Genomic DNA, 230686 nt, shown 5'->3' with positions numbered 1-230686 from the left:
GGGGTGGAGATCGATTTCAGCCGCATCAGCCGCATGCCCAACACCGCCGACGCCCATCGCCTGCTGCAGCGCGCGGGGGCGCTGGGTTCACCGCAGCAGGCCGAAGCGCTGCTGGCCAGGCTGTTTGCCGGCTACTTCCAGCAGGGCAAGGATTTGGGTGACCCGGTGACCTTGATGCATATCGCCAGCGCCTGTGGCCTGGAGCCTGGGCGGGTTGCCGATTGCCTGCGCGGCGATGCCAGCCCGTTCATCGGCGCCAATGACCAGGCTGCCGACGGCGTGCCGTGCTTTCGCTTCAACCAGCGCCTGCGGGTCTCGGGGGCACAGCCGGTCGAGGTGTTGCTGCAGGCCATGGCCCAAGCCCTGGAACACGAGGTGGCGGCATGAGCGGGGTGTATCCGGTACCGGCCGACAAAGTCCCGCCCCGTGGCGGGCGGGTGTTGCTGGAATGGGCGGACAGGAGCGTGGCGCTGTTCAACGTTGCCGACCGCTTCTACGCCATCGACGACAGTTGCCCGCACCAGGGCGCCTCGTTGTGCGGCGGGCGCCTGGACGGACGGGTGATCCAGTGCTGCGCCCACGGCCTGCGCTTTGATCTGGCCAGCGGTTATCTGCTCAACTCGACGCAGCTCAAGGTTGCCAGCTACCCGGTCGAGCAACGGGATGGGCAGCTGTTCATCGTGCTGGCGAGCAAGGAGGCGGGCCAATGAGCGTGGTCGCAATTGCCGCCGCCAACCACCGCGCCCGGGAACTGGCGCCGGGCTTTATCGTCAGCCTGATTGCCGCGGCGGCGGCGAGTTTTCTCAGTGAGCATTACGATGCCCCGGTGATGTTGTTTGCCTTGTTGCTGGGCATGGCGCTGAACTTTCTGGCCAGCGATGGCCGTTGTAAAGCCGGGATCGAATTCACCGCACGCACGGTATTGCGCCTGGGCGTGGCGCTGCTGGGCATGCGCATTACCCTGGGCCAGATCGCCAGCCTTGGCTGGAAGCCGGTAGCGCTGGTGGTGATGCTGGTGGTGGTGACCATCCTGGTCTCGGTGGTGGCGGCACGGGCCCTGGGTTTTCAGCGCTTGTTCGGCATGCTCACCGGTGGTGCCACGGCGATTTGCGGGGCCTCGGCGGCGCTGGCCCTGGCCGCGGCCTTGCCCCATCACCCGCAAAAAGAGCGCGCCACCCTGTTTACCGTGATTGGCGTGTCGGCGTTGTCGACCCTGGCGATGATCCTCTATCCGATGATTGCCAGCTGGCTGCAGCTGTCGCCGCAACAGGCCGGGGTGTTTCTCGGCGCGACCATTCATGATGTGGCGCAGGTGGTGGGCGCGGGGTACAGCATGTCCACCGAGACCGGCGACATTGCCACCGTGGTCAAGCTGATGCGCGTGGCCATGTTGCTGCCGGTGATTGTCTGCGCGGCGATGATCACTCGCCGCGCCGGCGGTGATGCCGGTGGGCAGCGGCCACCGTTACTGCCGTGGTTTGCGGTGGGTTTTGTCCTGCTGGCGTGCATCAACAGCACCGGCTGGGTGTCGGCTGCGGTGCAGGGCGGGGTCAACGACCTGTCGCGCTGGTGCCTGGTGGTGGCGATCAGCGCCCTGGGCATGAAGACTCAGTTAAAAGAGCTGGCCGCGGTGGGCTTCAAGCCGATTGCGTTGATGGTCGGGGAGACGGTGTTCCTGGTGCTGCTGGTATTGGCATTGATGCACTGGGGGTTGTAGACGGTTGCCCCCAACCGTTCTGCATGCTCCCACAATGTATCTGTGTACGCCGAACCTGTAGGAGCGGGCTCGCCCCGCGATCGAGCGCGCAGCGGTCGCAATCCATTCAGCGCTGTTCTTGCCGGCGCTCATGCTGCGCCCGCCAACTGGCCGGCGGCATGCCGAACTGGGCGATGAACCAGCGGGTAAAGGAGCTGGGCATCGAGTAGCCGAGCATGTCGGCAATGCGCCCCATTGTATAGCTGGGGTTTTCCAGGTAGCGGATCACCAGGTCGCGGCGCACGCCGTTGATCAAATCGCTGAAGGTCACCCCGCATTCCTCCAGGCGCCGCTGCAAGGTGCGCACGTTCATGCCCTGGGTTTGCGCCACCTGCTCGATGGTCGCCCGGCCCATGGGCAACAGCAGGTAGATGGTCTTGCGCATTTCCAGTTCCAGCGACAGCTTGCCACTGGCCTGCAGGGTGTCCAGGTAACGCTGCGCCAGGCGCGCCATGGCCTGGTTGGCCAGCGGGTTGGCGGTGTCGAGGTCGGCGGCCGGGCAGACGATACCGTTGAATTCGCTGCCAAACACCAGCTTGCAGCCAAAAATCCGCCGGTGAATGGCCAGGTCCGCCGGCGCCGCATGGGTGAAGTTGGCGCTGATCGGGTGCCAGTGGGCGCCAAGCAGGGCCGCGCACAGGCGCAACATCACGCCAATCGCCAGCTCTGTGGCCTGGCGCCCGCGCTGGGGCTGGTCGGTGACCACTTCTTCCCGAATGATCACGGTCTTGCCGGCTTCTTCGATATGAATGGCCAGGGCGTCGTTGAGCAAATGCCGGTACTGGACGATCACCTGCAGGGCGTCGCGCAGGGTGCGCTGGTGGCTGAGCAGCAGGCTGATCTCGCCAAAATCCGACAACTGGCGCAGCTCGGCCATGCGCAGGCCGAAGGTTTCGCAGCCACTGACCCGCGCCGACTCCTCCAGCAGGGTCACCACGCTGGACACCGCGATACGCTGGTTGGGGTCGTCGAGCAGGCTGGCGCTGAGGCCGACCTGAGCCAGCAGGGCATGCGGGTTGAGCCCCAGGTGCCGGGACACCTCAAGGTAGTTGGTCAGGCTTGCAGCACGTACGAGGGCGGTCATTTTATTGTTTTCCACGCATTCATCAGGCGCCCCGCTTCTATGGCGGGTAGTTCGATTCGTTATAGCGTGGGTGTCGCCAAATGAGAAGTCGTTTTCAGCGACTTGAAAAAGCCCGATGACCCGCACCCCCGGGCCACTCGGACATACGCCACAAACCCTGTCATCAAATGAAAAGTCGCTGACGCGCAATGTAAAGCGCCAGCGGGGAGGGCTGATTACTGTGGCTGTGCAAGCGCTCGGGATCACCTGCGAGCGGACTGTCCTGAGCCTAGGTGCCGACGTGGAAAAACTGCATACCACCGCTACTGTCCTGATCGTCCCCGGCCTGCGCGAGCATGTGCCCGAGCATTGGCAGACCCGGCTGGCCGAACGCCTGGCCAAGGTCCATACGCTGGCGCCGCTGCAGGTCGATGGCCTGGACTGCAATGCCCGGGTCGACGCCATCCAGCGTGCGCTTGAACAGATTGAAGGCGAGGTGTTGCTGGTGGCGCACAGCGCCGGGGTGCTGATGGTTGCCCACTGGGCGGCGCGTTACCAGCGGCCGATCAAGGGCGCGCTGCTGGCGGCGCCACCGGACCTTGCGGCCAGCTGGCCGGCGCACTACCCAAGCCCGCACACCCTGCGCGCCAATGGCTGGAGCCCGCTGCCGATGACGCCGTTGCCGTTCCCGAGCATCGTCGCCGCCAGCAGCGACGACCACCTGGCCAGTCTCGACGCGGTCAGGGCCATGGCCCGCAACTGGGGTAGCCAGTTGCTGGAACTGGGCGCTGTCGGCCACCTCAACCCGGCCGCAGGCTTTGGCCCCTGGCCACGGGCCGAACAACTGGTCCAGGCCCTGGACCTGCAGTAACGCACGGACGCTTGAACCACGCCCGCATTCGACGGGCGGCGATAACAACAATAACAATAAGTGGAGCCATCGCGATGTCCAACCCTCGCATTCACCGTGCTGTGAAGCCACAGCGCTGCCTGCTCGCCTGCGCCATCGGCTTGCTGGCGCTGCCTGGCGCCCAGGCGTTCGAACTCGATACCGGCAGTGAAGACTGGGCCGTGCGCCTGGATAACACGGTCAAGTACAACTACGGCGTACGCACCGAAAGCGCTGACAAGCGCCTGCTGGCAACCCCCAACAACAACGACGGCGACTACAACTTCCGCAAGGCCGGGACCACGGTCACCAACCGTATCGACCTGCTCAGCGAGCTGGACGTGATCTACCAGGGCAACATGGGCTTTCGCGTCAGCGCCGCCAGCTGGTACGACAAGGCCTACGACAACACCGGCTCCAACGCCAACCCGTTCGTCAACGGCAACGGCGGCCAGTCGGGCATCAACCCCAGCCTCAACGGCTTGCCCGGCACCGGCGTGCCGCTGGGCAGCCCGCACCTGAGCAACTATGCCCAGCGCTACTACAGCGGCCCGTCCGGTGAGGTACTGGATGCCTTCGTGTTCATGCGTCGCGAAGTGGGCGACTCCTCGCAGATCAGCGCCAAGCTCGGCCAGCACAATTTGTTCTGGGGCGAAACCCTGCTCAACCCGGTGCATTCGCTGAGCTACGGCCAGTCTGGCCTGGACCTGGCCAAGCTGGCCGCCTCACCCGGCACCGAAGCCAAGGAGCTGTTCGTGCCGCGCAACCAGCTGTCGGCGGCGTTGCTGGTCAACCCCGAGCTGACCATCGGCGCGCAGTACTTCCTCGACTGGGACGCCGCGCGGCTGCCGGAAGCCGGCACCTACTACGGCGGTTCGGACCTGGTGGGCGAGGGCGCACAGAGCTTTCTGCTCGGCCACACCGGCACGCCCGGGCTGATCCCGGTGCGCGGCGCGCTGACCAACATCCGCCGCGGCCACGACCTGACCCCGGACAAACGCGGCGACTGGGGGGTGATGGCCAAGTGGTCGCCCGAATGGCTGGGCGGCACCCTGGGCGTGTATTACCGCAAGACTTCGGAGATCCTGCCCCAGGCCTGGCTCGACGCCCGCGGCCTGACCGTCGCCAACGGCCCGTTCGGCAGCCCGCCGGGCAGTGCCCAGGGCGCGGTCGGCAACCTCTACAACTCGCTGCAAAGCGCCACCTACCAGTTCGCCTACGCCGACAACATCGACATCTACGGCCTGAGCCTGTCCAAGGATGTCGGCGGTATCAGCGTCGGCAGCGACCTGAACATCCGCCACAACATGCCCCTGGCGAGCATTCCGGCGATCCTCAGTGCGCCGGGCCAGGCCGGCCTGGGTGGCGGCTTCGGCCTGCTGCCGGCGCGTTTGCCCAGCAGTGGCGTGGTCTATGAAGCGCCGTCCGACGGCGACAGCATGAGCGCCACCGGCGACACCCTGCACTGGACCCTCAACGGCCTGATGACCATTGCCGATACGCCGCTGTTCGACTCGGCGACCCTGCTCGGCGAGCTGTTCTACAGCAACCTGCTCAAGCTCGATAACCACAACGCGGCCTTGTACAAGGGTAAAAGCAGCTACCGCGGCATCGACCAGCCGACCCGCGACAACTGGGGCATCGCGGTCAACTTCACCCCGACCTGGTACCAGGTGTTGCCGGGCATGGACCTGAGCATGCCGCTGTCGATCAACGTCGGCCTGGACGGCGTATCGCCGGTGCAGGGCGGCGGCGCCGAGAACACCGGCAACTACGCCGTGGGACTGAGCGCGGCGATCTACAACCAGTACTTCGTCGACCTCAAGTACGTCGATGGCTTCGGCAAGACCCAGTCCTGCAACAACGGCCAGACCGACGGCAGCACCCCCAACGCCCTGGACGGCGAGCAGGACTACACCTGCTACGGCGGCGGTTACGCCGCGTTCTCTGGCGGCGCCGCCACCACCGAGGACCGTGGCGCGCTGTACCTGACCCTGAAAACCACCTTCTGAGTCACACAGGAAAACAACAACATGAACTACGTGCACACCCTGTTGGCCACGTGCCTGTCGCTGGCTGCCCTGAACCCGGCCCATGCCGCCGTCTCCAACGACCAGGCCGCGCGCCTGGGCAACAGCCTTACCGCGGTCGGCGCGGAAAAGGCCGCCAACGCCGACGGCTCGATTCCCGCCTACCAGGGCGGCCTGCTGACCCCGCCGGCGGCGTACCAGAGCGGTGCAAGCATGCGCCCGGACCCGTTCGCCGCCGAGCAACCGCTGCTGGTCATCGATGGCAAGAATGCCGAACAGTACAAGGCTCAACTGACCGCCACCACCCAGGAACTGCTCAAGCGCTTCCCGAGTTTTCGCGTCGATGTCTATGCCACTCATCGCACCGTGGCGCTGCCGCAACCGGTGCTCGACAACACCCTGAAGAACGCCGTAGGTGCGCGCAGCCAGGAGGGCGGTAGCGCGGTCGACAATGTGCTGCCGGGCATTCCCTTCCCGATTCCGCAGAGCGGTGCCGAGGCCATGTGGAACTTCCTGTTGCGCTACCAGGGCGTGAGCATGACCGCCAAGTACGACTCGTGGAACGTCGATGCCGCCGGCAACGCCACCCTGAGCACCACCGGCCAGGCCAACATCAGCTACCCGATCTACGAGGACATGAGCAAGCCGATCGGCGCCAAGGACACCTACTACCAGATGAAACTCACCTACACCGCGCCGGCCCGCCGCGCCGGTGAAGCGATGATGCTGCGCGATGCCGCCAACCCGCTGGTGCAACCGCGCAGCGCCTGGCAGTACCTGCCGGGCCAGCGCCGGGTCAAGTTGGCGCCGAACCTGGCCTACGACACGCCCAACCCCGGCACCTCGGGTTCGGGCACCTACGATGACGTGTTCGTCTTCAACGGCGCCCTGGATCGCTACGACTGGACCCTGGTCGGCAAGCAGGAGATGTACGTGCCGTACAACACCTACCGGTTGACCTACAACACCGACGTCAAGCAACTGACCACCGCCAACCACCTCGCGCCGCAATTCGTGCGCTGGGAAAAGCACCGGGTCTGGGTGGTCGAAGGCAAACTCAAGGACGGCGCCCGGCACATCTACCACAAACGCCGCTTCTACCTCGACGAGGACAGCTGGATCGCCCTGGCCTCAGACCAGTATGACGCCCGTGGCCAGCTGTACCGCGGCAGCTTCGCCTTCCTCAGCCAGAGCTACGACAAGCAGACCCCGGATGCCACGCCGTTCATGATCTACGACCTGATCGGCGGCACCTACAACCTCAATGGCGTGGTCGGGGCCTACGGCGGCATTCGCTACATCGAGCCGCTGTCGCGCACCCAGTGGTCGCCCGAGTCCCTGGCCGGGGCCGGCATTCGCTGAGCCTGTCGAGCATGCACCGAGGAGGATCAGGGATGGCTTTTTTCAAACGCTGCAGCGTGATGCTGCTGGCCTGGGCCGCGCTGCAGGGCGCGGCCCGGGCCGAGCCTTACGTCGACGTGCTCGACCTGCCGGCGCAGCCCAGCGCCCTGGCCGCCACCAGCGCCTTGCGCGATGTCAGCGTCGCCGGTACGCGCCTGGTGGCGGTGGGGCCACGGGGGCACATCCTCTACTCGGATGACCAGGGCAGCCACTGGCAACAGGCGCAGGTGCCGGTCAGCGCCGACCTCAATGCGGTGAGCTTCGCCACCGCGCAGCTGGGCTGGGCGGTGGGCAACGACGGGGTGATATTGCACAGCCGCGATGGCGGCCAGCGCTGGGAAAAACAGCTGGACGGGCGGGTGCTCGGCGAGCAGGTGCTGGCTTATTACCAGGCACGGGCGCAAGCGGGCGGCGATCAATGGGCACGCTGGGTGGGCGAGGGTGAGCGCCTGGTCGCGGAGGGCGCCGACAAGCCGTTGCTGGATGTCTGGTTCAGCGACCCGCTGCACGGTTTTGCGGTGGGCGTATTCAACCTGCTGCTGCACACCGTTGACGGCGGCCAGCACTGGACGCCGTGGCTGGAACGCAGCGACAACCCGCAAGGCTTGCACCTGACCGGCCTGGCCAGCGTCGACGGCGCGCTGTACATCAGCGGCGAGCAGGGCCTGCTGCTCAAGCTGAGCGCTGCGGGCGACCATTTCGAGCGCCTGAGCACCCCCTATGCTGGCAGTTATTTCGGCGTCATTGGCAAACCTGGGGCGCTGCTGGCCTACGGGTTGCGCGGCCACGTACTGCGCAGCACCGATGGCGGTGCCGGCTGGCAAGTGATCAAGACCGACCTGAACACCAGCATCACCGCCGCCAGCCTCGACGCCCGCGGGCGGTTCTGGCTGGCCAGCCAGGCCGGCGACTTGCTGGTCAGTAACGATGACGGCGCAAGCTTCAGCCCGCTGGCGCAAACCCAGCGCGCGCCGGTCAGCGGCGCAGCCTTTGATAGCGGCGCCGCGCTGGTGCTGGTCGGTGAGCGCGGCATCCGCACCCTGGCCCCCGACCAACCGCAGCAGCCATAACAAGAGAAAACCCTGATGGCCGACATCCAACAAGACACCTTGCCGGTGATCCGCAACCTCGGCGACTTCGATGCACGCTCCGGCAATCGCCTCGAACGCCTGGTGTTCAACCACCGGCTGGCGTTCATGCTGTGCATGCTGCTGGTTACCCTGGTGCTCGGCAGCATGGCCATGACGCGCCTGGAGCTGCGGCCCAGCTTCGAGAAGATGATCCCGCAGAGTCATCCCTACATCCGCAACTACCTGGACAACCGCCAGGCGCTGCGCGGCCTGGGCAATTCCCTGCGGGTGGTGGTCGAGAACACCCGTGGCGATATCTTCGACCCTGCCTACCTGCAGACCCTGCGCCAGATCAACGACGAGCTGTTCCTCAGCCAAGGTGTCGACCGCGCCTGGATGAAGTCGCTGTGGAGCCCGGCGGTGCGCTGGACCGAAGTCACCGAAGAGGGCTTCCAGGGCGGCCCGGTGATGCCCGATGCCTACCAGGGCTCGGCCGCCGATATCCAGCAACTGCGCCAGAACATCGAACGGGCCAATATTGTCGGCAGCCTGGTCGCTCGCGACTTCACCTCAAGCATGCTCATCGTGCCGCTGCTCGACCAGGCCTCGGCGACCGGCGCCGGCATCGACTACCACGGCTTTTCGCAAAAACTTGAGCAGTTGCGCCAGCACTACGAAGCGGGCGGCGTCTACAAACTGCATGTGATCGGCTTTGCCAAGCTGATGGGCGACCTGATCGACGGGCTGCTGCAGGTGATGCTGTTCTTCGCCCTGGCAGTGCTGACCACGCTGCTGATCATCTACCTCTATACCCGCTGCGTGCGCAGCACCTTGCTGGTGGTGCTGTGCTCGTTGACAGCGGTGGTCTGGCAACTGGGGATCGTCGCCTGGCTGGGGTATGCCATCGACCCGTATTCGATCCTGGTGCCTTTTTTGATCTTCGCCATCGGCGTGTCCCATGCGGCGCAGAAGATGAACGGCATCATGCAGGACATCGGCCGCGGCACCCACCGCCAGATCGCTGCGCGCTACACCTTCCGGCGCTTGTTCGTCGCCGGGGTCACCGCCTTGCTGGCCGATGCGGTGGGCTTTGCCGTACTGATGCTGATCGACATCCCGGTAATCAAGGACCTGGCGATTACCGCCAGCATTGGCGTGGCGGTGCTGATCTTCACCTCGCTGCTGCTGATGCCGGTGGCGCTGTCGTATGTCGGCGTCGGGCGCAAGGCCGCTGAACGGGCCTTGCGTATCGACCTGCGCGCCGCCGAGCATCGCGGCTTTGGCAAACTCTGGGACCTGCTCGATCGCTTCACCGAACGCAAGTGGGCAACCGGCGCCGTGCTGGTGGCCGCTTTGCTTGGTGCCGGCGGTTTCTGGCTGAGCCTGCAACTGAAAATCGGCGACCTCGACAGCGGCGCCCCGGAGCTGCACGCCGACTCGCGCTACAACCGCGACAACGCCTACATCACCGGCCATTACGCGCTGTCCAGCGACACCTTTGCGGTAATGATCAAGACCGCCCCGGAAGGCTGCCTGCGCTACCAGACCCTGGTGCTCGCCGACCGCCTGGCCTGGGCCCTGCAACAGAACCCGCAGGTGCAGACCACCTTGTCGCTGACCAACGCGGTGCGCCAGATAACCGCCGGCACCTACGAGGGCAACCCCAAGCTGAGCAGCATCCAGCGCAACCAGGACGTGCTCAACTACGCCGCCCAGCAGGCCTCGGTGAACGCCCCGGAGCTGTTCAACAACGACTGCTCGCTGATGCCGGTGATCGCCTACCTCAAGGACCACAAGGCCGACACCCTCGACCAGGTGGTGGCGATTGCCGAGCGCTTTGCCCAGGCCAACAGCAGCGAGGACCGCCAGTTCCTGCTGGCGGCCGGCAGCGCCGGGATCGAGGCGGCGACCAACATCGTGGTGCGCGAGGCCAACCGCAGCATGCTGTTGCTGGTGTACCTGGCGGTGACGCTGTTCTGCCTGATCACCTTTCGCAGCTGGCGCGCAACCCTGGTGGCGGTACTGCCGCTGATGCTCACCTCGATACTCTGCGAGGCGCTGATGGTGATGATGGGCATCGGCGTCAAGGTCGCCACCTTGCCGGTAATCGCCCTGGGCGTGGGCATTGGCGTCGATTACGCGCTGTACCTGCTCAGCGTGCAGCTGCATTACCAGCGCCAGGGCCTGTCGCTGGCGCAATCCTACAAGAACGCCGTGGCCTTTACCGGGCGGGTGGTCGGCCTGGTCGGCATCACCCTGGCCGCCGGGGTGGTTGGCTGGGCCTGGTCGCCGATCAAGTTCCAGGCCGACATGGGCATCCTGCTGACCTTCATGTTCCTCTGGAACATGCTCGGTGCGCTGGTGCTGATCCCGGCGCTGTCGCACTTCCTCTTGCCCGCCAGCCAGGCGCGGGCGCCTTCACCCAGCCCCGGCAGTGTCGAGGGGCTGAACCTTAACAGCCAAAAAGCCGAGTGTTCATCGCATGTCTGATTACCTACCGCCGTTGCGTGACATGGATTTTCTGTTCAACGAAGTGTTCGACATTCCTGGCCAGTGGGCGCGCATTCCGGCCCTGGCCGAGCAGGTCGATGCCGACACCGCGCGGGCCATCCTCGAGCAGGCCGGCAAGCTCATCGCCCGGCAGGTGGCACCGCTCAACCGCAGTGGCGACGAGCAGGGTTGCCAGTGGCATGAGGGCCGGGTGAGCACCCCGGATGGTTTTGCCCAGGCTTATCGCAACTATGCCGACGACGGCTGGGTCGGCGTTGGCGGGGCTTGTGAATATGGCGGCATGGGCATGCCCAAGGTGATTGCCGCCCAGGTCGAGGAGATGCTCAACGCCGCCAACCTGTCGTTCGCCCTGTACCCGATGCTGACCGCCGGTGCCTGCCTGTCGCTGCTCAACCATGCCAGCGAGGCGCTCAAGGCGCGCTACCTGCCGCCCATGTACGAAGGGCGCTGGTCGGGGTCGATGTGCCTGACCGAACCCCATGCCGGCACCGACCTGGGTTTGATCCGTACCCGTGCCGAGCCCCGGGCCGATGGCAGCTACCGGGTCACGGGCACGAAGATCTTCATCACCGGCGGCGAACAGGACCTGACTGAGAACATCATTCACCTGGTGCTGGCCAAACTGCCGGACGCACCGGCTGGCGCCAAGGGCATCTCGCTGTTCCTGGTCCCCAAGCTGCTGGTGGAGGAAGACGGCGCACTGGGCGAGGCCAACGCGGTGAGCTGTGGCTCGATCGAACACAAGATGGGCATCAAGGCCTCGGCCACCTGCGTGATGAACTTCGACGGCGCCGTCGGCTACCTGGTGGGCGAGGCCAACAAGGGCCTGAATGCCATGTTCACCATGATGAACTACGAGCGCCTGGGCGTCGGTATCCAGGGCCTGGCGCTGGGCGAGCGCTCGTACCAGAACGCCGTGGCCTACGCCCGCGAGCGCCTGCAAAGCCGCGCTGCCACTGGCCCGGTAAACGCGCAGCAGGCGGCCGACCCGATTATCGAGCACGCCGATGTGCGGCGCATGCTGTTGACCATGAAGGCGTTGAACGAAGGCGGGCGGGCGTTCTCCACCTATGTGGCGCTGCAGCTGGACCTGGCCAAGTACAGCGAAAATGCCGATGAGCGCAGCCAGGCGCAAGCGCGGGTAGCGCTGCTGACGCCGGTGGCCAAGGCGTTCTTGACCGACATGGGCCTGGAAACCACGGTGCACGGCCAGCAGGTGTTCGGCGGCCATGGTTATATCCGCGAATGGGGCCAGGAACAGCTGATTCGCGATTGCCGCATCACCCAGATCTACGAAGGCACCAACGGCATCCAGGCCCTGGACCTGCTCGGGCGCAAGCTGGTCGCCGACGGTGGCCGCAGCTACGCGGCGCTTGCGCAGGAGATCAAGGCCTACGCCCAGACCCTGGAGGCCTCACGCGCCGAGTTCAAGACCCCGCTGTTGCTGGCGCTGGCCAATCTCGATGACCTCACCGCCTGGGTGCTCGACCGCGCCCAGGGCAACCCCGAGGAGATCGGCGCGGCGGCGGTGGAGTACCTGCAGGTGTTCGGCTACACCCTGTATGCCTATTTGTGGACGCGCATGGCCGATGTCGCTATGCAGCACCACGGCGCCTTCTACCAGAGCAAGCTGGGCACCGCACGCTTCTATTTCGCCCGCCTGCTGCCGCGCATCGATTCGCTCAGCGCCAGTGTCAAGGCCGGCAGCCACAGCCTGTTCCTGCTCAAGGCCGAGCAACTGTGAAGGACACACCCATGACCCGCACCCGCATCATCGAACCTGCGCCCGGCGCCTACAGCTACCCGTTGCTGATCAAGCGCCTGCTGTTGTCGGGCGTGCGCTACCAGCCCGGCCAGGAGATCGTCTACGCCGACAAGCTGCGCTACAGCTACAGCACCTTGCTTGAACGCATCCAGCGCCTGGCCAATGTGCTGAGCGCTGCCGGGGTCAAGCCTGGCGACACCGTGGCCTTGCTCGACTGGGACAGCCACCGCGCGCTGGAGTGCTTTTTTGCCGTGCCGATGCTCGGCGCCGTGCTGCACACCGTCAACGTACGGCTGTCGCCCGAGCAGGTGCGCTACACCATGAACCACGCCGAGGATCACCTGGTGCTGGTGCATGACGACTTCATGCCGCTGATGACCCAGTTGCGCGAGCAGTTACCGACGGTCAAGGGTTACCTGCACCTGAGTGACGGCGCTGAAGTGCACACGGAACTGCCGCTGCTGGGCGAATACGAAGCGCTGCTGGCCGATGCCGACAGCCACTTCGACTTTGCCGATTTCGACGAGAACTCGGTGGCCACGCTGTTCTACACCACCGGCACAACCGGCAACCCCAAGGGCGTGTACTTCAGCCATCGGCAACTGGTGCTGCACACCCTCAACGAACTCGGCACCTTCGCCGCCTGCGGCGGTGAGCCGCTGTTGCGTTCGGGCGATGTGTACATGCCGATCACGCCGATGTTCCATGTGCATGCCTGGGGCGTGCCCTACGTGGCCACGGCCCTGGGCATCAAGCAGGTGTACCCCGGCCGCTACGAGCCCAACCAGCTGGTGCGGCTGATGCGCGAAGAGCAGGTGAGCTTCTCGCACTGCGTGCCGACCCTGTTGCAGATGATGCTCGATTGCGACGAAGGCCAGCGCACCGACTTTAGCGGCTGGAAGATGCTGCTCGGCGGCAGCGCGCTAACCCAGGGCCTGGCCGCGCGGGCCAGCGCCAGGGGCATTCGCGTGCACTGCGGCTATGGCATGTCCGAAACCTGCCCGCTGCTGTGCGTGACCAGCCTCGGCGCCGCTGACCTGGCGTTGCCGATGCAGGCGCAACTGCCGTTGCGGATCAACGCCGGGGTGCCGATCCCGCTGGTGGACCTGCGCATCGTCGACGAACAGGGCAAAGACGTGGCCCACGACGGCGCAAGCCTCGGTGAAATCGTCGTGCGCGCGCCATGGCTGACCCAGGGTTACCTCAAGGAGCCGGAGCAGGGCGCCGCACTGTGGGCCGGCGGCTGGCTGCACACCGGCGACATGGCCTGCATCGATGAGCGCGGCGCGGTGCAGATCCGCGACCGGATCAAGGACGTGATCAAGACCGGCGGTGAGTGGATCAGCTCGGTGGAGCTGGAAAGCCTGATCAGCCAGCACAGCGGGGTCGATTCGGTGGCGGTGGTAGGGGTGGCGGATGCGCAGTGGGGCGAGCAGCCGCTGGCCCTGGTGGTCTGCGTCGCCGGCGTCGAGCTGGATCAGCCGGCGCTGGCCCGGCACCTGCAGCCATTTGTCGACAGCGGGCGCCTGAACAAATGGGCGATTCCGCGCCTGGTGCGCTTTGTCAGCGAAATTCCCAAGACCAGCGTCGGCAAGATCAACAAGAAACTGATTCGCCAGAGCCATTGTGGCGTCTGAGTAAAGCAAGTGGGCATTCGACTTGCGCCGCGATGGGCTTGACCGGCCTCATCGCGGGGCAAGCCCGCTGCTACCTGTCAGACTTCAGTGAGGTCCGAGGTGGGCGGGGTGGGGGTGTTGACGCTGTCCAGTTGCTGGTCGGCAAGATCCTGAGCCAGGGCGACCATGGTCATGGTCGGGTTCCACGAACCACTGGCCGGCCACAGCGCACCGCCGGTGACGTAGACGTTCTCCACGCCATGGGGACGGTAGTCCAGGCCAACCACGCCTTCGTCCTTGTCGCCGATCCACAGGGTCGAGCCCTCGTGCACCAGCCCAGCCACCCGCCGTTCAGGGATGCTTGGCCGTTCGCCGGTCCAGTGGCCCAGGTTCGGGTCGCCGTGCCAGTACTCGACCTTGCCTTCGGGGGCGAACACCCGCTCCATCATCTGGAAAGTGCCTTCGTCCATGGTGTCCCAGGTTTGCTGGTCGGTTTTGCTGGCCAGCACCTGCAGGTTGACGTTGGTGGTCGGGTCGGCCTGGTCGTTGAGGTGGAAGTGGTTGTCGGGGTTTCGGAAGTCGATCTCGCCAAGCACGGCGCAAACGAACACCAGATGGTCCTTCGACGATTCCAGTTGCGCCATCGACGCCGTGGCGACCACGTCCGGCATATAGCGCGCGGCTTTCTGCGCGTTCTTTGCAGGCTCGCGGTCTGACAGCACCGACAACTGCACGTGGTACTGCATGCCGCTTTGCTTGTTCTTGCCGGCCAGGTAAATGGCCGCGAGCTCAAGCTCGGCCAGCTTGTCGGCGAACGGGTAGTCCTTGCGCGGCACCCGTGCCACCACCGAGGTGATGAAGTGGGCGGTGAAGCGATCGCCGGCACGTTTGATTTGCGGGAACGAGTTCATCAGCAAGGTCGCTGGCGGCAGGGTGCCCATGGCCAGGATCAGCTTGGCGTTGCCGATGTTGATCACCCCGCGCGAGGTTTGTAGCGCCGTGGCCGCGCCATCCTGCTGGTGGATGCGCTCGACGATGCACTCGGTGATAATCCGCAGCGGGCTGCCAGTACCGGCAGCGGCGCGGTCGGCCTGTTTGCCGGCCAGCTCCATGATTGCCGCCGGGGTCGAGAACTTGGCAAAGTCCACGCCACCGGCGCGATCGGCCGCGGCGGCCAGGGGCGCCGACAACCAGCGGGTGGCCGAGTCGATCTTGCCGATGTTGTGCTCGAGCATGTTTTGCAGCTCAAGCTGCAGGGTGCCGTAGACCGGGCGTTGCTCGGTGACATGGGCGCGCACCTGCGGGTCGAGCTGGGTGTCGATCTTGTCGGCCGGGATGACGTTGAGCAGCTTTTCGGCCGACTCGAAGCGGGCCTCGGCGGCGGCGATGGTCTGCTCGGGCCAGTAGGCCATTTCCTCCTTGGTCGGCCGAGGGCACCAGGCGCTCCACATGATGCTGCGGCCACCGAAGAACGGCACCATGCCGTGCTGCCAGCCGATGTTGCCCGGTGGCTGGCTGGCGGTACGCGCCGAGAGGGTCCAGGGGAAGGTTTCGGAGAAACCGCCAAGGGTTTTCTGGTAAGGGATCGGCAGGTTCTGGAAGTGCTCGGGGAGGAAGAACGGCCCGCGCTCGACCATCAGGATCCGCGCCTTGGGCTGGCTTTCGAGGATGCGTTCGGCGAAGGCCAGGGAACAGAAACCGGTGCCGATGATGATGAAATCGAACTGTTCTTCTTCGCGGACCTGCTTCCAGGCCGATTCGGAGAGAAAGAACACGTGGTCCAGCACCTTCTGGGCGTTGGGTGTTTGCGGACCGGGGGTAGGGTAGCCGTGACCGAAGTTGGTCGAACTGGTGACTGCGCTCATTGTTGCCTCCAATCATTGTTGGCAGAGGGTCTATCGTCCTTGTGCAGCGTGCAGCCGGGGGGCTGCGCTGCTAACGCTAGCAGAGCGAAGTGGCAATTCAAGATCACTTGGTCGGGGGAGCCGCGGGCCTCAGGCAACCCCGGAGTACTTCACCGCTGCCGCCGCCCGCGACGGCACATTGAGGGTGCGCAGCAACGACGACACATGAATGCGCACGGTAAACGGCGAGATGTCCAGCGCGCGGGCGATTTCCTTGTTGGTCTTGCCCTGGGCGATCAGGCGCAACACCTCTTGCTGGCGTGCGGTCAGGGTTGTGGCGACGGCGCTGCTGTCCAGCGGCAGGAGCCCGGAGGGGGCAAAAAGCACCAGCACTTCACCTTCACGGATGGCCAGGATCGCCTGGCCGATCTCGTCCGGGGCGATGTTCTTGCCGATGAAGCCGTCAATGCCGGCGGCCATGACCTCGCCGATCAGTTCCTGGTCATCGACCATCGATACCACGATCAAGGTGGTGCGCCGTAATTGCTGACGCAGCTCGACCAGCTGGCTGATGCAGGTCAGCCCCGGGAAGCGCAAGTCGAGGATCAGGGTGTCTGGTTCCGGACCGTTGGCGACCAGCTTGAGCACCGTGTCGAAATCACCGGCCTCTTCGCTCCGGGCATCGGGCAGCAGGCGCTGGACCGTACGCAGCATCGCTTCACGAAACAGCGGATGGTCGTCGGCTATGATGATCCGGCATGCCATGGTGAGTGCCTCCCTGGGCCTGGCGTTACTTTCGGACGTGCTACTTTACCACCGGGTACGGGCACCGCCCCGGTGTTCATGCTGGATATGACGACTGTCGCACAAGGATGTTCCGATGAAGTTCGAGAAAAACTCCGAGCTCGACCAGGCTAACCTGCGCATCATTGTCGCCTGTATTGCCGTGGTTTATATCAGCGTGCTGGGCTTTCTGCCCGGGCAGCATTTTGAAACCTACCGGCCGATCGTGATCTACATCATCCTGTTCCTGCTGCTGTCGGTGGTTATACGCCAGGTTATCGTGCGCTGGCCGGGGGTGTACCCGGCGCGGCGCATTTTCAGCATGGTCCAGGACTACACCGGTACCTGTTTCGGCCTGGTGGTGGGCGGCGAGGCGGCGTTGCCGCTGTACGCGGTGATGGTCTGGGTCAACCTGGGCAATGGCATGCGCTTCGGCTCGCGCTACCTGGCGATCGCCACCGCCCTGGCGTTGCTGGCGCTGCTGTGCGTCTACCGCCTGACGCCGTACTGGCAGGCGCAACCGTTCATGGTGCTGATGCTGATGATCACCAGCACGGTCATCCCCATGTACGCGCACCTGTTGCTTGAACGTACGCGCAAGGCTTCGGAGGAGGCCACCGCCGCCAACCTGGAAAAATCGCGCTTTCTGGCCCAGGCCAGCCACGACCTGCGCCAGCCCATTCATTCCATCGGCCTGTTCACTGCCTGCCTGCGCGAGGCGCGGCTGGGCGATGAAGAACGCCGGTTGGTCGACAACATCGACCGCTCGTTGCTCAACGTCTCGCAGCTGTTTCGCTCGATCCTCGACCTCTACACCCTCGACAACGGCCGCCTGCAGCCGCGCCTGCAGCCTGTGCAACTGGGCGAGTTTGTTCACGACCTGCTGCGTCAGAACGCCGAGGCGGCGCGCTGGGCAGGCGTTGAGCTGCGCTTGCGGGCCTGCGCGCACTGGGTGCAGATTGACCCGGCGCTGCTGGCGACCATGGTCCAGAACGTGCTGTCCAACTGCTTCAAGTACGCGCCGCAGCGCCCGCTGCTGATCGGCGTGCGCAAGCGTGGCGAGGGCCTGGCCATTGTCATTTATGACCAGGGCAGCGGCATCGAGGCGCAGGAACTGCCGAAGGTTTTCGAAGAGTTCTACCGCGTGCGCCAGTTGCGCGACAAGGACGTCGAGGGCGTGGGCCTGGGCCTGTCGATTGTCCGGCGCCTGGGGCAGATGATGGGCATGCAGGTGACGATACGTTCGCGAGTGGGCCATGGCACGGCCGTCAGCCTTGAAGGTTTGCGCGAAATTTCCGCGCCCAAGCGCCAGGCCTACCGTGAAGACCCGAGCCAGGTCGGCCTGCTGACCGGTTTGAAAGTCTGCCTGGTGGAGGATGATCGCAACGTGCTGCTGGCCACCAAGGCCTTGCTCGAGCGCTGGGGCTGTGACGTCCAGGCTGAACTGAGCGGCAAGGACCTGGCCAGCGACTGCGACATCATCGTCGCCGACTATGACCTGGGTAACCACGCCACCGGCATCGAGTGCATCGATGAGCTACGGGCGCAACGGGGCAGGGCGGTGCCGGCGCTGATTCTTACCGGCCACGAAGTGGAGAAGATCCAGGCGGCCCTGCACGACCGCCAGATCGCGATCCTGTCCAAACCGGTGCGCCCGGCCGAGCTGCGCGCTACCTTGCGGGCATTGCGCGAAGCCTCGGCAGCGGCGGTTTAGCCCCTGATCAGTAGCGTTGCAGCGGATTTTGCGGGCGGCCACTGTTCTTGTTGTAGCATTGCGCGCCCATGCCCATGCCCATCGAGGCGATCCCGATCATCACGCCGCTTGGCAGCTCGCAGTTGTAGTCACCCGATGCGGTGCTGGCGATGTAGTAAGTGGAGCTGTGGTCGCTGCGCACGTTGGAAATCTTCGTCACCGGCTCGCCGATGGTGGTTTGCGCGGTGGACTTGAGACGGTCTTCGTTGGGTTTCATGGTCTGGCAACCGGCGACGGCGACCAGCAGGGCGCTGAGCAGGGTGATCTTGCTGAATGCTGATTTCATGGTGCATCTTCCTTGGTGTTGTTCTGTTTTACCGGCACAACGATCCCGCACGCCGCATAGGCGCGGCGTTGGGGAACACTGGGGGTTGCCGGGGAATATAGCGCCAGGGAGGAGGAGGGTCGATTAGCACAAATGGGCTAATGGCATATTGATATAATTTTTTATCTATCGTTGTGACAAGGATATCCGCATGCCCATTTATCTCGCAGCAGAGCAACAGCTGAACGTAGGACACGCCACCGTCATCGAGGCACCGGCGCAGGAGGGGCCTTTTGTCGTGGTCTTCGAGGACGATGAAAATACCGCCTATTTCTACGCCCTGGACAGCAGTGCCAGTGACAACCCGATCCAGGATGCGCTGCATATCTATAACGTCGAAGATATCTCCGACCGGGAGAAACCCTCGACAGTTAAGATCGGCTGGTCCATGGACCACAGCAAGGCGGTGCTGCTGATCAATGAGTATCCCCATGCCGTGTTTGATTTTACCGGCAAGCAGGGTTACTGCCATTCCGGCTTTCCGCCGTCTGTGGGGAAGGGCTGGTCGCTGCAGGGGCATGAGTGGCAGGAAGACGTACTCAAGCTGTTTGCCTAAGGCGTGAATATATAACTCAACTAAATAGTTATTTAGTTGAGTTATATTTTAGGGCTATAAAAAAGAGTAGGGCAGTAGCGTACTTCCAGGTTCACCTTTGTTCAATGGCCGCGTGTGGAAACTCCTCGCGCAACGCCTGGCTCAACCACTCGATAAACCATGCGGCATCTTCCGACAACGGCTGTTGCGGTGTCAGCACTTGATAACTTTCAAGTGCAATTTGCGCGTCGGTACAACGCACCAGCGAGCCGTCTGCCAGTTCATGTTTGACCAGCACTTCGGTGGCCAGGGCAATCCCGTGCCCACGCCGGGCCAGGTTCAAGGCAATGTCGTTGCTCATGTGCGAGGTATTCGACCTGACCTTGAGCGGTAACTGTTGCGCCGCAAACCAGCTGTTCCACCAGGTGCCGTCGTCGACGTGAATCAGCTCGCAGTTCGGCAAGTCCTGCACCTGCAGGGCTTTATTCGGCAATTTTGCCAGGTACGTCGGCGAACAGACCGGGAAAACCGGCGGTTTGATCATCCTCAGAAACACCCCTGAATGCTCGCCCGGCAGGCCAAAACCGATACCCAGGTCAGCCTGACGGGCATCCACTGACGTGAACGAGGCATTGGGTTCAATGGCCAGCTTCAGGCCCGGGCGCAGGCTGCGCACTGCATCGACATGCGGCGTCAACCAACGCGAAGCGAACGCCGGCACGCACAGAATGCGCAGCCAGCGCTCCTGCTGGCGACTTGCAACCCGCGAGCCGGCATCGGCCAGAATCTTCAGGGCCTGGGTCGCGGCCCGGTGAAACTCAAGCCCGGCCGCGGTCAGAGTAACGCCGCGGGGCGTACGCTCGAGCAGTTGCACGCCCAGCCAGTCCTCAAGGTTTTTCACGTGGCGGCCAATGGCCGGCTGGGTCACGTGCAGCGCCCGCGAAGCGGCTACGTAACTGCCCAGGCGCGCAGCCGCCTCGAAGGCACGAATGGCATTGAGCGGAGGCAGACGGTCGCTGGGCATGGCGTTCACTGTTGTTAGTTTTTGTAATATCGACCCGGACTTTATTGTTCTTTTCCCGCCTCGGCAAGTTGATAAGCTCGAAATCGACTGACGCAATTTCACTGGATGTCGAGGAAGTACCGATGTTACGCAGAACAATAAAAAAACAATCCACCCAGGTTTTTTCGCTGTTGGCATTGAGCATTGCCGCACTGGGCTTGACCCATAGCGGTATCAGCCTGGCTAGCGACCAAGGCGCACACTGTGGCGTTCCAGGGCTCAGCGTTTGCCCGCAACCCTTTGATAAAACGCTGCCCGACCCGCACAACATGCTGACCTGGGACCAGGTCACACGGGTAGTGGGTTTTCGTAATACCTACCGCCTGTACGAAGGCGATGTATTCAGCACCCAGGGCGCCAAACCATCGCCATTAATGCCGGCCAGCAGCCCATTGCCAGCCATTGACTATGCAATGAACGGCAAGCACTTCAGCATCGATAACTACATCGCCAACCAGAGCGTCACCGGCCTGTTGATCCTCAAGGACGGCAAGATTGCCTACGAGTACTACGGCAAGGGCAACAGCGAAAACACCCTGTGGACCTCGCGTTCAGTGGCCAAATCGGTGGTCAGCGTGCTGGTGGGCGTGGCGATAAAAGAAGGCAAGATCAACTCGGTGGACGACAAGATCACCCAGTACATCCCTGAACTCAAAGGCACGGCCTGGCAAGAGGTAACCTTGCACCAGTTGCTGCAGCACACCTCGGGCGTGGTCTGGGATGAAAACTACGCATCACCTGACTCCGATTTCTCCCACATGACCCAGTGCGAAGCCAAGCCTGCGCCATACGACTGCGTGCTCAACCTGGTCAAATCGGTGAAACGCAAACCCGGGGTCAATCCGGGCGAAGTCTGGTCCTACAATACCGGCGGCGCCTGGCTGGTGGGCCGCGTGCTGGAAAACGCCACCGGCATGACCCTGGCCAAATACCTCGAAAGCCGCATCTGGAGCCGTTACGGCATGCAGCAGGATGGCGTCTGGCATGCCTTGGTCAAAGACAAAGTCGACATGGGCGGCCACGGCTTCAATGCAGCACTGCGTGACTGGGGCCGCTTTGGCCAATTCGTGCTCAGCGGCGGTCAGTTACCATCGGGCGAGAAGATTCTGCCGGATGACTGGATTGCACGTTCGACACACTGGACGACAGCCAAAAGCTCGGTCACGCCATCGGCACCGAACGGACAGTACGGCTATCAATGGTGGTACTCGGCGCCGGCGCCTGATGCCAATGCCGAACCCAAGAAAACCGCCACCAGCGAACAAACGTTCTGGGCGCTTGGGATTTACGGCCAGACCATTGCAATCAACCCGGCGGAGAAACTGGTGATGGTGCAATGGTCGACGTGGCAGAACGCAGAGACACCGAGTTCGCTGTATGACGAGCAGGCGTTGTTTGTGAATGCGGTGAGTGAAGCGTTGCACGGCAAGTAACGGTGTAAGGCTGAGAACGGGTGGTGCCAGGCTTGAAATCTGTCCTGGCACTGCCCGTGAGCTGCTATAGATGACTACGCATAATGTATATTATGTTAAATCGAGTGTTATGAAAGAAAGCCCGGCATCACTGCCGGGCTTTGCACTACACGGAAGTAAATCTCCAAATTTCTGGCCTGTAAATATCCGAATCCGTAGAGCCTCCCCGGATTCGGATATTTACTTCCTGACGCATTGTGCCTTCGTACATCTCCCTGCGACTGAAAAAATCGAGACTTCCTCTTCGGAATTTGTCACGCGCCCGTTTTACTGGGGCGAGCTTGAAACAAAATCGCGTCAAGCTGCTCAATTTCGAAATTTCCTCGCCTGTCGGTTGCATGTCTGACTCGGGAATTCAGTGACCTGTGTTAGCGCAAAAATCATCGACGTATCGATCCTGTGCGCAGACCTTTAGACTTTTCAGAAATGCAACCCAACCCCACCATACTCATCAACGGTTATTTGAAAAATTCAGAGAAACCGTGCATTCCCAAGTCTAGTGCCTGGCTCATCAAGGAGCGGTCCGAATTGCTTAAAGTTACGAGCTCGCTGGAATGTGACAATTGAGACCAGGCAGCCAAGGTACAGTGCCAGCATTTTTCGAGTCTGAGAGATCGCCACCCTCTTCCTTTGTGGGTACGACACGGTTCTGCAGAGTTACCAAAGATGGGGGAATAGAACCTCAATCGAGTCTGGTGAAAGGTTCAGCGATACAGGTTTACGATCGTCCAGATAGATCAGGCCCTCGCTGGCCATCTGCGCGAGAATGCTCTGAGTGGTTCGTTCGCCTACGCGTAGGCGGGCGTAGATATCAGCACGTTGCTGGTCGCCTTGATAGAGCAACGTTTTGTAGATATCGCGTGACTCGATTCGTAGTGGTGATAACTTTTGGGCCTTGCGATTGGTGTATACCCCGCGCTGTCGCAATTCGAAGTACGCATCGATACGGACGCCGAGCAGTTGTGGCTCGAGCACCGAACTGAAGTACTGCACTTGGCCCAACGCAGTTTCGAGGAAGTATCGAGTGAAGACCAGCAGGCCCGAGTCAGACAGTTCACAACGGCCGTCAAGATCGCCTTTCCTGGGGTGGTCCGCAGCACGCAGTGCGGCATAGTACGCCTCGACGTCCCGACCGAAGCCACGACTCATCGACCACAGCCCGTACCCACCCATACCGGCTGCTTTGAGATACTGGTCCGTGAATAGCCGGCCGATCCGGCCATTGCCGTCCAGGAATGGGTGAATCCACATCAGGCGGTGATGCGCTCCTGCAGCCGCAAAGAAGCGGGAAAGCCCGTGAATCCTGTCAAGCCGGTACGCGTTTTCGAACCAGTTCATGTGGGAACGCATTTCCTCGACGCTTGGAGGAATGTGCTTACCCACGACTACGTCCTTCTGCCGAAATTCACCTGGTACCAGTCGAACTGTAGCGCCGCCATCATTAAGCTTGGGATCTAAGTACTGGTCAGACATGCTCGTATAAATCTCGCGATGCATCCGGGCAATCGCGTTACGGGAGCAGACTTCCACCTTGTGAATGGGGTCATCGGCAAGACGCTTTTGAGCCTCTATGTGACGCTTGATCTCCTGTAGGTCCTCGTCGAAGTTCTTCTCCTGGGAGCGCAGGACGTCTTCCGGATCCGTCGCGTTGCCCTCAATCTTGTTGCTATAGTACGAGTTTACCTGTCGCAGCAGATTCAACATTGGCAAGCGAAGCGGCGCAGGGATCTTCCCGTGCAACTCAATGTCGTACTGGATAAGCCTGACCACTGCTTCCTGTAGGTCCGATGGGGCTCTGTCATGTGGGATGAAGGGAGTGAGTGCCATTTGCCGGTTCTATGATTTATCAGTTGCCTTATAAATGAAGGCTTAAAACTGTAGTGGTCTAATGATTCCGGACACCCATTTAGGCGAAAATGCTCGCCATAGAGAGGTGTCTGATGACCAAGCAACGTCGTACCTTTACCCCAGAATTCAAGCGCGAAGCTGCCAGCCTGGTGCTCGACCAGGGCTACAGCCATATCGATGCCGCCCGTTCACTTGGGCTGGTGGAGTCGGCCCTGCGTCGATGGGTTAACCAGCTTCAGGAAGAGCGAAATGGTGTAACTCCGACCAGTAAAGCGCTGACGCCCGAACAGCAAAAAATCCAAGAGCTGGAAGCTCGAATCAATCGGCTGGAACGGGAAAAATCGATCTTAAAAAAGGCCACCGCGCTCTTGATGGCCGAGGAACACGAGCGTTCGCGTTAATTGATCAACTCCGCGCTGAAGAGCCTGTTGATCTGTTGTGCTCGGTATTTGAAGTCACCCGATCTTGCTATTACGCGCACTGCCGCAAGCGCCGATCTCCGGACGTTGAGCGATTGGTTTTACGCAGCCGAGTGAACGAGCTGTTCACTCAAAGCCGCAGCGCGGCGGGCAGCCGAAGCATCATGCTCATGATGCGCGCGGACGGCATAGAGATTGGGCGATTCAAGGTGCGCAAGCTGATGAACGAAATGAAATTGATCAGCAAGCAACCTGGCTCACATGCCTATAAAAAGGCGACGGTGGAGCGGCCGGATATCCCGAACGTGTTGGATCGAGAGTTCACCGTGTCGGCGCCGAATGAGGTCTGGTGCGGTGACATCACGTATGTCTGGGCTCAAGGTCGCTGGCACTATTTGGCGGCTGTGATCGATCTGTTCGCCCGTCGCGTGGTGGGCTGGGCGTTTTCATCGAAGCCTGACGCTGACCTGGTTATCAAGGCTTTGGATATGGCCTATGAGCAGCGTGGTCGGCCTCAGAACGTTCTGTTTCACAGCGACCAAGGAAGCCAGTACGGCAGCCGAGGCTTCCGTCAGCGACTGTGGCGCTATCGCTTCAAACAGAGCATGAGTCGACGTGGAAACTGCCACGACAATGCACCGATGGAACGGTTGTTTCGCAGCCTGAAAACGGAATGGATACCGACCGTGGGCTACATGAGCGCTTCGTTAGCACAGCAGGATATCGGCCGGTTTTTGATGCAGCGCTACAACTGGCAACGGCCACATCAATTTAACAGCGGGCTGGCGCCCGCTGTGGCCGAGGAAAAAGTTAACGCAGTGTCCGGGATTAGTTGACCACTACAGAGCGAGAAAAGGCCTTCATCATGCGCCTTTCACCAGAGTCGCGACACTTTCGCTTTTTGTGCCAAATCAAAGAGCCAGGTGAAGCCATGCTTGATCAGTTGATGACCGTCGATCAGCGGGAGAAAATGGCATATGTGGCTTTGGCACATGTAAAAGGCGAGCTCATAGAGGTCGGTATTAGTCGTTACGCAGCCGGCGCCCAACCAGATGAATGTGAGTGTGCGGTTACCGTTGATGATCAATGGAAGCATCGCGGCCTAGGAGCACTGCTACTTAGCCACCTGATCGATAAGGCTCGGGCGAATGGGTACAAAGAGATGTACTCAATCGACTCGGCGGCCAATACGGCGATGCATGATCTAGCTCGTGACCTCGGCTTTTCCACTGCACGTGATCCCAGCGATGCCTGCCAGGTTATCCATCGCCTTTCATTGACTTGATGAGCGCTGCGGAGCTGCAGACTGTCCACCTGAAATCACACGGTTCAAACATTGCTGCTCGTCCTCCTCAGTGATGCCTTGGAAATCACTTACTTCAAAGACTGAAGTGTTGAACAGGGCGAGCCGCAATACACCATTTCTTTCCAGAAACACCTCAGACAAACACAAGCAGATGGGCGAAGAAATAGATACCGACCTCCCACCCTCCCCCAGGAACGCAAGCTGATCGTTGAGGTTCGTTTCGCAGGCAGCGACGATGGTACGAATTGATCGAGCTGCGTAGTACAACGTTGTGGGATATCCCACCCCTAGGGCTATCAGAAAACACAAAACCAGGTTCGATTCCTTAGCGTAGGTCGAGATACGATCAACCTTATGCCGCCACCCTGTTGAGCCAGGACTGAAAATAGCTTTACCAACAAGCAGGGTGTAACGATGTTGCACAATGGCCCCAACGCACAGACTGATCGCAACAAAGCCCAGTAAGATCCAGGGCTTGGCCGTAAGCAACTCAACAGCACCATCGAACCAGCCTGCAATAGATACCAACACTACGAAGCTCACCACTCCAGCAATTATGCCGAAGCTAGCTCGTGGCCTTTTCAACCAGGCTTTAAGCTTCTCTTTACTGGTTGCGTTCATGGTCAATACCCTCACATTAGTCCGTGCCAAAGTAGGCTATACGGTGCTGGGCAACTAAAGCTCTACGGTTTCAAGGTGCTCTGGCACTGACACCGACCAACCAAGCTCAAGGCTGATTCGGCGCCGCAGCGCATCAGCTGCATGGGGTTCACCATGCACCACAAAGGTATGCCGAGGGGGCCTCTTGAAGCCCCGCAACCACTGCATGATTTCATCAGCATCGGCATGCGCCGACAGACTCTCCATGGCAGAAACCTGAGCGCGTATCGGGACATCCTCACCGTGCATACGGATTGTCCTAACTCCAGCAATGATGTCCGCTCCGCGAGTACCACCGGCCTGAAACCCAGAAAACAACAACGTATTGCGGGGGTTGGGAGCCAGCGCCTTCAGGTGATGCAGTACCCTGCCCCCGGTTGCCATGCCACTGGCTGCGATGATCACCGCAGGGTCGCGAAGCTGGTCAAGGTGTTTTGATTCGTCGACTGTACGAATGATATGGGTGCTACGGCACATCGCTGCGCACTCCTCGGCAGACAGGCGATGCTCTTGGTGAAAGCGCTGATACAGGGCGGTGGTATCTGATGCCATTGGACTATTGAGGTAAACCGGAATGTCTGGGATTCGATGCTCTCTTTTGAGCGCATACAGGTAGTACATCAATAATTGCGCACGCCCAACGGCAAATGACGGAACCAGGGTGATGCCGTGCCTTAGCAGTGTTTGATTAATGACATTGGCGAGATACGTCTCTGGAGCCTCCTTCGGGTGCTGTCGGTCACCATACGTAGATTCGACCAAAAGAATGTCTGCGTTCTCGATCAGCTCCGGGGCTCGCATGATAGGGTCGTTGGGGCGCCCTAGGTCACCAGAAAACACTATGGTTTGGTCTCCTGCATTTATTTCGACAGTCGCGGCACCTAAAATGTGACCTGCAGAGCGAAGATAGACCTGCAGACCGTCGACGATTTCAACCGAGTGATGTAGTTCCAGTGGGCGGAGATGTGCAAGTGCTCGCTTCGCCTCCTCTTCCGTGTACAGCGCCTGGGCGGGGTGGTGCTTGGAGTAGCCACGTCGGTTTGCATAGTCGGCTTCCTCTTCCTGTAGACGACCACTGTCGAGCAACAGGATCCTCACCAGCTCACAAGTGGCCGCAGTCGCATAAATCGGCCCACGAAACCCATTCCGAACCAGAACTGGAAGGTAACCGCTGTGATCGAGGTGCGCATGGGTAAGGACTACCGCATCGATTTCATCCACTGGTATAGGCAAAGATTGCCAGTTGCGTAAGCGCAACTGCTTGTATCCTTGGAACAGTCCACAATCGACAAGCACCTGCGTCGAGTTGTGCTGGAGTAGATACTTGCTTCCGGTAACCGTACCCGTCGCACCGAGAAATGTGAGCTGCATGATTCTGACCTCGATTGCTGGCTGGAGGGCTCTAGTTGCCGGAATTAACTGCCAGTACGCTGCAATGTGCCGAGTTCACTATCCGGTCTGTCGTATCACCGAGCAGTTTGCCCAAGCCTTTAGGTTGCACTATCCCCATAACCACAACATCAACAGCCAAATCGCGCACCAGATCGCTGATAGCGATCACTGGCGGCCCTTGGACAAAATGTCGACATTCAGTAGCAACGCCGTAGAAGTCGGCCAGTTCATCATAAGGTTCGCGTAATACAGCAATTAGCTCCTCAACCCAGTCCAAAGCCGCATTCGAATCGGCAACAAAGATTGGTGAAATGTCATAGGCAGAAAGTAGGTGCAACTGAGCATTGCATTGCAGCGCCATGGCCGTGGCTGCGCGGATTATTTTGTGATTGAAGTCGTTTCCTTGCTCCGAATTGGCCGTATCGACGGCTGCAAGGATTACGTTGGGAAGAGGCACATTGCCATGCTGGACAAAATGTACAGGTACCGGACTGGCGCGCATCAGCTCGCTATCGAAAGAGACCCCAAACACCCGCTTGAGCGCTGAAACCTCATCAATGTCCTTGATGACCATGTCGGGACGAAGCGTGTGAATGCAGTCAACCACGTCCTTGACGGGATCGTCGGTCAATGCTGCCTGGCTGGTAGCGCACGCATCGTCTATGTGTATTGCCCCAACCGTTTCCGTCAATCGATCACGGTATTGTGAGAACTGCTCGGCGATTTGCTGTTCAACCTCTACTTCTTCTCGCCAGTTGCTAAGCCCATGAGGTTCAAATAAACCCAAGACATGCAACCCTGCCCCCGTCGTTCTCGCCAAAGCCTTGGCGCGTTGTGCCGCTGGCGAGGTCAAATCGGCATCCAGGGCAAGCAGCAACAATTGTTGGTACTGACTCATCGCAAACCTCCAATCATGTCATCGCCTACCGGAAATTGAAGCTCAGGTACTAAATTCTGTGCCTTGACCCCGCTTCAGACTTGATTCAGATCAGAAAGGCTGCGACACGCAACGAACTTGACTCAAGTCAGAACGAGGATGCTGGTGAGCAGTACAACAGTAATCGGCAAGCTCCCTTTGATGACTGTAAGGCTGGAGAGCGCGATGAATAACGATATCGATTTTGGCGATCTGTCCAAGGAGCACTGGATAGAGTCGTTGAACGACGGTACTCCTGTACTGATTCGACCACTGCGTGAGCCCGACCGTGAGAGGGATCATGAGTTTGTAGGGCATGTGTCTTACGAGTTGAGACGCTTTCGCTTCCTAGCAGGGTTTAGCGGGGAGGCATCATCGTTTTTCGAACGGTTGATGAATGTGGACTACCACCACCGCATGGCTTACGTTGCGTTGATGCATGACGGTGGCCAACTGTGTGAAATTGGCGAAAGCCGCTATGCGGCAGTCCCCGGCAGCAAGAACTGCGAGTGTGCGGTTGCCGTGAGCGAGCCATGGCAGCGCAAAGGCTTGGGTAGACTGTTAATGAATCACCTGATCATCGCCGCACGCAGCAATGGCTATGAGTGCATGATCTCGCGGGATCTCTCGAACAACTACGGGATGCATCGACTTGCGAAAACACTCGGTTTTTCCTCACGCTACCTGGCTGGAGATGTAACTGAAATCATCCATGAGCTCGACCTACATGGATGATCATTTACCTCAGCGCGGTATTATCCGAGCTCCGAAACCGCGCTGAGGTAGGTTCTTTGTCAGACCACCGGAGTTTCCGGGGTGATGACCAGGACACTGCTAGGCATTTTGTAAAGTACCCTTTCAACCGTGCTGCCGATGTACTTGGCTAAACCACGGTGGTGCACCCGCCCCATCACTACGATATCGGTACCTTGGGCTTCGCAGAAGATGCTCAAGACTTTTGCTGGGTCGCCCATGATCATATGGCAACTCTCCGGATCAATGCCGTTGCGCTCAGCCAGCTCGCGAAAGGCATCGCTTTGGGCTTCATGCAGGCTTTCGGCAATATTTGAGCCAAACAAAAATGATTTACGCCCGAGGTTCTCCGCATCCGTTTGCATAGAGGTCAGATCATAGGCATACAAGATCTCCACCTGCGCCTTACATTGCATGGCCAATTTCAACGCTTCATTGATGATGCGGTCATTGAACCCTTGGTACTGATCCTCGGGACGCGATAGGTCAACGGCAGCAAGGACTTTGCGAGGCATAGCATGGCTGGCCTTGTCGACAAAGTGCAATGGAACCGAGCACTCCCTTAACAGCCGTATATCGAGTGTGGTGAACATCGCCCGCATCAGGCGCGACTCATGCTCTATGTCCTTGACCACCATCGCAAACGGCTGCTCTTTCAGGTGAGTCAGGATTTCGTCCAGGACGTTGTTGACCCAGACTACTTCTGTGGTGACAGTCAGCCCGTTCCTACGCAGGGGTACAGCCTGGGTTTCCAGCCACTGACGGTGCTTTTCGACATAGGCCTGGCGCATCACTGCCAGTGCCTGTTCATTGACCAGCCCTGCGGTGGCAAGCCCCTCAAGGTAATCGAAAGCCACTATATGTAATGCAATGCCTTTGGCTTTTGCCAAAGCAGCAGCACGGTCAAAGGCGTCAGTGCGCTGCATCAAAGGGGGGGCGATGAACAACAAGCGTTGATAGTCGGACATGACACACCTCGCACTAAGCGATGAGTAGGTACGCACCATCCTGCATCCGTCCAAGGCTGTGTGTTTGACTTGCATCAAAATCGGATGCACACCACCTCAAAAGGACACGGCGATTGGGTGTAGCACACGACCATCGGCGCAGTCCGACGCATGGTAACCTGACTACAAAAAATGGATTTGATTCCTTGATCCCAGTCAATTGATTCGATGATTTTCAGCGCACGCTAAGCAGAAGTGAATGCCACCATCCCAAAGAGGAACCGCTGCCATGGCTACCATGAAAGCTGCAATTTTTGTGGAGAAAAACCGGATAGTACTGGACGACAAGCCAATTCCGGACATTGGCCCCGCCGATGCGTTGGTGCGGCTCACAACCACGACGATCTGCGGAACCGACATCCACATCCTTCGTGGTGAATACCCTGTCGCCAAAGGGCTGACCATAGGTCATGAACCCGTTGGTATCATTGAAAAGCTCGGCGCCCAGGTTCAAGGCTTTAGCGAAGGACAGCGGGTCATTGCTGGCGCAATAACCCCAAGCGGCCACAGTAATGCGTGCCTGTGTGGATGCTCATCTCAGGATGGGCCGGGCACCCTTCATGGATTCAAAGCTATTGGTGGTTGGAAGTTCGGCAACACGATTGATGGCTGCCAGGCCGAGTATGTTCGGGTGCCTGACGCCATGGCCAACCTTTCACTGATCCCCGATAATCTTAGTGACGAACAAGTTTTGATGTGCCCAGACATCATGTCTACCGGGTTCAGCGGTGCAGAACGGGGTGATGTAAAAATCGGTGATACGGTCGCCGTATTTGCGCTAGGGCCTATTGGTCTTTGCGCGGTGGCCGGTGCCCGCTTGAAAGGTGCAGGCACGATCATCGGTGTCGACACCGTAAATGCGCGTATGACCGTTGCCCGTCAGCTAGGTGCTACTCACGTAATCGACTTCACACAAGGCAACATTGTCGAGCAGATCATGGCGATTACCATAGGCCGTGGGGTCGATGTTGCGATTGAAGCACTCGGAACCCAATCGACATTTGAATCAGCGCTGCGGGTGCTACGTCCCGGAGGAACCTTATCCAGCCTTGGCGTTTACTCTTCAGACTTGCGCATTCCACTTGATGCCTTTGCTGCTGGCCTAGGCGACTACAACATCGTGACCACACTGTGCCCCGGTGGCAAAGAGCGTATGCGACGCTTGATGGAAGTCATCGCCAGCGGGCGCATTGATCTGGCGCCACTGGTGACGCACCGGTTCAAGTTGGACGACATTGAAGCCGCCTACGAACTATTTGGACATCAACGGGACGGTGTCATGAAAGTAGCCATTACGCCCTGAATTAGACGTGCTTTTAGCAGCTTGAACACCTGATGGCATGGACGCCGTTCCTGATTCGATCGAATGTGGAGCGCGTCAAATGTTCAAATCACTCTTTCTGTCCATCCTGCCGCGACTAGCCCCTGGTTTAATGCTTAACCAGACTAGAAAACGCTTGCTTGGTCTCGTCGGTGGCAAGCGGAGCTACCGCGCCCCAGACTTAGAACTCATGTTGCGCCGCGAAGTGGGATTGCCCTACCAACCTGTCCTGTTCGCCAGGAACATCGGGGATCAGTTCATCGTCACCGCGGACTTGCAGTCTGTAGGTATCGACAGCTTGCAGATTGGGATTACAACGCAGCAATTCACCTTAAGCGGTTGGGTGGTGCCGGATGCTGCCGACGCCTCGACGACAGCTATCTCATCTGAGTGTGGATGGTTTAGTTCTTCACGAACCATTCCGCCGTCAATGGATCTTGACCATTTCACTCTCAATTACCATCAGGGTTTGTTGGTATTCAGCGTACCTAGAAAGCACTCACTAAACCGGCGTCCTTTGCATTCCACTGCATCGATTACGGAGTAGCATCAATGAACGTCTACATTGAAAATCATCCGCGTCAAAACCGTTGGTGGGTTCACCTGGACGTATGGATGGTGAGTTTTCGCAGTATTGACGAAGCGACAGCCTTCGTTGATCGACTTAATACTCGATTGAACGCCCCACACTCCCTGGCGATGATTGCTAGCTATCCTCTGGTACCTGGCAAGCTCATAAATCGCGACCTGCATGACCCTATTGCGTAAGCGTCCGGCGAACTCACCTTCCGAACTCCAGCTTTAAGGGCGATGGTGTCCGCGTATTTTTAAGCGGACGCGATCACCCTTATCGCCAGGATTTCCATGCGCCAACGAAGCTCTTATCCGAAACCGTTCAAAGCCCAGGTCGTTCAGGAATGCCTGCAACCTGGCGCATCCATTTCCAGTGTCGCCATCAGCCATGGCATCAATGCCAACGTTATCCGCAAATGGATGCCGCTCTATCGAGATCAGCCCGCAGCGGCTTCACTACCGGCATTCGTCCCGCTTAAAGCCGCACCTAAACGGCCAGCCGAAGCGCCAGTGATCATCGAGTTGCCCATGGCCGGGCAAGTGATCACGGTGAAATGGCCAACCTCAGACCCTGAAGGCTGCGCGCAGTTTATTCGGGCTGTCACTCGATGATCCGTATCGATGCCATCTGGCTGGCCACCGAGCCGATGGACATGCGCGCCGGTACCGAAACCGCATTAGCCCGAGTGATCGCGGTGTTCGGTGCGGCGAAGCCGCACTGCGCTTACCTGTTCGCCAATCGCCGGGCTAACCGGATGAAAGTGCTGGTGCACGATGGCGTCGGCGTCTGGCTTGCAGCGCGTCGACTGAACCAAGGCAAGTTCCACTGGCCCGGCATTCGCCATGGCTGCGAGGTCGAACTCGACAGCGAGCAACTCCAGGCGTTGGTACTGGGTTTGCCGTGGCAGCGAGTCGGCACGGGTGGCGTGATCAGCATGCTGTAATCGCCGGCCATTTGACCGGTCTGCTTGTCGTCGTTTCGGGCCTGCTCTGGCACAATCGGCGGCATGACTTTCTCGCCCAACCTCGACCAGATGACCCCGGAACAGCTCCGTGCCTTGGCGGCACAGGCGCTGCAGTTGCAGTCCCAAGTCGAGGCGATGAGCAGGAAGATCCAGAACGATGAAATCCTCATCGAACAGTTCAAGTTCGAAATCGCCCTGCTCAAGCGCCACAAGTTTGCTAAGCGCAGCGAGCAAATCAGCCCGGCGCAAGGCAGCTTGCTGGATGACCTGCTCGACACAGACCTTGAAGCTATCGAAGCAGAGCTGAAACAGCTCCTCCCAGCTTCGCCACAGGTCGAGCCACGGCAATCCCCGAAACGTGCGCCATTGCCGCCGCAGTTTCCACGCACGGTGATCCGCCACGAACCGGAAAACACTCAGTGCACCTGTGGCTGCCAACTTCAACGCATCGGCGAAGACGTTAGCGAGAAGCTGGATTACACGCCGGGCGTGTTCACTGTCGAGCAACATGTGCGTGGCAAATGGGCCTGCCGTCAGTGCGAGACACTGATGCAGGCGCCGGTGCCGGCGCAGGTTATCGACAAAGGTCTCCCGACCGCAGGGTTGTTGGCCCACGTGATGGTGGCGAAGTTTGCCGACCACTTGCCGCTGTACCGGCAGGAGAAAATCTTTGGCCGCGCGGGGCTGGCAATCGCTCGCTCGACCCTGGCCCAGTGGGTCGGACAAACCGGTGTGCGGCTCCAGCCGCTGGTCGATGCACTGCGTGAAGCCGTTCTGAACCAGGGCGTGATTCACGCTGATGAAACACCGGTGCAAATGCTTGCGCCGGGCGAGAAGAAAACCCACCGAGCCTATGTCTGGGCCTACAGCACGACGCCGTTTTCGGCGCTCAAGGCGGTGGTCTACGACTTCAGCCCAAGCCGTGCTGGCGAACACGCGCGTAACTTCCTGGGCGACTGGAACGGCAAGCTGGTTTGCGATGACTTCGCTGGCTATAAAGCTGGTTTTGAGCAAGGCATCACTGAGATCGGCTGCATGGCCCACGCCCGTCGCAAGTTTTTCGATCTGCATGTGGCGAACAAAAGTCAGCTAGCCGAACAGGCGTTGCACTCGATCAGCGGCCTGTACGAGGTCGAACGCCAGGCGCGGGACATGAGTGATGAAGATCGCTGGCGAATACGTCAGGAAATGGCGGTACCGATCAGTAAAAAACTGCATGACTGGATGTTGGCCCAGCGCGACCTGGTGCCCAACGGATCAGCCACGGCCAAAGCCTTCGATTACAGCCTGAAACGCTGGGTAGCGCTGACGCGCTACCTGGACGATGGAGCTGTGCCCATCGACAACAACCAAGTTGAAAACCAGATACGGCCGTGGGCACTCGGGCGCTCGAACTGGCTGTTTGCCGGATCGCTGCGCAGCGGTAAACGGGCGGCTGCGATCATGAGCTTGATCCAGTCAGCGCGTATGAATGGGCATGATCCATATGCCTATCTCAAAGATGTACTGACGCGGTTGCCGACGCAACGGGCCAGTGAGATCGGGCGACTGTTACCGCATCAGTGGGTGTCTGCCTAACTTACGCAAGGTGAGTTGGGCGGACGCTTACCCTATTGCCCCATCAGGATCTGCTACCCCGGTATCGGAGGTGAGAAATGCATAGCCTCCTGAACGTTGCCACTGACCTAGAGGAACGTAATCCCATAGGGGTGGTACCCCCCATCAATGTAAACCCATACAGGGCGGCTTGCGTGGATTGCAGGGTCAGTTCGTTGTGTCTTCCAACTGGCTTGTGCAAACACGGAAACGACCGTTTCAGTGAGCTGATCAGACAGCGCATACGGATCAAGAAAGGTTACGGCTTGTATCACGCTAACGACCCGTTGGAATACCTCTATGCAGTACGCCTCGGAAGTTTTAAGACCTGCTTTGCAAATGCGGAAGGACAAGGGCTGGTAACCAACTTCTGGATGCCAGGAGACACAATGGGGTGCGATGCGATCAGCACCAACCGGCATGTATGCAGTGCGTTTGCTCTTGAGGACAGTGAAGTTTGCCTTATTCCTTATCAACGCCTGGAGTCGTTAGCCCATGAGTTCCCGTTCCTACAACAAAGCCTCAATAGGCTGCTCAGCAGTGAAATTGTTCGAGAGCATAAGCGGCTGTTAATGATGTGCAACCTCACCGCAGAAGAACGAATGGCCAGCTTTCTACTAGGCTTGTCCAAACGATACGTAGAACGCGGGTTTTCCGCCCATAGCTTTGTTCTGCGCATGTCGAGAGATGACATTGCGTCCTATCTGGGGTTGAGACTTGAAACCGTCTGTAGATGCATAGCACACCTGCGCCACCTGGACGTAGTGCAGTTCAGCGGACGTACAGTGGAAATTTTGAATTTGCCTGGCTTGAAGGCTCTAGAACATGGCTACAGTAAAGGCTCAGCGGCAAATCAATAAGCTGGGATGTATTTCAGCCCGTCCCAAGCAGCCTCGACAACTGCCCTCCCCCGCGCATCGATGCGGCAGTCATGCTTGAAACCCTGGACATTACCCATCTCGCTGCTGCCTTGGGTATAGGTATGCTCGTAGGCCTGGAGCGTGAACGCAAAAAAGGTACCGGGGAGCATCGTGCGTTTGCCGGACTTAGAACCTTTGCCATCACGTCTGTACTGGGTTACGTATGCATGGCCGTAGCGGGTACGATGTTGGTCGCCATCATGAGTATTGCCTTGGCAATCATCGTTGCAGTCGCCTACTGGAAACACTCTGGCAAGGATCCAGGCATCACCAGTGAAATTGCTCTGCTTTTCGTCTTGCTACTCGGCGCCTTGAGTTATGACCAGCCCGAACTGGCTGTCGCTGTCGGGGTCGTGCTTACGGTTGTTCTCGCATTCAGGCAAGAACTGCATCGATTTGTCCGCAATCAACTGACTGAAAGCGAAGTCCGCGATGGGTTGGTACTGCTGATAGCCGTGTTGGTCATTCTCCCCTTGGCACCCGATCGCTTCGTCGGCCCATTTGGTGCCATCAATCCCCGCACAATCTGTACCCTGACCGTACTGCTGATGGGGGCTGGGGCATTGGGTCATATTGCCTTACGTGTGGTAGGCAAGCGCTATGGCTATACCCTCAGTGCCATCGCATCTGGGTTTGCTTCAGGCTCGGCGACCATCGCCCTGATGGGACATCTGGCCCGAAGTGAACAGTCGTCTGTCAAAGCGTTCAGCGCCGCAGCGATATTCTCTAACCTAGCGACTATCGCGATGTTGGGTCTGGTGCTGGGTACAGTCGATCCGGCTTTTTTGGGGAATTATGGGCTTCTATTTTGCTGGCTGCGTTCACAACAGTGGCATATGGTTCGCTGCTCCTCGCCCCATGGAACCCTGCGCTTGTGCAGGCCGCAACCCAAGTCGGCGACAGTGCTTTCAATCTCAAGGTCGCCCTCGTTGTGACTGTGGCCGTAACGGGCATCACGTTGCTGTCCTCGGCACTGCTGCATGCCTTTGGACACAATGGTGTACTGATTGCGTCGGTATTTAGCGGCCTGGCTGATGCTCACGCAACGGCAGCATCTATCGCGTCGGTGGTAAAGTCCGGGCAACTATCAATGGCCGACATTGCGGTGCCCGCGCTGACCGCAATGAGCAGCAATACACTTACCAAATGTGTTCTAGCCTGGATCAGCGGGGGCGCAAAATTTGCCGCTTATGTCATAGTCGGTCAGTTGGCGATCATTACTTCGATGTGGGCTGGATTGCTGCTCCAGTAAAGGATCCGCCCCTTCTCTCAAGGCTGAGACACGATGGCACTCATGGATCTTTAACGAGCACGCCAGCTTTCAAGCAGGCTGAAGAGCGCCATTCCCACCAACATCGCAAGTACGAATACTAGTATTTGCCAGTGGCCACTTAACACCAGGGCGAGTGCAGGCCCCGGGCAGATACCGGCAATACCCCAACCGACACCAAATACCAGGCTGCCCACCACCAACTGCCGATCTAGTGCCCGCATCCGAGGCATTTGCATCGGCAAACCAAGCATCGAGCGTGTTTGTTTGCTGCTCCACTGCATGGGCAAAAGTGCCACCCCGATAGCACCCACCATTACCAACCCGAGTGATGGATCCCAGCTTCCTGCCAGATCCAGAAAGCCGATTACCTTGGCTGGATTAACCATGCCCGCCAACAACAAGCCAAGGCCAAACACCACACCGCAGATAAAAGCCATTACCCATCGCATGCTCATACTCCTGCCAGGTGACGGCTAACGAATACAACTGCAAATCCCGCGCACATAAAGCACAGTGTTGCGACAAGTGAACGAGGCGACAGACGCGCCAGTCCACAGACACCATGCCCACTGGTGCAACCTGCCGCGTAACGTGTTCCCAGGCCAACCAGCAAACCGGCCACAAGCAACCCTACCCAGTCTGTCTGAAACTGTACGACCGGCCGACCCGCAAATAACCGCCACACTAGGGGGGCGACCAACACCCCCAGGAGAAACAGTGCTTTCTCGCCTCTGCCCTCGCCCTTCTTTTGCAGCAAACTGCCCAGCAGCCCGCTAATACCGGCAATACGGCCATTCACAAGTGCAAACAGGCTCACGGCAAGCCCGATCAACGCACCGCCGAGCAAGGCCGACCAAGGTGTGAAATTGACCCAGTCGATAGTCATTTCGGCTCCTTCGCACAGAACCATTGATACAAGGTTTTAATCACCGCCAGGGCAGCTGGACTATCGATGCGATAGAAAATCTGCTTACCTTCACGCCTTGTCGCCACCAGATCTTCGCGCCTCAAAACCCCTAATTGCTGAGACAAGGTGGGCTGCTGAATGGACTGCCCCCGGAAAGGTAGACATCCCCGGCCTATGCTAAGGCAAAGAGGTGTCTACGAAACCCGGGGGGATTCAGACCGATGGATGGCTTAATAGCAAATCAGGAGCCCTGAGGGCATTTTTTAGTACCCCGGAATTCAGTCCTTGACACCCTAGATGCACTGCAGTTACGTTAAAAATGGCTTATCTACGGACAGTCCCCAACGCACCCAAGACGTTTGTCAAGACCCATCAGACCCGCTGGGAGCAGGTTCCTGCCCATGACCTCCTACTCGCCTCGCCCTGCAGCCGGGGCCACTCTAACGCCCGCGGCAAAAAGTCGAGAACACTGAGCACGATGCCTCGCGCTCGACGGCCTGGGCCCCGGCGTCGTAGCTGGAGTTCCACCGGCCACATGCGGCACTAATTGACGACGTGTCGGAGTTCACCGACTGAGTGCTGTACCTGGGATGGTGCAGGCTGCACAGGCATTGGGATATCAAGCCTCGCCGCACATTGTGGACTGCGCCGTCCTCGACGTACCGGAGAACCAGGTACGCGTGGTCATGGTGCTGACGCGCGCCAAGGCACCGCTGATGCAGCAATTCTCGCAGATACCAGATCAATAGACCGAAGATGAGCGACTCTTTCCCCGCTCACACTACACTCCGACAATCCGCTATGTTCAACGCGCGAGCACTAAACAGTCGAACGGGTTGAAGAACATAGTCAGGCAACAGGCAGCGCAACGTCTAAGGCCCTTGAGCGGTCAGTCAAAGCTCCAAAGCGCCCCTGAGCAATGCATCCAGTTTCAAACTAGCTCCAACGTTTCGCTGATCCAGAAGCGCGATCGGAATATCGTGCAGAACTGCAATCGAGTCAGGCAACCCGTCCCCAATCAATGCAAGTGGACAGGCAATGTCCATCTGTAAGGAACATAGCTTCTTCGCCAGTGCCGTGTTTACGGGCCCCTGGAGTGCGAGCACAAGTGCTGCAGGCTGGAGGGTCGCGCACAACAATGGCAGTTCCTCGAGCGGCTGCCCACTGCCTAACACCTCGATACGCCACCGCTCACTACTGAGAAGTAAGCCGTTGCTCAGCAAATCCAGCTCAGCGCTTCCTTCAATGCCGGCCAGTAACACACATGGGGCACCGAGTTGATTTAGTTGCAGACGTAGCAATAGGCGAGCTCGCAGAAAAGTATCGAGGAACAGCCATTGGCTACGCTGACCGAAAGCGCTGCCAGACAACAGACTGCGCCAGACCGGCATCAGCACATCGAGCAACACCGTAGCCTTGGGGTACAAGGTGAAAAGCTGACCATGAATGCCCTCGAGCGCCTGCCGGTCGAATGCTTTCGTCGCTAGTAGTACAGCAGCGCGCCAATGCTCAATGGAATCGGTCTGCGGCCCGGGCGGGCGGGCGACTTCGTCGTGCTGGCGTGCGAGCAACTCACCCACCTTGCTGATCGGCAAGCCACTACCGGTCCAGCGCAGTATGTCGCGTATGCGCTGTACATCCTGGGCCGTGTACAGGCGGTGCCCGCCTTCGGTGCGTTGGGGGCGAATCAAACCATGACGACGTTCCCAGGCGCGCAGGGTCACTGGATTTATGCCAGTCAAGTTGACGACATCGCGCATGGGCAGCAAATCGGTGGAGGTCGCTTCAGTCATCGCAAGTGATCATCAGGGCGGTTGCACATTCTAAACCCATACCAACCTTCTACGGCGATCGTTCTTCCATCATGATATCGACAACCGCACCTTAGCCTTCCAGCACAAAGGTCTACGCTGCGCATACCGAAAACGCTACTTGAGTGGGTGGGCCACATGATCGACGCAAAACTCTTGCAATTAATGGTCGAGAGCTCCAACGATGGCATCGTCGTCGCCGAGCAGGAAGGCGACGACAGCATCCTGATCTACACCAACCCTGCCTTCGAGCGCCTCACCGGCTACGCCACGGACGACATCCTCTATCAGGATTGCCGCTTCCTCCAGGGCCAGGACCACAACCAACCAGGTATCGCAGCCATCCGCGAGGCAATTCGCGAAGGGCGCCCGTGTTGCCAAGTGCTGCGCAACTATCGCAAGGATGGCAGCCTGTTCTGGAATGAGCTGTCTATCACCCCCGTACACAACGATGCCGATGAACTGACTTACTACATCGGCATCCAGCGTGATGTTACGGCACAGGTCTTCGCCGAAGAGCGGGTCCGCGAACTGGAGGCAGAGATAGTCGATTTGCGTCGACAACTCGCATCAGGCAACGGCTGACCTTGCAACAAATCTATACAGGGCCGTTGACTTGTATAGATTTATACGTAAGCTCCTCTTATATCTGTACAGAATTTCACTGTTGTACAGGATTTTCGGGAGCCTTGCATGTCCACTTATCTGCAGTATTTCGCGGAGCGCTTCTCCAGCCTTGATGGGCGGAGCCTCGATAGCCTCGAAAAACTGTATAGCGATAACGTAACGTTCCGTGATCCGTTGCATCAGATCGATGGCCTGGCAGCGCTTCGTCGCTACTTCACCGAGCTTTACGCCAACGCACAGGACATTCGTTACGTTATCGCCGGCGCGGACGAAGTTCAGCCGGGCCAGGGCTACCTGCGCTGGACGCTAGAGTTCCGCCACCCCCGACTCGCCAATGGCAGGCTGATCAGTCTGCAGGGCTGCAGTTTTCTCAAGTGGCAAGAGCGTGTTCACTTCCACCAGGACTACTTTGACGCAGGTGCACTGCTTTACGAGCACGTACCAGTCATGGGCGGCGCTATCCGCTTGCTCAAGGGCCGGCTGGTATGAGCCGTTGCTGGCTGACGGGGGCAAGTAGCGGAATCGGCGCTGCCCTTGCCGTCCAATTGCTGGACCAAGGGCACCGGGTTGCCTTGGGTACACGTGATGCCAACCGCTTATTGCACTTGATGCAACGATATCCGGGGCAGGTATTGGCGGCCGTCGGCGATGTCGATTGCGCTGAGCAGGTCTCCAGGATCACCGCACAGATCGAGCACACCTGGGGGGCGCTGGACCTGGTTATCCTCAATGCCGGAACGTGCGAATACCTCGAACCAGGACTCTTCGACCCGGCACTGGTCGAACGTGTGGTGCGCACCAACCTGTTTGGTGTAAGCCACTGTATTGCAGCGGCCCTCCCTTTGCTGCATCGCGGTGAGCGCCCGCACCTGGTCGTAATGGGCAGTGCGGTGACCTGGTTGTCGCTCCCTCGTGCCGGAGCCTATGGCGCCTCCAAGGCGGCCGTGCGCTACCTGGTGGAATCGCTTCGCTTCGACCTGATCAATGAAGGTATTGCCGTAACGCTGGTCAGCCCTGGATTCGTCGATACGCCGTTGACCCGTCGCAACGACTTCCCCATGCCTCAGTTGTGGACCACCGAGCGTGCCGCCGCACATATCACTGCACGCCTGCCGCGACGCCCGCTGGAAATTAACTTCCCCACTGCATTTACGCTGGGCCTGCGCGTGATCGGCGCCCTGCCGGTGCGCTGGCGACTGAAGCTTTGCCAGCGCCTGGTGCGTGCCCCAAAGGACTAAAACTCATGCGTATCGCCATCATCGGCACCGGCATCGCTGGACTAACCTGCAGCTACCTGCTGTCCCGCCGGCACGAGGTGACGGTATTTGAGGCCGCCGATTGGATCGGCGGCCATACCCATACAGTCGATGTGCAATGGCAAGGCCAGCGGTACGCGGTGGATACCGGGTTCATCGTGTTCAACGACTGGACCTACCCAAACTTCATCCGCTTGCTCGACCATCTAAAGGTTGCCTCGCAGCCCACGCAGATGAGCTTTTCAGTGCATGACCCACGTAGAGGTTTCGAATACAACGGCCATGGCTTGGACACGTTGTTCGCGCAGCGTCGTAATCTGGTGTCCCCCGGATTCTGGGGCATGCTGAAGGATATCCTGCGTTTTAACCGCGAGGTTCTGGCCGATCTGGACAACCAGCGCATTGATAGTGAAACGACCCTCGGTATCTACCTTAAGACACAGGGCTATGGGCAACGCTTCATCGACCATTACATCGTGCCCATGGGCTCGGCAATCTGGTCTATGTCACTTGCCGAAATGCTCGCTTTTCCCTTGCAGTTCTTTGTGCGCTTCTGCCGAAATCACGGCCTGTTATCGGTGAGCCACCGTCCGCAGTGGCGGGTGATCGAGGGCGGCTCACGCAGCTATGTGGCGCCGTTGTGCCGGCCCTTTGCCGAGCGCATCCGCTTGAACTGTCCGGTCAAGCGGGTCGAGCGTGACGAAGGCGGCGTAACCCTCTTCAGCGCGGCGGGCATGGAGCGTTTCGACAGCATTGTGTTTGCCTGCCATAGCGACCAGGCCCTGGCCCTGCTGGGAAGACCCAGCGTGGCCGAACGCTCGGTGTTGAGCGCCATCACCTATGCCAACAATGACGTAGTGCTTCACACCGACACCCGACTGCTGCCGCGCCGGCGCAAGGCCTGGGCCAGTTGGAACTACCGCCTGGGCGGCGAGGAACAGGCCCCCGCGGCTCTGACCTACAACATGAGCATCCTTCAAGCAATCGAAGCGCCGGTAACGTTCTGCGTGAGCCTCAATCAGACCGCGCTGGTGGATCCCGCGCAGATTCTGGCCCGCTTCAAATACGCCCACCCCCAATACAGCCTCGCAGCATTGATAGCCCAGGCCCGCCACGGCGAACTACAGGGCAGGCAAAACAGTTACTACTGCGGAGCCTACTGGGGCAATGGCTTTCACGAGGACGGGGTGCTCAGCGCACTTAAAGTGGCCGAGCACTTTGGAGAGCGCCTGTGAACAGCAGTTTGTGCCAGGGCTGGGTCAGCCACCGCCGGATGGCCCCGCACCACCATGCATTCCGCTACCGGATCGGCTTGTTCTACCTGGATCTGGATGAGCAGGCCTGGCTAACAGGTCTCTCTCCCTGGCTGGGCCGGTCGCGGTTTGCGCCCCTGAGCTGGCGCGAAACCGATTACCTGCCGGGGCTGACCCGTGATGGAGAATCATTGGCGCAGGCCGCGCGTCTATTAGTGGAGCAAGCCACCGGACAGCGCCCCGAAGGTGCCGTGCAATTGCTCGCCCAACCACGCTGCTGGGGGCTGTCGTTCAACCCTGTGAGCTTCTATTTTTGCCATGACGTTGACGGGCACCTGGCAGCAATCCTGCTGGAGGTGCGTAACACACCTTGGCGCGAACGCTTTCACTACGTGCTGCCGGTACAGGAGGGTCAGGGACGCTCATTCGCCATGGCCAAAGCGTTCCACGTCTCGCCGTTCATGCCGCTGGATATGGATTATCGCCTGCATTTCTTCCTCGATGAGCAACGCGTGCGCATCCATATGGAGAACTGGCGTGCGGGGCACAAAGTGTTCGAGGCCGATCTAGCATTGCAACGCCAGCCGCTCAATCGCGCCACCTTGCATCGGCACATTTTGGCTTTTCCGTGGATGAGCCTACGCACCGTTTCATCCATCTATTGGCAAGCCTTGCGCCTCTTGCTCAAGCGCACCCCCATTCACGACCACACTGCCGGCCAGGGCAACCTAGTGCTCGGTAAACCTTGCAAGGACCCCGATCATGTCCAATCCCACTCTGAGCGTTAGCAAGTCAACAGGCATCACCCCATTCCTGGGCGGCCTCACCCGAAACACCGTGCTCGCTCAGTTACGGCGGTTGAGCCAAGGACATCTACGCGTGCTCAGCAAGGGTCAGCAGTGGAGCTTCGGCGACCCGGCGAGTCAGTTGCAAGCCGAGGTGGAGATCCTCGAAGACGCGACCTGGAACCTGATCGCCGGTAATGGCTCGATTGGTGCTGGGGAAGCGTATATCCACGGCTATTGGCGCAGTCCTGACCTAGCGGCTGTGACCCGTCTGTTCGTTGCCAACCTCGATGTCCTCGACGCCATGGAGGCAGGCCTGTCTCGACTCGGGCGCCCGGTCCTGCGCTTGCTGCACCGGCTCAACCGGAACAGCCGACGAGGCGCTCGACGCAACATTCTCGCCCATTACGACATGGGCAACGCCCTGTTCGAGCGTTTGCTCGACCCGACTATGATGTACTCCGCCGCACAGTTCGACAGTGCCGAACAGACCCTTGAAGCGGCCCAGCTGAACAAGCTGGAACGCATCTGCCAGAAGCTTGAGCTCAAACCCCACGAGCATCTTCTGGAGATTGGCAGCGGCTGGGGCAGCCTGGCCATCCATGCCGCTACCCGCCACGGCTGCCGCGTTACCACCACGACACTCTCCGACGCGCAGTACGCTTATACGTGCCAACGTGTGAAGGCGCTGGGCCTGGAGCAACGTATTACGGTGTTGCGCGAGGATTACCGTGATCTGCGCGGACGTTTCGATAAACTGGTATCGATCGAGATGATCGAGGCCGTCGGACACCGCTATCTACCCACCTATTTTCGCCAGTGTGAGTCGTTGCTCAAAGACGATGGCCTGATGCTGTTACAGGCCATCACCATTCGCGACCAGCGCTATGCACTGGCCCGCCGCTCGGTGGACTTCATCCAACGTTACATCTTCCCCGGAGGCGCGCTACCTTCGCTGAGCGTGATGCTCGAAACCGCTAGCCGCCAGACCGCGCTGAACCTGGTACACCTCGAAGACTTCGGTCTGGACTACGCGCGTACCCTACGTCATTGGCATGACAACTTGCGTCAAGAGCGGACGGTGCTGACGGAACTGGGCTACGACGACACCTTCCAGCGCTTGTGGGAGTTCTACCTGTGCTACTGCCAAGGCGGCTTTGAAGAGCGCGCGATCGGCGTGGCGCAGTTACTGTGGGCTACGCCGCGGGCTCGCCGGGCGCCATTGCCGGGCACGTAAAATTGGGCCGCGGGTGGATGATCGGCAATGCCCTTTGGCTTCAGGTCGGCTGGTGGGCATGCGTCTTGGGTGCACACGTTCAATGGCTTCTGCTCATTGTGCCGATCGGACTAGCTTTACACCTGCGCCTTTGTCAGGAGCGTAGCGCCGAAGTGCGTGCGCTTTTGCGCGTGGCACTTGCAGGGTGCTTGCTGGACACTCTGTTGGGCTCTGTGGGGGTGTTCAGCTTTGACCAGCGGCCCTTGCCTGTGTGGCTGGCATTACTGTGGCTGGTGTTAGCCAGCGGCTTGCGCCATAGCCTGGCTTGGACAGGACGCCCCTACTGGCGGGCGGCTCTGGTGGGCATGTTCAGTGGCCCGCTGGCATATCTGGCCGGTGCCAGGCTCACAGGTGTTGATCTGCCGATGGGGCACGTCGGCACAGGCCTGCTGCTAGCGCCGATCTGGGCGCTGGTCTTGCCCCTCGCCGTGCGGGTCGCGTCGTGGCGCTGAGCGGCGACAGCGCTCAGAACAGTAGCGAACGTGCTCCCAGCAGCGTGCCCAACGCTTGCGCCAGGTGAACGGCAAGCCACACACGACGCAGAACTTGCTCGGCAACAATCGCTTGTTCATATCGACTCCCCCGCATCCAGGTGTGCCAACAGCCTCTGGCCACGTAGCCACACCGCATCGCGCCGGGTCGACGACATGCCATCCAGACTGCGATAGACCAATGCCAGTCGAGGGTTTTTCGACAGTAACTGGCGATGACGGATGAGGAAATGCCAATAGAGTGCATTAAACGGACAAGCGTCCTCCTCCACGGCGTGTTCGACTTTGTAGCTGCAAGATTTGCAATGGTCGGACATGCGCTGAATATAACGACCGCTGGCGCAATAGGGCTTCGAGCCAAGGTAACCACCATCTGCATGCATCACCATGCCCAGTGTATTGGGCAGCTCGACCCAGTCGAAGGCATCCATGTACACGGCCAGGTACCATTCGCATATCGCGGGCGGCGCGATGCCGGCCAGTAACGCGAAATTACCGGTGACCATCAGTCGCTGGATATGATGCGCGTAGCCCAACTCCAGGGTCTGATCAATCACCTGGGCCATGCAGCGCATGCCGGTCTGCCCCGTCCAATAAAATTCGGGCAGCGATCGGTCGTTGCCCAAGTAATTCAGCGCCGCGTATTCGGGCATGCGTAGCCAGTAGATACCCCGCACAAACTCGCGCCAACCGATCAACTGCCGGATAAAGCCTTCGGCGGCGTTGAGCGGTACCCTCCCCTCGCGCCAGGCTCGGTCGACATCGTCACACAGCCGGCGCACATCCAGCAGGCCGATATTCAGTGCTGCACTGATGCGTGCATGAAAAAGGTATGGTTCGCCCTCAGCCATCGCATCCTGATAGTCACCGAAGGCCGCAAGACTGAACTCAAGAAAGTGCTCCCAGAGCTGCTGTGCTTGGTCATGAGTGACCGGGTAGTCAAAGGTATCGACTGCACCATAATGGTCGGCAAAACGCTCACGTACTAATGTCACCACCGCCGCTGTGATCGCATCATGAGCAAATTGTGCGGGAATTGGCCCGCGCAGACCACGCGGCAGTGGCTTACGGTTGTCGCCATCAAAATTCCAGGCACCTCCGGCAGGGCTTCCTTCAGGTTCCAGCAGCAGGCCACAACGCTTGCGCATTCCCCGATAGAAGTGCTCCATTCGCAAGTGCTTGCGGCCAGCGGACCAACGCGCGAAGGCTTCGCGCGAACATAGAAAGCGGGTGTCACGATGCCACACAAGCGGCAACCCGGCATCACGTAACGCCTGTTCTAGCCGCCACTCGCCACATTCGGTTACATGCACCTCGTCTGCATGCAGTAACGCCTGCCACCGCTGTAGCTCCCCGGCGATACTACCGCTGTTGCCCGGCGTATCCAGTTGTTGGTAGTGCACATTCCAGCCTCGCTCGCGCAGGGCCTGAGCGAAATGGCGCATTGCGCTGAGTATCAGCACAATCTTCTGCGGATGATGCGGCACATAGCGTGCTTCACCCTCGACCTCAGCCATCAGCAGAACGTCGCGTGCCGGGTCCAGGGCGCGCAGCACCGCCAGGTCAAAAGACAGCTGATCGCCCAGCACCAAACCCAGGCGCCTCCCCTGCGCTACCACTGGCTGGTTAGCGTAAACGGCACCCGCAGCGGGGCAACAGGACCGCCGCGCTGGCCGCATATTTCCTCGTGCACCAAATACTGCACCAGCATGCACGGCACTGGAGGCACATCGGCCAGAAATTGCCGCAGCTCGGTGGTCGAGCGCAGGCGCAAAACTTCGCCGTTCGCGTCGCACAAGGAATAGGGCCCGGTGTCGGTCAACACGCGCAACACGTTAAAGCCCCCTTCAAGTAACAGAACTTCAAGCTCATTGATATCGCGAGCGCTCGCCGACTTGATCAGCTGCTTCAGGTTCATGGTGTGCCCTCCGGCAAGCGGCGGAAGAACAAGGTTATCTGCCCAATCTCCACACCGAGTTTGCTCATGCTCGAGCGGTTTAGGAGGGTGTCATCGTCCATCAGGTACATCCAGTCATCCAGGTCCACCTCCCAGTGCCGCCCATCAACAGGCAGGTCCAGGCGGTAGCGCCAGCGCAACGTATTACCCGCTACTTCACCGATGGCCTCGCCAATCACGTCACCAGCGGTGCCGCGCCAGCGACTGGGGCCGTCCGGGGTTAGGGTCCAGGTTCTCTGCTGGCGCGTACCGTCGCTGTACAGAAAATGCTCGTCGAGGATCAGTCGTTCGCCCTCGCGGCGGCTGTCGATACGCACATGGAAGCGCTTGACTACCGCCCCCGAGCGCTTTTGGAACATGCCCCAGGCCTGCACCGGCCGCGAGAAAAACTCCACCAGGTTGAGGCGTGGATGCTCCCCAGCGTAGCGCTCAACGCCGACGTTTCCGCAACTACCTAGTAGCAAGCAGCCGATCAACAGAAGCACTTTGTACATATTTCAGTCTCCTCGGTCGCTCCCGGCCAGCCCGAGCAGGCGCTGGCGCAATTGTGGATCACGGGCCCGCGGATCAACCCAAATGGCGAAGAAAGCACGGGCGAAGGCCGGGTCGGTCACTTCAAGGCTGAGTTGGCCATCGACATAGAATCGGCAACCTTGCCCCGGTAGGTACAGACCGGTGATGCGCATGCCCGGGCGCACATCCACAAACGCTTCCTGCATCGCTTTTGACCATCGCTTCACGGTTTCCCTCGCCATTGGACGGTCAGCTAGGCGCTGCATTTCATCAATGCTGGCCTGCACCAACGTTTCCCGGGTCAATGCCCGGTGGTAGATCAGCTCGAGGGCGAACGGCTCATTCCAGCTCCATGCAGCACCGGCGCTCCACAGGCGGGCGGTGTAAAGACGCAGGCCGAACCAGGTGAATTCGCCGCTGCCGACCACGCGCGCCTCTGAAAGCGAAGGCCTCCAGTCTGACAATGCAGGCTGTGTGATCGTCATAAGAAAGGCCAAGGCGAATAGGCTGAGTGCTGAGGTTCTGCTTGCCATGTGCGGGACACCGGGAAGAGAAAATACTGTACAAGTATATTTTAATGTACAGTTTTGAGTACAAATATCGAAGGTGATGATCAATTTCGTATGACCCGGGGGTTAATACCGCGGCAACATCTTGCCGGGAGAGCAATATGACGCTGATCACCAATCTAGCTGTGGCAGCAAACACTCTTGTCTGCGGCGCCAGCGAAGGCATCGGTCTTGCGCTTTGCTCACAATTGCTAGCGCGTGATGACGTTAGGCAGGTGTTTGCTGTCTCGCGTCAGGCTAACCACAGCGCGGGTCTGGAGGCGTTGGCCCGGCAACATGGCCGGCGTTTGATACGCATCAATTGCGACGCCCGCTACGAAAAGTCGCTGGAGAAACTGACTCGTCATATCGGCGCAACTTGCGAGTGTTTGCATCTAGTGATCAGCACACTGGGCGTGCTGCACGACGCTCCAGCACGGGCGGAAAAAAACTTGCGCAGTTAGACTTAGCAAGCCTGCAGGCCAGTTTCGTCACCAACAGCTTTGCCCCCATCTTACTGCTTAAACACCTCTTCCCGCTGCTGCTGCATCAGCCTACGACCTTCGCCGCGCTTTCGGCGAGAGTCGGCTCAATCAGCGACAACCGTCTGGGTGGCTGGTACAGCTACCGGGCCAGCAAGGCGGCGCTCAACCAACTGTTGCGCACCGCCAGTATCGAACTGAAGCGGCTGAACCCCGCGTCGATGGTGCTGGCGCTACACCCCGGCACGACGGCTACCCGCCTTTCTCAACCGTTCCAGGCCAATGTACCGCCAGACAAACTGTTCGCGCCTGCGTTTGCCGCGCAGTGCATCCTCGAACTAATCGCTCGGCACGGGCCAGCTCACAGCGGCACTTTCTGGGCATGGGACCATCAGCCGGTCGCCTGGTGAACCTCCCTGCCTTTGTCACAGCAGAAAGCGTTGCATGAAACCTACCAGCATCCAGTTTGCCAACAGGGCCTGAAATTAGAGTAGGAGCGCGATTTAGGTTGCAGTTATGACTATCAATCTCGCTCTAACGTTTCATCCAGCTTGGACCCGGAGCAGACAACTACAACCAAGCCTGGAGGGACCATCAGATTACTTTCACGGCACGGCCGATGAATTGCACCGGTCCTGTGGGTTTGCCAGTCTTCGATCCAGTGGGACTTTCCAGCGTCAGTTCAAAGAGCTGGTTGGGCTCCAGCGGTGGCAGTTTATCTAGAGGAACAGAAAGTGTTTGTCCAGGTGTGACCAATCCAAGAGATACCGGTCCTTGCCAGTCGTCGGCTTTGGTCCAGAACTCAAGTGCTTTGTCGGCAGGGACTTGCGTGCCCCCCAAAGGTATCAGTTGGATTTCCCGTGGACTGCTCGCCTGAATCACCCAGCCGGGCGTCTGATTTTGTGGCGCCACCAGAACGACCAGGTAGGTGATCGGTTTCATCTGAGCGGTTTGGGTCAGGAGTGCGGTTGCGAGCAACAGCGATGCGACAAGACCTGTCGCCGCCAGCCCACGCCATAGTGCAAGACGGTTCCACCATGAGTTCGGCTGTGCGGCGGCCGTTGCTCGTGGTGCTTGTCGCTCAATGCTGTTCACGCTGCGCTCGATACGCTCCCAGAGGCGTGGCGTAGGCGATTGCGCTTCAACCAGTTCAGTCAACGGGTATAAGCGCTGCTCCCAAGCATCTACAGCGGATCGTAGTTCAGTGTCTTGGGCCAGACGCTTTTGTACTTCGATGCGCTGCTCGGCCTGCAGCGTGCCCAGAACATACTCACTGGCCAGCGCGTCGATGTCGTCCGGGCTTTGATCTTGAGGGGTCTCGGTCATCCCATGCACTCCCGCAATGCCACCAGACTGCGTTTGATCCAGGCTTTGACCGTCCCCAGTGGTGTACCCAGTTTCTGTGCGATTTGTGCATGCGAATAGCCGTCGACATACGCATGAAGTATGCAGGTGCGCCGCGCCGGCTCCAGTTGCTCAAGGCAGGTATAAATGCGCCCTGAATGGCCGTGATAATCGAAGGTTTGCGCAGTCTCTAGCGATGCCTCCATGGAGGCTGAAGCGTGCAACGCCGTTTCGCTCTGCTCACTGACCTGTACTTCCCTGGCGCCATTACGCATGAAATTAAGCGCCAGGTGCCGCGTCACGCTGAAAATCCAGCCACGTGCTGAGCCTCTTGCCGGGTTGAAACTGGCGGCACGGGTCCAGATCCTGATAAAGGCATCGTGCACGATGTCTTCGGCCAGAACGTTGTCACGCGCAATGCGCCTGGCGACACCCAAAAGCCGAGGACTTTCCTGCTCATATAAATCCCGTAGTGCCTGCTGGTCGCCTCTGGCGCAGGCAATCAGGCAGGATTCATAGTCAAAACCGGGCTCGGGCAAGGACAATTTTTCCGCCGTCAGCAAGGGGTAGCCCCCAGCCGTATAGCTGGAGTTCGATCAGAGCAGCGTAGACGACTTTGTGCGCTGTCAGGCTGCTCTGAATCGCTGGCTTAATTGGCTGTCCAGAAAATATAGTCAGCCTGATATTTGACCATCTCTTGTTTGCCCTTGTTTGCGGCGGAGCATTCGCTACTGGGGGCTACGCCGCCTTTGACGGCCACCCGCTGGATATAGCTGACACCGTTCATCGCGCCTTTGCCTTCAGCTGGGTTGGCCTTGACCAACTGATAAGGGAGGTCACCGGTGCTTGAAGGGGCAACAGACAGTTGCGTCCCGGTGACTTTGGAGCCGTCTTTGGCTTGCCAGGTGGCAGGCGGTCCAAAGTAGGTGCCGATCTGTTTGCCGCTACGATCATTGAGCACCGCCTTGGGCCCGACAAACACCCATTCGGTCTGGCCGGCGGCGTTGGCTTTGTCGCGGCATTCATAAGTGATTTCGCCCACGCCTACGGCTTCCAGTACGGTCTTGTGGCCGTCCGGAACCTTGATGCTGTCGGGCAGATTTGCCTGTCCATAGGCCGCAGGGATCATGAGTGACAAACAGGTGACAGCGAGCGTAGTACTGGTCATGCAGAGGAATCGTATGGCGTTCATGTAAGCCTCTCCAGAAGGATAATCAGCTCAGCAGCGCGATGGCTACTACCTGTACTACCCGCTGGAGGTCGATCTGGATGCAGTTACATTAGAAATATCATTACAACTAACGCCGTAGAGCAAGTCCTTGATCGCTTGCCGGTGTGAGTGTCAGCTCTTGGATTGGGGGCAGCAGATTCTGACCGGATACAGGATCGCGTGGTCTTCACGTTTGCCCTCTCCAGTACCCCAATTTCCCGCTGCTGCAAAGCGGGCTTGAATATCTTGCCCACGGCAGTCAGTGGCAACGCTTCGAGGAATTCAATTCGTTTGGGAACTGCTGCCCGCTCGCTGATGTTGACCCAGACACCGCCAGCAATCAAAGCGCCGGCTTTAAGCAGGTCCCGCCGGCCAAACCGGGTTGAGGTGTACGACATGGCGGCAGCTCTAGGGGCACGTTGCAATACGTCTCGCCGTCGCCCAGCCAGAGTTCAGATCTGGCGGGGCGACGCTGACAGGTGAAGCGAGCGGCCCTTGCTCAGGTGACTAAGCAATCGGGGCATCAGGTAACTGGCGTCTGCACCCACGCCCCTGAGTGTTGCCGAAGCGAAGTTCCTTTGTTGAGGCAAGCCCACGAAGTACAGGCCTGGCACCTGGCTGGCCACACCGTTATGCTGCAGCACACGCCCACTCCGGTCTGCGACCGGGAGGCCCGTCAGGAAATCTAGGTTTGGCTGGAAGCCCGTCGCAAAAATCAGCGCATCGACCTGAGTAGTGCTTCTGTCCGGCCAGACAACAGAATCGGGTAGCACTTGCTGGAACATGGCCCTGCGCTGGAATAGACCGGCGTTGAGAGCCTTCCGGTACTTACCGGTATCGAGCACGGGCGTGCTCTGGTCACTCAACCATCGTGTTTGCTCCAGCTTGGTGAATTTCAGCCAGGTATGAAAATCGAGTCCGAGGATTCGCTGCGGGAAGAAACGGATTTTCTCGCGGGTTGCCAGCACTACCTCGGCGACGCCTGCAAGCTCATAAGCGATCTGGACAGCTGAGTTCGCGGCTCCAACCACTACGACGCGCTGGCCAGTAAAGGGCTCTGGCGTTCGATATGCTGAGCTATGCAGACATGTCCCTGAGAAGCCCTCCAACCCAGGAACGCTGGGCGTGAACGGCCGGCTAAATCCTCCCGATGCTACGACCACAGAACGTGCGGTGAGGATCGCTCCGGTGTCGCAGCGAACCTCAAACACCTTTTCCTTCTGCGCTACGCCCACCACTCGGATGCCGCCCTGAAAAGGCAGTCGAAACTCGGCAGCATAGGCTTCCAGGTACTGCACCACCTCGTCTCGTAGCGGATAGCTCTTGGGGTCACCAGGAAACGGCAGCCCTGGCAACGCCGAGTATTCCGCCGGGGAGAACAGCTGCAGGCTGTCGTAGTAGTTCCGCCAGTTCCCGCCAGGAGATGCCTGCTCATCCAAGATGAGGAATTCCAAGCCGCGCTGCTGCAAGTGCCAGCCAGTCGCCAAACCTGCTTGCCCACCACCGATGACAACCACATCCAAAGTACGACTCAATTCATTCATATGTGCACACTCATGCATATATCAGGAGAAAAAAGCCACGCTACGGGCAGCACAGCGAAACCAGACCCTTGGTTCGCTGGAGGAGGCCCTCCAAACGCTCGACGATCGCCCCGCCATTCACTTCATAGAAAACCTGTCTGCCCACTTTGGTGGCTTTCACGATGTGAGCGTCGTGCAGCACCTGTAAGTGCCTTGAGATCACAGAGCGCTCCTGCGGCAAAGCTTTGGCGATTTCGCCGACATCCGCCCTCCCTAACTGAAGCACGCGCTTGAACACCGCGACCCTAGAGGGTTCGCAGAGGGCTTTGAAGAAGGCTTCATCCAGCGACTCAATGGCAGCATCGATGGCTTGGGCGCGGAGATTGTCAGGAGTCGTCATGAGAGCAATATATGTGCATGAAGACGCACATGTAAAGCCACCCATCATCGCAAGCTTGCGATACATTTGGAAAATCGTATATTTGGAAAACCATATACACGCAGAGTATCTAGTGATGACTGGCAAGATCCGCGTCCTGTTTGTTTGCACCGCCAACGCTGCTCGCTCCCAACTCGCCGAAGCATTGCTCCGACACACAGACCCTGTGCGCTTCGAGGCTTTCAGCGCAGGTACTCAGCCTGGCGAAGTCGACCCGCGAACCTATGCCGCCCTTGAGCACCTCGCCATCGACTCCAGCGCCCTGCGTAGCAAATCCATCGACGAGTTCGCCGGTGAACACTTCGACTACGTCATTACCCTCTGTGACAAGGCCGCCCAGGAATGCCAAGCGCTTCCGGCTTTTGGCGAGCAGCTGGTATGGAGCTTCGAAGACCCTGTCACCAGCGACAAACACGATGCCTTCCGCCACACGCTTCACGAGATTCATGAGCGCATCAAGATGTTCGTCCTCGTGAAAACCAAGCACTGAGAACCGCTATGACTGACTCGCTGACCCCTACCAAGGTTTTCAAATGCCTCGCCGACGAAACCCGCATTCGGATGATGTTGCTGATCGCTCGCGAGGAAGAGCTCTGCGTCTGTGAACTGACCTGTGCGCTGGAAGAAAGCCAGCCCAAGGTTTCCCGCCACCTGGCGCAATTGCGCACGTGTGACCTGCTGGAAGACCGCCGGCAGGGTCAATGGGTTTACTACCGGCTACATCCCGAGCTGCCCGCCTGGGTACGCGAAGTCCTGGCAACGACGCTGGAGGCCAACCGCGAATGGCTGAGCACCAGCTCCAAACGACTGGACACCATGGGTGACCGCCCACAGCGCGTGGCCTCCTGCTGCTGATCACTGCCGAGAAAAGCCGATGAAAGTTCTGTTCCTCTGCACCGCCAATAGCTGCCGCAGCATCCTGTCTGAAGCCGTGTTCAACCACCTGGCCCCGACCGGTATGAAGGCCTTCAGCACCGGCAGCCAGCCCAAGGGCGAGGTGCATCCGTTGTCCATCGCCGCGTTGCAGCGCGCCGGTATTTCCACCGATGGTCTCAGCAGCAAGTCCAGTGATTCACACGCCGAGCTTGCCCCGGACTTTGTCATCACCGTCTGCGACAAGGCCGCTGGCGAAGCATGCCCGGTGTTCTTCGGGCCAGCAGTAAAAGCTCATTGGGGGCTTTCCGATCCGTCCGACCTGCAAGGTAGCGCCGCCGAACTGGACGAGGCTTTCGACGCCACGCTTGAACACATCAAGCGCCGCATTACGGCATTTCTCGCATTGCCTTTCGAACAACTGGATGCCGCCCAGCTCAAGGCCGAGCTGGCACGCATCGGAACGCTCTGACGTTAAGGGAGATTCACCATGAGCAAGAGCCGCCTTTCATTCCTCGATCGCTACCTAACGGTCTGGATCTTTTTGGCCATGGGCCTTGGCATTGGCCTCGGCAGTCTCTTCCAGGGACTGCCTGCATGGCTGAACAGCCTGTCGGTTGGCTCGACAAACATCCCCATTGCCATTGGCCTGATCGTCATGATGTACCCGCCATTGGCGAAGGTGAAATACGAGGAGCTACCACAGGTCTTCAAAGACAAGCGCATCCTCGCCTTGTCGCTGATTCAGAATTGGGTGATTGGCCCGGTGCTGATGTTCGGGTTGGCTGTCGTATTCCTCTCCGACAAGCCCGAGTACATGACCGGCCTAATCCTCATCGGCTTGGCACGCTGCATCGCCATGGTGCTGGTGTGGAACCAGATTGCAGGCGGCAACAACCAATACGTTGCGGGCTTGGTCGCCTTCAACAGCATCTTCCAAATTCTGTTCTTCAGCGTGTATGCCTGGATCTTCCTGGGCCTTCTGCCGCCGCTGTTCGGGCTGGAAGGTAGCATCATCGAAACCAGCTTCATCGAAATTGCCCAATCGGTACTGATCTATCTGGGTATCCCATTCCTGGCTGGCTTCCTGACCCGCAAGATCCTGATCAGCCGTAAGGGCTCCGCGTGGTACGAGGAGCGCTTCATTCCGAAGATCAGCCCGCTGACGCTCGTGGCGTTGCTGCTGACCATCGTCGCTATGTTCAGCCTGAAAGGCGACATGGTGCTGCAACTGCCTCTGGATGTGCTGCGCATAGCCATCCCGCTAACCATCTACTTCGTGGTGATGTTCTTCATCAGCTTCTGGATGGGCAAGCTGCTGGAGGCCGACTACCCACGCACCACCGCGCTGGCATTTACCGCTGCCAGTAACAACTTCGAACTGGCCATTGCCGTGGCCATTGCCACTTTTGGCCTTGCCTCGCCGGTAGCATTTGCCACCGTCATCGGGCCTTTGGTGGAAGTACCGGTACTGATCTCCCTGGTCGGCGTTGCCTTGTGGCTCAAGCGTCGCTGGTTCGATCAGCCATCTGGTGCCTTGTCCCAGGAGTGAAATCATGACCGAACACCATATCCCCAACATCGACAGTGATCTGATCGATCTGCCGTCTTCCGAAAAGCTGGCTATCGAGCAGCAGTCCACTCACAAACCGCGCATCCTGCTGCTGTATGGATCGACCCGAGAGCGCTCTTTCAGCCGCCTTCTGACCGAGGAAGCAGCCCGCCTGCTGGAGCACTTCGGTGCCGAGACGCGGATCTTCAATCCGTCGGGCCTGCCGCTGCCGGATGACGTACCCGACGACCACCCCATGGTCAAAGAGCTGCGCGACCTGGTGCTCTGGTCGGAAGGCATGGTCTGGTGTTCACCAGAACGCCACGGTGCGATGACCGGCGTGTTCAAGTCGCAGATCGACTGGATTCCGCTGAGCATGGGTGCAGTGCGGCCGACGCAGGGCAAAACCCTCGCGGTGATGCAGGTCTGCGGTGGCTCGCAGTCATTCAACGTGGTCAACCAACTACGCGTGCTTGGCCGCTGGATGCGCATGTTCACCATCCCTAACCAGTCGTCAGTGCCGAAGGCCTATCTGGAGTTCGACGAGACGGGCCGCATGAAGCCCTCTGCGTACTACGACCGTGTCGTCGACGTGATGGAGGAGCTGGTGAAATTCACCCTGCTTCTGCGTGATCGCGCCGACTATATGGTCGATCGCTACTCCGAACGCAAAGAGTCGGCTGAAGAACTATCGAAGCGCGTCAATCAACGCTCCATCTGAGGCTTTTGAGCATGCAACTGCACCCGTATTCCGTGCTGACTACTCCACAGTTGATCGGCCAACTGATCTTCACCCCGTGCCCTGGTACCAAGGACACGCCGGTCTCCCAGGCTCTGGCAACACTGCGCGATGCCGGCGCGAGCGCACTGGTAACCCTGATGGCGGATGAAGAGCTGTTGCAGAACGAGGTCGATCTACTGCCTGAGGAATGCCAGCTGCTGGGCCTTGAATGGTTCCACCTGCCGGTGGAGGATGATCAGGCTCCCGGCGAGCCCTTTGCTGCCGCCTGGGAAACCCATCGGGAGCGCCTAAAAGAGCTGGTGATGGCTGGCAAATCGATCGCTATTCACTGCAAGGGTGGCTCGGGCCGTACCGGCTTGTTCGCAGCCCGCCTGATGATCGAGTGCGGTATCCCTGTGCACGAGGCCATCGCTCAGGTTCAGGCCCTGCGCCCGCGAGCGATTCAAAACCCTCCACACGTCAGCTACATCAATCAGTTCACCAGTGCCCTCTGACCGCTCGCGAACCGCGACTCGAGAACAAGAAAATGGCAATCAAAGTAGGCATCAATGGGTTTGGACGTATCGGTCGCTTGGCGCTGCGCGCGTCCTGGGACTGGCCGGAATTCGAATTCGTACAGATCAATGACCCGGCCGGGGACGCTGAGACCCACGCCCACCTGATCAACTTCGACTCGATCCACGGACGCTGGCACCGCGAAGCAGGTGCAGAAGGCGACTCGGTGGTGATCGATGGCAAACACATCAAGGTCACAGCGAACAAGACCATCGCCGACACCGACTGGTCGGGCTGCGACCTGGTCATCGAGGCCAGCGGCAAGATGAAGTCGGTAGCCGTGCTCCAGGCCTACCTGGATCAGGGCGTCAAACGCGTGGTGGTCTGTGCCCCGGTGAAGGAAAAAGGCGCACTGAACGTGGTGATGGGCGTAAACCAGCACCTGTTCGACCCGGCCCAGCACCGCATTGTCACCGCCGCTTCCTGCACCACCAACTGCCTGGCTCCGGTGGTCAAAGTGATTCACGAGAACCTGGGCATCCGCCACGGCTCGATCACCACCATCCACGACCTGACCAATACCCAGAGCATCCTCGATACCCCGCACAAGGACCTGCGCCGCGCCCGTGCCTCAGGCATGAGCCTGATCCCGACCACCACCGGTTCGGCCACAGCGATCGCCGAGATCTTCCCCGAACTGCGCGGCAAGCTGAATGGTCACGCCGTGCGCGTACCGCTGGCCAACGCCTCGCTGACCGACTGCGTGTTCGAGGTGGCGCGTGAAACCACGGCTGAAGAGGTCAACTTGCTGCTGAAGGCGGCTGCCGAAGGCCCGCTGAAGGACATCCTGGGTTACGAAGAACGCCCACTGGTGTCCATCGACTACCGCACCGATCCGCGGTCTTCGATCATCGATGCGCTGTCGACCCTGGTGGTCAACGGCACCCAGGTGAAGATCTACGCCTGGTACGACAACGAGTGGGGCTACGCCAATCGTGCAGCGGAGCTGGCCCGACTGGTCGGCACGGCGGAGTAAACGGCGATCATGAAGGCGTTGTCAGCCCTGTCTACGGAAGTGCGTCAGTACCTGCTGGTTACCGGCAATTACTGGGCCTTCACCCTCACCGACGGCGCGTTGCGCATGTTGGTGGTTTTGCACTTCCATACACTTGGCTACACGCCGCTGCAGATCGCAGCGCTGTTCCTGTTTTACGAAATTTTCGGCGTGATCACCAACCTGGTGGGCGGCTACCTCGGCGCCCGCCTGGGTCTCAATCGCACCATGAACATCGGCCTGGGCATGCAGGTCCTGGCCTTGCTGATGCTCACGGTACCGGCGGCCTGGCTGACGGTGCCTTGGGTGATGGGAGCCCAAGCGTTGTCCGGCATCGCCAAGGACCTCAACAAGATGAGTGCCAAGAGCTCGATCAAGCTCCTGGTTCCGGATAGCCAGCAAGGTACCCTCTACAAGTGGGTGGCCATCCTCACAGGCTCGAAAAACGCGCTCAAAGGCGTGGGCTTTTTCCTTGGCGGTGCGCTGCTTGCGCTGCTCGGCTTCACCATGGCGGTACTGGCGATGGCGGCGGCGCTGGCATTGATCTGGATAGGCAGCTTGCTGCTGCTGAAAAAGGACCTGGGCAAGGCCAAAGCCAAACCGAAATTCCGCGACATACTGTCCAAGAGCCGGGCAATCAACACTCTCTCAGCCGCACGCCTGTTTCTCTTCGGTGCCCGTGACGTCTGGTTCGTCGTAGCGCTGCCGGTGTACCTGAGCAGCGTATTTGGCTGGGACTTCTGGCTGGTCGGTGGCTTTCTTGCCGCCTGGATCATCGGCTATGGCATCGTGCAGTCTTTTGCCCCCAGCATCACCGGCAAGCAGCGTGGCCATGTGCCAGACGGCCGAGCATCCTTCACCTGGGCTATCGCGCTGGCCGGACTGCCAGCACTCATTGCTCTGGGGCTGAGCGCAGGCTGGTCGGGTCAGGTGGTATTGCTTGGTGGGCTGATGCTGTTCGGCGTGCTGTTTGCCGTGAATTCATCGCTGCACAGCTACCTGATCGTTAGCTATGCCAAGGAAGACGGGGTCTCACTGGACGTGGGCTTCTACTACATGTCCAACGCTCTGGGACGACTGCTCGGCACCCTGCTTTCCGGCTGGGTGTTCCAAACTTATGGCCTGGAGGCTTGCTTGTGGGTATCGAGCGGTTTTGTATTGGCTGCCGCTCTCATCTCAATCGCCTTGCCCAGGCACGGCGACACCACACAGCAGCCAAGCTGACCAGCGACCATCAGGCGGGAGCTCTCGTACCTCCGCCTTTCCCAGCAATTGCTCAATCTCAGCGACAGTACTGCGGGCTCTACGGGTAACCCCTACCAAAATCGCCGACACCGAACCCGCCCACCAGCCATAGTCTGTGTTCGTTCACAGCGCGAGCCCCCTCGACGGCCACTCGCCCTTCCTCGGTAATCATCCGAAGGCTGGCTAAGTGCCCTAAAGCCGGTTTAAATCTGGTGCACCAGATCACCGCATCGACTGCCGTCTCCGAACCATCGGCACAGACCACACTGTTGTCCACGGAATAACTCGGCAACAGGATACGCGGGAATATGGGGGTCGCACCAGGTGCCCGTGTCACTGACCACGGCTTTGGCATCCCATTGCCCCTGCCCCCTGCTATCTGATCAAGGCAGTATAGGATTCAACCAATTGGGGAGCCCATTCCCTGCTGCGGAACAGTCAAATCAGCTCCAACCTCCAGCGGCTGCTATCGGCCAGAAGCGGACATTTGATGCGCCCAATAATGAGAGCGCGAGTTAGATAACAGTCTTTGGCGGGCCGTAGGCGGCCATTCAACTCCCGGGCTGAAGATCTGACCCATGCTCCTGCGAAGCGGGCACTTATGCCTGCTTTTACGCAAAATTTACGGAAGACCGAGGTTGAGCATAGGATACTGCACGGCTATCATTTCGTAGGCTAACCGTATGTCTCTCGCAGCAATGCGGCTTGTCGGCTTCATCTTGGGCGTTTTCCTGATCACTCTGGCAGTAAGCATGGTTATTCCCATGGTTACGTTGGTAGTGTATGAGCGAGTCGATGAGCTCGGCGCCTTTCTGTGGTCGAGCCTGATTACGTTGGTCTGTGGGCTGGCGCTTATTGGGCGCAGGCATCCAGAAACATCACAGCTGCGCCCAAGGGATATGTATTTCTTGACAACGGCGAGCTGGGTTGTGGTTTGCGCCTTTGCAGCTCTACCGATGGTGTTCATCCACCACATCAGTTACACCGACGCGTTTTTTGAAACGATGTCAGGGATCACAACGACAGGCTCGACCGTCCTCACTGGCTTGGATACCGCATCTCCCGGCCTGCTGATGTGGCGCTCCATGCTTCACTGGTTGGGAGGCATAGGCTTCATCGGCATGGCTGTCGCTATCCTTCCGATGTTGCGAGTCGGTGGCATGCGCCTGTTCCAGACAGAGTCTTCTGACTGGTCGGAGAAAGTTACGCCGCGATCCCATGTGGCAGCCAAATACATCCTTGCACTCTACCTGGGGCTCACGGGTGCTGGAGCACTAGCACTCTGGTTCGTTGGAATGACACCGTTCGAAGCGATCAACCACGCAATGTCGTTGATTTCTACGGGTGGATTCTCAACGTCGGACGCCTCACTCGGGCATTGGACGCAGCCTGCGATTCATTGGGTTGCAGTGGTCGTCATGATCTTGGGTAGCCTGCCCTTCACCTTATACGTCGCGACATTGCGCGGTAATCGGCGTGCGTTACTGATGGATCACCAAGTACGCGGGTTTCTCGGATTCTTGACTGTCACTTCGCTGGCTGTGGGTACGTGGTTATGCTTTCACAGCGAATACGACTGGTGGGACGCCGTTCGGATCGTGGCGGTCAACGTGACTTCCGTCGTGACGACCACCGGAATTGCGGTCGGTGACTACACACTGTGGGGTAGTTTTGCCGTTCTGTTGTTCTTCTACCTAACCTTTGTCGGAGGGTGCTCAGGCTCGACGGCTGGCGGTCTTAAAATCTTCCGCTTCCAAGTGGCTGCCGTCCTGCTCGTCAGTAACTTGAAGCAACTGATTCATCCACGCGCGGTCATTCAGAAAAAATACAATGGACACCCCATTGACGAGGAGATCGTGCGTTCGCTTTTGACTTTCTCGTTTTTCTTCACCATCACCATTGCCCTGATTGCGCTAGGACTGGCGCTGATCGGGCTGGACTGGACGACTGCTCTGAGTGGTGCCGCCACTGCTGTGTGCAACGTTGGGCCAGGCGTGGGCACAATTATCGGGCCTGCCGGTAACTTCTCATCATTACCTGATGCAGCAAAGTGGCTGCTGACCATTGGTATGCTCCTGGGACGGCTGGAAATCCTGACGGTGCTAGTGATGGTAACCCCGGTGTTCTGGAGGTATTAGCTGCCCACTGCAAAGGGCAGCTATGGGTCGAAAGCGGTCTGTCGCGAATGGCAGCTTTCGACCCATAGCAGCCATTCGCGAAGGGCGACTATCGGCCAGAAGTAGTCATTCGCACACGTATATTCAGAGCCCATGATTGCGACTGCATGGGCAACAAACGGATTGTGTGGGCGCGTTATGCAGGTCCGCCCCCAAGGCTAATCCACAATGAACAACTTCGCCCCGGTGGTGGTGGATGACCGATGTCCCTCTGCATTGTTACCCACCTGATAACTCATGCCCGGTGTCAGCGTGAACTGACGACCATCCTCCAGTTCTGTATGCAACTGACCCTCCAGGCACAGCAGGATGTGCCCCCTCCAACACCAATGATCGGCCAAGTATCCAGGGCTATACTCGACCATCCGCACACGTGCAGAACCAAACTGACAAGTACGCCAATAGGCTGTGCCTGTCTGGCCGGCATGCGCCACTGGTTCAATCGTTAACCAGTCGGTGGTACCGAATGGGATTGCAGCAAGATCCATAGTTACCTCAGCGAAATATAGTAAATGCAGACCGTATCAATCTGGCGATGGTGCCGATAGGCACAGACGGCCCGCATTTATGGGATACAGGCGCTGCAAAAACCGGAAGGCTAGTTGCCCCGCCCTCCTCCAAACGACCACTCATCGCTGGCCGTAGTGGAAATCACCACCATGACATCCTCCGCTTTCAGTCCCGTCGCCCGCTCCAATTTCTCGACCAGATCACGGTAAAAACGCTGTTTGGTCTCAACATTTCGAGGACGGCCTGCGGTAATCGCGATTAGCACAAAGTCATGGCTACGCGGCCCGCCCAAGTAGTGAGGATCAAATATCAGCTCGTCGATCTCATGCTGGTGAATGGCCTGGAAGCGATCACTCTTCGGCACTTCGAAACTCTCGACCAAGGCGTCGTGTAAACCCTCAGACAGTGCCTGTAAATACTCGACCGACTTCCCGCGGTGTAGTGAAATTCGTGCAAACGGCATCGACGATTACTCCTGACGTATTGGAAGGCAAGCCTGTAGCTCACTGAGAAAATTCAGCGCCGAGACCGCTGTCGGCCAACCTGAATAAAACGCCAGATGGGCTATGACTTCGGCCAATTCGTCAACACACAAGCCGTTATCCAATGCACGTTTCAAGTCAAATGGGAGTTGCTCCAGACGGTACATCGCCACCATCGCGACCACCGTCGCCAGACTGCATTCACGGGGCTTCAATTCCGTACGCGTCCACATGTCGCCAAACAATACGTTGTCGTTCAGCTCGGTAAATTTCTGCGGGTATCTGTTCTGGTGCTCCCGCCCAGTGTCCATCGATGCACTCATGTTCTTTTTCCCCTGATGTACCAATTGACGGGGGAAAACTATCAAGTCGCGACAACTCCGAATATCAGATTTAATAGCACCAATCATCCCAAATTAGTGGACAATTGAATGCGTCGCCCAACCTTTGATCTTGACGTATTGCGCACCTTCGTCACAGGCGTGGAGTTCAACAGCTTCGCCAAAGCGGCGGATCGCCTTGGTCGATCGACGTCCGCCGTGAGCGCCCAGTTGAAAAAACTCGAGGAGCAGGTCGGCACGCCGGTACTGACTAAATCCGGTCGCGGACTGGCTTTGACCCCCACTGGAGAAACACTACTCAGCCATGCCCGCCGGTTGCTGGAGCTGAACGACGGTATTTTCCAGACCCTGCATGAAAGCCAAACCGCCGGGACCGCACGCCTTGGGCTTCAAGAGGACTTTGGGGAACATTTCCTGAGCGATATCCTGCGACGCTTCGTCCAGACTTACCCGAGGGTGAATCTCGAAGTCAGGATCGCCCGTAACGCCGAACTGCTTGCTCTGGTCGAAAGCGCCGATCTGGACCTGGCCCTGACCTGGGACACCGAGCACCTGTCGCCCTACGCCACACGTCTGGGCGAAACACAAATGCACTGGATCGGGGCCCGCGATATGCCATTGCTGGCGGCCCTTGATGATTCATCGTTGCCATTGATCATGTTCGACGCACCTTGCGTATTGCGCAGCGCCGCCACCCAGGCGCTGGATGCCGCGCAAATACCTTGGCGGATCGCGCTGACCAGCCCCAGCGTCGGCGGTATCTGGGCAGCCGTCGCCGCCGGATTGGGCCTGACGCTGCGAACCCGCATCGGGCTGCCGAGCTATCTCACCGTTGTTTCTGGACTACCCCCCGTGCCAAGCCTTGGCTATGTGCTTCACAGCAATGGCGACGCCCCATCACCAGTTGCCCAAAAATTGGCCGCACTAATCAAAACGACCCTGCAACAACAGGCGTATCGTTTCACGATTACGAAATAATCGAAGGCACCCAAAGGTTCAATTCGAATGATGGCTTTGGGTCGGTTAGCGCCTCTAGATTGGGCTGACCATCCTTGTCTTCCCTCACATGGAGGACAAGCCATGAACACCATTACTACCAGCAGCCAGCAGCCTTGGAACAAAGGAAAATTGGTCGGGCAGAAAGCCCCGCTCCGACTGAAAGATATCTGGGCTATTCGGGTAAGGCTTCAAATCGCGGAGGAAACTCGTGATTTGGCTCTCTTCAATCTGGCCATCGACAGCAAGCTGCGAGCCTGCGATCTGACCAAGCTTCGCGTACGCGACGTTGCTCATGGGGAGCTCGTGTTATCGCTAGCAATAGTGATGCAGCAGAAAACCCAGCGACCCGTGCAGTTTGAGATTACAGAGCAAACACGGCCCGCCCTAGAGGCCTGGATACATCAAGCCCATCTCCATAACGAGGATTGCCTTTTTCCAAGCCGGTTACACGCCTCAGTGCATCTCTCCACCCGGCAGTACACCCGAATCGGGCGACCGTAACCGCCTGCTCTCGGCCAAGAGCTGACGATCAGCACTGATAGCAATCGCGAATAATACTCCGGCTTGTGCTTGCTGCCAGGCAACCTGGTGCTGGGAGATACCAAATGAGTAATTACCATTCCGGTAACGGAAGTGGCGGCATTGTTGCCCACGGCCTTGGCCCTATCGGTGATGCATGGGTTGATTTAGCCTGCCTGAGGCGGCGGAGATTTCCGTCAGTCTAATGCTTGGTGTTCGTTATTTCTTGGACATGATCCGCAGGATGCGTAGGAACAGATTGATAATGTCCAGGTACAGCGCAGCGGCACTATCGATCGCGTTGTCAACGGTGCGCTCGATCTGGTTGGCGCGTCCCCAGTCCACGCCGATGTAGCCGCAGAAGACCGCAGCGACGATGTAGTCCATTACCGCCAGATGAATGCCGAACAACAATGCCTGGCCCAGCTCGACGACGATCGACACCACCAGGGCGATAAACAGTGACGATTCGATCCGTTTAAAGAATGCCGGGAACACGGTCCCCAGTATCATCATCCCCGCAGTAAGGAGGATAGTGGTCTGCATAGCCTGAACGATGTGGTCATGCGAGTACCTGGGCAGAACCACTACAAGCAGCAGGCCGATCGGCGCCACGATCAGGTTGTAGCCGAGGAAGCTGTACTCCGGCTCCTGCGAGCGGAAGATGATGGCGACGCCGGACATCGCCAAGACGAAGTAGCCAACGTAAAACAGTATCGGGGGAATGGCTAGAATGACCTCGGCCGGAACCGTGGTGACCAGAGACCAGTTCACCGCAAAACCCCAAAGCAGAACGGCACCGAGTATGAGGTTGTAGATGTTGGCCGAAATCTGGTGGTTGGTACCGACCCGACTGAAGGTATCGTTTTCAATCATGTGTTGGGCTTTCCTTTGCTTAGTGTCCGTGCCACGGCAAGGCCGATGAAGGCTGGCACCATATAGTTCGATGGTTGACCATGATGGCACATAGCTGCATCGCAATTAAAGAGACTAGACGGCATCCGCAAGAGCCCGAGAAAAGGCCTGGGACAAAACGAGATTAGTGAGACTGATCAGCTCTGAAGACTGATTCTCTTGGTTGTTCATTAGATGGCTGCTATCGACGCAGAGCAGCCCTCCGGGGAGGGCAAAAAACGGCCCTCTAGGAGAGTTCTATTAATTCCCGACGCGAACGTCCATGCTTTTACGGTAATGCTTCTTCCTAATTACTCGTATCTTGACCGCCATAAATACTATTGCGCGAGATCAATGATATCTACGCCCATTGGATGCCGCGCGGATGCAATGCGACTTCCAGCGATTGCTTCACTATATAGGTTCCAAATATTCTATGGATACCTCTCCGCCGACGTAAGGGCCATCATCACTATAATCCATTGCCGGCTCGTCAAAATTAACCCAAATACTGGTGATAACTATTTCTTTACCGACAACAGTTTGCTGAACACTATTTAAGTCCACCTCGCAACCCAAGGCTTCTTTTACAAATCTTGGTGGTAACGAAACTACTCCAACCCCGCCATTCGGCCACCAGAAGTGGGGCTTAACTTTTATTCTATCACCATCTTTAAATTTCATTTATTTTTGGCCATCTTGCCGACTTTAATTTTGCATGTACCGTTCTGTTAAGTGGCGGACTTTAACCCGTCCACTGAGCGAAACGAACGATTTTAGCGCATTTTCGGGTCTTGCTGTTTCCCACTAATCTTGCTGGTCAAAGATTGGCATAGGCCGCGCCGCGCATCACCAAGTGCAGCGGCTTGCCGGCTTCAATCGAAAAAAAGGCCTCCGGCGTCGATACAATCTTATAAACGGAAACCAGCGGCCCTCCCGGCGCAGTCGCCTCGGTTCTCCGGTATTTGCAGCCGATAGCAGGCGCCTCGACCAGAGACACGCCGTTTCGATAATTTTCCATCGACACCAATTCGCTAAGGATAAGCGCATGCCCCCCCCGCAGGCACAAGGTATTTTGGCGCTGGGGTAACTAGCCTGATAAATCAGAATGGGTCCAGCAATGGCCGCTCTTAGCCGTGAACTGCCCTCCAAAACAATCACTCGACTCATGGTGTTGGACTGACTCGCCTTCTAGGAAGTGTTTAATGAGGTCTGATATTACTGGCTGCACCACTGGGACTACAGCGTTCGCGTCGCCAAGCCCCTCAACTTCGGCACCGCCCTGCCGTCATGGGGTCAGCTATTCCGTACCTTTCGCCTGGGCGGCGCGCCAAGCGAGATCTGCGTTGCTGCATCAAGGCGTCCGCCAGGAGCGGCCTGCTGCATCCCCAGCAGTCGCACAGCGGTCGGATTATCCTTGCCAAGCGGCAAATAAGAGGGTTGATCGCGTTTGTGGGCGAACTGCCATCATAAGATAGGCATAATGAGGCTATTGCCTAGCCTCTCGGATTGGTCGCTGCCCGATGATTGCCCTGTTCGTCCTACTCGCCGCCTTACCCTGCCTGACTCTGCTGTGGGTACTGCACCGCCAGCGCCAGGAGTACTGTGCTCTGCTGGCGGAGTTGGACGTGGGGGTATTGCAACTGGCCCGCAATGGCCGAGTGTGTTGGCATAACCCGGCAGCGGCCGAATTGCTCGGTTATGTCAGCACTCCGCTACTGGGCCTGCGTCTGCGAGAACGCTTGCCTCAGTTGCCCGCGCCAGCCGGCACGGTGCAGGTCACGGGCGACGATGGCCAACTACGCGCGCTACACATTAGCCAGCAAAGCGCGACCAATACAACGCCATGGCTGCTGATCCGTCCGATTTTGGTTGAGGCCGAACGCTTTCAGCGAAGCCAGTACTTCGCCCGCATCGGTACCTGGGACTGGGACATCGACACCAACCATCTGTACTGGTCCGACGCCATCTTCGGCATGTTCGGCTATTCGGTCGACGAAGTGACACCAAGCTACGAGCTGTTCTGCAACGCGGTTCATCCTGACGATCGGGCTCGAGTGCGCGCCGGCGAATTACGCTGCATCGAAACCGGCGAGAACCACGACGAGGAGTATCGGGTAGTCTGGCCGGACGGTACGCTGCACTGGCTGCGCGAGACCGGAAACGTGGTCAAGGACGAATTTGGCGCGCCCATCAAGATGATGGGCGTGGTGCGCGATATCACCGAGGAGAAAGCCTGGGCCAATCAATTGCACCGGCTAGCACACCATGACCCGCTAACCGGCCTGCCCAACCGCTTAGTGTTCGAGGAGCGCCTAGAAGGCGCCCTGGCTTTGGCTCGGCGCAACCACAGCCGCGTTGCACTGGTGTTCATCGACCTCAACGGATTCAAGGCGATCAACGACAGCCTTGGCCACGCGGCCGGCGACCAGGTACTGAAGACCACCGCGACCCGCCTGCACGAAACACTGCGCAACTCGGATAGCGTGGCGCGGCTTGGAGGTGACGAGTTTGTCACCGTGCTCGAAGGTCTATCGGCCGAGCGAGCCCCCGAAGACGAGGCCCGGGTGATCGCGGAGAGGTTGCTAGTATCGTTGGACGCACCAATCAGCGTGGGTAACACGCGGCAGCGGGTCGGAGTCAGCCTGGGCATCGCCCTCTTCCCCGATCACGCGCAGACGCGCGACCAACTGATTCATGTCGCCGATTTGGCGATGTATGAGGCTAAGCGCAGCGGCGACAACCAGTACCGCCTGGGCCAGTCGCAAGTCACCTCAGTACGGGGCGGGAAGTAATCGTACCCCTATTATTCTTCTAATCTAAACGGCCGCTATGGGTCGAAAGCTGCCATTCGCGACAGACCGCTTTCGACCCATAGCTGCCGGTGGTGAAGGAAAGCAATCGGCCAAGAGTGGGCATTCGGATCCAGGTCAGTCCCGGCCAACTCGAATGAGCGAGACCCGAGCGTTTTGCTGGTCGGCCAGACGGGCTGCAACCACGCCCCCCGTCGTGCCGACACCACAGACTATGAAATCGAAGTTCCGATCACACAGATGATCCATGCGTCGATTCCGTATCGATGCAGAGTGAAATTCATGAGCGCTCAGGCGTGTCGGTGAGCAGCGATCACTGCTCGCCAACGCTGCTTACCGCCTTGAGAATCACCTTGGCCACTTCGCCAGGCTGTGACTGCTGCGGCACATGGCTGGCGCGCAGTTCGGTCAGGGTGGCGCCGATACGCTTGGCACTGGAGCGCTGGACGTCGGGGTGGATCATGCGATCGTCAGTGGCGAGCAGGTACCAGGACGGCTTGGTCTTCCAGGCAGCGACCGTGGTCCGATCATCGAAGGCCGATGCCTTGATCGGGCCTTGGGTAGCGGTCATCACCGCGGTTTGTGCCGCCGGGAGATCCTGGGCGAAGTCCTTGGCCATGCCTTCTGACGTCAGGTAGAGGAAACCGTTGCCGTCTGCCTTGATCTGGCTGATGCCAGGCGGGGTAGGCGCGCCCTTGCCCTGTTCGCCACTGAACTGGCCTGCATCAGGTGCGAAGGCGGCGACGTACACCAGGGCGCTGACTTTCTCATGGGCGCCGGCTTCGCTGATCACGGTGCCGCCCCAGGAGTGGCCGACCAGCACCACGTTGCCTGACTGGTTGTTCAGCACGCGCTGCGTGGCGGCAACGTCGTCGGCCAGCGAGGTCAGCGGGTTTTGCACCACCGTCACCGCCACCCCTTCAGCCTGCAGATACGGCACCACCTTGGCCCAGTCAGAGCCGTCGGCGAAGGCGCCGTGTACGATGACCACCGAAGGCGTTGCCTCGGCAGCCTGGCTGACACTCATCATAAGGGTGCTGGTCAGGGCGAAGGCGGCGGTGACGAGTTGCGACTTGAATGCTTTCATGGGCTGAACTCCTGTGTTGGGAGTTCAAATTCTGCGGACCCACATGCTTGGCGGGTATCGGTCATTTATCCGACCCTGGGGCTTTTTTCATGGATAGCGCGCTACGATTCGACATCTCATTGAGCGGCGCACTGGGGGCTATCTCCCAGGTCGGCGACCTCAGCATGGGCCAGCCCCTTGGCCACTCCCAACGTGTTGCCCGCCTGGCGCAGATGCTGGCCCGCGCCATGCACGGCGAAGGCGAGCATCTGATGACAGCGCAGCAGGTCGCCTTGCTGCGCTGGTCCGGCTGCACCGCCAACGCCGATGGCTTCGCCCATCTGCTGGGCAATGATGTCGATGGCCGCCGCGCGATGCTCGACCAGACCCTGGGCGCCGAACAGATGAACGCCGTGCATCAAGCGGCACCGCTCGCCGTGGTGCACTGCGAGGTGTCTGGCCAGATCGCGAAAACGCTCGAACTTGGCGCAGCGGTCGAAGCCGGCTTGTGCCGGATATTCGAAACCTATTACGGAACCGGCAGGCCGTTTGGTGTGAGCCATGCGCACATTCCGGACGCGGCCTACCAGGTGATACTGGCCGGAGACCTGGACATTCTCAGCCGCGCCCATGGCCTAGACACGGCGCTGAGCTGGATCAACGAACAGGCCGACCGCCGCTACCCCGTCACCCTCGCCGCCTTGCTGGTGCGCAATGCCAAGGCATGGTTAGCGGAACTGGAAACAACGCCCGGTGGGCTGGACGACACCCGGCTCGAACGTCCCGTGTCACTGACGCTGGTGGGTGATGTGATCGATCTGAAGTTGCCCTGGCTGGCAGGTTACTCCCGGCAGGTGGCGCAGATTGCCGTCGAGGCCGCCCGCTTGTGGGGACTGCCAGAGCCCGACCAGACGGAGATTGGCAAAGCCGCGCTGATCCATGGCCTGGGGCGGGCAGCCGTCTCCAATCAATTGTGGAACACCGCGGGGCCGCTACCCTACGGCGCCACAGAACGTATCCACCTCGTCCCTTACTGGACGCACAAGGCATCACGGCAGATCACTGAGCTGACCATCCCTGGCGAAATTGCCGCCCATGCCTACGAACGGCTCGACGGCAGCGGCTACTTTCGCGGTGCGTCGGCCGATGCCCAGTGCGCCGCGTATCGCTTGCTCGCCAGCGCTGTCGCCTGGGTAGCGTTAAGAAGCGCCAGGCCCTGGCGACCCGCCCATAGCGAATCGGAGGCGGCGCGGCTGCTCAAACAGGACGCCAGCCGCGGCCTGTTTGACGCTGAAATCTGCGCAGCGGTAATCGCTGCCGCACGTGGCGAACGCCGACTGCCTCAGCCGAAAAGCGCGCTGCTCACCACCCGCGAGTGCTCCATCCTCATGGAAATCAGCCGTGGCGCCAGCAACAAGGAAGTGGCGCGGCGACTGGAAATCAGCCCGAGTACCGTACGCACCCACATGGAAAGCATTTTCCGCAAGCTGGGTTGCTCCACCCGCGCGGCCGCCACCTTGAAGGGGCTGACCCTGGGCTTGATCGCCTGATAGCAGGCGCTTGGGGGCAATCGGTAAATTATCATAGCTGGTCTTTGCTCGGCAGATTGCCGCGGGCCAGGGCAGTGAATGCCTTGAGCGCAGCGGAGGGGTTGCGCCGGTTCGGGTAGTACAGGCACAGGTTGTCTCTGGGCGGCGTCCACTCTTCCAGCACCCGCTCGAACTGTCCGGCGTCGAGTTCAGCCTGAACGTCCTGCTGCATAAAAAAGCCCAGCCCCACGCCTTCCTGCACCACCGCCTTGGCGACACTTGGCTCGTCCAGGGTGAGCTGGCCAGTCACATCAAGCCGGGTCACCTCCCCCGCGCGTTCAAAATGCCAGGGGTAGATCGCCCCATTGGGTAGGCGGATGCGCATGCACTGATGCTGGAGCAGGTCCGCCGGGCTACGCGGCCGGCCGTGCTTGGCGAAGTAGGCGGGGGAGCCGACCACGGCATAGCATTGCGGCTGGCCGAGCGGAATAACGATCATATCGCTGGGCACAAGATTCGCAGAACGTACGCCCAGATCGAAACCGTCCGCGACTATGTCCACCAGGCGGCCTTCGGTCACCAGATCGATATGCACCTTCGGGTAACGCTGCAGAAACTCCAGCACCAGCGGCAGCAACGCGGCGCGGGCGGCACTGGCGAAGGCATTGATGCGCAACACGCCTGACGGCCCGGCATTGTGCGAACGCACCGCTTCCAGCGCCACACGCACTTCCTGCAGAGCCGGACCGACCTGCTCCAGGTACATAGCCCCCGCCTCGGTCAGAGACACGCTGCGGGTGGTGCGATTGAACAGCCGTGTTTCGAGGCTCGCCTCCAGCTTGGCAATGGTGTTGCTCAATGCCGTGGTCGAAACATCCAGATCAATGGCTGCCTGTCGAAACGACGCCCTCCGCGCCACGGCCAGTACAGCTTCCAGCTCATTGAGACCAAGGCGCGAATCTGCCATGTAATTGTCCTTATATTCGGGATAGGTCGTTAATGTCTATCCCAGTTGAGCAAACTATCAACTGAGCGGCAAGATCACAGTCGTAAACCCCAACCCACTGTGAGAGGAGATCAGGCCATGAACCTGCAACTGCCTGACGCCGTACAAACCTACTTCGATGTCAGCAATGGCGGCGACATCTCGCGCCTTGCCGCCTGCTTCTGCGCGGACGCCAGGGTGACCGACGAAAACCGCACGCACCAGGGCATTGCAGCCATCGAAGCCTGGCAACAGGAGGCCCGCCAGGCATTCACCTACAGCGTCGGGCCGCTGGCGGCGACGCAGAATGACGATTCGCTGAGCGTAACGGCGCGTCTGGTCGGTAACTTCCCTGGCAGCCCGCTGCAGCTGAATCATCTATTCCTGCTGCAGAACGGCCAGATCCGCTCACTGGAGATTGCGCCATGAACCTTGATCTTAGCGGCAAGCAAGTGCTGGTCACCGGCGGCACCAAAGGCGTCGGCCGCGCGGTCGTCGAGCTGTTCCTCGCAGAGGGCGCCAAGGTGTTGACCTCGGCTCGGCAGGCAACCAGCGATCTGCCGGCTGAGCTGTTCGTGCAGGCCGACCTCGCGACCCCAGAAGGCTGCGAAACACTGGTAGCCGCAGCTAAGCAACGGCTGGGCAGCATGGACATCATCGTCCACGTCCTGGGTGGTTCGTCGGCACCTAGCGGCGGCTTCGCGGTGTTGGATGACGCGCAGTGGCAACGCGAGCTCGACCTGAACCTGATGCCGGCCGTGCGCCTGGATCGCGCTCTGCTCCCATCGATGCTGCAGCGCAAGAGCGGCGTGATCATCCATGTAACCTCGATTCAGAACTGCCTGCCCTTGCCCGAAGCCACTACGGCTTACGCAGCGGCCAAGGCGGCGCTGTCGACCTACAGTAAAAGCCTGTCGAAAGAAGTCTCGCCACAAGGTGTGCGTGTTGTACGGGTGTCGCCGGGCTGGATCGAGACCGAAGCGTCGGTCGCCTTGGCCGAGCGGCTGGCGCAGGAAGCCGGTACGGACTACGCAGGCGGCAAACGCATCATCATGGATGCACTCGGTGGTATTCCACTCGGCCGCCCTTCCACGCCGTCAGAAGTTGCTGACCTGATTGCCTTCCTGGCATCGCCTCGTGCGGCATCCATTACGGGGAGCGAGTTTGTAATTGACGGCGGGACAGTGCCAACGGCCTAGGTGTAGTTGCTTCGCATAAACGCGTCAACCACCGGAAAAGGGGACATGGAAAAGGGGACAGATTTATTTCCTGCTGACCGTCCCCTATTGGCCGATTGCCGTCCGTCCCGGACGACGGCTATGGGTCGAAAGCGGTCTGTCGCGAATGTCAGCTTTCGACCCGTAACGGACGTTACCGCATTCAGGAAATCAGCCCTGTTTAGCGGCGGGCAACTGGTCATAAATACGATGCAGGTATGCCTGGTAGATGCAAAAAATGACAAGCAACAATCCAGCTCCGGCCTCAGCTTCTGTGGCTAAAAAAGGCTTGATTGAATACGCAGAACGGGATGCGCTTGAAAGACTCCCTGACGCCATCAAGCTCTCCGCTAGCTCTTGAAAATTGTCATGGAGCTGACTAAGCAGAGGTAGAACCGATGAAGAGTCAAAATCTGCATTGACCTAATGGGCGAGCTGATTTCGAATGTTCTTGATCGCTCTGAGGATCGCGGCATCTCTTTTAGAGATTACCGACAGGAGCAACGCGAGCTGGATCCTGGCACCAAACGAGCCGCACGGTGCACGGCCATCGCCGTTAATCCCTAGAAACGAATGTATTTCCTGCTCTGGCCCTGTCAGCGTCATGGATAGAATTTCGACAAGTGCGAGATCGAGAACCGCGCCGGCAGTAATAGCTAGCTCACGCCTCGGCAGTCCTCGATACTCTTCGTAAATTCTATCTGCACCAGGGAACACATCACGCATCCACTGCTCGATTTTCCAGGCCATTTCACCGTAAGCGTCCGGCGAACTCACCTTCCGAACTCCAGCTTTAAGGGCGATGGTGTCCGCGTATTTTTAAGCGGACGCGATCACCCTTATCGCCAGGATTTCCATGCGCCAACGAAGCTCTTATCCGAAACCGTTCAAAGCCCAGGTCGTTCAGGAATGCCTGCAACCTGGCGCATCCATTTCCAGTGTCGCCATCAGCCATGGCATCAATGCCAACGTTATCCGCAAATGGATGCCGCTCTATCGAGATCAGCCCGCAGCGGCTTCACTACCGGCATTCGTCCCGCTTAAAGCCGCACCTAAACGGCCAGCCGAAGCGCCAGTGATCATCGAGTTGCCCATGGCCGGGCAAGTGATCACGGTGAAATGGCCAACCTCAGACCCTGAAGGCTGCGCGCAGTTTATTCGGGCTGTCACTCGATGATCCGTATCGATGCCATCTGGCTGGCCACCGAGCCGATGGACATGCGCGCCGGTACCGAAACCGCATTAGCCCGAGTGATCGCGGTGTTCGGTGCGGCGAAGCCGCACTGCGCTTACCTGTTCGCCAATCGCCGGGCTAACCGGATGAAAGTGCTGGTGCACGATGGCGTCGGCGTCTGGCTTGCAGCGCGTCGACTGAACCAAGGCAAGTTCCACTGGCCCGGCATTCGCCATGGCTGCGAGGTCGAACTCGACAGCGAGCAACTCCAGGCGTTGGTACTGGGTTTGCCGTGGCAGCGAGTCGGCACGGGTGGCGTGATCAGCATGCTGTAATCGCCGGCCATTTGACCGGTCTGCTTGTCGTCGTTTCGGGCCTGCTCTGGCACAATCGGCGGCATGACTTTCTCGCCCAACCTCGACCAGATGACCCCGGAACAGCTCCGTGCCTTGGCGGCACAGGCGCTGCAGTTGCAGTCCCAAGTCGAGGCGATGAGCAGGAAGATCCAGAACGATGAAATCCTCATCGAACAGTTCAAGTTCGAAATCGCCCTGCTCAAGCGCCACAAGTTTGCTAAGCGCAGCGAGCAAATCAGCCCGGCGCAAGGCAGCTTGCTGGATGACCTGCTCGACACAGACCTTGAAGCTATCGAAGCAGAGCTGAAACAGCTCCTCCCAGCTTCGCCACAGGTCGAGCCACGGCAATCCCCGAAACGTGCGCCATTGCCGCCGCAGTTTCCACGCACGGTGATCCGCCACGAACCGGAAAACACTCAGTGCACCTGTGGCTGCCAACTTCAACGCATCGGCGAAGACGTTAGCGAGAAGCTGGATTACACGCCGGGCGTGTTCACTGTCGAGCAACATGTGCGTGGCAAATGGGCCTGCCGTCAGTGCGAGACACTGATGCAGGCGCCGGTGCCGGCGCAGGTTATCGACAAAGGTCTCCCGACCGCAGGGTTGTTGGCCCACGTGATGGTGGCGAAGTTTGCCGACCACTTGCCGCTGTACCGGCAGGAGAAAATCTTTGGCCGCGCGGGGCTGGCAATCGCTCGCTCGACCCTGGCCCAGTGGGTCGGACAAACCGGTGTGCGGCTCCAGCCGCTGGTCGATGCACTGCGTGAAGCCGTTCTGAACCAGGGCGTGATTCACGCTGATGAAACACCGGTGCAAATGCTTGCGCCGGGCGAGAAGAAAACCCACCGAGCCTATGTCTGGGCCTACAGCACGACGCCGTTTTCGGCGCTCAAGGCGGTGGTCTACGACTTCAGCCCAAGCCGTGCTGGCGAACACGCGCGTAACTTCCTGGGCGACTGGAACGGCAAGCTGGTTTGCGATGACTTCGCTGGCTATAAAGCTGGTTTTGAGCAAGGCATCACTGAGATCGGCTGCATGGCCCACGCCCGTCGCAAGTTTTTCGATCTGCATGTGGCGAACAAAAGTCAGCTAGCCGAACAGGCGTTGCACTCGATCAGCGGCCTGTACGAGGTCGAACGCCAGGCGCGGGACATGAGTGATGAAGATCGCTGGCGAATACGTCAGGAAATGGCGGTACCGATCAGTAAAAAACTGCATGACTGGATGTTGGCCCAGCGCGACCTGGTGCCCAACGGATCAGCCACGGCCAAAGCCTTCGATTACAGCCTGAAACGCTGGGTAGCGCTGACGCGCTACCTGGACGATGGAGCTGTGCCCATCGACAACAACCAAGTTGAAAACCAGATACGGCCGTGGGCACTCGGGCGCTCGAACTGGCTGTTTGCCGGATCGCTGCGCAGCGGTAAACGGGCGGCTGCGATCATGAGCTTGATCCAGTCAGCGCGTATGAATGGGCATGATCCATATGCCTATCTCAAAGATGTACTGACGCGGTTGCCGACGCAACGGGCCAGTGAGATCGGGCGACTGTTACCGCATCAGTGGGTGTCTGCCTAACTTACGCAAGGTGAGTTGGGCGGACGCTTACATTTCACCTCCGAAATCCCTATCCGAAAGGCCTTGACTCAACTTCAGATAAGCGGGCCCCATCATGGTCTACCTTGCTTTTTCCCAGTACACGATGTACGCATCTATAGCATGCGGATCTATGACGTCCTCCACGTCCTCAGAATAGTGCCAGGTAGGAGGTTTAGGGCTGGCGAGGCCAGTTGCCATTTAGGAGAAAATGCTCGACCTCAAGAGGGACTTGATAACGACGAGACATACTGCCCTTAGCTCGGTCTGACGCTCGATTATCGGGACGACCGCTTTCGGCCAAAAGCAGACGTTCGGATATAGGGACATTTCCCTTGTTTCTCGATCCCTGTACGCGCCAGCCTCAATGCTGTTTTAAGCTTATGAGTCAGATGCAGGATAAGTTAATGGATGTCGAAATCAAACAAATCTCTCGGCACAAGTGCGCCGATTATGCTCTGCGAAACCGAAATCGGAGCCAAACAAGTTCGCCGTGTGCTTCAAGCCCTTGAATGGGGAGGCACGGCCTGATGCAGGTTTGTTGAAGGCGAACGCCGGGGCCAGCTGGTGAACAACCACAGTCCCTTAGGCCGGCTCTGGCCTGTCACCAAGGGAAGCAGCCGACTTATACCGATCAATCGTGAGCGGCATAAATCGGCCAAATTTCGGTATGCAGCCTGGTGCGTTGCCGCTGTTCCCGCGGTTGGCGGCCAGCAGCGAACACCGGTCACCTGACCGGCCTCAGCTGTTTCTCGGCGTACCTTTGCGCAGCCGCTGACTACCCCCGGGCACTGGATTGCTGCTGCCGGAGTCAGCCAACTGCTGACGCAGCGTTTCGGCGCGGGCCTGCGCAGCGGCTGCTTGCTCACGCGCACTGGCCAACTCGCCATGGGTGCGCTGCAGTTGCTGCTGCAGCTCCTTAAGCTGGCCGCACCGCTCAGCCTGCAGCTGGTGCACTTGTTCCCGCTCGTGTAGCAGTGCCTGCGCCTGGGTCTGCGCGATGCTCCGCTGTTCCCGGGTTTCGGCCAGCTCTGCCTGCCCTGCTAGCAACGTCTGCTGGAAGGTCTGCAAACGGCCATTGGCCTCCTCGAGCTGGGTCGCCAAGGCTTTGCTCTCCTCGCGCGCCCGATCGATCTCCCGATACGCCCGGTCCTCGACGTCGCGGGTGTAGCGCTGCTGCTCTTCGCGTGCCTGCTCGGCCTGCTGGCGACTGTCCTGCAGTTGCTGGCGGACTTCGACCAGTTGCCCGCGCGCTTCGTCGCACTGCCCGAGCAATTCCTCGCGCTGCTGGCGCAGGTCGTCGATCTGCGCCAAGCGCTGGATCAGCAGCTGTTCCAGATCGGCCAACCGAGTTTCGGCGCTCTGCCGCGCCCCCAGCGCCTCGGCGGTCTGTAGCCGGGCCTGTGCGACGTCCAGACGCGCCCTCGCCTCCAGTGCCACCAGTTGCTCGCGTTCCTCCGCCAAAACCTGGCGCTGGCCGGCCAACGCGTATTCGGCCACGCCCTGAGCCAGGGTGGTCGCCTGCTGCCAGATGGCGACGAAGGCCTGTGCCAGTTCCGTCGGCAGGCCGGGCAGCCGGGTTTCACCACGCAAGCGCCCGGCCAGTTGTTCCCACCATTGATCGAGCAAGGAGCCAACCCGCGCTGGACTGCCGCGGCCGAGCTCCAGACGCACCCGCTCGACCGTCGGCCGCTCGCCGCGGGCCAATACCGCGTCCGCCGCGGCGAACACGTCGTTTTCCGGTACACCTACCGCCATGGCCTGCCCTCCGCTATATTAGGTCTGATAATGCAATCTTATCCGACCTTATAAATTGAAAAATCAATAAATAATACGTTGAACGTAATGAATAATACACTTCCGCTCGACGGCCTGCCGAATACCCCGCTGGCGCTGCACAGCTTGGCCGACAGCACCCGCGCCGCCGCTGAGGCTTTCATCTCGGCAGGCACGGCAGCCAATACCGTGCGCAGCTACCAAAGCGCCCTCAGCTACTGGTCCGCCTGGCTTCGATTGCGCTATCACCGGTCGCTTGGCGACGGCGCGCTACCGCCTGATGTCGCGGTGCAATTCATCGTCGATCACCTGGCCCGTCCGGATGGCGATGGCAACTGGAGCCAGTTGCTGCCGCCGCAGCTGGATGCGGCCCTGGTCGCTGCCGGGGTCAAGGGCAAACTCGGCGCCCTGGCGTTCAACACGGTCAGCCACCGCCTGGCAGTGCTAGCTAAGTGGCACCGCCTCAACGCGTGGGACAATCCTTGCGAGGCCTCAGCGGTAAAGACCCTTTTGCGTGAAGCGCGCAAGGCCCAGGCCCGTCAAGGCGTGGCGCTGCGCAAGAAAACCGCGGTAGTGCTCGAGCCGCTGCAGGCGATGCTCGCCACCTGCAGTGATGGCGTGCGCGGCGTGCGCGATCGCGCCCTGCTCCTGCTGGCCTGGAGCGGTGGCGGTCGGCGCCGTTCGGAGGTGGTGGGTCTGCAGGTCGAGGATTTGCGTCGACTGGATGCGGACACCTGGCTGTACGCCCTCGGTGCCACCAAGACCGATACCGGCGGAGTGCGTCGAGAGAAACCGCTGCAAGGACCGGCGGCGCAGGCACTGAGCGCCTGGCTGACTGCGGCACCCGCAAGCAGCGGGCCGCTGTTTCGTCGCCTGTTTAAAGGAGGGCGAGTCGGTAGCGCCGGGCTGTCCGGCGATCAGGTCGCGCGCATCGTTAAGCGCCGTGCGCAACTCGCCGGCCTGGAGGGCGACTGGGCAGCGCACAGTCTGCGTTCTGGCTTTATCACCGAGGCCGGGCGCCAAGGCGTGCCACTGGGTGAGGTGATGGCCATGACCGAACACCGAAGCGTGACCACAGTAATGGGCTATTTTCAGGCAGGTGCTTTGCTGGAGAGCCGTGCCAGCCAATTGTTTGGCGACCCCCCGGTAGCCGGGGCAATGGGCGAAGCACTCACTGCAGACAACCAACGCGCCCACCTCGAAGAGTGATAGCCGACACCGGCCTATCGGCGATATGGGTCATGTCGGCACAGTATTGATTTATTCCCAGTCGCCTCTTTGCGAAATATCATGGTTGTTCCAGCAATCATGCCGGCATCACACCTGCCACAACCTTGTTTCCAATAAGTAGCTGCAGCTCAGCTTAACTGCGCTCGAATACTATAAACAACGTCATCTAGCATCTTCACACGATGGTGTAGTTCAACGATTTGACGGTTAAGCTTAACAACTTTTTTCTTAAGTTGACCCTCGTTGTGCTCCGACCGATACAATTCACTTGCCAGTAACCCAATTTTTGTTTGCAGCTCTGCAGGATCCGATGATAATCCTGCCTGGTCTGGCTCGTACGGAATTTCAAGCATGAGCCCGCAGTTTGTACACGAATATCGTATGCCGCCTTTTGAGTTGATGCCCAGCTCTACAGACAGCTTGGATAGATCGCGAATTGATCGGGATCCTGAGCTAAAATCCGAAGTGCCGACTTCCCCATCGATAGAGTACTCTTTCTCAGCCGAGTTATTCGCAGAACACTTGTTCTTAGCCGCATCTTCAAGGAGTGATAGTTTTAAATACAACTCTGGAATGATGTACAACATTAGCCGTTCAAGCTCAGTCGCCAATTGGTAGTGGCTCATCTCTGAGAACGAAATACGCAATTCAGCTAGTGCCTGTCTGCTCCCATAATTTGGTGCATTTTGACTAAGGAGTACAGGACGTTGAATGTTAGCTTCAATCTCTCTAAGTCTAGATGCGATCGCAGGCTTGTAGAATGCAGCACTCAGTTCTTTCTGGACGTTGCTTAATGTTACCTTAGCACCTGAGCGAATAATTTTTGCACGAGCCTTGATAATAGTGTAATAGCTTGGAATCATGTCACACCTCTCTAAAATAATGCACGCACGACCTAAAACTGGCAAGCTCAATTCATTCCGCTAAATCACTAGGATTTCGTTTTTGAAAAACGTCGAGGCGCGGACCTCAGAAGGGTTCAGAATGACAAAGAGTGGGCCGTGTGACGTATAGCGAGCTATCCTAATATCGGGTCTCTCCTTCTGGCATGAACGACGGAAGCTCAATGGAGTTCTTCTCAAATATACCATCTTGTTCACCCGAGGCGAAAACGACTTCTTCTCACTACAGATGACCAAAAAATTCTTGCCCCTAGTAACCATGAATTGCAATTCACCTAGAATATGCAAAAAAAACAACGTAAGTTCTTGTGGCTTGCTCGTTCGCCCGAGAGGAGAAACGATGTCCTCTAAATTACTGATTCCAGAATTTCGGCAACTCCAAAACGACAGATTACTCGGCCAGGATTTATTGTCCAATTTCAAACGCAATAGAGCATAAGCCAACGAAACAGGACAAAAAGTGTACTCACCAGTCACGTCCATAAAAGGGTCCGTGAGCGCATCTATTATCTGCATGCAAGGGAAGTGTTTTGAAAGATATTTAACCTCTAAGTCTCGACATGCTTCAGCGACTGTTTTCTGACGCACCGCAAAATTAAGACCGTCCCTTTCGGAAATATAACCAGGGTGGTGAAGCCAATAGGTTGGGGTCGACGCTACTAAACATTTCGCCAGCCGTTCCGGGCTCGCCATCCCCACTTTATATTCCAGCGGCTCAGTCAAAATCTGTCTATATTTTTCTGAGGCGTAGTAGTCGAATACGATTTGATCTGCCCCTCCGGCAAATGGTGCAATCTCTCGATACCATGATGCCACTTGATCTCCACATCGGCTGATCGCTCTCCGCAAAGAAAGATTCTGGCACATTCTAATCTCCCGTGATGTGTCCGCGATGCTAAAACCACAGGCACTGCACCTGCTCCGGGCCTTAGCGATTGAGCCTCGAGTGATAAATCCTTGTAAAAAACCTTCCCTGCATTGATCACACGTCGGCTGCAGTGCTCGTTTATGAAGGTTGCAAACTGAATGATGAGCGATCAAGTTAAAAACAGAGTGGTAGTTAAACTCAGCACACTCAGCACAGAATAGAAACTCTTTTTTTATGTCTCGCTTAAACGCTGAGGGCACATAGTGCTCAATACGATTGAGCTTAGTGACACCCAACTGGGACAAGACACCATCCATATATACTGCACCAGTAGCTTTGGATGTATTACTCGACCGGGTTAGAAGCGTATTAAGCCGTGGAATTTCAATAAAATTAAAATACGAAGCCTTGACAAGTATGGAAGTCGTTGACTCGTAGGGGAGGACACCATAATTAGGATAGCAAAGGCTACTCATACATCACCTTGGTCAATCTTTCGACAAAATTGTTCAAAGTTACTTTCCCTTACCGCTTCAGAAATTAAGTCCTGCGGTGCATTTAAGGACTCATTGTCTTCGTGGCTAAAAATCAAGAAAAGGTAGGATACAACTTGAGTGACGTGTTCCATTGGTAAGTTCTGCACATACTTTCCACTCGCGACTCGAGACATTTCCCGCCAGATGTCGTCAGCAAGGCTGCTCATACGAAAGCCTCCGCTATAAGCACGCGGTATAGAGCTTTTAGTGTAACTACTGGTAGATCCTTCGGCACACTCATCATCGTAAAGCGCTAAGACCGTTGATAGATTTCTGAGGCTAGTGACACCGAACAGAGGCTTTATGTCACTCAAGAACCGTCCAATCATATGTTGAAAGTCATTTTCAAGAAATTCAACAACCCTTTTCTCAATGCTCGGCATCGCGAACGATATCACGGTTAGTGTTATCGAATTCATCCTCAGAGTATTATACAAGTCGGCCAACTGATCAAAATCTCTAGCAGAAAGACGCTGAAGCTCGTCTATGATCAAGACTATTTGCTTGGCTTTCCTCTCGGCCGCACGATGCTTCAATCTTTCAATCAGCATCGCCTGGCGCTGAATAAATGTGGCACGAGGTTTAGGGTTCAATCGCTCCAGTTCAATCAGCTGATGAATGATGGATGAATATTGCTGATTAAGGTCCTTATTAGTTGCCACAATCATGAACGTGTATACTTTTGGAAATTTTTTTGGAATCTCTTTCACAAGGGCTTCACAGCACCGTGTCTTTCCAATTCTCGGCTCCCCAGTAAACACTACCCCAGTTTTTCTCATTAGCACTTTGAAGCAGGCATTTTGCACTACAGCCATTACCGTTGGTGTATTCAATAAATACTCAGTGCTGAGTATTGGATGTTCATAATCCATACCCCACCCTCCCTTTAGTCAAATAGACCAAGCTTCTTCCACCGCTCTGTTGTTTCCGTAGCTGAATTTTGCGGCGCCATATTCTTTCTCGCCGTTACAGCTTGTTCTTTGCTGCTCTCCGATTCGTGTTGCACTCTTTTTTGCTCGCGATTATTTTTTGGATTCGCATTTTCTCGAAGGTGTTTTTGCCACGCAATAATCGGATCTTGGCCAGCCACTATTTTGAACTCTTTCTTTTCAAGAGCCCTATTGATTAGCTTTCTAGTGGTAACGCTGTGAGGCAACCCTCTCCAAGCTGCTTCTACCATAACAACACCTAGATGAACGCCATCTTTCAGATATAATTCTACGGTACGGTAGTCAGCAGGATTTATCCGTGCAACCGCTTTTTTACCAATAAGTTGTGGAGAATTAGCAAGCTGAACACTCGTATAGGTCGCCTTGTCGAGTACAATTCTCGGGCGAATACCATTTTTGATATTCCCCCTGATAGTCACCTCGCGCGTGAGGCTTCCTAACGCAGCAGTTGAGATGTAAGACTCCAAGCTTGCAGGAATAATACCGGTGATATTTTTAGTATACGCACGAATAATATCCAATGGGCTATTTGCTTTATTTTTCCCTCCTTGGGGAACGCCATTATAATTTGCGGTATAGACATCCATCACCTCTAGCGCATCATCTACATCTACTTGATATAATATTGCCGCTTCCTCAGGACGTTCAGCTCTGCCATCCCCATCACCCGGAGAACTTCCAGTCGTAGAAGGCAATTGGTGCATGACTTTAGTTGCGATGCGCTTGAATAATCTTTCCACGTTCGGTCTTCTAGCAGGCTGCCCAAGCGGACCAAAATTGATAGCAAATCCAATACGATGCAACGCTAGCTCATAAACTTTGTTCGCGTGATGCTGCATCGCATTATCTAAGGCAACAGCACCCCATGTATGATACCGCAATTCGGGAACTGCATAGCATGGCATTCCACCATCTGCACTATATGCCAAACCATTAACTGCCAATGTTTTTCTAGGTATCCAGTTTCCCAAGTACGCTTCGCAGATAAGATCCACGAGGTCTTGAGATCTAATTTCGCTAGAAAATACAAACTTAATAGCTAGTATTGCGCCGCTAGCTTTGCATATTGCCGCTATGATCCAGATCCGGTTGATTACGTCTTTGGTCTTAACTCTCTTATCGCCGCTGATATTAAGTACAAAAAATGCATCAACTTTATAGGAGTCAATTTCTATCAAATCGAAGACATCAAAGTAATTCAAAAAAGGTTCATAACCTGTTCCAGTGTTACTGTGGATCTGTGCTGTACGGCCGCCGACCACCAATGCAGCGCGTGAAAAATCGCTAAGAAGTATTTCGTCAATTAAGCCACTAACAGTTTTTCGCGCTCCTCTAGCCTGGTTAAATGGCCATTCATCCTCCTTGATGCCAACAGTTTTACAGATATCGTAGAATATGTCGCATAAGCCTCGCTTTTCGAAATTTCGCCCTTGTGTATGTTTTTCTGTTTGTCGAAATACCTCGTCAGTGAATTTTTGTAACAGCACAGGATATTTGTTAAGTGTATAACCTAATGCTCCGCTGCCACCTCCTTGCTGTTCGCTCCGCTTTTCTGACAAGGGCTTGGTTCGTCTATTAGGTGCAAGATGAACCTTGAAGACCAACGCTGCCTCACCCCAATACACTCCATTTTCATTAATCGTTGTGTATCTTGCAAAAAAGCGGGAAACTTCACTCTCTGAAATATTAGTCTCTAGCCTAATCTCCCGCCCGGTGAAACCATCAAGCTTCATCTCAATAGCTCGCAATCTACGACTATAAGTTTGCCTTTGTTTATTGGTGAGCAACGACTCATCAACTCTTTGAATACCTACGCGCGCAATAGATTCCCTGGTTAACTTATTAGTCATTTACCCACCACCTTGTACCCATATCAAACAGTACCTTATCAAAATCAACAGCTATTACGCCGCTGGCGTAGAGCCTACAAAACACCAGGAGGCATAAATTTTGATCATAATAATTTAATGCTGAAAGATAGGTTCTTAGGCTGCCCTGCCTCGCTTGTTCCAAATGCACGATCGCTTTGTCTACAAGAGACTGAGGCACATAGGCATGCCTACCGCCACTCAGGAAACTAGAAACTTTTAATAGCGGCAGGATTTTGTTTTTTTCCGGAGCCCAATCAGCGTCATTAAATTCACAGTATCGGTATTTTATCCGACTGGTTCTATTTGACTTTTCTGCATAGTCGAAAGAGTTCCCCTCTGTGCGCAAATAATGTAGCTCGGGAGGACCATCAGAGGGGAAGACTTCGACGTGATAGTCGATTTGATACAACTCAGCCCCAACAGAGACCTCTTTACGTCCCGGCTGAAATGAAAAGTTTTTGATTGCGGGGGAGAATTCTAGCTTAAGTAGCCAGTGGGCGAGTTGGCGGTCACTGCCAAGAAGCAGTACTTGCTCGCACTTTAGGCTATAGACAGCCCACATGTTGCCGAAATGTACGCCACGTTTTGCAAAATAAGCATTTTTACTTTTTTTAGGCATAGCCACACCCAGTAGACAGGTAGTGGAAATGCTGGTCCTTATCTCAATTCCCTATGCTTGGGGCATCCCGGAAAGTCCTCGGCTGAATATAGATACATTTCGCCATAATGACAACTCGATGGCCAGCTACATCTAGAACCTTTCCCGGGCAGTCGCGCTGGTGCTGCTTTGGCTTCAGGCGCTGTATTAACGCAGGCTGGTCGTGATCGGTATGGCTGATGTGGAGGAGCTTAAGCATCCGATTGAATCAGCCTATGCGCCGCGTTTCAGTGAAGAGATCGGCAACCAATCCCACCCCGCATCCGACGGCTCAGAACGTTTGGCCTTAACAGAGTTCCTTTCGTTGGATGGCCGAAGACTCCACAAAGGCTCAGCTTATAGCTCCGACTCGAGGAAGCCTAAATCCTCAGTTCGCGCGGTCGCCCTCGCAACGCTGTCGCTGGCTTTTGGCTGACAAGGGCTACGCCGAAACCATATGCTGCCGGTTCCCCCCTCTGCGATCAATGTAACTCAGACCCAAACCCGGCTTACCTCGCTTTTTTGATCAGCCGAAATACTGGATACGCAACACCATCGAACGCATGTTCGGCTGGCTGAAAAAGAACCGCCGCATTGTCACACGCTTCGACAAGCTCGTGAAAAGCTACGTAGCAATGGCTCGGTAGCTTGTGCTATGCGGTGTTTGCGACATTTCTTTTGTACTGTGCTAGGGCTAAGTGCCTGCCACGAATTAGGGGGGGAAGGCAGCTGCCACGGGGAACACGGCAGGGGGACTCTAGATATCTGTGTAAGCGGAGTCTATTGGAATCACCGCCCCCGAGCTACGTCGCCGCTCAGTGCTGCCTCGCCCCTGATCTCCTACACGAATTTCGATAATTACTTCCCTATCAGAACCAGGTGGACATTAACCAAAAAAAATAAAGTAGAAAAATTTTAAGGTTACTTCTCTTAATCGAAAGATAAGCCAATGATTTTATTAATTTTTGTATTTTATGAAATTTTCGGTAATTTACTTCCGGGCACTTTTGCATTCCCCCCCTAAGCGCGCCGCTTGATCGCCACCTTCGCCCACAGCGTAAACGCCTCTGGTGGTGTCCAGCCTGAGTTTGATACGTGCTCTTGCAGGCACACGTAATGATTGCCTTCGTAACTCACGCCATCTTCCTTGAAATACCGTTGGTTCAACTGCCACTCGGGGAACTCTGGATCGGTGATGTCTCCGGCCGTTCGAACGATCAGGCTCTTGCTCGGAAGCGACAGATTCCCCTGAGCGTCTGTCGCGGTGACAAAGTAGCTGTACTGAGTGTTCGCCTTCAGGCCTGAGTCTTTCAGCGTCAACGCTTGCGTATTACCTATCGCAGCCCCATTTCGGTACAGCGTGTAGGTCTCGATCGGCCGAGGGCCGCTTGAAGCGCCCCAACTCAAGGTCATGCTGATCTCGGTGACGTCCCTGGCCGACAGGTTCGCGGGCGCCGTTGGCCGCTCGCCAGGTTGCGATTCGCCGTGAATCAACGGTGCATAACGATCGTAGAACTCCCAGTTGTAGGCAACATTGTCCCGGGTAACACCGTCGTCCCAGTTGATGGACCAGGTCATCAGCCCTTTGATGGCATGGCCAGCAGTGTCGAGACGCTTGAATGCATTGACAACCGCAGCAGGATCTATCACGTAGCCAGTGGCCGCAGCGTCGTTGTTGGCCGGTAAGCCAATGACGAATTTATCTGCGGGGATGGCGATGTAATCCCGCGTACCGGTCACCAGGCTTTCGGTCAGGTAGTAGAGGAAATCCTCTTTCATGTCATCATTGTTCTGGGCAATCCAGGCACCTTGACCACCGTTGGCCTCCTGTACCCAGATTCCATCGCCACCCTGGTTGTAGTACTGCGGTGCGATGAAGTCGTAGTAGCCCTCAAGGGCCTGAAGGTAGCCAACGTACTTGCCGCCAACCCTGAGGTAGGGAAACTCGGGTGCCATGCTGATGATGAAGTGTTTCCCTTCGCCCTTGTAGTGATCCTTCACCAGTTTCAAGGCCGCCGGCAGCACCGTCTTGTTGTCGGCAAAATCAATCGCGCTTTGCTCCAGGTCGATATCCAGCCCATCAAAGCCGTAGACTTCAACCAGGCGAATGATTTCATTCGCCAGTGGCTGCTCATCGCCCTTGTGCAACTCAATATGAGCATCGGCGCCGCCCAATGAGATCAACACCGCCCTCCCCTGACTGTTGAGCACGCCGACCTGACGGCGAAACTCATCGTCGGAGAGGTTGTAAGGCCTGAAGGTAGGAATACCTTGGCCTTTCATGAAAGCCACAGCAACAACATTGTAGTCCTTGGGTACATCCACCAGATTCAGATTGGCAAAGTGCCCACCTTGATAACCGTCACTATGACCGGCTTGCCAGTTATGCCAGAACCCCATGAGGATTTTTGTATTGGCAATGCTAGGCATCAATGATGCTGAATCATTGACGTTGGACTTCAGCGATGAGAAATCAATTTTAGACATGTTCTATTCCCTCAGAACTGTATTAAGGGCCGTACATGGCCCGACTGATCTGCTCCCTGAAGGAGCACTCTGAGGCTAGCGCAAGGTCTTGGATTGTCCACCATGGAGCGTCTGGCAGGAGGACGTTACTCGATATCGATGACGACCTTGCCCACAGCCTTGCCCGAACCCTGCAAAACCTGTGCATCTTGGGCTTGGGCCAGGCCAAAACGGTTAGGTTCCACCGGCGGTTTGCTCCTACGACCAGCAACAGATACTCCCTGGTGGGTGGAAGACCAGTAAAATGTTATGTTATAACGTTTGTATTGAGTTTAAATTCCTTAGCCCCCAAAGAACCTCCGGTCTCTCCATGACAAACAAATCCACTTCCTCACGCTTTTTGCTGGCCGGGTTCGCATGCATGCTTTCCCCGCTGGCGTGCGCAGATGACGCGACTATCGAGCTGGACATGACGGAGGTTTTCGGTACCCGTGAACAAGGATACCGCTCGACCGCCGTGCCAACGGCGAACAAGAGCGCTACCCCAGCCAAAGAAACGCCCTTCTCTATTCAAACCGTTACCCGCGAGCTGATTGAGGACCGGGGAGTGACGACGTTTGGTGAGGCGATTCGGACCGTGCCCGGCGTGACCAATCAAGTGGGTTTTGGTGGTCTTAATGATCGTTTTCGACTGCGCGGTTTCACCACGGAAAGCAATCTGAAAAACGGCATTCGCCGCAGCAGCTTCGCCAGCGTCGATGAGCTGGTCAATATCGAGCAGATAGAAGTATTGAAGGGCCCTGCGTCTGCCTTGTACGGACGCTTTGAACCCGGTGGCGTGGTGAATCTGGTGACCAAGAAACCCCAGCGAGAACAGCGCACTCAAGTCGATGTGAGCGCCGGCCACTACGACTTTTACCGCACTACGCTCGATAGCACAGGCCCCCTGGGCGAAACACTTGACTATCGCTTGACCGCAGCCTGGCAGGACAACGGCAGCTTCCGTGAATTCGTCAACAACGAAAGCAAATTCTTCTCGCCGGTGCTGACTTGGCAGCTTGCACCGCTGACGTCATTGACCTTCGAGTTTGAATACGCGCGCAAGGTCGCCGACATGGACAGGGGCTTTGGTAACAACCCTCGCTACCTGGATGCGCCGATCGAACGTAACTTCGCAGGGCCAGATACCCGCAACAGCGCTGTCAGCAAGCTTGCCTCGGTGACCCTGGACCATGCACTCACGGATGACTGGGATCTTCATGCGGCCATTCAAGCCTCGGATTCGCGTTTGCAAACGTCATGGTATGCCTACGGCTTTTTCAATGGTGGAATCGGTGGCAGCGAGGAAAACCCAACGGTTAGCCGGCGACCGCAACTCAATCATGATCGCCAGATAGACGCTACAGCACTGGCAGAAGTCAGTCGCAGCTTTCGCACTGGCCCAATTAATCACCGCGTGCTGTTCGGTGCCGAGTACAGCCGGGATTGGTGGGACTACGATGCCGCTGCCGGCACCAGCAGCACAATCGATTTCAATAATCCGGTGTATGGCACTCCTCCCTCGCCGATGACCCCGGCAGGCGAAGGTCGCTTTATTAACGACTCGTGGGCGCTGTACACCCAGGACGAACTGAGCTTTGGGAGCACAGAGCAATGGCGCTTGCTTCTGGGAGGGCGTTTCGATCAAATCGACGCTTCGGCCATGGACAACTTCTACGGGTTAAGTGAGCCCTCAACAGAAACCTTCAATGCCTTTTCCCCCCGGGTGGGTATTACCTGGACGCCACTCGAAGCTTTATCAGTCTATGCCAGCTGGTCACGCTCCATGCGCACCGAGTTGAACAATGGGATCCTTGCAGGCGGTCAAGTCCCAAAGCCTGTAAAAGGCGAGCAGTTCGAAGTCGGTACCAAGCTCAACTTGCTCAACGGGCGTTTCACGCCAACCTTGGCGGTGTTCGATATTCGCCGTCGCGACGGCCTGGTTGCCGACCCGAACGACCCTACGTTTACCTACAGCATTCAAGTGGGTGAGCAACGCAGTAAAGGCTGGGAGCTTGACCTGCCGTTGGTGGTCAGCGATCGCTGGCGCCTGCTTGCCAGCTATACCCAGCTTGAAGCCACCATCAGTAAAGACAGCGACGCAGGCATGCAAGGCAATCACCTGGCCAATGCGCCGCAACGCAACGCTAGCCTTTGGAGCACCTACGATTTGCCTGGCATTGCGGGGCTGAGCATCGGCATGGGTGCCAACTACGTTGGCGAGCGAGAGGCGAACAACAGCAATACCTTTACCTTGCCGTCCTATACACGCTGGGATAGCAACATAACCTATCGCTTCGGCCAGGCAATGCGTTACCGCATACAGTTGAATGTGCAGAACCTGTTTGACAAGCGTTACTACGATTCGGGCGGCAGTTTCGTGCCGATGTATCCGGGGACACCGCGTACTGCAACGGTTACCCTTGGCGCGGTGCTTTAGCCATGCTGCGCAGCTACGCACTGGAAGTCGGCTACCGCCGAAAAGCCCTGCTCGGCCCTCTGGACCTGCATTTACCCAAAGGGCGCCTGGTATGTCTGCTGGGCGCAAATGGCGCCGGCAAGTCAACCCTGATCCGCACATTGAGCGCCATGCAGCGGGCTGTTTCAGGGCGCATCGAACTGGATGGCCAGTTGCTTGATTCCCTCACCCCGGCAGAGCGCGCACGGCGCATGGCCGTGGTGCTGACCGATCGGGTTGACCCGGGGGTGCTTAACGGCTTTGAACTGGCCGCGCTCGGACGTTACCCCCATGTCGGCTGGGCTGGAAGACTCAACGAATACGATCGGTACATCGTCGCGCAGGCGCTCGAACACGCAGGCGCTGCTGGGCTGGCAGCCAAAGCGGTAGCAAACATGTCTGACGGCGAGCGGCAGAAGGTACTGTTGGCGCGCGCCTTGGCGCAACAGCCCAAGGTACTTATCCTCGATGAGATCACCGCCTTCCTGGATCTGCCTCGGCGCATTGAAACCCTGAGGCTGCTGCAACAACTGGCTCGAGCGCGCGATCTGGCCATTTTGCTGGCGCTGCTGCCACGAATCACTTCGATGCGCTCGATCAGCGCCGGGTCGATGTTGGCCAGGTTACGTGAGGAATCGCGGTTGGTGTTCAGCGGTACGCCGTCGACCAGCACCAACATTGTCCGCCCACGCAGCGTCTGCCCGTAGTCGGTGATGGTGCGGCTGGAGTCCGCCATGCCGGGGATGCTTTTCGCCAGCAGGGTGGCCAGGCCATCAGAGCCCTGGCGCAACTGCTCCAGCTGTTCGCGCTCGATGACATTGACCTGCCGGGCTTGTGGCACCAGGTCGCTGTTCAGGCGCGACGAGCTGATCTCCAGGCTGGCCAGTTCCACTGCAGCCGAATCGCTGGCGGCCGCTTCCTTAACAGCTGAAGTGCCGGGCAGCACCAGGTAGGTATGTTCGTCGCGCTCCTGGGCGGTCAGCCCGCTCTTGCCCAGCAGCCGCTCCAGCACTTGCTGCAAGGTATAGCGCCCGCGCAGCGCAGGTGCACGCTTGCCGGCCGTGATGTCGCTGGCAAAGAGGATCTGCGCCGAGGATTGGCGGGCAACGGCGTTCAGGGATGTTTCTAGCGAGCTGGCGGGCACATCGAAATCGACCGGTGCCGATTGCGCCAGCGACCACTGGCTGAACAGCAGGCCGCTGGCCAGCAAAGACAGGCGCACAGGCGCACGCAGGAAGGGCTGACTCACGTTTTTATGCTCCACAAAGTAAGGTTGCAGAGAGATAGCCGTCAGCACCGCCGCGCAACCCTACCTCTGGCGCAGATTATTTTTTCGTGTCGCGGGAGTTGATCAGCACCGCGCCATCAGCCGCGGTTGCAACGCTGACTGGCAGGATCGCCGGCAACAGCGCCAGCAGACGCTCGACATGCTCGCTGTCGAACACCCCGGATACCGGCAAGCGGGCCGTGCCCGGGTCGATCAACCTGATTGGCTGGCGGTGATAGCGCTGCAGCGTGGCGATGACCTCGGCCAGTGGCGTGCTGGTGAACACCAGGCGGTTGTCTTTCCAGGCCGTGACATCATCGGCGCTGACCCGGGTCATCGGGCCGGCGACGCCATCGCGCACGCGCAGTTGCTGGCCAGGTTCGAGCAACGTCACCGCCTCGGTGGCACGCCCGCGCACCGCCACCTTGCCTTCGGCCACGGTCACCTGCACGTCTTGCCCGTTGCGGTTGACGTTGAAGCGGGTGCCGACCACCCGCACCCCTGCCCCGCCGGCATCGACCAGAAACGGCCGGTAGACCCTCGGCGACACCTGGAACAGCGCCTGGCCCCGTTGCAGCTCGACCTGGCGGCTGCGCAGGTGCCAGCTGATGGTCAGCGCGCTGTCGCTGTCGAGCAGCACCTGGCTGCCATCGGCCAGCTGCAGGGCCTGGCGCTGGCCGACCTGGCTGGCGATATGTTGAGTCTGATACGCAGGGTCCAGCCACAGCGCGCCCGCCGCCAGGGCCAGCACAACCAGCCCCAGGGTTTTGCCGGTGGCGCGCTTGCGCTTGGCCGGTGTTGGCGCCGGCAGCGGGAATCGCTGCTTGAGCTCCTCGCGAAAACGCGCAAGGGCTTCGTCTTCTTCGCGGTAGTCCTGGGGCTTGCGGCTCATGGCAGCAGCTCCGTGGCCAGGTGTTTGCGACACGCGTTCATGCCCAGGCGCAGGTGTTTTTCTACGGTCTTGAGCGAGATGCCGAGGCGTTCGGCCACTTGCGCTTGCGGCAGTTCGTGCAGTTTGTGCATGACGAACACCGCCTGGCAGCGCGCCGGCAAGTTGGCAATCGCATCGGTCAGCAGCGCCAGGGTGCGTTCAGCGTCAAGATGGCGCTCGAGGCTTGGGGCACCGCTGGCCACTTCAGGCAAGGCATCAACGCCGATTATCCAGCCCTGGCGACGGCGCTCGCTACGGTAGCGGCTAACCGCAATGTCGTGGGCGATCTTGCGCAACAACGCCACTGGCGTGCGCACATCCTGTTTTTCGTCCTTTTCCAGCAACTGCAGGCACAGGTCATGCACCACTTCACGGGCAAACACCCGCTCGCCAAAACGTCGGCGCACATGGTCGACCAGCTCGTCATAATGACGGACCAAGGTTGCCAGGAGTGTGGGTTTGCTGGGCTCGACCTGCACGATGACCTGCGCGAAGGGAATGCCAAGGGAGGCGTGGCCGCGCAGTATAAATGCGAATACTTTACATTTAAAGCAAATACCGCATTCCCGCCTCCAGGCCCTTGACTAGCCCTCCACCCGCGAATGAGCGCTGAAGCAAGTCTCGATCAACTTCCACTGCCCGTCGATGCGCCGGTAACGATCCTGGTAAATGCCACCCAGTTGCCGCGTGGCGCCGCTCTCGCCATCCAGGTTGAAGTAGTACAGGGCCCAGCGGCCCTGGGCCTGGTCGTCACCGGTCAGGTGTATTTCCGGGTTGGCGCCGTGATGCAGGTCGATCACCCGCGCGTTGCACGCCAGTTGCTGATAGAGCGCGACGAAACTGTCGCGATCGTGAAACGTCCCCACCGGGCCGTAGTCGATGAGGATCTCGCCTTCGGCAAAGCAGTCGCGGATGACCTCCACCTGCTTGAGGTCGCAGGCGTTGAAATAGCGGTGCTTGAGCTGGCGAATGGCGTCAAGCGCCTCCAGGCGGGCAATGCGGTGTTCCAGGCTCATTCGGCTGACCTCACAAGTGGGTGTGGCTTGAGTCTATCGAGCCGCAGGCGGGTGCTGATCGTCCGTTGGGACTAGCTGTGGCAAAGCGTTTGAACAGGGGCCGGCGCTAGTCTGTTCGGAGGATTCCGTGGTTTCGCGTTGCCCCCAGCATGGCTTTGGGTCGATACCCCGCCCGCTCATTGACCAACTGCGAAGGACCTTGATCGCCATGGAAAAAGTCATCTACCTGCTCTGGCGTGACACCCAGACCCCGCGCGAAACCTTTGCCCGGCAACTGCGCTGCGAACTTGCCGCGCAACTGCAGGCGCAGGGCGCGCAAAGGCTGCAACTCAACCTGGCCGACAGCGACGTCGACGCTGCGGCAGGCCTGCGCCAGGAGAACAACCGGCCGCTGCCGCACGCCTGCCTGTCGCTGTGGCTGGACAGCGCCAACGCCAGTGCCAGGCAGCCGTTCGACCGGCTGATCATGGCCGCAACCGCGCGTATGGCGGCCTATCTGGTGTGTGAGTCGGAAGCCATCGGCAACACACGCTTTGCTTGCGCGCCGGGCGAGCGAACCTACGGTTTTGCGCAAGTAGCCCTGCTGACCCGCCCTCCTCGCCTGACCCCGCAGGCCTGGCTGGACATCTGGCGCAACCACCACACGGCAGTGGCCATCGACACCCAGGACAACTTTCAGTACGTGCAGAACCTGGTGGTGCAGGTGCTGACCCACGGCGCCCCGCCGATCGACGCCATCGTCGAAGAGTGCTTCCCGCCGGCGGCGATGACCGACCCTCAAGCCTTCTTCGACGCGGTCGGCGACGAGGCAAAGTTCCAGCGCAACCTGGCAATCATGATGGACAGCTGCGCGCGCTTTATCGATTTCGACAAGATCGACGTGCTGCCCACCAGTCAATATCGCCTCTAGGGCCGGTCAAACAGGTTGGCCGTGACCTTGAGCTGTGCAGGTATCGGTGAGGTCACGGTTTCAAACAGGCGCTGGTAGCCTGTGGCAACGATCAACCAGCGCCCGTCACGCTTGACGTAGTCGTCCTGGTACAGCGCCGTGCCGTGCAGCATCCAGTCGCCCTCAAGGTCGATGGCGTGATCTTCCAGGTACCAGCTGCCACGCGCGGTGTCGGCCGAGAGCATTTCGATCTGCGGATGGTGCCCGTGGTGTTTGCACAGGAACGTCGGCCGGTCGAGTATCGCCTTGAGCCCTTCAATAAAGGCTGCCCGGCTGTCGAAGCTGTATTTGCCGCCGTCCAGGGCGGTGGTCAGGTCTTCGGCAAGGCACGCCTCCAGTGCCGTCCAGTCATGGCAATCAACCGCAAGAAAGTAACGGTACTTGAGCTGCTTGATGTGCTCGATCTCGACAAGGTCGTCCAAAGTAAGGGCCATCAGTGGTACTCCTGTTGGTGGGGAGGCATCGGCACAGGATAGGTCGATGCCCACTGACGTCATCGTCCGGCTAGACTACAGGGCTACACGTTTTCGGAAGCCACCATGCTGCAGATCTTTGAACGCCGCCTCGACCCCTTCCCGCCCGATGAAGTACCACCGCCACCGGTAGGCCTGTTGCGCTTTCTGTGGGCCTGCACCCGTGGTGCGCGCGGCTATGTGCTTGCGCTCGCGCTGCTCAGTGCCAGTGTGTCGATCTACGAAGCCTGGTTGTTCGCCTTTCTCGGCCAGGTGGTCGACCTGCTCTCGACCTGGCAGGCCGGTGGCGCCACCGACGGCGAGGAACGGCGGGTGCTGTGGGGCATCGGTATCGTGCTGTTGACCAGCATCGGCCTGGTGGCGCTGCGCACCATGGTCCAGCACCAGGTACTGGCGATCAACCTGCCGCTGCGCCTGCGCTGGGACTTCCACCGGCTGATGTTGCGCCAGAGCCTGTCGTTCTTTTCCGATGAATTCTCCGGGCGGGTGACCACCAAGGTGATGCAGACCGCCCTCGCCGTGCGCGAGGTGCTGTTCACCCTGATCGAAATCGTCCCCGGCATCGGCGTGTACTTCATCGCCATCATCGCCCTGGCCGGTGGCTTCGCCCTCAAGCTGATGCTGCCTTTTATTGCCTGGGTGGCGTTGTTCGGGCTGGCCATGCTGTACTTCGTGCCGCGCCTGGGCAAGGTCGGGCAGGAGCAGGCCCATGCCCGCTCTTCAATGACCGGGCGTATCTCCGACGCCTACACCAACATCACCACGGTCAAGCTGTTTTCCCACTCCAAGCGTGAAGCGCACTTCGCCCGCGCGGCGATGGAAGATTTCAAGCAGACCGGCTTTCGCCAGATGCGCCTGGTCAGCCAGTTCGAAATCGTCAACCAGGCGCTGGTGGTGGCCTTGATCATCGGCGCCGGCGGCTACGCCCTGTGGTTGTGGCACCAGGGTGACGTCGGCACCGGCGCGGTGGCGGCGATTACCGCCATGGCCCTGCGCATCAATGGCATGTCGCACTGGATCATGTGGCAAATGACCGCGCTGTTCGAGAACATCGGCACCGTGCAGGACGGCATGGCCACCCTCACCCGCGGCCCCAAGGTGCAGGATGCGCCGAACGCCGGCGTGCTGCAGACCCGCGGCGGCGCGGTGAGTTTTGACAACGTCAGCTTCAACTACAACGGCGAGCGCCAGGTGCTCGATGGCCTCAACCTGAACATCCGCGCCGGCGAAAAGGTGGGCCTGGTGGGCCGCTCCGGCGCCGGCAAGTCGACGCTGATCAACCTGCTGTTGCGCTTCTACGACGTCGACAAGGGGGTGATCCGCATCGACGGCCAGAACATCGCCGAGGTCACCCAGGACAGCCTGCGCAGCGCCATCGGCATGGTCACCCAGGATACTTCCCTGCTGCACCGCTCCATCCGCGACAACATCGCCTATGGCCGCCCGGATGCCACTGATGCGCAAATCCGCGCGGCGGCCTACCACGCCCAGGCCGATGGCTTTATCAGCCAGCTGAGCGACAAGCAGGGCCATAGCGGCTACGACACCCTGGTCGGCGAGCGCGGTATCAAGCTCTCGGGCGGCCAGCGCCAACGCATTGCCATCGCCCGGGTGATGCTCAAGAACGCGCCGATCCTGCTGCTCGACGAAGCCACCAGCGCGCTGGATTCGGAAGTGGAAGTAGCAATCCAGGAAAGCCTCGGCGAAATGATGCAAGGCAAGACCGTCATCGCCATCGCCCACCGGCTCTCGACCATCGCGGCCATGGACCGGCTGATCGTCATGGATGAGGGCCGTATCATCGAGCAAGGCACCCACGCCGAACTGCTCGGGCGCAACGGCACCTATGCACGGCTGTGGCAGCACCAGAGTGGCGGCTTTCTGGGTGAGGACCAGGGGCTGGTGCTGGCCGAGGAATAGCTGGCCGAGAAACAGTAGCCGTTGCTAGTGCAGGACTGCATAGATCGACGAAACCACCTGGCGGGTGGCTTCCTCGATCGTGCCTTCATTGCGGCACAGCACCCAGCCGTTATCGGCAACCGCCTGCTCGAACGCCTCGGTACTCGCCACGTGCTCTTCGAGCCTGTGCATCACCGTGCTGTTCAGCCCGCGGTTGCGTGCTGCGGCCCTCGCCCACGACACTTGAGGGTCGGTGACCACCCCGACATGCAGGTCCGGCACCCGTACGTTGCGCTCCAGGTTCAACTGCAGAATCTCGGCAAATGGCACTAAACGGCGAAACGCTGCATCGGACGGGTACCAGCGATCGATGAGGATGATGCTGTCGGCGGGCTGTTTGCTCAGCACATGCGCGGATATCCAGGTGCGGCTATCGGCCAGACGCTTGCACACGGCCAGTTCCAGATCCCGGCAGGGATTGCGCACCAACTGGTTGACCAGGGCCATGGTTGCACCGCGAAAGGGGTCGCTTTTTTTCTCGCACAGGCGGATCACCTTGTGCTTGTCGGCGCGCAAGGCTTTGGTCACGGCCTCCAGGAGCGTGGTCTTGCCGGTGCCCTTGGGCCCATCGAGGGAAACAAACAGCGGACGGTTCATGCTTCAAGCAACAATTGAGGGAGTAATGCGCACTCTACTGGTTTCTGCCGATCATTGGGCTTGCTCCCACAGTAAACAGCGACAAATCGCGACGCTGTAGGTGTTTTCTGTAAGACCGTTCTGAATCATACTTCCGCCGCCGTTGCGCTATTGTGCCGAGCCTTTTATGGCCCTAGGCTGCTGCCGTCGTTGGAAAATCCAATGACCGGATTTAGCAGTCCGAACATGCATCTAGAGTTCAACGGAAACCGCTATATGGCGGCTGTACGTGGGGCACCTTCGGGTGCGCCGGTTTTGCTCTAGGTGCCCGGTCTGCTAACCCGCGTACAGCTGCCACCCTTCGTTTAGCAGCGAAGCGTGGCAGCTCCACCGCACCTCGGAGCACGACATGAAAAAGCCAGTCCCCGATCCCCCCAGCCTCGACCTTTCCACCGCAACCACCGCCAGCACCCCGTTTGGCAGCAATCACATGTTCACTGTTCGCGCCGGCATTCCCGCCGAAGAAGCGCTGCTGCATGCCTGCCAGTTGCTGGAATGCGCCGAGGCCACGGTCAGCGACGCGCTCGACCACCTGACGCTCAACGACCACTCCCTGGTGTACGGCGCCGGCCAGCACATCGAGACGGCGCGGGCGCTGATTGACGCCGTGCTTGATGGTGGGGGCGTGAACCGGGTCTTTAGCCCCCGCTAGACGGTGGGATCAGGGGCGAGTGGAGCAAGGGCAGCTATTGGCTCAATACCCCAGGAGCCAATCATTGGCTATCATGCCTGCCCGTCAGACAACTGGAAGTCCGATCCTCATGCTCAAGCCCCTGGCCCTGCTGACTCTCGCTGGTGCGTGTGGCTACGCCAGTGCCGCATCCAGCGACCTTGCCGGTGTCTGGCAAGGCACTCTGGGCAAGGCGGCGATCAGCGCCTGTTTCAACGCCGCCCCCGAGCGCAACGGTAGCTACTACTACCAGCGCTTTCTCACGCCGATCCCGCTAGCCCAGGAAAACCCCGGCGAACCCTGGGCCGAACACGGCAATACGGGTTTCTGGCACCTGGACGCCCCCCAGGGCGATCACCTGAGCGGAACCTGGCGCAAGGCCCCGGGCGCCACGCCGCTGCCTTTGGCGCTGACACGCACCAGCGCCGAAGGCTGTGGTGGCGACGCCTTCAACCAGCCGATGGAGGCAGCCCCGCTGCCGGTCAAGGTCGAGAAGAAAACCTTCGGCGAGCACGCCTATCAAGTACGCACCCAAGGCGCCCAGGTCACCTTGAAGCTCAACGGCGATACCCCGGCCATCCATAAAATCAATCAACACCTGGCCCGCCTGGCCGCAAGCCCCGAAGGCCAGAACACCTTCTTCAGCGAACGCCGCGAGTTCCTCGGCCGCAACGGCTCCGCCGCAACCAGCGAGATCAGTGTCGAGCCCACCTATTGGTCATCGCAGTGGATCACCGTCAGGTTCTACCGCTGGAGCGCAGGCTATGGTCGCGGCGGCATCAGTTGGGGCCTGCACAGCTGGAACCTGCAAACCGGCGAAAGCGTCGACCCCTGGACCTGGATCGGTACGCGCTTTGCGTGGGACAGCCCCTACACCGGGCATGTCGAACTGCCGAAAAAATTCGCCAGCTGGTTGCAGACCCAGGCCAGCGCAGACAGCGACTGCCCGGATGTCGCCAGCTACAGCAGCTACGACCTGAGTTTCGACACCCAGGGCCTGCGCCTGGCCAACCAGCCCAGCGGCGATGGCTGTGATGTGGACCTGAGCTTCACCTGGCAACAGCTGCAGCCGCTGCTCTCGGCGCAGGGTCGGGCCGCGCTGCCGAGCTTGCAGGTGCCGTGACAGGTTCGCCAAACATAGACAACTCCCCGAGGTAGCCAGTCAATGGACCCGACCGACACCCAGGCCCTGCAGCAACTGCGCAGCGCCATCCCCATCGGCCTGCGCCATGCCCTGGCCTTGCTGGAGCGCTGCGCAGGCGACCCGCAGCAGGCCGCCGAGTGCTACAAGGCCGAGCTGCTGCAGGTGCTGGTGGACAAGTCCGGGCTGCCCGCCGATCAGGCCCGGGCGCACCTGCATGGCGCAGGCTATGACCTGAGCCGCGCCTTGAGCGCCATCGAGCAAATGCGCTACAGCCTGACCGAGCGCATCTTGCGCCAGCATCATCACGACAAGGGCCGCGCCCTGGACCTGATTGCCCAGGCGCTGGAAACCGCCGAGCAGCTGCCGCGCCAGTACTGGCTGGACTTCGCACGGCTGGAGCAATTGCCCCCGGCTACCCGCTGCTTCATGGTGTTGCACGAATGGCTGGCCTTCGAGGACTGGGAAGGCTTTGACTGTGCCCTGCACTTTCATTTGCCGCAGGCCATCGCCCAGCTTCGGCACCTGCAGCGGGATGCGCTGGCCGATACCCTGGACCAGGCCGAGCAACGCCAGCAACAACTGCGGGCAGCCCATGCCGGGGGCGAAAGCGCCGCAGAGCTTGCCGTTCGGGTCAATCAGGATGCGCTGTTCAACACCTGCCAGCAGCACTTCAGTGAGCAGCGCCCGCACCTCGATGAGTGCCTGTACGCGTGGGTAGAGCGCCATATCGAGCAGTTCCCCGCCTGAAACGGGGCCGTCAGGCTGCAAAAGCCGGTAGACTGCCGCCCCCACCGAACACGGACCTCGGATCAACGCCGCCATGGAACTGCACTTCAGCATCACCGCCGCCCATCTTCACACCTGGATGGCCGAACGGCTCGAGCAGGAATTGCTCAAGCAGGATCAGCAGCAAGCGCGGGCCATGGCCACCTTTGCCCGTTGGCAAAGCCGCCTGGTCGGCCCGCTGATGTTCACCCTGTGCCTGATTGGCGCGGTGCTGGCGATCTATCTTCCCGAGCGCCGTTTTACCCCGCAGAAGGTCATCGCCCTGGGGCTGTTCGTGCTGCTGTTCATCCCGCTCTGGTGGCGTTTTTCCGGGCGCTGGATCAAGCACCTGCAAGCACGCATCGCCGCCAACCACGCCAAGCCCCGGGCACCGTTGCGCGGGCTCAATCAGCGGCTGATCGAAGCCCGCTTGCGGGCGCCGCTGAAATCGCTTGAAAGCACCTATTGCCTGCGCTTCGACGAGCAGGGCTTCAGCCTCGACAAAGCCGGCGTCGGCACCAGCGTCCTGGCCTGGGAGCAGATCGTGCAGGTGCAGGAGTCGCCGTACTTCTACCTCGTGGCCAGCGCGCCGATGGTTAGCCAGGGCCAGTCCTTGGTGATTGTCAAAGACACCGAGCTGATGCCGCCTGAGCAATACCAGCAAGGCTTGCGTGCGTTCCTCGGCCACTGCCCGGTGGCGCCCTCGACAATCGTTGAGGCCACCGGGCACACCGATCAGGGTACGGCCATCACTGATAGCGAGCCGGCCAGCAGGAACATCGGCACGAACGACAGCACCGTGGACACCGCCACGACGAACGCCATCAGCCGATGATCGCCACCATACTGGGTTGCCAGCACATATGAATTGCTCGCACAGGGCGCCACCGAGTACAGCAGCACCAGCGTCGCGACCAAAGGCGGCACGGGCCAGGCGCTGATCAGCGCATAGGCCAGCAGCGGGAACAGCCCCAGGCGGATGCTGGCAGTGAGCAAGCCGGTCTTGCACAAGCGGGCAAACTCGCCGCTGGGTATCTGCAAGGCCGCCCCGACGCAGATCAGGCTCAACGGCAAGGCCGGTGCACCCAGTGCGCTCAGCGGCTGGGCAAGCGCTTGCGGCAGCAGTACGCCGCTCAGGTTGAGGGCAAGCCCCACGCCACTGGCGAGGATCAGCGGGTTGAGGCAAACCTTCAGGACAATCCCCCACACCGAGCCGTCCCTGCTGCCGAACGCCAGCAATACCACGGTATTGGAAATCGCCACCATGTAGGCAACCACCACCGCTGCAACGCCGTAGTCCTCGGGCGTGAGCAGCTGCGAGGCCACCGACAGGAAGATGAAACTGTTGAAGCGCACCGAACCCTGCATGATCGAGGTGAAGGTTGCATGCACCACGCGCAGGTAGCGACAGCCCAGCAGTACGCCCAAGGTAATCACCAGGGTGACCGCACCGAGGATCAGCACCGTCGATTTGGCCGTGCTGCCCATGGTGCCGGCGGTGGCGATGGTATGCACCAGGTACGCCGGAAAGAACAGCCAGTGGGTGAGCTTCTCGGCGCCCTTCCAGAAGCCGCTGTCCAGCCACTCGCCACGCCTGAGCACGACACCGATCAGGATCAATATGAATGACGGCGCAATGGCCGCCAGCGCTGTTGCTGCATGCATGATGCTCAGGTTTCCTTGCAATGATTGATAAAGCCCGGGGCGCTGGCATCGGCCAGCAGCCCGACCGCCACCAGCGCTTCGTTTGCCAGCGCCGGGGCAAAACGCACCCCCGAGCCGGAAGCACCGACCAACGCACAGGCGCCAGGCCCCCCGGGCAGGCACACGACCCTGGGTTCGCCATCGGCGCAGTAGCTGTCAAATGCCGCGCGCGCGCGCAGCGAACGGATGGGCAGGCCGGGCAGCTCTTGTTGGAGAATGCTCTGCGCTTCGCGCGCTTCGTCGGGCAAGGCGTCGACGCGACCGTCAGCGACAGCGCGCCAGTCGGCAGAGGTGATGCTTAACAGCCAGCCATCGCGGCGCTGGTTGGGCATCACAAAGGCCTTGCGCGCTGGCATGTAGATGACCCCTTGCGTTGGGTCCGGTAGCTGTGCAGCTTGCAGGTCGAACGCCACGATCTTCTTGATCAGGCTGCCCGGGATTGCCCCCAGCAACGCGTTGCTGCGGGCACCGCTGGCGAAGATCACGCGCCGCGCCGTCACCGCGCCGGCGCTGGTCTGTAGGCACCAGGCACGGCCATCGCCGTCCAGGCGCTCAACCCGGGCGGCAAGCCGGGTCAGGCGACCCTCGCCAGGTGCCAGGTAAGCGCTCACCAGGCCCGGAACATCGATGACAAAGGCATGCCCGGCCTGGAACAAGGCCGGCTTGGCCGAGGCGCCGCGGTACTGGTGCATGAGCGCTGCCAGGCGGCCTTCGAGTGGCTTGGCGTCGAACAACAGCGGCCTTTGCCCCTCGCTGGCGACAAAGCTGAACGCAACCTTGGCGACCCCCGGCCAGCGCTGGCTCAGTGCCTGGTAATGGGCGAAGGCCAGCTCCGAGCGCCGGCGCCGGCTGCCCGCGCCGCAAAACGGCGTCACCAGGCCCGCCGACAGCGCCGAGGCACTGGCGCGCTGGCCGTCATCGACCAGCATCAGTGACAAACCGGGCAAGCACTGGCGTACCCGGGCCACCAGGGTCGCGCCGACAATGCCGGCGCCGACCACCACCAGGTCAGCCTGCATGGACATTCCACCAAACGGTGCTGATGACCAGCGGTTGCACACCATCATTGTGAATCTGGTGCTGGTGATGCGGCTCGAACAGCAGCACATCGCCCTGCTCGACCCGCAGCTTGCTGCCCTGGTATTCCAGCACCCCGCCGCCGTTGGCGATCATCCAGCATTCGCGTACTGCGTGCTTGTCCGGGCGCGAGGTGCACTGGGGCGCCACGGTAAACAGCCCGCCCCTGAACGGCGTGACCCCTGCGCCCAGGCCGGCGAAGTCCGCTTGGCGCAGCACCACGCCCGGTACATGCGACTCGGCGGGCAGTGGCTTGACCTTGGGATTGGCAGTGCCGTTCATGCTTTTACCTCCCGAATGGAGCGTGACAGTTGCTTGAGGATCGCCTCGCGATCCTGGTCCAGTGCCGGTGCGGCGCGACGCTTGCGTGGGTCAGGCGCGTCAGAAATCTTGATCGGCGAACCCACCAGGCGGTAGCGCCCCACTTGCGGGTCATCGACGTCGATGAGCATGTTGCGCTCGGCTACCTGCGGATGGGCGACGGCCTGGTCGACGCGGTTGATCGGGCCGGCGGGCACCCCGGCGGCAGCGAAGTGCTCGGTCCAGGCGCTGACCGGTTTTGCCGCCAGGGCGGCATTGAGCGTCTGTGCCAGCAGTGCCTCGTTGTCCTTGCGTGCTTCGGCGCTCGAGAAGCGCGGATCGAGCAGCATGTCCGGGCGCTCAATGGCTTCGCACAGCACGGCAAACAGCTTGTCGTTGCCGGCCGCGATGATCAGCCCGCCATCGAGCGCCTGGTACACGCCAAACGGTGGGGCGATCGCCGGCCGGTAGCTGCCCACCGGCCCGGTCACCTCGCCAGTGGCGAAATAGCGCCCGATGAAGTACTCCATCAGGGCCAGCTGGCAATCGAACATGGCGATATCGACCTTCGCGCCATGCCCGCTGTGCTGGCGCTTGAGCAAGGCCATCAGCAACCCGCAGGTAAGAAACAGGCCAGCGCTGATATCGCCGATCGACACCCCGACGCGCACCGGGGTGCGTCCTGGTTCACCGGTGACGCTCATGATCCCGCCCATGCCCTGGACGATCATGTCGTAGGCGCGCCGCTGGGATGACGAACCGGTGTGCCCGAACCCCGAGGCGGCGCCGTAGATCAGCCGCGGGTAGCGCGCATGCAGGGTATCCCAGCCATAACCGAGCTTTTCCATGGTGCCTGGGCGAAAGTTCTCGGTCAGCACATCGGCGTGCTCCAGCAGGTCTTCGAAGATCTGCCGGTCCTCGGCCTTCTTCAGGTCCAGGGCGATGCTTTGCTTGCCGCGATTGAGCGACGAGAAATACGCAGACTTGCTGCCAAACCACGGGCCATAAGCGCGGGCGTCGTCGCCCTTGCCCGGCTGCTCGACCTTGATGACCCGCGCCCCATGGTCGGCCAGCAGCATGGTACAGAACGGGCCCGCCAGTACCCGGGTCAGGTCGACGATGAGCAATCCTTCAAGGGCAGGTTTCATGAGCTGGCCTCCAGTTGGCCGTTGGTGACGGCTCGGGTTGCAGCGCGGCGTTGCTGCTTGAACGCCTGCACGCTGACCTCACCCGGCTGCCCTAGCCTGTGCCAGATCGACTGCGCCAGCGTCGGCAGCAACGGACAGGCCAGCACCGCCAGGCCCTTGAGCCACCAGTACCGACTGTTGTCGTCAGCCAGGCTGGCGAACAGCGCCTCCCAGCCGGCGATGCTGCGGCTCACCGCCTGCGGATCGAAGCTGGCGAAGGTCAGGGCCTGGGCCTGCTCGGCGTAGGCTGCATCGAATGCAGCCATCACCGGCGCATCGACCGCCGCAGCCTTAGCGGCACCGCCGAGTGCCGTGTTCACCCGCTCGATCAGGCCCGCGTAGCGGCCATTGAGGAACTGCTCGAAGTCTTGCCGGGTGAAATCCGTGCGCTGGTGAATCGGGCTGGTGCTGGCCAGGAAGTACCTCAGGGCATCGCAAGGTACCCGCCCTTCGCGGGCCATGTCCTCGACCCACACCGCCCAGCCGAGGCTGGTGGAAAACTTGCGCCCCTCCAGCGTGTAGAAGTGGTTGATGAGAAAGTGCTCGAACGGCTTGGAAAGGCCGTCAGCCATGGCCATCGCCTGGATGCTGACCAGGTGCGAAACACTGTTGTCGATGCCAAAACCATTGACCGTGATGACCGGCGAGTCGCGATCGAACGGGTTTTGCGCCAGGCCCGTCGCCCGGGCAAAGCAGTCGCCGACAAAACGCACCGCGCCAAACAGCAGGCCATGGCCAAACAGCGTCCGCGCCTGACCGTCCAGCTGATAGGGCAAGCCCCATCCGGCATGGTTGGTGACCCGTACCCGGGCTGGCAGCCGGCGTAGATGGCGCCGGGCGATGTCGATGAATGGGTCTGGGGTCTGGGTGGCCTGCAACTGCGCGAGCAGCGCCTGCGGCTCGCGGATCTGGAAGAACAGGTTGTCCAGTGCCCGCGCGGGCACCTCTTCGCCCCAGCGTGCACGTGGCGCGCGCACCTGGTCCGGCTCGAAATGTGCGCCGCAGTCTTCACAGAAGAACCCGGAAATGGCCTGATCGCACTGCGGGCAGTGCCCGGTCAAAAAGCTGCCACTGACAAACGTCTGCCTGGCGGTGGACCACGGCATTTGTTCTTCGACGCAGCTCACCTGGCCCTGGGCGCTCAAGCGATCGACCAGGTCGACATGCGCGGCCAGGTATTGCTCGCGGTGCTCGGGGTCGAGCGGATCGACGAACAGGTCGACCTGGATGTTCATGTAGGCCAGGTCGTTGATGATCCCTGCGCAGCTTTCCTGGGCCAGCGACGCGGGATCGACGTCCGCCTGCTGGGCGCGCAGCGGAATGTAGGAGTCGAAGGGGTCGCTGGCGCAGACGATGCTGGCCCGGTGGCCTTCGCGGCGCAGGTGGCGCGCCAGTATGTCCAGGTTCAGGTACGGGCCGGCGACGTGGCCAAGGTGCAGCCGGCCGTTCGGCGCCGGCATCGCCGGTACCAGCAGGTATTGTTTTGCCGTGACCTCAGACATGTGACGCCTCCCGTTGCTGAGCAATGTCCACCTTGACTTCGCTGGCCAACTGCCCGAGCACCGCGTGGATATCGTCCTCCAAGGCGCACTGGGCAATCAGATAGGCAATTTCGTAGGCCTTGAAGCGCTCGGCGGGCAAGGCCATTTGCGCGCCCTCGCCGGCCACCACCTGAAGAAAGCGCATCTCACTGCGTTTCCACAGGCGTTCGTAGCCTTCGACCCGGGTCACCTGGCCGGTGCGCGGCGGCATGATCACCCGTTGCCCGGCGCGGGTAGCGGCGCTGGCGATGCGATCCACGCAGCCGTCCGGGATCACCCCGCACGCCAGTTGCAGCACGGCCTGATACGGGGAGTAGCCCAGCAGGCTGTTGGGCAGCAGGTGCGAGTTGATGAACTCGCCGCCCAGGCGACCGCCGATCTCGAGGATCTTCGGCCCTTGGGCGGTGACCATCAGGTCGACATGAAAGCCGCACCAGTCAATGCCGGTGGCCGCGACCGCCGCGCGAACCATGGCGCAGATACGTTCCTGCAGCGCGCCGTCGAGCTGCGAAGGTGTGGTGTTTTCGTACTGGACCGGGATCGAGCGGTCGAATGTCTTGTCGATGATTGCGTTGATCACCACCCGGCCGTCGGCGACCAGCCCCGACACCGAGTGCTCGCTGCCGACCAGTTGTTCCTCAAGCAGCGCATGCTCGCCATACAGCGCGTACATCTCGCCTTTGTCCGCGGTGTTGTAGGCACGGAAGGCGCGGTACACCTGCAGCGCATCGCAGCCTTGGTCGAGCAAAAAGATGCCGCGGCTGCCCGAGTTGCCGGCAGGCTTGAGCAAGGCTGGCAGGCCGACGCTTTGCAGGCCGTCAAGGAACGCCTGTTCGTCGCTGACCACGGCGTAACGGGGGTTGGCGTTGGCCACCGCGTCCAGGCAGCGGCGCGTGCGCGCCTTGTCACGCACAGTGGCAGCGGCCTCGGCCGAGCTCCCCACCAGGCCCAGGCGCTGGCTCAGGCGGCTGGCCAGTTCGACCTCCAGGTCCTTCCAGGCAACGATGCCTGAGAGCGTGATGCGCTGCTCGTCGAGGTAGCCAAGAATCGCCTCCTGAGCGGCGTCATAGTCGCCCAGGCGAGTGGCGATCAGCCCTGCGCAACCCATGGACTTGAACACCTCTGGCGTGGGCGTGGCGACCAGCACTTTGAAGCCAAGCGCATGGCCCGCGGCGATTTCGGCGATCCTTTCGCCGGCCAGGGCACGGGTGTCGAGGTAGAGGATGTAAGGTGCTTCAGACATGATGTGGTCCTTCATTCAGTCAGTTGTTGGTCTTGCATCAGGAACGTCGGCGGCGCCGCTTCTGCGCCCCACTCGACCAGCCCCGGCGGCGTGCCGACGTCGTAGTGCGGCTTGCCGAGCACGGCATTGGCGATCTTGGCGCTGCGCCAGGCGGCCAGGCTCAGGTTCGGGTCGGCGATGCCGCGCAGGTGACGCGCGGCATTCTGGAAGAACAGCCGTGGGTGGTCGGCCCGCGACCATTTCACCGAATAGTCTGCGCTGAGCTCGGGCAGGCCATTTTTTGTCGCCATCTCGAAACGCAGCGGCTGCAGCGCTGCCGGCATCTGAAACTCGGAACCGGTCGCCAGCAGCACCAGGTCGGCACCCAGGTTGCGCGTGCCGGTGGCATTGCCGATACGCAGCGCCAGCCCGTCGTCTACCGCGCGCAGCGACTCCAGGGTGGACCCGGGCAGCAGCCGGCAGAATTGATTGCGCCCCTCGATGTAGGTCACCTCGTAAAGGCGCCGGTAGATGCTCTCGAGCAAGGCCTGGACTACCCCGTCACTGGCCATGTGCTGCTGGGCGAGTGCGCCTTGCCGTTGCTCGGCGGGCAAGCCGAAAAAGTGATCGCTGTAGCCGGGGACAAACCACTCATTGACAAAGGGCGAGTCGTCCATCGGCAAAAAGTTGCTGCGCCGGCTGATCCACACCAGCGACGCCGGTGCGCTGGCTTCTGGCAGGTTGAGCATCATCTGCATCAGTTCCGCCCCGCTCTGGCCGCCACCGATGACCACCACGCGCTTGCCGCTCACCTGCGGGGCCTTGACCACGAACTGTGAGGAATGCATCACCGCCGGCCCCAGGCAGGCTTGCGCACACTTGGGAATGAACGGCCGCTGGCCGGCACCGACCACCAAGTTGGCGGTCCTCGCCGTTCCCTTGGCGTGGTTGATCACCCACTCGTTGCCATCCCTGGACACCCGCAGCACCTCACTGTCGAACGTCAGGTTGTGCAGCGACCGGCAGACCCAGACCATGTACTGCTCGAACTCCTTGCGGCGCACCGTGGGAAAGCGCGCGTTGAGGAACGAGTAGAACCGCTCGGTATTCTTCAGGAACGCGATGAACGAATACGGGCTGCAAGGATCAGCCGGGGTTACCAGGTCCTTGAGAAAGCTGGTGGTCAGCGAAGAGTTCACATGCATCATGCCCTCGTGCCAGCGAAAGTCGGCACGGCGCTCGAAGAACATGCTCTTGAAGCCTTTGCAAGGCTCCAGCAACGCCGCCAGGCTCAGGTTGGCCGGGCCGATGCCCAGGCCGATGACGTCGAAGCGCTCGCCGTGACGCGACACGCCCTTGGCGCCTACCGACGGGATTTCATAGGTATTCATGGATAACACACTCCCTGCATGCTTCAGGAAACCGCAGCGCGCCCGGGCGGGCTCAGCGCTGGCGTGATTGCATCGGTTGCGAGCCCGTGGTGACACCGGCCTCGGTCGCCATCCTTGCCAACTGCCGCCCGCACTGCACGGCCGTGGCAATGCCGCTGCCGCAGTAACCACCGCCCCAGGACACCGGGCCGCTGGCCCCCAGGCGCGGCAGGCCGTTGTCGGTAAAGCCGAGGCTGCCCGACCACACCCTGGCCACCGGGATTGCCGCCAGTGACGGGAAATAGCCCGCCAGCCGCGCCTGCAAGGCGGCGACCACGGCCTGGGGGCTGGCATCCAGCGGTACCAGGCCCAGGCGACTGCCGAACAACAAGCGGCCGTGGTGCACGCGAAAGTAATCCTTGTCGGCGGTGGCGGTGCCATAGACGCGGGCACGCCGGGATATCAGCTGCAAATCCCGCGCGCCGAGCACCTGGCTTTCGCACAGGTGGGTCTGGAACATCGTCAGCGGTTGCAACGCAGCCTCTGCGCAAAGGCCCCAGGCCTCCTCGCTGGCGATCAGTACCCGCGCCGCGTTGACCCGCGCCGCAGGCAACTGCAGGTTGACCGAGTCTGCCTGCGGATCGAGCGCAAGCACCGGGCTTGAGTAGTCGATGCGCACGCCAAGGGCCTGGGCGTGATTGCGCATGGCAAGCAGCAGCCCGGCGGGATCAATCAAGGCAAAGTGCTCATTGAGCAGCCCCGCCACCACCCCTTGCGCAGCGGTTTGCGCACTGACCTGACGGGCGTCCAGCCAATGCACACCGCAGCCAAACAGCGTGCTCGCCTCGGCATGACGCTGCTTGAGCGTGCGCGCCGCATCATCATCCATTGCCAGGGTAATGTGCCCGGGCTGACGCCACTGGCAGTCGTATTCGAAGGTGTCGATCTGGCGCTTGAGTTCGCTGATCGGCTCCAGCACCGCGCGCAGGCGCTGCTGCGCATCGGCGCCTTGGGAGCCTTGCGCGTCGCGATTGGGCAAGGCCGGGGGCATGGCCGCCACCGAGCCGAAATTGAAGGCGCTGGCATTGCCCGCCCATTCGCCGCGTTCGAAGACGCGTACGCCAAAACCCCGGCCAGCCAGCTCGATTGCCGCACTCAAGCCACAGTAGCCGGCGCCGATGATGGCCATTTCGCAGGCCAGCGCCTTCATGCCTCACCCCGTACGAGCGCTTGCGTAGCTTGTTGTGCTCCTTGCTCGACGAACCGGCGGTATTGGGCCTCGAAGAAAAACTCCGACTGCCCCTGCGGCGGTTGCAGTTGATCGAGCCAGCAGGCGGTCTCGCTGTACCTGGCCAGGAACGGCTTGCCCAGCCAGCGGGTATCGCGCGCCTGAATGAACTTCAGCAGGAAATAGCGTTGCCCTTGCAGGTCGAGGGTTCCGCTGACCTCGACCTTGCCCGGCCCGGCGCTCATCGAGGGGCCCCGCGCGGTTTTCGCCAGGCCCGAGACGGATTCGATGGCCTCGTTGTAAATCGACAGGGCCCGCGCCAGGGGCACCTGGAAGTAGTCCTGCGGGCCGGTATCGCGCTCCACGAACATGTAGTAGGGCACGATGCCCAGGCGCACTTGCTGCTCCCAGTTGCGTTTCCAGGTGCTGGCACTGTCGTTGATGTGCCTGAGTACCGGCCCCTGGGCACGGATCACGATGCCCAGTTGCTGCAGGGCAGACACTGCTTCCTCGGCGACTGGCGTGGTCAGTTCCCGCCAATGGTTTAAATGGGCCATGAGCGCGACGTTCTTGCCGCTGTCCACCAGGCGGCGCAATAGCGCCATCAACTGCGGCGTATCGGTGTCGCTGACGAAACGGTACGGCCAGTAGCTCAGTGCCTTGGTGCCGATCCTGATGGTGGTGACATGGCTCAGCGCCGGTTGCAGAAACGGTTCCAGGTAGCGCGTCAGGTGCGCGGCCGTCATCACCATGGGGTCGCCGCCGGTGAACAGCACGTCGGTCACCTCAGGGTGGCGCGCCAGGTAGCGGTGCAACTGTTCGCCATCGTTTGAAGCAAACTTCAGCGACTTGTCGCCAATGAACTGCGGCCAGCGAAAACAGAAAGTGCAGTAACTGTGGCAGGTCTGACCGTGGCTGGGAAAGAACAGCACCGTTTGCGCGTACTTGTGCTGCACCCCTTGCAGCAGTTGCCCATCCAGGGAAGGCGCGTTCAACTGCTGGTGCGCCGGGTGCGGGTTCATGCCGTCGCGCACGCGCTGGATGAGCGCGTTAAGTTGCTGTTCACCGACCTCGTTGCGTACGCAATACGCCAGTTGTTCGAGGTCTTCGGCGTCAAGCATTTGCGCCTGGGGAAAGGTCAGGCGAAAGATCGGATCGTTTGGCACATCCGTCCAGTCGATCAGTTTGTTGACCACGTAATCGTTGACTTTGAACGGCAGTACACGTGCCACCAGGCTGATGGATTCCATCAGGTGGGGCGCATGCCTGACCAGTTGCGGGATCTGCCCGAGGCGCTGGTGGCTGAATACACGCATGGGCGGCGACGCCAACTGCGTTCGACGTGCACTAGTGCTCACGTTACAGGTGTTACTTGCTGAAACTTTCGTAATCAGGTTATCCATAACCACTTCCGACCTCAGATTATTAAATATTGTATTGAGTCAGTTTTCAGACGAAGGAAACCGCCACCGAAACTTCAGGGTCTCGGTGTTTCACACGTTGTTATTCAGATGCACGCAAGGACGTTGATACGCGGCAGGCGCCGCAGTTCAATTACCTGTCAGGCGCAGCGTAGTGACGCTCAAGTTGATCAAACATCGTCTTGTTCACCAGGCGCTGGCGCTCGGCGAACGGCACCACCAGCGACGGATCTTCGTCCAGGCGGCCGTCGCGCAGCAGCGTAGCCAAGGCGCGTTGCATACCCAGTGAGGCGCTCTGCAGGCCGGCATTGGCGTAGAGCACGATGCCGTAGCCGAGCGCTGCCAGCTCATCGCGGCTCAAGGTCGGGGTCTTGCCACCGATGACGATGTTGATCAGGTTCGGCGTGCTGAACAGCGCCGGCAGGCGCCTGATGTCCTCGAGGCTTTCGGTGGCCTCGATGAACAGGATATCGGCACCCGCCTGCACATAACGGTGGGCGCGCTCGATGGCCGCCTCCATGCCTTCTACCGCGCAGGCATCGGTGCGGGCGATGATCAGCAGGTTCGGGTCCTGGCGGGCATCGACCGCCGCCTTGAGCTTGCCGACCATCTCGGCGCAACTGATCACTTCCTTGCCATTGAAATGCCCGCACTTCTTCGGCAGCACCTGGTCCTCGAACTGGATGGCATCTGCCCCGCTGCGCTCCAGCACCCGTACCGAGTGGCGCACGTTCAGGGCATTGCCGAAGCCGGTGTCGGCATCGACGATCAGCGGCAAGTCGGTGGTATCGCGAACCCGGGCGGCATGGGCAGCCATCTCGTCCAGCCCGACGAAACCAAGGTCCGGCAGGCCGAGCGCCATGTTGGTCACCCCTGCGCCGCTCAGGTACAAGGCCTGAAAACCGATATCGGCAGCGATCCGTGCGCTCAGGGCATTGAATACACCGGCGACCAGCAGCCCCTGGCGGGCTTCGACCTGGCGACGAAAAGCGGCTCTGCGCTGCAAGCTTGAAAGGCTCATGGAAACTCCTTATGGATTGAACTTGAACAGTTTCTTCGGGGTTTGGCATACCACGTCGTGGCGCTCGAGCGGGTCAGGTACCCAGTCGGCCAGCGCCGACTTCGCCGCGGCGTAATCGACCCATTGGCGGTGCTGGGTATGAGGCCAGTCACTGCCCCAGAGCAGCCGCTCACTGGTAAAGGCCTGCATCAAAAGCCGCGTGGCCCGTTGCCCAAAGGCCCGGCCGCCGGGGTCGGCAGCCGGCTGCGCACAGCGATAGGCAGCCGACAACTTGACCCACAGCCGGGCGCTGTCGCCCTGGCGCAGCAAATACTCAAAGCCCGGGTCGGCCTCGGCCTGGCGTGGGTCCGGGCGGCCAAAGTGGTCGACCACTACCTTGCAGCCGCTGGCCAGCAGTACGCTGAGCAGGCCCGGCAGGTCCTGGGCCTGGCACTGCACCTCGACGTGCCAGTCCAGGGCCTTGATGCGTGCCAGAAAACCTTGCCACAGCAGGCTGCGCAGCGCCGGCAGGGGGACACCGATCAGGTTCAGCCGGACGCCGACCACACCCTGCAGCGCCAGCGCTTGCAACTGTGGCTCGTCGATATCCGGCGCGACCACCACCACGCCACGAAAGCGCGACGGATAGCGTTCAAGCGCCGCCAGCAGGAAGGTATTGTCGGTGCCAAGAAAACTCGGCTGTACCAGCACACCATGGGAAATCCGGTTGGCTGCCAGGTGGCGGGCGTAATCATCCACGCAGGCGTTGTAGTCCGGCGTGTGTCGCCGCTCTGGAGCCAGGCGCAAGCCCTGGACGAAAACGTGAGCGTGGCTGTCTATCGCGCTGATCACCGCTGCGCCTTGTGCGCACCAACGATCGGCAAACCCTTCGGCGGTGTGTGCCTGGCTGATCGTCCTTTCGCCATCCTGGGTCATTGCGCTTCCTTGTTATTGCCTGCCAGTCTGCAAGGCTTTATTGGATCCGATCCTTGGTGCCATCCTATGAAAATCTTGGATTGATATCTATTATGTCAACGATCAATATTCATACCGTGGGCTTATGGAAAACCGTCACCTGCGTTACTTCCTGGCAATCGCCGACACCGGCAGCATCACCCGCGCCGCAGAACACCTGGGGATTGCCCAGCCGGCGTTGAGCCAGGCCCTGGTGCGGATGGAAAACGAGCTGGGGGTCAAGCTGTTCGAGCGGTCGCGGCGCGGCGCCGTGCTGACCCCTGCGGCTACCGCGATCATCGATGACATCCGCGTCAGCCTGGCCAGGATTGACGCCGCCACCCAGCGTGCCCGCGCCATCGGCGCCAAACGGGCCGGCCGGCTGATCATCGGCTTCGTCTCCACGGCATTGTTCGGCGCCCTGCCCCGGGCACTGGACCGCATGCAGGCAAACTACCCGGGTGTAGAAGTGGTGCTGCGCGAGATGAGCAACGCCGAGCAGGGCCTGGCCCTGCAACGGGGCGAGATCGATATCGGCCTGCTGCACACGCCGGTGTCGATCCAGGGCAACATGCGCGAAAAGCTCATCAGCCAGGACCCGCTGATTGCCGTGCTACCCAGTGGCTACGCGCTGGGCGAAGACGGCAAGGTGGGCATGGAGCAACTGGCCGCCACCGGGCTGGTATGGTTTCCCGAACAGCAGTTGCCGTTGATTCGCAATGCCATTGTCGGCACGTTTCGCCGCCTCGGGCACCCGATCGAGATTATCCAGGAGGCCAACCGCACCCTGACGGTCGTCGCCTACGTTGCCGCCGGCCGGGGTGTTTCGCTGTTGCCGGCAACGGTGCAGGCCCTGCAATTCGAAGGCATGAAGTACAGCGAGATCCGCGATGGCGCCGACTTGCCGCACTTCGAGCTCAGTGCCATCTGGCCTGCCCAGTCCAAGCCGACCATGGCCGACCGCTTCGCCGAGCTGTTGTTTGCCCGCTAAGCGCTGGCAGGTGAAATCAGGTTCCCCCCCCCTTCACTGCGCTTTACGAATCGTGGCCAGGGCTTTTTCCAGCAGTTTCATATCCGGCGGATTCTTTTGCCCGCCTTTGGAGCCCAGCCAGCGCTGCACCGGATTGTTGCGGCCATGGGTAAGCAGCTTGCCCTCCCCGCTTATCTCGCTGGCCATGAGCGCGCGTTTGAACAGCTTGCCTTGCGCATCGGTTACCCGACAGGTCAGAAGCTGATGCTTTTCGAGAAAAACCAGCAACGCTGTCAGGCCGGCTTCGACACCATCCCTGAGCTCAGGCTCTTGGCTGTAAGCCTCAAGAATCTGATCGATATCCCATACTGCGTAGTCTTCGCTCATTCAGTCCCTCACCATCGCCTTGAGCAGCGCATCATTCAAATACGCCACGTTTAACCGCGTCCACGGATTCACCCGGGCCTGCTCGGGCGAAAAGATATGCCCGGGGGCAATCATGAAGCCCTTGGGCAATAGCTGGCGGGTCAGCTCTTTGGCATCCTCGACCCCAGGAAACCGCGCCCACAGGTACAGGCTCTGCTCTGGCCGCACGAACACCTCGGCACCGATCTCGTCGAGCATCTGCAGGCCCGCCGTGGTCGCCGCTTTCAGGCGCTCCTGCAGGCGGATCAGGTGGCGCAGAAAATGCCCTTCGGTGAGGATCACGTCAACGGTGCGCTCGCACAGCTCCGAGCTGCTGGTGTGCAGGAGCATCTTCAGGTCACCCAGCTCGTCGATGACCTCCTTGCTGCCGGCAATGAAGCCGACCCGCAGCGCCGCCGACACCGACTTGGAGAAACTGCCGACGTACAGCGAGCGCTGCAACTGGTCGAGCGCCGAGACCTTGATCGCCGAGGCCGGTTTGAAATCGGCCAGGGCGTCGTCGTCCACCAGGATGAACTGATGTTCTGCGGCCAGTTGCACCAACCGATGGGCCTTGCTTGGGGAAATGTCCGAGCCGGTCGGGTTGTGGCCCACCGACTGAATGAAAAACAGCTTGGGCCTGTGCTCGCGCAGGTGCTGCTCCAGCACCTCGATGTCCGGGCCATCCGCTAAACGCGGCACCGCGAGCATCCGCGCACCTTGCAGTTGCAGCTTGCCGAATAGCGGGTAATAGCCCGGGTCTTCGACCAGCACGCTGTCGCCCGGGGCGACGAAGCGGCGGATGATCAGGTCCAGGGCATGGTTGGCGCCATGGGTGGTGACGATTTGTCGGGGGCTGGCGCTGATTGCATAACTGGCGAGCTTCTGCACCAGGTGCTGGCGCAGGCTGGCGTTGCCCAGGCGGTTGCCATAGCGGAACAGCGTGGTCACCCCGGTGCGCATGATCTGCCGGGTGAACTTGTCCAGGCGCATGTCCATCAGCCACTCGACCGGCGGGAAGCCCTCGCCCAGCGGTGAGTGGCCGGGCTCGCGGACGAACTGCTGGCGCATCAGCCAGATGGTGTCCATCGCCCGCTCGTAGGGCATCGGTTCTTCGGCTTCGTGGCCGTTGGGTGCGCCTTGCTTGACGAAAAAGCCCTGCCCGTGGCGAGCCTCGACCAGCCCCTGGGCAGCCAGCGCTTCATAGGCGTTGATCACCGTGTTTTTCGAATGGCCGAACAGGCGCATGCATTCGCGCAGCGACGGCAGGCGCTCGCCGACCCGGTAGGTGCCATTGCCGATCTGCCCGGCCAGGGATGCCGCCAGTTGTTCTGCGAGTGTCAGCCGCGCCATCGTCAGGTGTCCTGAATGCCTTTTGTCCACTGAGGGTACAGCTTGGGTACTGTCTGTCCAAACTGTACCTTCTTTAGCACAACAGTTCGGACTAGGGTGGCGCCATCTCACAACAATAACTGCAAGAGAGCCCTCCCCATGAGCATCGACTCCCGCCTGCCCATGTTCCGCGCCATGTCGCCTGCCGAACGCTTGAGCCACTTGCAAGCAGTGCTCGAACTGCCCGAGCAGGACCTCGCCCTGCTTCGCGACGCCGGCGCCCTGGCGCTGGAAATCGCCGACGGCATGATCGAGAACGTCCTCGGCACCTTCGAATTGCCTTACGCCGTGGCCAGCAACTTCCAGATCAACGGCCGCGACGTCATCGTGCCATTGGTGGTTGAAGAGCCTTCGGTGGTCGCCGCCGCCTCGTTCATGGCCAAGCTGGCCCGCGAGGCCGGTGGCTTCCAGACCTCCAGTTCGCTGCCGCTGATGCGTGCCCAGGTGCAGATCGTCGAGATCGACGACCCCTACAATGCCCGCCTGAGCCTGATGCGCCGCAAGGACGAGATTATCGAGCTGGCCAACCGCAAGGACCAGTTGCTCAACAGCCTCGGTGGCGGCTGCCGCGACATCGAAGTACACACCTTCGCCCAGAGCCCGCGCGGGCCGATGCTGGTCGCCCACCTGATCGTCGACGTGCGCGACGCCATGGGCGCCAACACCGTCAACACCATGGCCGAGGCGGTGGCGCCGCTGCTGGAGGAAATCACCGGTGGCAAGGTGCGCCTGCGCATCCTTTCCAACCTCGCCGACCTGCGCCTGGCCAGGGCTCAGCTGCGCATCGCTCCCGAGCACCTGGGCACGGGCGCCTACAGCGGTGAAGAGGTCATCGAGGGCATCCTCGATGCGTACAATTTTGCCGTGGTCGATCCCTACCGGGCCGCCACCCACAACAAGGGCATCATGAACGGCATCGACCCGTTGATCGTCGCCACCGGCAACGACTGGCGCGCAGTGGAAGCCGGCGCCCATGCCTATGCCTGCCGCAACGGCCACTACGGCTCGCTGACCACCTGGGAAAAAGACCGCCAGGGCCATCTGGTCGGTACTCTGGAGATGCCGATGCCGGTCGGCCTGGTCGGCGGCGCCACCAAGACCCACCCGCTGGCGCAACTGTCGCTGCGCATCCTCGGGGTGAAAACTGCCCAGGAACTGGCCGAAATCGCCGTCGCCGTGGGCCTGGCGCAAAACCTCGGGGCGCTGCGGGCACTGTCGACCGAAGGCATTCAGCGCGGGCACATGGCCTTGCACGCACGCAACATTGCCCTGGCAGCCGGGGCCCGCGGCGATGAGCTCAACTGGCTGGTCAAGCAGATGGTCGAGGCCCGCGATGTGCGCGCCGACAAGGCGGCAGAACTGCTCAAGCACAAGCGGGCGCAGTAATGGACGCGGTACGGCTGGTCGAAGTCGGCGCCAGGGATGGCCTGCAAAATGAAAAGCTGACGCTGTCGCCGCAGATTCGCGTGCAATTGCTCCAGCGCCTGGCCGACGCCGGGTTGCAAACCCTGGAAGCCGGGGCGTTTGTCTCGCCGCGCTGGGTGCCACAGATGGCCGGGTCCGATGAGGTGTTCAAGGCGTTGCCTGTGCGCCCGGGGGTAACCTGGACGGCGCTTGTGCCCAACCTCAAAGGGCTGGAGGCGGCAATCGCCGCGGGTTGCCAGGAGGTCGCGGTGTTCGCCGCCGCCTCCGAGGCATTCTCGCAAAAAAACCTCAACTGCTCGATCGAACACAGCCTGCGCCAGTACCAGCAGGTCATGGTCCGCGCCCGTGACGCCGGCATCCGCGTGCGCGGCTACGTGTCGTGCGTCATGGGTTGCCCGTTCACCGGTGCAGTAAAACCTGAAGCCGTGGCTGCAGTCAGCGCTGCATTGTTCGGCATGGGCTGCTACGAAATCAGCCTTGGCGACACCCTCGGCACCGGTACGCCGGCGGCGACCCGGGCACTGCTCGCGGCCTGTCGCCAAGTGGTGCCGGTCAGCGCGCTGGCCGGGCATTTCCACGATACTTACGGTATGGCCATCGCCAATATCCATGCGGCGCTGGAAGCCGGTGTACGGGTGTTCGACAGTTCGGTCGCAGGCCTGGGTGGCTGCCCGTATTCGCCCGGCGCCACTGGCAATGTCGCCAGCGAAGAGCTGGTGTACCTGCTCGACGGCCTGGGCATGAACCATGGCGTCGATCTTGGCGCCCTGATCGATGCCGGTGAGTTCATCAGTGCCGAACTCGGCAGGCCGACCGGCTCCAGGGTCGCCCGTGCCCTGCTCGCCCAACGCAGCCGGTTTGCAATGCAATAAGCGTTATCTCTTCACCTTCATAACAATAAAAGCCCGCAAGGGCAGTGGGAGAATCCCGATGAAAGCCGAACTGTTCGAAGTCTGGGGCGACACCGTCGACGGTCGTCACCTGATCTGTTCCATCGCCATTGGCGCCAGCGTCAGCCTCGGCGCGTTTTTCACCGCCCAGCACCTGCTGAGCGGCTGGGTGGAGTCGCTGCAAATGGCCCGCGCCTACGCCATGCTGGTCGGTATTGTCGGCTGCCTGGCCGGCGGCGCCATCAGCGCAGCGCTGTTCAAGCCCAAGCGCAACGTTGTCGAGCACCTGGCAGACCCGGCCTGGCGGGCGAAAATCCTTGTCGAGCTGCAAAACGAATTCGGCCCTCTCGGCAGCTTGAGCGACCTGCCTGCGGCGACGATTGCCGAACTGCGCGAGATGGACCTGTATGACCTGTTCGCCGACTACGAAAAAGGCCTGCGCTCACCCCCGGACAACCCTGACGTGACTCCTGCCGTGGTGGTCCGCGCAGCCAGCGCCGCCGGAGGCCGGTCATGATTGCCCTGTTGATGGATCAGTTTCTGATCGCCCTGGGCATGGGGGTTCTTGGCGCGGTGATCTTTGCCGGTATCGGCCTGATCTCCGGCAGCGATGAAACCACCACCCTCGCGCCGCTGACGCTGTTGGTGGTACTGCTGGGTGTACCCGCCCCCGGCGTGCTGACCTTCTTTCTGGCCGGCGCCGTGGCCAAGCACATGACCCATGCGGTGCCGACCGCCTTGCTCGGCATCCCGGGCGACACCATGGCCACGCCGTTGATGCGCGAAGCGAACTTTTTGCGCAACCTCGGGGTTCCGCACATTGCCCTGCGCAAGATGATTTCCGGCGCGGTGATTACCGCCCTGATCGCCGTGCCCATGGCGGTGTTGTTCGCGGTAATGCTGGCGCCGTTCGGCGACATGATCAAGCATGCCGCGCCGTGGGTATTCCTGCTGGCGGCGGTGGCCATCGCCTGGTTCTCCAAAGGCCGCCTGGCAGCGGTGCTGACCCTGATCCCGTTCGTCATGGTGATTATCGGCCTGCAGACCCTGACCGCGCAGCATGGGGTCAAGCTCAGCGTCAGCTACTTCCTCGGCATTGCCATCGGCCCGTTGATCGCCGCGCTGTTCTCTCTGCTGGCGCCGGCCGAGCGCGCCAGCATGCGTCGCCAGCAGCCGCGGACCTTCTCGTTGTCGCCTGACGTCAAAAGCTGGGGCGGTTTCTTTCCCAACCCGCTGCGCGTGCTCGACAGCAAGCAGAGCCTGTGGACGGCCGTTACTGCGGTGGTCTCCAGCGCCACCTTCGTGTTCAGCCCGGTGGCCATGACCGTGATTCTCGGCGAAGCGGTCGGTTCGCGGGTCAAGCACGTCTACCATCGCCTGACCACGGTGATCACCGCGCGCAACGGCGTCACCGAGTCCACCTACATCGCCGAAGCGCTGATTCCGCTGATCGCTTTCGGCCTGCCGCTGAGCCCGGTCGCCGCCGGCCCGGCTGCGCCGCTGTTCAATGCACCACCGCGCTTTAGCGTCGATGCCGCCAGCGGCCAGGTCAACAACCTGCACTCGCTGCTCAGCACCTGGGAGTTTCTCGGCTACGGCATGCTGGCGGTGATCGTCGCCATCCTCATCGCCTACCCCTTCACCATGAACTACGCGCACCGGGCAGCCTCCTACGTGTCGCGCAAAATCAGCCATGAAGCGGTGATCGCGACCTTTGTCGGCCTGATCCTGGTGATCGGCATCTGGGAAGGCGGCCTGCTCGGTTTGCTGGTGATTGTCACCATTGGCCTGCTGGGCGGATTTCTCTCGCGCTTTCTGGGCTTCAACATCGGCGTGCAGTTCATGGGCTACTACACCGCCGTGCTCACCGTGCCCGCCCTGGTTGCCCTGATCGGCGCCTGACCCCCACTCCCTCCTGTAACCGCCATTTTTCGCAGCCTTTGCGCTGCGAGGGCTTGCTGCGCTCACTAGAAAGGAAATAACAATAATGAAGATCCTTGCACGCACCAAAACCGCAAACCTTGCGTCACTGTTGATCTGCTCGACAGCCTCGCTTGGCGCCTCGGCAGCCGGCCTGGTCGACGACACCACAGCGTCGCTGAACCTGCGCAACTTCTACCACAACCGCAACTTCGTAAACCCGGCCTACCCCCAGGGCAAGGCCGAGGAGTGGACGCAAAGCTTCATCTTCGACCTGCGTTCGGGCTTCACCCAGGGTACGCTAGGCTTTGGCGTCGACCTGCTGGGGCTGTACTCGGTCAAGCTCGATGGCGGTCGCGGCACAGCCGGTACGCAACTGCTGCCAGTGCACGATGACGGCCGCCCGGCCGACGACTTTGGCCGCCTGGGGGTTGCGCTCAAGGCCCGCTATTCGAAGACGGAACTGAAAGTCGGTGAATGGGTTTCGCTGTTGCCGATCTTGCGCTCGGACGATGGCCGCTCGCTGCCACAGACCTTTCGCGGCGCCCAGCTGACTTCACGGGAAATCGACAACCTGACCCTTTATACCGGCCAGTTTCGCGGCAACAGCCCGCGCAACGACGCCAGCATGGAGCGCATGTTCATGACCGGCCGGCCTGACGCCACCTCGGACCGTTTCAACTTTGCCGGCGGCGAGTACCTGTTCAACGACAAGGCCACCCAGGTGGGCCTGTGGTATGCCCAGCTCGAGGACATCTACCAGCAGCAGTACTTGAACCTGATTCATAGCCAGGCTGTGGGTAGCTGGAAGCTGGGCGCCAACCTTGGCCTGTTTCTGGGCGATGAAGACGGCGCGGCCAAGGCAGGCCAGCTGGACAACAAAACCGCAACGCTGATGCTGTCTGCGAAAACCGGCGCACACACCTTCTCCCTCGGCCTGCAGCGGGTGTATGGCGAGACCGGCTGGATGCGGGTCAACGGCACCGCCGGCTACCCGCTGGCCAACGACACCTACAACTCAAGCTACGACAATGCCCGCGAGCGCTCCTGGCAGTTGCGCCACGACTATGACTTCGTTGCCCTCGGCGTGCCGGGCCTGACCCTGATGAACCGCTACCTGTCGGGTGATCATGTGCACACCAGCGCCACCAGCAACGGCAAGGAATGGGGCCGCGAGACGGAGCTGGGCTACGTGTTCCAGAGCGGCCCGCTCAAGGACCTGTCGCTGCGCTGGCGCAATTCGACCCTGCGCCGGGACTTCAGTAGCTACGACATCGATGAGAACCGCCTGATCGTCAATTACCCGATCAAGTTTCTTTAATCCCTGGCGCCCTCAACAATCTGCCGCCCCTGCCGATAACCACTGTGTCAGGCCGTATACTCGGCCTGACATCTATTTTCAGGGGCAGACAGGATTCGATATGAACGAGATGGGTATGGCGTTGGCCAACAAGTATTGCCAGGGTGCCGGTCTGGAGATTGGCGCTGCCAGCCATAACGCTTTTTACTTGCCAGACTGCCTCAATCTGGGCCCCTGTGACGGTGAGTCGTTTCTGTACCCGCTGGACTTGCAAGACTTCAACCTCTACAAGAACGAACAGGCCAACTACCAGGTCCCGCCTGCCCGGATCGACGCCCTGGGCGATTTCACCGACATACCGTTCGCCGATCAAACCTTCGACTACCTGATCAGCTCGCACGTCATCGAACACGTGCCCAACCTGTTTGCCGCCTATGTCGAGGCCGCGCGGGTGATCAAGGACGATGGCGTGTTCTTTTGCATCTTCCCGAAAAGAAACGCCGACCCCAATGACCGGGTACGCGCCCTGACCACCCTGGAGTCGATGATCGATGCGTTCGAAAAACGCGTCGACATGAGCGTGATGCCTGAATACAACTGGCGCGGGCACTACCATGTGTTCTCGCTACAGAGCATGCTGCGGGCGATCAACATGATCAACTCGGTAGGCCTGGGGCACTGGCTGATCGAAACCATCGAAGAGACCGATTCGAAAGTCGGCAATGGCCACACCGTGGTGTTGCGCAAGCAACCCGGGCTGTCGGCCTTGAGCGCCAGCGACGCCAGTCAGTTCAACCAGGAGTTCAACGCACGCTTTCAGGCCCAGGACCTGAACGGTGCGCTGCACCTGGTGAAGGTCGCGCTGTCGTACGATTTCTTCAATGCCCAGAACCTGTACCTGGCCTTCGCCCTCAATTGCCAGCTGGACAATGCCCGCGAGGGCGTGGAGTTCCTGCGTCAGGCACTGATCCTTACCCCTGAGAACGAAGAGTTTCGCAAGCTGTTCGTCCAGGTCACCGGTGGGCCGTTCATCAACCCGGTGCAGTAACAGTCGCAGGGCGGCGTGATCAATCATCGCCCCCCTGCACCCTGCCCCTTATTGCGTCACGCCCACCACCCGCTCAGGCGCGGCTTGTGCGTTGCCAATCGGCGCCTTGAGCAACAGGAAATACGCCAGCGCCGAACACAGCGCGACGATCGCACTGATCATGAACGCGGTGTTGAACGAGCCCGAGTACTGGATGCTGAAGCCGGTGACAATCGGCGCGACGGAGCCGGCGATGTAGCCGCCAAAGTTCTGGATCGAGCCGAACGAGGCCACCCGGCGGCTGTCGACGATGGTGTTGACGATCATCCAGGCCGTGGCACTGGCCATGTTGATGCTGAACAGCGCCAGGCACAGCAGGACGATGCACGCGGTCAAGCCGCTGACATACGACAGCGGCAAGGTGAACAGCGCGGCCAGCACCAGGCCGGTGATCACGCTGAACTTGCGACTGGCCAGGATGCTCAGGCCGCGGCGCACCAGCAGGTCGCAGAAGCGCCCGGCGACGATGGTGCCGACAGCGCCGAAACCATAGGCCAGCGACACCACCCAGGCGGTTTTGTACAGGTTCAGGCCATGCTCGCGCTCAAAATAACCGGGCAGCCAGGTCAGGTGCAGCCAGAGCATGTAGATCACCCCCATGAAACCGAGGATCGCGCCCCAGGTACTGCGGTGCCTGAACAGGTCGAGCCAGCCGGCAAAGTACGAAGCCTTGGGCTCTGCCGTTGCCTGTGGCGCCTGGTACTCACCTGGCAACGGCTTGCCTTGCGCGGCTAGTTCGGCCAGGTACTGCGCCTTGCTCTTGAAGAAGCTCAGCCAGCACAGGGCCAGGACGATGCCAAGCACGCCGGTGATGATGAACATGCCACGCCAGCCGAAGTTGACCATGAACAGCGTCAACAACGGCGGCGCCAGGCACGGGCCCAGGCAGGTCGAGGACCAGACGATGCCGGTGGGCGTACCGCGCTCGTTGGCATCGAACCATTCCGACAGCGCCTTGGCCGCCGAGGGGAACATCGGCGCCTCGCCAATCCCCAGCAGCACGCGCAAGCCCATGAAGCCGGCAAAACTGTTGACCATGCCGAACGCCGATTGCGCCACCGACCAGGCCAGCAACGAGGCGCCAAGGGCGATCTTGCTGCCCAGGCGGTCGATGATCAGGCCCATGGGCAACTGGGCGAAGGCATAGGCGATGGAAAACGCCGAGAGCAGGATGCCCATCTGCGACGGGCTGATCATCATGTCCTTCTGGATCGAGGTGTTGGCGATCGACAGCGCGCTACGGTCCAGGTAGTTGACGATGCCGATCAACAGCAGGAAGACAACGGTGATGCGTTGGTACTTCTTCAGTGCGTTCATCTGATGGCCTTTATTATTATTGTTGCAGCGGTTTTATCGCCGGGGCGATCCTTCAGGCGGTCACACACTCATCCCTGGAACGTCTTTCAATCAGCGCTGCCGGGCGCTCACAGCGGCATCGAGCAGGCCGCGCCGGGCAAGGCTGTCGATCAGCGCGCGCACGCCGAAGTCCCACTGCGGCGCCAGGTCGCTGGTGGTCACCCGGTTGCACAGGCTGCCCAGCTGCCCGTTGCTGATAGTCACCACATCGCCGGGTTTGTGGGTGAAGCCGTTGCCCGGCTGGTCGCGGTCCTGTTTGGGCGCGAACAGGGTGCCGAGAAACAGCACCAGGCCGTCGGGGTACTGGTGGTTTTCGTTCAAGGTCTGCTGCACCAGGTCGAGCGGGTCGCGGCTGATCTGGCGCATCGAGCTGCGGCCCTGGAGCACAAAGCCGTCCAGGCCTTCGACCCGCAAGTCGACCTCGGCGCTGCGCACATCCTCAAGGCTGAAGGTCTCGTCGAACAGCCGCAGCAGCGGCCCCAGTGCGGTCGAGGCGTTGTTGTCCTTGGCCTTGGACAGCAGCAAGGCGCTGCGCCCTTCGAAGTCGCGCAGGTTGACGTCGTTGCCGAGGGTGGCGCCCTGCACCGTGCCGTTGCTCGACACCGCCAGCACCACTTCCGGCTCGGGGTTGTTCCAGCTCGACTTGGGGTGAATGCCGATATCGGCGCCATGGCCGACCGCCGACAACGGCTGGGCCTTGGTGAAGACCTCGGCGTCCGGGCCGATGCCCACTTCCAGGTACTGCGACCACAGCCCCTGCTCTACCAGGACCTTGCGCAAGGCTTCAGCCTGCGCCGAGCCCGGAACGATCTGCGACAGGTCGGCGCCGATGCGGCTGGCTAGCGTCGCCCTGATCGCGTCGGCCTTGGCCGGGTCGCCCTTGGCCTGCTCCTCGACCACCCGCTCCAGCAGGCTGGCGGCGAAGGTCACGCCGGCGGCCTTGACCGCCTGCAGGTCGATCGGCGCCAGCAGCCAGGGCAAGGCCGGATCGCGATGATTCGGGTCGCTGTTGGCCAGCAGCGCCGGCAACTCGATCAGCGCCTCGCCCATCGGCAGCGAACGCAGGTAGGCCACCGGCTCAGCTACTTCGAGCAAGGCCGACACGGTCGCCACATGGGCGCTGATATCGTGCACGGCGCCGGCTTTGACCAGCACCACGGCCGGGCCCTGCTGCGCCAGCCAGACGCGGCCGATCCAGGTACCGGTGTTGAATAGCGCAGCGTCTTTGCTCAGGTGTAGCGGTGTTTGGGTGTTCGCGTGCTCTGTCATGTCAGCGCTCTTGTTGTCGGTTAATGCGAAAGTGTCGGGCACTGCAGTTGCCCGGCGAGCTGGTTGAGGTTATCGATCAGCTGTGGCGACAGGCTCAAGCCTTCGCTCAAGGCCTGCTTGCGCCGTTTCAAGCCCGCTTGCCCAGGCAGGCGCACCGGCCGCTCGGGGTCGAGCGGGCGGCTGGCGAGCAGCAGCTGGCCGAGAAACGAGGTTTCAGCGGTGAAGGCGTCAAGCCCGCCAAAAAAGCGCGGATCGATCACCACGGCGGTTGCCGAGGCGCCCCACTGATCCGGCGCGTCCTTGCGCCCATAGCCCGCCAGCCCCGAGGTCAGTGCCTCGACCAGCAGCGCCAGGGCAAAGCCCTTGTGGCCGAAAGCCTGGCCGCCCAAGGGCAGGATGCTGCCGCTGGGGGTGGTGAAAAAATCTTCCGGGTTGTCGCTCAGACGCCCGTCGTTGCCCAGCAACACCGGGTGCGGCAGTCGCTGCCCGCTGTCGCGGCACTGGCCGACCAGGCCGAGGGTCACGGTCGACATGCTCACATCGAGCAGGATCGGCTCGCCACGGGTCGGAATGCCGGCGGCAATCGGGTTGGGCGTGTACACAGGTTCAATACCGCCGTGGGCGCAAACCAGCGCCACCGACGGGTCGCTGGAATACAGCATGGCCACCAGGCCACGCTCGGTGAACGGCTGCAGGTAGGCCGCCAGGCAACCGATGTGCGCCGCCCGGCGCACCACGGCAATGCCAATGCCTTGTGCCGTTGCGCCCTGGGCCGCGCAGTCGAGGGCGCGGCTGACGCAGTACGGGCCGAGCAGATAATGACCGTCGAACAGGCTGGAAATACCGCTGTGCGCAAGCTGTTCGAGCAGCCCTGCCCGGGCCTTGACCTGCCCTGCCTGGATGCCGCCGATATAGCGGCTGACCAGGTTCAGGCCATGGGTGCGATGGCCCAGCAGTTCGCCTTCAAGCAGTACCCGGGTGACCACCCGGGCGACCTCGGCATCGGCACCGGCGGCTTCAAACAATTGCTCGACGAAGGCTGTGAGGCTTTGCACATCAACGCGGCGGGCGTCGCTCATCGCTGTTGCTCCGTGATCAGTTCAGGGCCGCGTTGCTTGGCTTGCCATCGACCAGGCGCGGGATACCCAGCGGGTTGGCATCGCGCAGCGCTTCGGGGAGCAAGGCATCGGGCACGTTCTGGTAGCACACCGGGCGCAGAAAGCGATCGATCGCCAGGGTGCCGACCGAGGTGCCGCGGGCATCGGAGGTCGCTGGGTACGGGCCGCCATGGACCATCGCATCGCAGACCTCGACGCCGGTCGGGTAGCCATTGAGCAGCACCCGCCCGACCTTGACTTCGAGCACCTCGAACAGTTGGCCAAAGGCGGCCAGGTCGTCGCTGTCGGCCAGCAAGGTGGCGGTCAGCTGGCCATGCAGGGCGTTGACCGCGCGCAACAGCTGGGCCTGATCATTGACCTCGACCACCACCGTGCACGGGCCAAAGACTTCTTCCTGCAACAGCTCGTCCTGTTCCAGCAGCAGGCTGACATCGGCCTTGAACAGCTGCGGCTGCGCCTGCTTGCCGGATTGCGCCAGGCCGCTGAGTTTTTCTACCCCCGGGTGGGCCAGCAGCGCCTGGATACCCTTGCCGTAGCTTGCCAGGGTGCCGGCATTGAGCATGGTCTGCGGCGCCTGTTCGGCCATATGGCCGCGCAACTGCTCGATAAAGGCACTGAAGGCCGGCGAGCGAATGCCCAGCACCAGGCCCGGGTTGGTGCAGAACTGGCCACAACCCTGCACCACCGAGGCGCTCAAGTCCTTGGCCAGCTGCGCACTGCGACTGGCCAGGGCCTGGGGCAAAACCAGCACCGGGTTGATGCTCGACATCTCGGCGAATACCGGGATCGGCTGCGCCCGCGCGGCGGCCATGTCGCACAGGGCGCGGCCGCCCTTGAGCGAGCCGGTAAAGCCCACGGCCTGGATGCCCGGGTGCTTGACCAGCGCCTCGCCGACACCGCCACCAAAGATCATGTTGAACACACCCGCCGGCATGCCCGTGCGCTCGGCAGCGCGCAGCAGCGCCTCGGCGACCCGCTCGGCCGTGGCCATGTGGCCGCTGTGGGCCTTGAACACCACCGGGCAACCGGCAGCCAGGGCGGCGGCGGTATCACCGCCGGCGGTGGAGAACGCCAGGGGGAAGTTGCTGGCACCGAACACCGCCACCGGGCCGACACCAATACGGTACTGGCGCAGGTCCGGGCGCGGCAATGGCGTGCGCGCTGGCAAGGCGCGGTCGATGCGCGCGCCATAAAAATCGCCCCGGCGCAGCACCTGGGCAAACAGGCGCATCTGGCCGCTGGTACGTGCGCGCTCACCGACAATGCGCCCACTGGGCAGCGCGGTTTCCTGGCAGGTCACGGCGATAAAGTCCTCGCCCAGGCCGTCCAGCTCGTCGGCGATGGCCTCGAGAAACTGCGCCCGGCGCTCGGCCGAGAGTTTGCGATAGGCCGGGAACGCGGCGCTGGCCGCATCCACGGCATTGTCGACTTCGTCCAGGCTGGCCTGGTGAAAGGCGCCCGGCAGGCGCTCGCCCGTGTGGGCATCGACGCTGTAGACCAAGGTGTCGCCCAGGGCACTGCGCTGGCCGCCAATAAAGTTGTATCCGCTAAAGCTCATGTGCATGTCGCCTCGTCAAGAAGGTTGCAGGGCTGTCAATCAGGTCACGGCACCGATCTGCCAGGGCACGAATTCGTTCTGCCCGTAGCCGTGCTGTTCACTCTTGCTGCGCTCACCGGAGGCGATGCGCAGCATCTGCTCGAAGATGTAGGCGCCGCGTTCTTCGATGCTGGTGCTGCCGTCGGCGATGCCGCCGCAGTTCACATCCATGTCTTCAAGCTGGTGCTCGAACACCCGGTTGTTGGTGGCCAGCTTGATCGACGGCGCCGGCGCGCAGCCGTAGGCCGAACCGCGGCCGGTGGTAAAGGCAATCAGGTTGGCGCCGCCGGCGACCTGGCCGGTGGCCGAAACCGGGTCGTAGCCCGGGGTGTCCATGAACACCAGGCCTTTGGCGCGCACCGCTTCGGCGTACTGGTAGACGTCCACCAGGTTGCTGGAGCCGGCCTTGGCCACTGCACCGAGGGATTTCTCCAGGATGGTGGTCAGGCCGCCGGCCTTGTTGCCGGCCGAGGGGTTATTGTTCAGCGCGGCGTTCATGCGCTGGCAGTAGTCTTCCCACCAATGGATGCGGGCGATGAGTTTCTCACCCACTTCACGGCTGACCGCGCGGCGCGTGAGCAAGTGCTCGGCGCCGTAGATCTCCGGGGTTTCCGAAAGAATTGCGGTGCCGCCGGCTGCCACCAGACGGTCAACGGCATTGCCCAGGGCCGGGTTGGCGGTGATCCCCGAGTAGCCGTCGGAGCCGCCGCATTGCAGGCCGACTACCAGATGGCGGGCGCTGACCGGCTCACGCTTGACCCGGTTGGCCTCGGCCAGCAGCGCCTCGACCTGCGCGATGCCGGCAGCGATGGTCTTCGAGGTACCGCCAATGCCCTGGATGGTAAAGGCGCGCAACTGATCACCGGTTTGCAGCTGCTGGGTTTGCAGCAGGCTTTCGATCTGGTTGGTCTCGCAGCCCAGGCCGATGATCAGCACGGCGGCAAAGTTGGGGTGGATGGCGTAGCCGCCCAGGGTCCGGCGCAGCAGGCCCAGGGCTTCGCCGCTGGGGTCTACCGCGCAACCGGCGCCGTGGGTCAAAGCGACCACGCCGTCGATGTTCGGGTAGGCGGCGAGCGCCTCGGGGTGGATGTCGCGGCGAAAGTGGTCGGCCACGGCGCGGGCGACGGTGGCCGAGCAGTTCACCGAAGTCAGAATGCCAATGTAGTTGCGGGTCGCGACCCGGCCGTCGGCACGCACGATGCCCTGGAACTGCGCCTCGCTGGCAGGCGTTGGCCTGGCATCGACGCCGAAGGCATAGTCGCGGGCAAAATCGCCCATCTCGACATTGTGCACGTGCACATGCTCGCCGGCCTCGATCACTTGCGAGGCAAAACCGATGATCTGCCCGTAGCGGCGCAGCGGCTGGCCTTGCTCCACCCGCTCGGTGGCGACTTTATGCCCGGACGGGACCGCCTGGCGCACGGTGATGGCTTCGGCGTCCAGGTGCTGGCCTTCAACCAGGGCCTGGCGGGCAATCAGTACATTGTCCAGGGGGTTCAAGCGGATAACGGCAGGGTCGCCGCTGCGGGTGCTGGCAATCAGTTGCATGGGACCTCTCAGGGCGGATGCGGCCGGCTTCTTGTTATGGCGCCGCCCGTGCTGTGCCGGGCGAATCTGCGATAACTCTAAGGAGCCGGGCGCAACATTCCCAATGAGATGATCCGATCAAGCGATAACCCAGGGTTATCGCAAGCTGTCAGTCAGCCGTTTTTATCAATCGCCAGCACTGCCCTGCTCTGCCCGTCGCTGGCGGGCGAACGCCAGCAACAGCTCGACAAACGCCTGCGCCGAGGCGCTCAAGGGTTCGTCCTTGCGGGTGATCACCCCGTACTCCAGCGGCGCCAGTTGCAACGGCGACTGCAGCTCGCAGAACTGGCCGCTGCTCAACTGCGCAGCGACCATCGAGCGCGGCAACATGGCGATCATCGGCCCGGACTCGAGCAAATGCAGGAACATCGGCATCGAGATGGTATCGACGCTGTCAGCCGGGGTGGCGATGCCGACCGCCCTGAAGGCCTGCTCCAGGCGCTCGCGCAGCGGTGTGCCGACCGGGTACAGCACCCACGGCCAGTCGCCCAGGGCCGCCAGTGGCGTCTCGCCTTGCTGAATAAGCGGGTGGTGCTTGTTGACCACCAGGCTGAAGGGTTCCGGCTCCAGGGCCTGGAAGTCGAACAGTTGGCTGAAGCGCTCCTCGGTGAAGCGGCCGATCATCAGGTCGAGCTTGTTCTGCTCAAGCATGGCCAGCAGATGGTCGCTGGATTGCTCGACCACTTCGATCGACAGCAGCGGGCTGCGCGCCTTGATCGCGGCAATCGCCTGGGGCAGCACCAGGGGCGTTGCGGCAAAAATCCCGCCGACGCGAATAAAGCCATGGCCGCCCTTGCGCAGGCGGTTGACCTGGTCGACGAACTGCTGCGACTCGGCCAGCGCCCCTTGCGCATAACGCACCACGTACTCACCGAGTTCGGTGGGCGGCATGCTGCGCGGCAGGCGCTCGAACAGGGCAAAGCCGAACTGCTCTTCAAGGTCGCGCAGCATCTTGCTCAAGGCCGGCTGGCTGAGGTTCATGCGCGTGGCGGTGGCGTGCATGTTGCGCGTGCGCGCCAGGGTGTCGATCAGCACCAGGTGCTTGAAGCGGATCCAGTTGCAGAAACTGGCGTGGGTAATGTCTGAAGCCATCAACGAACTGCCTCTTGCCGATGAATACGCGGGGCTACTGCGCCCGCAGGTAGTGCAACAGGGTTTCCAGGGCCACCGAGCGCGGCCGCGAACGAAAGGTCAGCAGCCCCAGGTTGACCATCGAGATCGGCAGTTCCACCGGCAGGATGGCAACCATGGCGTAACGGGCATAATGCTCGGCGACGTCGTTGGGCACCACTGCAATCATGTCCGAGGCCTCAAGCATGGCCGTGGTGGCGAGGATCGAGGCGGTCTCGACAATGTCCAGCGACTGCACCATGCCGGCTGCCTGCAGAGCGTTCTCGACCCGCCGGCGCATGGGGCTGCCGATCGGGTGGAGGATCCAGGTCAGCTCGGCGAGGTCGGCCAGCGCAAGGCGTGCGGCGCCGGCCAGTGGATGCCCGGCACGGGCGACCACGCGCATCTGCTCGTCGCTGTCGAACAGTTCGATGTTCAGCTCGTGACTGTCGCTCTGATCCGGCAGGCGCCCGACCACCAGGTCGAAATCGCCGCGCAGCAGCGACGGCAGCAAGGTGTCGCTGGTACCGACCTCCAGCGAAATACGCACCTTGGGGTGCTCGCGCTTGTAGGCCAGCACCGCCTGGGTCAGCAGCCCCGGCACCGGGCCCATGACGCTACCGACCCGCACCAGGCCGGAGGCGCCGCGGGCCAGTTCAGCGATCTGCGCCTGGGCGTGCTCGAATTCGTGCAGGGCGCCCTGGGCGTAGCGGATCATCACCTCGCCATACAGGGTCGGCTGCATGCCCCGGGGCAAACGTTCGAACAGGCGCACGCCGAGGCGCTCTTCCAGTTGCTGCAGCAACAGGCTGGCCGCAGGTTGCGTGGTGTGCATCGCCGCCGCGGCGCGGCGCAAATTGCCGAACTCGCCCAGGGCGTTGAGCAAGGTGATCTGCCGGCTGGAGATCTTCAGCGCCCCCAGGCTGGCAGGGGCTGGTAGCGCGTGCTCGGGCTTAGAAGACATATCAAATCCGGTATCCCTACTTAGGAATTGGCGATTATGCCTGTATCGCTCGACAACCTACAGTCAGGTCTCCCTGTGCCACCCCAGAACAAGAGCCCGCCATGAGCATACGTATTACCCACTTGAGTGTTCGCGACATCCGCTTCCCTACTTCGCTGTCGCTGGACGGCTCCGACGCGATGAACAGCGCCCCGGACTACTCGGCCTCCTACGTCGTGCTGCACACCGATGCCGACAGCCTCGAAGGCCACGGCCTGACCTTCACAATCGGGCGCGGCAACGAGATCTGCGCCGCCGCCGTGCAATCGCTGGCGCCACTGATTGTCGGCCTGACCCTTGAAGACATCACCGCCGACATGGGCGGCTTCTGGCACCGCTTTACCGCAGGCGACAGCCAGTTGCGCTGGCTCGGCCCGGAAAAAGGCGTGATTCACCTGGCAACCGCCGCCATCGTCAATGCGGTCTGGGACCTGTGGGCCAAGCACGAAGGCAAGCCGGTGTGGAAACTGCTCGCCGACATGAGCCCCGAACAGCTGGTGGGCTGCCTGGACTTCAACTACGTCACCGACGTGCTCACCCCCGAAGAAGCCATCGCCCTGCTGCGCCGTCAGGTGCCAGGCAAGGCCGAGCGCGAGGCGCAGATGCTGCGCGAAGGCTACCCCGGCTACACCACCGCACCCGGCTGGCTCGGCTACAGCGAAGAGAAAATGCGCCAGCTGACCCGCGAGGCTATCGCTGACGGCTGGACCCACATCAAGCAGAAAATCGGCGCCAACCTTGAAGACGACATGCGCCGCGCCAGCATCCTGCGCGACGAAATGGGCTGGGAGCGCACGCTGATGATGGACGCCAACCAGGTCTGGAGCGTCGATGAGTCGGTGGCCAACATGCGCCGCCTGGCAGTCTTCGAGCCGCTGTGGATCGAAGAGCCGACCAGCCCCGACGATATTCTCGGCCACGCCGCAATCCGCCAGCGCATTGCGCCGATCGGCGTCGCCACCGGCGAACACTGCCACAACCGGGTGATGTTCAAGCAGATGTTCCAGGCCGGCGCGCTGGATTTCTGCCAGCTCGATGCCGCACGCCTGGGTGGCCTCAACGAGGTGCTGATCGTGCTGCTGATGGCGGCCAAGTACGATGTGCCGGTGTGCCCCCATGGCGGCGGCGTCGGCCTGTGCGAATATGTGCAAAACATCGCCCTGTTCGACTACATCGCCGTCTCGGCCTCGTTGCACAACCGCGTGCTGGAGTACGTCGACCACCTGCACGAACACTTCATCGACCCGGTGGTGATCCGCCGCGGTCGCTACATGCCGCCGCAACGCCCTGGCTACAGCATCGAAATGCACGCGCAAACCCTGGAGCGCTACCAGTATCCCGATGGCGCCGTGTGGCTGGACATCAACCGTGACTGACTGACCTGAGCCTGCGCGCCGCAACACGTGCGGCGCGCAGTACGTACATTTGAACGGGGAAAAAACAATGACAATCCTCACTAACGCGACAACGGCCGCCGCGCCTGCCGTCGCCGACGACCAGCGCCTGAACCGCCTGCTGCTGCGCAAGCTGATGCCGCTGCTGATCGTGGTCTATGTAATGAGTTTTCTGGACCGCACCAACATTGCCCTGGCCAAGGCCAGCATGGGCATCGACCTGGGCCTTTCGGCCGCAGCCTATGGCCTGGGTGCCGGGCTGTTCTTCCTGACCTACGCGCTGGCCGAAGTGCCGAGCAACCTGATCATGCACCGGGTCGGCGCGCGTTTCTGGATCACCCGCATCATGATCACCTGGGGCCTGCTGTCGGCGGGCATGGCCTTCGTCCAGGGCGAAACCTCGTTCTACATCATGCGCCTGCTGCTGGGCGTGGCCGAGGCCGGGTTGTTCCCCGGGGTGATGCTCTACCTGACCTACTGGTTCGACCGCGAGCAACGGGCGCGGGCCACCGGCTATTTTCTGCTCGGGGTGTGCCTGGCGAATATTCTCAGCGGTCCGCTGGGCGGCGCCTTGCTCGAACTCGACGGCCTGCTGGGCTGGCATGGCTGGCAGTGGCTGTTCGTCATCGAAGGCCTGCCGGCAGTGGCCCTGGCCTATGTGGTGTGGAAGAAACTGCCGGACGGCCCGGCCTCCGCGCCCTGGCTGTCGGCGGCCGATGCCCGCGACATCGAGCAGCGCCTGAACGCGGAAAAAGCCTCGGCGCCGCAACAGAGCCGGCTCAGCCAGATGTTCGCTGACAAACAGATCTGGCTGGCGATCGCGGTGTACTTCGTGCACCAGATCACCATCTATACAGTGATCTTCTTCCTGCCGGGCATCATTGGCACCTACGCCGCCCTGACCCCGTTGCAGATCGGCCTGCTGACCTCGGTGCCGTGGATTGCCGCCGCCATCGGCGCCGCCACCCTGCCGCGCCTGGCTACCTCACCGGGGCGCTGCCGCACCCTGCTGTTCTTCGGTTTGCTGACCATGGCCGCCGGCTTGCTGCTGGCGTCGTTGTCGAACTCGTTCATCGGCCTGATCGGTTTCTCGCTGACCGCGTTGATGCTGTTCGTGGTGCAGTCGATCATCTTCGTCTTCCCCTCCAGCCGCCTCAGCGGCAATGCCCTGGCGGCGGGCCTGGCCTTCGTCACCACCTGCGGGTTGCTCGGCGGTTTTGTCGGGCCGTCAGTGATGGGCCTGATCGAACAGACCACCGGCAATACCCGCAACGGCCTGTGGCTGATCGCCGCGCTGCTGGTGCTGGCGGCGCTGATCAGCACGCGCTTGCGCCAGGGTCAGGAGCCCTAGCACAGCCCGAGGTGACTCCGTCCATCGCAAACCGGCCAGGCCTGTCCATTTTTTGACAAGGCTTGGCCTGCGGATTGCAGAGGCTGGCAATCACCGTCGGGCAGTGACGTAATACTGACGCGACGGCCAGCCCCCCAACGCTTATGGACGCCAGCAATCGCCTTGCTCGGTCACCGGAGAAGTCACGTGTCTACCCTCACTGAAATTGCAGCCAACCACGCCAGAATGACCAACGCCGTGGCCGCAGGCACGAGCGAACCGAACGAGCGCCCGGCGCTGCTGGTGGTGGGCTTGCAGGCACCCGCCGGCCTTGACGGGGTAGTCCCGGTACCGCTGGAGCTGATGCTTGCAGCCCAGGAACCCAGCCACTTCACTTGCCTGTCATAAAGGCTGGATAGTCGCTGTAGCCCAGCTCATCTCCACCAAACAGGCGGCTGCCATCGAACTGCGCCATCGGCCAGCCGTTTGCCAGCCGCGCCGGCAGGTCCGGGTTGGCGACAAAGGGCCGGCCGAAGGCAATCAGGTCGACCAGCCCGGCCTCGAGCAAGGCCTGCGCGCGATCCTCGTCGTAGCGCCCGGCAACGATGATGGCGCCGGCAAACACCTGGCGCAGCTCATGGCGGAACGGCTCGGGGATCTGCGGGGCATCGTCCCAGTCGGCTTCGGCCAGGTGCAGGTAGGCAATGCCTTGGGCGCCCAGGGCCTTGGCGGCCTGGAGGATGGTCGGGATGACGTCCGCGCAGTCCATGCCGCGGGCGGTGATGTAGGGCGCCAGGCGCACGCCGGTGCGCTGCGCACCGATTTCGTCGGCCACCGCCGCGGCCACCTCCAGCAGAAAGCGGATACGGTTTTCGCGGCTGCCGCCGTAGGCGTCATTGCGCAGGTTGGAGGTGGTGCGCAAGAACTGGTCGATCAGGTAACCGTTGCCCGCGTGAATCTCGACGCCATCAAAACCCGCCTCGCGGGCATGCCGGGCGGCAAGCCGATAATCCTCGATCACCGCTTGAATGTCTGCCTGGCTCAGGGCCCGTGGCGGGCTGACCTCGACCATGCGCCCGACGCCATCATCGCCCACCACCCACACCTGGGCATCGGCACGCAGCGCTGACGGCGCAACCGGCTGGCCATCGGCATGGAAGCTCGCATGGGACATGCGCCCGACATGCCACAGCTGCAGGAAAATCCGCCCGCCTTGGCCATGCACGGCGTCGGTCACCTGACGCCAGCCGGCCACCTGCGCGCAGCTGTAGATGCCGGGGGTGAAGCTATAGCCCTTGCCCTGCGGGCTGATCTGCGTGGCTTCACTGAGGATCAGGCCGGCACTGGCGCGCTGGGCGTAATAGGCCGCCATCATGGCGTTGGGCACATCACCGGGCTGGCTGCTGCGCGAGCGGGTCATCGGCGCCATGACGATACGGTTGGGCAACTGCAGTGGGCCCAGTTCAAAGGCTGTGAACAACGAAACTGAAGTAGACATGCGTGTGGCTCTCCTGAAGTCAGACAGGTGCGTGGTCGCACTGCTGGTAGTCGTGGGTAATGCCGAGGTCGTCGCGATCGAGCGGGCAGTCCAGTTCCAGGACCAGGCCACCGGGCAGGCTGACAAACAGTTGGCAGATGCGTTGCTCCGGTACCAGCGCGACCTGGTAGGCCAGGCCACTGGCGCGGACGCGTTCGAGCACTGCCGACGCCGGCTGCCGGGTACGCAGGGCCAGATGGCTGAGCTCGGTGTGCGGCCCCTGGATCAGATGCACCAGGGCCTGGTCGCCCTGGTACAGCCATTGCCCGGGAAATGGAAACGCCGGCCTCGGCCCGGGCTCGACGCCCAGCAGGGTTTGCAGCGCAGCCTGAAGCTCGCCGTCGGCGGCGCTGGTGAAGGCCAGGTGATCGAACTGCAGGTCAAGGGTCATACTGAGCACCTCTGTGTGGGGTGTCAGCATGATGTTTGATTGAAAGTCGCTGATAAACAGGGCTGGACTGCAATGACTTGTTAGCAATTTTTATAGATCAGTCGAAACCCGCCACTAAGTGAAGGCATGCGCCCGCAAGAACACCATCAACGCCTGCGCCGCCGGCGACAGGCTGCGGCCCTTGCGCGTCAACAGGCCAATCTGGCGCTCGACCTTGGGCGCGGCCAGGGGCAGGAAGGCCAGCTTGTCGTTCTCCTGGGGGAAGGCCAGGTACGGCAGCGTGCTGATGCCCACGCCTTCTTCGAGCATGGCGATCAGCGAAATCATGTTGGAGACGAACAGCCGGCTGTGGGCCAGCAAGCCCTCGGCGTCGGTACCTTCGAGCAGCCGCGAGGTGCCGTTGCGGATCATCGCCAGGCCCTGCAGCTGTGACCAGTGCAAGGCCTCGCCAGCCTGCGCCAGCGGGTGGTCGGCGCGGCACACTACCCCGACCTGGTCGTGCAGCATCGGCGCGAACTCGATCTGCTCGTCGGCCATCCACAGGCTGCTGATGGCGAAATCCACCTGGCCCTGGGTCAACAGTTGCTGGACGCTGTCGGCGCTGCCGTCCTGGATGCTGATCTGCACATTAGGGTGCTCGGCGACGAAGCGTGCCAGCGGCGCCGGCAGCACACGGCTGGCCACCGACGGCACGGTGGCGATGCTGACCTGGCCGATCTCGTGCTGAACCAGCAGCGCCACCTCGCGGGCAATCCGGTCGTGGTGCTCGATCAGGCCGCGAAACAATGGCAGGCAATGCTCGCCAAAGGGTGTCAGCTCGACCCGCCCACCACCTTTTTCGATTAGCGCCTGGCCCAGCTTCTGCTCAAGCTCGCGCACCGCCAGCGATACCGCAGGCTGAGTGCGGTAGGCCTGGCGGGCAGCGGCGTTGAAGCTCTTGAGCTCGGCCACCAGCAGGAAGTAGCGGATCTGGGCGATTTTCAGCTCGGGCAACATGCTTAGTAATCCTTATCGATTCATTTTTTTTATTAATTTTTATTTGTTTCATATTGCTCGCAAGATGAGAGCCAGGCAAACGGAGGCTTCTCATGTCACTCACTCCCTACAAGAACTACATCGATGGCCAGTGGTGCGAAGGTCACACCACACTGAGCAACTACAGCCCCTCGGACACCCGCGACCTGATCGGCGAGTACCACCAGGCCACTGCCGAGCAGACCCGCCTGGCCATCCAGGCCGCCCGCGCCGCGCAACCGCTGTGGGCCGCCAGCGGCCTGGAAGCGCGCCAGCAGGTGCTGATGGCCATCGGCGATGAGCTGATCGCGCGCAAGGAAGAGCTCGGCCAGTTGCTCTCCCGCGAAGAAGGCAAACCCCTGGCCGAAGGCATCGGCGAGGTCAACCGCAGTGGCCAGTTCTTCCACTATTACGCCGCCGAAGTGCTGCGCCAGATGGGCGAAACCGCCGCCTCCGTGCGCCCCGGCATCGACATCGAAGTGCACCGCGAGCCGGTCGGTGTGGTCGCCATCATCACCCCGTGGAACTTCCCCATGGCCACCGCCGCCTGGAAGATCGCCCCGGCCCTGGCCTTCGGCAACGCCGTGGTGTTCAAGCCGGCCAACCTGGTGCCGGCCAGTGCCTGGGCACTAACCGAGATCATCAGCCGCCAGGCCCTGCCCCACGGCACCTTCAACCTGCTGATGGGCAGCGGTGCCAGCGTTGGCGAAACCCTGGTGCAGTCGGCCGAAATCGATGCCCTGACCTTCACCGGCTCGCTGGCCACCGGCCGTCACGTAGCACAGGCAACCGCTGCCAACCTGGTGCGCTGCCAGCTGGAGATGGGCAGCAAGAATGCCCTGGTGGTGATGGACGATGCCGACCTCGACACTGCCGTCGAATGCGCGCTCAACGGCGCGTTCTTCGGCACCGGACAAAAGTGCACGGCGTCCTCCAGGCTGATTGTCTGCGCCGGCATTCATGACCGCTTTGTCGAGGCCCTGCGGGTACGCATGCGCCAGTTGAAAGTCGGCCCTGCACTGACCGCCGGCGTGCACATCGGCCCGGTCGCCGAGGCCCGGCAACTGCAACAGAACCTTGAATACCTGCGCCTGGCCCAGGCCGAAGGCGCCACCCTGGTTGAAGGTGGCGAACGCCTGCAACTGGACAGCGACGGCTACTACATGCGCCCGGCGCTGTTCATCGACAGCCGCAACGACATGCGCATCAACCGCGAAGAAGTGTTCGGGCCGATCGCCTGCGTGATCCGCGTGGCCGATTTCGATGAGGCCGTGGCCACCCTCAATGACACCGAGTATGGCCTCACCGCCGGGATCATCACCCAGTCGCTGCGCCATGCCAGCGAGTTCAAGCGCCGTGCCCGGACCGGCTGCGTGATGGTCAACCTGCCGACTGCCGGCACCGACTACCACGTGCCGTTTGGCGGGCGCAAAGCCTCAAGCTTCGGCCCCCGCGAACAGGGCCAGTACGCCCGCGACTTCTACACCGTGGTCAAGACCGTTTATGTCCGCCCTTGAGGGAGTACCTGCCATGCACGACCTGCTGATGATCGACGGCCTGCAGTACTCCAACTGGAGCCCGGACATATTCCGCCAGATGCAAGCCGGCGGCCTGAGCGCGGTGCACGCCACCATCGCCTACCACGAGAACGCGCGGGAAACCCTCTCGCGCCTGGGCGAATGGAACCGTCGTTTCGAAACCTGGCCCGAACTGATTCGCCCGGTGCGTTCGGCCAGCGACATCCGCCTGGCGCAGCAGGAAGGCCGGGTGGGGATTTTCTTCGGCTTTCAGAACTGCTCACCGATCGAGGACGACATCGCCCTGGTGGAAATTTTCCGCCAGCTCGGGGTATTCGTCATGCAGTTGACCTACAACAACCAGAGCCTGCTCGCCAGCGGCTGCTACGAGCGCGAAGACAACGGCATCAGCCGCTTCGGCCGCCAGGTGATCGCCGAGATGAACCGGGTCGGCATGCTTATCGACATGTCCCACAGCGCCGAGCGCAGCACCCTGGAAGCCATCGAGCTGTCGAGCCGGCCGGTGATCATCTCCCACGCCAACCCGTCGAGCTTCCATGCCGCCAAGCGCAACAAGTCCGACGCGGTACTGCGCGGCATTGCCGAGTCGGGCGGGCTGCTGGGCTTCAGCACCTACCCGTTCCACCTCAAGGGCGCCTCCAGCTGCAGCCTCGAAAGCTTCTGCGACATGATCGCCAGCACGGCCGACCTGATGGGTGTCGAGCACATCGGCATCGGTACCGACCTGTGCCAGGCGCAACCGCTGGCGGTGCTCGAATGGATGCGCAATGGCCGCTGGAGCAAGGACAAGGACTACGGCGAAGGCTCCCGCGACAACGCCAACTGGCCCGAGCCGCTGGGCTGGTTCCGCGACAGCCGCGACTTTGCCAACATCGCCCGGGGCCTGCGCGCCCGCGGTTTCGCCGAAGAGGATGTCGGCAAGATCATGGGCTTGAACTGGCTGCGCCTGCTGGAAACCGCCACCACGGCGCAGGCCTGAGCCATCCCTGCACGGACAGCATCAACAATAACAACAATCGCAGGTTCCGGAGGCTTCATGAAAAACCCAAGCACCCTGCAGGCTGACGGCCAGGCCATAGGCCTGCCCCTCGCGCGCGATATCGACTGGCCGCTGTTCGTGATCAGCGGCGGCTTTCTCGGCGCGTTCCTGATCGCCGCGCTGGTCGACATCGACGCGGTCTCGAGCCTGGTCAACAGTCTGTTCGCCTGGTCGACCAAGGCCTTTGGCCTGTATTGGCAAGTGCTGATGCTGGCGACCTTCGTGGTCAGCCTGGGCATCGGTTTCAGCAAGTGCGGGCGCGTGCGCCTGGGCGGCGTCAGCCAGCGCCCGGACATCAGCACCTTCAACTGGATCGCGGTGATCATGTGCGCCCTGCTCGCCGGCGGTGGCGCCTTCTGGGCCGCGGCCGAGCCGTTGATGCATTTCGCCAGCCCGCCGCCGTTCTTCACCGGCATCGCCCCGCACAGCGAAGCGGCGGCCACTGCGGCGCTGGCGCAGGCATTCGTGCATTGGGGCTTTCTCGCCTGGGCGGTGCTCGGCAGCCTGCTGGCCATCGTGCTGATGCACCTGCACTACGACAAGGGCCTGCCGCTGGCGCCACGCACCCTGCTCTACCCGCTGTTTGGCCAGCGCGCCCTGAAAGGCCCGATCGGCACCTTCGCCGACGCCGCCTCGATCATCGCCGTGGTCGCCGGCACCATCGGCCCGATCGGTTTTCTCGGCCTGCAGATCAGCAGCGCCCTGCATGCGGCGTGGGGCGTGCCCAACGGCATCGTCACCCAGTCGATCACCATCGTGCTGGTCACCCTGATGTACACCACCTCGTGCCTGGTGGGCCTCAAGGGCATCCGCTTCGTCAGCGAGATCAACGTCTGGCTGATGCTCGGCCTTGCGCTGTTCATGGTGGTGTTCGGGCCGACGCTGTTCATCCTCGGCGGCTTCCCTGCAGCCTTCGCCCTGCACGTGGAGCACTTCATCCCGCTGACCATGTTCCGCGCCGATCCCAAGTGGCTGGACTGGTGGACGGTGTTCTACTGGGGCTGGTTCATCGGCTATGCGCCCATGGTGGCGCTGTACGTCGCGCGGATTTCGCGGGGCCGGACCATCCGCGAGATCATCATGACCCTGTCGATCATCGCCCCGCTGGTGACCATGTTCTGGTTCACCGTGGTCGGTGGCACCGGTATCGGCCTTGAGCTGCAAACCCCGGGGATCGTCACCGCCCACGGCAGCCAGCCCGAAGACCTGCTGCTGGGCGTGACCCAGAACCTGCCGCTGGGTGGCCTGATCAGCGCGCTGTTTCTGTTTTTGAGCTTTATCTCGGTGGCCACCAATGGCGACGCCATGGCCTTCACCGTGGCCCTGGCGATGTCCAGCAACGACAAGCCGAAGAAATGGCTGTGCGGCTTCTGGGCGATCGGCATGGGCCTGGCCGCAGTGGTGCTGATTACCATCGGCGCCGGCGGCGTCACCGCCCTGCAGTCGTTTATCGTCATCACCGCGGTGCCGGTGTCGCTGGTGATCCTGCCAGCGCTGTGGGATGCCGTGCGCATCGCCCGGCACATGGCCCGCGAACAAGGCCTTTGACCATGATGCAGCCAGGAACAGTAACAATGTCCAGCTCCGCCCCTGCAGCACCCGCGTTGCGCCCCGCCAGCCAGGTCATGGACCTGGCCCGGCTGGGCAGCCACTTCCAGAGCCCGTTGAGTTTCGTGCGCAGCAGCATGCGGCGGATGATGAACCAGCAATGGCGCATCCAGCGCAGCCGCTTCGAGCTCGACGCTGAAGGCTTCGGCACCGCGATCTACCGCATCGACACGCCGAGTGCGCACTACCATTGCGTGATCTTCTCGGCCTACCTGCCTGCGGAAAAACGCAGCGACCGGGTGATCGCCGATCAATGGGATGTGTGTTTCGTGCTGGTCGCCGGCGATGTCGATGACACGCAACTGGCCGACCTGCAGCGCAACGTGCCGCTGCAGGAAGCCGGGCGCTTCGATGCGCGGGTACTGGTGCTGTCCCGGGCCAACCGCAGCCTGCGCAATTTCGAGCGTTTCGTCAGCGCCCTGGCCGAGGGCACCCAGCCCGACCCACGGCAATTGGCCGACGTCGGCTACCTGTACCGCACCACTGCGGTGTACGGCAACGGCAAGTTCGGCATCGCCGACTTCGGCTGCCTGCAGCACAACCCCGACTTCAACCAGCCGTTCAGCGCGCAGATGTTCACCGTGTACCTGCTGCGCCATTTCAGCATCGAGCAGATCGAGCACATGGCCCGTGCCCGCGCCCCGCAACGCGCGGTAAAACTCGACGTGGCGCTGCAACGCTACCTGGGCGTCGGCAACTCGACCGGGCTGGGCATGGCGCCGTTTCTGCTCAACCACCCGCAACTGGTCAACCAGTGGCTGTGGGCCCGGGAAACCGCCCTGGCCCGGGTGCTGGCGCAAGCGGCCGAGCCTGCCCGCCTGCAACGCTTGCAGGCGCTGCTGCAACGGGCGCAGCTGCACCTGGAGCAAACCCTGACCGAAGACCTGCGCCAGCACCAGCAAGACCAGCAAACCCTGGCCGAACTGGCGCCCCTGGGCGCCTGGCTCGAGCGCCAGCCAGCCAGCGCCGACCTCTGGCCACGCCTGCTGGCCTGGAGCGAAGCCCACGCCGGCATCGGTTGCCAGGAACTGCTGGTGAGCCTGTTGCTGGAACTGTACCCCGACCAGGTGACGCCGCTGGCCGAGCAGATGGGCGTCAACGAAGGCTGGCGCCTGCAGGCGCAGATGCCCCTGACCGAGCTGCGCGAGCTGATCGAAAGCCACTACGCCTGGGCCCTGGCCTACGACTTCAGTGCCAGCGATGCCGAGCACTTCTTCTGGTACCGCTCGGCGGAAAAAGAAGAGCCGCGCCTGGGCATGCGCGCCGAAGAACCGGGCGCCGACAAAGAAATGCAACTGGGCATCGCCCGTAACATCCAGCGCTGCTACCACGCCCTGCTGGCGCACCTGCGCGCCCATCCCGGGGAGTTGACCGCGCACTTTCTGATCGCCCAGCCGGCCTTCAAGGGCACGGTGCGCCGCCTCCAGGGCATGGCCCTGTGCGCCTATGGCGAGATCCGCGCCAACTTGCTGGCCCGCGACATGCTGCCGATCCACCTGCTGCGCTGCAAGCTGGCGTTTTTTGGCGCCGGCAAATTCGACCCCAAATCCAGCCGCTGGGTACGCATCACCCTGTTCCAGGGCGCGCCGCTGGTGAGTGAAATTGGCCAGCCGTTCGTCGACGACTGGAACTTTGCCGTGATGCCGGGCGGAGGCCAATGACCATGCGCGTATCGCTCAATGAAATCCAGGTGATGTGCCGCAAGGCCTTCGAAGGCATGGGCTTTGCCCCCGGCGACTGCGAAGACGCCGCCGACATGGTCGGCTGGTTGCAATTGCAAGGGCTGGACGGCCTCGGCGCCCTGGCCAAGGCCCTAGATTATCTGCAGCGCGAAGCCCACCAGCCCTTTGCCCTGAACGTTGAAGACAGCGCCTTGCTGGTGATCGACGCCAAGGGCCAGAGCGTACTGCGCTGCGCCGCTACCGCCGTGGAGCTGGCCGTGGCCAAGGCCCAGGCCAGCGGCCAGGCAGTGCTGCGGATCCAGCACTGCCACAACCGCCTGCTGTTGCTTGGCTACCTGTGCCGCGCCGCCGAGCTGGGGCTCGGGGTGCAGGCGCGCTGGAGCGATGCCCGCCAGGTACACATCGCAAGCTTTGTTGCCGGCAGCAATCGCCCGCAGTTGCAGTTGCAAGCGCAGCCCGGCGCCGTGGCGCTGGAACAGAGCATCACCGTCACCTTCAGCTGCCCCGCGGCCCCGGCCGGGCCCCAGATTGGCGAGCAGGCCACCCTTGGCCAGGGCTTTAGCGTCAGCCCGCAGACCTGGCAGCGGCTCAAGCAACTGGCCGAACAGGTGCTGGTGCAAAGCAGCGAAGCCTCACGCCGCCACGGTGCCGGTGGCGGCAGCGATGCCGATTGATTGTTTGCCCTTCGACTTAAAAGGACCACCCTCGATGAAATACGCCATCAACACCGAGCTGTTCGCCGCCAAGGCCCCGCTGGAATGGGCAGTGGTCGGCAACGGCACGCTGTACACCGCGCAAATCCCCATCGATGCCCAGGGCCAGGTGGTGGCCGGCGGCATCGAGGCCCAGGCGCGGCAAACCCTCGATAACCTCAAACACACCCTGCAGGCCGCGGGCAGTTCGCTCGACGCCGTGGTCCAGGTGCTGATTTACGTCACCGAGCGCAGCTACCTGGCGACGGTCAATGCGGTGTACGCCGAGTACTTCCAAGCGCCCTACCCCAACCGCGCGGCGCTGGTGGTGGCGGGCCTGGCGCGGGAGGAAATGCTGGTCGAGCTGGTGGTCTATGCGTGCCTTGCCGATAGCGCCGGCTGACGCCAGGTGCAATTTGCGGCTGAGCGTCGCAGGCAGGCGTTCAAATGGTGAGGATATGCTCATAAAAATATTTAATCGCAATAATTCACCAATATTTTCAATTTTAAGGCGATCAACAAAGGCTTCTTCACCACTCACTGGCAAAATTAGCAATTATTTCTAGATGTAACAGCGCTAGAATTGGATCCCATCTGCGATTGGCATCGGTTGCTTGCGGGCAACCGGCGCTGCGCAAAACCGTAGGCACAGGAGAACGCCGCCATGATGTTGAAGGATCCTTCTACCAAGTACCGTCACTTCACCACCGTCGACCTGCCGGACCGCCAGTGGCCGAACCGGGTCCAGCAGGTCGCCCCGACCTGGTGCAGTGTGGACATGCGCGACGGTAACCAGGCGCTGATCGAACCGATGAACGCCGAGCGCAAGCGGCGCTTCTTCGACCTGCTGGTCAAGGTCGGCTTCAAGCAGATCGAGGTGGGTTTCCCGGCGGCGTCGCAAACCGACTTCGATTACGTGCGCGAGCTGGTCGAGAGCGGCGCGATCCCTGACGACGTTACCATCCAGGTGATGACCCAGGCCCGCAGCCACCTGATCGAGCGTACCTTCGAAGCCCTCAAGGGCGTGCCCCGGGCGATTGTCCACGTCTACAACGCCACCGCACCGGTGTTTCGCGAGGTGGTGTTCGGGGTCGACCGCGCCGGCTGCATCGAGATCGCCACCCAGGCCACCCGCGAGATCAAGGCCCACATGCAGGCCAACCCGCACACCCAGTGGACCTACCAGTACTCGCCCGAGACCTTCTGCTTTACCGAGCTGGATTTCGCCCTGGAGATCTGCGAGGCGGTGACCGAGGTGTTCCAGCCCTCGCCAAGCAACAAGATGATCCTCAACCTGCCGACCACCGTCGAGGTCTCGACCGCCAACGTCTTCGCCGACCAGATCGAGTGGTTCTGCCGCCACTTGAGCTGCCGCGACAGCGTGGTCATCAGCGTGCACCCGCACAACGACCGCGGTACCGGCGTGTCGACCGCCGAGCAGGCCTGCCTGGCGGGCGCCGAGCGGGTCGAGGGCACCTTGTTCGGCAACGGTGAGCGCACCGGCAACGTCGATATCCTGACCCTGGCAATGAACCTCTACACCAGCGGTATCAGCCCGCAGCTGGACTTCTCGGACATCATCCACGTGCAGCGCGAAGTCGAGTTCTGCAACCAGTTGCCGACCCACCCGCGCCACCCGTATGCCGGCGAACTGGTGTTCACGGCGTTTTCCGGCTCGCACCAGGACGCCATCAAGAAAGGCTTCGCCCACCGGCGCAACCACCCCGAGGGCTACTGGCAGATCCCTTACCTGCCGATCGATCCGGCCGACATGGGCCGCAGCTACGAGGCAGTGATCCGGGTCAACAGCCAGTCCGGCAAAGGCGGCGTCGCCTACCTGCTCGAGCAACACGGCATTGTCCTGCCGCGGCGCCTGCAGATGGAGTTCAGTGGCCTGGTGCAACAAGTGGCCGACGAGGCCGGCCAGGAGATCACCAGCGACATGATCCTGTCGTGCTTCACCGACAACTACCTTGAGCAAGGCAAGCCCTACACCCTGCAGCAACCTCGGCTTGCCAGCGAAGACAGCTGCACCTACCTCGATGCCCAGCTGGACATCGCCGGCGCGCGCCTGGCGCTCACCGGCGAAGGCAACGGGCCGTTGGCGGCGCTGGTCAATGCCTTCGCCCAGCAGGGCCTGAACTTCGATATCGCCGACTATCACGAGCACGCCATTCGTGACGGTGCCCAGGCCGAAGCCATCGCCTATGTCGAAATCCGCGTCAACAGCCAGCTGCTGTTCGGCGTCGGCAAAGACAACAGCATCCTCCAGGCATCGCTCAAGGCCGTGGTCGGTGCCGTGTCGCGGGCCACCCGCCAGGGCTTGCTCAAACCCCTGCACGCCGCCAGCGTTTCTGCCTGAGGAGAAAGGCATGGAACCATTAGCGATGGACTATGAACATGGCGAGGTCGTGGGCAGCCACTGCCATGCCGAGGACCAGTTGATCTACGCTACCAGCGGGGTCATGCGCGTGTGCAGCGACGAAGGCAACTGGGTGATCCCCTGCGGGCACGCCCTCTGGGTGCCGGCAGGGGTCAGCCACGAGGTGCGCATGAGCGGCGAAGTGAGCATGCGCACCTTGTTGCTCAGCGCCCACGTCGACCGCTGTCAGGTGATCGTGGTCTCGGGGCTGCTGCGCGAGCTGATCCTGGCCTCATCACGCATGCAGGAGCAGCGCGACGAGTCGTTGGGCGAGCATGTGCGCGCGCTGATTCACCGCGAGCTGGAGGCGGCTGAACGCATCGAGGCGCATGTGCCGGTGCCGCAGCATCCACGCCTGCGGGCCTGGTGCGAGCGCTTTCTCGAAGACCCTGCGCAAGACCTCACCCTGGAGCAATGCGGCGCGCAGTTGAACATGAGTGCGCGCACCGTGGCGCGATTGTTCCAGCGCGAGGTGGGGATGTCCTACGGTGAATGGCGCACCCGCACGCGCATGATTCTCAGCCAGCAGCGCCTGGCCGGTGGCATGCCGATCCTGCATGTGGCGCTCGAACACGGCTACCAGAGTGCCAGCGCCTTTGCCGCGATGTTCAAGCGCATCCTCGGCTACACCCCACGCGACTGGCAGGTCAGCGCCCTGGAAGGCAGCGCCACGCGCAGCCACTGAGACCCGCAGCGAGGATGGCGGCCACGCCCTCCTCGTTGCCGGGCCAGGTTGTCCCGGTCACGGCCATGGTTGTCCCGCTCGCGGCAGAAGCGCTGCCCTCCCCTCGTTAATCTGGCATCACGACCCTAGATGTGACTTTCGTGATGCGTGCACTTCGATCCCCGCCGTTCCCCGCCCGGCTTCTCGCCGCCACCAGCCTCCTGACTGTGCTCTGCGCTTGCAGCGGCCAATCCGTAACGACCCCGGCGCCATTGGCACTGCAAGCCGATCCACTGGCCAGCCTGCCCGCCGGCGTCAGCCAGCAGGCCTTGCCCGAGCGCTGGTGGGAGCTGTACCAGGACCCGCAGCTCAACACCTGGGTCCAGCAAGCCCTGGCGCATAACCAGGACCTGGCCCAGGCCGAGGCCAACGTGCAGGCCATGCTCGCCGGTATCGGCGAGTACGACGCCAGACGCTGGCCCTCGACCAGCGTCGAGTTCGGTGCCAGCTACGGCAAAAGTGCCGACGACCAGACCCTGGCCCAGGCCACCGACAGCCATGCGCCGTCGCAATGGGAATTCAACCCGGGCATCGAGCTGGCCTATCAGGTCGATATCTGGGGCCAGGTGCGGGCTGCCATCGAGCGCGCCCGGGCCCAGGCCGACGCCTCCCGCGAGGCTATGGAGCTGGTGCGTTTGCAGGTGGTGACCCAGACCAGCCGCGCTTACATCGACCAGTGCGTTTACGGCGCGCGCCTGCAGGAAACCGAACAATCCCTGCAGACCCTGGAGCGCAGCGTGCAGCTCAGTGACCGCCAGCGCCAGGCCGGGATCGCCACCGAACTCGATGCGGTGCGCCTGCGCGGGCTGCGCGAGCAGGTCCGCGCGCAACTGCCGATGCTTGAAGCGCGGCGGCAAATGGCGCTGTTCGAACTCAGCGTGCTCAGTGGCCAGCCGCCTGCGGCAATCAGCGCCGGTGCCGCCAGCTGCCGAAGCATCCCGACCCTGAAAGCAGCGTTGCCTGGCGGCGATGGCTGGCAACTGCTGGCCCGCCGCCCGGATGTGCGCAAGGCCGAGCGCGACCTGCGCGCCGCCGACCTTGAAGTCGACATCGTCAAGGCCGACCTGTACCCGAAGGTCAGCTTCGGCGCCTCGCTGACGTCCTCGGACCATCACCTGTCCAACCTCGGTGACAGCCAGGCGGTGATGTTCGCCGTCGGCCCGCTGATCAGCTGGGAGTTCCCCAACATCAAGGCCAACCGCGCCCGGGTCAGCAAGGCCCGGGCCCTGCAGCAAGCGCAGATCGCCCATTACCGCGGCGTGGCCCTGGGCGCGCTCAAGGATGTGCGCCAGGCCCTGGCCGGCTACGACGGCGAACGCCAGCGGGCACAAGCCCTGGATGCGGCCCTGGCGCACAGCCAGCGCGGCTTTGCCCTGGCCCAGGACAACTACCGCGCCGGCACCGTCGATGCCCTCGAGGTACTCGACAGCGAGCGCGACCTGATCAGCGTCCGCGCTCGCCACGTCGAGGCCCAGGGACGCCTGGCGCGGGCACAAATCAATCTGTTCCGGGCCCTGGGCGGCAGCTGGCAAACGCCACCGGCCGCAGCCGCGACCCTGGTGCAGAGCGCACCTACCGACACTGGAATCCAACCATGAATATTGCCGTTGAAAAACCACCGCTGGCTGCCGATGAGCAGCAGCGCAAAGCCCCTTTGCCCACCCTCACCCGGCGGCGCCTGGCGCTGTACGCCACAGGCGGCCTGAGCGTGGTGGCGGTGCTGGTGTTCGGCGGCTACTGGTTTAGCACCGGGCGCTTTCTGGAGACCACCGATGACGCCTACGTGCGCGCCGACTGGGTGGCCTTGAGCCCGCGCGTGGCCGGCTATGTCGCCCAGGTTGAAGTCGATGACGACCAGGCGGTAAAAGCTGGCGACGTGCTGGTACGCCTGCAAAACCGCGACTACCAGGCCCGCCGCGACCAGGCCGAAGCCGGGGTGGCCGAGGCCCAGGCGGCGCTGACCGCCGCCCAGGCCAGCCAGCAGGTGGCAGTGGAGCGCATCAACCAGCAGCAGCAAGCCATCCTCCAGGCCGAATCGGCCGTGCACAGCGCCGAGGCCGAGCGACGCCGCAGCGAACTGGACATGCAGCGCTACCAGGGCCTGGTGCGCGACAACGCCGCCACCGTGCAGCGCCTGGAATCGGCCAACGCCAATGCCATCCAGGCCCGCGCCGCCTTGCAGAGCGCCCAGGCCCGCCAGCGCGAGCAGCAGTCGCAACTGGCAATGGCCAAGGCCCAGGCACTGCTGGCCGAGGCGCAGATCAAACAACGTTCGGCAGCCCTGGCCAGCGCCAAGGCCCGCCACGCCCTGGCCGACCAGGACACCCAGGACACGGTGATCCGCGCCCCTATCGATGGCGTGGTCGGCCAGCGCCGGGTGCGCGCCGGGCAATACGTGGTGCCCGGCCAGCCGCTGCTGGCGGTGGTGCCGCTGCACCAGACCTACGTGGTCGCCAACTACAAAGAAACCCAGCTGGCCCACATGCGCCCGGGGCAGCCGGTGGAAATCAGCATCGACAGTTTCTCAAGCCAGCACCTGCGCGGCCGGGTGGCCAGCTTCTCGCCGGCTTCGGGCAACGTCTTTGCCCTGCTGCCCTCGGACAACGCCACCGGCAACTTCACCAAGATCGTCCAGCGTTTTCCCGTGCGCATCCTGCTCGACCCGGCCGAGGGAGGCGTGCAGGTGCTGCCGGGGATGTCGGTGGTGACCACCGTCGACACCCGTGGGGAGCCTGCCGATGAGCAGTGAACAGCCGGTCTCGTTGCGGGCCTGGGTGGCCGTGATCGGCGGCTTGTTCGGCTGTTTCATGGCCGGCATGAACGTCCACGTCACCAGCGCTGCGCTGCCGGAAATCCGCGGTTCGCTGGGCGCCAGTTTCGAGGAAGGCTCGTGGATCTCCACCGCCTACCTGGTGGCGGAGATCGTCATGATTCCGCTCACGGCCTGGCTGGTCGAAGTGTTCTCCATGCGCCGGGTGATGTGGACCGGCTCGTTCATCTTCCTGCTGGCCTCGATCGCCTGCTCCTGGGCACCCAACCTTGAGGCGATGATCATCATCCGGGTGATCCAGGGCGCCGCCGGCGCGGTGCTGATCCCGCTGTCGTTCCAGCTGATCATCACCGAACTGCCGGCCAGCAAGATGGCCATGGGCATGGCCCTGTTCAGCCTCGCCAACAGTGTCGCCCAGGCCGCGGGGCCGTCGATTGGCGGCTGGTTGACCGATGCCTATTCCTGGCGCTGGATTTTCTACCTGCAGCTGTTCCCCGGGGTGGCGCTATTGATTGCCATCGCCTGGTCGATCGAGGCCAAGCCGATGAAGCTTGAGTTACTGCGCCGCGGCGACTGGCTGGGGATCTTCGCCATGGTCGTGGGCCTGGGCGGCCTGCAGATCGTGCTCGAGGAAGGTGGGCGCCTGGACTGGTTCGGCTCGGGCTACATCCTCGGCATGTCGGTGGCCGCCGGCATCGCCCTGGTGGTGTTTGTGGTCACCCAGCTGTACGGCAGCCGCGCCTTCATCAACCTGCGCCTGCTCGGGCGCTACAACTTTGGCGTGGCCAGCGTGGCCATGTTCATCTTTGGCGGCGCCACCTTCGGCCTGGTGTTCCTGGTGCCCAACTACCTCTCGCAGTTGCAGGGTTTCAGCGCCCGCGATGTCGGCGTCAGCCTGATCGCCTATGGCCTGGTGCAATTGCTGCTGGCGCCGCTGATGCCGCGGTTGATGGCCTGGACCAGCGCCAAGTTCATGGTTGCCAGCGGCTTTCTGATCATGGCCCTGGGTTGCTGGCTGGGCGCCAGCCTCAACGTCGACAGCGCCGACAACGTCATCATCCCCTCCACCGTGGTTCGCGGCATCGGCCAGCCGTTCATCATGGTGGCGCTGTCGGTGCTGGCGGTGGCGGGCCTGGACAAGCGCGAAGCGGGCTCGGCATCGGCGGTGTTTTCCATGCTGCGCAACCTCGGTGGCGCCATCGGCACCGCCGGGCTGACGCAGATCGTCGCCACCCGCGAGCGCTACCACAGCGAGCGTATTCACGAACATGTCACGGTGTTTTCGCCAGGTTTGCAGGAGCGCCTCAACCAGGCGGTGCACACCTGGCTGCCGCAACAGCAGCAGATACTGGAGGGTCTGGCTGCAACCATACGCCGCGAGGCGTACCTGATGGCCTACAGCGATGCGTTTTATGTCGCCTGCCTGGCCCTGATTGGCTGCGCAGTAGCAGCGCTGGTGCTGCGCACCCAGCGGGCGGCCTGAAGTTTACATGTAATTAATAGTTATAACGGTATTAGCGAACAGGGAGTTCAGTGGTATGGCATGCGCTAAATCTAATTAAATAGCGATAAAAAACGCTATTAACAGCCTCTTGCCGCTTGGCAACTTCAGTAATGAAGTTGCCTTTTTCGCGTGCCTGCAAGTTATTAATCCGCCCCTAAATTTTATGCTTGCGAAGTCTTGATTTGTAACTTCTTATGTCTTAGCTTTCCGTTGCCTGGCGCCATAACGGTTCCGGCCACTGCATGACGCAAACGCGCCAACAGGCCAGTTTCTGGCCACCTGTGCGGCTGCCCTAAAAACGATAACGCTGTTTTATATCCCGACAAAAAACCTGATAACCGAGGAAAACATGCACAATCAAAAAGCCGTTCTTGAACACAACAAAACCGAACTTGGCAACCACCCGATCTTCGCTGAAATCGGTTCTTTGCAGGTATTGCGCACGTTCATGGAGACCCATGTTTTTGCGGTCTGGGACTTCATGTCGCTGACCAAGCGCCTGCAGCAGGAACTGACCTGCACCCGCCTGCCGTGGCTACCACCGCTGGACCCCGCCGCCGCCCACCTGATCAACGAAATCGTCCTCGGTGAAGAGTCCGACCAGAACCTGCAAGGCGGCCACTACAGCCACTTCGAACTGTACCTGCACGCCATGCGCGAGATCGGCGCGAGCACCGACCGTATCGAGCATTTTGTCCGTCTGCTGCGCGGCGGCGTCGAGCTTGACGAAGCCCTGCAGCACTGCCATGCCTCGCCGGCAGCGGTGCGGTTTGTCAGCAACACCCTCGACACCGCCATCAACGCCAAGCCTCATGAAGTTGCCGCAGCCTTTCTGCACGGGCGTGAAAGCGTGATCCCACGGATGTTCCAGACCATTCTCGATGACTGGGACATCGGTACCGACCAGGCTCCGACTTTCCGCTACTACCTGCAGCGCCATATCGACGTCGACTCCGACGACCATGGCCCGGCCGCCGAAAAACTGCTCGATCGCCTGGTCCAGGGCGACCCGCAGCGCCAGCAGGAAGTCTACGCCGCCGCCATTGCCGCAGTCGAAAGCCGCCGCGTGCTGTGGGACGAACTGCGCGCCGAAATGGCCGTGCAGATCGCCGAGTGTGTCGCATGAAGTTCGAAGTCATCGAGCACGACCAGGCGACCTGGCAAGCGGTCAGCAGCGAGCGCGGCATCACCCTCACGGTGTTCAAGGACACCCTCGATGCCAACACCCGTACCGGTATCCGCACACGCCTGGTGCGCTTTAACCCCGGCGGCGGCACGCGTGAAATCTATACCCATGATTACCACGAAGAAGTGTATCTGATCGAAGGTGATCAAACCGAACAGGCCGCGCCGGGGCGTGCACAAAAGACCTACGGGCAAGGCAGTTACTTCTTTCGCGCGGCGCACACGGAACATGGTCCGTTTCATTCGGAGCAGGGCTGCCTGTTATTTGAAGTTCATTACTATTGAACGGTGGGCAAGGTTAAATGAACGCACATGAGTATCAGTCTTTCGCCGACTCCTGGGAGCGGCGAGCGACCATTCGCACGCGTCCGCGGCGCACTGTGGAAGATGACGGCAAGTTGATTTACCCGACCAGCCGTCAACCCCTGGTGACCAGCGCCGTCTTTATGGAACAGTGCCCGCACTTGACAGACTTTGCCCTGGTGCAAAGTCTCTACAAGTTCATTAATGACGTGGTGATCTTCGAAACCGAGATTGTCGACAAAACCGCACGCAGCATTGCCAAGGACAGCTTTGCGATCCGCTTTCCGTTTGCCTGCCGCTACGACGCCATGACCGTGGTGGTGGATGAGGACTACCACGCCCTGGTGGCCATGGACTACCTGCAGCAGACCATCGAGCTGACCGGTATCGAGCCCATCGCCCTGCCGCGGGAAATCGAGCTCAGCCGCTCGATCCCCAAAGCCATGGAGATGGCCCCCGAACACCTGAAAGCGGCGGTCGAGCTGATATGCGTGGCGGTTGCCGAGAACACCCTGACCAATGATGTCGCCGCCTTCGCCCGCGACGACACGGTCAAGGAATCGGTCAAGGGCCTGATGGCTGACCACCTGGCCGACGAAGGGCGGCATTCGAGCTTCTGGGCGCGGCTGACGCGCATCTACTGGAGTGCGGCGCCGGCTGAAGACCGGCAGATCCTCGCTTCGATCATGCCGGTGTTCCTCAGCCACTACCTGACCAACGACATCCAGAAAGCCTTCGACCTGGCGCTGATTGCCCACCTGGACACCAGTGAGCAGGTCAAGGCAGCGCTGCGCCTGGAAGTTGAAGCCATGGACTTCCCGATCACCCCGGGGCATCCCCTGGTGGGCAACATCATGCGGTTTTTCCGCGCCAGCGCAATGCTCGAAGATCCGGCCGTGCAGTCTTCCCTGGCCGCCTACCTGATCTGACATCAAAGGAATCAATGCCGATGAGACGTCTTGAAATTCTGCTGTGCGGGAGCAGCCGCGGGCTGGCCTGCCTGGCGGACGAGTTGCGGCGAATGGGCCATGGTGCCCATTTGCTCGACACGCCGGCCAGTTACGATCACTGGCAACTCCACGCCTCGGACCTGGTCATCGACGACGCGACCCTGGCGCCGTGGCCGGAAACGGGCAACACCTGGCAAGTCTCGTTGCAGGTCAGCGGCAGCGACCTCAGCGACCCGCTGCAAGACCTGCAACTGCACCTGCTGGGCCGCCAGGGCAGCCAGCCCTGGCAATGCCTGGAACGCCAGGATGTACCTGCAGAGGCCTCGGGCAACGGCGCCGACCTGGTGAACAGGGCCGTGCAGGAACTGGTCGAGGCGGCAGCGGCGCATGTCAGCGGCTACTCGCGCCATGACGACTACTTCAGCCAGTACCGCTTCCAGGCCCTGGGCCAGGTGCCCAGCGCCGGGCTGGGCGTGCTCGACACCCTGGCCTTCGCCCACCGCTGTAACCGCACGGCAGCACCGGCCATTAGCGAGGCGGCCAGCGTGCCGTTCATCCAGCGCCTGGCCGCCAGCCTGCGCCAGCACCATGACGCCCCGGCCTTGCTGGTCGAAGGCCGCAGCGTCAGCTATGGCGAGCTGCATGCCCTGAGCGTGGCGATCCAGGAGCGCCTGGTGCCGCTGCTGGGTGAAGACCGGCAGCAGCCGGTGGTGGCCATCGCCCTGGGCAAGGGCGTGGCCCTCTACGCCTCGATCCTTGCTGTGCTCGGCTGCGGCGCCCTGTACCTGCCGCTGGACCCCAGCCATCCTGCCGAACGCCGGGCGCTGATCGTCGAACATGCCCGGGCGCGGATCGTCATCCACGACGATAACCTGGCCATCCCCGCCGGCTGCATCGGCCTGGATGTCAGCCACCTGAGCGCCGTGCACCAAGGCGCCGATGGCCACCAGGGCATTGCCCTGGCCCAGCATCAGTCGCTGCTGCGCGGCACCTGGGAAGGTGCGCGGCCGTGCGTGGCGATCTACACCTCGGGCACCACCGGAACGCCGAAAGGCGTGCAGTTGACCGTTGCCAACCTCAGCCACTTCTGTGCCTGGTACGCCGAGCATGTCGAGGTCGGGCCCAAGACCCGCGCCTTGCAGTTCTCGACCATCAACTTCGATGCTTCGCTGCTGGACATCTTCCCGACCCTGCTCGAAGGCGGTTGCCTGGTGGTGCCCAACGAGGACCAGCGCCGCGACCCGCTGGCCCTGGCGCAACTGGTGGTCCAGGCCGAAGTCAGCCATGCCTTTTTGCCACCGGCGCTGTTGAGCATCCTGCCGCTGCACAGCCTGCGCGGCATGACTCACCTGATCACCGGCGGCGATGTGTGCGAGCCGCACGTGATCGACGCCCTGGCCGAGCACTGCCACCTGCACAACATCTACGGCCCCACCGAAACCACGGTGCTGGCCACCAGCCGGGTGATGCGCGCCGGCGACTCGAACCGCCTGCTCGGCCTGCCGATCGCCAATACCCGCCTGTACCTGCTCGACGAGCAAGGCCTGCCGGTGTCCGAAGGCCAGAGCGGCGAGATCTACATCGCCGGGCCCGGCGTCGGTGCCGGCTACCTGCACAACCCCGCCGCCAGCGCCGAGCGCTACCTGAACGGCAGCGGCGGCCTGCACGGCGAGCGCCTGTACCGCACCGGCGACCTGGCGCGCTGGGGCCGCGCCGGCGTGGAAATCATCGGCCGCCTGGACAATCAGGTGAAGATCCGCGGCTTTCGGGTCGAGCCCGAAGAGATCGAGCACGTGCTGCGCAGCAGCAACCTGTTCGGCCAGCAGGCCGTGGTAATCGATGAGCAGCGGCGCATCCTGGCGTTCTTCGCCGAACCGCGCAACGGTGATGCGCACAGCGCCACCGAAGCCTTGAAGGCCCATGCCCAGCAGCACCTGCCGGACTACATGCGCCCTGCCCGCTGGCGCCTGCTCGAGACCCTGCCCGCGACCACCAATGGCAAAATCGATCGCAAGGCCCTGCGCCTGATGCCCGACGACAGCCGTCAGCGCCAGGTGCGCGCCCAGCCGCTGAGCGCAGCCACGCAAAGCCTGCTGGCGATCTGGGCCAAGCTGCTGGAAATCGACGCCGACGACATCGGCCTGGACGAGAGCTTCTTCAACCTCGGCGGCCATTCGATCCTGCTCTCGCGCATGCTCATGGACATTCGCGAGACCTTCGCCAAGGGCGTGTCGATCAACCGCTTCATCGAGCAGCCAACCCTGACCAACTTGGCGCGCCTGCTCGAGCAGGACGACGCCGGCGATGCGGTGGTCAGCGCCCGGGCCCTGGCCGACGCCAACCTCAGTGTCGACCTTGAGGTGCTGCCGCTCAGCCGCCAGGGTGACGTGCACAAGGTCATCGTCACCGGCGCCAATGGCTTTCTTGGTGTGCACCTGGTCGAGGCTCTGCTCGAACTGGGCTCCAGCGAAGTCGCCTGCCTGGTTCGCGCATCCCCCGGGCAATCGGCGCAGCAGCGTTTTGCCCAGGCCCTGGTCGACAACCGCCTCGAACACCTGGACATGAGCCGTGTGCGGGTGCTGGCCGCCGACATCAGCCAGCCGCTGCTGGGCCTGAGCGCCGAAGAGTACGAACACCTGGACCGCGACTACGGCGCGCTGATCTACAACGCGGCCAACGTCAACCACGTGCTCGACTACGAGTCGCTGATCAAGGACAACGTGGCGCCGCTGCTTGAATGCCTGAAACTGTGCGAGGGGCGCAGCAAGAAGATCTTCAACTTCATCTCCACCCTGTCGGCCTCCAGCAGCATCGATGCCCAGGGCCGGGTGCTGGAAACCCCGCCCGCGGCGACGCCGCCGATCTACATCCGCAATGGCTACAACCTGTCCAAGTGGGTCGGCGAGCGGATTCTCTGGAACGCCTGCGAGCGTGGCGTGCGAGTCAATATCTATCGCCCCGGGAACATTGCCTTCAATACCCGCACCGGCGTCTGCCAACCGCACCAGAACCGCCTGATGCTGATGCTCAAGGGCTCGCTGCAACTGAAGGAAGTGCCGCAACTGTCGCTGAACTTCGACCTGATGCCGGTGGATTTCCTCGCGCGCTTCATCGGTTTTCATGCCAGCCGCCACACCATCAACCGCGCGGTGTTCAACCTGCACAACCCGACGCCGCTGAGCTGGGACAACTACGTCGAGGCGTTCCGCCACATGGGCCACGACTTCCAGCTGGTGCCGGTCAGCCGCTGGCAGCAGCGGCTGTCGACCATCGGCAGCGACAACGCCCTGTTCGGTGTAGTCGGTTTCTACCTCAACGGTTTTGAGGAAGACATCGGCGACATCTCGATGATCGAGCACGGCAATGCCCGCCACGGCATCGACAACATGGGCGAGGAGTACCCCGCCAAAAGCCCGACCCTGCTGCGCCGGGGTTGTGAATTCCTCAAAGAAATCGACTTCATCTAACCCGTCAAAGGAGCTCGACATGTCACATCTGGAACCCGATACCCTGATCAAAAACCCTGTTGGCGAGCCCGTGGTTGCCACGGTGGCCGTCAATGCCGACGCTCGCAGCGTGTGGAACATCGTCGGCAACTTCGCCGGTTTTCCGGTGTTTATCCCGGCGCTGTCGCACATTGAAATGACCGGCAGCGGCGTGCGCTCGGTGCGCAAGAAGCTGTTCAAGGATGGCAACGTGGTGATGGAGCAACTCAATAGCCATGATGACCAGCAGATGGTCATGACCTGGTCGTTGATCTACACCTCGCTGAACATCGGCAACCTCTGGGCGCGCATGGAGGTCAAGGCCCAGGGCGCCAATCAGTCACTGGCCACCTGGACCATCATTGGCGAGCCGCAGACCGGCGGCGCGCAAGACCTGCCGGCGTTCCAGGCGTTCCTCCAGGGCTTTGCCGATGGCGCCATGAACAACGTCAAGCAGATGTTCGCTTAAGCCGCAGCGCAAGCCCGCGCCCACCGCCCGGTAGGCGCGGGCTTTGCCTCGCGGTTCACTACACAACGCACAAGCGCAGCCGGGCAAATGCCCGCCGATGTCCTACCCTCATAAGCTGGGAGATCAATAACCGAACCGGGCATAACCATGCGCAGTGCTTTGCAGATCATCGGCTTCATTGCCCTCACCCTGTTGCTGTCCAGCCCTCCCGGGCAGGCCGCACAACCCCCTGCGCCAGCACCCGCCAGTGCTGCCGCGCCTGTGGTCAAGGTCACCCAGCAAGACCTGCAAGCCCTGCAACTGCGCCTGGACAGCCTCAAGCAGCAGATTTCCCAGGCCAACAACTACAACCAGCTCGAAGGCCCGCAAGACCGCTTGCAGGCGCTGATCGTCGATATCGACCGGCTGAGCGCGGCGCTGTTGCCCGAACAGGCGCAGTTGCGCGCGCAACTGGAAGTGCTTGGCCCGGCGCCGGTCGAAGCCCTGGTGCCGGGCACCTCGGACATCGCCGCGCAACGCACGGCGCTTACCGAGCAAAAAAACAGCCTCGACACCACCCTCAAAGCCCTGGCGGCGCTCAAGGAAAACGCCAGCAACCTGCTGACGCAGATTTCCGCTATTCGCCGCACCATGCTCGAAAGCGAGCTGACCCTGAGCACCCACAGCTTGCTCAACCCGGCATTCTGGTCGCCGGTGCTCACCCCTTCGGCAGACGACCGCCAGCGCTTGCAGGCGTTCTTCGACGAGGTCAACGATACCGCCAACGCGGTCTGGCAGCCCGGCCAGCGCTTCGCCACCCTGCTGTTGGTGCTGCTTGCCATACTGGCCTGGACCCTCGGCCGCCGGCTGCTGGAGCGCTGGCTGGCCTGGTTATGCATGAACCGCGTGCCTGAAGGCCGCCTGCGCCGCAGCTCGCTGGCTCTGGCCTCGGTAATGGCCACCCTGCTGGCCACCGGGGTAGCCCTGGAGCTGCTGTTTTACGCCTGCACCCACCACCTGCCGTTGCCGTCGATGCTGGCGACGTTTTCTGAAGAGTTCGAAAAGCTTGCCTATACCTGCGTGCTGATCACCGGCTTGAGCCGCGCACTGCTGTCGACCTCGCATCCGTCCTGGCGGCTGCCGGACATCGCCGACCCGGTGGCGCTGGCCTTGCAGCCCTTCGCCCGCTGGCTGGCCAGTACCTTGCTGGTATTGGTGGCCCTGGTGCAGATCTCCAACGCCGCCGGCATGAGCAGCCAGCTGGTGATCGCCGGGCGGGGAATCGCCGCGCTGGTGATCAGCGCCCTGATCATCGCCCTGCTGGTGCGCACCAGCCGCGCGCGCCGGGTCATGGCCGCCGCCGGCGATGCACCGGAAGCCGCCTCGACCATGGCCGGGCTGATCTACAGCATCGCCAGCATGGCCATGGTCATCTCCGTGATTGCCCTGCTGACCGGCTACGTGTCGCTGGCGCGCTTTGTGACCTACGAGGTGGTCTGGGTGTTCATCCTGCTGGCCGGCTTCTATGTGCTCATCCAGGTGTTCAAGGACAGCTGCGAATATGTCTTCTCACCGCGTCAGGCCAGCGGCAAGGCGCTCAAGGAACTGCTGGGCATCGGCGACCGGCGCCTGGACCAGATCGAGACCCTGGTCTCCGGCTTCGGCCGTGCCGCGCTGTTGCTGCTGGCGGTAATCACCCTGTTCGTTGGCGGCATCGGCACCACCCTGGGGCAGTTGATCAGCAACATCGTCGCGTTCCTGGGCGGCGCCGGCTTGCGCCAGTTCAACATCATCCCCGGGCACCTGTTCAATGCCGTGCTGGCCCTGGTGCTGGGCATCTACCTGATCCGCACGCTGCGCCGCTGGCTGGACAACGAGTTCCTGCCCAAGACCGACATGGACCCGGGCATGTGCGCCTCGCTCAGCACTCTGTTCGCCAACATCGGCTATGCCCTGGTGATCCTCCTGACCCTGTCGTCGCTAGGGGTGAAGTGGACCAACCTGGCCTGGATCGTCAGTGCGCTGTCGGTGGGTATCGGCTTCGGCCTGCAGGAAATCGTCAAGAACTTCGTCTCCGGGCTGATCCTGCTCACCGAGCGCCCGGTCAAGGTCGGCGACCTGATCAGCATCAGCGGGGTCGAGGGTGATATCCGCCGCATCAATGTGCGCGCCACCGAGATCCAGCTCAGCGACCGCTCGATCGTCATCGTGCCCAACTCGCAACTGATCTCGCAGAACCTGCGCAACGTCACCCTCGGTGGCAGCGCCCAGGGCGTGGCTAGCCTGGAGCTGGTGTTCCCGCTGGATATCGACCCCGAGCAGGTGCAGACCTTGCTTTACGATACCTACTGCGAGCACGAAACCATCCTCGACAAACCGGCGCCGTTCGTGCGCTTCAGCAAGCTCACGGCCGACGGCATCACCCTGACCGTGACCGGTTACGTCAGCAGCCCGCGGATTGTCGGCACCACCAAGAGCGACCTGCTGTTCGAGATCCTCAAGCGCCTGGGCGCGGCGGGTATCGAACTGGCCAAGCCGGCCGCGCCGGCAAGCTGAACATTGCCGGCCATGATCCCTGCTAGCGCGCAAGCTGCAGCCTTGACTGCGAACGGTAGCCCAGCGGGCTGGTGCCCAGTTGCCGCTGAAAACTGCGGCGCATGCGTTCTTCGTTACCGAAGCCGGTGGTTTCGGCGATGCGCTTGATCGGTTCCTGGCTGGTTTCGAGCAAGCGGCAGGCGGCTTCAAGCCTCAGGGTTTCGACGGTTTGCGCCGGGGTGCCGCCCGTAGCCGCGGCATAGGCGCGGGCAAAGTGCCGGGGGCTCATGCCGAGTTTTTCGGCCAGGCGTTCAACCCGCAGGTCGCCATTAAGGTTTGCCGCGATCCAGGCATGCAGGCGCACCAGGCGCTGGTCGCGGTCGCGGTGCAGGGCTTGGCTCTGCGCCTTGAGTGGCGCGCTGAGCTGGGCCTGCTCGGCCGAGCGTTGCAAAAACACTGTGAAGTAACGCGCCAGGGCCAATGCCGCCTGGGCACCCAGGTCCTGTTCGAGCAGGGCCAGGCCCAGGTCGATGCCGGCCGCGGCGCCGCCGCAGGTCCATAAGCGCTCATCATGCAGGTACAACGCCTGGTGTTCCACGCGCAGCGCCGGGTAGCTGTGTTGCAGAGCCTGGGCAAACTGCCAGTGGGTGACCACCCGGCGTCCGTCCAGCAGCCCGGTGGCGGCCAGGGCGAAGGCGCCGGTGCCGATCGAACACAGGCGCCGCGCCGTCGGCGCCCGGCGTTGCAGCCAGGCGATTGCCTGCTGGTCACGCTCAAGCTCGGCAACCCCCGGCCCACCGATGACGATCAGGGTGTCGATTGCAAGCGCGCTGTCGACCTCGGCCAACGAACGGGTCATCACGCCAATCCCGGAGATCGTCTCGATCTCACCGCCCTGGGCCGACGCCAGTATCACCCGGTAAGGCGGGTTATCGGCGAGTTCGCCGCCGAGCACCCGCGACGCCGCGGCAAATACTTCAAGGGGCCCGGCGGCGTTGAGCAGCAGCGCGCCGGGAAATGCCAGTACCAGCACCGTCCGGGCACTGTGCATGGCAGAAAAGGTGGGGTGTTTGGCATGGTGGCTGGCAGGTTGCGTCGACATACTCAAGGCACACGTGATTCGAGAGCCCAGACGATGCCGAGAAAGTCCTTCACTGCCAAGCACCTTGTGTTGCTGACCAGCCTGCTGGCCACCTTGCAGGTCTGGGCCGCGCCCGCGCCGGAACTTGAAGTCGGCGACCAGAGCGGCCTGACCCAGGCGCTGCTGGTGGCCGCCGGCCAAGACCAGGGGCTTGCCTACCGCCTCGACTGGCACCCGTTCGGCGCCGGCACCGCGCTGATGGAAGCGCTCAATGCCGCTGCCATCGACGTGGGTGTAGTCGGTAACGCGCCACCGGTGTTTGCCCAGGCCGGCGGCTTTGCGGTGCGCGTGGTCGCCGCGGCCGAAGGTGCACAGAACAACAACGCGCTGCTGGTGCAGGCGGACTCGCCGATTCGCCAGGCGGCCGACCTCAAGGGCAAGCGCATCGCCGTGGCCAAAGGCAGCAGCGGCCACTACCTGCTGCTGGCCACCCTCGCCCGCGCCGGGCTGCAGCTCAGTGACGTCAACGTGGTCTATGCAAGCCCGGTGGATGCGCAGAACGCCTTTGCCAGCGGCAAGCTCGATGCCTGGGCCGTGTGGTACCCCTTTGTCGGCCAGGCCACCGCGCGCGGTGCGCAAAAACTGCTGGACGGCAGCCAGTGGCCGGAAACCGGGCTGAACTTTACCGTGGCAAGCCTCGCCGCCCTCGACGATCCGTACAAAGCCGAGGCGCTGGGTGATTTCGTCCAGCGCCTGGCCCGCGCCCAGGCCTGGGCCACGGCCAACCCCGAAGCCTGGGCGCAACAATTGGCCAGGGTTACCCGCCTGCCCCTGGGGCTGGTGCGCGACATGCTTGCCCAGCAGCACTTGCACTACGTGGCCCTGGACGCCCGGGTCATCGGCCTGCAGCAGCGCCTGGCCGACAGCTTTGCCCAGGCACGGTTGGTTCCGCGGCCGATCAAGGTCGCCGAGGCCTTCGACGACCGCTACAACCCCCTGCTGCCCTAACCCCCCTGCCCTTGTCGCCATGCCGCAAACGCCGGCAGGGCGGCGTTCATCTGGAGAAATGTGATGCCCACCCTCGATAACACCACCTTGCGCCGCCAGGCCACCGGCCTGCTGGCCGTCGACGCCGAACGTTCGGCCGGCGGCTACACCTTGTTTGCCCCGCAAACCGCTGGCGGCAAGGTGTTCTTGATCGACCTGCACGGCGAAGAAGTGCACCGCTGGCAACTGCCCCAGCGCCCCGGCCGCGACGCGGTGATCCTCGCCAACGGCAACCTTGGCTACAACGGCAATCACCCGGATTCGCCCGAGCTGTTCCCCGGCTGGTCGGTGTGGCACGGCGGCGCCTTCAGCGAGGTAACGCCCGAGGGCGAAGTGCTCTGGCAGCACACCGACCTCGGCCATCATCACGACGCCCAGTGGCTGGCCAACGGCAACCTGCTGTACACCACCGCCGAGCCGTTGCCGCTGGACATCGCCCGCCGCGTGCAAGGCGGTATCCCCGGCAGCGAAGCGCCCGGCGGGGTGATCTACGGTGATGTGGTCAAGGAAGTCGATCGCGCCGGCAACCTGCTCTGGCAATGGCGCAGCTGGGAACACCTGGCCCCGGAAGACTACCCGCTGCACGCCTGTTTCGAGCGTTATCACTGGCCGATGACCAACAGCGTGACGCCGGGGCGCGACGGCAAGGTCATCCTCAGCCTGCGCAGCGTGTCGTCGGTGATTGCCGTCGACAAGGCCAGCGACCGCGTGCTCTGGCGCCTGGGCCATGACCTGGTGGCGCAGCAGCATTGCCCCAGCGAGCTGGCGGACGGCCGTATCCTGGTGTTCGACAACGGCATCTCGCGCCCGCAGGTGTCGATGCCGCATTCGCGGGTGATCGAGATCGACCCCTTGCGCCAGCGCATCGAATGGCAATATGCCGATACCCCGGGCTACGCCTTCTTCACCCCGTTCATGGGCGGCGCCCAGCGTTTGCACAACGGCAACACGCTGATCACCGAGGCCAACTTCGGCCGCCTGTTCGAGGTCACCCGCGCCGGCGAGGTGGTCTGGGAATACATCAACCCGCACTTTGCCGCCTACCCGGACGCCGCCTCACAGGCTTACCTGCCGGGTGAAAACAATGCGATCTTCCGTGCGCACCGTTACCAGGCGCAGGATATCGCCTGGCTGCAACGCGACTAGCGTTTTAGATCCGCCAGCCGCCGGCGCCGATCACCGGGTCCTGGCAAGGTAACGGCACCTGGGCGATGCGCGCCTGGCACGCCTCATGGGTCTTGGCGCTGGGGCGCTGGATATCGTAGCCCTGCTGGCCCAGCGGGTAAGCGCCGACCACCAGAAAGTCCTCGCTGCTGTCGATGCAGCAGTGCCCGGTACCGGCCGGCAGCACCAGCACATCGCCGCGCTTGAGCCCCAGGAGCTGGCCCTGCGCACCGCCGAGCATCACCTGGGCGTGCCCGCAGGCAACGCCCAGGGCTTCGTGGGCGTTGGAGTGATAATGCTGGTAGGCAAAGATGCCCGCGCGCCACAAGGGTGGCCATTGATGGGCGCGGAACAAGGCTTCGAAGCCCGCCGCGGCGTCGCTCTGCGGCGCGAGCCGAAGATGATAGAGCAGCACCGGCAAGCGGCTGTTGGGGGTCGCGCCGTCATCCTCGAAATACAACAGCCGGCGATTGCCGAGCATGGTTTGCGGGTCGATCTCACTGAGGTGCGGGTTCATCACGGTTGTCCATCTGACCTGCGCTGCTGGCACCCTTAGCGCTGATTGTCGCGCTCGTGCTCGCGGGCGATGCGCTCTTCGCGCCGTCGGCGCCGGGCCAACGCCGCGCCCCAGGCCAGTACCCCGACCGAGGCGATCAGCATCGCCGCCAACAGCAAGTAGCCCCAGTGAACTTCCATCATGCTGCGACACCTGGGGCCCGAATCAAGCCCTCACTGATCGATACACCTGGGTCCGCGCGACTTCGACCGGTGAGCCAGTACCTGAAGCTCAAGTATAGTCAATGATGGTAATGAGTTTGATCAGCAACAGATGCAGCGGATAGAACCAGTAGCCCCAGCGCCCGACGCGCCATACCTGACGTTGCAGCTGCAGGCGCAACAGCCCGAGGCCGAGCGGGGCCGACAGCAGTGCGGCGCCCAGGGCCATGACTGAAATGGCCTGCAGCGGATGGGCGCGCAGCCAGAGGTTGCTCAGGTTGGCCGCCACCGCCAGGCCTGCAGGTAGCAGCCACGCTAGCGGGCCCAGGCGCAGGGCCAGCAGGAATGCCGCCGGCAGCAGCACCCCGGCCAGCCCGTACATCAACCCGTCGGCTGCCAGCGTCGCCACCACAGCTGTTGCCAGGGCAACCCACACACTGCTGCGCCGACCGTGATGGTGCAGGCCCCAGGCAATCAACAGGCCCAGCGCCAGGGTCGGCATGATGTTGAGCGTCGGCGACGGGCCGTTGAGCCAGCGATACGGCCACTGCGACAGCACGGCAAAAATCACCAGCCCTTGCAGGTAGCGCGCCGTGCCCGCGGTAAAGGCCTGCCCGGGTGGGGCGCGGGCCACGTTGGCGGCAATCGCCAGGCAAAACCAGGGGAACGCCAGGCGGCCGACGACAAACAGCCAATGCTCGGCCGGCCAGATAAAACGCAGGTGATCGGCGATCATGCTGATGATCGCCAGCCACTTGAGCAGGTCCAGGCTGATGTGCCGCTGGGCGCCACGCTGCTCGCTCATGTCCGTCCCGGTCGGAAAAAGGTTAGCGAACAATGCCACAGGCACCTGCAGTTTGTCGGCTGGACTGGAAAAAGGTTGTAAACATGGATTACTGTATATGCATACAGCAACAACGAGTAACCATGATGACCGACTACGAAGAAGACTTCGCCGCACCGGATTCACCGACCCTGGTGGAAATGTGGAAGCATCAGGTGGTGCTGATGACCAACGAAGCCGAGTACCTCAACAGCGAACTGCTCAAGGCCCGGCAGAACATTGCCAAGCTGGTGGCGATCAATGCCGAGCTTGCCAAGCAGTTGCGCGGGGTGCGCAGCAGTTAAACCGGGCCCGGCCGAGCCCAGGGCAATCCCCGCGCCGATGAACATCGCCAGCGGCGGGTGATCACCCATTGCACCGCTGCAGCGGCGGCCTTGAGCTCCTGCAGGCAGACCACATCGGGCTGTTCGCGTTGCAGCCAGGCGAGCAGGCTGGGCAGCGACGGGCGGCAGCGCAGCCCGCAAAGCCTCAGACCACCACCGTCAGCGTTTGATCAACGAGATCTTCGTCCCTTCGATACTCACCCCGGCCATCAACCCCTGCTGGTCGAATACGAAGGCGTAGGCATCCTGCTTGAGGGTCGAGGTCGAGAGGTTTTTCGCCACGCCCTGGTCAACCAGCACCACGGTCGGCCCGACACCCACTTCCCAGCCTTTGGTGTCCTGGACGTACTTGACCGCCTTGTCGGTCATCAGAAACACCGCATAGGCATAGGACTGCGCCCCGGCCTGCAGGCCCCAGGAACCGGTGACCGAGTTGTAGTAGCCGGAGACCTTGCTGCCTTTGTACAGCACCCCTTCGCCATAACTGCCGCCAAACACCAGCCCGGCCTTGACCACTTTCGGGAACACCAGCACGCCCTTGGCCGTGCGTGACATGGTTTCAGCCAGCGGGTGGGCCTTGTAGAGGATTTGCAACGCCTGGCGGGCGTCTTTGTCGAGGTCTTCGGCGGTGGCGGCACTGGCGCTGTTGTTCAGGCCCACGGCGGCCAGGGCGACGAACGAAAGCACGAGGGCGAGGAGGATTCGCAATGGATGGTTCATGACGGTGCTCCAACACCGGCCGCTGCCGGCATTCAATGGATGACACACCTCAGGCTAAGCGCAATGGGCCAAGCGGTCTGTTCGCTAGCGTACAGACCCCGCCCCAACGCGCGCGGCACACTGGAGCTGTCAGCCTCAGCCCATACAAGGACATCATGGACAACTTCTGGCCCCGTGCCCTGATGCTGCTCAAGCGCCTTTCATGGCGATCCGCACCGCGTACTTTCGGCTACGAGGCGCTGCTGCGCGCGGAGCTGCTGAGCGCCGAACAAATGGCCAGCCATGGCACCCTGCTCGCCCGCCAGCACCGGCTGGACCCGACGCCCCGTGCCGATGGCCTTTTAGCACGCCTGGCCGACAATGAACGGGTCCTGGCCAGCAGTTGCGCACGCTTCATCGACGCCCAGCCCAGCAGCCGGCGAGTGACCCCCGCCGCCGAATGGCTACTGGACAACTACTACCTGGTCGAAGCCCATATCCGCCTGGCCAAGACCCACTTGCCCAAAGGCTACAGCCGCCAGCTGCCGCGCCTGGGCAACGGCCCGTCGACCGGCTTGCCGAGGGTCTACGACATCGCCCTGGAAACCATCAGCCACGGTGATGGGCGGGTCGACGACGAAAGCCTGAGCCGCTTCGTCGAGGCCTACCAGAGCGTCACCGCGCTGACCCTGGGCGAGTTGTGGGCGATTGCGATCATGCTGCGCCTGGCCCTGATCGAGAACCTGCGGCGCATCGCTGCGCGGGTCATGGCCAGCTGGGCCGACCGCAACCTGGCCAATGACTGGGCCGACCGCCTCAGCGAAACCGCCGAGCGCGACGCCAAAAGCGTGGTGCTGGTGGTGGCCGACATGGCCCGCTCCGAACCGCCGATGACCGCCGCCTTCGTTGCCGAACTTACCCGCAGGCTGCAGGGCCAGAGCGCAACCCTGATCCAGCCGTTGACCTGGATCGAGCAACTGCTGGCCGAATCCGGCCTGACCATCGAGCGCCTGGTGCACCTGGATGCCCAGCAACAGGCCGCCGACCAGGTGTCGATCAGCAACAGCATTGCCAGCCTGCGGTTGCTCTCGACCAGCGACTGGCGGGCCTTCGTCGAGCGCCTGAGCCACGTCGAGCGCCAGCTGCGCAACGACCCCGCAGGCGCCTACGCGCACATGGACTTCGCCAGCCGCGATCACTACCGCCACGTCATCGAGCGCCTGGCGCGGCATTGCCGGCACAGCGAGGAACAGGTCGCGCAACAGGCCATCGCGCTCGCCCAGCAGCGCGGCCAACCGCCGCCGGCAGCGGATGTCGCCGGGCATGTCGGCTTCTACCTGATCGGCCCGGGCCTTGAGCAACTGGAGCGCCACCTGGGCGCCGGTGTGCCGCTGGCACAACGCTGGCAGCGGCTGTTGCACCGCGCGCCGCTGGCGTTTTTTTTAACCCCGGTAGCACTGCTGTCGCTGGGCTTTGCCTGGCCCTTTCTGCTCGACGGCCATCGGGCCGGTTGGCCCGGTTGGGGCCTGGCACTGCTGGCCGTGGCGCTGCTGCTGATGACCAGCCGCCTGGCCATCGGCCTGATCAACTGGCTGGTGACCCTCACTGTTGCGCCGTGCCAGCTGCCGCGCCTGGACTACCGCGAAGGCCTGCCGGCCGAGGCCCGCACCCTGGTGGTGGTGCCGACGCTGATGGCCAGCAGTGCCGATGTCGAGGAACTGGTCGAAGGGCTTGAGGTGCGATTTCTCGCCAACCGCGACGAGCAACTGTACTTCGCCCTGCTCACCGACTTCATGGATAGCCCGGTCGAAGTACAGGAGCAGGACGCCGGCCTGCTGACCGAGGCCAGCGAACGCATCAGCGCCTTGAACCGCAAGTACCCGGCGTTGCTTGGCGAGCGTTTTTTGCTGTTGCACCGGCCGCGGCGCTGGAACCCCGCCGAACGCGCCTGGATGGGTTACGAGCGCAAGCGCGGCAAGCTGGCCGAGCTCAATGCGCTGCTGCGCGGGCACGGCGTTGAGCGCTTTGCGCTGATCGTCGGCGATATCGCGGCGTTGCCAGGAGTGCGCTATGTCATCACCCTGGACACCGACACTCAGTTGCCCCGCGATGCTGCCCGCCAGTTCATCGGCGCCATGCAGCACCCGCTCAATCAGCCGCACTTCGACGTCCAGGGGCGGATCCATCGCGGCTACGCCATATTGCAACCGCGGGTCGGCATCAGCCTGCCCAGCGCCGCCCGTTCGCGCTATGCGCGGCTGTTCGGCAGCGATGCCGGGGTCGACCCGTACACCCGCGCGGTGTCCGATGTGTATCAGGACCTGTTCCTGCACGGCTCGTTCATCGGCAAAGGCATTTACGCGGTCGATGCCTTCGAACAGGCGCTGGACGGCCGCTTTGCCGAGAACCGCATCCTCAGCCATGACCTGATCGAAGGCTGTTACGCCCATTCCGGGCTGCTCAGCGACGTGCAACTGTTCGAGGAATACCCGGCCCGCTACAGCGCCGACGTCAAGCGCCGGCACCGCTGGATTCGCGGCGACTGGCAACTGCTGCCGTGGCTGCTGCCCTGGGCGCCGTGCTGTAGCGGCTTGCAAAGCAACCACCTCAGCGCCCTGGCGCGCTGGAAGCTGTTCGACAACCTGCGCCGCAGCCTGGAGCCGGCGGCGTTCCTCGGTGTGCTGCTGTGCGCCTGGTTGATTGCCCCGCAACCGGGGCTGTGGACCCTGGCCGTGGTCGCCCTGCTGCTGACTCAGCCGCTGCTGGACAGCTTGCTCGCGCTGCTGGGCAAAACCACCGACGTGCCGCTGGCAGAGCACCTGCTGGCGGTGCTGCACGGCGCCGCCCAGCACGGCATACGCGCCACTTTCAACCTGGCCTGGTTGCCGTTCGAGGCCCATTACAGCCTGGATGCGATTGCCCGCACGCTGTGGCGCATGCTGGTGAGCAAACGGCGCTTGTTGCAATGGAGCCCGTCGCGGGAGGTCGAGCGCACCAGCGTCAACAGCCTGGCGGGGCTGTATCGCACCCTGTGGGTCGCGCCGGCACTGGCCCTGGCGCTGATCGCCGTGCTGGCGCCAACGCCGGGCCTGCTCGCCCTCGCCGCACCGTTTTTGCTGCTGTGGCTGGCTGGCCCGGCCCTGGCCTGGTGGGTCAGCCGCGCCGACAGCGGCGCCAGCCAGGCCATCTCGCCCCAGGGCGTGCAGTTTCTGCGCTTGCTGGCCCGGCGCAACTGGGCTTTTTTCAACCAGTACGTCAATGCCGAAGATCGCTGGCTGCCACCGGACAACATCCAGCAAGCGCCTTACGCCAACGTCGCCCACCGCACCTCGCCGACCAACATGGGCATGGCCCTGCTTGCCCACCTGGCCGCCCATGACTTCGGCTACCTGGGCAGCGCGCGCCTGCTGCAGCGACTGGCGGCGATGCTACAGAGCATGCACAGCCTGGAGCGTCACCAGCAGCACTTCTACAACTGGTACGACACCCGCAGCGGCTTGGCGCTGCACCCCTTGTATGTATCGACGGTGGACAGCGGCAACCTCGCCGGCCTGCTGCTGACCTTGCGCCCCGGCTTGCTGGCCCTGGGCGATGCGCCGCTGCTCGATGGGCGCCTGCGCCAGGGGCTGCTGGACAGCCTCGATGTGCTGCTGCAAGCCTACAAGGCGGCGGGTATTGACGATGAGCAATGGCAGGTGCTGCGCGCCGAGCTCGAGATCAACCCAGCACCGCAGCAACTGCCGGCGCTGCTGCAACAGCTGCTCGACTGCCCGCTGTCGCCAGCCGAGCCCAGCGGCGATTGCGCCTTCTGGCGCGCTGCGCTGCAGGAGCACTGCCAGGACCTGCTCGATGAATTGCGCGCCTTCGCGCTGCCTGCTGGCGACGACCCGGCAGCGCAGCTACCGATGAGCTGGCGGCAACTGGCGCAGCTCGACGCCCTGCGCTGGCCGCCAGCCGAGCGCGCGCGGGTTAATGCCGTGCGCAACCTCGCTCGCGAGCGTATCGCCAGCGCGGCGCACCTGGCCGAACAGGCTGGCGCCCTGGCCAACATGGATTTCCGTTTTCTATACGATCTGCAGCGCGACCTTTTCGTGATCGGCTACAACGTCGACGAACAACGCCTGGACAGCGCCTTCTACGACCTGCTGGCCTCGGAAATGCGCCTGACCAACTTCGTCGTCATTGCCCAGGGCCAGGTGCCTCAGGACAGCTGGTTCGCCCTTGGCCGCCTGCTCACCAGCAATGCCGGTGAGCCGGTATTGTTGTCGTGGTCGGGGTCGATGTTCGAGTACTTGATGCCGATGCTGGTGATGCCCTCCTACCCGGGCACGCTGCTGGAGCAGTCCTGCCGTGCGGCGGTCAACCGGCAGATCGCCTACGGCAACCAGCTGGGCATCCCCTGGGGGGTTTCGGAGTCGGCCTACAACAGCCTCGATACTCACTTCAACTACCAGTACCGGGCCTTCGGCGTGCCCGGCCTGGGTCTGAAGCGCGGCTTGGGCGAAGACCGGGTGGTGGCGCCCTATGCCAGTGCCCTGGCGCTGCTGGTGGCGCCCGCAGCGGCCTGCGCCAACCTCCAGCGCCTGACCACACAGGGGGTTGCCGGGCGCTTCGGGCTTTATGAGGCGGTGGACTACAGCGAAGCACGGCTGCCGCCCGGGCAGGAGGCGGTGGTGATCAAGTCGTTCATGGCCCACCACCAGGGCATGAGCCTGCTTGCCCTGACCTCATTGCTGCTCGATCGCCCGATGCAGCGGCGTTTCGAGTCCGACCCGCAGTTCCAGGCCAGCGCTCTGCTGCTGCAGGAGCGCGTGCCGAAGACTGCCGCCGCCTACCTGCACGCCGCCCAGGCCCCGGTCAGCGAAGACGCCAGCGCAGGCGAGCAACAGTTGCGGGTGTTCACCGAGCCCAACCGGCGCTGCCCGGCCGTGCAACTGCTGTCCAACGGCCGTTACCACGTGATGGTCAACAACGCCGGCGCCGGTTACAGCCGTTGCAACGACCTGGCCGTGACCCGCTGGCACGAGGATATCGCTAGCGATAGCCTGGGCATCTTCTGCTACCTGCGCGATGTTGCCAGCGGTGCGTTCTGGTCCACGGCGCACCAGCCGACCCTGTACCGGCCACAAAGCCAGGAGGCGATCTTCAGTGACGCGCGGGCCGAATTTCGCCTGCGCGAACGCGACATCGATTGCCACACTGAAATCATCGTCTCGCCCGAGGACGATGTCGAACTGCGCCGCCTGCACCTGACCAACCATGGCCGCCAGCGCCGCCAACTGGAGCTGACCAGCTACGCCGAGGTGGTGCTGGCCCCGGCGATCAGCGATGCCCTGCACCCGGCGTTCAGCAAGCTGTTCGTGCAGACCGAGCTGCTGCGCCCGCTGCAGGCCATTGTCTGTAGCCGCCGGCCACGTTCGCAGCAAGAACCGGTGCCATGGCTGTGCCACCTGCTGGCCGCCCATGGTGTGGACATCGAAGCGCTCTCGTACGAAACCGACCGTGCCCGCTTCATCGGCCGTGGCCGCACGCTCAAGGCCCCGGCGGCGTTGCTGCCTGAGGTTGAGCGGTTGTCCGACAGCGCCGGGGCGGTGCTCGACCCGATCGTCGCCATTCGCTGCCGGATCAGCCTTGATCCCGGGCAGAGTGCGACCATCGACCTGGTCACCGGCATCGCCCCAAGCCGCGAAAGCTGTCTGCAGCAGATCCACAAGTACCGCGACCGGCACCTGGCAGACCGGGTCTTTGACCTGGCCTGGACCCACAGCCAGGTGCTGCTGCGCCAGCTCAACGCGTCCCTGGCCGATGCGCGGCTGTTCGAGCAGATGGCCGCCTCGGTGATCTATGCCAACCCGTCGCTGCGCAGCGAAAGCGCAGTGCTGACAAGCAATCGGCGTAACCAGCCCGGGCTCTGGGGCCAGGCGATTTCCGGCGACCTGCCGATCGTGCTGGTGCAAATCAGCGACCCGGCCAACATCGAACTGGTGCGCCAGATGGTCCAGGCCCATGCCTACTGGCGGCAGAAAGGCCTGAGCCTGGACCTGGTGATCTGGAACGAAGACCAGGCCGGCTACCGCCAGCAACTGCAGGAGCTGATCATGGGCCTGGTGACCTCGGGCAGCGAAGCGGCGCTGCTCGACCGCCCGGGCGGGATCTTCGTGCGCCCGGCCCAGCAGTTGTCCAGCGAAGACCGCACGCTGATGCTCAGCGTCGCCCGCCTGGTGCTCAGCGACAGCCGTGGCAGCCTCGCCGAACAGGTACAGCAACGGCGCAGCGAGCACGCCTTGGCGCGCTTCGAAGCCAACCCCGGCAGCCTGGCGCAGGCGCCGGTACGGCCGGGGCCTAGCGTGCAGCCAGGGCTGCTGATGGAAAACCCCTACGGCGGTTTCAGCGCCGATGGCAGCGAGTACATCATCAATCACCGCCCGGGGCAGCCGACGCCGGCGCCCTGGGTCAACGTGCTGGCCAACCCGCAGTTCGGCTCGGTCATCAGCGAAAGCGGTGGCGCCTACACCTTTGGCGACAATGCCCATGAGTTTCGCCTGACGCCCTGGCACAACGACCCGGTCAGCGACCCCAGCGGCGAGGCCCTGTACCTGCGCGACGAAGACAGCGGCCGCTACTGGTCGCCAACCCCGCAGCCGTGCCCTGGCCAGGGCAGCTACCGCACCCGCCACGGCTTTGGCTACAGCGTCTTCGAGCATGACGAGGACGGCCTGCACAGCGAGCTGTGGGTATTCGTCGCCCTCGATGCGCCGGTGAAGTTCTCGCGCCTGAAGCTGCGCAACACCTCGGGCCGGCCGCGCCGGTTGTCGGTAACCAGCTATGTGGAATGGGTGCTGGGCGACCTGCGCAGCAAGACGGCCATGCACGTGGTCAGTGAGGCCGACCCGTTCAGTGGCGCGCTGTTTGCGCGCAATGCCTACTCCATCGAGTTTTCCGCGCGGGTGGCGTTCCTCGACAGCGACCTGGCCGACCGCAGCCTCAGTTGCGACCGCCTGGAGTTCATTGGCCGCAACGGCAATCTTGGCGCGCCGGCAGCCATGGGCCGGGCGCGGCTCTCCGGGCGCAGCGGCGGTGGCCTGGACCCTTGCGCAGCGCTGCAGGTGGCGCTGGAACTGGCCGACGGTGAAAGCCAGGAAGTGGTGTTCCGCCTCGGCGCCGAGCACGACGCCACCGCCGCCACCCGCCGGGTGCAGCAGTACCGTGGGCTGCGCGCGGCAGCGATCGAGCTGGAACGGGTGCGCGCGCACTGGCGCGAAGTACTCGGCGCCATCCGCATCGAAACCCCGGAGCCGGCCCTGAATGTACTGGTCAATGGCTGGTTGATGTACCAGGTGATTGCCTGCCGCTTCTGGGCGCGCAGTGGTTTTTACCAGTCCGGTGGCGCCTTCGGGTTCCGCGACCAGTTGCAGGACAGCATGGCGATGATCCACGCCGAGCCGGCCGCGGCGCGCCAGCACCTGCTGCTGTGTGCCAGCCATCAGTACCGCGAAGGCGACGTCCAGCATTGGTGGCACCCGCCGCTGCAGCGCGGCGTGCGCACCCGTTGCGCCGACGACATGCTCTGGCTGCCCCTGGCCACCAGCCGCTATGTGCAGGTGACCGGCGACCTCGGCGTGCTCGATGAACAGGTCGGCTATATCGAAGGCCGCGCGCTGAACCCTGGCGAGGAGTCCTACTACGACCTGCCGAACCGTTCGGCACTCACCGAGAACCTCTACCAGCATTGCCAGCGGGCGCTGCAACACGGCCTGCAGTGCGGCGTGCATGGCCTGCCGCTGATGGGCAGCGGCGACTGGAACGACGGCATGAACCGCGTCGGCGAACAGGGCCTGGGCGAAAGTGTGTGGCTGGGCTTTTTCGGCGTCGAGGTGCTGCAGCAGTTCGCCCGCACCGCCCAGCGCCAGGGTGACGGCCCGTTCGCCGAGGACTGCAACAGGCGCGCCGCCACCCTGCGTGGCAATCTCCAAGCCCATGGCTGGGACGGCGGTTGGTACCGCCGCGCCTATTTCGATGACGGCCAGGTGCTGGGTTCGGCGAGCAATGAAGAATGCCGCATCGACTCCATCGCCCAGAGCTGGGCAGTGCTCTCGGGCGCCGCCGCCCCTGAACGGGGCCGCCTGGCCATGGAGGCGCTGGACCGTTACCTGGTGCGCCGCGACATCGGTATCGTCAAGCTGCTTGATCCACCCTTTGACCAGGGCAGCCTGGACCCCGGCTACATCAAGGGTTACGTGCCCGGCGTGCGTGAGAACGGCGGCCAGTACAGCCATGCCGCCGTCTGGGCGAGCATGGCCTTTGCCCGCCTGGGCGACGGCGCCAGGGCCTGGGAACTGCTGCGCCTGATCAACCCGCTGCGCCAGGGCAGCGCCGAGCGGATCGACACCTACAAGGTCGAGCCGTACGTGATGGCCGCCGATGTCTATGGCGCGCCGCCCCATGCCGGGCGCGGCGGCTGGAGCTGGTACACCGGCGCCGCCGGCTGGATGTACCGGCTGATCGTCGAGTCACTGCTGGGCTTGCAGCGCAGCGGCGAGACCTTGAGCCTGCAACCGCTGCTGCCGGTCGAATGGCCGGGCTACGTGCTGCACTATCGCTATGGCGCCAGCCGCTACCGCATCGAGGTGCACCATGCGGGCGCGGGCGCGTTGAGCCTGAGCCTGGATGGCCAGCCCCTGGCCGACGGCGTGGTCAGGCTCGTGGATGACGGTCAAACCCACCAGATCAGCGCGCATTGCCTGCCGGCCACTGCCAGCCTCCCCTAGCCTGCGCGGATAGGAGTACCCTGAGGCCAGACAGCTCTCGTCTGCCATCGGTGGCTCCGTATGCCCGCATCACCCAAGCCACAGGTCAGGCCACAGGACAATCACCTGCTGGCGGCCCTGCCGACAACCGCGCTGGAGCGCCTGCTGGTGCACCTGGAACTGATCGCCCTGCCGCTGGGCAAGGTGCTTTATGAGTCTGGCGATGCCTTGCGCCACGTCTACTTCCCGACCAATGCCATCGTCTCGCTGCTGTACGTGATGGAAAACGGCGCCTCGGCGGAGATCTCCGTGGTCGGTAACGAAGGCCTGATCGGCGTTGCCGTATTCATGGGCGGCGAAAGCACCCCGAGCCGCGCCATCGTGCAGAGCGCCGGCCACGCCTACCGCCTGCCCGGCCAGCGCCTGAAAGACGAATTCAACCGCCACGGCGAGCTGCTGGTGCTGATGCTGCGCTACACCCAGGCGCTGATCACGCAGATGGCGCAGACCGCGGTGTGCAATCGTCATCACTCGATTGACCAGCAACTGTGCCGCTGGCTGCTGTTGTCGCTGGATCGGCTCAAAGGCAACCAGCTGACCATGACCCAGGAGCTGATCGCCAACATGCTCGGGGTGCGCCGCGAAGGCGTCACCGATGCCGCCGGCAAGCTGCAGCGCCTGGGCGTGATCGAGTACAGCCGCGGGCATATCAAGGTCCTTGATCGGGCGCGCCTGGAGCAGTTGAGCTGCGAGTGCTACGCGGTGGTCAGAAAGGAAACCGAGCGCCTGCTGCCGTATCTACCGACCCGGCCGCAGGCGTGAACCCGGCGCGGAGTACATTTGTACTCCACTAGTGGAACGGGAAGATATAGTTCATCCACGCCGCCATGCGCAGGAGGATCTTGCGCATGGTGGCGATGTGCGGAAAGTGCTTGCTGTACAGCGCCGCCTGGCCATAGGCACCGCCGGGCATCTGCGCGCTGTACTGGGCGTACGCCGGGTCGTCGATTTCAATGATGACCGGCACCCGCCCGGGTGGCGGTGAACCGGTGTAGCCGATCAGGGTGCCGGACGGCTGCACCTGGCCCTCGGCGATCACCGCGATGACGTTCTTGACCTTGCCACGGAAGACCTTGCCCGGAATGCCGTCGAAGGCCACTTCCGCCTCATCCCCGGGCACCAGGCGCAGCAGGCTGTTCTGGCGCATCCAGGCAGCAAAGTACTGGCCTTCCTGGGGAATGAACACCATCGATGGGCGCAGCGGCAAGGCGCTCGCGCGCATCCCGGTGCGCAGCGACACATGGGTGACATAACCCTTGCTCGGCGCCCGCACCACGGTGCTGTCGAGTTCGAACTGGGCGTTGTCCAGTTGCGCCTGCAGGTCATCGACCTGGGCGATGGCCGCTTCCTGCTCGCGGCGGGTACCGAAGTTGCGCTTGATCAGTTCGTTGATGCGGTACAGATCGCCCCGGGCCGCAACGATCTGCGCCTTGAGCGAGCGCACCCGGTACTCGAACGGCGCCGGATCGATGCGAAACAGCACATCGCCCTTCTCCAGCGGCTGATTGCCTTTGACCGGCACCTCGATCACCTGGCCGGTAACCGCCGGGATCACCGGCACCGAGACGAAGTAGGAACGCGCCACTTCCGAATACGGGTGGTTGTAGTTCATGGTGAAGATCAGCGCGCCGATCATCACGATGCCCCCCAGCACCGCCGTGGGCACTGTCCACTTGTTCAGGGGGATGCGAAACAGCTTGAAGATCGCCACGCAAATGGCCGCGTAAGTGAGGATCAGCAGCAAGTCCATGCTCAGTGCCCTCCGTTGCCATCGTCGTGGCCGGGCGCAGGCTCGGCGGGCGCTACGCCTTCGAGGCGGGCGATGCGTTGCTGCAGCTCGGCGACCTGTTGTTCAAGGCGCATCACGTGGTTTTGCGGCGACTTGCCATCGCGAAAGCCCCAACCGCGATCTTCGCGGTAGAGCATTGCCCAGATCCACAGGAACGGCCACAGCGCATGCAGGGTGAACAAACTGACCCAGCCGGTGGCGTGGATCGCATCCTGGTGCGGGTGGTTGCGGTGTACGGCGATTTCATAGGGAATGTCGTGCAGGACGATGATCCCGTAGAACAGCACCAGGCCGACAAAAATCAAAATACCCAACGCGAAGTAATCAAGCATGTTCGCTTTCCACCGCAGCCAGGGGGTCCGTGCCAGCAGTGTAGTTCACCTGTAGTGTTTTCAAGGCCGTGTTGACCGTTGGTCGCGCCAGCCGGCGTGGGCAGAGCACGCTGATCTAGGCTCAGTTCACGCTCGACAGGAGGCCGCTCCATGTCATTGGCTGAAGAACAGAAAATCGCCCGCAGAAGAGAAACGCTGCTGTTCCTGTTTCTGATCGTCTGCCTGTTCCCCTTGATGTCGGTCGCCATCGTTGGCGGCTACGGTTTTCTCGTCTGGTTTTTCCAATTGCTGTATGGCCCACCCGGCCCTCCCAACGGCTAGCCGAGACTGCCGGAGCCCGCCCATGGACGACGTTCTGCACATTGCCAGCCTGGTGGTACATGCCCGCCCCGAACTGTTCGAGGCGGTGAAGGCCAACCTGCTGCTGCTCGACAACCTCGAACTGCATCAGCACAGCCCCGTCGGCAAGCTGGTGGTGGTGCTCGAAGCCCACCATGAACAGCAGATCCTGCAGCGCATCGAGCAGATCAACAACCTGCCCGGGGTGCTCAATGCCGCGCTGATTTACCACGAACTCCTCGCCCCAGAAGGAGACTCACCATGAGCATGACCCGCCGTGAATTTGCCAAGGCCCAGGCCGCCGCCATTGCCGCCGCCGCGGCGGGCCTGCCGATCTTCACCAGCGCCAGCAACCTGGTGACCGAAGCCGACCTGGTGACCCTGAACTGGAACAAGGCGCCCTGCCGCTTTTGCGGCACCGGTTGCAGCGTCATGGTGGCGACGCGCGACAACCGCGTAGTGGCCACTCACGGCGACGTCAAAGCCGAGGTCAATCGCGGCCTGAACTGCGTCAAAGGCTATTTTCTGTCGAAAATCATGTACGGCAATGACCGCCTGACCCAACCGCTGCTGCGCATGCGCAATGGCCAGTACCACAAGCAGGGCGAATTCCAGCCGATCAGCTGGGAAAAAGCCTTCGACATCATGGCCGAAAAGTACAAGCAAGCGCTGCACAACAAAGGCCCGGAATCGATCGGCATGTTTGGCTCCGGGCAATGGACGGTGTGGGAAGGCTACGCCGCCAACAAACTGATGAAGGCCGGCTTTCGCAGCAACAACATCGACCCCAATGCCCGCCACTGCATGGCTTCGGCGGTGATGGGCTTCATGCGCACCTTCGGCATGGATGAACCCATGGGCTGTTACGACGACATCGAGGCCACCGATGCCTTTGTGCTGTGGGGCTCGAACATGGCCGAAATGCACCCGATCCTCTGGAGCCGGGTCACCGACCGGCGCCTGAGCCAGCCGCAGGTCAAGGTCGCGGTGCTGTCGACCTTCGAACACCGCAGCTTCGACCTGGCCGACATTCCCATGGTGTTCAAGCCGCAAACCGACCTGCTGATCCTCAACTACATCGCCAACCACATCATCGAAAGCGGCGCGGTGAACAAGGACTTCATCAGCAAGCACACACGCTTCGCCCTCGGCGCCGACGACATCGGCTACGGCCTGCGCTCAAGCGATCCACGCGAAGCCAAGGCCAGGAACGCCGACAAGGCCAACACCTGGAGCGACATCGATTTCGAGCAGTTCGCCGCCTTTGTGCGGCCCTACACCCTTGAGCGCGCAGCCACCGAATCGGGCGTGCCGCAAGAGCGCCTCAAGGCGCTGGCCGAGCTGTATGCCGACCCCAAGCGCAAGGTGGTGTCGTTCTGGACCATGGGCTTCAACCAGCACACCCGCGGGGTGTGGGCCAACAACCTGATCTACAACATCCACCTGCTCACCGGCAAGATCAGCGAGCCGGGCAACAGCCCCTTCTCGCTCACCGGCCAGCCCTCGGCCTGTGGCACCGCCCGCGAGGTCGGGACCTTCTCGCACCGCTTGCCGGCCGACCTGGTGGTGACCAACCCCAAGCACCGCGCCAGCGCCGAAAAAATCTGGAAGCTGCCCGCCGGCACTATCCAGGAGAAAGTCGGCTTTCATGCCGTGCAACAGAGCCGCATGCTCAAGGACGGGGTGCTCAACGTCTACTGGACCCAGGCCAGCAATAACATGCACGCCGGGCCCAATATCATGCAGGAAGTGCTGCCGGGCTGGCGCAAGCCGGACAATTTCGTGATTGTCTCGGACGTTTACCCCACGGTGTCGGCCCAGGCTGCCGACCTGATCCTGCCCAGCGCCATGTGGGTAGAAAAGGAAGGCGCCTATGGCAATGCCGAACGCCGCACCCAGTTCTGGCATCAGTTGGTGACCGCCCCGGGCGAAGCACGTTCAGACCTGTGGCAACTGATGGAGTTTTCCAAGCGCTTCACCACCGACGAGGTCTGGCCTGCCGAGTTGCTGGCCAAGGCCCCCGAGTACAAAGGCAAGACCCTGTTCGAAGTGCTGTACAAAAATGGTCAGGTCGACCAGTTCCCGGTCGAGCATCTGCAAGCCGGTTACCACAACGATGAAGCCAAGGCCTTTGGCTTCTACCCGCAAAAGGGCTTGTTCGAAGAGTACGCACAGTTCGGCCGCGGCCATGGTCACGACCTGGCCGCATTTGATCGCTACCACAGCGAGCGCGGCCTGCGCTGGCCGGTGGTCGACGGCCAGGAAACCCGCTGGCGCTACCGCGAAGGCCTCGACCCGTACGTGGAGAAAGGCAGTGAAGTGCAGTTTTACGGTTACCCGGACAAAAAGGCGATCATCTTCGCCCTGCCCTACGAGCCGCCGGCCGAAGCACCGGATGCCGACTACCCGTTCTGGCTGAGTACCGGCCGGGTGCTGGAGCATTGGCACACCGGGAGCATGACCCAGCGCGTTGAAGAATTGTACAAAGCAGTGCCCGATGCCCTGGTGTACATGCACCCTGACGATGCCAAGGCCCTGAATGCACGGCGCGGCAGCGAAGTGAAACTGATCAGCCGGCGCGGCGAGATTCGCGCGCGCATCGAAACCCGCGGGCGCAACAAGCCACCGCGCGGCCTGGTGTTCGTGCCGTTTTTCGATGCCAACAAGCTGATCAACAAAGTCACCCTGGACGCCACCGACCCGATCTCCAAGCAAACCGATTACAAGAAATGCGCCATACGCATCGAGCTGATCAGCGCGGCCTGAGGAGAACCGTCATGCCCATTCGCAGCCTGCCTTTGCTGCTGTTCGCGGTCATCGGCCTGGTGGTCGCCGCCGAAGTCGACTACCCCCTCGATGCCCCCGGCCCCGATGGCCGGCGCCCGGGCGGCACCCTGACCCAGAGTTTGCCGGCGCCGCCGCTGGCCAACGACGAGAACAAGGACCTCAAGCGCGAACGCAATTACCCCGACCAGCCGCCGACCATCCCCCACACGATTCGCGGCTATCAGGTCGACCTCAACGGCAACAAGTGCCTGTCCTGCCACAGCCGCGCCAACAGTGCGCGCAGCCAGGCGACCATGATCAGCATCACCCACTACATGGACCGCGACGGCCAGGCGTTGGCGGCGGTATCGCCACGGCGCTACTTCTGCACCCAGTGTCATGTGCCGCAAAAAGAGGTGCAGCCACTGGTGGGCAACAGCTTCGAAACCATCGACAAGCTGCTGCAAGACGACGCCAACGCCGCGCAAAAACCCTGAGGAGGCGCCATGCGAGCACTGTTCGGGCTACTCAAGCAATACTGGGGCATTCTCTGGCGGCCCAGTGTCTACTACAGCCTGGGCTTTCTGACCCTCGGCGGGTTCGTCGCCGGGATCATCTTCTGGGGCGGCTTCAACACCGCCCTGGAGGTGACCAACACCGAGAAGTTCTGCACCTCCTGCCATGAGATGCGCGACAACGTCTTTGTCGAACTCAAGGAGACCATTCACTACAGCAACCGCTCCGGGGTACGCGCCAGTTGCCCGGATTGCCATGTACCGCACGAATGGACACACAAGATCGCGCGCAAGATGCAGGCGTCCAAGGAAGTCTGGGGCAAGATTTTCGGCACCATCGACACCCGCGACAAATTCCTCGCGCACCGCCGTGAACTGGCCGAGCACGAATGGGCGCGGCTCAAGGCCAACGATTCGCGCGAATGTCGCAACTGCCACAACTTCGAGTTCATGGATTTCACCCGCCAGAGCAAACGCGCCGCAGCCATGCACTCGACCTCGCTGGCCAGCGGGCAGGCGACCTGTATCGATTGCCACAAGGGCATCGCCCACAAACTGCCGGACATGCGCGGGGTGCCGGGTTGGTAGCCGCTGCCTCATCGCGGGTCAAGCCCGCTCCTACACACCGGACCTGTGGGAGCGGGCTTGACCCGCGATGAGGCCGGTGCAGCCAACTCCCGCAGTGGGTAAAAAATCCGCAGCCCCGCGCCAGCGCCGACTATATTGAGCTAGTCCCCGCCCGCAGCCAGAGCGCGCGCCATGCTGGATACCCATCAGTTGATCATCTGCGAACATTGCGACTGCGTGTACCAGAAAGTCAGCCTCGGCAAACATCAGAAGGCCCTGTGTCAGTGCTGCGGCGCCGTGCTGCAGCGCTATAACGGCCTGAGCGTGCAGCAACGCCTGGCCCTGAGCGTCACCGCGCTGATCCTCTGGGTGTTCGCCAATTTCTACCCGATCATGAGCATCAGCCTCAAAGGCCTGCACAACAGCGCCACCCTGTGGGACTCGGTGCGGGCCCTGGCCAATGGGCCGATCACCTTTATCGCCCTGGTAGCGGCGATTTCGATCATCATCGCCCCGGTGTTCCAGTTGCTGCTGTTGATCTGGGTGCTCGGCTTTGCCCTGGCCGGCGGCCGCGCCCCGGGCTTCAGCCTGTGCATGCGCTGGCTGGAAACCCTGCGCCCGTGGAGCATGCTCGAAGTCTGCCTGCTCGGCGCCATGGTCGCGGTGTTCAAGCTGGCCGGCATGCTTGATGTGCTGCCGGGCATCGGCCTGCTGGCACTGGCGGCCCTGAGCCTGTTGATTCTGCGCATCGCCGGGCGCGATATCCGCGAGCTCTGGGACCTGCTGCCATGAGCCGCCCACCGCGCGCCGCCGAGCTCAACCTGGTGCTCTGCCATGCCTGCGGCATGGCCTGCGACAACACTCATCAGCCGCACGAATGCGAACGCTGCGGCGCGCCGCTGCATGCGCACAAGCCCGATTCGCTGACCCGCACCTGGGCCTACCTGGTCGCCTCGCTGGTGCTCTATATCCCCGCCAACCTGCTGCCGGTGATGAACACCACGCTGTTCGGCAGCGGCGCCGACAGCACCATCATGAGCGGCGTCATGGAGTTCTGGGAGCATGGCGCCTGGGACATCGCCCTGATCATCTTCATCGCCAGCATCGCTGTGCCGGCGACCAAGTTCGTTGCCCTCGCCCTGCTGCTGGTCACCGTGCAGCGCCGCAGCACCTGGGCGCAGACGCAACGGGCGCGCCTGTACCGCTTCGTCGAGCTGATCGGCTACTGGTCGATGCTCGATGTGCTGGTGGTCGCCCTGGTGGCGGCGCTGGTCAAGTTCCAGGCCCTGGGCGATATCGAACCGCGCCCGGGCATTCTGTTCTTCGGCATGGTGGTGGTGCTGACCATGCTTGCGGCAATGAGCTTCGACCCTAGACTGATCTGGCAGCACGACAAGGAGCAGGCCGATGACTGATACCCGCCAAGACAGCCCCCAACCCGGCCAGCCCGGGGTCAAGACCCGGCGCTTCAGCATCTCGCTGGTGTGGATCGTACCGCTGGTGGCGGTGCTGGTGGGCTTGTCGCTGGTGGTCCATAACGTCATGCAGCAAGGCCCGACCATCGAGATCACCTTCAAGACCGGCCAGGGCCTGGAGGCCAACAAGACCGCGGTCAAGTACCGCAACGTGGTGATCGGCCAGGTCACCGCAGTGGAGTTGAGCAAGGACCAGAAGAGCGTCACCGCCACGGTCAAGCTGGTCAAGCAGGCCGACAATTTTACCCGCGAGGACTCCAAGTTCTGGGTAGTGCGCGCGCGCATCGGCGCCGGCGGCGTGTCGGGCATCGATACCCTGCTGTCCGGCGACTTCATCGGCGCCGATTCCGGCGAATCTCACACCCGCGCCAAGGCCTTCGTCGGCCTCGAATCGCCGCCGCCGATCACCTACGGCGAGCCCGGCAAGCGCTTCTTCCTGCACGCCAGCGACCTCGGCTCGCTGGGGGTCGGTTCGCCGGTCTACTACCGCAAGATCCCGGTCGGCCAGGTGGTCGCCTATAACCTCGACGAGAACGGCAAAGGGGTGAGTATCGAGGTGTTCATCAACTCGCCCAACGATGCCTTCGTCACCGACAACACGCGCTTCTGGAACGCCAGCGGCGTCGATGTCGAGGTCGGCGCCAACGGCTTTGCCTTTCGTACCGAATCGCTGTCGTCGGTGATTGTCGGCGGCATTGCCTTTCGCGCCCCCGACTACAGCCCCGATGACCAGGTGGCCGCCGAAGACCGCCAGTTCGAACTGTTCGACGACCGCGCCCGGGCCCTGTCGCCGCCGCATGGCAAGGCGCAGTACCTGAGCCTGCGTTTCGACCAGGCGCTGCGCGGCCTCAAGGTCGGAGCGCCGGTGGAGTTCCTCGGCGTCGAGATCGGCTCGGTGGTGTCGGTCAACCTCGATTTTGACGTCGACAAGCGCACCTTCCCGGTCAATGTCGGCATCGTCATCTACCCGCAACGCCTGGGCCGCGCCCACACCAAGCTGCTCAAGGCGCTGAACCACGACCCCGACGACGAAAAAGCCGCCGCGCAGTTGCTCGGCACCTTCGTCGACAACGGCCTGCGTGCCCAGGCGCGCAGCGGCAACCTGCTCACCGGGCAGTTGTACATCGCCCTGGATTTCGACCCCAAGGCGCCAAAAGTGGTGTTCGACCCGAGCGCCCGGCCGATTACCATCCCCACCGTACCGGGTAGCCTGGAGCAACTGCAGGAGCAGTTCCAGGCCATGGTCGAGAAGCTCAACCGCCTGCCGATCGAGCGCATCGCCAACAACCTCGACGCCAACCTGGTGGAACTGCGCAAGGGCCTGCAGCAGTTCAACAGCCGTACCTTGCCGGGCGTCCAGGGCACCTTGCAGGAGGTCAGCAAGACCCTGCAGTCGGCCAACTCGACCCTGGCCGAGGATTCGCCGCAACGCGAGCAACTGACCCAGACCCTCGACGAGCTGGGGCGCATGTCGCGCTCGCTCCGGGAGCTGGCCGACTACCTGGGGCGCAACCCCGAGTCGCTGCTGCGCGGCCGCCCCAAGGATGCACCCGCTGACGCATTGAAACCTTCGTCGCGCAACTGACCGCAGGAGCACACCCATGGCGCATGCCTTCAAGATTGCCGTGTTGAGCCTGGCCTTGCTGCTGGCCGCTTGCCGCAGCGACCCGATCCACTACCACACGCTGATCCCGCAGCAGCCGGCCGCGGCCAGCAGTGCCGATGTGCTACTGGAACAGGTCAGCGTGCCGCCGCAGGTCGATCGCCCGCAGGTGGTGATTCGCCAGAGCAACAGCAGCCTGGCGATCCTTGAGACCGAATGGTGGGGTGCAAGCCTCGCCGACGAGCTGCGCAACGCCCTGGTCAACCAGTTCGCCAGCAGCAGCGCCCAGCCACGCCTGGGCCTGCGCGTGGAAGTCCAGCGCTTTGACTCGGTGCCTGGGCAATACGCCCTGTTCGATGCCCGCTGGCGTCTGCGGGCCGCCAACGGCGGCGCGGCGCTCAACTGTCGCAGCGTGATCCAGACCCCGGCAGGCGCCAGCATCGACGCGCTGGTGCTGGCCCACCAGCAGAACCTCAAGCGCTTCACCGAACTGGTCAGCCAGGCGGCCAGCGGCGGCGCCAGTCGCTGCCCGGCGCTGCGCTAAAGCGCCGATTGCCCGCCCAAGGAGACGCCGATGGCCAACAACCGCCCCCTGCACCTGGGTACCGCCCGCGAACTGCTGGATGTGCTGATCCGCGCTGGCCTGATCGCGGTGCTGGTGATGTTCTGCTTCGAGATCTTCCGGCCATTCTTGAGCCTGATGCTCTGGGCGGTGATCCTGGCGATCACCCTCTACCCGCTCAACCAGCGCCTGGGCAGCTGGCTGGGTGGCCGCCCTGGCTGGGCCGCGGTGGTGCTGGTGATTATCGGCCTGGCCTGCCTGATCGGGCCGTTGAGCCTGCTCGGCACCTCGGTGGCCGACACCGTGCAGCAAGGCATCCACGGCTTTGAGGACCAGCGCATCGAAATCCCGCCGCCGCCGGACAACGTGCGTGACTGGCCGCTGATCGGCGCACCGCTGTACGGTATCTGGGCCCATGCCAGCAGCGACCTGAGCTGGGCGTTGTCGCAGGTGGCCCCGCACCTCAAGGGCGTGAGCAAGACCTTGCTGACGCAACTGGCCGGGATCGGCTCGGGCATCCTGGTGTTCGTGGTTGCCCTGGTGGTCGTCGGGGTGATCATGGCCAAGGGCGACAATGGTCAGCGCACCGCCAAGGCCATTGCCATGCGCATTTCCGGGCCACAGCGCGGCGAGCAACTGGCCGCGCTGTGCACCGCGACCATTCGCGCCGTGGCCCAGGGCGTGGTCGGCATTGCCTTTGTGCAGATGCTGCTGGTGGGCATCGGCCTGGTGGTCATGGGCGTGCCCGCGGCCGGGGTGCTGGCGCTACTGGTGTTGCTGCTGGGCATCACCCAGCTACCGGTGCTGCTGGTGACCTTGCCGGTGGTGATCTACGTGTTTGCCCATGACGGAGTCAGTGCCAGCACGGTGATCTTCGCCATCTGGACCCTGCTCGCCGGGCTGTGCGACAACGTCCTCAAGCCGCTGCTGCTGGGCCGCGGGGTTGCCGTGCCGATGCCGGTAGTGCTGATCGGCGCGCTCGGCGGCATGTTGACCAACGGCATCATCGGCCTGTTCATCGGCCCGGTGGTGCTGGCCGTGGGTTACGAGCTGTTCATGAGCTGGGTGGCGCAGCCGCTGGCCGCCGACAGCCCGGCCGAAGAGCCTGCACGGGAGCAGCCGGGCGCTTCGCGCAGCACCATGGACTAGACTTCAAGCACGGGGGGCTGGCAACACAACGCTACCGGAGGTACCCCATGAGCCAGTACCAACGCCTGTTCCTGATGGTAGGTTCCGACCAGCGCCACACCCCGGCGCTGGAGCGCGCCGCTGCCCTGGCCCACGCCACCGGCGCCACCTTGCATATCTGCGCCTTTGTCGACGAAATCGATACCCTCGGGCTCATGAGCGGTGACGAACACCGCCTCGATACGCTGATGCAGGACAACCACCAGTGGCTGGCCGATGAAGCGACCTTGCTGCACGAGAACGGCACTCGCGTCAGTACCGAGGTGATTCTCGCCCGCGATGTGCTGCAAGCGGCCCTGGCGCAAGTGGCCGAAATCGCCCCCGACCTGCTGATCAAGGACGTTCAACACGAGCCGCTGCTCAAGCGCCTGGTGGTCGCGCCGCTGGACTGGCAACTGCTGCGCGAATGCCCGTGCCCGGTGCACCTGGTCAGCGAGGTGCACTGCCCGCTGCCGCGCATCGTGATTGCCGCGGTCGACCCGACCCACCCCGAACACCCCCACGACGATCTTAACGAAAGCGTGATCAACGCCGCCGCCGACCTGGCCCGCCAGTGCAACGCCGAGCTGCACTTGTTGCACGTGTGCGACAGCGCCCACACTCACATGGCCGACTTCGGCGCCGGCACCGTGACCATGCCGGGCTTTGGCAGTGACGTGCGCAAGTCGATCCACAAGGCTTTCGAGCAGATGGCCGCGCGCCATGGCGTACCGGTTGAGCGCCAGCACTTTTTGTCGGCGCCGATCACCCGCAGCATCGCCGAGTTCATCGCCCACAGCCGCGCCGACGTGCTGGTGATGGGCAACCACCCGCGCAAACTGCTCGAGCGCCTGACCGGTAGCACCACCGAGCATGTGCTTGAACAGCGCTTGTGCAATGTGCTGGCGATCAGGGGGGCAGCGTGAGATAGCCTCAGCCTAGGCGCAGCCAGTCGATAAAACGCGCAAACAGTTCGGACTGGGAGTTGATCTCAAGCTTCAGGTAGAGGTTCTTGCGGTGCATGCGCACGGTTTCTGGCGAAATGCCCATTTCGCCGGCGGTGGACTTCACCGAGTGGCCGCGCAGGATCATCTGCGCCACCTGCCGTTCGCGCTCGGTCAGTTTGTTGCAGCCGAAGCTGTCGAAGGCGGCCTGGACGCTGCCCTGGCTGGCCGCTTCACTGCCGAGCTCAAGGCCATGCTGGGCAAAGCGGCGGATCAGTTCGCGGATCATCGGCTCGACCGCCTGCAACACGTGCAGTTGCTCGACGCTCAGGCTGCTGCCGCCACAGCCCTGGAACAGGCTCAGGGATATTTTGCTGTGCGGGTCGATGTCGACGATGTAGTAGCTGTCTTCGCTGCAGCCGGTGCCCAGGTAGTAGGTCTTGTAGTAGTCGCTGTCGAAGAAGTGGTCCGGGGCGATGTCCTGCAGGTGGTAAAAACCCTGGGCCAGGCCTTTTTCTACCGCCAGGCAGAACGGGTCGAGCAGGTAGCCGGCACTGAAGTAACGGTTGAGGATGGCGTCGCGGTGACGCTCGGGGATGCCCTGCTGGTACAACAGTTGCGGTGGCTGGCCTTGGCGCTCAAGGCTGATCATCATCGACTCGACCGCCACCAGTTGGCTCAGGGCGGCGGCGAGGCTTGCCAGGGCGTCGGCCTCGCCGCTGCGGGCAATGGCATGCTGCAGCGCCGCATGCCAGTGCTGCAGGGCTGAGAACGACAGGCAGATCGGGGTGTCGGCAGTGGCTCGGGTCATGCCCGGCAGTCTAACCCGCCGGGGGGCTGCGATGCAGCCCATCGCCGGCGACGCCGGCTCCCCCAAGGGCTTGTCATGCACCCGCGTACAACCCTTCGCGGCGCAGTTCTTCAGCGGTTTCGATGATGCACTGGCGCAGGGTTTCGACGATTTCGTCGACCTGCGCGCGGGTGATGATCAGCGGCGGCGACATCACGTTCAGGTGCATGATCGGCCGCACCAGCAAGCCTTTGGCCTGGGCCCGGCGGTGGATGCGCTCGCCGATGTTCACTTCATCGGCAAACAGCGCCTTGCTGCGCTTGTCGGCGACGAACTCGACGCAGGCCATCAGCTTCATGCAGCGCACCTCGCCGACCAGCGGCAGCCCGGCCAGGCTCTGCAGGCGCTGTTCCAGATAACCACCCACCTCATCGACATGGGCCAGAAGCTGCTCGCGCTCGATGATTTCGATGTTCTTCAGCGCCGCCGTGCAGCACACCGGATGGCCGCTGTAGGTAAAGCCATGGGTGAAGCAGCGGCCCTTGCCCGGCTCGGCGATGACCTTCCAGATGCGCGCCGAGAAGATGCACGCACCCAGCGGCAGGTACGCCGAAGTCAGGCCCTTGGCGGTGGTGATGATGTCCGGCTGCACGCCGAACAGTGCCTCACTGGCGAAGAATTTGCCCAGGCGGCCAAATGAGGTCACCACCTCATCGGCCACGAAGAGGATGTCGTAGGTCTGGCACACCTGCCACATGCGCAGGAAGTAGTCCTTGGGCGGGATGATCACCCCGCCCGAGCCCATGATCGGCTCGGCAAAGAACGCCGCGACGTTGTCGGCGCCGAGCGAGAGGATCTTGTCTTCGAACTCGGCCACCAGAAAGTCGAGAAACTCTGCTTCGTCCATGTCATCCGGCGCCCGGTAGGGGTTGGGGTTGGAGACGTGGTGGATCAGCTCGTTGGCATAGTCGAACTCGGGCACGCGGTCGGCGGCCTTGTTGCCGATCGACATGGTCAGGCAGGTCGAGCCGTGGTAGGCGTTGTAGCGGGCGATCACGTGCTTTTTATCCGGCTTGCCACGGCAGTTCTGGTAGTACTGGATCAGCCGGTAGGCGGTATCGACCGCGGTCGAGCCGCCGGTGGTGAGGAACACGTGATCGAGATCGCCCGGGGCCAGGCTGGCCAGTTTTGCGCAAAGCTCGATGGCGACGTTGTTGGCCATGTCCGAGAACGGGTTGGAATAGGCCAGCTGACGCACCTGGTCGGCGATGGCCAGGGCCATTTCTTCGCGGCCCAGGCCGATGTTGGTGCACCACATGCCGCCGACAGCGTCGAGAAAGCGGTTGCCCTCGGTGTCGTAGATATAGGCGCCCTCGCCTTCGACGATGTTCAGCGCGCCTTGCTCGGCGTGCTCGTCGAACACGTGGTATCCGTGCATGTAGTGGGCTTTGTCGGCGGCCACCAGGGCATCGTTGGCAGCATTTGTTGGCAAGGCTTGGTTTGGCGTGGCCATGGCAGTGTCCTTGGCGAAGGGAAATTGAAATGTCAGCTACCGGTCTTGACCGTGCTCCAGACCCGGGTGATGGCGCGCATGTCCTTGCCGCTCTGGGTTTTCTGCGCGAACAGGCGCTGGCGGGTGGCGGCGTCCGGGTAGATCGCCGGGTCGTCGCGAATCTCGGCCTGCACCAAGGGCGTGGCAGCGGCGTTGCTGTTGGCGTAGTGGATGTAGTTGCTGACCTTGGCGATGTTCTGCGGCTGCAGGAGGAATTCGATGAAACGGTGGGCGTTGGCCGGGTGCGGCGCGTCGCTGGGCAGGTAAAGGTTGTCGAACCAGATCAGCGAGCCTTCCTGCGGGATGAAGAACGACAGCTTGATGTTGTTCTTCGCCTCCTCGGCCCGCGCCTGGGCGGTGGCGTAGTCGCCGGACCAGGTCAATGCCAGGCAGGTATCACCGTTGGGCAGGCTGGTCAGGTAGTTGACCGAGTCGAATTTGTTGATGAACGGCCGCACGCCGAGCAGCAACTGCTGGGCCGCCTTGAGGTCATCGGCGCTGGCGCTGTTGGGGTCGCGCCCCAGGTACTTGAGGGCCAGCGGGATGACTTCGCTGGGTGCATCCATCAAGGTCACGCCGCAATCGGCGAAGCGCGAGACGATCTTCGGGTCGAACAGCATGGCCAGCGAGCCGATGGGCGCATCGGGCATGCGTGCCTTGATCTTGTCGACGTTGTAGGTCACCCCCGAGCTGCCCCAGGTGTAGGGCGCCGAATACGCAAGGCCCGGGTCGTAGCCCTGCAGGGTGCTGAGCACCTGCGGGTCGAGGTTGTTCCAGCTGGGCAGCTGCTTTTTGTCCAGCGGCTGGAATACCCGGGCCTTGATCAGCGGCGGCACCAGGGAGGCGTTGAGTACCACCAGGTCGTAGCCCGAGCGCCCGGTCAGCAGTTTGGTCTGCACCGTTTCGTAGCCGTCGAAGGTGTCGTAGATGACCTTGATGCCGGTGGCGTGTTCAAAGTCGGCGAGGGTCGTTTCGCCGATGTAGTCCGTCCAGTTGTACAGCCTGAGTGTGTTGCCCGCCCCGTCGTCGGCGGCAAGGGCCGCCGCTGCCAGGGGCGCGAGCAACAGACTGGAAATCACCTTCAGTGTCTTTCGCATAGCCACTCCGTCGTGTCACCAGATCTGCTCGGTGTGAGCCGACGGAGTTACTATCGCGGGAGCCGTTGATGGCGACCATACCCCGAATGGGTAGGTGTCGTTTTTATCGCGGGTCAAGCCCGCGGATACAACGCCTCATCAAACTGCGCCAGGCGCGGAAACACCAGCGGCTGGTCATCGGACAGATGCTCCAGGCGCTGCTGATAGCTGCGCAAAAAGTCCTTGCGCGCCTCGTCGCTGATATACGGCACGTGCCAGGCCACGAACGGCTCCAGCACCTCGAAGCCGACGTAGGCCAGGGTGCCGCGCAGGATCGGTCGCAGCATGTCCTCCAGCGGCCCGTGAATCGCCCCTTCGCCGAACATGTGCTCGCGCCCGCCGAGGGTCACGGTGACCAGCGCCTTCTTGCCCGCCAGCCCGCCCTGGTCATAAAAGCGCTTGCCGCCGTAGCACACCCCGGACACCAGCACGCGGTCGATCCAGCCCTTGAGCATGGCTGGTGCCGAGAACCAGAAGATCGGGAAATTCAGCACCACAAGGTCCGCCCACAGCAGCTTGTCGAGCTCCTGCTGGATGTCGGCGGCAATCGACTGACTTTTGACTCCCAGGCGCTGCTCCAAGGCATACACCAGGTAATCGGGGTTCTCGCGGCTGACGAAGTCAGCGGCGCTGGCCACCGGGTTCCAGTTCATCGCATACAGGTCGCTGACCTGCACCTGATGGCCCTGGGCGGTAAAGGTTGCAACGGCCTGGTCGCGCAGGGCGGCAGTGAAGGATTGCGGCTCGGGGTGAGCGTGAACGATCAGTACATTCATGAGGGGTCCTTAAACGGTTTGCACAGGGGAAATCAGCGCCCGCTTGGCCAGCAGGCGGTCGAGCCAGTCCGGGTCCATTTCCGGCTCGCTGGAGAACAACAAGCCGGTGTAGTCGCGGTGCGGTGGGGTAAAGATCGCCTCGCGGCTGCCGTGATCGACCACCTGCCCGCGCTGCATCACCAGCACCTCGTCGGCGATGGCGCGCACGGTGGCGACGTCGTGGGTGATGAACAGATAAGCCACGCCCAGTTGCTGCTGGATGCGGGTGAGCAGCTTCAGAACGCCTTCGGCCACCAGTTGATCGAGGGCCGAGGTAACTTCGTCGCAGATGATCAACTGCGGCTCGGCCGCCAGCGCCCGAGCGATGCAGATGCGCTGCTTCTGCCCGCCGGACAACTCGCGGGGCTGGCGGTCCATGTAGCGCGCCGGGTCGAGCTCGATCATCTCCAGCAGTTCGGCGACCCGCTGGCGCAGGGCCTGGCCTTTGAGGCCGAGGTAGAAGCTCAGCGGCCGGCCGATGATGTCGACGATGCGCTGGCGCGGGTTGAGGGCGGTGTCGGGGATCTGGTAGATCATCTGCACCCGGCGCAGTTGCTCCTTGCTGCGCTGGCGATAATCGGCCGGCAGCGCTTCACCGTCATACAACACCTGGCCTGAAGTCGGCGGCAACAGGCCGGTGATCAGCCGCGCGGTTGAGCTCTTGCCGCTGCCCGACTCACCGATCACCGCCAGGGTCTGGCCGCGATGGAGCGTGAGCGAGACCTCATGCAGCACCGGCTGGTGGCCGTAACTGGCACTGGCCTTGCGCACCTCCAGCAGCGGCGTCGCCTGCGCCGGGTACGGCTTGGGTTCGGTACGAAAGCTGCGTACCGCCCACAGCGACTTGGTGTAATCCTGCTGCGGGGTGTCGAGCATGGTCCGGGTGTCGGCCTCTTCCACCAGCTTGCCGTGGCGCAGGACCATGATGCGGTCGGCCATCTGCGCCACCACCGCCAGGTCGTGGCTGATGTACAAGGCGGCGCTGTCGTAGGTTTTCAGCGCCTCGCGAATCGCCGCCAGCACTTCGATCTGGGTGGTGACGTCAAGCGCCGTGGTCGGTTCGTCGAAGATGATCAAGTCCGGGTGGCAGGCCATGGCCATGGCGGTCATGACCCGTTGCAACTGGCCGCCGGAGACCTGGTGGGGGTAACGCTGGCCGATCTGTTCGGGGTTGGGCAGGCGCAGCACGCGGTACAGCTCGACCGCTTCGGCTTGCGCCTTGGCACGGTCGATACCGCCGTTCTTCACCGCGGTCTCGACATGCTGGTCGATCAGCCGGTGTGCCGGGTTGAACGAGGCCGCCGCGCTTTGCGCAACATAGGCGATACGCAGGCCGCGCAACTTGCGCAGGGCTTCGGGCTTGGCGCCAACCAGCTCCCGGCCGTCGAAGCGCACCGAGCCACCGGTGATGCGGCAACCGTCGCGCACATAGCCCATGGCGGCCAGCCCCAGGGTCGACTTGCCCGCCCCCGATTCACCAATCAGACCCAGTACTTCGCCGCGTTGCAGGCTTAGGTCGATGCCCTTGATCAGTGGGTGCCAGGTGTCCTGGTAATGGCCTTCGATGCGCAGGTCGCGGATGTCCAGCAGCGGCTTGTCAGTTGAATGTACGCTCATGCTCAGCACTCCTTCAGGCCACTGGATTGATGCAGCACCCAGTCCACGACAAAGTTGACGCTGACGGTGATCAGCGCCACCGCCAGGGCCGGCAGCAACGGGCTGATATCGCCGAAAGTAATCAGCACGGCGTTGTCGCGGACCATGCTGCCCCAGTCGGCGGTTGGCGGCTGGATGCCCAGGCCCAGGAACGACAGCGCACTGATGAACAAAAACACAAAGCAAAAGCGCAGGCCGAACTCGGCAATCAGCGGCGCAGCGGCATTGGGCAGCACCTCGCGGCTGACCAGCCACCACAGCCCCTCGCCACGAAGCCGGGCGGCCTCGACGAAGTCCTGGACCACCACGGTCATCGCCACCGCCCGCGACAGGCGAAACACCCGGGTAGCATCGAGCAGCGCGATCACCAGCACCAGCGAGGTGGCATTGGTGCCAACCACGCTGAGGATCAGCAAGGCGAAGATCAGCTGCGGGATGGCCATGAGGATATCCACCAGGCGCGACAGGCCCTGGTCGATCCAGCCGCCCCTGATCGCCGCCACCAGGCCGCAGAAACCGCCGACGGCAAAGGCCAGCAAGGTGGTCAGGAAGGCGATCCCCAGGGTGTTGCGCGCGCCATACACCAGGCGGCTGAACATGTCGCGGCCAAGGTTATCGGTGCCCAGCAGGAACTGCCCGCCCCAGGGTGCGAAGCCCTCGCCAACCACTTCGGTCTCGCCAAACGGCGCCAGCACCGGCGCGAACAACGCCACCAGAATGTAGGCAACAATCACCAACAGGCCGAACTGGGCGCTCAACGGCGCCCGCAACAACGCTTTGATCAGGCTCATGGCTTACCCCTTCGGATGCATCAGGCGTGGGTTGCTGGCAATCGACAGCACGTCGGCCGTGGTATTGAGCAGAATGTAGGTGGCGGCGAAGATCAGGCTGCAGGCCTGCACCACCGGGATGTCGCGCTTGGACACCGAATCGACCAGCAACTGGCCGAGCCCCGGGTAGACGAACACCACCTCGACCACCACCACGCCAACCACCAGGTAGGCCAGGTTCAGCGCCACCACGTTGATGATCGGTGCCAGGGCATTGGGCAAGGCGTGGTGGAAGATGATCCGCGCCTGGCTGATGCCCTTGAGCCGGGCCATCTCGATATACGGGCTGGCCAGCAGGTTGATCAAGGCCGCGCGGGTCATGCGCATCATCTGTGCGATCACCACCAGGCTCAGGGTCAGCACCGGCAGCAGCGAACGCTCCAGCACCTCGGCGAAGGACGCACCCGGGGCCAGGTTGGAGATGCTCGGCAACCAGTTGAGCTTGACCGCGAACACCAGGATCAGGATGTAGGCGACGAAAAACTCCGGGAACGACACCGCACTCAGGGCGCTGGTGTTGAGCAGCCGGTCGAACCAGCTGTTGCGGTACAGCGCCGCGAGCATGCCCAGCAGCAAAGCCACCGGCACCGACACCAGCGCCGCCAGCAAGGCCAGGGTAAAGGTGTTGCCCAGGCGCGTGCCGATCAGCTCGGCAATCGGCCGCTGGTTGGCCAGCGACAGGCCAAGGTCACCGTGCAGCAGTTGCCAGGCCCAGTGGCCGAAGCGGGTCAGCGGCGGCAGGTCCAGGCCCAGTTGGGCGCGAAAGGCGGCGACGGTCTCGGGGGTTGCCGCCTGGCCGAGCATGGCCTGGGCGACGTCGCCCGGGAGCATACCAACGGCCAGGAAGATGATCACCGATACCGCCAACAGCGCCAGCAGGCCCAGGGCCAGGCGCTGGAGCAGCAGTTTGCAAAGACTATTCACCGTACAGCTCCTCGAACAGGCTCAACGAAAGAAGGTGCAAGCAACGTGTCGGGCTTACGCCTGCCACCAGCGCTCGATCAGCCGCAGGCCGTCGAGCTCGCCGTAAGGCGCGGTCAGCCCACCGTGGGCCACCCGTTTGGAGCGCGCGGCCACGGAGTTTGCGAACAGCGGCACGATCGCCCCGCCCTCGTCGCGGCACAGGGCCTGCATTTCGTTGTACATCTCCTGGCGCAGCGGCGCGTTCATCTCGCCGCGGGCGGCGTTGAGCAACTGGTTGAAGCGGGCGTTGTCCCAGTGCGTCTCGTTCCAGGCCGCGCCCTTGGCGTAGCCGATGCTGAACATGCGGTCGGCGGTCAGGCTGCTGTACCAGAACGAGGTGGTGAACGGCTGCTTCATCCACACATTGGAGAAAAAGCCGTCGGCAGGTTCGCGCACCACGTCGATGTCGATGCCAGCCTGGCGCGCCTGTTCCTTGAACAGCACCGAGGCGTCGACCGCGCCGGTGTAGGCGGCGTCGGAGGCCTGCAGGCGCACCTTGAGCGAATCGACCCCAGCCTGGCGCAGATAGAACCGCGCCTTGTCCGGGTCATAGCCGCGCTGCTCCAGGGCGCTATTGATGAAGCGGCTGCCGGGCTGGATCGGGTGGTCGTTGCCGATCTGGCCGTAGCCGTAGAGCACCGAGGCCAGCAGGGTTTCACGGTTGATCGCATGCTTGAGCGCCAGGCGGATGTTGTTGTCCTGGAACTGCTGGCTGTCGGTGAGCATCGGGAAGGTGTAATGCTGGGCGCCCTTGGTCTCTTCGATGACCAGGTTGGGATTACGCTTGAGCAGAGCGACGGTCTTCAGGTCGACCTTGTTGATCACATCGACTTGCCCTGTGACCAGGGCGTTGACCCGCGCCGCGCCATCGGCGATGGCCAGCAGTTCGGCGCTGGCGAAATGCGCGCGGCCGGCTTTCCAGTAATCCGGGCTGCGTTCAAGGTCCATGCGTACGCCGGGCTCGAAGCCCTTGAGGCGATAGCCGCCGGTGCCGACCCCGGCCTGCCAGTCGGCGGCGCCGTTCTTGGCCGGCATGATCACCAGATGATAGTCGGCCACCACGTAGGCGAAGTCGGCATTGCCCGAGTGCAGCTCGAACACCACGGTGTCGGTGCCCTGGGCGCTGACCTTGGCGACATCGCCGAGCACGGTCTTGGCCGCCGAGGTGGACTTGTCGCCCAGGTGGTGCTGGATCGAGGCGACCACGTCGCCGGCATCGAGGGTCTTGCCGTTATGGAAGGTCACGCCCTGGCGCAGGGTGAAGGTCCAGACACGCGCGTCGGGGCTGGACTCCCAGCGCTCGGCAAGCTCGGGAATCGCCGTGCCGTCGACGCTGATTTCGCTCAAGGTGTTGTAGACCGCAGAGAAACCGACAAAGGTGAAGGTGTCGCTCCATGAGCCCGGGTCGCGGGAGTCGGTGGTGCTGCCACCGGCCAGGCCCATGCGCAGTACGCCACCGGCTTTCGGGGCGGCCTCCTCGGCCCGGCCGTGCAGCGGCAAACCCAGGGAAAGCGCCCCGGCCACGGCCGCCGCAGCGGCGCTGTACTTGAGAAAATCCCGACGCGGCAGGCCGCTGTCGTGCATCGCTTGAGTAATCTTGTTGTTGTTATCGCTCATGGCATTGCCCCTGTAGAACTGCAGAGAAAAGGATTCAGCCAACCTCGCACGCATCGATGCAAATATTTGTAATTGTCATCGTAACAAATACATTAAACTCAAAAACACGTCGCTGCCAATCCCCTTCCTCTGTAGGAGCGGGCTTGCCCCGCGATAGGTTTTTTTCAGTCACATCGATTCGCGGGGCAAGCCCGCTCCCACAGACAAGGGACTTCGCCAGATGAGCCAGTCGACCCGCCTGATCACCGCCTCGTACATCCTCTCGTTCGTGGCCGCCAATGCGCCGCAAAAGCTGCGCACCGAGACCATCGCCAAGTGGGTCAAGACCCACCCCACGCGGGTGCGCAGCCTGGTCTCGCTGATGGTCAAGGCCAATATCCTCAAGTCCTGGCGTGGCGCCCATGGCGGCCTGACCCTGGCCCGCCCGGCCAGCGAGATCACCCTGCGCGAGGTCTATGACGCGGTGCAGGAGAGCTCGCTGATCGCCGAGAAAATCGACAACCCGTTTTCCGGCATGGAAGATCATTGCAAAGTGTTCGAGGTGTTCACCCGCCTGTTCGCCATGCTCGAAGCCAACATGCGTCTGGACCTGGGGGCCATCACCGCCGACCAGTTGTTCGTCGCCTTCGACAAGCCGCAGGACAACATCGGGCAGGCCTGAGCCTGCCCGACACTTCAGAGCTGAATGGCCTTGGTCTCGACGAACTCGGCCAGGCCCTCCTCGCCCCATTCGCGGCCATTGCCCGAGGTCTTGTAGCCGCCGAACGGCGCCTGGTAGTTGAACGCCGCGCCATTGATGAAGCACTGCCCGGCGCGCAGTTGCCGGCCCAGGTGCAGGGCCCGCTCGCGGTCCGCCGCCCACACTGCGCTGGACAAACCAAAGGGCGAATCGTTGGCGATGGCCAGCGCTTGCGCCTCATCGGCATAGGGGATCAGGCACAGCACCGGGCCGAAGATCTCTTCCTGGGCGATACGCATGCGGTTGTCGACGTCAGCGAACAGCGTTGGCGCCACGTAGAAGCCACGCTCGAAACCTGGCGCCGTGTCGCCGCCACACAACAGCCGTGCGCCCTCCTCCTGGCCGATGCGGATGTAGTCGAGCACGGTGCGCCGCTGCGCTGCCGAACACATCGGGCCGAGGAAGCTGCCGGGGTCTTGCGGGTCGCCCATGACCAGGCTGCGGGTTTCATCCACGGCGATTGCCAGGGCCTCTTCATAACGGCTGGCCGGCAACAGCATGCGCGTCAGTGCGGTGCAGGTCTGCCCGGAATTGATCATTACGTCCTGCACGCCATAGCGCACCGCGGCTTCCAGGTCGGCGTCGGCGGTGATCAACAACGGCGACTTGCCGCCCAGTTCCAGGCACACGCGCTTGACCGACGGCGCCGCGGCCTGGGCCACGCGCACACCGGCGCCGGTAGAGCCGGTGAACGACACCATGTCGACTTGCGGGTGGCGGGCCAGCGCCTCGCCGACCTTGGCGCCGGGGCCGCTGACCAGGTTGAAGACCCCGGCCGGCAAGCCGATGGCATCGATCATCTCGGCCAGCAAAAAGGCATGCAGCGGGGTTTCCTGGCTCGGCTTGAGCACCACCGTGCAACCGGCGGCCAGGGCCGGGGCGAGCTTGCCGATCAACTGGTGCAGCGGGTAGTTCCAGGGGTTGATGAAGGCGCACACACCGACGGCCTCGCGCACCACCAGCGAGTTGCCGACCTCGCGCACCTCATCCATCAGCCCGGCCAGTTCGATGTACTGCTCAAGGCCGACAATCGGCCCGTCGACCTGCACCGCCCGGCACCATTGCACCGGCATGCCCAGCTCGCGGGTGATCACGGCGGCCATCTCATCGGCGCGGGCCTTGAGCTGCTCGGCCATGGCGCGGATGAAACCTGCGCGCACGCGGGACGGGGTTTGCGACCAACTGCCAAAGGCATGGCGCGCAGCTGCCACCGCGCGGTTGACGTCGTGCTCGTCGCCCAGCGGCACCCTGCCGGCCACGGCTTCGGTGGCCGGGTTGATCACCTCGGCCAGGCCCTGCCCCGACGGCAGTTGCCAGCTGCCATCGATGAACAGCCGCGAATAGTCAGCCATGGGCCTTGCCCTCCATCAGTTCGCCAGCGCAGCGGGCAATACGCTGGCAGGCCTCGCGCAGCGGTTCGGCGCCGAGCACCAGGCCCAGGCGGATATGCCCGGCGGCGCTGGGGCCGAAGGCTTCGCCGGCAAGTACCGAGACGCCATGGTGATCGAGCAGGCGATAGGAGAACGCCTGGGCGCTAAGGCCGGTCTGGCGGATATCGACCATCACGAACATGCCGCCATCAGGCTTGAGCGCACGCAGGCCCGGGCAATCGGCCAGGCACTCGCAGACCAGGTCGCGGCGCTGGCGGTACGCTTCGCGCATGGCCGCAAGCTCCGGCAATTGTTGCTCCAGGGCCACCACGGCGGCGTCCTGGATGAAGTCCGGCGAGCCGTAGAGCATGCACAGTGCGAGGTTTTCCAGGTGCGTGGCCAAAGCCTGCGAGCCGACCACCCAGCCCACCCGCCAGCCGGTCATGGCATGGGACTTGGACAAGCTGTTCAAGGTCGCGGTGCGCTCGGCCATGCCCGGCAGGCTGCCGGGGCTGATGTGCTCGCCGTCGTACAGCAGCTCGCTGTAGACCTCATCGGAAATCAGCCACAGGTCATGGGCAATGCACAATTCGGCCAGGGCCTCCCAGGTGCTGCGCGGCAGGCTGGCGCCGGAGGGGTTGTGCGGGCTGTTGAGAGCCAGGGCGCGGGTCTTGGGGGTGATGCGCGCGGCGACATCTTCAGCCTGGACCCGAAAACCGTTCTCCGGGCGCACCGGCACCGGGATCACCGTGGCGCCACAGGCGCCGAACACCGCCTCGTAGGTAACGTACATCGGCTCGGCGACGATCACCTCATCACCGGGGTTGAGCAGGCACTGGGCCACGCAGAACAGCGCGCATTGAGCGCCGGCCAGCACGGTTACCTGATCGGCGCCGGTCTGCTGGCCGCTGCGTTGCTGATGGCGGCGGGCAATGGCCTGGCGCAGGGCCAGTTTGCCGCGCACATCGGAGTAATGGGTGTGGCCGCTGCGCAGGCTGTCGATGGCGGCCTCAACGATCGGCGCCGGGGTGTCGAAATCCGGGTCGCCGACCGACAGCAGCAACACGTCCTGGCCTTTTTCCAGCAGCTCAAGGGCGCGATAGTGAATCTCCCAGGCAGCGGCGCCGTCACCGGCGATACGTTGGGTCAGAGCGGAAAAACGCATGGCAGTCTCCCAAAAATACGGTGTAGGCTCAGCGCGCGCAGGCGTGCTTGAGCTCGATCAGGGTCACGCCATTGCGGGCAAAGCCGCTGCGCAGTTCCCGTTGCAGGTCATCCAGGCTGTGTGGCTGCGCCACGTTGCAGCCAAAGGCCCGGGCCAGGCCGATGAAGTCCGGGTTGCGCGGCAGCACGCCGATCGGCTCGATATCCAGGCCGAGCATGTCGTCGCGAATCTGCCCCAGGGCATCGTTGTTCCACAGCAGGACCACCAGCGGGCGCTCCAGCTCTTCGACTGCGGTGGCCAGTTCCTGGGCGGTGTAGAGGAACCCGCCATCACCGACCAGCACCAGGCCCGGGCGGTCAGCCGTGGCGAACATGGCGCCGATACCGGCAGGCAAACCGTAACCGAGGGTGCCGTAGCCGGTGGGGTGCAGCCAGCTACGGGGCGCGCGGCTGGCATAGACATAGTTGCCGGTGTAGGCCAGCTGGGTCATGTCGGTGCTGATAAAGGCGTTGGCAGGAAGCTCGGCCGCGACACGGTCAAGGATCGCCTGGTGGATCGCCTGCAGCGGGCCGTGGCTGGCCTTGACCGCCTGGCGCAGGCTGGCGACCGCATCACTGGCGCCAGCGGCATCACGCGGTGCTGGCGGCAAACGTTCGAGCAACGCCGCGACGGTCTGCCGGGCATCGCCCTGCAAGGCCACGGCACAGGGGTAGAAGTCGTTGAACTTGCGCGGATCGATATCCACCCGCAGCAACTCACCATTGAGTTGCAACCGTTCACGCCAGAAGTCGGTGTCGGCCATTTCGGTGCCGACCGCAAGGATCACATCGGCCTCGGCGATCAGTTGCCAGCCTGGCTCCACGCACAACGCTGAGCCGGCATTGAGCGGCGCATCGGGTGGCAGCAGGCCTTTGCCGGCAACGCTGGTGAACAGCGGCGCGGCCAGGCGGGTGCTCAGTTGTTGCAGCTCCTGGGCCGCGGCCAGGGCACCGCCACCGGCGATGATCATCGGCCGTTTGCCGCCGGCCAATTTGCCGGCGGCCTGATCCAGCGCGCTGCTGGCCGGCACGCCCCGGCCCGGGCGGCGCACCACTTCATTGCTCCAGTCGCGGGCGACCGGTGCGGCCAGCACATCCAGCGGCACCGAAATATGCACCGGGCGCGGGCGTTCGCTGTCGAACACCGCGTAAGCACGGGCGATCAGCTCGGGCAGGTCCTCGGCGCTCAGGGCCACCGCAGAAAACGCTGTGATCGGCGCGGTCATGGCGCGCTGGTCCTGGGTTTCGTGCAGGCAGCCCCAGCCTTTGCCGAGGCTCGCGGTGTGGTTGACGCTGGAAATCACCAGCATCGGGATCGAGTCGGCATAGGCCTGGCCGATGGCGGTGGCGGCGTTGGTAACCCCAGGGCCGGTGATGACGAAACACACCCCCGGCTTGCCGCTGACTCGCGCATAACCGTCAGCCATGAAACCCGCGCCCTGCTCATGGCGGGTCAGCACGTGGCGGATACCGCTGCCGGGCAGGCCGCGGTAGAGCTCCAGGGTGTGCACCCCGGGAATGCCGAACACGGTATCGACGCCGTAGTTGGCCAACAGGCGCACCAGGGCCTGGCCACCGGTCAATGGGCTGTTGTGCATGTTCATCTCCTTACACCTGGCCGAGGCGAATCAACGCATCGACCGCGGTGGTGCCCTGGGCACCGACCATTAATGGGTTGACATCCAGTTCGAGCAATTGCGCGGCGTTCTCACAGGCGTAGTCGGCCACCGCACGAATCGCCGCCACCAGCGCCTCAAGGTCCGCCGCTTCACGGCCACGAAAGCCCTGGAGCAAGGCGGCGCTGCGCAGGCCGAGCACGGCCCTGCGGATGGCGCCGTCGGTGGTCGGCAGCAGCAGGCTGGTGCTGTCCTTGAGCAACTCGACGAGGATGCCGCCTGCGCCGATCACCAGCGCCAGGCCGAAGTCGTTCTCGCGCTTGATGCCGACGATCAGCTCGGCCAGCGGCGCGCTGGCCATGGGTTCGAGCAGCACCTGGTCGAACACTACACCCGGCGCATAGGCCGCGATCCGCGTACGCATCTGTTCCAGGGCCGCGCCCAGGGCCTGCGGGTCACGCAGGTTGAGAGCAACGGCACCGGCTTCGGTCTTGTGCGGCAGTTGCGCGCTGACCGCTTTGAGCACCAAGGGATAGCCGACCGTTTCAGCATCCTTGAGGGCCTGCTCAGGGCTGCTCAGCACGCCCTTGGGCACCGCCAGGCCGAACGCCTGCAAGGCTTGCTTGGACTGCCACTCGGTGAGCAGCTCGCCCTCGCCATGCAGCGGCTGTGGGCACAACGGCGCCAATGCCGACTCGCCCAGATCAAGCAGCGCCTGGCGCCTGGCCTGGTACGCGGCAATTCGCCCCCAGGCCGCCAGGCCATCCTCGACGCCCTGCAGCGCGGCAATGCCGTGGCCATGCAGGCGCTCGCGGGCAACGGCCGGCAGCAGCTCGGGCAAGGCCGAGGTGACAAAACCGCTCTTGCCGTGGCGTTTGAGCGCCGCGCAGTACAGCTCCAGCAGCAGGTCGCACTCCTTGCGCTCGCCGGTGAACTCGGCCGGGTAGTCGAGCACCAGCATGGCGGCATCGGCCTCGGTGCGCAGGGCACTGTCGAGCATGCGTTCAAGCGCGCAGGCGTCGCCCCAGATCGCCGTGGTGAAGTCCAGCGGGTTGACCAGGTTGGCATAGCTTGGCAACACCTGGGCCAGCTCGCCGACCTGGCCGTCCTCCAGTTTCGGCAGGCTCAGCGCGTTACGTTCGGCATAGTCGGCGATCAGCCCGGCGTCGCCCCCGGAGCAGGCCAGGGCAATCAGCCTGCCGCCCTTGGGCAGCTGGCCGCAGGCGGCGGCCTTGAGGGTTTCGACAAAGCTCACCGGGCCGCTGACGCGGATCACCCCGAGGCGCTCGAACAGACTGTCATACAGCGCATCGGAGCCGGACAGCGAGCTGGTGTGGCTCAGCGCCAGTTGCGCGCCGATCTGCGACACCCCGGTTTTCAGGGCGATGATCGGGATGCCCTTTTCCAGTGCCTTGTGCGCGGCGCGGGCAAAGCCCGGCACGTTCTTCAAGCCTTCCAGGTGCAGGCCGATGGCGGTCACCCGCGGCTCATCGAGCAGCGCGTCCATCAGTTCGGCGATACCGATCTGCGCCTGGTTGCCCACCGAGGCCATGTAGGCCACCGGCAGCGAGCGGTCGCTCATCGACAGGTTGTAGGCAAAGTTGCCGCTCTGGGTCAGCACCGCCACGCCCTTCTCCACCGCCTTGCCGCCATGGGCCACCGGCCACAGCGCCGAGCTGTGCAGGTAGTCGAGCAGGCCATAGCAGTTGGGGCCCAGCAGCGCCATGTCACCGGCGGCCTTGAGCAGTTGCTGTTGCAGGGCCAGGCCTTCGGCGCCGGTTTCGGCAAAGCCCGAGGCGTAGCAAATCGCCCCGCCGGCGCCCTTGGCGGCCAGCTCGGCCACGCAGGTCAGGGTCAGTTCGCGGTTGGTGGCGATGAACACCGCATCCGGCGCACAGGGCAACTCGGCGACGCTGCGCACGCACGGCACGCCATCGAGGCTGTCGTGCTGCGGGTTGACCAGCCACATCTGCCCTGGGTAGCCGCCTTCGGCGCAGCGCTTGAAGGCCCGGGCCATGCTGCGCCCGCCGACGAAGGCCAGGTGGCGCGGAGCGAGCAGGCGTTTGAGGTTGTCTCGTAACATGAGCAGGCTCCTGGTCAGCGCAGCAGCGGGCGCAGCAGTTCACGGGAAATGATGTGCCGCTGGATCTCCGAGGTGCCCTCCCAGACCCGCTCGATGCGCGCATTGCGCCAGATCCGCTCGACCGGCCCTTCGTCCATCAGGCCCATGCCGCCATAGATCTGCACCGCCTCATCGGCGACCTTGCCGAGCACTTCACTGGCAAACAGCTTGGCCATGCCCGCCTCGCCGTCGGTCATCGTGCCCTGGTCCATTTTCCAGGCAGTGTGCAGGGTCAATAGCTCAGCGGCGCGGATTTGCGTGGCCATGTCGGCGAGCTTGAACGAAATGCCCTGGTAGGTGCCGATCGGCTGGCCGAACTGCTTGCGGTCGGCCGCCCATTGCAGCGACACATCCAGGGCGCGCTGGGCCTGGCCAACACAGTTGGCGGCAACCATCACCCGCCCGGCGGTGAGCCAGGCGTTGGCCACTTCCCAGCCCTTGCCGACCTCACCGAGCACCTTGCTGGCCGACACCTTGCAGTCATCGAAGAACAGCTCGAAGGTGTGATAGCCGCGATTGCTCACGCATTTAGGCCCGCGGCGGATGGTCATGCCCGGGGTGCCGCGGTCGACCAGGAAGGCGGTCACCGCATTGCGCGTCTTGCCGTTGTGCTGGTAGGTGTCGGTGACGGCAAAGACAATGGCGAAATCGGCATGCCCGGCATGGCTGATAAAGTGCTTGCTGCCGTTGAGCACAAAGTTGTCGCCCTCGCGCACGGCGCGGGTCTTGATCGCATTGGCATCGGAGCCGGCGCCAGGCTCGGTGAGGGCAAAGCAGTCGGTCTTCTCGCCCTGGATGCACGGCAGCAGGTAGTCGTTGATCTGTTCGTCCTTGCAAGCCATGAGGATCTTCGAAGGCCGCGCGACAAACACGTGCAGGGCCCACGACACCTTCGACAGCTCGCGTTCGATCAGCGCCTGGGACAGGTAGTCGAGGCCGCCACCGCCGACTTCCTCGGGCATGTTGAAGGCATAGAAGCCGGCGGCGATGGCCTTGCCGCGAATCTGCGCGGCAAGCTCTGGCGAGACCTCGTCGGCGCGGTCGACCGCCTCTTCATGGGGCAGTAACTCCTTGGCGACAAAACTGCGTACCGCTTCCACCAACATTTGTTGTTCTTGGGTCAGTTGGAAATTCATGAGTCGATCCTGAAGAAGTGCTTGTAAGTGTTTATTTACCAACGAAATTAGCAGTGCGCTTCTCGACGGCGGCGCGCAACGCTTCGGCGCCGTCTGCGCTGCGCCCGCACAGCAGCCCGGCGGCAAGCTCAGCCTGTAGCTGCTCGCCCAGGGTGCGCTGGGCGCCGTCGCGGATCAGCTGCTTGGTCTGGGCGAAGGCGAAGGTCGGGCCCTTGGCCAGGCGCCCGGCAAGGTCTGCGGTCACCGCCAGCAACTGCTCATCGGCGCACACCTCGCCGACCAGCCCGGCCGCCAGGGCTCGCTCGGCGCCCCACAGCTCATCGAGAAACAGCAGGCGCTTGGCCTGTTCGCTGCCGATCAGCCGCGGCAAGTGCCAGCTGGCGCCGGCATCCGGGCTGTAGGCCATGCTGGTGTAGCCAGCCTTGAACCGCGCCGAGGCCGCTGCTACGCGCAGGTCGCAGCACAGGGTCAGGTCCATGCCGGCGCCGACGGCGGTGCCGTTGATGGCGGCAATGGTGGGTTTGTCGAGGCTGTGCAGGCGCTGCATCAGGGCATGGGCGGTTTCGGTCCAGCCGTAGCTTTCCAGCGCGCCGCGGGCTTCGGCCTCGGCCCATTCGGCAAGGTCGGCGCCGGCGCAGAAGCTGCGACCCGTGCCGGTCAGCACCACCACACGCACAGCCGGGTCAGCGTTATGGGCGTCGAGCAAGGCATGCAGGTTTTTCAGGCTGGGGATGTCCAGCGCGTTGCGCTGGTCGGGGCGGTTGAGGGTGATCCAGGCAATGCCGGCTTCGACCTGGCTGAGCAGCGACGCAGGAGGGGTCATGGGTGGCCTCGAATTATTGTGATTGGACGCGGGCTTGAGGCCATACTAAACGAGTGTTCAACAACGTATCAATCTTCGTAAAACTTCTGAAAAAACTTATGGATCGACCTCATGCGTTTGTTTTTTATAGATTTTTTATTTTTTATGTGGATTGAGACGACACCACTGTTACAAACTTGAACATCTCGGCACAAAAAAAGGACCACCTTTAACGGCGGTCCTGCGGGTGGAGGTTGACAACAGCCTAGCTGAAATGGAGGGTCCTGATTATTCCGTAACCAGCGGTCATCGTTACTGTTTCTGCCCGTGTATGGGTGACATCGAAGAAGAAATAAACTGTTCGCCCTTGCCTCAAGCCCGGTATAATTGCAGTCGAACTTGAATAACCGACAATTTGCGCACCGCCCGAGACGGAAACAGCTAGTTGATAAAGACCTGAGTGAGGCGGGTAGTTCATTACCACCTGGATGTAGACTCGATTGAAATGGCGGCCGTTAGCTAAAGCACCACTAGCACAATTCGCACTAATATCATAAGTACTCCAAGCATGTTGGGGAGGAGCACCCACCACAAACGCCAACTGGGCACTTACTGTTTTACCCCCATGGTTAGCCGTCAAAACTGTGATGTTGCTGGTGGTGGTTACCAAACCGACCAGTTCTTGGTGTTCGCCCACGCTATCCAGCGTTACTTGTTTCTCAGCCGTTCCATTGGTAAATCTCCCACCTCCACTTAACCGCAACGTTACAACTTGGCCAGGCCTGCCGATGATAAGCGCGTTGTTTGTGGGAATGCCAAAGGGCGAAATGCCGTTCCACACGCCCAAGTGGGATACTGCAATTGCTACTTCGGCCCCCACATCCATCTCATAATCGATCCCAGGCGCTTCAATCGCCTCACCCTCATTGTCCGCACCCATTATGTTCACTCGCAAACGAATGCTCAAACGCGAGCGATCTTTGAGCTTTTCCAGATCCGAACGCGATATTGGCCGGCTGATCCCGTTTTTTACCTCATCAACGCTTACGGGGTGCGCTCTCAGTAACTGCAACGTCCAGTCTGCGCCGTTCGCCAGTGTTCCCTTCAACTGCACCCACACCCGCTGACCAGCAGCAATACCTTGCCAGGGGTCAATGCGCAAGGTGGCATCACCATCAAAAAATGCCAACTCGAGCCTGTTGCCCCGGGCCTCGGGTATTCTGGGCGCAATCAGGTTGACTTGAACCTGAAGGATTTGGTATTCGCGCAACGGAAACCTGATTGCCTGCGACTCTTCGGCATCCAGGCGCAGCGCCACCGCCATCTCCAGGGTTATCCGGCTCTGGTGGGCAAATGCCTGCAGATCCGCCCTGTCCAGCGTAGCCCGTACCCCCAGGTTGACTTCACTGGCTGACACCTGCTGGCCTTCCGCCAAACGAATGATCTTTTGATTACCTTGTGCATCCTCTCCACGGCAGCGAAACCAGTAACGTTGACGTTCGCTGATCCCGGTCCACTTCGCCACCGTCGCCAGCGCATCTCCCTGAAAATTCAGCAAATTAAGCGTATCGCCATTTGCCTCCTCGATCCGCGGCCGCGGCGGGTTGCTCAACACCGGGCCGATTCCCAGGCGCAGGTAGTCCGAATAGCGCCGACGTTGGCCCACCTCGCTGACGTGGTAGCGGATGCGTACCTCATGCCCCAGGCTGCGTACCATGTCTCGCTCATACACGGGAAAGCCGATGTCACCGATAAACTGCACATCATAAAAATCGATGATGTTCGCCCCGGCCACCGGGCTCAACCACTCCATGGTCACCCTTTGGTCTTTCAGCATGCCGTCGTACACCGGAGCCTCGACGTTAGCCACCACAAGGCCGACCGGGTCGAGGGTATCGTTCTCTGCCTCAGGCACGTTCGGGGGGAACAGATCGGGGGCAGTTTCACCGACCCACAGTCTCAGGACTTGCGACTCCCGCGGCTCGCTGCTGCCGTAGAACACCCGGTAGGACAACTCCAGGTACCCGCCCGACAACGCGACGATATGTTCGGGCGGCACGATAAGCGCCACCTCTTGGCCCACCCCAAGTTCAGTCACCTGCCAATCGCGAAAAAAAGAATATGCGTGACCGTTGGCCTGCTTGCCTTGCCACACCAGGCGTGCCTGCTGGTTGAGGTACATGCCCACCCACGGCGGAACGATCACCACGGCACGCGGCAGGGTGTCAGGGAGGTAATTCTCCTGGCTATCGTTCACCCTCGGCGCCAGCAACTCGGCCGCCTTGCCCCGCACTCCTACGGCAGTGGTTCGCGAAGCAAACTCCTGGCCTTCGCGGGTGACCTTATAGGAGACATAGGCCAGCCCCCCCGTGATCGACTCGGCGATGCTATTGGGTACCTTGTGGACAATGGGCCGCGGAGGCGGGATAACCCCCACCGGGTACGGGAGGGATTCATGCGGCGGGATCGCCACCACGTCTTCGGTGAATCCACGAAAGAGGAACACCACCTGGTCGCCGACCCGGAAGTCGGGCCGGTCGGCAATCACCGAGACCTCCACATCGGCCCCTTGCAGTTCCCCCAGGTCGAGAAAGCCTTCCTCGTCGAGCCCGGCCACCGCCGGCCGTGGCAGCAACACCAGGCTGACCTCGACAAAGGCATAGCTGGGCAACGAGGCGCCATCGGACTCGTTGCCCACCTCGTCTTCGAGCCAGTACAGCACCAGCAGGCGTTCATCATCGCCCCCGGCCTCGATGGTGGCAAAGTCGACGAACACCGGTATGGTCCTGCCCACTTCGCCTTGCTGGACAACATGGGTGACCTTGGCCCCACCCCAGCTCAAGCTGAGAACATCACCCGCCTCCATGATGCGCCAGCGGTTGACGTACACCGTGATGCCGTCCTGGGCCATTTCCCAGTCGATCAGGCCGAAGGGCACATCTGGCGACATCAGGGCGGCATTATGAGGGCTGCCGGGGATGGGATTGGGGCCGCCGGGCAAGGTGACCTTGACCTTGACGCGCAAACGCGCCGACGCGCGCTTATTGCCGCTCAGCGGCTCGACCGTGAACCATACCTCGCTGACGCCTTTGGGAATGCGGGCAGCGGGAACGTATAGGGTGACTAGATCGTTCACCTCTTCAGGCAGTATCACCACTGCAATCGGCGTAGCCGGCACCTGTTCGTCGCCAAAATGCACATGAACCTTATCGCCAGCGGCCATTTGCAGGTACGGCTCGACCAGAACCAGCAGCCCATCGGCATGAGCTTCCAGGGCCCGTACACCAATGCCGCCATCAAGGCCTGCGGGATGATCGATGAACTCTTTCCATTGCGGGATGCGCACATGGCTGGTTTCGACGCTGGTGATCTGGTTGACACGCATGAACCAGGGGCTACCGTCGGCGGCGACGCCACGGGTCGCATAGCGCGAGGCCAGGCGGGTGAAGTACAGGGTCTGACTGAAGCGGGTCCAGCTACCACCCTGGGGCAGTTGAAACGTCACCGTCACTTCTTCGGCGACGCTGTCGACCACGTCGAACTGGCAATCACCGCTCAGCGCCGTCAGCGGCAGGCTAACCACCTGGCCAGGGTGGCCGACAATCCGTGCACTGCCGCTGAGCTCAACCTGCACATAGGTGGCGCTGGCAAAGCCGTCGGCATCGAAGCACACCCGATTGGCCGACCGGCCGTTGGCCAGCGCGCCGCTCGCCGCACGGGCGCGCACACGCTGCTCATCTTGCTGCTGGGCGTACGGGAACACATCAACGAATTTCACCGGCACGTGCTGGGCTTGTGCGCCGCCGATCTGCGCGCTGACCAGCACCGTCTCGGCGTACGGATCACCCAGCCAGGCGATAAACTCGCCCTGGGCATCGAGAGTGAAGTCCAGTTGCTGGCTGTCGTTGTCGAACTGCGCCGAGCCATTGACGCTGAGACTGCCTTGCGCGCCGGGCCGGCCGGCCAGGGTCACCGCGCAGGTCTGGGTTGGCAGCGTCCAGTCCGCCGGCAAGACCGAGCTGGCCAGGCCGGCATCGGAGATGCCTATGTGCAATTGCCCCTGGCGCACGGTGTAGCTGCGCACCGGACACTCCAGCGCCGCAGCGCCGCCGTAGCTGACGCTCAGGTGCAGCGACAACAGACTGCCATCCTCCAGCGGTTCGAGAAAATCGCGCGGCAACGCCACGCTCAGCTGCGCCACCTGCTCGACCGGGCTGTCCTCCCACAGCGCGAGCGTGGCGGTGGCGCTGCGCACTTCCAGCCACACCCGCTGGCCCACGGCCATAAACGGCCAGGCTCTGACGCTGACCTGGGCATCGCCTTCGAACAGGTCCAGGTCCAGCTCGTTGCCGATCGCCTCATCGATCCTCGGGTGCGCCAAGTCGTGATCACCCGGCACGCCGATTTGCACCGCCTGCCTGGGCGATTCGATCGCCGCCAGCTCGTTGCGCAGCACTTCATAATAAAACTGCACCGGGCCGTTGAAGTTTGCCGCCACCGCCGCCGCCGGCACGCTGATGGTGATGCTGCCGCTGTCACTGCCCGCACGCTTCGGGAGGGTGGGAGTGCCGGCGCCCGCCGATCCTTTCCAGTACAGGGTGATGCAATCGCTTTCACGCATGCCTGGGTAGCTGATCAGCACCTGGGCACCATGCAGGCCGAGCATCGGGTCGTAGCTGCCATTCTGCGCGCCCGTGAGTTGCGCCAGTTGCGGCACCGGGGCGACGGAGCGCAACGCCAGCGCCCGCGCCTGGGACGGCAACGGCCGGCCGCCCAACGCCGGCTCGACCTCGTAACTCATCATCACCGTGCTGCCCACCCCAGCCTGGGCAATGGCCTGGGATACGCGAAAACTGGGCACTGCGCCACTGCTGTCGACAAGCTTGGCTTCGCTGTAGCTATGCTCCGGATCCTCAACTTGCCAGGTAAAGGTGACCTTGTCCCCGGCGCGCTTGTTCGGGTAGTTGATGTTCACCTGCACCCCGAACGGGTAAAAATACGGGTCGAGCTCATTGACCGGGTCGTCCAGCTCTGGCGCCGGCAGCAAGCCGGCAGCACTGATGCGCAGCTCCAGCACCGCCGATTGGCGAAAACCGACGCTGCGCGTGCTCAGCATGCGCACCTGATAGAACACCCTGACCGAGCCCGACTCCAGCAGGTTGATGTGCGCCTTGTCGACACTGAACGCCATCTCATCGTCACCTGCCCCCTCGTTATGGGTGACTGCCCGGCTGACCTGGTACAACGTCGGTCGGCCATCACTTTGAGTCCCCTGCCATACCACGGTCACCTGGTGGCCTTGTGTGCGCCCCTGGTACTTGGGGATCATTACCGTGGCCCGGGCAACATCATAGGCCAGCACACCCTCCGGCGCCTGATGGACCCGAGGCACAGTCAGCGCCTTGGGCTGGCCTTTGAAACCGATGCTCAGGCGCTGCGACTGCTGCTGGCCCCCAGCATTCACCAGCGTGTAGCCCACCACCGCCAAGCCACTGGCCAGCGCCCAGGCTTTGTCATTGGGGATGGTGAACGTCAGGGTCTGCGGCAAAGTCCCGCGGATGCTCTGGTCCAGCTCGATTACGGTCGGCACGCCCGAGTCGATGTAACCGGTAAAACGCAGCTTGACCGTGTCACCGGTGGCGAATGCCGGCGCGCTGGCCTGCACATTTATCAACAAGTCATCGCTGCCCAGCACATCGAGGTTGAGATAACCTTCGTGATCCAGCCCCGTCACCGAAACGCCCGGCAACTGCGCATGACCGGTGTCGACCACCACCGATACATGCGGTGCCCAGGTCTGGCTGGTGTTGTGGACAATATCGTGCACTTCCCAGGTCACCACCAGGTTGGGGCCGTCACCGGCCTGGAGGATGACGCTGCCGGGCACGGTGAACACCACCGGCTGGCTGAGGTCGGCCTCGACCAGGGTATAGCTCAGCATGACCCCGCCCCAGCTCAGGCGGATCACGTCGTCGACCGCGCGGTTCTCATAGAAGTAGACCTGCACCTGAACGCCGTTTTCCAGGTGCTCGGCGGTCACCGGGTTGACACCGACATCCGCCGCCACCAGGCCCTGGTGCCCAGGCTCGGAACCGCCCGGGCGGTCCAGCTTGACCAGTACCGCAAGATCGCGGGAGGACCCATATTCCACATTGTTGCGGCTGAAGGCATAGCGCACTGTATGTGCACCCGGGGTAAACCGCTCGCTCGGCAGGAACAGGGTCAACGGCCGGCCGAGGTCGTATCCCTCAAGCACCAGCGGCGCAACGACTGGCGTGCTGTCGGCATCCATGTACACCCGCAACTCATCACCGGCGACCACATCAACGAACGGCGGCACGGTCGCCAGCACGCCACGCGGATCGATGCTCAGGGTATGCAGGTTGACACCCGCGTCATGGCCGCTGACCGGTGCTACCGCAGCGAACAGGGACAAGACGGGCAGTTCGTTGGTGGTGGTTGCGTCGACGGTATCGCTTTGCAAATCATTCATGGCAGACATGCCTCGGTGCAGGGGAAACGCGTTGCGGCCCCGCATGCTTACCGCCATGTAAAAGGGCCGACCTGGGTAAAGTCGACCCTTATTCAATACCTCGTTATCGAGGCCAACAACTGACAAAAATGCTAGGTGTGGGCGCCAGCGTGGCCGGCGAAAGGGCTGCTAAGCAGCCCCGGCAGGCTTACACCGACGGCGCCAACACCGCCTGGCGTTTGCGGTGGATGATGAAGTACGCCGCGTAACACACTGCGATGAAACCAAAACCCCAGTACAGCGACGGCCGCTGGGTTTCATCCAGGGCCAGGAACACGAACAGCGAACTGCACAGGGTGATGCACAGCAGCGGCACCAGCGGGAACAGTGGCGCGCGGTACTTGAGGTCGGCCAGCTTGCCGCCATCGCGCAGGTACGCACGGCGGAATTTGTACTGGGCCAGGGCAATGACGATCCAGGTCACGGTGCCGGACATGCCGCTCACCGCCATCAGCACCATGAACAGGGTGTCGGCGGCAACGAAACTGGTCATCAGCGACACCAGGGCAAAGCACAGGGTGATGCTCAGCGCTCGCAGCGGCACGCCGCGCTTGCTCAAGGGCGACAGGCTCTTGGGCGCCATGCCGGTCTTGGACATGGCCCAGAGGATGCGCGTCGAGGCATACAGGCCGGAGTTGCCCACCGACAGGATCGCGGTAAGGATGACGAAGTTCATCAGGTCGGCGGCGTAGGGAATGCCGACCATGTCGAACACCTGCACGAACGGGCTTTCCATCAGCCCGGCCTGCTGCCACGGCACGATCGCCGAAAGCACGACGATGGCCAGCACGTAGAAGATCAGTACGCGGAACACCACGTTGCGCACCGCCCGCGGGATGCTCTTTTCTGGCTGGTCGGTTTCACCGGCGGCAACGCCCATGATCTCGCACCCCTGGAAGGCATAGACCACGGTCATCATCACCGCGAACACCGCCGACAGGCCGTTGGGGAACATCGAGTCGCCAATCAGGTTGTTCATCATCGGCGCCGGCTCGCCGCTGGTCAGCGGGATCGCGCCGAAGATCACCAGCACGCCGACGATGATAAACCCGAGGATCGCCGCCACCTTGATCCCCGAGAACCAGTACTCGGCTTCGCCAAAGGCGCGGGTGGCCAGGGCATTGAGGCCGAACAGCACCACCACGAACAGCGCCGACCAGTACCAGATCGGCACCTCGGGGAACCAGCGCACCATCAGCATGCCGGCGGCGGTGAACTCAAGGCCGACGGTGGTGGCCCAGCTCATCCAGTACACCCAGCCGATCATGAAGCCGGTGGCCGGGCCGATGAATTTGGTCGCGTGGGTCTGGAACGAGCCGGACACCGGCATCTGCACCGACAGCTCGCCCAGGCAGACCATCACCAGGTACATCAGAAAACCGGCCACCAGGTAGGCGAGGATCGCGCCCATGGGCCCGCCCTGGTTGATGGTCACCCCCGAGCCCATGAACAGCCCGGTACCGATCACCCCGCCCAGCGAGAGCATGAAGATGTGCCGGCTTTTCAGCGCACGGGTCAGGTGGATGCCTTTACGGTCAGTAGAGTCAGTCATGTCGGCACCTCAACAGTGGTTGAAGCGCGGGAGGGACAGGCGATGGTGCGGGGACGGCTGAGCTTTACGGCAGTTCATTATTATTATCTCCAATAAGCTTCGAAGACCGCGTGCAGCGGTTGCCGTCGATTATTGGAAAGCGATGTAAGCTGGCGTTGTACCTGAAGATCGAAGATGTAAAAAGTCGTAAGGTTTTTGTACGTCAGCTCTGGATCAGCTGTTTGAGGGTCTGTGCGGCCAGGCGCAACTGCTCGGTCAAGGGTGCTTGCAATGCATTCAGGGCCGCCTGGTGCTTGCCCAGCGCTGCTGCTTCCAGCTCGCGCAGTACCGTCGCCAGGCCGCTAAAACCCAGGGAGTCGCTGCTGCCGGCGAGGCGATGGGCCAGGTGTGCGACCTCGGTGCAGTCACCGGCCTTGAGCACCTCGGCCAGCGCGCCTTGGTGCTGTTCGAGGGCATCGCGCAGCACCGTCAGCAAACCCTGGACTTTCTGTTCGCCGAGCAGGCTGCGATGGGTATCGAGCAGCGCCCAGTCCATGCCCTGCCCGGCCGTCGCCGCCTCGACCACCACCCCCTGTTGCGCCAGCGCCTGGCGCAGGCTGTCGAGCTTCAGCGGCTTGGCGAGGATGCCCTGCATGCCCGCCGCAAGAAATCCGCGCACCAGCGCCGGTTGCACGCTGGCGGTCAGCGCCAGGATCCGGCAAGCGCGGTTCGGCCCGGGCGTGCGGCGGATCTGCCGGCACAGCTCGACGCCACTGATACCCGGCAGGTGCACATCGAGCAGGATCAGCTCGAAGCGCCGCTGGGCGCAGAGCTCCAGCGCCTGTTCACCGTCTTCAGCCATCCACAAGCGGTGGCCGTCACGCTGCAGCAGGCCGCGCACCACCTCGCGGTTGAGCTCGACGTCTTCGACCACAAGAATATCCAGGGCCTGCACCGCTGCCGCCGGCAGCAGCGCCGGGGCCTCGGCGGCCGCCGCTTGCAGCTGCAGTTCGAACCAGAAACAACTGCCCTGGCCCTCAACGCTTTCAAGACCGATGCGCCCACCGAGCAGCTCGACCAGGTGCTTGCAGATCGCCAGGCCCAGGCCGGTGCCGCCGTAACGCCGGGCCACGGCGTCGCTGGCCTGGACGAAGCGATCGAAAATCCGCCCCTGCACCGGCGCAGCGATGCCGATGCCGTTGTCGCGCACGCTGACCCGCAACTGTTGGCGGCCTTGCGCCTGGTCCAGCACCTGGACATCGACACTCACCTCGCCGGCCTCGGTGAACTTGATGGCGTTGGCCAGCAAGTTGCTAAGCACCTGACGCAAAAACTGCTCGGCGCCGTGCTGGCGAGGCGCCAACTGGCTATCGATGCGACAGCGCAGCACCGTATCGTTGTTAAGCGCTCGCGGCTCGAGCAGGGTCATGACCTCGTCGCATAATTGGCGCAGGGAGAAGTCCACCGGCTCCGGGTGGCTTTCGCCCTCTTCCAGGCGGGCGAAATACAGCACTTCGTTAAGGATGGTCAGCAAACCTTCGCCGGCTTTGTACAGGGCATCCAGGCGCTTGCGGTCACGGGCGTCGAGGTGCGCTTCGCGCAGCAGTTCGGCCATGCCGAGGATGCCGTTGAGCGGGGTGCGCAGTTCATGGCTCATGGTTGCCAGGAAGCGCGACTTGGCCAGGTTCGCCGCCTCGGCCTCCTCCTTGGCATGCATCAGGCTGGCGGTGCGGCGCTCGACCATCTTCTGCAGTTCGTCGCGTTTGTCCTGCAGGGCCAGGCGGTCGATTTCACGGCGATCGATATCGCTGAGAATATTGCGCCGCATGTCGTCCAGGGCGTGGGCCACGGTATCGATTTCGTCTTCGCGGCTGGAGCGGCGCTTGTCCAGGCGCAGCGGCTCCTGCAAATCGCCGGCGCCTATACGGCGGGCAAACTCGGCCATCACCTGCAGGTGGCGGGTAACCAGCCGGTAGAACAACCCCGACAGGGCCACGGCCAGGCCGCAGAGGAACACGCTCATCCACAACAGGCTGGTCAGCCCGGTGGCGAACAGGCGTCGGTGCACCGCGCCCAGGTCGATGCTGACTTCCAGCTCGCCCAGATGGCGTGGCGGCCCTGACGGCGGCTGGTAGTCGAGGGCGAAACGCTCGATGCGCAGCGGCCCTTGCGGCGTGGCCTCGCCCTGCAGCAAGTCGAAATCGGCGCTGCTCAGGCGCACCCGCGCCACATCGGAGAAGTCCACCAGGCCGCGCAATTGCACGTTCAGTTGCTCCTGGTTGAGGTCCCAGAGGCTGCGCTCAAGGCTTGCCAGGTAGCCGGCGCGAATCAGCGCCATGCGCGAATCGATGTCGCGCATCTCGCGGCGGTACTCGAAATACAACTGCACGGTGCTGGCCAGCACGGTAAAGCACAGGCTAAACAACAGGATGAACAGCAGCAGGCGCCGCAGCAGGCCACCGGGTTGCAGGCGCATCAACGGGCGTCCGCCGGCAGGTTGACCATGTCGCGGTAGGTGACTTCGCTTTGTTCCAGCCAGCGCTGGATCTCACCGTTGTCGGTCATGCGCTGCAACTGCTCGTCGATTTGCGCCATGTGCTGGCTCAAGGGTGAATGACGCGACACCGCCACCCGCAGGTAGTCGACGCTCAGCGCGGTGGGCAAGGCCTGGATGTCCTGGGCGCCAGGCAGGTGCTCGACGAACAACTGGCCGGTGCGCCGCTCCTGGATGACGAAATCGATGCGCCCGCGAATCAGCTTGCCGAAATTCTGCTGGCTGTCGGAGACCCACTCGATGTTCTGGTGGCGGGCGACGAAGCGGTCGAAGTCAGGGCCGTAGCTTTCGCCGAACAACAGCCCGCCGCGGTAGCTGGCAAGGTCTTCAAGGCGCTCGAATTTCACCGGCCGCTGGCGGTTGAAAAACACCGCCACCTCTTCGCGCAGCACTGGCACCGTGGAAAAACGCATGCCCTGGTCGCGCTGGTCGCTGTTGTAGGCCAACACCACGTCGACCCGGCCTTCGGCGGCATCGAGCAGGCAGCGCTTCCAGTTACCCAGCACGACGATCTCCACCTCATAGCCCAGGCGCGCGAACAACTGGCGTACCACGGTCGGCGCCAGGCCGCGCACCTGCTTGCCGTCACTCCAGGAGACCGGCGGGTACACCGGGTAGTCGCAATAGCGGATGCGCTCGGCGCCCTGGGCCTGGGCGCCGAGCACCAGCAGGGCCAGCCATAACCACCGCCACATGCGCTCAGGCCGCCACGCTGGCGGTAAACAGGTAACCGGCGCCGTGAATGGTGATGATCAGCTGCGGTTCGGCCGGGTCATCGTGCAGCTTGCGGCGCAAGCGGCCGACCAGCACATCGATGGAGCGGTCGTTGGGCACCCATTCGCGGTTGCGGATCTGGTCCATCAACTGGTCGCGGCTCAGGGTATGGCCGCTGTTGCGCAGGAACACGCTGAGCAGCTGGAACTCGCCATGGGTCAGCAGGGTTTCGCCGCCCTGGGGGTCGATCAGGCGCCGGCGGTCGGTGTCCAGGGCCCAGTCGGCAAACTGCTTGAGCGGATGATTGGCGCCACTGGGCGGCTTGCCGGCCTGGGCATGGCGCACCCGGCGCACCAGGTTCTTGGCCCGCGACACCAGCTCGCGCGGGTTCAGCGGTTTGATCACGTAGTCGTCGGCGCCGCATTCCAGGCCAACGATGCGGTCGATGTCGTCGTTGCGGCCAGTGATGAGGATGATGCCGACTTCCGAGCGCACCCGCAGTTCGCGGGTCAGGGTCAGGCCATCCTTGCCCGGCAGACGGATGTCGAGCATGACCAGGTCGACGGCCTGCTCGCCAAGAAAATGCTCGGCCTGCTCCGCCGTGGCGGCGCAGTGCACGTCGTAGCCTTCCTGGGACAGGTAGGCGTGCAGCAAGTCGCGAATCAGCGGATCGTCATCGACGACCAGTACCCGAGGCGTCATTGCGTGTTGTCTCTTATAAAAATTGTTGTATGACTCACGACAGCAGCGTACCCATTACTGAACGACCGATCAACAGCCCTCGATCAGGGTGAAGCGCCGGCGGCCACCGGCTTGCAAACCATCGACCCAGGCCTCGCAGATCTGCACGCCCTGCTCGGGGGTGAAGGTCCCGGGGTTGAGCCCCGATTCCAGCCACAGGCCGTCAAGCAAGGCACTCAGGCTGATGGCCGCAAGGTCGGCGTTGAATGCCTGCCAGCCCTCCTCTGTGGCCAGGTCCGCCAGCAGCCGGCCCAGTTCGTTGCGGTACTCGCCGTAGGAATGATCGTGCACCTGGTTGATCGCCTCGGCGGTTTTCACCGCGCCCCAGAACGCCAGCCAGGCATCGAGCAGTTGCGGGTCGAGCAATTCGGCGCAGAACGAGGCGCGAAAGAACGCCGACAGCCGTTCGCGGGCATTGGGTGCGGCCTGGGCCATGGCCTCGCGGATCAGCCCCATGACCCGGCCGGTGACCGCCATGTAGGCCTCGGCGACCAGTTCGTCCTTGCCCGAATAGTGATGGCTGATCAGCCCCACCGAGACGCCGGCCTCGGCGGAGATCTTGCGGATCGAGGCGCCCTGGAAGCCGTGGCGTTTCAGGCACACCAGGGTCGCTTCGACCAGGTTGGCCTTGCGCAACTCCGGGACCATACGGCTGTAACGGGCTTCCTGAGACATAGGGTTTCTCGAACAGAGTGAGTTGCAGGAACCCGGTGGGAGCGGGCCTTGCCCCGCGATCGAGCGCGAAGCGATCGTAAAAGCGGCCAATGCGGTGTGTCTGTTTGCACCGTGTCGACAGGTTTTACTGCTGCTTCGCAGCAGATCGCGGGGCAAGGCCCGCTCCCACAGGATTGCGTATTGAACGACTGTACAACAACTGCTGATCAGTCGCGATAGCCCGGCGCCACCCGATCGAGCAGACGCAGCAACGCCGACCAGGCCAGTTGCATGCCGTCCGGATCGCTCAGCTCGCCTTCCTTCAGCGGCCGCGCCGGTTCGTTGAACTGGCGTTCGGTGTGGGCACAGACTTCTTCCGACGGCAGCACCAGCTCGCCGGCCGCCATCGCCGTGAGCTGGATCTCGCAGGCTTTTTCCAGGTAGTACATGCGCAGGAACGCCTCGCTGACACTGCGCCCGACACTGAGCAAGCCATGGTTGCGCAAAATCAGCACCGCCTTGTCACCCAGGTCATCGACCAGGCGCGCTTGTTCGGCCATGTCCAGGGCGATGCCTTCGTAGTCGTGGTAGGCAACCTTGCCGTGGAATTCCATGGAAATCTGGTTGACCGCCAGCAACCCGCACTTGAGCGCCGCCAGCGCGCAGCCGGCCTTGGTGTGAGTGTGCAGCACGCACTGGGCGTCTTCGCGGGCACCGTGGATGGCACTGTGAATGACAAAACCGGCCGGGTTCACCGGGTACGGCGAAGCCTCCACCGCCCTGCCCGCCAGGTCGATCTTGACCAGGTTAGAGGCGCTGATTTCATCGAACATCAAACCATAGGGGTTGATCAGAAAATGATGCTCGGGGCCGGGAATGCGCACCGAGATATGGGTGAAGATCAGATCGGTCATGCGAAAGTGCGCGATCAATCGATAGCAGGCGGCCAGTTCCTGGCGCAGGCGGATTTCGGTCTCGGTCATTATTGTTGTCCTCAGGCGAAAAACTGGCCAGACAATAGGGCTGGACACCGTACGATGTCCAGCCACAGGGGTTAGCGACTGGCCCAGGCGTTGAAGCGCTCTTCCAGCTCATCGCCGTGATCGACCCAGAACTCGACGTTCATCGACAGTGCGCCCTCAAGGTTCTGCCTGGACGTCGGCACCCAGCTCGCCAGCTTCGGATCAAGCTCGGCGGCAGCCTGGGTGTTGGTCGGCCCGTAGGGGATTTGCTTGACGTAGCGCACCTGGGTGTCGGGCTGGTTGGCGAAGGCGATCAGGCGCTTGGCCTGGTCGACATGCCTGGAGCCCTTGATGATCGCCCAGTAGTCCATGCCGTACAGGCTGCCCGGCCACACCAGGGCCAGCGGGCTGCCCTCCTGGGCGGCGACGGCGACCCGACCGCTGTAGGTCGAGGTCATGACCACGTCGCCGGCGCTCAGCCACTGCGCCGGTTGCGCGCCGGCTTCCCACCACTGGATATAGGGCTTGAGCTCGCTGAGCTTGTTGAAGGCGCGGTCGACACCCTCGGGGGTGGCCAGGACCTTGTAGACGTCCTCGACCTTGACCCCGTCGGCCATCAGCGCGAACTCCAGGTTGTACACCGCACGCTTGCGCAGGCCGCGCTTGCCGGGGATTTTCTTGACGTCCCAGAAATCCGCCCACGAGGCCGGCGCCTGGGCCAGCTTGTTGCGGTCGTAGGCAATCGCCACGCTCCACACCAGCACCGCCGAGCCGCACTCCTGGGCGGCGTCGGGTATCAGTTGCTCGGCACGCCCGAGCTGGGTCCAGTCGAGGCGCTCGTACATGCCCTCGTCGCAGCCGCGCATCAGGTCCGGGCCTTCGATCTGCACCAGGTCCCAGTCGACGTTGCCGGTATCGACCATGACCTTGATCCGGGCCATTTCGCCGTTGTATTCACTCTGGATCAACGTGCTGCCGTCCTGGGCACTGAAAGGCTTGAAGATCGCCGCATCCTGGGCTTTCTGGCCGGCGCCGCCATAGGCGACCACGACCATGTCCGGTGCTGCCTGGGCGCCGCCGACCGCAAGGGCAAGCAACCAGGGAGAGAGCTTGAGCAGGTTCGATTTCATCAATGCTTCCTCTTGCCGGTACCACGTGATGCGTGGCCCGTTTTCTTGTTGTTGTGAGGTGTGCCCCAGGACCCGGGGTGATTTGCAAACTAGTCAAAGGCCAGTAAAAAAACAAGTTGATTTTTTACTGGCGGTACACTTCTATAGAAAAATAATAACAACACCCCGCTGGAGCCTGACCCGCATGTCGACCTTCGCGCACCTGTTCGAACCGCTGCACATCCGTGGCAAACGCCTGAAGAACCGCATCATGTCCAGCGGCCACGACACCTCGATGCCCACCGACAACCTGGTCAACGAGCGCCTGATTGCCTACCACCAGGCCCGGGCCGCCGGCGGCGTCGGCCTGATCGTGCTGCAGGTGGCCGGGGTGCACGACAGTGCGCGCTACACCTCGCACGTGCTGATGGCCACCGACGATGCCTGCATCGACGGCTACCGCCAACTGGCCGAGACCTGCCATGCCCAAGGCACCGTGGTGCTGTCGCAGATCTTCCACCCCGGGCGGGAAATCATGGAGTCCAGCGACGGCTTGCTGGCCGTGGCCTACTCGGCCTCGGCGGTGCCCAACGAGCGTTTTCGGGTGATGCCACGGGCGCTGGACCAGGCCATGATCGACGAGATCGTTGCTGGCTATGCCGCTGCGGCCCGGCGCCTGCACCAGGCCGGCATCGATGGCGTCGAGGTGGTGGCCAGCCACGGCTACCTGCCGGCGCAGTTCATCAACCCACGGGTCAACCGCCGCAGCGATGGCTACAACGGTGAGCTGCAGCAACGCCTGCGCTTTGTCCGTGAAGTAATCGCCGCAGTGCGGGCGGCGACGGCAGACGACTTCATCATCGGCCTGCGCATCAGCGCCGATGAGCGCGACGCCGAGGGCCTGACCGAGGATGAATCGCTGGCGGCAGTGAAATTGCTGCAAGCAGAGCTGGACTACGTGCATATCGTCGCCGGCACCTCGGCCTCGCTCGGCGGCGCCGTGCACATCGTCCCGCCCATGGCTATCGAGGCGGCGTACCTGGCGCGCGAGGCCGGGACCTTCAAGGCGCAACTGAGCATTCCGCTGTTCGTCACCGGGCGCATCAACCAGCCCCAGGAAGCCGAACTGATCCTCGCCCGTGGCCAGGCCGATGTCTGCGGCATGACCCGCGCGCTGATCTGCGACCCGCAAATGCCCAACAAGACCCGCACTGAGCGCGTTGAAGATGTACGCGCCTGCATCGCCTGCAACCAGGCCTGCATCGGCCACTTTCACAAGGGCCTGCCGATCTCGTGCATCCAGCATCCGGAAACCGGCCGCGAGCAGCAGTTCGGCAGCTTGCAGCCGGCAGTTGTGCGCAAGCGCATCATGATCGCCGGTGGCGGCCCGGCCGGCATGAAGGCGGCGGCAGTGGCGGCTGCGCGCGGCCACGACGTGACTTTGTACGAAGCCAGCACACAGCTGGGCGGCCAGGTGCTGCTCGCGCAATTGCTGCCGCGCCGGGCCGAATTCGGCGGCGCCAGCACCAACCTGCAACGGGAGATGCAGCTGGCCGGGGTCAAGGTGGTGCGCAACACGCGCGTGGATCGCGCCCTGGTCGAGCGCGAACAGCCGGACCTGGTGATCGTCGCCACCGGCGCCGAACCCTACTGGCCGGCCTTCGAGCGTGGTGGCGAACTGCAGGTGCTCGATGCCTGGCAGATCCTGCGTGGCGAGGCCAAGCCCGGGCGCTCGGTGCTGGTGGTCGACTGGCGCTGCGACTGGATCGGCCCGGGCATCGCCGAGCGCCTGGTGCGTGAAGGCCACCAGGTGCAACTGGCGGTCAATGGCACCCACTGCGGCGAAAGCCTGCCGCTGTACGTGCGCGACCAGATGGCCGGCGAGCTGCACAAGCTGGGTATCCCGATCACCCCCTATGCGCGCCTGTACGGCTGCGACGACACCACCGTGTACCTGCAACACACCGCCAGCGGCGAGCCGATGATCTTCGAAGACATCGACACCCTGGTGCTGTGCCAGGGCCATCAGCCGGTCGATACCCTGGCCGCGGAACTGCACGGCCTGGTCGAGGTAAAACGCATCGGCGACTGCCTGGCCCCGCGCACGGTGGAAGAAGCCGTCTACGACGGTTTGAAGGTCGCCTGGAGCCTGTAAGCCTGTTTATACTCCGGGGCTTTGACAGTGCGGTTCGGAGCACGCCATGAGCAACAGCAGCAAGACGCCGCCCGTCGCCAGCCAGGAAGGCACCAGCACCGCGCATTTTCTCGGCACGCGCATCCGCGGCCTGCGCAAGCGCCGCGGCATGACCCTGGCCGAGCTTGCCGAGCAGAGCGAGCTGACCGCCGGCTACATCAGCCAGCTGGAGCGCAACCTCTCCTACCCGTCGATCCCGGCGCTGTTCAACATCGCCCGCAGCCTGGGCGTGACCATCCAGTGGTTTTTCGCCAGCGAAGCCAGTACCGCCCCGGAAGACAACGGCTACGTGGTGCGCAAGCACAGCCGCCTGAGCGTGCACTACGAAGACGGCATCGTCGACCAGTTGCTGACCCCGCAACCCAACCGCCAGCTGGAAATCCTCCACTCGCGCTTCCCGCCGGGCACCTACAGCCAGCAAAGCTACAGCCATGACGGCGAAGAAGCCGGCTACCTGCTGTCCGGCAGTTTCGAGCTGTGGGTTGGCGAGCGCTATTTTCAGCTCGGCGAAGGCGACAGCTTCAGTTTTTCCAGCCAGGAGCCGCACCGTTACGGCAACCCCGGCGAAGTGGATGCGGTGGTGATCTGGGTGATCACCCCGCCGACGTTCTGATACCTACAACAACACAGGCACGCCATGAACGAACTGATCACCCGCGAACTGCACCAGGGCCTGCTGACCCTGACCTTCAACCGCCCGGACAAGCTCAATGCGTTGAACAACGCCATGTACAGCCAGCTGGGCGAGCTATTGCTGGCGGCCCAGGAGGACGCCCAGGTCGAGGTCATCCTCCTGACCGGCGGCGCGCAGTGCTTCAGCGCCGGCAACGACCTCAAGGACTTTCTCGACAACCCGCCCGGCGACATGGACAGCCCGGTGTTTCGCCTGATGCGCGTAGTGCTGGCGCTGGACAAGCCGCTGATCGCAGCGGTTGCCGGCGCCGCCATCGGCATCGGCGCCACCTTGCTGCTGCACTGCGACCAGATACTGGTCAGCCGTTGCACTAAACTGCGCATGCCGTTCGTGCCGCTGGGGGTGTGCCCGGAGTTTGGCTCCAGCCTGCTATTGCCACGCCTGCTCGGCCATGCCCGGGCGGCGCGCTTGTTGCTGTGCAATGAACTGCTCACAGGCGAACAGGCCGTTGAATGGGGCCTGGCCAATGAGCTGCATGAAGATGGCGAACAGTGCCTGGCGGCGGCGCGCAAGCTGGCGGCACGGCTACAGGCCCTGCCCCAGGATGCACTGCGCATCAGCAAGCGCCTGCTCAAGGATGCCCACCGCCAGGAACTGGAAGCGACGGTTCAACGTGAAGGCCTGCTGTTTATCGAACGGCTGCAAACGCCTGAGGCGAAGGCGGCGTTGCGGGCGTCGGTCAAGGATTGACGCTGGCGGCCTCATCGCGGGTCAAGCCCGCTCCCACAGGTTCAACGCCACCGGGTGGGAGCGGGCTTGCCCCGCGATCCAGGCAACGCCGAATCAGTCTTTGACCACCCTCAACTCAATCCCATCCAACAACGCATCCACCAGCGCCCTGGCCAGCTCAACCGACTGCTGGGCCGACCAGACAAACTCTCGTCCTTCCTCACTGCAGCGCTGCACCGCCTGGCCAATAGTGGCGCTGGCACATTTGAGGTACAGCAAGGCATGCACCAGCGCGTCTTCGGCGCTGACACCTGCACACACGCTGAATAGCGGCGGATGCTCCGGGCAACTTCTGACAGGGGTTTCAACGGTTTCAGCGAGGTGCAGGCTTGGGGGATCGGGGACGAGCTTTTTCATGGTCAACTCCTAACTTGTGGAGCCGCCACGCTTTCGTCGCCAAACAAAATGGGTGGCAGCTGTACGCGGGTTGGCGAACCGGTAAGTTAGGAACCCGGCAGGGCCAAAGCCCTCCCGCGCACAGCCACCATAGAGAGTCATGGTGATGTCTTAACTTGTCCGGGTCGCCAAACCCGGTCACCGAACATTCAGTGACCGAGCGAGCCTAGTGTGCAGACCTTCCCCGGGCAAGCTTGTGAGATCGACAGACTGCGTAGGATAGGTCCTAGGACCTGAAATTGGCTAGCGCTTTGCCGGCCTAATCGCTGGCAAGCCCGCTCCCACAGAGGCACCATCGATCCTGTGGGAGCGGCGGTGCGACGCCTCGACTTGACCCGCGATTGAGCACCGAATTTGAATCAACGCCTCAACTCATAGCGCAACCGTGCATTCGCCCCAGCCGCCGACGCCACCCGCCTGAACCCCAGCCCCTCCACCAGGCGCTGGCACGCAACATTGGCCGGCGACGTGGTCAGCCACAACAGCGAGCCTTCGAGCAGTGGTAGCAGGGTTTCCAGCGCCTCGGTCATCAAACCCTGCCGGGCATGGGCCTCGGCGATCCAGTAACCCAGGCCGACCTTGCCCAGGGCATCCGGGCGCACACCGAGGCAACCGATCAGCTCACCACTGGCGAGGAACAGGTAGTAGCGTTTTTCACCCTGGGGCGCCGCCCAGTTCTGCCGGGCCTGGAACAGGCTTTGGCGCGCCTGCTCCAGGGTCCAGTCGGCACGGGCCCATGGCAGAAACTCACGGTGAAAGTCGAAGTTGGCGTTGAGCACCGCCTGCAGTTGCGCAGCGAAGGTCAGTTCCGGGGCGTGGAGTTTCAGCTGTTTGCTGCGCAAGCGGCGAGGCAGGTCCATTGCGGGGTCCAGGGGTGGGTAAGGATTGACCAGTATTGCATAGTCAAAATCATTGCGAGCGCTTTGCGCTCGACACACTCACGGGGTAATCGCCACCTTCATCACCCCATCCCGCTGATGGGCAAACAACTCATACGCCGCCTCAATGTCATCGAGCTTGAAGTGATGGGTCACCAGCGGCTTGAGGTCCACCTGGCCGCTGCCTACCACTTCCATCAGCCGGCGCATGCGCTCCTTGCCGCCGGGGCACAGGGTGCTGACGATGCGGTAGTCGCCAAGCCCTGCGGCAAAGGCGTCCAGCGGCAAGCGCAAGTCGCTGGAGTACACCCCAAGACTCGACAAGGTGCCACCGGGGCGCAGCACCCGCAACGCTGATTCGAAGGTCGATTGCGTGCCCAGCGCCTCGATGGCCACGTCAACCCCACGGCCATCGGTGAGCTGCATGATCTGCTGGACCACATCGCCCTGGTTGAAATCCACTACATGGGTTGCACCGAGCTTGTGCGCCACTGCAATCCGCGCCGCGACGGTATCAACGCCAATGATCGTGGTCGCGCCCTTGAGCCGCGCGCCGGCGACGGCACACAGGCCAATCGGGCCGAGGGCAAAAACCACGACTGTGTCGCCTATCTGCACCTCGCCACGCTCGGCACCAGAAAACCCGGTAGACATGATGTCCGGGCACATCAGTACCTGCTCGTCGCTCAGGTGATCGGGAATGGCGCAGAGGTTGGCGGTGGCATCAGGCACCAGCAGGTACTCGGCCTGGCTGCCGTCGATGCTGTTGCCGAATTTCCAGCCGCCCGCCGCACGAAAGCCGTGGCGGGTATCCGGGCCGTCCTGGGCGCCGCAGCCGCACAGGCAGGCAAAGCTATGGCCGCTTGGGGTGATGGCGCCGGCGATCACCCGCTGGCCTTCGACAAAACCCTGCACCTGGGAGCCGAGCTTTTCGATCACCCCCACCGGCTCGTGGCCGATGGTCAAGCCCTTGGCCACCGGGTACTCACCGCGCAGGATGTGCACGTCGGTGCCGCACAAGGTTGTGGTGGTGATGCGGATCAGCGCATCCAGCGGGCCCACTTCGGGGATCGGCTTTTCGTCCAGCACGATGCGGTTCTTTTCAACGAAAATCGCAGCTTTCATCTTGGCCATGGCGGTGTCCTCGACGGGGCGGTAGTGATTGTCCACCCTGCGCCCGACAGGCCCGGGTGCGCTTGACCGGGGTCAATGAACTGGCGGCCAGGCCAAGAGCTGCTAGCGTTGTTCAGGCGATCAATTCCCCGTCCCGTGCGGTCATTGCCAAGGATACGAACGTCGATGAAACCCACCTTGCGCTCCACCCTGCTCTGCTCTGCCCTTATCGTCCTTGCCGGTTGCTCCAGCAGCCAGGTCGACCCCAGCCAGTATTCCGGATTCCTCAAGGACTATAGCCGCCTCAAGCCCGCCGAAAGCAGCTCCGGCAAGCCGGTGATGCGCTGGATCGACCCACAAGTGAAGGCCGCGCGCTTTACCCAGGTGTTTATCGAGCCCAGCCAGTTCTACCCCAAGCCCCAGCCTACCGCGGCGATTTCGCCGCAAATCCTCAGCCAGATCACCCAGTACTACAACACCGCGCTCAAGCGTGAACTGGGCGCCGAATTGCCCTTGGCCCAGGGCCCGGGCCCCGGCGTGCTGGTGGTGCGCCCGGCGATCACCGCGGTATCGACCAAGACCGAAGGCCTCAAGCCCTACGAAGTGATCCCCATCGCCCTGGTGGCGGCTGCGGTCAATACCGCCGCCGGCGGCCGCGACCAGGAAGTCGACATCGCCACCGAGGCGGCCTTCCTCGACGGCGGCAATAACAAGGTGATTGCCCAGGTGGTGCGCAAAGGCACCGGCGAGGCCCTGGAAAACGACACCTCCAAGCTGGCCCTGGAGAACGTCAAGCCGGTGCTGGACGGTTGGGCCAGTGACCTGCGCAAAAGCTTCGCCAAGCTCAAGAGCGAGTCGCGCTAGCTACTGACACTGGAGCGCACCGGGTTCACTGCGCTGATCCCGGTGTACGCTGCAGGGCTATTCGGCGTGCGAACTGATAGGGAAATCGACCATGTCCCAGCTCCTGGACCCCACCTCCAACGAAAGCAAGTACGCCAAGCTCGCCAGCACCGCGATCATCGGCGCGATCACCCCCACCAGCGTGCGCTTGTGGTTTCGCGTGTACCTGCCCGGCGAGTGGGTGCTGGTGGTCACTACTGCGCCGCTGAGCGGCGACCTGCAGCGACTCGATGAATTGCCGGTGGCCGAATTTCTGAAGCAGCAGAAGATCAAGCCGGTGTTCACCCAGGCGCAAGCCTTCAGCTTCGACAGCGACCTCACCGGTGTCTTTGCGGTGACTGGCCTGAAGGCGCAAAGCACCTATTTCTATGCACTGATCAGCAACATCCGCGACCGCGACATCATTCGCCGGCGCACCGAAATCGGTGGTGACAGCCCGAAAAGCTTCATCACCCCTGCGGTCAACCCGCAGACCCTGACCTTCGGTTTCTACAGCTGCCACGACCCGATCAGCGCCGACGGCAGTGCCGGCGCCTGGCCGCTGCTGCACCAGCAGTTGGTCGACCAGCGCGCGCAATTCGTCATCGGCGGTGGCGACCAGATGTACGTCGACACCAATAAGAAAAACGGCTTCCTGGATATCTGGGAATGGCTCAAGGACAACAAGCAGGCGCTGCTGGCCCAGTTCAAGCAAGGCAGCAGCTACGACAAGGCCGGCATCGAGAAGTACCTGCTGAACATCTACCGCTGGTACTACCGGGTGTACTGGAACATCCCGACCCTGCGCGAGGTGTACGAGCAGTTCCCCCAGTACATGATCTGGGACGATCACGAAATCATGGACGGCTGGGGCTCGCTGACCAACAAGGAGCGGCAAAAACGTATCTCGCTGTTGTTCGAAAGTTCCAGCAACGGCGCCACCAATCAAATGCTCGTCGACCTGATGTGGCGTGCCGCCTGCCGTGCCTACTACGAGTATGAGCACAGCCACAACCCGGTTACCTCGATCAACCTCGACAAGCCCGACGACTGCCATTGGGACTACGCCTTCGAGCAAGGCGGCTCGGCCTTTTACGTGCTGGACATGCGCGGCCACCACGATGTCGAGGCCAAGGACCCGCACAAGATTCTTGGCAGCGCACAGATGAAGCGCTTCAAGGACTGGTTGAACAGTGCCGTGGTGCAAAGCGCCAAGGCGGTGTTCATCGTCTCGCCGGTGCCGGTCATGCACTGGAAGAACGTGGTCACCAACGGCGCCGATTTCGGCTCGCTGAAGGATGACTGCATGGATGAGTGGGACCACAAGAGCAACCAGGCCGAACGCAAGGTGCTGCTCGATCAGGTCTACGCGGCGCTGGGCAAGAGCGCCAGGCCGGTGGTGTTTCTCAGCGGCGACGTGCACTGCGCGGCGGTGTTTCGCCTGTTGCACAAGCAATACCCGGCGGCCAAGGTGTTCCAGGTCACCTCCAGTGCCATCTCGCGCGTACCAGCGCCAGGCATGCTCAAGCTGGCCATCAGCGGCGGCGGCGAGATGCCGGGCATTGCCAACATGGTCTGCGAGCGTTGGTACGCCATGGCCGGTTCGAAGAACTTCGCCATGCTCAGCGTGCGCCCGTCACTGGACGGCCAGCAGACCGAAGTGCTGGTGGAACTGCATTGGCCCAGTGGCGAGGACGGCGAACTGACCAAGCGCCGGGTGTTGCTCAGGTAGCGCTACACTGATTGGGTGTCACCGTTGCCCATGAGGGCTGAGTCATGCGTCCGGTCACCAAGCAGCCACGCCATGCGAAATACTCGCCGCCGCAGAAGCTCTTGTTAGGCGGCACCGTGGCGGCCCTTTTTCAGAAAATCGCCGGCGTCACGTCTGTGACGCCAACCTACCAGATACCCCTGACTCTGGCCTTGCAAGTACTGTTGGACCACGTTACAGGCCTGCGTATCCGGCGCATTACACCTGCCGAGCAAACCGTGCTGGCAAGTGGGCTGATGCAACGGATCAGTAAAATCTACAAAACGGCCGCATTGCCTCTGACTGACGAACTGGGCGCCTTCTGCTCTTATTGCGGTACTGCCTTGCCTGGCCTGATCGAAGTCGAACACGCCCTACCCAAGAGCCATTTCCCTTACTACGCCGTGGAGTGGAGGAATTTCCTTCTGGCCTGCAGCCCATGCAACACGTGCAAAGCCGATGACCCGGATCGAAAAACCGCAACAAGCTGGGCACAGGCTTTTTCCCCGACCGAACAACAATTGCATAACAGTATCCGTCAGCAACACTACATCTGGCCGGACCTGAACGCTGGCTGCTGGCAGGCATTGCCCAACCAACTGCAGTACCTGGACCCTAAAGTGCAGACATGGACTGTGTTGAATGCAGCAGAATCGGTCAGTGCGGGAATCAGGCTCACTGCTTATGACGTGATACAGCACAAGGTCCTGGCCAACCTCGATGCCAGTATCGGCGGCGGCCCCTTCGGCGACGTGGAGGTTGCCGTGGTTGTCAGTGACGCCAACAGCCGGGCGACAGAGATGATCGACTTGCTGGGCTTGAATGCCGACTCTTCCAGCGTCTTCGATCGACGGCTGATGAATCGCACCAGGGCCTGGTTCGATGCCTTGGAGGAGTGCCGATTGCTCAGCCGCGTCGACCCCGACCCCAAACACAACTGGCTGTGGCCGATCACTCTGCGACGCGCAGCAAGTTCCGGATTCTATTCAGTCTGGCTGACGGTCATGCAGGCGTTCGACAACTCGCACGGCACCCACTATGCAAAAGCTTTCGTCAATGACTCCGCCAGCAAGTTGTATTACCCCAGCACCAACATCAGCCAGCTCCCCTGCTGAGTGAGGCGCCATGAGACCCTTAGTACGCCCATTGCTGCCGAATCGGCTACGCCAGGCTCCCGCAGCACGACTGTTGTTGAGCGCTTTCGGCAACTTCTGTTCATTCTGCGAGCGCCCGCTGCTCGATGACGTTTGGGTGTGGAATGCCCGGACAGGCGCATGCGTTGAAGGGGACAACTGCAGTGCCCAGGACTGGGAGCACCTCTATCTGCTTGATCATAATTGCCACCAAGCGCAACAACAGGCCGATCAACAGGAGCTGCCGTTGCTGATGCTGCCGACCGAATCGCTCGTGTCTTACCCTCATGGCGCCAACTATCCGTTGAGCTACTCATTCCAGTCGATACAGAGGGTTTTGCTTGACGAAGACAACAGCGAGTATGAACGCGAGCCAATCGGCGCTGTGCTGATCTCAACAACCCACTACCGGGCCCAAGCCACCCTGCGTTACTTCGCGCTCAATACGTCATACATCAATGCAGATGCCAACGAGTTGAGGATCCCTGGCCTGGACTATCTGTCGTTGCTTGACCGGCGCCTGGATCAACGTACCGATGCCTGGAATTTTACCCAGGAAGCAGCCATGAGGATCAATGAAAGCCAGACGCAAGCGGTCAGAGAAGCTGGGCTCCAGCAGTTGCGGCTGCTTGTCGGCACAGTGGGCTTCTGGTCCACCTGCCGGACAGCCGCAGGAACCATCCTGCCCTATGAACAGTTGCAACAGGTGTTTGATCCGATCCCCTTGGGCCAGCTGGCCATTACCGTCCAGCCCCTGGAACACCACGCAGGCTTTCTCGGCAACGGCCCGCACCAGCCCTTCCCTGGTACAGCTCGGATCTAGGCAAAAAACGAGAACAGAATCGCCGACAGGGTAATCAGGCCAATCAGCACCACAAACACGTTCGAGGCCTTGCCCGAGTATTTGCGCAGCGCCGGCACCTTGTGGATGGCGTACATCGGCATCAGGAACAGCAGGCAGGCGATGATCGGCCCGCCGAGGTTCTCGATCATGCCGAGGATGCTCGGGTTGAGGGTCGCCACGGCCCAGCAGGTGATGACCATGAACAACGCGGTCATCTGTTCCAGGCGCTTGCTTGAGACCTGCTTGCCGCGGCTGCGCAGGCTTTTCACGATCATGCCCTGGAAGCCTTCGCTGGCACCGATGTAGTGGCCGAGGAACGACTTGGTGATTGCCACCAGGGCGATCAGCGGCGCGACAAAGGCGATCACCGGGGTCTGGAAGTGGTTGGCCAGGTACGACAGGATCGAGATGTTCTGCTGTTTGGCAGCGGCCAGGTCCGCCGGGCTCAGGGCCAGCACGCAACTGAAGCAGAAGAACATCACCGTCAGCACCATCATCACGTGGGCGCTGGCGAGGATCTTGCCGCTCCTGGCGTCGGCCTGCTCGCCGTAGCGGTGCTTCTGGTCAACGGCAAAGGCGGAGATGATCGGCGAGTGGTTGAACGAGAACACCATCACCGGGATGGCCAGCCACAGGGTCTTGAAGAACAGCTCCAGGGGCATGCCTGCGCTGGCCTGGGCGAAGAAGGCGCCGTTCCAGTTGGGGATCAGGCTCACCGCCAGCAACAACAGCGCGGCCACGAACGGGTAGACCAGCAGGCTCATGACCTTGACGATAATGCCCTGGCCGCTGCGC

206 protein-coding genes and 10 pseudogenes (2 of these 216 running past the window's edge) are annotated in these 230686 nt (G+C 62.1%); 112 read left to right on the top strand and 104 right to left on the bottom strand.

Going from position 1 to position 230686, the window contains the following annotated elements; translation table 11 throughout:
* The 3 genes in view from LOY54_RS13540 to LOY54_RS13530 are tightly spaced (each overlapping or abutting the next) and all read left to right on the top strand, a layout consistent with a single transcriptional unit that may run on beyond the window.
* Positions 1–387, top strand: the 3' portion of a protein-coding gene (locus LOY54_RS13540) for a DsbA family oxidoreductase (RefSeq protein WP_258597737.1). It extends 267 nt beyond the left edge of the window; the window shows 387 of its 654 coding nt (coding positions 268–654); its start codon lies beyond the left edge, outside the window; the stop codon is at positions 385–387.
* Positions 384–710 carry a Rieske 2Fe-2S domain-containing protein gene (locus LOY54_RS13535; protein ID WP_258606695.1) on the top strand — a complete coding sequence of 109 codons (327 nt, stop codon included), beginning with the start codon at positions 384–386 and terminating at the stop codon, positions 708–710. The genes LOY54_RS13540 and LOY54_RS13535 overlap by 4 nt, the downstream gene beginning before the upstream one ends.
* A complete protein-coding gene (locus tag LOY54_RS13530) occupies positions 707–1717 on the top strand; it encodes a YeiH family protein (protein WP_258597735.1) in 1011 nt (336 codons plus the stop codon). The genes LOY54_RS13535 and LOY54_RS13530 overlap by 4 nt, the downstream gene beginning before the upstream one ends.
* Positions 1718–1823: 106 nt before the next feature.
* On the opposite strand, the gene LOY54_RS13525 is transcribed toward LOY54_RS13530, so the two are convergent.
* Positions 1824–2840: an AraC family transcriptional regulator gene (locus LOY54_RS13525; RefSeq protein ID WP_258606694.1), complete on the bottom strand. Its 1017-nt coding sequence runs from the start codon at positions 2838–2840 to the stop codon at positions 1824–1826.
* A 280-nt stretch (positions 2841–3120) separates the two neighbouring features.
* Between LOY54_RS13525 and LOY54_RS13520 the strand changes: the two genes are divergently transcribed.
* The 7 genes from LOY54_RS13520 (at position 3121) to LOY54_RS13490 (ending at position 14122) form a co-directional block, all read left to right on the top strand.
* Positions 3121–3690: an alpha/beta hydrolase gene (locus LOY54_RS13520; protein ID WP_258606693.1), complete on the top strand. Its 570-nt coding sequence runs from the start codon at positions 3121–3123 to the stop codon at positions 3688–3690.
* A gap of 74 nt (positions 3691–3764) precedes the next feature.
* Complete coding sequence (locus tag LOY54_RS13515; protein WP_213601241.1) at positions 3765–5720, top strand: DUF1302 domain-containing protein; 1956 nt, start codon at positions 3765–3767, stop codon at positions 5718–5720.
* Between the two features lie 21 nt (positions 5721–5741).
* Positions 5742–7100, top strand: a complete 1359-nt coding sequence (locus LOY54_RS13510) for a DUF1329 domain-containing protein (protein ID WP_258606692.1) — start codon at positions 5742–5744, stop codon at positions 7098–7100.
* A gap of 32 nt (positions 7101–7132) precedes the next feature.
* The gene (locus LOY54_RS13505; protein WP_258597731.1) at positions 7133–8209 is read left to right on the top strand and encodes a YCF48-related protein; all 1077 of its coding nucleotides are present in this window, start codon (positions 7133–7135) and stop codon (positions 8207–8209) included.
* Positions 8210–8224: 15 nt separating this feature from the next.
* A complete protein-coding gene (locus LOY54_RS13500) occupies positions 8225–10699 on the top strand; it encodes an RND family transporter (protein ID WP_195884072.1) in 2475 nt (824 codons plus the stop codon).
* Positions 10692–12464 (top strand): acyl-CoA dehydrogenase C-terminal domain-containing protein, encoded by a 1773-nt coding sequence (locus LOY54_RS13495; protein ID WP_258610676.1) that lies wholly within the window; start codon positions 10692–10694, stop codon positions 12462–12464. The genes LOY54_RS13500 and LOY54_RS13495 overlap by 8 nt, the downstream gene beginning before the upstream one ends.
* A gap of 11 nt (positions 12465–12475) precedes the next feature.
* Positions 12476–14122: a fatty acid--CoA ligase gene (locus LOY54_RS13490; protein WP_258610675.1), complete on the top strand. Its 1647-nt coding sequence runs from the start codon at positions 12476–12478 to the stop codon at positions 14120–14122.
* Positions 14123–14199: 77 nt separating this feature from the next.
* Here LOY54_RS13490 and LOY54_RS13485 read toward each other — a convergent pair whose 3' ends face one another.
* Positions 14200–15966, bottom strand: a complete 1767-nt coding sequence (locus LOY54_RS13485; protein WP_093382964.1) for a GMC oxidoreductase — start codon at positions 15964–15966, stop codon at positions 14200–14202.
* A 129-nt stretch (positions 15967–16095) separates the two neighbouring features.
* Positions 16096–16710, bottom strand: coding sequence for a response regulator transcription factor (locus tag LOY54_RS13480; RefSeq protein WP_258610674.1), 615 nt, complete (start codon positions 16708–16710; stop codon positions 16096–16098).
* Positions 16711–16825: 115 nt separating this feature from the next.
* Here LOY54_RS13480 and LOY54_RS13475 point away from each other — a divergent pair, with 115 nt between their 5' ends.
* Positions 16826–18442: a hybrid sensor histidine kinase/response regulator gene (locus LOY54_RS13475; RefSeq protein ID WP_258610673.1), complete on the top strand. Its 1617-nt coding sequence runs from the start codon at positions 16826–16828 to the stop codon at positions 18440–18442.
* A gap of 7 nt (positions 18443–18449) precedes the next feature.
* On the opposite strand, the gene LOY54_RS13470 is transcribed toward LOY54_RS13475, so the two are convergent.
* The gene (locus LOY54_RS13470; RefSeq protein ID WP_093382978.1) at positions 18450–18767 is read right to left on the bottom strand and encodes a hypothetical protein; all 318 of its coding nucleotides are present in this window, start codon (positions 18765–18767) and stop codon (positions 18450–18452) included.
* A 190-nt stretch (positions 18768–18957) separates the two neighbouring features.
* Between LOY54_RS13470 and LOY54_RS13465 the strand changes: the two genes are divergently transcribed.
* Positions 18958–19362, top strand: a complete 405-nt coding sequence (locus tag LOY54_RS13465) for a DUF2251 domain-containing protein (RefSeq protein WP_195884068.1) — start codon at positions 18958–18960, stop codon at positions 19360–19362.
* Positions 19363–19453: 91 nt separating this feature from the next.
* On the opposite strand, the gene LOY54_RS13460 is transcribed toward LOY54_RS13465, so the two are convergent.
* On the bottom strand, positions 19454–20365 hold the full coding sequence (locus LOY54_RS13460) for a LysR substrate-binding domain-containing protein (RefSeq protein ID WP_258597722.1): 912 nt from the start codon (positions 20363–20365) through the stop codon (positions 19454–19456).
* Between the two features lie 122 nt (positions 20366–20487).
* Between LOY54_RS13460 and LOY54_RS13455 the strand changes: the two genes are divergently transcribed.
* Positions 20488–21837 carry a serine hydrolase gene (locus tag LOY54_RS13455; RefSeq protein WP_258610672.1) on the top strand — a complete coding sequence of 450 codons (1350 nt, stop codon included), beginning with the start codon at positions 20488–20490 and terminating at the stop codon, positions 21835–21837.
* Between the two features lie 696 nt (positions 21838–22533).
* Here LOY54_RS13455 and LOY54_RS13450 read toward each other — a convergent pair.
* On the bottom strand, positions 22534–23703 hold the full coding sequence (locus LOY54_RS13450) for a Fic family protein (RefSeq protein ID WP_258610671.1): 1170 nt from the start codon (positions 23701–23703) through the stop codon (positions 22534–22536).
* Positions 23704–23816: 113 nt separating this feature from the next.
* On the opposite strand from LOY54_RS13450, the gene LOY54_RS13445 reads away from it, so the two are divergent.
* Together LOY54_RS13445 and LOY54_RS13440 are read left to right on the top strand one after the other, a co-directional pair.
* Positions 23817–24979 (top strand): IS3 family transposase gene (locus LOY54_RS13445; RefSeq protein WP_258606965.1). Its coding sequence is split into 2 segments (ribosomal slippage): positions 23817–24069 and positions 24069–24979, totalling 1164 coding nucleotides; the frame shifts between segments, so codons are not numbered across the junction.
* A gap of 8 nt (positions 24980–24987) precedes the next feature.
* A pseudogene (locus tag LOY54_RS13440) lies at positions 24988–25428 on the top strand (N-acetyltransferase family protein); the annotation flags it as partial.
* On the opposite strand, the gene LOY54_RS13435 reads toward LOY54_RS13440, so the two are convergent.
* Genes LOY54_RS13435 through LOY54_RS13425 form a run of 3 tightly spaced genes read right to left on the bottom strand, consistent with a single transcriptional unit; the run spans position 25417 to position 28399 of the window.
* On the bottom strand, positions 25417–26070 hold the full coding sequence (locus LOY54_RS13435; protein WP_258610670.1) for a hypothetical protein: 654 nt from the start codon (positions 26068–26070) through the stop codon (positions 25417–25419). The pseudogene LOY54_RS13440 and the gene LOY54_RS13435 sit on opposite strands and share 12 nt — an antisense overlap.
* Positions 26071–26124: 54 nt before the next feature.
* Positions 26125–27480 (bottom strand): MBL fold metallo-hydrolase RNA specificity domain-containing protein, encoded by a 1356-nt coding sequence (locus LOY54_RS13430; protein WP_258610669.1) that lies wholly within the window; start codon positions 27478–27480, stop codon positions 26125–26127.
* Positions 27481–27511: 31 nt separating this feature from the next.
* Complete coding sequence (locus LOY54_RS13425; protein WP_258610668.1) at positions 27512–28399, bottom strand: universal stress protein; 888 nt, start codon at positions 28397–28399, stop codon at positions 27512–27514.
* A 204-nt stretch (positions 28400–28603) separates the two neighbouring features.
* Between LOY54_RS13425 and LOY54_RS13420 the strand changes: the two genes are divergently transcribed.
* The gene (locus tag LOY54_RS13420) at positions 28604–29152 is read left to right on the top strand and encodes a GNAT family N-acetyltransferase (protein ID WP_258610667.1); all 549 of its coding nucleotides are present in this window, start codon (positions 28604–28606) and stop codon (positions 29150–29152) included.
* 59 nt (positions 29153–29211) lie between these two features.
* Here LOY54_RS13420 and LOY54_RS13415 read toward each other — a convergent pair whose 3' ends face one another.
* On the bottom strand, positions 29212–30138 hold the full coding sequence (locus LOY54_RS13415; protein WP_258610666.1) for a universal stress protein: 927 nt from the start codon (positions 30136–30138) through the stop codon (positions 29212–29214).
* Positions 30139–30406: 268 nt separating this feature from the next.
* Between LOY54_RS13415 and LOY54_RS13410 the strand changes: the two genes are divergently transcribed.
* The 8 genes and pseudogenes from LOY54_RS13410 (at position 30407) to LOY54_RS13375 (ending at position 36804) form a co-directional block, all read left to right on the top strand.
* Entirely contained in the window at positions 30407–31480 is a 1074-nt protein-coding gene (locus LOY54_RS13410) for an NAD(P)-dependent alcohol dehydrogenase (RefSeq protein ID WP_258610665.1), read from the top strand.
* A gap of 79 nt (positions 31481–31559) precedes the next feature.
* On the top strand, positions 31560–32045 hold the full coding sequence (locus LOY54_RS13405) for an Hsp20/alpha crystallin family protein (RefSeq protein WP_203583951.1): 486 nt from the start codon (positions 31560–31562) through the stop codon (positions 32043–32045).
* A 5-nt stretch (positions 32046–32050) separates the two neighbouring features.
* Entirely contained in the window at positions 32051–32266 is a 216-nt protein-coding gene (locus LOY54_RS13400; protein ID WP_258610664.1) for a hypothetical protein, read from the top strand.
* A 96-nt stretch (positions 32267–32362) separates the two neighbouring features.
* Entirely contained in the window at positions 32363–32683 is a 321-nt protein-coding gene (gene tnpA, locus LOY54_RS13395; protein WP_258608021.1) for an IS66-like element accessory protein TnpA, read from the top strand.
* A complete protein-coding gene (tnpB, locus tag LOY54_RS13390) occupies positions 32680–33015 on the top strand; it encodes an IS66 family insertion sequence element accessory protein TnpB (RefSeq protein ID WP_232893846.1) in 336 nt (111 codons plus the stop codon). The genes tnpA (LOY54_RS13395) and tnpB (LOY54_RS13390) overlap by 4 nt, the downstream gene beginning before the upstream one ends.
* Positions 33016–33078: 63 nt before the next feature.
* The gene (gene tnpC, locus LOY54_RS13385) at positions 33079–34614 is read left to right on the top strand and encodes an IS66 family transposase (protein ID WP_258608024.1); all 1536 of its coding nucleotides are present in this window, start codon (positions 33079–33081) and stop codon (positions 34612–34614) included.
* Positions 34615–34691: 77 nt separating this feature from the next.
* Positions 34692–35492: a helix-turn-helix domain-containing protein gene (locus tag LOY54_RS13380; RefSeq protein ID WP_258610663.1), complete on the top strand. Its 801-nt coding sequence runs from the start codon at positions 34692–34694 to the stop codon at positions 35490–35492.
* Positions 35493–35563: 71 nt separating this feature from the next.
* Positions 35564–36804: pseudogene (locus LOY54_RS13375) on the top strand (MgtC/SapB family protein).
* Positions 36805–36854: 50 nt separating this feature from the next.
* On the opposite strand, the gene LOY54_RS13370 reads toward LOY54_RS13375, so the two are convergent.
* The 4 genes and pseudogenes from LOY54_RS13370 to LOY54_RS13355 all read right to left on the bottom strand — a co-directional run bounded on the left by LOY54_RS13370 (position 36855) and on the right by LOY54_RS13355 (position 39525).
* Positions 36855–37274, bottom strand: a complete 420-nt coding sequence (locus LOY54_RS13370; protein ID WP_115086608.1) for a DUF6691 family protein — start codon at positions 37272–37274, stop codon at positions 36855–36857.
* Between the two features lie 2 nt (positions 37275–37276).
* Positions 37277–37711: a YeeE/YedE family protein gene (locus LOY54_RS13365; RefSeq protein ID WP_258610662.1), complete on the bottom strand. Its 435-nt coding sequence runs from the start codon at positions 37709–37711 to the stop codon at positions 37277–37279.
* Positions 37708–37872 (bottom strand): annotated as a pseudogene (locus tag LOY54_RS13360) (transcriptional regulator); the annotation flags it as partial. The gene LOY54_RS13365 and the pseudogene LOY54_RS13360, both read right to left, overlap by 4 nt.
* 753 nt (positions 37873–38625) lie before the next feature.
* A complete protein-coding gene (locus LOY54_RS13355) occupies positions 38626–39525 on the bottom strand; it encodes a MerR family transcriptional regulator (RefSeq protein ID WP_258610661.1) in 900 nt (299 codons plus the stop codon).
* A gap of 156 nt (positions 39526–39681) precedes the next feature.
* Here LOY54_RS13355 and LOY54_RS13350 point away from each other — a divergent pair, with 156 nt between their 5' ends.
* From LOY54_RS13350 to LOY54_RS13320, 7 genes are all read left to right on the top strand, one after another.
* Entirely contained in the window at positions 39682–40128 is a 447-nt protein-coding gene (locus LOY54_RS13350; protein WP_115089621.1) for a PAS domain-containing protein, read from the top strand.
* A gap of 108 nt (positions 40129–40236) precedes the next feature.
* Positions 40237–40659 (top strand): nuclear transport factor 2 family protein, encoded by a 423-nt coding sequence (locus LOY54_RS13345; RefSeq protein WP_195884044.1) that lies wholly within the window; start codon positions 40237–40239, stop codon positions 40657–40659.
* Positions 40656–41408 carry an SDR family NAD(P)-dependent oxidoreductase gene (locus LOY54_RS13340; RefSeq protein ID WP_195884043.1) on the top strand — a complete coding sequence of 251 codons (753 nt, stop codon included), beginning with the start codon at positions 40656–40658 and terminating at the stop codon, positions 41406–41408. Before LOY54_RS13345 ends, LOY54_RS13340 begins: the two co-directional genes overlap by 4 nt.
* A gap of 5 nt (positions 41409–41413) precedes the next feature.
* A complete protein-coding gene (locus LOY54_RS13335) occupies positions 41414–42661 on the top strand; it encodes an NAD(P)/FAD-dependent oxidoreductase (RefSeq protein ID WP_258610660.1) in 1248 nt (415 codons plus the stop codon).
* Positions 42658–43467 (top strand): DUF1365 domain-containing protein, encoded by an 810-nt coding sequence (locus LOY54_RS13330; protein ID WP_115089617.1) that lies wholly within the window; start codon positions 42658–42660, stop codon positions 43465–43467. Before LOY54_RS13335 ends, LOY54_RS13330 begins: the two co-directional genes overlap by 4 nt.
* The gene (locus tag LOY54_RS13325) at positions 43442–44701 is read left to right on the top strand and encodes a cyclopropane-fatty-acyl-phospholipid synthase family protein (protein WP_258610659.1); all 1260 of its coding nucleotides are present in this window, start codon (positions 43442–43444) and stop codon (positions 44699–44701) included. Before LOY54_RS13330 ends, LOY54_RS13325 begins: the two co-directional genes overlap by 26 nt.
* A gap of 17 nt (positions 44702–44718) precedes the next feature.
* A complete protein-coding gene (locus LOY54_RS13320) occupies positions 44719–45192 on the top strand; it encodes a DUF2878 domain-containing protein (protein ID WP_401293958.1) in 474 nt (157 codons plus the stop codon).
* Here the strand turns inward: LOY54_RS13320 and LOY54_RS13315 are convergent.
* The 5 genes from LOY54_RS13315 to LOY54_RS13295 are packed head-to-tail and all read right to left on the bottom strand — an operon-like array spanning position 45133 to position 48234.
* Complete coding sequence (locus tag LOY54_RS13315) at positions 45133–45312, bottom strand: DUF2256 domain-containing protein (RefSeq protein WP_115089615.1); 180 nt, start codon at positions 45310–45312, stop codon at positions 45133–45135. The two genes, LOY54_RS13320 and LOY54_RS13315, sit on opposite strands and share 60 nt — an antisense overlap.
* The gene (locus LOY54_RS13310) at positions 45309–46823 is read right to left on the bottom strand and encodes a cryptochrome/photolyase family protein (protein ID WP_401293954.1); all 1515 of its coding nucleotides are present in this window, start codon (positions 46821–46823) and stop codon (positions 45309–45311) included. The genes LOY54_RS13315 and LOY54_RS13310 overlap by 4 nt, the downstream gene beginning before the upstream one ends.
* Before the next feature lie 20 nt (positions 46824–46843).
* Positions 46844–47149: a DUF6482 family protein gene (locus LOY54_RS13305; RefSeq protein WP_195884039.1), complete on the bottom strand. Its 306-nt coding sequence runs from the start codon at positions 47147–47149 to the stop codon at positions 46844–46846.
* Positions 47146–47682 carry a DUF3833 domain-containing protein gene (locus LOY54_RS13300; RefSeq protein WP_258610657.1) on the bottom strand — a complete coding sequence of 179 codons (537 nt, stop codon included), beginning with the start codon at positions 47680–47682 and terminating at the stop codon, positions 47146–47148. The genes LOY54_RS13305 and LOY54_RS13300 overlap by 4 nt, the downstream gene beginning before the upstream one ends.
* Positions 47683–47685: 3 nt before the next feature.
* On the bottom strand, positions 47686–48234 hold the full coding sequence (locus LOY54_RS13295) for a chalcone isomerase family protein (protein ID WP_115089612.1): 549 nt from the start codon (positions 48232–48234) through the stop codon (positions 47686–47688).
* A 137-nt stretch (positions 48235–48371) separates the two neighbouring features.
* Between LOY54_RS13295 and LOY54_RS13290 the strand changes: the two are divergent.
* A pseudogene (locus LOY54_RS13290) lies at positions 48372–49141 on the top strand (SDR family NAD(P)-dependent oxidoreductase).
* 184 nt (positions 49142–49325) lie between these two features.
* Here LOY54_RS13290 and LOY54_RS13285 read toward each other — a convergent pair.
* From LOY54_RS13285 to LOY54_RS13265, 6 genes and pseudogenes are all read right to left on the bottom strand, one after another.
* Positions 49326–50057 (bottom strand): anti-sigma factor domain-containing protein, encoded by a 732-nt coding sequence (locus LOY54_RS13285; RefSeq protein ID WP_258610656.1) that lies wholly within the window; start codon positions 50055–50057, stop codon positions 49326–49328.
* The gene (locus tag LOY54_RS13280; RefSeq protein ID WP_195885995.1) at positions 50054–50614 is read right to left on the bottom strand and encodes a sigma-70 family RNA polymerase sigma factor; all 561 of its coding nucleotides are present in this window, start codon (positions 50612–50614) and stop codon (positions 50054–50056) included. The genes LOY54_RS13285 and LOY54_RS13280 overlap by 4 nt, the downstream gene beginning before the upstream one ends.
* A gap of 110 nt (positions 50615–50724) precedes the next feature.
* Complete coding sequence (locus tag LOY54_RS13275; protein WP_203583940.1) at positions 50725–51267, bottom strand: DUF3455 domain-containing protein; 543 nt, start codon at positions 51265–51267, stop codon at positions 50725–50727.
* A gap of 203 nt (positions 51268–51470) precedes the next feature.
* Positions 51471–51608, bottom strand: a pseudogene (locus LOY54_RS27635) (hypothetical protein); the annotation flags it as partial.
* Between the two features lie 129 nt (positions 51609–51737).
* A complete protein-coding gene (locus LOY54_RS13270; RefSeq protein WP_258610655.1) occupies positions 51738–52829 on the bottom strand; it encodes an NAD(P)/FAD-dependent oxidoreductase in 1092 nt (363 codons plus the stop codon).
* 40 nt (positions 52830–52869) lie between these two features.
* Positions 52870–53208 (bottom strand): helix-turn-helix transcriptional regulator, encoded by a 339-nt coding sequence (locus tag LOY54_RS13265; RefSeq protein WP_115089606.1) that lies wholly within the window; start codon positions 53206–53208, stop codon positions 52870–52872.
* 115 nt (positions 53209–53323) lie between these two features.
* Here LOY54_RS13265 and LOY54_RS13260 point away from each other — a divergent pair, with 115 nt between their 5' ends.
* The 9 genes from LOY54_RS13260 (at position 53324) to LOY54_RS13215 (ending at position 61346) form a co-directional block, all read left to right on the top strand.
* Positions 53324–53737: an arsenate reductase ArsC gene (locus tag LOY54_RS13260; RefSeq protein WP_075046328.1), complete on the top strand. Its 414-nt coding sequence runs from the start codon at positions 53324–53326 to the stop codon at positions 53735–53737.
* 8 nt (positions 53738–53745) lie between these two features.
* The gene (locus LOY54_RS13255; protein WP_028944961.1) at positions 53746–54102 is read left to right on the top strand and encodes a metalloregulator ArsR/SmtB family transcription factor; all 357 of its coding nucleotides are present in this window, start codon (positions 53746–53748) and stop codon (positions 54100–54102) included.
* 19 nt (positions 54103–54121) lie between these two features.
* Entirely contained in the window at positions 54122–54592 is a 471-nt protein-coding gene (locus tag LOY54_RS13250) for an arsenate reductase ArsC (RefSeq protein WP_195884033.1), read from the top strand.
* 18 nt (positions 54593–54610) lie between these two features.
* Complete coding sequence (gene arsB, locus LOY54_RS13245) at positions 54611–55672, top strand: ACR3 family arsenite efflux transporter (RefSeq protein WP_075046325.1); 1062 nt, start codon at positions 54611–54613, stop codon at positions 55670–55672.
* A gap of 4 nt (positions 55673–55676) precedes the next feature.
* Complete coding sequence (gene arsH / locus LOY54_RS13240; protein WP_258610654.1) at positions 55677–56393, top strand: arsenical resistance protein ArsH; 717 nt, start codon at positions 55677–55679, stop codon at positions 56391–56393.
* An 11-nt stretch (positions 56394–56404) separates the two neighbouring features.
* On the top strand, positions 56405–56908 hold the full coding sequence (locus LOY54_RS13235; RefSeq protein ID WP_258610653.1) for a cyclin-dependent kinase inhibitor 3 family protein: 504 nt from the start codon (positions 56405–56407) through the stop codon (positions 56906–56908).
* Positions 56909–56940: 32 nt separating this feature from the next.
* On the top strand, positions 56941–57945 hold the full coding sequence (locus tag LOY54_RS13230; protein ID WP_115089603.1) for an ArsJ-associated glyceraldehyde-3-phosphate dehydrogenase: 1005 nt from the start codon (positions 56941–56943) through the stop codon (positions 57943–57945).
* 9 nt (positions 57946–57954) lie between these two features.
* A complete protein-coding gene (arsJ, locus tag LOY54_RS13225) occupies positions 57955–59187 on the top strand; it encodes an organoarsenical effux MFS transporter ArsJ (protein ID WP_115089602.1) in 1233 nt (410 codons plus the stop codon).
* 704 nt (positions 59188–59891) lie between these two features.
* Positions 59892–61346, top strand: coding sequence for a TrkH family potassium uptake protein (locus LOY54_RS13215; RefSeq protein ID WP_258610652.1), 1455 nt, complete (start codon positions 59892–59894; stop codon positions 61344–61346).
* A 197-nt stretch (positions 61347–61543) separates the two neighbouring features.
* Here LOY54_RS13215 and LOY54_RS13210 read toward each other — a convergent pair whose 3' ends face one another.
* The 3 genes from LOY54_RS13210 to LOY54_RS13200 form a co-directional block, all read right to left on the bottom strand.
* A complete protein-coding gene (locus tag LOY54_RS13210) occupies positions 61544–61873 on the bottom strand; it encodes a DHCW motif cupin fold protein (RefSeq protein ID WP_195884028.1) in 330 nt (109 codons plus the stop codon).
* 110 nt (positions 61874–61983) lie between these two features.
* Entirely contained in the window at positions 61984–62358 is a 375-nt protein-coding gene (locus LOY54_RS13205; protein WP_258610651.1) for a tautomerase family protein, read from the bottom strand.
* 6 nt (positions 62359–62364) lie between these two features.
* Positions 62365–62700, bottom strand: a complete 336-nt coding sequence (locus LOY54_RS13200; RefSeq protein WP_195884026.1) for a carboxymuconolactone decarboxylase family protein — start codon at positions 62698–62700, stop codon at positions 62365–62367.
* 108 nt (positions 62701–62808) lie between these two features.
* Between LOY54_RS13200 and LOY54_RS13195 the strand changes: the two genes are divergently transcribed.
* Entirely contained in the window at positions 62809–63696 is an 888-nt protein-coding gene (locus LOY54_RS13195) for a LysR substrate-binding domain-containing protein (RefSeq protein WP_258610650.1), read from the top strand.
* Between the two features lie 102 nt (positions 63697–63798).
* Positions 63799–64206 (top strand): annotated as a pseudogene (locus LOY54_RS13190) (tyrosine-type recombinase/integrase); the annotation flags it as partial.
* A 249-nt stretch (positions 64207–64455) separates the two neighbouring features.
* Here the strand turns inward: LOY54_RS13190 and LOY54_RS13185 are convergent.
* From LOY54_RS13185 to LOY54_RS13175, 3 genes are all read right to left on the bottom strand, one after another.
* Complete coding sequence (locus LOY54_RS13185; RefSeq protein ID WP_258610649.1) at positions 64456–65112, bottom strand: Bax inhibitor-1 family protein; 657 nt, start codon at positions 65110–65112, stop codon at positions 64456–64458.
* Positions 65113–65544: 432 nt separating this feature from the next.
* Positions 65545–65814 carry a hypothetical protein gene (locus LOY54_RS13180; protein WP_258610648.1) on the bottom strand — a complete coding sequence of 90 codons (270 nt, stop codon included), beginning with the start codon at positions 65812–65814 and terminating at the stop codon, positions 65545–65547.
* A gap of 136 nt (positions 65815–65950) precedes the next feature.
* Positions 65951–66151, bottom strand: a complete 201-nt coding sequence (locus LOY54_RS13175) for a hypothetical protein (protein ID WP_195884019.1) — start codon at positions 66149–66151, stop codon at positions 65951–65953.
* Positions 66152–66653: 502 nt separating this feature from the next.
* Between LOY54_RS13175 and LOY54_RS13170 the strand changes: the two genes are divergently transcribed.
* Positions 66654–67925: a diguanylate cyclase domain-containing protein gene (locus LOY54_RS13170; RefSeq protein ID WP_258610647.1), complete on the top strand. Its 1272-nt coding sequence runs from the start codon at positions 66654–66656 to the stop codon at positions 67923–67925.
* Positions 67926–68256: 331 nt separating this feature from the next.
* Here the strand turns inward: LOY54_RS13170 and LOY54_RS13165 are convergent, their stop codons facing one another.
* Positions 68257–69030: an alpha/beta hydrolase gene (locus LOY54_RS13165; RefSeq protein ID WP_258610646.1), complete on the bottom strand. Its 774-nt coding sequence runs from the start codon at positions 69028–69030 to the stop codon at positions 68257–68259.
* A gap of 89 nt (positions 69031–69119) precedes the next feature.
* Between LOY54_RS13165 and LOY54_RS13160 the strand changes: the two genes are divergently transcribed.
* Positions 69120–70559, top strand: a complete 1440-nt coding sequence (locus tag LOY54_RS13160) for an HD domain-containing phosphohydrolase (protein ID WP_258610645.1) — start codon at positions 69120–69122, stop codon at positions 70557–70559.
* Between the two features lie 31 nt (positions 70560–70590).
* Here the strand turns inward: LOY54_RS13160 and LOY54_RS13155 are convergent, their stop codons facing one another.
* Positions 70591–71505 (bottom strand): LysR family transcriptional regulator, encoded by a 915-nt coding sequence (locus tag LOY54_RS13155; RefSeq protein WP_258610644.1) that lies wholly within the window; start codon positions 71503–71505, stop codon positions 70591–70593.
* A gap of 117 nt (positions 71506–71622) precedes the next feature.
* On the opposite strand from LOY54_RS13155, the gene LOY54_RS13150 reads away from it, so the two are divergent.
* Positions 71623–71952, top strand: coding sequence for a nuclear transport factor 2 family protein (locus tag LOY54_RS13150; protein ID WP_258610643.1), 330 nt, complete (start codon positions 71623–71625; stop codon positions 71950–71952).
* Complete coding sequence (locus LOY54_RS13145) at positions 71949–72722, top strand: SDR family oxidoreductase (protein ID WP_258610642.1); 774 nt, start codon at positions 71949–71951, stop codon at positions 72720–72722. Before LOY54_RS13150 ends, LOY54_RS13145 begins: the two co-directional genes overlap by 4 nt.
* A gap of 441 nt (positions 72723–73163) precedes the next feature.
* On the opposite strand, the gene LOY54_RS13140 is transcribed toward LOY54_RS13145, so the two are convergent.
* A complete protein-coding gene (locus LOY54_RS13140; protein ID WP_258610641.1) occupies positions 73164–73517 on the bottom strand; it encodes a hypothetical protein in 354 nt (117 codons plus the stop codon).
* Positions 73518–73596: 79 nt separating this feature from the next.
* Between LOY54_RS13140 and tnpA (LOY54_RS13135) the strand changes: the two genes are divergently transcribed.
* The 4 genes and pseudogenes from tnpA (LOY54_RS13135) to LOY54_RS13120 all read left to right on the top strand — a co-directional run.
* Positions 73597–73917, top strand: a complete 321-nt coding sequence (tnpA, locus tag LOY54_RS13135) for an IS66-like element accessory protein TnpA (protein WP_258608021.1) — start codon at positions 73597–73599, stop codon at positions 73915–73917.
* Positions 73914–74249: an IS66 family insertion sequence element accessory protein TnpB gene (gene tnpB / locus LOY54_RS13130; RefSeq protein ID WP_232893846.1), complete on the top strand. Its 336-nt coding sequence runs from the start codon at positions 73914–73916 to the stop codon at positions 74247–74249. Before tnpA (LOY54_RS13135) ends, tnpB (LOY54_RS13130) begins: the two co-directional genes overlap by 4 nt.
* A 63-nt stretch (positions 74250–74312) precedes the next feature.
* Positions 74313–75848, top strand: a complete 1536-nt coding sequence (gene tnpC / locus LOY54_RS13125; RefSeq protein WP_258608024.1) for an IS66 family transposase — start codon at positions 74313–74315, stop codon at positions 75846–75848.
* Between the two features lie 426 nt (positions 75849–76274).
* Positions 76275–76397 (top strand): annotated as a pseudogene (locus LOY54_RS13120) (antitoxin Xre/MbcA/ParS toxin-binding domain-containing protein); the annotation flags it as partial.
* 210 nt (positions 76398–76607) lie between these two features.
* Here LOY54_RS13120 and LOY54_RS13115 read toward each other — a convergent pair.
* The gene (locus LOY54_RS13115; RefSeq protein WP_258610640.1) at positions 76608–77624 is read right to left on the bottom strand and encodes a DNA-binding protein; all 1017 of its coding nucleotides are present in this window, start codon (positions 77622–77624) and stop codon (positions 76608–76610) included.
* Positions 77625–77711: 87 nt separating this feature from the next.
* On the opposite strand from LOY54_RS13115, the gene LOY54_RS13110 reads away from it, so the two are divergent.
* Complete coding sequence (locus LOY54_RS13110) at positions 77712–78851, top strand: site-specific integrase (RefSeq protein WP_258610639.1); 1140 nt, start codon at positions 77712–77714, stop codon at positions 78849–78851.
* A 149-nt stretch (positions 78852–79000) separates the two neighbouring features.
* On the opposite strand, the gene LOY54_RS13105 is transcribed toward LOY54_RS13110, so the two are convergent.
* From LOY54_RS13105 to LOY54_RS13085, 5 genes are all read right to left on the bottom strand, one after another.
* Positions 79001–79735: a hypothetical protein gene (locus LOY54_RS13105; RefSeq protein ID WP_258610638.1), complete on the bottom strand. Its 735-nt coding sequence runs from the start codon at positions 79733–79735 to the stop codon at positions 79001–79003.
* Positions 79736–79795: 60 nt separating this feature from the next.
* On the bottom strand, positions 79796–80590 hold the full coding sequence (locus LOY54_RS13100) for a hypothetical protein (RefSeq protein ID WP_258610637.1): 795 nt from the start codon (positions 80588–80590) through the stop codon (positions 79796–79798).
* 524 nt (positions 80591–81114) lie between these two features.
* Entirely contained in the window at positions 81115–82050 is a 936-nt protein-coding gene (locus tag LOY54_RS13095) for an ATP-binding protein (RefSeq protein WP_258610636.1), read from the bottom strand.
* 14 nt (positions 82051–82064) lie between these two features.
* The gene (locus LOY54_RS13090; protein ID WP_258610635.1) at positions 82065–83978 is read right to left on the bottom strand and encodes a hypothetical protein; all 1914 of its coding nucleotides are present in this window, start codon (positions 83976–83978) and stop codon (positions 82065–82067) included.
* Positions 83971–84618, bottom strand: a complete 648-nt coding sequence (locus tag LOY54_RS13085) for a hypothetical protein (protein WP_258610634.1) — start codon at positions 84616–84618, stop codon at positions 83971–83973. The genes LOY54_RS13090 and LOY54_RS13085 overlap by 8 nt, the downstream gene beginning before the upstream one ends.
* Before the next feature lie 422 nt (positions 84619–85040).
* On the opposite strand from LOY54_RS13085, the pseudogene LOY54_RS13080 reads away from it, so the two are divergent.
* Positions 85041–85315, top strand: a pseudogene (locus LOY54_RS13080) (IS5/IS1182 family transposase); the annotation flags it as partial.
* A 341-nt stretch (positions 85316–85656) separates the two neighbouring features.
* On the opposite strand, the gene LOY54_RS13075 reads toward LOY54_RS13080, so the two are convergent.
* Positions 85657–87123 carry a glycosyl hydrolase family 18 protein gene (locus LOY54_RS13075; protein WP_258610633.1) on the bottom strand — a complete coding sequence of 489 codons (1467 nt, stop codon included), beginning with the start codon at positions 87121–87123 and terminating at the stop codon, positions 85657–85659.
* Between the two features lie 349 nt (positions 87124–87472).
* Between LOY54_RS13075 and LOY54_RS13070 the strand changes: the two genes are divergently transcribed.
* The gene (locus tag LOY54_RS13070; protein ID WP_258610632.1) at positions 87473–89581 is read left to right on the top strand and encodes a TonB-dependent siderophore receptor; all 2109 of its coding nucleotides are present in this window, start codon (positions 87473–87475) and stop codon (positions 89579–89581) included.
* Between the two features lie 2 nt (positions 89582–89583).
* Positions 89584–90021: pseudogene (locus tag LOY54_RS27630) on the top strand (ATP-binding cassette domain-containing protein); the annotation flags it as partial.
* A 140-nt stretch (positions 90022–90161) separates the two neighbouring features.
* On the opposite strand, the pseudogene LOY54_RS13060 reads toward LOY54_RS27630, so the two are convergent.
* The 4 genes and pseudogenes from LOY54_RS13060 to LOY54_RS13045 form a co-directional block, all read right to left on the bottom strand.
* Positions 90162–90848: pseudogene (locus LOY54_RS13060) on the bottom strand (TonB-dependent receptor plug domain-containing protein); the annotation flags it as partial.
* A gap of 76 nt (positions 90849–90924) precedes the next feature.
* Entirely contained in the window at positions 90925–91758 is an 834-nt protein-coding gene (locus tag LOY54_RS13055; protein ID WP_258610630.1) for a FecR family protein, read from the bottom strand.
* Positions 91755–92276 (bottom strand): RNA polymerase sigma factor, encoded by a 522-nt coding sequence (locus tag LOY54_RS13050; RefSeq protein ID WP_258610629.1) that lies wholly within the window; start codon positions 92274–92276, stop codon positions 91755–91757. Before LOY54_RS13050 ends, LOY54_RS13055 begins: the two co-directional genes overlap by 4 nt.
* A gap of 105 nt (positions 92277–92381) precedes the next feature.
* Positions 92382–92813 (bottom strand): nuclear transport factor 2 family protein, encoded by a 432-nt coding sequence (locus LOY54_RS13045; RefSeq protein ID WP_093383038.1) that lies wholly within the window; start codon positions 92811–92813, stop codon positions 92382–92384.
* 208 nt (positions 92814–93021) lie between these two features.
* Here LOY54_RS13045 and LOY54_RS13040 point away from each other — a divergent pair, with 208 nt between their 5' ends.
* Positions 93022–93723, top strand: coding sequence for an EthD domain-containing protein (locus LOY54_RS13040; RefSeq protein ID WP_213601293.1), 702 nt, complete (start codon positions 93022–93024; stop codon positions 93721–93723).
* On the opposite strand, the gene LOY54_RS13035 is transcribed toward LOY54_RS13040, so the two are convergent.
* Entirely contained in the window at positions 93720–94196 is a 477-nt protein-coding gene (locus LOY54_RS13035) for a nuclear transport factor 2 family protein (protein WP_258610628.1), read from the bottom strand. The two genes, LOY54_RS13040 and LOY54_RS13035, sit on opposite strands and share 4 nt — an antisense overlap.
* Before the next feature lie 105 nt (positions 94197–94301).
* Between LOY54_RS13035 and LOY54_RS13030 the strand changes: the two genes are divergently transcribed.
* The gene (locus LOY54_RS13030; RefSeq protein ID WP_195884002.1) at positions 94302–96155 is read left to right on the top strand and encodes an ABC transporter ATP-binding protein; all 1854 of its coding nucleotides are present in this window, start codon (positions 94302–94304) and stop codon (positions 96153–96155) included.
* Positions 96156–96179: 24 nt separating this feature from the next.
* Here the strand turns inward: LOY54_RS13030 and LOY54_RS13025 are convergent, their stop codons facing one another.
* Positions 96180–96791 (bottom strand): dTMP kinase, encoded by a 612-nt coding sequence (locus LOY54_RS13025; protein WP_258610627.1) that lies wholly within the window; start codon positions 96789–96791, stop codon positions 96180–96182.
* A gap of 388 nt (positions 96792–97179) precedes the next feature.
* On the opposite strand from LOY54_RS13025, the gene LOY54_RS13020 reads away from it, so the two are divergent.
* The 4 genes from LOY54_RS13020 (at position 97180) to LOY54_RS13005 (ending at position 100244) form a co-directional block, all read left to right on the top strand.
* Positions 97180–97482 (top strand): DUF6124 family protein, encoded by a 303-nt coding sequence (locus LOY54_RS13020; protein ID WP_052676534.1) that lies wholly within the window; start codon positions 97180–97182, stop codon positions 97480–97482.
* Positions 97483–97591: 109 nt separating this feature from the next.
* Complete coding sequence (locus LOY54_RS13015; RefSeq protein WP_258610626.1) at positions 97592–98623, top strand: hypothetical protein; 1032 nt, start codon at positions 97592–97594, stop codon at positions 98621–98623.
* A 42-nt stretch (positions 98624–98665) separates the two neighbouring features.
* On the top strand, positions 98666–99391 hold the full coding sequence (locus tag LOY54_RS13010; RefSeq protein ID WP_258610625.1) for a hypothetical protein: 726 nt from the start codon (positions 98666–98668) through the stop codon (positions 99389–99391).
* A gap of 73 nt (positions 99392–99464) precedes the next feature.
* A complete protein-coding gene (locus LOY54_RS13005; protein ID WP_258610624.1) occupies positions 99465–100244 on the top strand; it encodes a hypothetical protein in 780 nt (259 codons plus the stop codon).
* On the opposite strand, the gene LOY54_RS13000 is transcribed toward LOY54_RS13005, so the two are convergent.
* The 11 genes from LOY54_RS13000 to LOY54_RS12950 all read right to left on the bottom strand — a co-directional run bounded on the left by LOY54_RS13000 (position 100145) and on the right by LOY54_RS12950 (position 112395).
* The gene (locus LOY54_RS13000; protein ID WP_258610623.1) at positions 100145–101074 is read right to left on the bottom strand and encodes an AEC family transporter; all 930 of its coding nucleotides are present in this window, start codon (positions 101072–101074) and stop codon (positions 100145–100147) included. The genes LOY54_RS13005 and LOY54_RS13000 overlap by 100 nt on opposite strands.
* A gap of 5 nt (positions 101075–101079) precedes the next feature.
* The gene (locus tag LOY54_RS12995; protein WP_195883996.1) at positions 101080–102132 is read right to left on the bottom strand and encodes an FAD-binding oxidoreductase; all 1053 of its coding nucleotides are present in this window, start codon (positions 102130–102132) and stop codon (positions 101080–101082) included.
* Entirely contained in the window at positions 102122–102472 is a 351-nt protein-coding gene (locus LOY54_RS12990; protein ID WP_258597693.1) for a cupin domain-containing protein, read from the bottom strand. The genes LOY54_RS12995 and LOY54_RS12990 overlap by 11 nt, the downstream gene beginning before the upstream one ends.
* Entirely contained in the window at positions 102469–103638 is a 1170-nt protein-coding gene (locus LOY54_RS12985; RefSeq protein WP_258610622.1) for a CaiB/BaiF CoA-transferase family protein, read from the bottom strand. The genes LOY54_RS12990 and LOY54_RS12985 overlap by 4 nt, the downstream gene beginning before the upstream one ends.
* Positions 103635–105179, bottom strand: a complete 1545-nt coding sequence (locus LOY54_RS12980) for a methionine--tRNA ligase (protein ID WP_258610621.1) — start codon at positions 105177–105179, stop codon at positions 103635–103637. Before LOY54_RS12980 ends, LOY54_RS12985 begins: the two co-directional genes overlap by 4 nt.
* Positions 105172–106461, bottom strand: coding sequence for an acetyl-CoA carboxylase biotin carboxylase subunit family protein (locus LOY54_RS12975; protein WP_258610620.1), 1290 nt, complete (start codon positions 106459–106461; stop codon positions 105172–105174). Before LOY54_RS12975 ends, LOY54_RS12980 begins: the two co-directional genes overlap by 8 nt.
* Before the next feature lie 11 nt (positions 106462–106472).
* Positions 106473–107831, bottom strand: coding sequence for a lysine N(6)-hydroxylase/L-ornithine N(5)-oxygenase family protein (locus tag LOY54_RS12970; RefSeq protein ID WP_258610619.1), 1359 nt, complete (start codon positions 107829–107831; stop codon positions 106473–106475).
* A 52-nt stretch (positions 107832–107883) separates the two neighbouring features.
* Positions 107884–109020: an FAD-binding oxidoreductase gene (locus LOY54_RS12965; protein ID WP_258610618.1), complete on the bottom strand. Its 1137-nt coding sequence runs from the start codon at positions 109018–109020 to the stop codon at positions 107884–107886.
* Complete coding sequence (locus LOY54_RS12960) at positions 109017–110354, bottom strand: KamA family radical SAM protein (RefSeq protein ID WP_213601307.1); 1338 nt, start codon at positions 110352–110354, stop codon at positions 109017–109019. Before LOY54_RS12960 ends, LOY54_RS12965 begins: the two co-directional genes overlap by 4 nt.
* Before the next feature lie 238 nt (positions 110355–110592).
* A complete protein-coding gene (locus LOY54_RS12955) occupies positions 110593–111480 on the bottom strand; it encodes an oxaloacetate decarboxylase (protein WP_258597689.1) in 888 nt (295 codons plus the stop codon).
* A 9-nt stretch (positions 111481–111489) separates the two neighbouring features.
* On the bottom strand, positions 111490–112395 hold the full coding sequence (locus LOY54_RS12950; RefSeq protein WP_258610617.1) for an amidohydrolase: 906 nt from the start codon (positions 112393–112395) through the stop codon (positions 111490–111492).
* 124 nt (positions 112396–112519) lie between these two features.
* Between LOY54_RS12950 and LOY54_RS12945 the strand changes: the two genes are divergently transcribed.
* Positions 112520–113404, top strand: a complete 885-nt coding sequence (locus LOY54_RS12945) for a LysR family transcriptional regulator (RefSeq protein ID WP_045198920.1) — start codon at positions 112520–112522, stop codon at positions 113402–113404.
* 33 nt (positions 113405–113437) lie between these two features.
* Here the strand turns inward: LOY54_RS12945 and LOY54_RS12940 are convergent, their stop codons facing one another.
* Positions 113438–113770: a hypothetical protein gene (locus tag LOY54_RS12940; protein WP_258610616.1), complete on the bottom strand. Its 333-nt coding sequence runs from the start codon at positions 113768–113770 to the stop codon at positions 113438–113440.
* On the bottom strand, positions 113771–115141 hold the full coding sequence (locus LOY54_RS12935; protein ID WP_093383083.1) for a PLP-dependent aminotransferase family protein: 1371 nt from the start codon (positions 115139–115141) through the stop codon (positions 113771–113773).
* Positions 115142–115279: 138 nt separating this feature from the next.
* Between LOY54_RS12935 and LOY54_RS12930 the strand changes: the two genes are divergently transcribed.
* The 6 genes from LOY54_RS12930 (at position 115280) to LOY54_RS12905 (ending at position 121763) form a co-directional block, all read left to right on the top strand.
* A complete protein-coding gene (locus LOY54_RS12930; RefSeq protein WP_093383086.1) occupies positions 115280–116566 on the top strand; it encodes a hydroxymethylglutaryl-CoA reductase, degradative in 1287 nt (428 codons plus the stop codon).
* Entirely contained in the window at positions 116566–117477 is a 912-nt protein-coding gene (locus tag LOY54_RS12925; protein WP_258610615.1) for a hydroxymethylglutaryl-CoA lyase, read from the top strand. The genes LOY54_RS12930 and LOY54_RS12925 overlap by 1 nt, the downstream gene beginning before the upstream one ends.
* 58 nt (positions 117478–117535) lie before the next feature.
* The gene (locus LOY54_RS12920) at positions 117536–118012 is read left to right on the top strand and encodes a hypothetical protein (RefSeq protein WP_093383092.1); all 477 of its coding nucleotides are present in this window, start codon (positions 117536–117538) and stop codon (positions 118010–118012) included.
* Positions 118009–119397: a tripartite tricarboxylate transporter permease gene (locus LOY54_RS12915; RefSeq protein WP_258610614.1), complete on the top strand. Its 1389-nt coding sequence runs from the start codon at positions 118009–118011 to the stop codon at positions 119395–119397. The genes LOY54_RS12920 and LOY54_RS12915 overlap by 4 nt, the downstream gene beginning before the upstream one ends.
* Before the next feature lie 85 nt (positions 119398–119482).
* On the top strand, positions 119483–120736 hold the full coding sequence (locus tag LOY54_RS12910; RefSeq protein ID WP_258610613.1) for an OprD family porin: 1254 nt from the start codon (positions 119483–119485) through the stop codon (positions 120734–120736).
* 100 nt (positions 120737–120836) lie between these two features.
* Positions 120837–121763: a class I SAM-dependent methyltransferase gene (locus tag LOY54_RS12905; RefSeq protein WP_230090851.1), complete on the top strand. Its 927-nt coding sequence runs from the start codon at positions 120837–120839 to the stop codon at positions 121761–121763.
* Between the two features lie 48 nt (positions 121764–121811).
* On the opposite strand, the gene LOY54_RS12900 is transcribed toward LOY54_RS12905, so the two are convergent.
* The 7 genes from LOY54_RS12900 to LOY54_RS12870 all read right to left on the bottom strand — a co-directional run bounded on the left by LOY54_RS12900 (position 121812) and on the right by LOY54_RS12870 (position 130803).
* The gene (locus LOY54_RS12900; RefSeq protein WP_093383098.1) at positions 121812–123119 is read right to left on the bottom strand and encodes an MFS transporter; all 1308 of its coding nucleotides are present in this window, start codon (positions 123117–123119) and stop codon (positions 121812–121814) included.
* A 90-nt stretch (positions 123120–123209) separates the two neighbouring features.
* Entirely contained in the window at positions 123210–124427 is a 1218-nt protein-coding gene (locus LOY54_RS12895; protein WP_258610612.1) for a fumarylacetoacetate hydrolase family protein, read from the bottom strand.
* Positions 124428–124447: 20 nt separating this feature from the next.
* Positions 124448–125506 carry an Ldh family oxidoreductase gene (locus LOY54_RS12890; RefSeq protein ID WP_195883982.1) on the bottom strand — a complete coding sequence of 353 codons (1059 nt, stop codon included), beginning with the start codon at positions 125504–125506 and terminating at the stop codon, positions 124448–124450.
* A 16-nt stretch (positions 125507–125522) separates the two neighbouring features.
* Complete coding sequence (locus LOY54_RS12885) at positions 125523–127103, bottom strand: aldehyde dehydrogenase (NADP(+)) (protein WP_408980576.1); 1581 nt, start codon at positions 127101–127103, stop codon at positions 125523–125525.
* A gap of 39 nt (positions 127104–127142) precedes the next feature.
* Positions 127143–128690: a UxaA family hydrolase gene (locus LOY54_RS12880; RefSeq protein ID WP_258597681.1), complete on the bottom strand. Its 1548-nt coding sequence runs from the start codon at positions 128688–128690 to the stop codon at positions 127143–127145.
* Positions 128691–128855: 165 nt separating this feature from the next.
* Positions 128856–129821, bottom strand: coding sequence for a LysR family transcriptional regulator (locus tag LOY54_RS12875; protein ID WP_045198905.1), 966 nt, complete (start codon positions 129819–129821; stop codon positions 128856–128858).
* Between the two features lie 34 nt (positions 129822–129855).
* Positions 129856–130803: a LysR substrate-binding domain-containing protein gene (locus LOY54_RS12870; protein WP_258610610.1), complete on the bottom strand. Its 948-nt coding sequence runs from the start codon at positions 130801–130803 to the stop codon at positions 129856–129858.
* A gap of 101 nt (positions 130804–130904) precedes the next feature.
* Between LOY54_RS12870 and LOY54_RS12865 the strand changes: the two genes are divergently transcribed.
* From LOY54_RS12865 to LOY54_RS12855, 3 genes are all read left to right on the top strand, one after another.
* Positions 130905–132218, top strand: a complete 1314-nt coding sequence (locus LOY54_RS12865) for an L-fuconate dehydratase (RefSeq protein ID WP_258610609.1) — start codon at positions 130905–130907, stop codon at positions 132216–132218.
* A 67-nt stretch (positions 132219–132285) separates the two neighbouring features.
* Positions 132286–133587, top strand: a complete 1302-nt coding sequence (locus LOY54_RS12860; protein WP_258610608.1) for an MFS transporter — start codon at positions 132286–132288, stop codon at positions 133585–133587.
* 186 nt (positions 133588–133773) lie between these two features.
* A complete protein-coding gene (locus tag LOY54_RS12855) occupies positions 133774–133974 on the top strand; it encodes a hypothetical protein (protein ID WP_258610607.1) in 201 nt (66 codons plus the stop codon).
* Here the strand turns inward: LOY54_RS12855 and LOY54_RS12850 are convergent.
* The 3 genes from LOY54_RS12850 to LOY54_RS12840 form a co-directional block, all read right to left on the bottom strand.
* Complete coding sequence (locus tag LOY54_RS12850) at positions 133958–135064, bottom strand: alkene reductase (RefSeq protein WP_258610606.1); 1107 nt, start codon at positions 135062–135064, stop codon at positions 133958–133960. The genes LOY54_RS12855 and LOY54_RS12850 overlap by 17 nt on opposite strands.
* A gap of 19 nt (positions 135065–135083) precedes the next feature.
* Positions 135084–135494, bottom strand: a complete 411-nt coding sequence (locus tag LOY54_RS12845; RefSeq protein WP_258610605.1) for a hypothetical protein — start codon at positions 135492–135494, stop codon at positions 135084–135086.
* Between the two features lie 114 nt (positions 135495–135608).
* Positions 135609–136490, bottom strand: coding sequence for a LysR family transcriptional regulator (locus LOY54_RS12840; protein WP_258610604.1), 882 nt, complete (start codon positions 136488–136490; stop codon positions 135609–135611).
* A gap of 92 nt (positions 136491–136582) precedes the next feature.
* Between LOY54_RS12840 and LOY54_RS12835 the strand changes: the two genes are divergently transcribed.
* The 17 genes from LOY54_RS12835 (at position 136583) to LOY54_RS12755 (ending at position 159414) form a co-directional block, all read left to right on the top strand.
* Positions 136583–138025, top strand: coding sequence for an aldehyde dehydrogenase family protein (locus LOY54_RS12835; RefSeq protein ID WP_258610603.1), 1443 nt, complete (start codon positions 136583–136585; stop codon positions 138023–138025).
* 13 nt (positions 138026–138038) lie between these two features.
* Positions 138039–139025, top strand: coding sequence for a dipeptidase (locus LOY54_RS12830; RefSeq protein ID WP_258597669.1), 987 nt, complete (start codon positions 138039–138041; stop codon positions 139023–139025).
* Between the two features lie 57 nt (positions 139026–139082).
* Entirely contained in the window at positions 139083–140633 is a 1551-nt protein-coding gene (locus LOY54_RS12825; RefSeq protein ID WP_258610602.1) for a BCCT family transporter, read from the top strand.
* 26 nt (positions 140634–140659) lie between these two features.
* Complete coding sequence (locus tag LOY54_RS12820) at positions 140660–142354, top strand: hypothetical protein (protein ID WP_258610601.1); 1695 nt, start codon at positions 140660–140662, stop codon at positions 142352–142354.
* A gap of 2 nt (positions 142355–142356) precedes the next feature.
* Entirely contained in the window at positions 142357–143049 is a 693-nt protein-coding gene (locus LOY54_RS12815) for a DUF3726 domain-containing protein (protein WP_309475668.1), read from the top strand.
* A gap of 34 nt (positions 143050–143083) precedes the next feature.
* A complete protein-coding gene (locus LOY54_RS12810; RefSeq protein ID WP_258610599.1) occupies positions 143084–143470 on the top strand; it encodes a RidA family protein in 387 nt (128 codons plus the stop codon).
* A gap of 261 nt (positions 143471–143731) precedes the next feature.
* On the top strand, positions 143732–145429 hold the full coding sequence (gene leuA / locus LOY54_RS12805) for a 2-isopropylmalate synthase (protein WP_258610598.1): 1698 nt from the start codon (positions 143732–143734) through the stop codon (positions 145427–145429).
* Positions 145430–145439: 10 nt separating this feature from the next.
* Entirely contained in the window at positions 145440–146174 is a 735-nt protein-coding gene (locus LOY54_RS12800) for a helix-turn-helix transcriptional regulator (protein WP_045198892.1), read from the top strand.
* A 143-nt stretch (positions 146175–146317) separates the two neighbouring features.
* Positions 146318–147811 (top strand): efflux transporter outer membrane subunit, encoded by a 1494-nt coding sequence (locus LOY54_RS12795; protein WP_258610597.1) that lies wholly within the window; start codon positions 146318–146320, stop codon positions 147809–147811.
* Positions 147808–148962, top strand: a complete 1155-nt coding sequence (locus LOY54_RS12790) for an HlyD family secretion protein (protein ID WP_258610596.1) — start codon at positions 147808–147810, stop codon at positions 148960–148962. The genes LOY54_RS12795 and LOY54_RS12790 overlap by 4 nt, the downstream gene beginning before the upstream one ends.
* A complete protein-coding gene (locus LOY54_RS12785) occupies positions 148952–150466 on the top strand; it encodes a DHA2 family efflux MFS transporter permease subunit (RefSeq protein WP_045198886.1) in 1515 nt (504 codons plus the stop codon). The genes LOY54_RS12790 and LOY54_RS12785 overlap by 11 nt, the downstream gene beginning before the upstream one ends.
* Positions 150467–150836: 370 nt before the next feature.
* The gene (locus LOY54_RS12780) at positions 150837–151613 is read left to right on the top strand and encodes a DUF3050 domain-containing protein (protein ID WP_045198884.1); all 777 of its coding nucleotides are present in this window, start codon (positions 150837–150839) and stop codon (positions 151611–151613) included.
* Positions 151610–151957: a DUF4437 domain-containing protein gene (locus tag LOY54_RS12775; protein ID WP_045198882.1), complete on the top strand. Its 348-nt coding sequence runs from the start codon at positions 151610–151612 to the stop codon at positions 151955–151957. Before LOY54_RS12780 ends, LOY54_RS12775 begins: the two co-directional genes overlap by 4 nt.
* 17 nt (positions 151958–151974) lie before the next feature.
* On the top strand, positions 151975–152904 hold the full coding sequence (locus tag LOY54_RS12770; protein ID WP_045198880.1) for a diiron oxygenase: 930 nt from the start codon (positions 151975–151977) through the stop codon (positions 152902–152904).
* A 20-nt stretch (positions 152905–152924) separates the two neighbouring features.
* Positions 152925–156392, top strand: coding sequence for an amino acid adenylation domain-containing protein (locus LOY54_RS12765; RefSeq protein WP_258610595.1), 3468 nt, complete (start codon positions 152925–152927; stop codon positions 156390–156392).
* A gap of 19 nt (positions 156393–156411) precedes the next feature.
* The gene (locus LOY54_RS12760; RefSeq protein ID WP_093383132.1) at positions 156412–156879 is read left to right on the top strand and encodes an SRPBCC family protein; all 468 of its coding nucleotides are present in this window, start codon (positions 156412–156414) and stop codon (positions 156877–156879) included.
* A 147-nt stretch (positions 156880–157026) separates the two neighbouring features.
* Positions 157027–159414, top strand: coding sequence for a DUF3772 domain-containing protein (locus LOY54_RS12755; protein ID WP_258610594.1), 2388 nt, complete (start codon positions 157027–157029; stop codon positions 159412–159414).
* A gap of 22 nt (positions 159415–159436) precedes the next feature.
* On the opposite strand, the gene LOY54_RS12750 is transcribed toward LOY54_RS12755, so the two are convergent.
* Positions 159437–160495 (bottom strand): GlxA family transcriptional regulator, encoded by a 1059-nt coding sequence (locus tag LOY54_RS12750; protein ID WP_258610593.1) that lies wholly within the window; start codon positions 160493–160495, stop codon positions 159437–159439.
* A 33-nt stretch (positions 160496–160528) separates the two neighbouring features.
* Between LOY54_RS12750 and LOY54_RS12745 the strand changes: the two genes are divergently transcribed.
* On the top strand, positions 160529–161482 hold the full coding sequence (locus LOY54_RS12745) for an ABC transporter substrate-binding protein (RefSeq protein ID WP_258610592.1): 954 nt from the start codon (positions 160529–160531) through the stop codon (positions 161480–161482).
* Positions 161483–161545: 63 nt separating this feature from the next.
* Positions 161546–162667, top strand: a complete 1122-nt coding sequence (locus LOY54_RS12740) for an aryl-sulfate sulfotransferase (RefSeq protein WP_258610591.1) — start codon at positions 161546–161548, stop codon at positions 162665–162667.
* A gap of 4 nt (positions 162668–162671) precedes the next feature.
* Here the strand turns inward: LOY54_RS12740 and LOY54_RS12735 are convergent, their stop codons facing one another.
* The 3 genes from LOY54_RS12735 to LOY54_RS12725 form a co-directional block, all read right to left on the bottom strand.
* Positions 162672–163202 carry a cupin domain-containing protein gene (locus tag LOY54_RS12735; protein WP_258610590.1) on the bottom strand — a complete coding sequence of 177 codons (531 nt, stop codon included), beginning with the start codon at positions 163200–163202 and terminating at the stop codon, positions 162672–162674.
* 35 nt (positions 163203–163237) lie between these two features.
* Positions 163238–163384: a hypothetical protein gene (locus LOY54_RS12730; RefSeq protein WP_156160215.1), complete on the bottom strand. Its 147-nt coding sequence runs from the start codon at positions 163382–163384 to the stop codon at positions 163238–163240.
* 88 nt (positions 163385–163472) lie between these two features.
* Positions 163473–164207, bottom strand: a complete 735-nt coding sequence (locus tag LOY54_RS12725) for a conjugal transfer protein TraX (protein WP_258610589.1) — start codon at positions 164205–164207, stop codon at positions 163473–163475.
* Positions 164208–164329: 122 nt separating this feature from the next.
* Between LOY54_RS12725 and LOY54_RS12720 the strand changes: the two genes are divergently transcribed.
* On the top strand, positions 164330–164530 hold the full coding sequence (locus tag LOY54_RS12720; protein ID WP_258610588.1) for a hypothetical protein: 201 nt from the start codon (positions 164330–164332) through the stop codon (positions 164528–164530).
* On the opposite strand, the gene LOY54_RS27625 is transcribed toward LOY54_RS12720, so the two are convergent.
* Together LOY54_RS27625 and LOY54_RS12715 are read right to left on the bottom strand one after the other, a co-directional pair.
* Positions 164527–164718 carry an endonuclease/exonuclease/phosphatase family protein gene (locus LOY54_RS27625; RefSeq protein WP_408980591.1) on the bottom strand — a complete coding sequence of 64 codons (192 nt, stop codon included), beginning with the start codon at positions 164716–164718 and terminating at the stop codon, positions 164527–164529. The genes LOY54_RS12720 and LOY54_RS27625 overlap by 4 nt on opposite strands.
* A gap of 10 nt (positions 164719–164728) precedes the next feature.
* A complete protein-coding gene (locus LOY54_RS12715) occupies positions 164729–165289 on the bottom strand; it encodes a YSC84-related protein (protein ID WP_258610587.1) in 561 nt (186 codons plus the stop codon).
* 155 nt (positions 165290–165444) lie between these two features.
* On the opposite strand from LOY54_RS12715, the gene LOY54_RS12710 reads away from it, so the two are divergent.
* Both LOY54_RS12710 and LOY54_RS12705 read left to right on the top strand, forming a co-directional pair.
* Positions 165445–174036: a GH36-type glycosyl hydrolase domain-containing protein gene (locus LOY54_RS12710; protein WP_258610586.1), complete on the top strand. Its 8592-nt coding sequence runs from the start codon at positions 165445–165447 to the stop codon at positions 174034–174036.
* 60 nt (positions 174037–174096) lie between these two features.
* Positions 174097–174837, top strand: a complete 741-nt coding sequence (locus LOY54_RS12705) for a Crp/Fnr family transcriptional regulator (protein WP_093383161.1) — start codon at positions 174097–174099, stop codon at positions 174835–174837.
* Positions 174838–174865: 28 nt separating this feature from the next.
* On the opposite strand, the gene LOY54_RS12700 is transcribed toward LOY54_RS12705, so the two are convergent.
* Together LOY54_RS12700 and LOY54_RS12695 are read right to left on the bottom strand one after the other, a co-directional pair.
* Entirely contained in the window at positions 174866–175825 is a 960-nt protein-coding gene (locus LOY54_RS12700) for an HlyD family secretion protein (RefSeq protein ID WP_258610585.1), read from the bottom strand.
* Between the two features lie 2 nt (positions 175826–175827).
* Positions 175828–176196 carry a DUF3302 domain-containing protein gene (locus LOY54_RS12695; protein ID WP_258610584.1) on the bottom strand — a complete coding sequence of 123 codons (369 nt, stop codon included), beginning with the start codon at positions 176194–176196 and terminating at the stop codon, positions 175828–175830.
* A 150-nt stretch (positions 176197–176346) separates the two neighbouring features.
* Between LOY54_RS12695 and napE the strand changes: the two genes are divergently transcribed.
* From napE to LOY54_RS12640, 11 genes are all read left to right on the top strand, one after another.
* Positions 176347–176517 carry a periplasmic nitrate reductase, NapE protein gene (napE, locus tag LOY54_RS12690; RefSeq protein ID WP_093383168.1) on the top strand — a complete coding sequence of 57 codons (171 nt, stop codon included), beginning with the start codon at positions 176347–176349 and terminating at the stop codon, positions 176515–176517.
* Positions 176518–176539: 22 nt separating this feature from the next.
* Positions 176540–176800 (top strand): chaperone NapD, encoded by a 261-nt coding sequence (locus LOY54_RS12685; RefSeq protein ID WP_258610583.1) that lies wholly within the window; start codon positions 176540–176542, stop codon positions 176798–176800.
* Entirely contained in the window at positions 176797–179301 is a 2505-nt protein-coding gene (napA, locus tag LOY54_RS12680) for a nitrate reductase catalytic subunit NapA (protein WP_258610582.1), read from the top strand. Before LOY54_RS12685 ends, napA begins: the two co-directional genes overlap by 4 nt.
* Positions 179302–179312: 11 nt before the next feature.
* Positions 179313–179798 (top strand): nitrate reductase cytochrome c-type subunit, encoded by a 486-nt coding sequence (locus LOY54_RS12675; RefSeq protein ID WP_093383174.1) that lies wholly within the window; start codon positions 179313–179315, stop codon positions 179796–179798.
* 9 nt (positions 179799–179807) lie between these two features.
* Positions 179808–180404, top strand: coding sequence for a cytochrome c3 family protein (locus LOY54_RS12670; RefSeq protein ID WP_045198838.1), 597 nt, complete (start codon positions 179808–179810; stop codon positions 180402–180404).
* A 171-nt stretch (positions 180405–180575) separates the two neighbouring features.
* Positions 180576–181175, top strand: a complete 600-nt coding sequence (locus LOY54_RS12665) for a paraquat-inducible protein A (protein WP_045198836.1) — start codon at positions 180576–180578, stop codon at positions 181173–181175.
* Positions 181172–181798 carry a paraquat-inducible protein A gene (locus tag LOY54_RS12660; protein WP_258610581.1) on the top strand — a complete coding sequence of 209 codons (627 nt, stop codon included), beginning with the start codon at positions 181172–181174 and terminating at the stop codon, positions 181796–181798. Before LOY54_RS12665 ends, LOY54_RS12660 begins: the two co-directional genes overlap by 4 nt.
* Positions 181791–183443: an intermembrane transport protein PqiB gene (locus LOY54_RS12655; protein WP_195883956.1), complete on the top strand. Its 1653-nt coding sequence runs from the start codon at positions 181791–181793 to the stop codon at positions 183441–183443. The genes LOY54_RS12660 and LOY54_RS12655 overlap by 8 nt, the downstream gene beginning before the upstream one ends.
* A gap of 16 nt (positions 183444–183459) precedes the next feature.
* A complete protein-coding gene (locus tag LOY54_RS12650) occupies positions 183460–184005 on the top strand; it encodes a PqiC family protein (protein WP_258610580.1) in 546 nt (181 codons plus the stop codon).
* Positions 184006–184035: 30 nt separating this feature from the next.
* Complete coding sequence (locus LOY54_RS12645; protein WP_258610579.1) at positions 184036–185172, top strand: AI-2E family transporter; 1137 nt, start codon at positions 184036–184038, stop codon at positions 185170–185172.
* A gap of 47 nt (positions 185173–185219) precedes the next feature.
* Positions 185220–186116: a universal stress protein gene (locus LOY54_RS12640; protein ID WP_258610578.1), complete on the top strand. Its 897-nt coding sequence runs from the start codon at positions 185220–185222 to the stop codon at positions 186114–186116.
* A 7-nt stretch (positions 186117–186123) separates the two neighbouring features.
* Here the strand turns inward: LOY54_RS12640 and LOY54_RS12635 are convergent, their stop codons facing one another.
* The 8 genes from LOY54_RS12635 to LOY54_RS12600 all read right to left on the bottom strand — a co-directional run bounded on the left by LOY54_RS12635 (position 186124) and on the right by LOY54_RS12600 (position 195493).
* Positions 186124–186945: a helix-turn-helix transcriptional regulator gene (locus LOY54_RS12635; protein ID WP_258610577.1), complete on the bottom strand. Its 822-nt coding sequence runs from the start codon at positions 186943–186945 to the stop codon at positions 186124–186126.
* 73 nt (positions 186946–187018) lie between these two features.
* Complete coding sequence (locus LOY54_RS12630; protein ID WP_093383194.1) at positions 187019–188437, bottom strand: aminotransferase; 1419 nt, start codon at positions 188435–188437, stop codon at positions 187019–187021.
* Between the two features lie 32 nt (positions 188438–188469).
* Entirely contained in the window at positions 188470–189573 is a 1104-nt protein-coding gene (locus LOY54_RS12625; RefSeq protein WP_195883950.1) for a polyamine ABC transporter substrate-binding protein, read from the bottom strand.
* 113 nt (positions 189574–189686) lie between these two features.
* Positions 189687–190388, bottom strand: coding sequence for an NAD(P)H-dependent oxidoreductase (locus LOY54_RS12620; protein ID WP_195883949.1), 702 nt, complete (start codon positions 190386–190388; stop codon positions 189687–189689).
* Between the two features lie 9 nt (positions 190389–190397).
* A complete protein-coding gene (locus tag LOY54_RS12615; RefSeq protein WP_093383201.1) occupies positions 190398–192044 on the bottom strand; it encodes an ABC transporter ATP-binding protein in 1647 nt (548 codons plus the stop codon).
* A 2-nt stretch (positions 192045–192046) separates the two neighbouring features.
* On the bottom strand, positions 192047–192874 hold the full coding sequence (locus LOY54_RS12610; RefSeq protein ID WP_093383204.1) for an ABC transporter permease: 828 nt from the start codon (positions 192872–192874) through the stop codon (positions 192047–192049).
* 3 nt (positions 192875–192877) lie between these two features.
* Entirely contained in the window at positions 192878–193837 is a 960-nt protein-coding gene (locus tag LOY54_RS12605; RefSeq protein WP_093383207.1) for an ABC transporter permease, read from the bottom strand.
* Positions 193838–193891: 54 nt separating this feature from the next.
* Entirely contained in the window at positions 193892–195493 is a 1602-nt protein-coding gene (locus tag LOY54_RS12600; protein ID WP_258610576.1) for an ABC transporter substrate-binding protein, read from the bottom strand.
* Positions 195494–195713: 220 nt separating this feature from the next.
* Here LOY54_RS12600 and LOY54_RS12595 point away from each other — a divergent pair, with 220 nt between their 5' ends.
* Entirely contained in the window at positions 195714–196154 is a 441-nt protein-coding gene (locus LOY54_RS12595; RefSeq protein ID WP_093383213.1) for an Rrf2 family transcriptional regulator, read from the top strand.
* A gap of 14 nt (positions 196155–196168) precedes the next feature.
* Here the strand turns inward: LOY54_RS12595 and LOY54_RS12590 are convergent, their stop codons facing one another.
* The 14 genes from LOY54_RS12590 to LOY54_RS12525 form a co-directional block, all read right to left on the bottom strand.
* The gene (locus LOY54_RS12590; protein ID WP_258610575.1) at positions 196169–197584 is read right to left on the bottom strand and encodes an aldehyde dehydrogenase family protein; all 1416 of its coding nucleotides are present in this window, start codon (positions 197582–197584) and stop codon (positions 196169–196171) included.
* Positions 197577–198767, bottom strand: coding sequence for a pyridoxal phosphate-dependent aminotransferase (locus LOY54_RS12585; protein ID WP_258610574.1), 1191 nt, complete (start codon positions 198765–198767; stop codon positions 197577–197579). The genes LOY54_RS12590 and LOY54_RS12585 overlap by 8 nt, the downstream gene beginning before the upstream one ends.
* A 28-nt stretch (positions 198768–198795) precedes the next feature.
* Entirely contained in the window at positions 198796–200403 is a 1608-nt protein-coding gene (locus LOY54_RS12580) for a 5-guanidino-2-oxopentanoate decarboxylase (protein WP_258610573.1), read from the bottom strand.
* Positions 200404–200413: 10 nt separating this feature from the next.
* Positions 200414–202504, bottom strand: coding sequence for an acetate--CoA ligase family protein (locus LOY54_RS12575; protein ID WP_258610572.1), 2091 nt, complete (start codon positions 202502–202504; stop codon positions 200414–200416).
* Positions 202505–202518: 14 nt separating this feature from the next.
* Entirely contained in the window at positions 202519–203679 is a 1161-nt protein-coding gene (locus LOY54_RS12570) for an acyl-CoA dehydrogenase family protein (RefSeq protein ID WP_258610571.1), read from the bottom strand.
* 31 nt (positions 203680–203710) lie between these two features.
* A complete protein-coding gene (locus LOY54_RS12565) occupies positions 203711–204502 on the bottom strand; it encodes an enoyl-CoA hydratase/isomerase family protein (protein WP_213601372.1) in 792 nt (263 codons plus the stop codon).
* 244 nt (positions 204503–204746) lie between these two features.
* Positions 204747–210974 carry a hypothetical protein gene (locus LOY54_RS12560; protein ID WP_258610570.1) on the bottom strand — a complete coding sequence of 2076 codons (6228 nt, stop codon included), beginning with the start codon at positions 210972–210974 and terminating at the stop codon, positions 204747–204749.
* 187 nt (positions 210975–211161) lie between these two features.
* Positions 211162–212565, bottom strand: a complete 1404-nt coding sequence (locus LOY54_RS12555) for an amino acid permease (RefSeq protein WP_045198808.1) — start codon at positions 212563–212565, stop codon at positions 211162–211164.
* Positions 212566–212767: 202 nt separating this feature from the next.
* Positions 212768–215023 carry an ATP-binding protein gene (locus tag LOY54_RS12550; RefSeq protein ID WP_258610569.1) on the bottom strand — a complete coding sequence of 752 codons (2256 nt, stop codon included), beginning with the start codon at positions 215021–215023 and terminating at the stop codon, positions 212768–212770.
* Positions 215020–215793: an ABC transporter substrate-binding protein gene (locus LOY54_RS12545; protein WP_258597643.1), complete on the bottom strand. Its 774-nt coding sequence runs from the start codon at positions 215791–215793 to the stop codon at positions 215020–215022. The genes LOY54_RS12550 and LOY54_RS12545 overlap by 4 nt, the downstream gene beginning before the upstream one ends.
* A 4-nt stretch (positions 215794–215797) precedes the next feature.
* Entirely contained in the window at positions 215798–216514 is a 717-nt protein-coding gene (locus LOY54_RS12540) for a response regulator (RefSeq protein WP_045198803.1), read from the bottom strand.
* Between the two features lie 69 nt (positions 216515–216583).
* Entirely contained in the window at positions 216584–217228 is a 645-nt protein-coding gene (locus LOY54_RS12535) for a TetR family transcriptional regulator C-terminal domain-containing protein (protein WP_093383240.1), read from the bottom strand.
* Between the two features lie 206 nt (positions 217229–217434).
* Complete coding sequence (locus LOY54_RS12530) at positions 217435–218190, bottom strand: class II aldolase/adducin family protein (RefSeq protein WP_045198799.1); 756 nt, start codon at positions 218188–218190, stop codon at positions 217435–217437.
* Positions 218191–218261: 71 nt separating this feature from the next.
* Complete coding sequence (locus tag LOY54_RS12525) at positions 218262–219299, bottom strand: ABC transporter substrate-binding protein (protein WP_045198796.1); 1038 nt, start codon at positions 219297–219299, stop codon at positions 218262–218264.
* A gap of 184 nt (positions 219300–219483) precedes the next feature.
* Here LOY54_RS12525 and LOY54_RS12520 point away from each other — a divergent pair, with 184 nt between their 5' ends.
* From LOY54_RS12520 to LOY54_RS12510, 3 genes are read left to right on the top strand one after another with little or no spacing between them, the layout of a single operon-like run.
* Positions 219484–221433, top strand: a complete 1950-nt coding sequence (locus LOY54_RS12520; RefSeq protein WP_258610568.1) for an FAD-dependent oxidoreductase — start codon at positions 219484–219486, stop codon at positions 221431–221433.
* A gap of 46 nt (positions 221434–221479) precedes the next feature.
* Positions 221480–222085 carry a helix-turn-helix domain-containing protein gene (locus LOY54_RS12515; RefSeq protein ID WP_258610567.1) on the top strand — a complete coding sequence of 202 codons (606 nt, stop codon included), beginning with the start codon at positions 221480–221482 and terminating at the stop codon, positions 222083–222085.
* Positions 222086–222109: 24 nt separating this feature from the next.
* The gene (locus LOY54_RS12510) at positions 222110–222856 is read left to right on the top strand and encodes an enoyl-CoA hydratase-related protein (RefSeq protein ID WP_258610566.1); all 747 of its coding nucleotides are present in this window, start codon (positions 222110–222112) and stop codon (positions 222854–222856) included.
* A 93-nt stretch (positions 222857–222949) separates the two neighbouring features.
* Here the strand turns inward: LOY54_RS12510 and LOY54_RS12505 are convergent, their stop codons facing one another.
* From LOY54_RS12505 to LOY54_RS12495, 3 genes are all read right to left on the bottom strand, one after another.
* Complete coding sequence (locus tag LOY54_RS12505; protein WP_258610565.1) at positions 222950–223252, bottom strand: DUF3077 domain-containing protein; 303 nt, start codon at positions 223250–223252, stop codon at positions 222950–222952.
* Between the two features lie 398 nt (positions 223253–223650).
* Positions 223651–224151, bottom strand: a complete 501-nt coding sequence (locus LOY54_RS12500) for a GNAT family N-acetyltransferase (protein WP_258610564.1) — start codon at positions 224149–224151, stop codon at positions 223651–223653.
* 78 nt (positions 224152–224229) lie between these two features.
* Positions 224230–225303, bottom strand: a complete 1074-nt coding sequence (locus LOY54_RS12495) for an NAD(P)-dependent alcohol dehydrogenase (protein ID WP_093383257.1) — start codon at positions 225301–225303, stop codon at positions 224230–224232.
* Positions 225304–225468: 165 nt separating this feature from the next.
* Between LOY54_RS12495 and LOY54_RS12490 the strand changes: the two genes are divergently transcribed.
* From LOY54_RS12490 to LOY54_RS12475, 4 genes are all read left to right on the top strand, one after another.
* The gene (locus LOY54_RS12490) at positions 225469–226146 is read left to right on the top strand and encodes a DUF3313 domain-containing protein (RefSeq protein WP_093383260.1); all 678 of its coding nucleotides are present in this window, start codon (positions 225469–225471) and stop codon (positions 226144–226146) included.
* A 91-nt stretch (positions 226147–226237) separates the two neighbouring features.
* Positions 226238–227896 (top strand): alkaline phosphatase D family protein, encoded by a 1659-nt coding sequence (locus tag LOY54_RS12485; protein WP_258610563.1) that lies wholly within the window; start codon positions 226238–226240, stop codon positions 227894–227896.
* Positions 227897–227940: 44 nt separating this feature from the next.
* A complete protein-coding gene (locus LOY54_RS12480) occupies positions 227941–229029 on the top strand; it encodes an HNH endonuclease (RefSeq protein ID WP_258610562.1) in 1089 nt (362 codons plus the stop codon).
* 76 nt (positions 229030–229105) lie between these two features.
* Positions 229106–229870 (top strand): hypothetical protein, encoded by a 765-nt coding sequence (locus tag LOY54_RS12475; RefSeq protein WP_258610561.1) that lies wholly within the window; start codon positions 229106–229108, stop codon positions 229868–229870.
* Here LOY54_RS12475 and LOY54_RS12470 read toward each other — a convergent pair.
* Positions 229867–230686, bottom strand: partial view of a serine/threonine transporter gene (locus tag LOY54_RS12470; protein WP_258610560.1) — the 3' portion only. It continues 479 nt past the right edge of the window; 820 of the gene's 1299 nt are visible here — the last part of the coding sequence; its start codon lies off the right edge, out of view — the gene reads right to left on this strand; the stop codon is at positions 229867–229869. The genes LOY54_RS12475 and LOY54_RS12470 overlap by 4 nt on opposite strands.

It is taken from the genome of Pseudomonas sp. B21-032 (assembly GCF_024748965.1).
In the GTDB taxonomy this organism is placed as follows: domain Bacteria; phylum Pseudomonadota; class Gammaproteobacteria; order Pseudomonadales; family Pseudomonadaceae; genus Aquipseudomonas.
This window is presented reverse-complemented; position numbering and strand designations above follow the sequence as displayed.

Excerpts from the sequence above, each read along its gene's own strand:
- LOY54_RS12790 (WP_258610596.1), top strand. The coding sequence starts at position 147,808 with ATGAATATTGCCGTTGAAAAACCACCGCTGGCTGCCGATGAGCAGCAG.
- LOY54_RS12830 (WP_258597669.1), top strand. The coding sequence starts at position 138,039 with ATGCACGACCTGCTGATGATCGACGGCCTGCAGTACTCCAACTGGAGC.
- LOY54_RS13450 (WP_258610671.1), bottom strand. The coding sequence starts at position 23,703 with ATGGCACTCACTCCCTTCATCCCACATGACAGAGCCCCATCGGACCTA.
- LOY54_RS12615 (WP_093383201.1), bottom strand. The coding sequence starts at position 192,044 with ATGAGCGTACATTCAACTGACAAGCCGCTGCTGGACATCCGCGACCTG.
- LOY54_RS13185 (WP_258610649.1), bottom strand. The coding sequence starts at position 65,112 with ATGATTGAAAACGATACCTTCAGTCGGGTCGGTACCAACCACCAGATT.
- LOY54_RS13180 (WP_258610648.1), bottom strand. The coding sequence starts at position 65,814 with ATGAAATTTAAAGATGGTGATAGAATAAAAGTTAAGCCCCACTTCTGG.
- LOY54_RS13475 (WP_258610673.1), top strand. The coding sequence starts at position 16,826 with ATGAAGTTCGAGAAAAACTCCGAGCTCGACCAGGCTAACCTGCGCATC.
- LOY54_RS12765 (WP_258610595.1), top strand. The coding sequence starts at position 152,925 with ATGAGACGTCTTGAAATTCTGCTGTGCGGGAGCAGCCGCGGGCTGGCC.
- LOY54_RS12875 (WP_045198905.1), bottom strand. The coding sequence starts at position 129,821 with ATGGCTTCAGACATTACCCACGCCAGTTTCTGCAACTGGATCCGCTTC.
- LOY54_RS12510 (WP_258610566.1), top strand. The coding sequence starts at position 222,110 with ATGAACGAACTGATCACCCGCGAACTGCACCAGGGCCTGCTGACCCTG.
- LOY54_RS12565 (WP_213601372.1), bottom strand. The coding sequence starts at position 204,502 with ATGACCCCTCCTGCGTCGCTGCTCAGCCAGGTCGAAGCCGGCATTGCC.
- LOY54_RS12620 (WP_195883949.1), bottom strand. The coding sequence starts at position 190,388 with ATGAATGTACTGATCGTTCACGCTCACCCCGAGCCGCAATCCTTCACT.
- LOY54_RS13420 (WP_258610667.1), top strand. The coding sequence starts at position 28,604 with ATGAATAACGATATCGATTTTGGCGATCTGTCCAAGGAGCACTGGATA.
- LOY54_RS12980 (WP_258610621.1), bottom strand. The coding sequence starts at position 105,179 with ATGTCTGAGGTCACGGCAAAACAATACCTGCTGGTACCGGCGATGCCG.
- LOY54_RS12955 (WP_258597689.1), bottom strand. The coding sequence starts at position 111,480 with ATGAGCCTTTCAAGCTTGCAGCGCAGAGCCGCTTTTCGTCGCCAGGTC.
- LOY54_RS12880 (WP_258597681.1), bottom strand. The coding sequence starts at position 128,690 with ATGCAACTGATTGCCAGCACCCGCAGCGGCGACCCTGCCGTTATCCGC.
- tnpB (WP_232893846.1), top strand. The coding sequence starts at position 32,680 with ATGATCCGTATCGATGCCATCTGGCTGGCCACCGAGCCGATGGACATG.
- LOY54_RS12580 (WP_258610573.1), bottom strand. The coding sequence starts at position 200,403 with ATGCACAACAGCCCATTGACCGGTGGCCAGGCCCTGGTGCGCCTGTTG.
- LOY54_RS12645 (WP_258610579.1), top strand. The coding sequence starts at position 184,036 with ATGGCCAACAACCGCCCCCTGCACCTGGGTACCGCCCGCGAACTGCTG.
- LOY54_RS12535 (WP_093383240.1), bottom strand. The coding sequence starts at position 217,228 with ATGTCTCAGGAAGCCCGTTACAGCCGTATGGTCCCGGAGTTGCGCAAG.
- LOY54_RS12670 (WP_045198838.1), top strand. The coding sequence starts at position 179,808 with ATGCGAGCACTGTTCGGGCTACTCAAGCAATACTGGGGCATTCTCTGG.
- LOY54_RS13085 (WP_258610634.1), bottom strand. The coding sequence starts at position 84,618 with ATGCCTAAAAAAAGTAAAAATGCTTATTTTGCAAAACGTGGCGTACAT.
- LOY54_RS12555 (WP_045198808.1), bottom strand. The coding sequence starts at position 212,565 with ATGACTGACTCTACTGACCGTAAAGGCATCCACCTGACCCGTGCGCTG.
- LOY54_RS12700 (WP_258610585.1), bottom strand. The coding sequence starts at position 175,825 with ATGGACTTGCTGCTGATCCTCACTTACGCGGCCATTTGCGTGGCGATC.
- LOY54_RS12575 (WP_258610572.1), bottom strand. The coding sequence starts at position 202,504 with ATGTTACGAGACAACCTCAAACGCCTGCTCGCTCCGCGCCACCTGGCC.
- LOY54_RS12495 (WP_093383257.1), bottom strand. The coding sequence starts at position 225,303 with ATGGCCAAGATGAAAGCTGCGATTTTCGTTGAAAAGAACCGCATCGTG.
- LOY54_RS13045 (WP_093383038.1), bottom strand. The coding sequence starts at position 92,813 with ATGAGCCTGGAACACCGCATTGCCCGCCTGGAGGCGCTTGACGCCATT.
- LOY54_RS12970 (WP_258610619.1), bottom strand. The coding sequence starts at position 107,831 with ATGAATACCTATGAAATCCCGTCGGTAGGCGCCAAGGGCGTGTCGCGT.
- LOY54_RS13055 (WP_258610630.1), bottom strand. The coding sequence starts at position 91,758 with ATGAGCCGCAAGCCCCAGGACTACCGCGAAGAAGACGAAGCCCTTGCG.
- LOY54_RS12630 (WP_093383194.1), bottom strand. The coding sequence starts at position 188,437 with ATGGCCACGCCAAACCAAGCCTTGCCAACAAATGCTGCCAACGATGCC.
- LOY54_RS13535 (WP_258606695.1), top strand. The coding sequence starts at position 384 with ATGAGCGGGGTGTATCCGGTACCGGCCGACAAAGTCCCGCCCCGTGGC.
- LOY54_RS12840 (WP_258610604.1), bottom strand. The coding sequence starts at position 136,490 with ATGTTGCCCGAGCTGAAAATCGCCCAGATCCGCTACTTCCTGCTGGTG.
- LOY54_RS13145 (WP_258610642.1), top strand. The coding sequence starts at position 71,949 with ATGAACCTTGATCTTAGCGGCAAGCAAGTGCTGGTCACCGGCGGCACC.
- LOY54_RS12655 (WP_195883956.1), top strand. The coding sequence starts at position 181,791 with ATGACTGATACCCGCCAAGACAGCCCCCAACCCGGCCAGCCCGGGGTC.
- LOY54_RS12705 (WP_093383161.1), top strand. The coding sequence starts at position 174,097 with ATGCCCGCATCACCCAAGCCACAGGTCAGGCCACAGGACAATCACCTG.
- LOY54_RS12740 (WP_258610591.1), top strand. The coding sequence starts at position 161,546 with ATGCCCACCCTCGATAACACCACCTTGCGCCGCCAGGCCACCGGCCTG.
- LOY54_RS13025 (WP_258610627.1), bottom strand. The coding sequence starts at position 96,791 with ATGAACCGTCCGCTGTTTGTTTCCCTCGATGGGCCCAAGGGCACCGGC.
- LOY54_RS12685 (WP_258610583.1), top strand. The coding sequence starts at position 176,540 with ATGGACGACGTTCTGCACATTGCCAGCCTGGTGGTACATGCCCGCCCC.
- LOY54_RS13350 (WP_115089621.1), top strand. The coding sequence starts at position 39,682 with ATGATCGACGCAAAACTCTTGCAATTAATGGTCGAGAGCTCCAACGAT.
- LOY54_RS13275 (WP_203583940.1), bottom strand. The coding sequence starts at position 51,267 with ATGAACGCCATACGATTCCTCTGCATGACCAGTACTACGCTCGCTGTC.
- LOY54_RS13230 (WP_115089603.1), top strand. The coding sequence starts at position 56,941 with ATGGCAATCAAAGTAGGCATCAATGGGTTTGGACGTATCGGTCGCTTG.
- LOY54_RS12935 (WP_093383083.1), bottom strand. The coding sequence starts at position 115,141 with ATGGCGCGGCTGACACTCGCAGAACAACTGGCGGCATCCCTGGCCGGG.
- LOY54_RS13480 (WP_258610674.1), bottom strand. The coding sequence starts at position 16,710 with ATGGCATGCCGGATCATCATAGCCGACGACCATCCGCTGTTTCGTGAA.
- LOY54_RS12925 (WP_258610615.1), top strand. The coding sequence starts at position 116,566 with ATGGACGCGGTACGGCTGGTCGAAGTCGGCGCCAGGGATGGCCTGCAA.
- LOY54_RS12860 (WP_258610608.1), top strand. The coding sequence starts at position 132,286 with ATGACAATCCTCACTAACGCGACAACGGCCGCCGCGCCTGCCGTCGCC.
- LOY54_RS13210 (WP_195884028.1), bottom strand. The coding sequence starts at position 61,873 with ATGGATCTTGCTGCAATCCCATTCGGTACCACCGACTGGTTAACGATT.
- LOY54_RS13515 (WP_213601241.1), top strand. The coding sequence starts at position 3,765 with ATGTCCAACCCTCGCATTCACCGTGCTGTGAAGCCACAGCGCTGCCTG.
- LOY54_RS12480 (WP_258610562.1), top strand. The coding sequence starts at position 227,941 with ATGCGTCCGGTCACCAAGCAGCCACGCCATGCGAAATACTCGCCGCCG.
- LOY54_RS12945 (WP_045198920.1), top strand. The coding sequence starts at position 112,520 with ATGGAAAACCGTCACCTGCGTTACTTCCTGGCAATCGCCGACACCGGC.
- LOY54_RS12520 (WP_258610568.1), top strand. The coding sequence starts at position 219,484 with ATGTCGACCTTCGCGCACCTGTTCGAACCGCTGCACATCCGTGGCAAA.
- LOY54_RS12570 (WP_258610571.1), bottom strand. The coding sequence starts at position 203,679 with ATGAATTTCCAACTGACCCAAGAACAACAAATGTTGGTGGAAGCGGTA.
- LOY54_RS12505 (WP_258610565.1), bottom strand. The coding sequence starts at position 223,252 with ATGAAAAAGCTCGTCCCCGATCCCCCAAGCCTGCACCTCGCTGAAACC.
- tnpC (WP_258608024.1), top strand. The coding sequence starts at position 74,313 with ATGACTTTCTCGCCCAACCTCGACCAGATGACCCCGGAACAGCTCCGT.
- LOY54_RS12760 (WP_093383132.1), top strand. The coding sequence starts at position 156,412 with ATGTCACATCTGGAACCCGATACCCTGATCAAAAACCCTGTTGGCGAG.
- LOY54_RS12710 (WP_258610586.1), top strand. The coding sequence starts at position 165,445 with ATGGACAACTTCTGGCCCCGTGCCCTGATGCTGCTCAAGCGCCTTTCA.
- LOY54_RS12920 (WP_093383092.1), top strand. The coding sequence starts at position 117,536 with ATGAAAGCCGAACTGTTCGAAGTCTGGGGCGACACCGTCGACGGTCGT.
- LOY54_RS13095 (WP_258610636.1), bottom strand. The coding sequence starts at position 82,050 with ATGGATTATGAACATCCAATACTCAGCACTGAGTATTTATTGAATACA.
- LOY54_RS12995 (WP_195883996.1), bottom strand. The coding sequence starts at position 102,132 with ATGCAGGCTGACCTGGTGGTGGTCGGCGCCGGCATTGTCGGCGCGACC.
- LOY54_RS13175 (WP_195884019.1), bottom strand. The coding sequence starts at position 66,151 with ATGGAAAATTATCGAAACGGCGTGTCTCTGGTCGAGGCGCCTGCTATC.
- LOY54_RS13030 (WP_195884002.1), top strand. The coding sequence starts at position 94,302 with ATGCTGCAGATCTTTGAACGCCGCCTCGACCCCTTCCCGCCCGATGAA.
- LOY54_RS13425 (WP_258610668.1), bottom strand. The coding sequence starts at position 28,399 with ATGAGTCAGTACCAACAATTGTTGCTGCTTGCCCTGGATGCCGATTTG.
- LOY54_RS13370 (WP_115086608.1), bottom strand. The coding sequence starts at position 37,274 with ATGCGATGGGTAATGGCTTTTATCTGCGGTGTGGTGTTTGGCCTTGGC.
- LOY54_RS12515 (WP_258610567.1), top strand. The coding sequence starts at position 221,480 with ATGAGCAACAGCAGCAAGACGCCGCCCGTCGCCAGCCAGGAAGGCACC.
- LOY54_RS13320 (WP_401293958.1), top strand. The coding sequence starts at position 44,719 with ATGATCGGCAATGCCCTTTGGCTTCAGGTCGGCTGGTGGGCATGCGTC.
- LOY54_RS13160 (WP_258610645.1), top strand. The coding sequence starts at position 69,120 with ATGGATAGCGCGCTACGATTCGACATCTCATTGAGCGGCGCACTGGGG.
- LOY54_RS13015 (WP_258610626.1), top strand. The coding sequence starts at position 97,592 with ATGCTCAAGCCCCTGGCCCTGCTGACTCTCGCTGGTGCGTGTGGCTAC.
- LOY54_RS13250 (WP_195884033.1), top strand. The coding sequence starts at position 54,122 with ATGAAAGTTCTGTTCCTCTGCACCGCCAATAGCTGCCGCAGCATCCTG.
- LOY54_RS12865 (WP_258610609.1), top strand. The coding sequence starts at position 130,905 with ATGAGCATACGTATTACCCACTTGAGTGTTCGCGACATCCGCTTCCCT.
- LOY54_RS12965 (WP_258610618.1), bottom strand. The coding sequence starts at position 109,020 with ATGAAGGCGCTGGCCTGCGAAATGGCCATCATCGGCGCCGGCTACTGT.
- LOY54_RS13165 (WP_258610646.1), bottom strand. The coding sequence starts at position 69,030 with ATGAAAGCATTCAAGTCGCAACTCGTCACCGCCGCCTTCGCCCTGACC.
- LOY54_RS12590 (WP_258610575.1), bottom strand. The coding sequence starts at position 197,584 with ATGGCTGACTATTCGCGGCTGTTCATCGATGGCAGCTGGCAACTGCCG.
- LOY54_RS13300 (WP_258610657.1), bottom strand. The coding sequence starts at position 47,682 with ATGTACAAAGTGCTTCTGTTGATCGGCTGCTTGCTACTAGGTAGTTGC.
- LOY54_RS13195 (WP_258610650.1), top strand. The coding sequence starts at position 62,809 with ATGCGTCGCCCAACCTTTGATCTTGACGTATTGCGCACCTTCGTCACA.
- LOY54_RS12770 (WP_045198880.1), top strand. The coding sequence starts at position 151,975 with ATGAACGCACATGAGTATCAGTCTTTCGCCGACTCCTGGGAGCGGCGA.
- LOY54_RS12910 (WP_258610613.1), top strand. The coding sequence starts at position 119,483 with ATGAAGATCCTTGCACGCACCAAAACCGCAAACCTTGCGTCACTGTTG.
- LOY54_RS12485 (WP_258610563.1), top strand. The coding sequence starts at position 226,238 with ATGTCCCAGCTCCTGGACCCCACCTCCAACGAAAGCAAGTACGCCAAG.
- LOY54_RS13485 (WP_093382964.1), bottom strand. The coding sequence starts at position 15,966 with ATGAGCGCAGTCACCAGTTCGACCAACTTCGGTCACGGCTACCCTACC.
- LOY54_RS13510 (WP_258606692.1), top strand. The coding sequence starts at position 5,742 with ATGAACTACGTGCACACCCTGTTGGCCACGTGCCTGTCGCTGGCTGCC.
- LOY54_RS13115 (WP_258610640.1), bottom strand. The coding sequence starts at position 77,624 with ATGGCGGTAGGTGTACCGGAAAACGACGTGTTCGCCGCGGCGGACGCG.
- LOY54_RS12665 (WP_045198836.1), top strand. The coding sequence starts at position 180,576 with ATGCTGGATACCCATCAGTTGATCATCTGCGAACATTGCGACTGCGTG.
- LOY54_RS12490 (WP_093383260.1), top strand. The coding sequence starts at position 225,469 with ATGAAACCCACCTTGCGCTCCACCCTGCTCTGCTCTGCCCTTATCGTC.
- LOY54_RS13465 (WP_195884068.1), top strand. The coding sequence starts at position 18,958 with ATGCCCATTTATCTCGCAGCAGAGCAACAGCTGAACGTAGGACACGCC.
- LOY54_RS13040 (WP_213601293.1), top strand. The coding sequence starts at position 93,022 with ATGGAAAAAGTCATCTACCTGCTCTGGCGTGACACCCAGACCCCGCGC.
- LOY54_RS13355 (WP_258610661.1), bottom strand. The coding sequence starts at position 39,525 with ATGACTGAAGCGACCTCCACCGATTTGCTGCCCATGCGCGATGTCGTC.
- LOY54_RS12530 (WP_045198799.1), bottom strand. The coding sequence starts at position 218,190 with ATGACCGAGACCGAAATCCGCCTGCGCCAGGAACTGGCCGCCTGCTAT.
- LOY54_RS13150 (WP_258610643.1), top strand. The coding sequence starts at position 71,623 with ATGAACCTGCAACTGCCTGACGCCGTACAAACCTACTTCGATGTCAGC.
- leuA (WP_258610598.1), top strand. The coding sequence starts at position 143,732 with ATGATGTTGAAGGATCCTTCTACCAAGTACCGTCACTTCACCACCGTC.
- LOY54_RS13305 (WP_195884039.1), bottom strand. The coding sequence starts at position 47,149 with ATGAACCTGAAGCAGCTGATCAAGTCGGCGAGCGCTCGCGATATCAAT.
- LOY54_RS13495 (WP_258610676.1), top strand. The coding sequence starts at position 10,692 with ATGTCTGATTACCTACCGCCGTTGCGTGACATGGATTTTCTGTTCAAC.
- LOY54_RS12725 (WP_258610589.1), bottom strand. The coding sequence starts at position 164,207 with ATGAGCGAGCAGCGTGGCGCCCAGCGGCACATCAGCCTGGACCTGCTC.
- LOY54_RS12600 (WP_258610576.1), bottom strand. The coding sequence starts at position 195,493 with ATGAGCGATAACAACAACAAGATTACTCAAGCGATGCACGACAGCGGC.
- LOY54_RS12940 (WP_258610616.1), bottom strand. The coding sequence starts at position 113,770 with ATGAGCGAAGACTACGCAGTATGGGATATCGATCAGATTCTTGAGGCT.
- LOY54_RS12545 (WP_258597643.1), bottom strand. The coding sequence starts at position 215,793 with ATGTGGCGGTGGTTATGGCTGGCCCTGCTGGTGCTCGGCGCCCAGGCC.
- LOY54_RS12560 (WP_258610570.1), bottom strand. The coding sequence starts at position 210,974 with ATGAATGATTTGCAAAGCGATACCGTCGACGCAACCACCACCAACGAA.
- LOY54_RS13365 (WP_258610662.1), bottom strand. The coding sequence starts at position 37,711 with ATGACTATCGACTGGGTCAATTTCACACCTTGGTCGGCCTTGCTCGGC.
- LOY54_RS13400 (WP_258610664.1), top strand. The coding sequence starts at position 32,051 with ATGAACGTCTACATTGAAAATCATCCGCGTCAAAACCGTTGGTGGGTT.
- LOY54_RS12675 (WP_093383174.1), top strand. The coding sequence starts at position 179,313 with ATGCCCATTCGCAGCCTGCCTTTGCTGCTGTTCGCGGTCATCGGCCTG.
- tnpA (WP_258608021.1), top strand. The coding sequence starts at position 73,597 with ATGCGCCAACGAAGCTCTTATCCGAAACCGTTCAAAGCCCAGGTCGTT.
- LOY54_RS13530 (WP_258597735.1), top strand. The coding sequence starts at position 707 with ATGAGCGTGGTCGCAATTGCCGCCGCCAACCACCGCGCCCGGGAACTG.
- LOY54_RS13200 (WP_195884026.1), bottom strand. The coding sequence starts at position 62,700 with ATGAGTGCATCGATGGACACTGGGCGGGAGCACCAGAACAGATACCCG.
- LOY54_RS13470 (WP_093382978.1), bottom strand. The coding sequence starts at position 18,767 with ATGAAATCAGCATTCAGCAAGATCACCCTGCTCAGCGCCCTGCTGGTC.
- LOY54_RS13205 (WP_258610651.1), bottom strand. The coding sequence starts at position 62,358 with ATGCCGTTTGCACGAATTTCACTACACCGCGGGAAGTCGGTCGAGTAT.
- LOY54_RS12660 (WP_258610581.1), top strand. The coding sequence starts at position 181,172 with ATGAGCCGCCCACCGCGCGCCGCCGAGCTCAACCTGGTGCTCTGCCAT.
- LOY54_RS12930 (WP_093383086.1), top strand. The coding sequence starts at position 115,280 with ATGAGCATCGACTCCCGCCTGCCCATGTTCCGCGCCATGTCGCCTGCC.
- LOY54_RS13410 (WP_258610665.1), top strand. The coding sequence starts at position 30,407 with ATGGCTACCATGAAAGCTGCAATTTTTGTGGAGAAAAACCGGATAGTA.
- LOY54_RS12885 (WP_408980576.1), bottom strand. The coding sequence starts at position 127,103 with ATGAGCTTTAGCGGATACAACTTTATTGGCGGCCAGCGCAGTGCCCTG.
- LOY54_RS12610 (WP_093383204.1), bottom strand. The coding sequence starts at position 192,874 with ATGAGCCTGATCAAAGCGTTGTTGCGGGCGCCGTTGAGCGCCCAGTTC.
- LOY54_RS13170 (WP_258610647.1), top strand. The coding sequence starts at position 66,654 with ATGATTGCCCTGTTCGTCCTACTCGCCGCCTTACCCTGCCTGACTCTG.
- LOY54_RS12835 (WP_258610603.1), top strand. The coding sequence starts at position 136,583 with ATGTCACTCACTCCCTACAAGAACTACATCGATGGCCAGTGGTGCGAA.
- LOY54_RS12525 (WP_045198796.1), bottom strand. The coding sequence starts at position 219,299 with ATGAAATCGAACCTGCTCAAGCTCTCTCCCTGGTTGCTTGCCCTTGCG.
- LOY54_RS12540 (WP_045198803.1), bottom strand. The coding sequence starts at position 216,514 with ATGACGCCTCGGGTACTGGTCGTCGATGACGATCCGCTGATTCGCGAC.
- LOY54_RS12650 (WP_258610580.1), top strand. The coding sequence starts at position 183,460 with ATGGCGCATGCCTTCAAGATTGCCGTGTTGAGCCTGGCCTTGCTGCTG.
- LOY54_RS12745 (WP_258610592.1), top strand. The coding sequence starts at position 160,529 with ATGCCGAGAAAGTCCTTCACTGCCAAGCACCTTGTGTTGCTGACCAGC.
- LOY54_RS13110 (WP_258610639.1), top strand. The coding sequence starts at position 77,712 with ATGAATAATACACTTCCGCTCGACGGCCTGCCGAATACCCCGCTGGCG.
- LOY54_RS12780 (WP_045198884.1), top strand. The coding sequence starts at position 150,837 with ATGCACAATCAAAAAGCCGTTCTTGAACACAACAAAACCGAACTTGGC.
- LOY54_RS12950 (WP_258610617.1), bottom strand. The coding sequence starts at position 112,395 with ATGACCCAGGATGGCGAAAGGACGATCAGCCAGGCACACACCGCCGAA.
- LOY54_RS13345 (WP_195884044.1), top strand. The coding sequence starts at position 40,237 with ATGTCCACTTATCTGCAGTATTTCGCGGAGCGCTTCTCCAGCCTTGAT.
- LOY54_RS12810 (WP_258610599.1), top strand. The coding sequence starts at position 143,084 with ATGAAATACGCCATCAACACCGAGCTGTTCGCCGCCAAGGCCCCGCTG.
- arsJ (WP_115089602.1), top strand. The coding sequence starts at position 57,955 with ATGAAGGCGTTGTCAGCCCTGTCTACGGAAGTGCGTCAGTACCTGCTG.
- LOY54_RS12845 (WP_258610605.1), bottom strand. The coding sequence starts at position 135,494 with ATGACCCTTGACCTGCAGTTCGATCACCTGGCCTTCACCAGCGCCGCC.
- LOY54_RS13010 (WP_258610625.1), top strand. The coding sequence starts at position 98,666 with ATGGACCCGACCGACACCCAGGCCCTGCAGCAACTGCGCAGCGCCATC.
- LOY54_RS13075 (WP_258610633.1), bottom strand. The coding sequence starts at position 87,123 with ATGTCTAAAATTGATTTCTCATCGCTGAAGTCCAACGTCAATGATTCA.
- LOY54_RS12500 (WP_258610564.1), bottom strand. The coding sequence starts at position 224,151 with ATGGACCTGCCTCGCCGCTTGCGCAGCAAACAGCTGAAACTCCACGCC.
- tnpB (WP_232893846.1), top strand. The coding sequence starts at position 73,914 with ATGATCCGTATCGATGCCATCTGGCTGGCCACCGAGCCGATGGACATG.
- LOY54_RS12915 (WP_258610614.1), top strand. The coding sequence starts at position 118,009 with ATGATTGCCCTGTTGATGGATCAGTTTCTGATCGCCCTGGGCATGGGG.
- arsH (WP_258610654.1), top strand. The coding sequence starts at position 55,677 with ATGACCGAACACCATATCCCCAACATCGACAGTGATCTGATCGATCTG.
- LOY54_RS12735 (WP_258610590.1), bottom strand. The coding sequence starts at position 163,202 with ATGAACCCGCACCTCAGTGAGATCGACCCGCAAACCATGCTCGGCAAT.
- LOY54_RS12960 (WP_213601307.1), bottom strand. The coding sequence starts at position 110,354 with ATGCGTGTATTCAGCCACCAGCGCCTCGGGCAGATCCCGCAACTGGTC.
- LOY54_RS13265 (WP_115089606.1), bottom strand. The coding sequence starts at position 53,208 with ATGACGACTCCTGACAATCTCCGCGCCCAAGCCATCGATGCTGCCATT.
- napE (WP_093383168.1), top strand. The coding sequence starts at position 176,347 with ATGTCATTGGCTGAAGAACAGAAAATCGCCCGCAGAAGAGAAACGCTG.
- LOY54_RS13090 (WP_258610635.1), bottom strand. The coding sequence starts at position 83,978 with ATGACTAATAAGTTAACCAGGGAATCTATTGCGCGCGTAGGTATTCAA.
- LOY54_RS13005 (WP_258610624.1), top strand. The coding sequence starts at position 99,465 with ATGGAACTGCACTTCAGCATCACCGCCGCCCATCTTCACACCTGGATG.
- arsB (WP_075046325.1), top strand. The coding sequence starts at position 54,611 with ATGAGCAAGAGCCGCCTTTCATTCCTCGATCGCTACCTAACGGTCTGG.
- LOY54_RS13430 (WP_258610669.1), bottom strand. The coding sequence starts at position 27,480 with ATGCAGCTCACATTTCTCGGTGCGACGGGTACGGTTACCGGAAGCAAG.
- LOY54_RS12785 (WP_045198886.1), top strand. The coding sequence starts at position 148,952 with ATGAGCAGTGAACAGCCGGTCTCGTTGCGGGCCTGGGTGGCCGTGATC.
- LOY54_RS13500 (WP_195884072.1), top strand. The coding sequence starts at position 8,225 with ATGGCCGACATCCAACAAGACACCTTGCCGGTGATCCGCAACCTCGGC.
- LOY54_RS12820 (WP_258610601.1), top strand. The coding sequence starts at position 140,660 with ATGTCCAGCTCCGCCCCTGCAGCACCCGCGTTGCGCCCCGCCAGCCAG.
- LOY54_RS13435 (WP_258610670.1), bottom strand. The coding sequence starts at position 26,070 with ATGAACGCAACCAGTAAAGAGAAGCTTAAAGCCTGGTTGAAAAGGCCA.
- LOY54_RS12595 (WP_093383213.1), top strand. The coding sequence starts at position 195,714 with ATGAGCCAGTCGACCCGCCTGATCACCGCCTCGTACATCCTCTCGTTC.
- LOY54_RS12975 (WP_258610620.1), bottom strand. The coding sequence starts at position 106,461 with ATGTCTGAAGCACCTTACATCCTCTACCTCGACACCCGTGCCCTGGCC.
- LOY54_RS12815 (WP_309475668.1), top strand. The coding sequence starts at position 142,357 with ATGCGCGTATCGCTCAATGAAATCCAGGTGATGTGCCGCAAGGCCTTC.
- LOY54_RS13460 (WP_258597722.1), bottom strand. The coding sequence starts at position 20,365 with ATGCCCAGCGACCGTCTGCCTCCGCTCAATGCCATTCGTGCCTTCGAG.
- LOY54_RS13505 (WP_258597731.1), top strand. The coding sequence starts at position 7,133 with ATGGCTTTTTTCAAACGCTGCAGCGTGATGCTGCTGGCCTGGGCCGCG.
- LOY54_RS12750 (WP_258610593.1), bottom strand. The coding sequence starts at position 160,495 with ATGTCGACGCAACCTGCCAGCCACCATGCCAAACACCCCACCTTTTCT.
- LOY54_RS13285 (WP_258610656.1), bottom strand. The coding sequence starts at position 50,057 with ATGACCGAGACCCCTCAAGATCAAAGCCCGGACGACATCGACGCGCTG.
- LOY54_RS13335 (WP_258610660.1), top strand. The coding sequence starts at position 41,414 with ATGCGTATCGCCATCATCGGCACCGGCATCGCTGGACTAACCTGCAGC.
- LOY54_RS13340 (WP_195884043.1), top strand. The coding sequence starts at position 40,656 with ATGAGCCGTTGCTGGCTGACGGGGGCAAGTAGCGGAATCGGCGCTGCC.
- LOY54_RS12990 (WP_258597693.1), bottom strand. The coding sequence starts at position 102,472 with ATGAACGGCACTGCCAATCCCAAGGTCAAGCCACTGCCCGCCGAGTCG.
- LOY54_RS12695 (WP_258610584.1), bottom strand. The coding sequence starts at position 176,196 with ATGCTTGATTACTTCGCGTTGGGTATTTTGATTTTTGTCGGCCTGGTG.
- LOY54_RS13215 (WP_258610652.1), top strand. The coding sequence starts at position 59,892 with ATGTCTCTCGCAGCAATGCGGCTTGTCGGCTTCATCTTGGGCGTTTTC.
- LOY54_RS12755 (WP_258610594.1), top strand. The coding sequence starts at position 157,027 with ATGCGCAGTGCTTTGCAGATCATCGGCTTCATTGCCCTCACCCTGTTG.
- LOY54_RS12730 (WP_156160215.1), bottom strand. The coding sequence starts at position 163,384 with ATGATGGAAGTTCACTGGGGCTACTTGCTGTTGGCGGCGATGCTGATC.
- LOY54_RS12895 (WP_258610612.1), bottom strand. The coding sequence starts at position 124,427 with ATGACAGAGCACGCGAACACCCAAACACCGCTACACCTGAGCAAAGAC.
- LOY54_RS12715 (WP_258610587.1), bottom strand. The coding sequence starts at position 165,289 with ATGAACCATCCATTGCGAATCCTCCTCGCCCTCGTGCTTTCGTTCGTC.
- LOY54_RS12775 (WP_045198882.1), top strand. The coding sequence starts at position 151,610 with ATGAAGTTCGAAGTCATCGAGCACGACCAGGCGACCTGGCAAGCGGTC.
- LOY54_RS13155 (WP_258610644.1), bottom strand. The coding sequence starts at position 71,505 with ATGGCAGATTCGCGCCTTGGTCTCAATGAGCTGGAAGCTGTACTGGCC.
- LOY54_RS12825 (WP_258610602.1), top strand. The coding sequence starts at position 139,083 with ATGAAAAACCCAAGCACCCTGCAGGCTGACGGCCAGGCCATAGGCCTG.
- LOY54_RS13325 (WP_258610659.1), top strand. The coding sequence starts at position 43,442 with ATGTCCAATCCCACTCTGAGCGTTAGCAAGTCAACAGGCATCACCCCA.
- LOY54_RS12640 (WP_258610578.1), top strand. The coding sequence starts at position 185,220 with ATGAGCCAGTACCAACGCCTGTTCCTGATGGTAGGTTCCGACCAGCGC.
- tnpA (WP_258608021.1), top strand. The coding sequence starts at position 32,363 with ATGCGCCAACGAAGCTCTTATCCGAAACCGTTCAAAGCCCAGGTCGTT.
- LOY54_RS12890 (WP_195883982.1), bottom strand. The coding sequence starts at position 125,506 with ATGAGCGACGCCCGCCGCGTTGATGTGCAAAGCCTCACAGCCTTCGTC.
- LOY54_RS13105 (WP_258610638.1), bottom strand. The coding sequence starts at position 79,735 with ATGATTCCAAGCTATTACACTATTATCAAGGCTCGTGCAAAAATTATT.
- LOY54_RS13020 (WP_052676534.1), top strand. The coding sequence starts at position 97,180 with ATGAAAAAGCCAGTCCCCGATCCCCCCAGCCTCGACCTTTCCACCGCA.
- LOY54_RS13455 (WP_258610672.1), top strand. The coding sequence starts at position 20,488 with ATGTTACGCAGAACAATAAAAAAACAATCCACCCAGGTTTTTTCGCTG.
- LOY54_RS13235 (WP_258610653.1), top strand. The coding sequence starts at position 56,405 with ATGCAACTGCACCCGTATTCCGTGCTGACTACTCCACAGTTGATCGGC.
- LOY54_RS12850 (WP_258610606.1), bottom strand. The coding sequence starts at position 135,064 with ATGTCTACTTCAGTTTCGTTGTTCACAGCCTTTGAACTGGGCCCACTG.
- tnpC (WP_258608024.1), top strand. The coding sequence starts at position 33,079 with ATGACTTTCTCGCCCAACCTCGACCAGATGACCCCGGAACAGCTCCGT.
- LOY54_RS12985 (WP_258610622.1), bottom strand. The coding sequence starts at position 103,638 with ATGAAACCTGCCCTTGAAGGATTGCTCATCGTCGACCTGACCCGGGTA.
- LOY54_RS12905 (WP_230090851.1), top strand. The coding sequence starts at position 120,837 with ATGAACGAGATGGGTATGGCGTTGGCCAACAAGTATTGCCAGGGTGCC.
- LOY54_RS13260 (WP_075046328.1), top strand. The coding sequence starts at position 53,324 with ATGACTGGCAAGATCCGCGTCCTGTTTGTTTGCACCGCCAACGCTGCT.
- LOY54_RS12635 (WP_258610577.1), bottom strand. The coding sequence starts at position 186,945 with ATGACCCGAGCCACTGCCGACACCCCGATCTGCCTGTCGTTCTCAGCC.
- LOY54_RS12795 (WP_258610597.1), top strand. The coding sequence starts at position 146,318 with ATGCGTGCACTTCGATCCCCGCCGTTCCCCGCCCGGCTTCTCGCCGCC.
- LOY54_RS12900 (WP_093383098.1), bottom strand. The coding sequence starts at position 123,119 with ATGAACGCACTGAAGAAGTACCAACGCATCACCGTTGTCTTCCTGCTG.
- LOY54_RS13525 (WP_258606694.1), bottom strand. The coding sequence starts at position 2,840 with ATGACCGCCCTCGTACGTGCTGCAAGCCTGACCAACTACCTTGAGGTG.
- LOY54_RS13000 (WP_258610623.1), bottom strand. The coding sequence starts at position 101,074 with ATGCATGCAGCAACAGCGCTGGCGGCCATTGCGCCGTCATTCATATTG.
- napA (WP_258610582.1), top strand. The coding sequence starts at position 176,797 with ATGAGCATGACCCGCCGTGAATTTGCCAAGGCCCAGGCCGCCGCCATT.
- LOY54_RS13270 (WP_258610655.1), bottom strand. The coding sequence starts at position 52,829 with ATGAATGAATTGAGTCGTACTTTGGATGTGGTTGTCATCGGTGGTGGG.
- LOY54_RS12720 (WP_258610588.1), top strand. The coding sequence starts at position 164,330 with ATGATGACCGACTACGAAGAAGACTTCGCCGCACCGGATTCACCGACC.
- LOY54_RS12585 (WP_258610574.1), bottom strand. The coding sequence starts at position 198,767 with ATGCGTTTTTCCGCTCTGACCCAACGTATCGCCGGTGACGGCGCCGCT.
- LOY54_RS13380 (WP_258610663.1), top strand. The coding sequence starts at position 34,692 with ATGCATAGCCTCCTGAACGTTGCCACTGACCTAGAGGAACGTAATCCC.
- LOY54_RS12800 (WP_045198892.1), top strand. The coding sequence starts at position 145,440 with ATGGAACCATTAGCGATGGACTATGAACATGGCGAGGTCGTGGGCAGC.
- LOY54_RS13255 (WP_028944961.1), top strand. The coding sequence starts at position 53,746 with ATGACTGACTCGCTGACCCCTACCAAGGTTTTCAAATGCCTCGCCGAC.
- LOY54_RS12870 (WP_258610610.1), bottom strand. The coding sequence starts at position 130,803 with ATGTCTTCTAAGCCCGAGCACGCGCTACCAGCCCCTGCCAGCCTGGGG.
- LOY54_RS13315 (WP_115089615.1), bottom strand. The coding sequence starts at position 45,312 with ATGAACAAGCGATTGTTGCCGAGCAAGTTCTGCGTCGTGTGTGGCTTG.
- LOY54_RS13295 (WP_115089612.1), bottom strand. The coding sequence starts at position 48,234 with ATGGCAAGCAGAACCTCAGCACTCAGCCTATTCGCCTTGGCCTTTCTT.
- LOY54_RS12625 (WP_195883950.1), bottom strand. The coding sequence starts at position 189,573 with ATGCGAAAGACACTGAAGGTGATTTCCAGTCTGTTGCTCGCGCCCCTG.
- LOY54_RS13405 (WP_203583951.1), top strand. The coding sequence starts at position 31,560 with ATGTTCAAATCACTCTTTCTGTCCATCCTGCCGCGACTAGCCCCTGGT.
- LOY54_RS13070 (WP_258610632.1), top strand. The coding sequence starts at position 87,473 with ATGACAAACAAATCCACTTCCTCACGCTTTTTGCTGGCCGGGTTCGCA.
- LOY54_RS13490 (WP_258610675.1), top strand. The coding sequence starts at position 12,476 with ATGACCCGCACCCGCATCATCGAACCTGCGCCCGGCGCCTACAGCTAC.
- LOY54_RS13415 (WP_258610666.1), bottom strand. The coding sequence starts at position 30,138 with ATGTCCGACTATCAACGCTTGTTGTTCATCGCCCCCCCTTTGATGCAG.
- LOY54_RS13035 (WP_258610628.1), bottom strand. The coding sequence starts at position 94,196 with ATGGCCCTTACTTTGGACGACCTTGTCGAGATCGAGCACATCAAGCAG.